This is a genomic window from Oenococcus oeni, assembly GCF_020510245.1.
Classification (GTDB): domain Bacteria; phylum Bacillota; class Bacilli; order Lactobacillales; family Lactobacillaceae; genus Oenococcus; species Oenococcus oeni.
Genome location: NZ_CP084701.1, coordinates 691158 through 921843 on the forward strand (window position 1 = coordinate 691158; position 230686 = coordinate 921843).

At 39.3% G+C, this 230686-nt stretch carries 219 protein-coding genes, 16 tRNA genes, 13 pseudogenes and 1 riboswitch (2 of these 249 only partly in view); of the genes and pseudogenes, 188 read left to right on the forward strand and 60 right to left on the reverse strand.

Going from position 1 to position 230686, the window contains the following annotated elements; all coding sequences use genetic code 11:
- On the forward strand, window positions 1-1591 hold the 3' portion of the coding sequence (gene secA, locus J3U91_RS03625) for a preprotein translocase subunit SecA (RefSeq protein WP_002821513.1). The gene continues 776 nt to the left of window position 1, outside the view; the window shows 1591 of its 2367 coding nt (coding positions 777-2367); the start codon falls outside the window, past its left edge; its stop codon occupies window positions 1589-1591.
- 10 nt (window positions 1592-1601) lie between these two features.
- On the opposite strand, the gene J3U91_RS03630 is transcribed toward secA, so the two are convergent.
- The 3 genes from J3U91_RS03630 to J3U91_RS03640 form a co-directional block, all read right to left on the reverse strand.
- Window positions 1602-1898 (reverse strand): hypothetical protein, encoded by a 297-nt coding sequence (locus J3U91_RS03630; RefSeq protein WP_002819200.1) that lies wholly within the window; start codon window positions 1896-1898, stop codon window positions 1602-1604.
- Window positions 1899-2200: 302 nt separating this feature from the next.
- Window positions 2201-2839, reverse strand: a complete 639-nt coding sequence (locus tag J3U91_RS03635; RefSeq protein WP_002819198.1) for a YigZ family protein — start codon at window positions 2837-2839, stop codon at window positions 2201-2203.
- A complete protein-coding gene (locus tag J3U91_RS03640; protein ID WP_002816785.1) occupies window positions 2836-4125 on the reverse strand; it encodes a replication-associated recombination protein A in 1290 nt (429 codons plus the stop codon). The genes J3U91_RS03635 and J3U91_RS03640 overlap by 4 nt, the downstream gene beginning before the upstream one ends.
- 232 nt (window positions 4126-4357) lie before the next feature.
- Between J3U91_RS03640 and rpsL the strand changes: the two genes are divergently transcribed.
- The 5 genes from rpsL (at window position 4358) to ribF (ending at window position 9483) form a co-directional block, all read left to right on the forward strand.
- Window positions 4358-4771, forward strand: a complete 414-nt coding sequence (gene rpsL / locus J3U91_RS03645; RefSeq protein ID WP_002816784.1) for a 30S ribosomal protein S12 — start codon at window positions 4358-4360, stop codon at window positions 4769-4771.
- A 12-nt stretch (window positions 4772-4783) separates the two neighbouring features.
- Window positions 4784-5254: a 30S ribosomal protein S7 gene (gene rpsG / locus J3U91_RS03650; protein WP_002816782.1), complete on the forward strand. Its 471-nt coding sequence runs from the start codon at window positions 4784-4786 to the stop codon at window positions 5252-5254.
- A 16-nt stretch (window positions 5255-5270) separates the two neighbouring features.
- On the forward strand, window positions 5271-7379 hold the full coding sequence (fusA, locus tag J3U91_RS03655; protein ID WP_002819197.1) for an elongation factor G: 2109 nt from the start codon (window positions 5271-5273) through the stop codon (window positions 7377-7379).
- 246 nt (window positions 7380-7625) lie between these two features.
- The gene (gene truB, locus J3U91_RS03660; protein WP_002819196.1) at window positions 7626-8522 is read left to right on the forward strand and encodes a tRNA pseudouridine(55) synthase TruB; all 897 of its coding nucleotides are present in this window, start codon (window positions 7626-7628) and stop codon (window positions 8520-8522) included.
- The gene (gene ribF / locus J3U91_RS03665; RefSeq protein WP_002819195.1) at window positions 8509-9483 is read left to right on the forward strand and encodes a riboflavin biosynthesis protein RibF; all 975 of its coding nucleotides are present in this window, start codon (window positions 8509-8511) and stop codon (window positions 9481-9483) included. The genes truB and ribF overlap by 14 nt, the downstream gene beginning before the upstream one ends.
- A 9-nt stretch (window positions 9484-9492) precedes the next feature.
- Here ribF and J3U91_RS03670 read toward each other — a convergent pair whose 3' ends face one another.
- The gene (locus J3U91_RS03670) at window positions 9493-10023 is read right to left on the reverse strand and encodes a GNAT family N-acetyltransferase (RefSeq protein WP_002819194.1); all 531 of its coding nucleotides are present in this window, start codon (window positions 10021-10023) and stop codon (window positions 9493-9495) included.
- Between the two features lie 91 nt (window positions 10024-10114).
- On the opposite strand from J3U91_RS03670, the gene grpE reads away from it, so the two are divergent.
- Genes grpE through J3U91_RS03690 form a run of 4 tightly spaced genes read left to right on the forward strand, consistent with a single transcriptional unit; the run spans window position 10115 to window position 13869 of the window.
- On the forward strand, window positions 10115-10711 hold the full coding sequence (grpE, locus tag J3U91_RS03675) for a nucleotide exchange factor GrpE (protein WP_002819192.1): 597 nt from the start codon (window positions 10115-10117) through the stop codon (window positions 10709-10711).
- Between the two features lie 12 nt (window positions 10712-10723).
- Window positions 10724-12577 carry a molecular chaperone DnaK gene (dnaK, locus tag J3U91_RS03680; protein WP_002819191.1) on the forward strand — a complete coding sequence of 618 codons (1854 nt, stop codon included), beginning with the start codon at window positions 10724-10726 and terminating at the stop codon, window positions 12575-12577.
- Window positions 12578-12616: 39 nt separating this feature from the next.
- On the forward strand, window positions 12617-13546 hold the full coding sequence (locus J3U91_RS03685) for a DnaJ C-terminal domain-containing protein (protein ID WP_002819185.1): 930 nt from the start codon (window positions 12617-12619) through the stop codon (window positions 13544-13546).
- A gap of 17 nt (window positions 13547-13563) precedes the next feature.
- Window positions 13564-13869 (forward strand): DUF7671 family protein, encoded by a 306-nt coding sequence (locus J3U91_RS03690; protein WP_002819184.1) that lies wholly within the window; start codon window positions 13564-13566, stop codon window positions 13867-13869.
- Here J3U91_RS03690 and J3U91_RS03695 read toward each other — a convergent pair.
- On the reverse strand, window positions 13858-15813 hold the full coding sequence (locus J3U91_RS03695; RefSeq protein ID WP_002821054.1) for an alpha/beta hydrolase family protein: 1956 nt from the start codon (window positions 15811-15813) through the stop codon (window positions 13858-13860). The two genes, J3U91_RS03690 and J3U91_RS03695, sit on opposite strands and share 12 nt — an antisense overlap.
- An 87-nt stretch (window positions 15814-15900) precedes the next feature.
- Between J3U91_RS03695 and J3U91_RS03700 the strand changes: the two genes are divergently transcribed.
- From J3U91_RS03700 to J3U91_RS03730, 7 genes are all read left to right on the forward strand, one after another.
- A complete protein-coding gene (locus J3U91_RS03700; RefSeq protein ID WP_002819181.1) occupies window positions 15901-16131 on the forward strand; it encodes a hypothetical protein in 231 nt (76 codons plus the stop codon).
- A 22-nt stretch (window positions 16132-16153) separates the two neighbouring features.
- On the forward strand, window positions 16154-16579 hold the full coding sequence (locus J3U91_RS03705) for a toxin-antitoxin system YwqK family antitoxin (RefSeq protein WP_002819180.1): 426 nt from the start codon (window positions 16154-16156) through the stop codon (window positions 16577-16579).
- A gap of 92 nt (window positions 16580-16671) precedes the next feature.
- Window positions 16672-17118: a nucleoside deaminase gene (locus J3U91_RS03710; RefSeq protein ID WP_002819179.1), complete on the forward strand. Its 447-nt coding sequence runs from the start codon at window positions 16672-16674 to the stop codon at window positions 17116-17118.
- Window positions 17115-17771, forward strand: a complete 657-nt coding sequence (locus tag J3U91_RS03715; RefSeq protein WP_002819177.1) for a DUF4230 domain-containing protein — start codon at window positions 17115-17117, stop codon at window positions 17769-17771. Before J3U91_RS03710 ends, J3U91_RS03715 begins: the two co-directional genes overlap by 4 nt.
- A gap of 98 nt (window positions 17772-17869) precedes the next feature.
- A complete protein-coding gene (locus tag J3U91_RS03720) occupies window positions 17870-19516 on the forward strand; it encodes a glycosyltransferase (RefSeq protein WP_002819175.1) in 1647 nt (548 codons plus the stop codon).
- Window positions 19513-21033, forward strand: coding sequence for a glycosyltransferase (locus tag J3U91_RS03725; protein WP_002819173.1), 1521 nt, complete (start codon window positions 19513-19515; stop codon window positions 21031-21033). Before J3U91_RS03720 ends, J3U91_RS03725 begins: the two co-directional genes overlap by 4 nt.
- 210 nt (window positions 21034-21243) lie before the next feature.
- The gene (locus tag J3U91_RS03730; RefSeq protein WP_002819172.1) at window positions 21244-22656 is read left to right on the forward strand and encodes an NAD-dependent succinate-semialdehyde dehydrogenase; all 1413 of its coding nucleotides are present in this window, start codon (window positions 21244-21246) and stop codon (window positions 22654-22656) included.
- 230 nt (window positions 22657-22886) lie between these two features.
- Here J3U91_RS03730 and J3U91_RS03735 read toward each other — a convergent pair whose 3' ends face one another.
- From J3U91_RS03735 to J3U91_RS03755, 5 genes are all read right to left on the reverse strand, one after another.
- Window positions 22887-23054: a hypothetical protein gene (locus J3U91_RS03735; RefSeq protein ID WP_002819170.1), complete on the reverse strand. Its 168-nt coding sequence runs from the start codon at window positions 23052-23054 to the stop codon at window positions 22887-22889.
- Between the two features lie 18 nt (window positions 23055-23072).
- Window positions 23073-23597 (reverse strand): MarR family winged helix-turn-helix transcriptional regulator, encoded by a 525-nt coding sequence (locus J3U91_RS03740; protein ID WP_002819169.1) that lies wholly within the window; start codon window positions 23595-23597, stop codon window positions 23073-23075.
- A 122-nt stretch (window positions 23598-23719) separates the two neighbouring features.
- On the reverse strand, window positions 23720-24754 hold the full coding sequence (locus J3U91_RS03745; RefSeq protein ID WP_002819168.1) for a branched-chain amino acid aminotransferase: 1035 nt from the start codon (window positions 24752-24754) through the stop codon (window positions 23720-23722).
- A 44-nt stretch (window positions 24755-24798) separates the two neighbouring features.
- Window positions 24799-25617: a PTS sugar transporter subunit IIC gene (locus tag J3U91_RS03750; RefSeq protein ID WP_226489981.1), complete on the reverse strand. Its 819-nt coding sequence runs from the start codon at window positions 25615-25617 to the stop codon at window positions 24799-24801.
- Window positions 25614-25754, reverse strand: coding sequence for a hypothetical protein (locus J3U91_RS03755; RefSeq protein ID WP_002819165.1), 141 nt, complete (start codon window positions 25752-25754; stop codon window positions 25614-25616). The genes J3U91_RS03750 and J3U91_RS03755 overlap by 4 nt, the downstream gene beginning before the upstream one ends.
- 341 nt (window positions 25755-26095) lie before the next feature.
- On the opposite strand from J3U91_RS03755, the gene J3U91_RS03760 reads away from it, so the two are divergent.
- The gene (locus J3U91_RS03760) at window positions 26096-26311 is read left to right on the forward strand and encodes a hypothetical protein (protein WP_002816939.1); all 216 of its coding nucleotides are present in this window, start codon (window positions 26096-26098) and stop codon (window positions 26309-26311) included.
- Here the strand turns inward: J3U91_RS03760 and J3U91_RS03765 are convergent.
- Complete coding sequence (locus J3U91_RS03765) at window positions 26308-26973, reverse strand: histidine phosphatase family protein (RefSeq protein WP_002819164.1); 666 nt, start codon at window positions 26971-26973, stop codon at window positions 26308-26310. The two genes, J3U91_RS03760 and J3U91_RS03765, sit on opposite strands and share 4 nt — an antisense overlap.
- Before the next feature lie 41 nt (window positions 26974-27014).
- Between J3U91_RS03765 and J3U91_RS03770 the strand changes: the two genes are divergently transcribed.
- On the forward strand, window positions 27015-27776 hold the full coding sequence (locus J3U91_RS03770; RefSeq protein ID WP_002819163.1) for an alpha/beta hydrolase: 762 nt from the start codon (window positions 27015-27017) through the stop codon (window positions 27774-27776).
- A gap of 47 nt (window positions 27777-27823) precedes the next feature.
- Window positions 27824-28153 carry a hypothetical protein gene (locus tag J3U91_RS03775; protein ID WP_002819161.1) on the forward strand — a complete coding sequence of 110 codons (330 nt, stop codon included), beginning with the start codon at window positions 27824-27826 and terminating at the stop codon, window positions 28151-28153.
- A gap of 26 nt (window positions 28154-28179) precedes the next feature.
- On the opposite strand, the gene J3U91_RS03780 is transcribed toward J3U91_RS03775, so the two are convergent.
- Window positions 28180-29094, reverse strand: coding sequence for an NADP-dependent oxidoreductase (locus J3U91_RS03780; protein ID WP_002819160.1), 915 nt, complete (start codon window positions 29092-29094; stop codon window positions 28180-28182).
- A 167-nt stretch (window positions 29095-29261) separates the two neighbouring features.
- Between J3U91_RS03780 and tgt the strand changes: the two genes are divergently transcribed.
- The 5 genes from tgt to J3U91_RS03805 all read left to right on the forward strand — a co-directional run bounded on the left by tgt (window position 29262) and on the right by J3U91_RS03805 (window position 34033).
- Window positions 29262-30407 carry a tRNA guanosine(34) transglycosylase Tgt gene (tgt, locus tag J3U91_RS03785; protein ID WP_032804725.1) on the forward strand — a complete coding sequence of 382 codons (1146 nt, stop codon included), beginning with the start codon at window positions 29262-29264 and terminating at the stop codon, window positions 30405-30407.
- Window positions 30408-30442: 35 nt separating this feature from the next.
- Window positions 30443-30805 (forward strand): preprotein translocase subunit YajC, encoded by a 363-nt coding sequence (gene yajC, locus J3U91_RS03790; protein ID WP_002819157.1) that lies wholly within the window; start codon window positions 30443-30445, stop codon window positions 30803-30805.
- A gap of 40 nt (window positions 30806-30845) precedes the next feature.
- On the forward strand, window positions 30846-31538 hold the full coding sequence (locus J3U91_RS03795) for a metal-dependent hydrolase (protein WP_002819156.1): 693 nt from the start codon (window positions 30846-30848) through the stop codon (window positions 31536-31538).
- A 19-nt stretch (window positions 31539-31557) separates the two neighbouring features.
- On the forward strand, window positions 31558-32520 hold the full coding sequence (locus tag J3U91_RS03800; protein ID WP_002819154.1) for a DHH family phosphoesterase: 963 nt from the start codon (window positions 31558-31560) through the stop codon (window positions 32518-32520).
- A 148-nt stretch (window positions 32521-32668) separates the two neighbouring features.
- Window positions 32669-34033 (forward strand): DEAD/DEAH box helicase, encoded by a 1365-nt coding sequence (locus J3U91_RS03805; protein ID WP_002819153.1) that lies wholly within the window; start codon window positions 32669-32671, stop codon window positions 34031-34033.
- Between the two features lie 52 nt (window positions 34034-34085).
- Here J3U91_RS03805 and rpsT read toward each other — a convergent pair whose 3' ends face one another.
- Both rpsT and rpsO read right to left on the reverse strand, forming a co-directional pair.
- Window positions 34086-34352 (reverse strand): 30S ribosomal protein S20, encoded by a 267-nt coding sequence (gene rpsT / locus J3U91_RS03810; RefSeq protein ID WP_002819151.1) that lies wholly within the window; start codon window positions 34350-34352, stop codon window positions 34086-34088.
- Window positions 34353-34373: 21 nt separating this feature from the next.
- Complete coding sequence (rpsO, locus tag J3U91_RS03815; RefSeq protein ID WP_002816946.1) at window positions 34374-34643, reverse strand: 30S ribosomal protein S15; 270 nt, start codon at window positions 34641-34643, stop codon at window positions 34374-34376.
- A 231-nt stretch (window positions 34644-34874) separates the two neighbouring features.
- Here rpsO and J3U91_RS03820 point away from each other — a divergent pair, with 231 nt between their 5' ends.
- The 6 genes and pseudogenes from J3U91_RS03820 (at window position 34875) to J3U91_RS03845 (ending at window position 39268) form a co-directional block, all read left to right on the forward strand.
- Window positions 34875-36776: a ribonuclease J gene (locus tag J3U91_RS03820; RefSeq protein WP_002819149.1), complete on the forward strand. Its 1902-nt coding sequence runs from the start codon at window positions 34875-34877 to the stop codon at window positions 36774-36776.
- On the forward strand, window positions 36769-37728 hold the full coding sequence (locus J3U91_RS03825) for a hypothetical protein (protein ID WP_002819146.1): 960 nt from the start codon (window positions 36769-36771) through the stop codon (window positions 37726-37728). Before J3U91_RS03820 ends, J3U91_RS03825 begins: the two co-directional genes overlap by 8 nt.
- A gap of 104 nt (window positions 37729-37832) precedes the next feature.
- Window positions 37833-38477 carry a translation initiation factor IF-3 gene (infC, locus tag J3U91_RS03830; RefSeq protein WP_002820322.1) on the forward strand — a complete coding sequence of 215 codons (645 nt, stop codon included), beginning with the start codon at window positions 37833-37835 and terminating at the stop codon, window positions 38475-38477.
- Complete coding sequence (gene rpmI, locus J3U91_RS03835; protein ID WP_002816950.1) at window positions 38458-38655, forward strand: 50S ribosomal protein L35; 198 nt, start codon at window positions 38458-38460, stop codon at window positions 38653-38655. The genes infC and rpmI overlap by 20 nt, the downstream gene beginning before the upstream one ends.
- 22 nt (window positions 38656-38677) lie before the next feature.
- Window positions 38678-39079, forward strand: a pseudogene (gene rplT / locus J3U91_RS03840) (50S ribosomal protein L20); the annotation flags it as partial.
- 69 nt (window positions 39080-39148) lie between these two features.
- Window positions 39149-39268, forward strand: a complete 120-nt coding sequence (locus J3U91_RS03845) for a HeH/LEM domain-containing protein (protein WP_226490000.1) — start codon at window positions 39149-39151, stop codon at window positions 39266-39268.
- Between the two features lie 74 nt (window positions 39269-39342).
- Here J3U91_RS03845 and J3U91_RS03850 read toward each other — a convergent pair whose 3' ends face one another.
- The 3 genes from J3U91_RS03850 to J3U91_RS03860 are packed head-to-tail and all read right to left on the reverse strand — an operon-like array spanning window position 39343 to window position 41127.
- Entirely contained in the window at window positions 39343-40371 is a 1029-nt protein-coding gene (locus tag J3U91_RS03850) for a peptidyl-prolyl cis-trans isomerase (RefSeq protein ID WP_002819143.1), read from the reverse strand.
- Between the two features lie 58 nt (window positions 40372-40429).
- Window positions 40430-40708, reverse strand: coding sequence for a hypothetical protein (locus tag J3U91_RS03855; RefSeq protein WP_002819142.1), 279 nt, complete (start codon window positions 40706-40708; stop codon window positions 40430-40432).
- Window positions 40708-41127 carry an HIT family protein gene (locus J3U91_RS03860; protein WP_002819140.1) on the reverse strand — a complete coding sequence of 140 codons (420 nt, stop codon included), beginning with the start codon at window positions 41125-41127 and terminating at the stop codon, window positions 40708-40710. Before J3U91_RS03860 ends, J3U91_RS03855 begins: the two co-directional genes overlap by 1 nt.
- Window positions 41128-41167: 40 nt before the next feature.
- On the opposite strand from J3U91_RS03860, the gene J3U91_RS03865 reads away from it, so the two are divergent.
- The 3 genes from J3U91_RS03865 to trmB are packed head-to-tail and all read left to right on the forward strand — an operon-like array spanning window position 41168 to window position 43596.
- Window positions 41168-41902, forward strand: coding sequence for an ABC transporter ATP-binding protein (locus J3U91_RS03865; protein ID WP_002816955.1), 735 nt, complete (start codon window positions 41168-41170; stop codon window positions 41900-41902).
- Complete coding sequence (locus J3U91_RS03870) at window positions 41895-42953, forward strand: ABC transporter permease (RefSeq protein WP_002819138.1); 1059 nt, start codon at window positions 41895-41897, stop codon at window positions 42951-42953. Before J3U91_RS03865 ends, J3U91_RS03870 begins: the two co-directional genes overlap by 8 nt.
- A complete protein-coding gene (gene trmB, locus J3U91_RS03875; RefSeq protein ID WP_002819137.1) occupies window positions 42937-43596 on the forward strand; it encodes a tRNA (guanosine(46)-N7)-methyltransferase TrmB in 660 nt (219 codons plus the stop codon). Before J3U91_RS03870 ends, trmB begins: the two co-directional genes overlap by 17 nt.
- Here trmB and J3U91_RS03880 read toward each other — a convergent pair.
- Window positions 43593-43919 (reverse strand): hypothetical protein, encoded by a 327-nt coding sequence (locus J3U91_RS03880; protein ID WP_226489982.1) that lies wholly within the window; start codon window positions 43917-43919, stop codon window positions 43593-43595. The two genes, trmB and J3U91_RS03880, sit on opposite strands and share 4 nt — an antisense overlap.
- Window positions 43920-43957: 38 nt before the next feature.
- On the opposite strand from J3U91_RS03880, the gene ytpR reads away from it, so the two are divergent.
- From ytpR to J3U91_RS03910, 6 genes are all read left to right on the forward strand, one after another.
- A complete protein-coding gene (gene ytpR / locus J3U91_RS03885) occupies window positions 43958-44569 on the forward strand; it encodes a YtpR family tRNA-binding protein (RefSeq protein ID WP_002819135.1) in 612 nt (203 codons plus the stop codon).
- Window positions 44570-44571: 2 nt separating this feature from the next.
- Window positions 44572-45879 (forward strand): UDP-N-acetylmuramate--L-alanine ligase, encoded by a 1308-nt coding sequence (murC, locus tag J3U91_RS03890; protein ID WP_002819134.1) that lies wholly within the window; start codon window positions 44572-44574, stop codon window positions 45877-45879.
- Window positions 45880-45955: 76 nt separating this feature from the next.
- A complete protein-coding gene (locus tag J3U91_RS03895) occupies window positions 45956-46678 on the forward strand; it encodes a Bax inhibitor-1/YccA family protein (RefSeq protein ID WP_002819133.1) in 723 nt (240 codons plus the stop codon).
- A gap of 55 nt (window positions 46679-46733) precedes the next feature.
- Window positions 46734-48248 carry a peptide chain release factor 3 gene (locus J3U91_RS03900; RefSeq protein WP_002819132.1) on the forward strand — a complete coding sequence of 505 codons (1515 nt, stop codon included), beginning with the start codon at window positions 46734-46736 and terminating at the stop codon, window positions 48246-48248.
- A 58-nt stretch (window positions 48249-48306) separates the two neighbouring features.
- Window positions 48307-48780, forward strand: a complete 474-nt coding sequence (locus J3U91_RS03905; RefSeq protein ID WP_002819131.1) for a hypothetical protein — start codon at window positions 48307-48309, stop codon at window positions 48778-48780.
- A 46-nt stretch (window positions 48781-48826) separates the two neighbouring features.
- Window positions 48827-50386: an AMP-binding protein gene (locus J3U91_RS03910; protein WP_002819130.1), complete on the forward strand. Its 1560-nt coding sequence runs from the start codon at window positions 48827-48829 to the stop codon at window positions 50384-50386.
- Between the two features lies 1 nt (window position 50387).
- Here J3U91_RS03910 and J3U91_RS03915 read toward each other — a convergent pair whose 3' ends face one another.
- Window positions 50388-50864 carry a ribonuclease H family protein gene (locus J3U91_RS03915; RefSeq protein WP_002819129.1) on the reverse strand — a complete coding sequence of 159 codons (477 nt, stop codon included), beginning with the start codon at window positions 50862-50864 and terminating at the stop codon, window positions 50388-50390.
- A 128-nt stretch (window positions 50865-50992) separates the two neighbouring features.
- On the opposite strand from J3U91_RS03915, the gene J3U91_RS03920 reads away from it, so the two are divergent.
- The 15 genes and pseudogenes from J3U91_RS03920 to J3U91_RS03990 all read left to right on the forward strand — a co-directional run bounded on the left by J3U91_RS03920 (window position 50993) and on the right by J3U91_RS03990 (window position 63474).
- The gene (locus tag J3U91_RS03920; RefSeq protein WP_002819128.1) at window positions 50993-52168 is read left to right on the forward strand and encodes an FtsW/RodA/SpoVE family cell cycle protein; all 1176 of its coding nucleotides are present in this window, start codon (window positions 50993-50995) and stop codon (window positions 52166-52168) included.
- Window positions 52165-52725: a 16S rRNA (guanine(966)-N(2))-methyltransferase RsmD gene (gene rsmD, locus J3U91_RS03925; RefSeq protein ID WP_002819127.1), complete on the forward strand. Its 561-nt coding sequence runs from the start codon at window positions 52165-52167 to the stop codon at window positions 52723-52725. The genes J3U91_RS03920 and rsmD overlap by 4 nt, the downstream gene beginning before the upstream one ends.
- A 2-nt stretch (window positions 52726-52727) precedes the next feature.
- Window positions 52728-53201: a pantetheine-phosphate adenylyltransferase gene (coaD, locus tag J3U91_RS03930; protein ID WP_002819126.1), complete on the forward strand. Its 474-nt coding sequence runs from the start codon at window positions 52728-52730 to the stop codon at window positions 53199-53201.
- On the forward strand, window positions 53198-54292 hold the full coding sequence (locus J3U91_RS03935; protein ID WP_002819124.1) for a SepM family pheromone-processing serine protease: 1095 nt from the start codon (window positions 53198-53200) through the stop codon (window positions 54290-54292). Before coaD ends, J3U91_RS03935 begins: the two co-directional genes overlap by 4 nt.
- 69 nt (window positions 54293-54361) lie before the next feature.
- On the forward strand, window positions 54362-54712 hold the full coding sequence (locus J3U91_RS03940; RefSeq protein WP_002819122.1) for an ATPase, T2SS/T4P/T4SS family: 351 nt from the start codon (window positions 54362-54364) through the stop codon (window positions 54710-54712).
- Window positions 54709-55335: pseudogene (locus J3U91_RS03950) on the forward strand (ATPase, T2SS/T4P/T4SS family). The gene J3U91_RS03940 and the pseudogene J3U91_RS03950 overlap by 4 nt, the downstream one beginning before the upstream one ends.
- A pseudogene (locus J3U91_RS09985) lies at window positions 55268-55642 on the forward strand (type II secretion system F family protein); the annotation flags it as partial. The pseudogenes J3U91_RS03950 and J3U91_RS09985, both read left to right, overlap by 68 nt.
- A 285-nt stretch (window positions 55643-55927) precedes the next feature.
- On the forward strand, window positions 55928-56503 hold the full coding sequence (locus tag J3U91_RS09990; protein WP_143807207.1) for a type II secretion system F family protein: 576 nt from the start codon (window positions 55928-55930) through the stop codon (window positions 56501-56503).
- Window positions 56481-56906, forward strand: coding sequence for a type II secretion protein (locus J3U91_RS03960; protein WP_226489984.1), 426 nt, complete (start codon window positions 56481-56483; stop codon window positions 56904-56906). The genes J3U91_RS09990 and J3U91_RS03960 overlap by 23 nt, the downstream gene beginning before the upstream one ends.
- A complete protein-coding gene (locus J3U91_RS03965) occupies window positions 56899-57081 on the forward strand; it encodes a hypothetical protein (RefSeq protein ID WP_002819117.1) in 183 nt (60 codons plus the stop codon). The genes J3U91_RS03960 and J3U91_RS03965 overlap by 8 nt, the downstream gene beginning before the upstream one ends.
- On the forward strand, window positions 57068-57508 hold the full coding sequence (locus J3U91_RS03970; RefSeq protein WP_002816978.1) for a ComGF family competence protein: 441 nt from the start codon (window positions 57068-57070) through the stop codon (window positions 57506-57508). Before J3U91_RS03965 ends, J3U91_RS03970 begins: the two co-directional genes overlap by 14 nt.
- A gap of 169 nt (window positions 57509-57677) precedes the next feature.
- Complete coding sequence (locus J3U91_RS03975; RefSeq protein ID WP_002819115.1) at window positions 57678-58469, forward strand: class I SAM-dependent methyltransferase; 792 nt, start codon at window positions 57678-57680, stop codon at window positions 58467-58469.
- A 6-nt stretch (window positions 58470-58475) separates the two neighbouring features.
- Entirely contained in the window at window positions 58476-59669 is a 1194-nt protein-coding gene (locus tag J3U91_RS03980) for an acetate/propionate family kinase (RefSeq protein ID WP_002816981.1), read from the forward strand.
- A 161-nt stretch (window positions 59670-59830) separates the two neighbouring features.
- On the forward strand, window positions 59831-62527 hold the full coding sequence (gene adhE / locus J3U91_RS03985) for a bifunctional acetaldehyde-CoA/alcohol dehydrogenase (RefSeq protein ID WP_002819114.1): 2697 nt from the start codon (window positions 59831-59833) through the stop codon (window positions 62525-62527).
- 71 nt (window positions 62528-62598) lie between these two features.
- Window positions 62599-63474, forward strand: coding sequence for a glycoside hydrolase family 73 protein (locus J3U91_RS03990; protein ID WP_002819113.1), 876 nt, complete (start codon window positions 62599-62601; stop codon window positions 63472-63474).
- Between the two features lie 29 nt (window positions 63475-63503).
- Here J3U91_RS03990 and greA read toward each other — a convergent pair whose 3' ends face one another.
- On the reverse strand, window positions 63504-63992 hold the full coding sequence (greA, locus tag J3U91_RS03995; RefSeq protein ID WP_002819112.1) for a transcription elongation factor GreA: 489 nt from the start codon (window positions 63990-63992) through the stop codon (window positions 63504-63506).
- 83 nt (window positions 63993-64075) lie between these two features.
- Window positions 64076-66718, reverse strand: coding sequence for a YfhO family protein (locus J3U91_RS04000; RefSeq protein WP_002816984.1), 2643 nt, complete (start codon window positions 66716-66718; stop codon window positions 64076-64078).
- 57 nt (window positions 66719-66775) lie between these two features.
- Here J3U91_RS04000 and J3U91_RS04005 point away from each other — a divergent pair, with 57 nt between their 5' ends.
- Together J3U91_RS04005 and J3U91_RS04010 are read left to right on the forward strand one after the other, a co-directional pair.
- Entirely contained in the window at window positions 66776-68857 is a 2082-nt protein-coding gene (locus J3U91_RS04005; RefSeq protein WP_002819110.1) for a peptidoglycan D,D-transpeptidase FtsI family protein, read from the forward strand.
- A gap of 25 nt (window positions 68858-68882) precedes the next feature.
- Window positions 68883-69812 carry an ADP-ribosylglycohydrolase family protein gene (locus tag J3U91_RS04010; protein ID WP_002819109.1) on the forward strand — a complete coding sequence of 310 codons (930 nt, stop codon included), beginning with the start codon at window positions 68883-68885 and terminating at the stop codon, window positions 69810-69812.
- 31 nt (window positions 69813-69843) lie between these two features.
- Here the strand turns inward: J3U91_RS04010 and rnjA are convergent, their stop codons facing one another.
- Window positions 69844-71565, reverse strand: coding sequence for a ribonuclease J1 (rnjA, locus tag J3U91_RS04015; RefSeq protein WP_002819108.1), 1722 nt, complete (start codon window positions 71563-71565; stop codon window positions 69844-69846).
- Between the two features lie 110 nt (window positions 71566-71675).
- On the opposite strand from rnjA, the gene J3U91_RS04020 reads away from it, so the two are divergent.
- The 10 genes from J3U91_RS04020 to recN are packed head-to-tail and all read left to right on the forward strand — an operon-like array spanning window position 71676 to window position 78607.
- Window positions 71676-72272: an LOG family protein gene (locus J3U91_RS04020; protein WP_002819107.1), complete on the forward strand. Its 597-nt coding sequence runs from the start codon at window positions 71676-71678 to the stop codon at window positions 72270-72272.
- A gap of 42 nt (window positions 72273-72314) precedes the next feature.
- The gene (gene efp, locus J3U91_RS04025; RefSeq protein ID WP_002819105.1) at window positions 72315-72878 is read left to right on the forward strand and encodes an elongation factor P; all 564 of its coding nucleotides are present in this window, start codon (window positions 72315-72317) and stop codon (window positions 72876-72878) included.
- Window positions 72878-73453, forward strand: coding sequence for an Asp23/Gls24 family envelope stress response protein (locus tag J3U91_RS04030; protein ID WP_002819104.1), 576 nt, complete (start codon window positions 72878-72880; stop codon window positions 73451-73453). Before efp ends, J3U91_RS04030 begins: the two co-directional genes overlap by 1 nt.
- A 4-nt stretch (window positions 73454-73457) precedes the next feature.
- Entirely contained in the window at window positions 73458-73850 is a 393-nt protein-coding gene (gene nusB, locus J3U91_RS04035; protein ID WP_002816992.1) for a transcription antitermination factor NusB, read from the forward strand.
- Window positions 73851-73856: 6 nt separating this feature from the next.
- Complete coding sequence (xseA, locus tag J3U91_RS04040; RefSeq protein ID WP_002819102.1) at window positions 73857-75071, forward strand: exodeoxyribonuclease VII large subunit; 1215 nt, start codon at window positions 73857-73859, stop codon at window positions 75069-75071.
- Entirely contained in the window at window positions 75055-75285 is a 231-nt protein-coding gene (xseB, locus tag J3U91_RS04045; protein ID WP_002819101.1) for an exodeoxyribonuclease VII small subunit, read from the forward strand. The genes xseA and xseB overlap by 17 nt, the downstream gene beginning before the upstream one ends.
- The gene (locus J3U91_RS04050; protein WP_002819100.1) at window positions 75275-76102 is read left to right on the forward strand and encodes a polyprenyl synthetase family protein; all 828 of its coding nucleotides are present in this window, start codon (window positions 75275-75277) and stop codon (window positions 76100-76102) included. The genes xseB and J3U91_RS04050 overlap by 11 nt, the downstream gene beginning before the upstream one ends.
- Window positions 76099-76737 (forward strand): TlyA family RNA methyltransferase, encoded by a 639-nt coding sequence (locus J3U91_RS04055; RefSeq protein ID WP_002819099.1) that lies wholly within the window; start codon window positions 76099-76101, stop codon window positions 76735-76737. The genes J3U91_RS04050 and J3U91_RS04055 overlap by 4 nt, the downstream gene beginning before the upstream one ends.
- Before the next feature lie 2 nt (window positions 76738-76739).
- Entirely contained in the window at window positions 76740-76913 is a 174-nt protein-coding gene (locus tag J3U91_RS04060) for a hypothetical protein (RefSeq protein WP_226489986.1), read from the forward strand.
- Between the two features lie 38 nt (window positions 76914-76951).
- Entirely contained in the window at window positions 76952-78607 is a 1656-nt protein-coding gene (gene recN, locus J3U91_RS04065) for a DNA repair protein RecN (RefSeq protein ID WP_002819097.1), read from the forward strand.
- A 15-nt stretch (window positions 78608-78622) separates the two neighbouring features.
- Here the strand turns inward: recN and J3U91_RS04070 are convergent, their stop codons facing one another.
- A complete protein-coding gene (locus tag J3U91_RS04070; RefSeq protein WP_002816997.1) occupies window positions 78623-78937 on the reverse strand; it encodes a hypothetical protein in 315 nt (104 codons plus the stop codon).
- A 177-nt stretch (window positions 78938-79114) separates the two neighbouring features.
- Between J3U91_RS04070 and gmk the strand changes: the two genes are divergently transcribed.
- Window positions 79115-79726 (forward strand): guanylate kinase, encoded by a 612-nt coding sequence (gene gmk, locus J3U91_RS04075; RefSeq protein WP_002820308.1) that lies wholly within the window; start codon window positions 79115-79117, stop codon window positions 79724-79726.
- Between the two features lies 1 nt (window position 79727).
- Window positions 79728-80051, forward strand: coding sequence for a DNA-directed RNA polymerase subunit omega (rpoZ, locus tag J3U91_RS04080; RefSeq protein WP_002816998.1), 324 nt, complete (start codon window positions 79728-79730; stop codon window positions 80049-80051).
- An 18-nt stretch (window positions 80052-80069) separates the two neighbouring features.
- Here the strand turns inward: rpoZ and J3U91_RS04085 are convergent, their stop codons facing one another.
- On the reverse strand, window positions 80070-80696 hold the full coding sequence (locus J3U91_RS04085) for a VTT domain-containing protein (RefSeq protein WP_002819095.1): 627 nt from the start codon (window positions 80694-80696) through the stop codon (window positions 80070-80072).
- 59 nt (window positions 80697-80755) lie between these two features.
- On the opposite strand from J3U91_RS04085, the gene J3U91_RS04090 reads away from it, so the two are divergent.
- The 19 genes and pseudogenes from J3U91_RS04090 to J3U91_RS04180 all read left to right on the forward strand — a co-directional run bounded on the left by J3U91_RS04090 (window position 80756) and on the right by J3U91_RS04180 (window position 90625).
- Window positions 80756-81151 carry a CvfD/Ygs/GSP13 family RNA-binding post-transcriptional regulator gene (locus J3U91_RS04090; RefSeq protein WP_002819093.1) on the forward strand — a complete coding sequence of 132 codons (396 nt, stop codon included), beginning with the start codon at window positions 80756-80758 and terminating at the stop codon, window positions 81149-81151.
- A gap of 92 nt (window positions 81152-81243) precedes the next feature.
- A tRNA-Val gene (locus J3U91_RS04095) sits at window positions 81244-81316 on the forward strand.
- 38 nt (window positions 81317-81354) lie between these two features.
- Window positions 81355-81427, forward strand: a tRNA-Thr gene (locus J3U91_RS04100).
- Between the two features lie 20 nt (window positions 81428-81447).
- Window positions 81448-81519, forward strand: a tRNA-Gly gene (locus J3U91_RS04105).
- A 21-nt stretch (window positions 81520-81540) separates the two neighbouring features.
- Window positions 81541-81624 (forward strand) — tRNA-Leu (locus J3U91_RS04110).
- A gap of 66 nt (window positions 81625-81690) precedes the next feature.
- Window positions 81691-81764 (forward strand) — tRNA-Arg (locus J3U91_RS04115).
- A gap of 64 nt (window positions 81765-81828) precedes the next feature.
- A tRNA-Pro gene (locus tag J3U91_RS04120) sits at window positions 81829-81902 on the forward strand.
- A 21-nt stretch (window positions 81903-81923) separates the two neighbouring features.
- Window positions 81924-81997, forward strand: a tRNA-Met gene (locus J3U91_RS04125).
- 13 nt (window positions 81998-82010) lie between these two features.
- A tRNA-Ile gene (locus J3U91_RS04130) sits at window positions 82011-82084 on the forward strand.
- Window positions 82085-82103: 19 nt separating this feature from the next.
- Window positions 82104-82193, forward strand: a tRNA-Ser gene (locus J3U91_RS04135).
- Between the two features lie 26 nt (window positions 82194-82219).
- Window positions 82220-82293 (forward strand) — tRNA-Met (locus J3U91_RS04140).
- A 56-nt stretch (window positions 82294-82349) separates the two neighbouring features.
- Window positions 82350-82424 (forward strand) — tRNA-Asp (locus J3U91_RS04145).
- 31 nt (window positions 82425-82455) lie between these two features.
- Window positions 82456-82528 (forward strand) — tRNA-Phe (locus J3U91_RS04150).
- Between the two features lie 20 nt (window positions 82529-82548).
- Window positions 82549-82619 (forward strand) — tRNA-Gly (locus tag J3U91_RS04155).
- A gap of 2 nt (window positions 82620-82621) precedes the next feature.
- Window positions 82622-82695 (forward strand) — tRNA-Ile (locus tag J3U91_RS04160).
- Between the two features lie 79 nt (window positions 82696-82774).
- A tRNA-Ser gene (locus tag J3U91_RS04165) sits at window positions 82775-82864 on the forward strand.
- 841 nt (window positions 82865-83705) lie between these two features.
- The gene (locus tag J3U91_RS04170; protein WP_002819088.1) at window positions 83706-84086 is read left to right on the forward strand and encodes a type II toxin-antitoxin system RelE/ParE family toxin; all 381 of its coding nucleotides are present in this window, start codon (window positions 83706-83708) and stop codon (window positions 84084-84086) included.
- A 12-nt stretch (window positions 84087-84098) separates the two neighbouring features.
- Complete coding sequence (locus tag J3U91_RS04175; RefSeq protein ID WP_226489987.1) at window positions 84099-84392, forward strand: helix-turn-helix domain-containing protein; 294 nt, start codon at window positions 84099-84101, stop codon at window positions 84390-84392.
- 1466 nt (window positions 84393-85858) lie between these two features.
- A pseudogene (locus J3U91_RS04180) lies at window positions 85859-90625 on the forward strand (type ISP restriction/modification enzyme).
- A 750-nt stretch (window positions 90626-91375) separates the two neighbouring features.
- Here the strand turns inward: J3U91_RS04180 and J3U91_RS04185 are convergent.
- From J3U91_RS04185 to J3U91_RS04200, 4 genes are all read right to left on the reverse strand, one after another.
- A complete protein-coding gene (locus J3U91_RS04185) occupies window positions 91376-91933 on the reverse strand; it encodes a hypothetical protein (protein ID WP_002819082.1) in 558 nt (185 codons plus the stop codon).
- Window positions 91923-92825 carry a hypothetical protein gene (locus J3U91_RS04190; RefSeq protein WP_002819081.1) on the reverse strand — a complete coding sequence of 301 codons (903 nt, stop codon included), beginning with the start codon at window positions 92823-92825 and terminating at the stop codon, window positions 91923-91925. The genes J3U91_RS04185 and J3U91_RS04190 overlap by 11 nt, the downstream gene beginning before the upstream one ends.
- Window positions 92826-92976: 151 nt before the next feature.
- Complete coding sequence (locus J3U91_RS04195; RefSeq protein ID WP_032804700.1) at window positions 92977-93168, reverse strand: hypothetical protein; 192 nt, start codon at window positions 93166-93168, stop codon at window positions 92977-92979.
- 73 nt (window positions 93169-93241) lie between these two features.
- Window positions 93242-93427 carry a hypothetical protein gene (locus tag J3U91_RS04200; protein ID WP_002820302.1) on the reverse strand — a complete coding sequence of 62 codons (186 nt, stop codon included), beginning with the start codon at window positions 93425-93427 and terminating at the stop codon, window positions 93242-93244.
- A gap of 74 nt (window positions 93428-93501) precedes the next feature.
- Here J3U91_RS04200 and J3U91_RS04205 point away from each other — a divergent pair, with 74 nt between their 5' ends.
- Window positions 93502-94602: a helix-turn-helix domain-containing protein gene (locus J3U91_RS04205; protein ID WP_002819077.1), complete on the forward strand. Its 1101-nt coding sequence runs from the start codon at window positions 93502-93504 to the stop codon at window positions 94600-94602.
- A 74-nt stretch (window positions 94603-94676) separates the two neighbouring features.
- Window positions 94677-95845 (forward strand): annotated as a pseudogene (locus J3U91_RS10030) (tyrosine-type recombinase/integrase).
- Window positions 95846-96257: 412 nt separating this feature from the next.
- On the opposite strand, the gene J3U91_RS04220 reads toward J3U91_RS10030, so the two are convergent.
- Entirely contained in the window at window positions 96258-96983 is a 726-nt protein-coding gene (locus tag J3U91_RS04220; RefSeq protein WP_002819073.1) for a GntR family transcriptional regulator, read from the reverse strand.
- Between the two features lie 243 nt (window positions 96984-97226).
- Here J3U91_RS04220 and J3U91_RS04225 point away from each other — a divergent pair.
- The 4 genes and pseudogenes from J3U91_RS04225 (at window position 97227) to J3U91_RS04240 (ending at window position 100560) form a co-directional block, all read left to right on the forward strand.
- Window positions 97227-98547: pseudogene (locus J3U91_RS04225) on the forward strand (glycoside hydrolase family 1 protein).
- Window positions 98548-98566: 19 nt separating this feature from the next.
- Window positions 98567-99894: pseudogene (locus tag J3U91_RS04230) on the forward strand (PTS sugar transporter subunit IIC).
- Between the two features lie 32 nt (window positions 99895-99926).
- Window positions 99927-100235 carry a PTS sugar transporter subunit IIB gene (locus tag J3U91_RS04235; RefSeq protein WP_002820084.1) on the forward strand — a complete coding sequence of 103 codons (309 nt, stop codon included), beginning with the start codon at window positions 99927-99929 and terminating at the stop codon, window positions 100233-100235.
- 1 nt (window position 100236) lies between these two features.
- On the forward strand, window positions 100237-100560 hold the full coding sequence (locus J3U91_RS04240) for a PTS sugar transporter subunit IIA (RefSeq protein WP_002820083.1): 324 nt from the start codon (window positions 100237-100239) through the stop codon (window positions 100558-100560).
- A gap of 248 nt (window positions 100561-100808) precedes the next feature.
- Here the strand turns inward: J3U91_RS04240 and deoC are convergent, their stop codons facing one another.
- Window positions 100809-101522: a deoxyribose-phosphate aldolase gene (gene deoC, locus J3U91_RS04245; protein ID WP_002819058.1), complete on the reverse strand. Its 714-nt coding sequence runs from the start codon at window positions 101520-101522 to the stop codon at window positions 100809-100811.
- Between the two features lie 81 nt (window positions 101523-101603).
- Between deoC and J3U91_RS04250 the strand changes: the two genes are divergently transcribed.
- Genes J3U91_RS04250 through J3U91_RS04265 form a run of 4 tightly spaced genes read left to right on the forward strand, consistent with a single transcriptional unit; the run spans window position 101604 to window position 105639 of the window.
- Complete coding sequence (locus J3U91_RS04250) at window positions 101604-102485, forward strand: hypothetical protein (protein WP_226489990.1); 882 nt, start codon at window positions 101604-101606, stop codon at window positions 102483-102485.
- Window positions 102486-102507: 22 nt separating this feature from the next.
- The gene (locus J3U91_RS04255; RefSeq protein WP_002819055.1) at window positions 102508-104043 is read left to right on the forward strand and encodes an FGGY-family carbohydrate kinase; all 1536 of its coding nucleotides are present in this window, start codon (window positions 102508-102510) and stop codon (window positions 104041-104043) included.
- A complete protein-coding gene (locus J3U91_RS04260; protein ID WP_002819054.1) occupies window positions 104040-104915 on the forward strand; it encodes an L-ribulose-5-phosphate 3-epimerase in 876 nt (291 codons plus the stop codon). Before J3U91_RS04255 ends, J3U91_RS04260 begins: the two co-directional genes overlap by 4 nt.
- Window positions 104908-105639 (forward strand): L-ribulose-5-phosphate 4-epimerase, encoded by a 732-nt coding sequence (locus tag J3U91_RS04265; RefSeq protein ID WP_002819053.1) that lies wholly within the window; start codon window positions 104908-104910, stop codon window positions 105637-105639. Before J3U91_RS04260 ends, J3U91_RS04265 begins: the two co-directional genes overlap by 8 nt.
- 201 nt (window positions 105640-105840) lie before the next feature.
- Here the strand turns inward: J3U91_RS04265 and J3U91_RS04270 are convergent, their stop codons facing one another.
- A complete protein-coding gene (locus tag J3U91_RS04270; protein WP_002819052.1) occupies window positions 105841-106485 on the reverse strand; it encodes a glutathione S-transferase N-terminal domain-containing protein in 645 nt (214 codons plus the stop codon).
- A 48-nt stretch (window positions 106486-106533) separates the two neighbouring features.
- Window positions 106534-106821 (reverse strand): ArsR/SmtB family transcription factor, encoded by a 288-nt coding sequence (locus tag J3U91_RS04275; protein ID WP_002819051.1) that lies wholly within the window; start codon window positions 106819-106821, stop codon window positions 106534-106536.
- A 376-nt stretch (window positions 106822-107197) separates the two neighbouring features.
- Between J3U91_RS04275 and J3U91_RS04280 the strand changes: the two genes are divergently transcribed.
- From J3U91_RS04280 to J3U91_RS04290, 3 genes are all read left to right on the forward strand, one after another.
- Window positions 107198-107677 (forward strand): hypothetical protein, encoded by a 480-nt coding sequence (locus J3U91_RS04280; protein ID WP_002820403.1) that lies wholly within the window; start codon window positions 107198-107200, stop codon window positions 107675-107677.
- A gap of 132 nt (window positions 107678-107809) precedes the next feature.
- Window positions 107810-107913, forward strand: a tRNA-OTHER gene (locus tag J3U91_RS04285).
- 367 nt (window positions 107914-108280) lie between these two features.
- On the forward strand, window positions 108281-109300 hold the full coding sequence (locus tag J3U91_RS04290) for a polysaccharide pyruvyl transferase family protein (protein WP_002820402.1): 1020 nt from the start codon (window positions 108281-108283) through the stop codon (window positions 109298-109300).
- 47 nt (window positions 109301-109347) lie between these two features.
- Here J3U91_RS04290 and J3U91_RS04295 read toward each other — a convergent pair whose 3' ends face one another.
- Window positions 109348-109674 carry a hypothetical protein gene (locus tag J3U91_RS04295; RefSeq protein WP_002820401.1) on the reverse strand — a complete coding sequence of 109 codons (327 nt, stop codon included), beginning with the start codon at window positions 109672-109674 and terminating at the stop codon, window positions 109348-109350.
- 577 nt (window positions 109675-110251) lie between these two features.
- Between J3U91_RS04295 and J3U91_RS04300 the strand changes: the two genes are divergently transcribed.
- Window positions 110252-112228 (forward strand): LysM peptidoglycan-binding domain-containing protein, encoded by a 1977-nt coding sequence (locus J3U91_RS04300; protein ID WP_226489991.1) that lies wholly within the window; start codon window positions 110252-110254, stop codon window positions 112226-112228.
- Window positions 112229-112346: 118 nt separating this feature from the next.
- On the opposite strand, the gene J3U91_RS04305 is transcribed toward J3U91_RS04300, so the two are convergent.
- Together J3U91_RS04305 and J3U91_RS04310 are read right to left on the reverse strand one after the other, a co-directional pair.
- Window positions 112347-112763: a DUF6941 family protein gene (locus J3U91_RS04305; RefSeq protein WP_002816462.1), complete on the reverse strand. Its 417-nt coding sequence runs from the start codon at window positions 112761-112763 to the stop codon at window positions 112347-112349.
- A gap of 193 nt (window positions 112764-112956) precedes the next feature.
- Window positions 112957-113856 carry an AEC family transporter gene (locus J3U91_RS04310; RefSeq protein WP_002819039.1) on the reverse strand — a complete coding sequence of 300 codons (900 nt, stop codon included), beginning with the start codon at window positions 113854-113856 and terminating at the stop codon, window positions 112957-112959.
- A gap of 106 nt (window positions 113857-113962) precedes the next feature.
- Here J3U91_RS04310 and J3U91_RS04315 point away from each other — a divergent pair, with 106 nt between their 5' ends.
- Together J3U91_RS04315 and J3U91_RS04320 are read left to right on the forward strand one after the other, a co-directional pair.
- A complete protein-coding gene (locus J3U91_RS04315) occupies window positions 113963-114211 on the forward strand; it encodes a hypothetical protein (RefSeq protein ID WP_002819038.1) in 249 nt (82 codons plus the stop codon).
- A gap of 58 nt (window positions 114212-114269) precedes the next feature.
- Window positions 114270-114506 carry a hypothetical protein gene (locus J3U91_RS04320; RefSeq protein ID WP_002819037.1) on the forward strand — a complete coding sequence of 79 codons (237 nt, stop codon included), beginning with the start codon at window positions 114270-114272 and terminating at the stop codon, window positions 114504-114506.
- Window positions 114507-114524: 18 nt separating this feature from the next.
- Here J3U91_RS04320 and J3U91_RS04325 read toward each other — a convergent pair whose 3' ends face one another.
- Together J3U91_RS04325 and J3U91_RS04330 are read right to left on the reverse strand one after the other, a co-directional pair.
- Window positions 114525-114713 (reverse strand): hypothetical protein, encoded by a 189-nt coding sequence (locus tag J3U91_RS04325; RefSeq protein ID WP_002819036.1) that lies wholly within the window; start codon window positions 114711-114713, stop codon window positions 114525-114527.
- Window positions 114714-114882: 169 nt separating this feature from the next.
- Window positions 114883-115188, reverse strand: coding sequence for a DUF975 family protein (locus J3U91_RS04330; protein WP_002820398.1), 306 nt, complete (start codon window positions 115186-115188; stop codon window positions 114883-114885).
- A gap of 670 nt (window positions 115189-115858) precedes the next feature.
- Here J3U91_RS04330 and J3U91_RS04335 point away from each other — a divergent pair.
- Window positions 115859-117172: a glycoside-pentoside-hexuronide (GPH):cation symporter gene (locus J3U91_RS04335; RefSeq protein ID WP_002819034.1), complete on the forward strand. Its 1314-nt coding sequence runs from the start codon at window positions 115859-115861 to the stop codon at window positions 117170-117172.
- Here the strand turns inward: J3U91_RS04335 and J3U91_RS04340 are convergent.
- Window positions 117166-118503 carry a replication-associated recombination protein A gene (locus J3U91_RS04340; RefSeq protein WP_002819033.1) on the reverse strand — a complete coding sequence of 446 codons (1338 nt, stop codon included), beginning with the start codon at window positions 118501-118503 and terminating at the stop codon, window positions 117166-117168. The two genes, J3U91_RS04335 and J3U91_RS04340, sit on opposite strands and share 7 nt — an antisense overlap.
- 238 nt (window positions 118504-118741) lie before the next feature.
- Between J3U91_RS04340 and J3U91_RS04345 the strand changes: the two genes are divergently transcribed.
- Together J3U91_RS04345 and J3U91_RS04350 are read left to right on the forward strand one after the other, a co-directional pair.
- Window positions 118742-120082 (forward strand): dihydrolipoyl dehydrogenase family protein, encoded by a 1341-nt coding sequence (locus J3U91_RS04345; RefSeq protein ID WP_002819032.1) that lies wholly within the window; start codon window positions 118742-118744, stop codon window positions 120080-120082.
- Between the two features lie 113 nt (window positions 120083-120195).
- Window positions 120196-121353: pseudogene (locus J3U91_RS04350) on the forward strand (5-methyltetrahydropteroyltriglutamate--homocysteine S-methyltransferase).
- A gap of 163 nt (window positions 121354-121516) precedes the next feature.
- On the opposite strand, the gene J3U91_RS04355 reads toward J3U91_RS04350, so the two are convergent.
- Entirely contained in the window at window positions 121517-121960 is a 444-nt protein-coding gene (locus J3U91_RS04355) for a Fur family transcriptional regulator (protein ID WP_002817687.1), read from the reverse strand.
- A gap of 148 nt (window positions 121961-122108) precedes the next feature.
- Here J3U91_RS04355 and J3U91_RS04360 point away from each other — a divergent pair, with 148 nt between their 5' ends.
- From J3U91_RS04360 to J3U91_RS04375, 4 genes are all read left to right on the forward strand, one after another.
- Window positions 122109-123035 (forward strand): metal ABC transporter solute-binding protein, encoded by a 927-nt coding sequence (locus tag J3U91_RS04360; RefSeq protein ID WP_002819029.1) that lies wholly within the window; start codon window positions 122109-122111, stop codon window positions 123033-123035.
- Window positions 123036-123115: 80 nt separating this feature from the next.
- Window positions 123116-123784, forward strand: a complete 669-nt coding sequence (locus tag J3U91_RS04365; protein ID WP_002819028.1) for an ABC transporter ATP-binding protein — start codon at window positions 123116-123118, stop codon at window positions 123782-123784.
- A 24-nt stretch (window positions 123785-123808) separates the two neighbouring features.
- Window positions 123809-124606, forward strand: a complete 798-nt coding sequence (locus J3U91_RS04370) for a metal ABC transporter permease (protein ID WP_002817684.1) — start codon at window positions 123809-123811, stop codon at window positions 124604-124606.
- 158 nt (window positions 124607-124764) lie between these two features.
- Window positions 124765-125598 (forward strand): DegV family protein, encoded by an 834-nt coding sequence (locus tag J3U91_RS04375; RefSeq protein ID WP_002819027.1) that lies wholly within the window; start codon window positions 124765-124767, stop codon window positions 125596-125598.
- Between the two features lie 5 nt (window positions 125599-125603).
- Here J3U91_RS04375 and J3U91_RS04380 read toward each other — a convergent pair whose 3' ends face one another.
- The gene (locus tag J3U91_RS04380; RefSeq protein WP_002819026.1) at window positions 125604-126434 is read right to left on the reverse strand and encodes a LysR family transcriptional regulator; all 831 of its coding nucleotides are present in this window, start codon (window positions 126432-126434) and stop codon (window positions 125604-125606) included.
- A 190-nt stretch (window positions 126435-126624) separates the two neighbouring features.
- Here J3U91_RS04380 and J3U91_RS04385 point away from each other — a divergent pair, with 190 nt between their 5' ends.
- From J3U91_RS04385 to J3U91_RS04395, 3 genes are all read left to right on the forward strand, one after another.
- Window positions 126625-129009, forward strand: a complete 2385-nt coding sequence (locus tag J3U91_RS04385) for a phosphoketolase family protein (RefSeq protein WP_002819025.1) — start codon at window positions 126625-126627, stop codon at window positions 129007-129009.
- Between the two features lie 21 nt (window positions 129010-129030).
- Window positions 129031-130026 carry a D-2-hydroxyacid dehydrogenase gene (locus tag J3U91_RS04390; RefSeq protein ID WP_002817680.1) on the forward strand — a complete coding sequence of 332 codons (996 nt, stop codon included), beginning with the start codon at window positions 129031-129033 and terminating at the stop codon, window positions 130024-130026.
- Between the two features lie 77 nt (window positions 130027-130103).
- Window positions 130104-130586 (forward strand): NUDIX hydrolase, encoded by a 483-nt coding sequence (locus tag J3U91_RS04395; RefSeq protein ID WP_002819024.1) that lies wholly within the window; start codon window positions 130104-130106, stop codon window positions 130584-130586.
- 93 nt (window positions 130587-130679) lie between these two features.
- On the opposite strand, the gene J3U91_RS04400 is transcribed toward J3U91_RS04395, so the two are convergent.
- Window positions 130680-131144, reverse strand: coding sequence for a hypothetical protein (locus J3U91_RS04400; protein WP_002819023.1), 465 nt, complete (start codon window positions 131142-131144; stop codon window positions 130680-130682).
- A 359-nt stretch (window positions 131145-131503) separates the two neighbouring features.
- Between J3U91_RS04400 and J3U91_RS04410 the strand changes: the two are divergent.
- From J3U91_RS04410 to J3U91_RS04420, 3 genes and pseudogenes are all read left to right on the forward strand, one after another.
- Window positions 131504-132414: pseudogene (locus J3U91_RS04410) on the forward strand (ABC transporter ATP-binding protein).
- Complete coding sequence (locus J3U91_RS04415) at window positions 132404-134014, forward strand: ABC transporter permease (protein ID WP_002819019.1); 1611 nt, start codon at window positions 132404-132406, stop codon at window positions 134012-134014. The pseudogene J3U91_RS04410 and the gene J3U91_RS04415 overlap by 11 nt, the downstream one beginning before the upstream one ends.
- Before the next feature lie 189 nt (window positions 134015-134203).
- A complete protein-coding gene (locus J3U91_RS04420) occupies window positions 134204-135391 on the forward strand; it encodes an SAM-dependent methyltransferase (protein WP_002819018.1) in 1188 nt (395 codons plus the stop codon).
- 70 nt (window positions 135392-135461) lie between these two features.
- Here the strand turns inward: J3U91_RS04420 and J3U91_RS04425 are convergent, their stop codons facing one another.
- On the reverse strand, window positions 135462-136376 hold the full coding sequence (locus tag J3U91_RS04425) for a LysR family transcriptional regulator (protein ID WP_002819017.1): 915 nt from the start codon (window positions 136374-136376) through the stop codon (window positions 135462-135464).
- Window positions 136377-136493: 117 nt separating this feature from the next.
- Between J3U91_RS04425 and J3U91_RS04430 the strand changes: the two genes are divergently transcribed.
- The 4 genes from J3U91_RS04430 to J3U91_RS04445 all read left to right on the forward strand — a co-directional run bounded on the left by J3U91_RS04430 (window position 136494) and on the right by J3U91_RS04445 (window position 140461).
- A complete protein-coding gene (locus tag J3U91_RS04430) occupies window positions 136494-137969 on the forward strand; it encodes a UbiD family decarboxylase (RefSeq protein WP_002819015.1) in 1476 nt (491 codons plus the stop codon).
- Window positions 137970-137981: 12 nt separating this feature from the next.
- Entirely contained in the window at window positions 137982-138551 is a 570-nt protein-coding gene (locus J3U91_RS04435) for a UbiX family flavin prenyltransferase (RefSeq protein ID WP_002819013.1), read from the forward strand.
- A gap of 1 nt (window position 138552) precedes the next feature.
- The gene (gene lpdD / locus J3U91_RS04440) at window positions 138553-138963 is read left to right on the forward strand and encodes a prenylated flavin chaperone LpdD (protein ID WP_002819012.1); all 411 of its coding nucleotides are present in this window, start codon (window positions 138553-138555) and stop codon (window positions 138961-138963) included.
- A 118-nt stretch (window positions 138964-139081) separates the two neighbouring features.
- The gene (locus J3U91_RS04445; RefSeq protein WP_002819011.1) at window positions 139082-140461 is read left to right on the forward strand and encodes an SLC13 family permease; all 1380 of its coding nucleotides are present in this window, start codon (window positions 139082-139084) and stop codon (window positions 140459-140461) included.
- Window positions 140462-140610: 149 nt separating this feature from the next.
- On the opposite strand, the gene J3U91_RS04450 is transcribed toward J3U91_RS04445, so the two are convergent.
- Window positions 140611-141039 carry a universal stress protein gene (locus J3U91_RS04450; protein WP_002817671.1) on the reverse strand — a complete coding sequence of 143 codons (429 nt, stop codon included), beginning with the start codon at window positions 141037-141039 and terminating at the stop codon, window positions 140611-140613.
- Window position 141040: 1 nt separating this feature from the next.
- Window positions 141041-142477, reverse strand: coding sequence for an amino acid permease (locus tag J3U91_RS04455; RefSeq protein ID WP_002820395.1), 1437 nt, complete (start codon window positions 142475-142477; stop codon window positions 141041-141043).
- Window positions 142478-142917: 440 nt separating this feature from the next.
- Between J3U91_RS04455 and alaS the strand changes: the two genes are divergently transcribed.
- The 4 genes from alaS to J3U91_RS04475 are packed head-to-tail and all read left to right on the forward strand — an operon-like array spanning window position 142918 to window position 146631.
- Window positions 142918-145575: an alanine--tRNA ligase gene (gene alaS / locus J3U91_RS04460; RefSeq protein ID WP_002819009.1), complete on the forward strand. Its 2658-nt coding sequence runs from the start codon at window positions 142918-142920 to the stop codon at window positions 145573-145575.
- Between the two features lie 15 nt (window positions 145576-145590).
- The gene (locus J3U91_RS04465; RefSeq protein WP_002817669.1) at window positions 145591-145863 is read left to right on the forward strand and encodes an IreB family regulatory phosphoprotein; all 273 of its coding nucleotides are present in this window, start codon (window positions 145591-145593) and stop codon (window positions 145861-145863) included.
- Window positions 145860-146294, forward strand: a complete 435-nt coding sequence (ruvX, locus tag J3U91_RS04470; RefSeq protein WP_002817668.1) for a Holliday junction resolvase RuvX — start codon at window positions 145860-145862, stop codon at window positions 146292-146294. Before J3U91_RS04465 ends, ruvX begins: the two co-directional genes overlap by 4 nt.
- Entirely contained in the window at window positions 146287-146631 is a 345-nt protein-coding gene (locus J3U91_RS04475; protein WP_002819008.1) for a DUF1292 domain-containing protein, read from the forward strand. Before ruvX ends, J3U91_RS04475 begins: the two co-directional genes overlap by 8 nt.
- Window positions 146632-146636: 5 nt before the next feature.
- Here the strand turns inward: J3U91_RS04475 and J3U91_RS04480 are convergent, their stop codons facing one another.
- The gene (locus J3U91_RS04480; protein WP_002819007.1) at window positions 146637-147116 is read right to left on the reverse strand and encodes a hypothetical protein; all 480 of its coding nucleotides are present in this window, start codon (window positions 147114-147116) and stop codon (window positions 146637-146639) included.
- A gap of 54 nt (window positions 147117-147170) precedes the next feature.
- Between J3U91_RS04480 and J3U91_RS04485 the strand changes: the two genes are divergently transcribed.
- The 5 genes from J3U91_RS04485 to J3U91_RS04505 all read left to right on the forward strand — a co-directional run bounded on the left by J3U91_RS04485 (window position 147171) and on the right by J3U91_RS04505 (window position 152637).
- Entirely contained in the window at window positions 147171-147896 is a 726-nt protein-coding gene (locus J3U91_RS04485; protein ID WP_002817665.1) for an adaptor protein MecA, read from the forward strand.
- Between the two features lie 25 nt (window positions 147897-147921).
- The gene (locus J3U91_RS04490) at window positions 147922-149010 is read left to right on the forward strand and encodes a competence protein CoiA (RefSeq protein WP_002819006.1); all 1089 of its coding nucleotides are present in this window, start codon (window positions 147922-147924) and stop codon (window positions 149008-149010) included.
- A gap of 24 nt (window positions 149011-149034) precedes the next feature.
- Window positions 149035-150846 (forward strand): oligoendopeptidase F, encoded by a 1812-nt coding sequence (gene pepF / locus J3U91_RS04495; protein ID WP_002819005.1) that lies wholly within the window; start codon window positions 149035-149037, stop codon window positions 150844-150846.
- An 88-nt stretch (window positions 150847-150934) separates the two neighbouring features.
- Window positions 150935-151738, forward strand: a complete 804-nt coding sequence (locus tag J3U91_RS04500; protein ID WP_002820393.1) for an NAD kinase — start codon at window positions 150935-150937, stop codon at window positions 151736-151738.
- The gene (locus J3U91_RS04505; protein WP_002819003.1) at window positions 151738-152637 is read left to right on the forward strand and encodes an RluA family pseudouridine synthase; all 900 of its coding nucleotides are present in this window, start codon (window positions 151738-151740) and stop codon (window positions 152635-152637) included. The genes J3U91_RS04500 and J3U91_RS04505 overlap by 1 nt, the downstream gene beginning before the upstream one ends.
- Here the strand turns inward: J3U91_RS04505 and J3U91_RS04510 are convergent, their stop codons facing one another.
- The gene (locus J3U91_RS04510; RefSeq protein ID WP_002819002.1) at window positions 152638-153654 is read right to left on the reverse strand and encodes a lactonase family protein; all 1017 of its coding nucleotides are present in this window, start codon (window positions 153652-153654) and stop codon (window positions 152638-152640) included.
- A 55-nt stretch (window positions 153655-153709) separates the two neighbouring features.
- On the opposite strand from J3U91_RS04510, the gene J3U91_RS04515 reads away from it, so the two are divergent.
- The 39 genes and pseudogenes from J3U91_RS04515 to J3U91_RS04705 all read left to right on the forward strand — a co-directional run bounded on the left by J3U91_RS04515 (window position 153710) and on the right by J3U91_RS04705 (window position 196908).
- Window positions 153710-154858 (forward strand): AI-2E family transporter, encoded by a 1149-nt coding sequence (locus J3U91_RS04515; protein ID WP_002819001.1) that lies wholly within the window; start codon window positions 153710-153712, stop codon window positions 154856-154858.
- On the forward strand, window positions 154855-155361 hold the full coding sequence (locus J3U91_RS04520) for a tRNA (cytidine(34)-2'-O)-methyltransferase (RefSeq protein ID WP_002817659.1): 507 nt from the start codon (window positions 154855-154857) through the stop codon (window positions 155359-155361). The genes J3U91_RS04515 and J3U91_RS04520 overlap by 4 nt, the downstream gene beginning before the upstream one ends.
- 54 nt (window positions 155362-155415) lie before the next feature.
- Window positions 155416-157779, forward strand: coding sequence for an FtsK/SpoIIIE family DNA translocase (locus J3U91_RS04525; protein WP_002817658.1), 2364 nt, complete (start codon window positions 155416-155418; stop codon window positions 157777-157779).
- Window positions 157780-157915: 136 nt separating this feature from the next.
- Window positions 157916-158230 carry a hypothetical protein gene (locus tag J3U91_RS04530; RefSeq protein WP_002818999.1) on the forward strand — a complete coding sequence of 105 codons (315 nt, stop codon included), beginning with the start codon at window positions 157916-157918 and terminating at the stop codon, window positions 158228-158230.
- 118 nt (window positions 158231-158348) lie between these two features.
- The gene (gene mraZ, locus J3U91_RS04535) at window positions 158349-158780 is read left to right on the forward strand and encodes a division/cell wall cluster transcriptional repressor MraZ (protein ID WP_002818997.1); all 432 of its coding nucleotides are present in this window, start codon (window positions 158349-158351) and stop codon (window positions 158778-158780) included.
- Window positions 158777-159721 carry a 16S rRNA (cytosine(1402)-N(4))-methyltransferase RsmH gene (rsmH, locus tag J3U91_RS04540; RefSeq protein ID WP_002818996.1) on the forward strand — a complete coding sequence of 315 codons (945 nt, stop codon included), beginning with the start codon at window positions 158777-158779 and terminating at the stop codon, window positions 159719-159721. Before mraZ ends, rsmH begins: the two co-directional genes overlap by 4 nt.
- Entirely contained in the window at window positions 159721-160095 is a 375-nt protein-coding gene (ftsL2, locus tag J3U91_RS04545; RefSeq protein WP_002817655.1) for a cell division protein FtsL, read from the forward strand. Before rsmH ends, ftsL2 begins: the two co-directional genes overlap by 1 nt.
- Window positions 160095-162233, forward strand: coding sequence for a penicillin-binding protein (locus J3U91_RS04550; RefSeq protein ID WP_002818995.1), 2139 nt, complete (start codon window positions 160095-160097; stop codon window positions 162231-162233). Before ftsL2 ends, J3U91_RS04550 begins: the two co-directional genes overlap by 1 nt.
- On the forward strand, window positions 162230-163207 hold the full coding sequence (locus J3U91_RS04555) for a phospho-N-acetylmuramoyl-pentapeptide-transferase (RefSeq protein ID WP_002818994.1): 978 nt from the start codon (window positions 162230-162232) through the stop codon (window positions 163205-163207). Before J3U91_RS04550 ends, J3U91_RS04555 begins: the two co-directional genes overlap by 4 nt.
- Window positions 163195-164511, forward strand: a complete 1317-nt coding sequence (gene murD / locus J3U91_RS04560; protein ID WP_002818992.1) for a UDP-N-acetylmuramoyl-L-alanine--D-glutamate ligase — start codon at window positions 163195-163197, stop codon at window positions 164509-164511. Before J3U91_RS04555 ends, murD begins: the two co-directional genes overlap by 13 nt.
- Window positions 164508-165629 (forward strand): undecaprenyldiphospho-muramoylpentapeptide beta-N-acetylglucosaminyltransferase, encoded by a 1122-nt coding sequence (gene murG, locus J3U91_RS04565; protein ID WP_002817653.1) that lies wholly within the window; start codon window positions 164508-164510, stop codon window positions 165627-165629. The genes murD and murG overlap by 4 nt, the downstream gene beginning before the upstream one ends.
- A 22-nt stretch (window positions 165630-165651) precedes the next feature.
- A complete protein-coding gene (locus tag J3U91_RS04570) occupies window positions 165652-166470 on the forward strand; it encodes a cell division protein FtsQ/DivIB (RefSeq protein ID WP_002818990.1) in 819 nt (272 codons plus the stop codon).
- Between the two features lie 115 nt (window positions 166471-166585).
- Window positions 166586-167917, forward strand: coding sequence for a cell division protein FtsA (gene ftsA, locus J3U91_RS04575; RefSeq protein ID WP_002818989.1), 1332 nt, complete (start codon window positions 166586-166588; stop codon window positions 167915-167917).
- 14 nt (window positions 167918-167931) lie between these two features.
- A complete protein-coding gene (ftsZ, locus tag J3U91_RS04580; protein WP_002818988.1) occupies window positions 167932-169353 on the forward strand; it encodes a cell division protein FtsZ in 1422 nt (473 codons plus the stop codon).
- 20 nt (window positions 169354-169373) lie between these two features.
- Window positions 169374-169916, forward strand: coding sequence for a cell division protein SepF (locus J3U91_RS04585; protein WP_002817650.1), 543 nt, complete (start codon window positions 169374-169376; stop codon window positions 169914-169916).
- A complete protein-coding gene (locus J3U91_RS04590; protein ID WP_075646592.1) occupies window positions 169903-170187 on the forward strand; it encodes a YggT family protein in 285 nt (94 codons plus the stop codon). Before J3U91_RS04585 ends, J3U91_RS04590 begins: the two co-directional genes overlap by 14 nt.
- A complete protein-coding gene (locus J3U91_RS04595) occupies window positions 170184-170954 on the forward strand; it encodes a YlmH family RNA-binding protein (RefSeq protein WP_002818985.1) in 771 nt (256 codons plus the stop codon). Before J3U91_RS04590 ends, J3U91_RS04595 begins: the two co-directional genes overlap by 4 nt.
- A gap of 237 nt (window positions 170955-171191) precedes the next feature.
- Window positions 171192-173957 (forward strand): isoleucine--tRNA ligase, encoded by a 2766-nt coding sequence (gene ileS / locus J3U91_RS04600; protein WP_002818984.1) that lies wholly within the window; start codon window positions 171192-171194, stop codon window positions 173955-173957.
- A gap of 223 nt (window positions 173958-174180) precedes the next feature.
- A complete protein-coding gene (gene purE, locus J3U91_RS04605) occupies window positions 174181-174675 on the forward strand; it encodes a 5-(carboxyamino)imidazole ribonucleotide mutase (protein WP_002818982.1) in 495 nt (164 codons plus the stop codon).
- Window positions 174668-175786: a 5-(carboxyamino)imidazole ribonucleotide synthase gene (purK, locus tag J3U91_RS04610; RefSeq protein ID WP_002818980.1), complete on the forward strand. Its 1119-nt coding sequence runs from the start codon at window positions 174668-174670 to the stop codon at window positions 175784-175786. The genes purE and purK overlap by 8 nt, the downstream gene beginning before the upstream one ends.
- Window positions 175783-176508: a phosphoribosylaminoimidazolesuccinocarboxamide synthase gene (purC, locus tag J3U91_RS04615; protein ID WP_002818977.1), complete on the forward strand. Its 726-nt coding sequence runs from the start codon at window positions 175783-175785 to the stop codon at window positions 176506-176508. Before purK ends, purC begins: the two co-directional genes overlap by 4 nt.
- Before the next feature lies 1 nt (window position 176509).
- A complete protein-coding gene (gene purS / locus J3U91_RS04620; protein WP_002818976.1) occupies window positions 176510-176773 on the forward strand; it encodes a phosphoribosylformylglycinamidine synthase subunit PurS in 264 nt (87 codons plus the stop codon).
- A gap of 2 nt (window positions 176774-176775) precedes the next feature.
- Window positions 176776-177441, forward strand: coding sequence for a phosphoribosylformylglycinamidine synthase subunit PurQ (gene purQ, locus J3U91_RS04625; protein ID WP_002818975.1), 666 nt, complete (start codon window positions 176776-176778; stop codon window positions 177439-177441).
- Window positions 177441-179666: pseudogene (gene purL, locus J3U91_RS04630) on the forward strand (phosphoribosylformylglycinamidine synthase subunit PurL). Before purQ ends, purL begins: the two are co-directional and overlap by 1 nt.
- A gap of 10 nt (window positions 179667-179676) precedes the next feature.
- Window positions 179677-181188 (forward strand): amidophosphoribosyltransferase, encoded by a 1512-nt coding sequence (gene purF, locus J3U91_RS04635; RefSeq protein ID WP_002818972.1) that lies wholly within the window; start codon window positions 179677-179679, stop codon window positions 181186-181188.
- 1 nt (window position 181189) lies between these two features.
- Window positions 181190-182239, forward strand: a complete 1050-nt coding sequence (purM, locus tag J3U91_RS04640) for a phosphoribosylformylglycinamidine cyclo-ligase (protein WP_002818971.1) — start codon at window positions 181190-181192, stop codon at window positions 182237-182239.
- The gene (purN, locus tag J3U91_RS04645; protein ID WP_002818970.1) at window positions 182236-182823 is read left to right on the forward strand and encodes a phosphoribosylglycinamide formyltransferase; all 588 of its coding nucleotides are present in this window, start codon (window positions 182236-182238) and stop codon (window positions 182821-182823) included. The genes purM and purN overlap by 4 nt, the downstream gene beginning before the upstream one ends.
- Window positions 182820-184349 carry a bifunctional phosphoribosylaminoimidazolecarboxamide formyltransferase/IMP cyclohydrolase gene (gene purH / locus J3U91_RS04650; RefSeq protein WP_002818969.1) on the forward strand — a complete coding sequence of 510 codons (1530 nt, stop codon included), beginning with the start codon at window positions 182820-182822 and terminating at the stop codon, window positions 184347-184349. The genes purN and purH overlap by 4 nt, the downstream gene beginning before the upstream one ends.
- 12 nt (window positions 184350-184361) lie before the next feature.
- Window positions 184362-185632, forward strand: a pseudogene (gene purD, locus J3U91_RS04655) (phosphoribosylamine--glycine ligase).
- 65 nt (window positions 185633-185697) lie between these two features.
- Window positions 185698-185792: riboswitch (purine riboswitch) on the forward strand.
- Window positions 185793-185857: 65 nt separating this feature from the next.
- Window positions 185858-187006 carry an IMP dehydrogenase gene (gene guaB, locus J3U91_RS04660; RefSeq protein WP_002818965.1) on the forward strand — a complete coding sequence of 383 codons (1149 nt, stop codon included), beginning with the start codon at window positions 185858-185860 and terminating at the stop codon, window positions 187004-187006.
- An 87-nt stretch (window positions 187007-187093) separates the two neighbouring features.
- Window positions 187094-188404 carry an adenylosuccinate synthase gene (locus J3U91_RS04665; protein WP_002818964.1) on the forward strand — a complete coding sequence of 437 codons (1311 nt, stop codon included), beginning with the start codon at window positions 187094-187096 and terminating at the stop codon, window positions 188402-188404.
- On the forward strand, window positions 188401-189702 hold the full coding sequence (gene purB, locus J3U91_RS04670; RefSeq protein ID WP_002818957.1) for an adenylosuccinate lyase: 1302 nt from the start codon (window positions 188401-188403) through the stop codon (window positions 189700-189702). Before J3U91_RS04665 ends, purB begins: the two co-directional genes overlap by 4 nt.
- Complete coding sequence (hpt, locus tag J3U91_RS04675) at window positions 189699-190262, forward strand: hypoxanthine phosphoribosyltransferase (RefSeq protein WP_002817151.1); 564 nt, start codon at window positions 189699-189701, stop codon at window positions 190260-190262. The genes purB and hpt overlap by 4 nt, the downstream gene beginning before the upstream one ends.
- Before the next feature lies 1 nt (window position 190263).
- On the forward strand, window positions 190264-191817 hold the full coding sequence (gene guaA / locus J3U91_RS04680) for a glutamine-hydrolyzing GMP synthase (RefSeq protein WP_002818955.1): 1554 nt from the start codon (window positions 190264-190266) through the stop codon (window positions 191815-191817).
- 794 nt (window positions 191818-192611) lie between these two features.
- Complete coding sequence (scrK, locus tag J3U91_RS04685) at window positions 192612-193514, forward strand: fructokinase ScrK (protein WP_002818951.1); 903 nt, start codon at window positions 192612-192614, stop codon at window positions 193512-193514.
- A gap of 121 nt (window positions 193515-193635) precedes the next feature.
- Window positions 193636-194289, forward strand: a complete 654-nt coding sequence (locus tag J3U91_RS04690) for a histidine phosphatase family protein (RefSeq protein ID WP_002818949.1) — start codon at window positions 193636-193638, stop codon at window positions 194287-194289.
- Window positions 194290-194297: 8 nt separating this feature from the next.
- Complete coding sequence (locus J3U91_RS04695; RefSeq protein ID WP_002818948.1) at window positions 194298-195719, forward strand: NCS2 family permease; 1422 nt, start codon at window positions 194298-194300, stop codon at window positions 195717-195719.
- A gap of 101 nt (window positions 195720-195820) precedes the next feature.
- Window positions 195821-196062 (forward strand): annotated as a pseudogene (locus tag J3U91_RS04700) (arginine deiminase family protein); the annotation flags it as partial.
- 58 nt (window positions 196063-196120) lie between these two features.
- Window positions 196121-196908, forward strand: a protein-coding gene (locus tag J3U91_RS04705) for an IS5 family transposase (RefSeq protein WP_100067454.1) whose coding sequence is annotated in 2 segments (ribosomal slippage) — window positions 196121-196388 and window positions 196388-196908 — 789 coding nt in all. Because the reading frame shifts where the segments join, the coding sequence is not laid out codon by codon here.
- A gap of 44 nt (window positions 196909-196952) precedes the next feature.
- Here the strand turns inward: J3U91_RS04705 and J3U91_RS04710 are convergent.
- From J3U91_RS04710 to J3U91_RS04740, 7 genes are all read right to left on the reverse strand, one after another.
- A complete protein-coding gene (locus tag J3U91_RS04710; protein WP_002819931.1) occupies window positions 196953-197249 on the reverse strand; it encodes a GtrA family protein in 297 nt (98 codons plus the stop codon).
- 15 nt (window positions 197250-197264) lie between these two features.
- The gene (locus J3U91_RS04715; protein WP_002826712.1) at window positions 197265-199100 is read right to left on the reverse strand and encodes a hypothetical protein; all 1836 of its coding nucleotides are present in this window, start codon (window positions 199098-199100) and stop codon (window positions 197265-197267) included.
- 9 nt (window positions 199101-199109) lie between these two features.
- On the reverse strand, window positions 199110-200057 hold the full coding sequence (locus J3U91_RS04720) for a glycosyltransferase family 2 protein (protein ID WP_002820252.1): 948 nt from the start codon (window positions 200055-200057) through the stop codon (window positions 199110-199112).
- Entirely contained in the window at window positions 200039-200710 is a 672-nt protein-coding gene (locus J3U91_RS04725) for a phosphatase PAP2 family protein (protein WP_002826711.1), read from the reverse strand. Before J3U91_RS04725 ends, J3U91_RS04720 begins: the two co-directional genes overlap by 19 nt.
- Window positions 200700-201350: a VTT domain-containing protein gene (locus J3U91_RS04730; protein ID WP_002819944.1), complete on the reverse strand. Its 651-nt coding sequence runs from the start codon at window positions 201348-201350 to the stop codon at window positions 200700-200702. The genes J3U91_RS04725 and J3U91_RS04730 overlap by 11 nt, the downstream gene beginning before the upstream one ends.
- A 216-nt stretch (window positions 201351-201566) precedes the next feature.
- Entirely contained in the window at window positions 201567-202925 is a 1359-nt protein-coding gene (locus J3U91_RS04735; RefSeq protein WP_032804608.1) for a sensor histidine kinase, read from the reverse strand.
- Window positions 202926-202934: 9 nt separating this feature from the next.
- Window positions 202935-203630 (reverse strand): response regulator transcription factor, encoded by a 696-nt coding sequence (locus J3U91_RS04740; protein WP_002820251.1) that lies wholly within the window; start codon window positions 203628-203630, stop codon window positions 202935-202937.
- Between the two features lie 89 nt (window positions 203631-203719).
- Here J3U91_RS04740 and J3U91_RS04745 point away from each other — a divergent pair, with 89 nt between their 5' ends.
- A complete protein-coding gene (locus J3U91_RS04745) occupies window positions 203720-204037 on the forward strand; it encodes a hypothetical protein (protein ID WP_129559115.1) in 318 nt (105 codons plus the stop codon).
- Here J3U91_RS04745 and J3U91_RS04750 read toward each other — a convergent pair.
- A protein-coding gene (locus J3U91_RS04750) for an IS5 family transposase (protein WP_100067454.1) occupies window positions 204034-204821 on the reverse strand; the annotation gives its coding sequence in 2 pieces (ribosomal slippage) (window positions 204034-204554 and window positions 204554-204821; 789 coding nt in all). The two genes, J3U91_RS04745 and J3U91_RS04750, sit on opposite strands and share 4 nt — an antisense overlap.
- A 58-nt stretch (window positions 204822-204879) precedes the next feature.
- Between J3U91_RS04750 and J3U91_RS04755 the strand changes: the two are divergent.
- Window positions 204880-205890, forward strand: a pseudogene (locus J3U91_RS04755) (arginine deiminase); the annotation flags it as partial.
- A gap of 62 nt (window positions 205891-205952) precedes the next feature.
- Here the strand turns inward: J3U91_RS04755 and J3U91_RS04760 are convergent.
- On the reverse strand, window positions 205953-206309 hold the full coding sequence (locus J3U91_RS04760) for a metal-sulfur cluster assembly factor (protein WP_002818939.1): 357 nt from the start codon (window positions 206307-206309) through the stop codon (window positions 205953-205955).
- Window positions 206310-206523: 214 nt separating this feature from the next.
- Between J3U91_RS04760 and nrdD the strand changes: the two genes are divergently transcribed.
- From nrdD to J3U91_RS04825, 13 genes are all read left to right on the forward strand, one after another.
- Window positions 206524-208725: an anaerobic ribonucleoside-triphosphate reductase gene (nrdD, locus tag J3U91_RS04765; protein ID WP_002818938.1), complete on the forward strand. Its 2202-nt coding sequence runs from the start codon at window positions 206524-206526 to the stop codon at window positions 208723-208725.
- Window positions 208726-208734: 9 nt separating this feature from the next.
- Entirely contained in the window at window positions 208735-209355 is a 621-nt protein-coding gene (gene nrdG / locus J3U91_RS04770) for an anaerobic ribonucleoside-triphosphate reductase activating protein (RefSeq protein ID WP_002818937.1), read from the forward strand.
- 17 nt (window positions 209356-209372) lie between these two features.
- The gene (sufC, locus tag J3U91_RS04775) at window positions 209373-210143 is read left to right on the forward strand and encodes a Fe-S cluster assembly ATPase SufC (RefSeq protein ID WP_002818936.1); all 771 of its coding nucleotides are present in this window, start codon (window positions 209373-209375) and stop codon (window positions 210141-210143) included.
- A complete protein-coding gene (locus J3U91_RS04780; RefSeq protein ID WP_002818935.1) occupies window positions 210136-211416 on the forward strand; it encodes a SufB/SufD family protein in 1281 nt (426 codons plus the stop codon). The genes sufC and J3U91_RS04780 overlap by 8 nt, the downstream gene beginning before the upstream one ends.
- On the forward strand, window positions 211394-212647 hold the full coding sequence (locus tag J3U91_RS04785) for an aminotransferase class V-fold PLP-dependent enzyme (protein ID WP_002818934.1): 1254 nt from the start codon (window positions 211394-211396) through the stop codon (window positions 212645-212647). The genes J3U91_RS04780 and J3U91_RS04785 overlap by 23 nt, the downstream gene beginning before the upstream one ends.
- The gene (gene sufB, locus J3U91_RS04790) at window positions 212640-214028 is read left to right on the forward strand and encodes a Fe-S cluster assembly protein SufB (protein WP_002818933.1); all 1389 of its coding nucleotides are present in this window, start codon (window positions 212640-212642) and stop codon (window positions 214026-214028) included. Before J3U91_RS04785 ends, sufB begins: the two co-directional genes overlap by 8 nt.
- A 9-nt stretch (window positions 214029-214037) precedes the next feature.
- Window positions 214038-214478 carry a Fe-S cluster assembly sulfur transfer protein SufU gene (gene sufU, locus J3U91_RS04795; RefSeq protein ID WP_002818932.1) on the forward strand — a complete coding sequence of 147 codons (441 nt, stop codon included), beginning with the start codon at window positions 214038-214040 and terminating at the stop codon, window positions 214476-214478.
- A 47-nt stretch (window positions 214479-214525) separates the two neighbouring features.
- Complete coding sequence (locus J3U91_RS04800; protein WP_002818931.1) at window positions 214526-214837, forward strand: hypothetical protein; 312 nt, start codon at window positions 214526-214528, stop codon at window positions 214835-214837.
- Window positions 214838-214849: 12 nt separating this feature from the next.
- Entirely contained in the window at window positions 214850-215524 is a 675-nt protein-coding gene (locus tag J3U91_RS04805; protein ID WP_002817162.1) for a 5'-methylthioadenosine/adenosylhomocysteine nucleosidase, read from the forward strand.
- Between the two features lie 38 nt (window positions 215525-215562).
- Window positions 215563-215904, forward strand: a complete 342-nt coding sequence (locus tag J3U91_RS04810; protein ID WP_002818930.1) for a DUF1831 domain-containing protein — start codon at window positions 215563-215565, stop codon at window positions 215902-215904.
- A 66-nt stretch (window positions 215905-215970) separates the two neighbouring features.
- Window positions 215971-218271, forward strand: coding sequence for an SF1B family DNA helicase RecD2 (recD2, locus tag J3U91_RS04815; protein ID WP_002818929.1), 2301 nt, complete (start codon window positions 215971-215973; stop codon window positions 218269-218271).
- Between the two features lie 2 nt (window positions 218272-218273).
- On the forward strand, window positions 218274-219239 hold the full coding sequence (locus J3U91_RS04820; protein WP_002818928.1) for a GDSL-type esterase/lipase family protein: 966 nt from the start codon (window positions 218274-218276) through the stop codon (window positions 219237-219239).
- Window positions 219232-220608: an RsmF rRNA methyltransferase first C-terminal domain-containing protein gene (locus J3U91_RS04825; RefSeq protein ID WP_002818927.1), complete on the forward strand. Its 1377-nt coding sequence runs from the start codon at window positions 219232-219234 to the stop codon at window positions 220606-220608. Before J3U91_RS04820 ends, J3U91_RS04825 begins: the two co-directional genes overlap by 8 nt.
- Here J3U91_RS04825 and fni read toward each other — a convergent pair.
- Genes fni through mvk form a run of 4 tightly spaced genes read right to left on the reverse strand, consistent with a single transcriptional unit; the run spans window position 220593 to window position 224299 of the window.
- Complete coding sequence (gene fni / locus J3U91_RS04830; RefSeq protein WP_002818925.1) at window positions 220593-221696, reverse strand: type 2 isopentenyl-diphosphate Delta-isomerase; 1104 nt, start codon at window positions 221694-221696, stop codon at window positions 220593-220595. The genes J3U91_RS04825 and fni overlap by 16 nt on opposite strands.
- Window positions 221693-222442: a mevalonate kinase family protein gene (locus tag J3U91_RS04835; protein ID WP_002818924.1), complete on the reverse strand. Its 750-nt coding sequence runs from the start codon at window positions 222440-222442 to the stop codon at window positions 221693-221695. The genes fni and J3U91_RS04835 overlap by 4 nt, the downstream gene beginning before the upstream one ends.
- Entirely contained in the window at window positions 222435-223379 is a 945-nt protein-coding gene (gene mvaD, locus J3U91_RS04840; protein WP_002818923.1) for a diphosphomevalonate decarboxylase, read from the reverse strand. The genes J3U91_RS04835 and mvaD overlap by 8 nt, the downstream gene beginning before the upstream one ends.
- A complete protein-coding gene (gene mvk, locus J3U91_RS04845; RefSeq protein WP_002818921.1) occupies window positions 223379-224299 on the reverse strand; it encodes a mevalonate kinase in 921 nt (306 codons plus the stop codon). Before mvk ends, mvaD begins: the two co-directional genes overlap by 1 nt.
- Window positions 224300-224335: 36 nt before the next feature.
- Here mvk and J3U91_RS04850 point away from each other — a divergent pair, with 36 nt between their 5' ends.
- From J3U91_RS04850 to J3U91_RS04865, 4 genes are read left to right on the forward strand one after another with little or no spacing between them, the layout of a single operon-like run.
- Complete coding sequence (locus tag J3U91_RS04850; protein WP_002817172.1) at window positions 224336-225805, forward strand: exonuclease domain-containing protein; 1470 nt, start codon at window positions 224336-224338, stop codon at window positions 225803-225805.
- Window positions 225806-225845: 40 nt separating this feature from the next.
- Window positions 225846-226358 carry a cell wall elongation regulator TseB-like domain-containing protein gene (locus J3U91_RS04855; protein WP_002818919.1) on the forward strand — a complete coding sequence of 171 codons (513 nt, stop codon included), beginning with the start codon at window positions 225846-225848 and terminating at the stop codon, window positions 226356-226358.
- 22 nt (window positions 226359-226380) lie between these two features.
- Window positions 226381-227685 (forward strand): asparagine--tRNA ligase, encoded by a 1305-nt coding sequence (asnS, locus tag J3U91_RS04860; protein WP_002818918.1) that lies wholly within the window; start codon window positions 226381-226383, stop codon window positions 227683-227685.
- On the forward strand, window positions 227685-228413 hold the full coding sequence (locus tag J3U91_RS04865; protein WP_002818916.1) for a DnaD domain protein: 729 nt from the start codon (window positions 227685-227687) through the stop codon (window positions 228411-228413). Before asnS ends, J3U91_RS04865 begins: the two co-directional genes overlap by 1 nt.
- Window positions 228414-228478: 65 nt before the next feature.
- Here the strand turns inward: J3U91_RS04865 and J3U91_RS04870 are convergent, their stop codons facing one another.
- Window positions 228479-230686: the 3' portion of a transglycosylase domain-containing protein gene (locus J3U91_RS04870; RefSeq protein ID WP_002818914.1), read on the reverse strand. The gene runs 426 nt beyond the window's last position; 2208 of the gene's 2634 nt are visible here — the last part of the coding sequence; its start codon lies beyond the right edge, outside the window — the gene reads right to left on this strand; it ends in the stop codon at window positions 228479-228481.

Consider the following 230686-nt stretch of genomic DNA (forward strand, 5'->3'; position numbering starts at 1 on the left):
GACTGCAATGTTAACCAATCAGGGAATTCATAAGGCCGAAATTTTCTTCAATATTGATAACTTGTACGATGATCAAAATGTTGCTCTGGCTCACTTTATCGAAACTGCTTTGCGGGCTAACTATTCTTTCTTCCGCGATAAAGATTATGTTGTCCGCGATGGAGAGGTTAAATTGATTGATCAATTTACCGGGCGTATTTCCGAAGGAACCAGAATGTCTGATGGCCTGCATCAAGCTTTTGAAGCCAAAGAAGGCGTCGAGATTCAGGGCGAAGGCACAACACTGGCTTCGATCACTTTGCAAAATTTCTTTAGAATGTACAAAAAAATCTCTGGTATGACTGGAACGGCTAAAACCGAAGAAGAAGAGTTAAAAGAAATTTATAATATGGAAGTTGTTCAGGTACCGACTAACGAGCCTGTCAGACGAGTCGATGAGCCAGATGTTTTGTATTTTAATTTACGCGGAAAATTTAATGCCGTTGTCGATGAAATCGACCGGCTTTATAAAAAAGGGCAGCCGGTCTTGGTCGGAACTGTTTCGGTTGATACTTCCGAGCTTCTCTCGCAGATGCTTGATAAAAAAGGTATTCAACATAATGTTTTGAATGCTAAAAATAATGCCAAAGAAGCGGAAATCGTTGCTCAAGCCGGTCAACGCGGTGCTGTAACGATTGCGACCAACATGGCGGGGCGTGGAACTGATATTAAGTTAGGCCCGGGAGTAGCTGATCTTGGCGGATTGGCCGTTATTGGAACCGAACGCCACGAGTCTCGTCGAATTGACAACCAGTTGCGTGGTCGTTCCGGACGTCAGGGAGACCCTGGATTTTCTCGTTTTTACCTAAGCCTGGAAGATGATTTGATGGTTCGTTTTGGTGCCGACCGAATCAAGCAGATGATGCAGCGGATGAATCTTGATAATGATGATTCGGTTGTTAAGAATCGTATGATTTCCCGTTCAATCGAATCGGCCCAAAAACGGGTTGAGGGAAACAATTACGATACTCGTAAGCAAGTCCTTCAGTATGATGATGTTATGCGCCAACAGCGTGAAATTATCTATGATGAGAGAACTCAAATCATGAAGTCGACCGAATCTTTGAAGAGTATTTTTTTGCCGATGGTTTATCGAACGATCGATCGGGTTGTCAATGCTCATACAACCGGTCAGCAAAAAGATTGGGATCTTCTATCAATTGTTGATTTTGTCGATAATGCTTTGGATAATTCCGGAGAAATAACGGTTGCTGATTTAAATGGTAAGAGTCTGAATGATATTAAAGTTTTGCTGTATGATTTGGCTAATCGTGAGTTTTTTGCAAAACAGGATGCATTGTCAGACAAAGAACAAATGGTTAATTTTGAAAAAACAATTATGCTGCGTTCGATCGATCAACACTGGATGCAGCACATTGACGATATGGATCGTTTACGCCAATCGGTTATGATTCGGTCTTATGGACAATATAATCCCTTAATCGAATACCAAACAGCAGCCTTTAGTACCTATAACAAAATGATTGACGATATCGAGTACGATACGACTCGTTTGTTTATGAAAGCTCAGGTTCGTCAGAATTTGCATTAAAAAAACGGAATTAATTTCCGTTTTTTTGTTGACTTGAATTCATTAATTTATAAAGCTGATAAAGAAAACTCCAAGCAAAAATCATGCTTAGGATAGCGCAAATTAATAAAGTAATCCGATTTCCGAGAAAAATCCCGGCAATCGTAATTATCCCGAGTACTAATAGGATTAACCCGTTGTAAAGGGTCATTTTTTTAACCTCTGGATATCTTTTTGCTTCCCAGAGCAATAATTTTTTTTGTTGAGTCAATAAAAAGGATCCTAAAAGCAAATCGACCCCTGCTAAGATGATTCCGATAATGTTCATAAATTAAATTCTACATTTTGCTTACAAAAAAAGCACCCGTTAAACGGATGCCGACACCGATGCTGCCGTTAGCTGACTTGCAGATTTTGACCCCTGAATAAAAGGTGGGAACCAAGATCATGCTGCGGGCGTCCAAATGAAAAGGCCTGCCTTAGACAATCACCGCTATTCCCTGGTCAATAGTTGTAAGGCAAAAACTGATAGTTAAGTCCAACGCGTACAGCCAAGTGCTTATACATATTATATCAGCTGCTTATTTTCATCAAGTAGCGATAACTTTTTTATTAAGATATCTCAAAAATTCATTCATTCTCGATTATTGATGGTCGCGGTTCCTCATTTATTTTCTTCACTATTATTCTTCCGGAAAATAAATCGATCAGTCGTTTTTGAAAATTTTTACTGTCACTTGTTTCAACCAAGATCACCGCTTGGACTTTTGTTTGATAGTTGGTTTCCATGACCACTGCTTTTTGTTTTTCTATAAAATATTTAAGCTTGTCGATTAAAGAGTAGTCAAAAATCAATTGAAGTCGATCATAATTGACCAAAGTGGCAAGTTGGGCATTTTCGATCGTTTGGGAGGCCGACTGGGAATAGGCTCGAATTAGACCGCCGGCTCCCAATTTTATTCCGCCGAAGTAGCGGGTGACGGTAATTAAAACATTAATCAAATTATTTTTTGTGATTGCGTCCAAAACCGGTTTTCCGGCAGTTCCAACAGGCTCTCCATTATCGGACATTCTTTGGATTTCCCGATTAAGGCCAACTGTGTAAGCGAAAACAACGTGGTTGGCGTTCGGATTTTTTTTCCGAACATTTTCGATGATTTTTTTAGCTTCTTGTTCTTCTTTGAGCGGGTAAATATCAGCAATGAAGCGCGACTTTTTAATTATTAATTCTTTTGTGGAATTTTGTTTTACTGTAATCAACTGTTTCAATTTTTTAGACCGTTTTGTTGGTTTTCTTTTAATTTGGTATACGTTTCGGATAAGATTTGTTCGAATTTAGAATTTCCTTTGGCCGCAAAATATCTTTTATTCTTTATCTTGTCGGGCAAATATTGTTGGGCTACCCAGTCGTTTGGAAAATCATGTGGATATAAATAATCGATTTGTTGATTCTTTGTTTTTCCCCAATTTCTTGTATTTTTTAAGTGAATCGGTACATCTCCGGTATTACCTTTTTCGATGTCGCCAATGGCACTGTTGATTGCTCCATAAGCAGAATTTGATTTTGGCGACAATGCTAGTTCGATGACTGCGTTGGCCAGTGGAATTCTTGCTTCGGGAAGGCCAAGTTGAAGAGCTGCTGTGACGGCCTGGACTGCATGGGCAGCTGCATTGGGATTAGCCAAGCCAACATCCTCGTAAGCGATCACTAAAAGCCTACGAGCAGCAATTGTCAGGTCGCCGGCTTCGAGAATTCTTCCAAGATAATAAATACCGGCGTCCGCATCTGATCCGCGAATTGATTTTTGAAAAGCGGAAATGACATCATAATGAGCGTCCCCATTTTTGTCGCCGGACATTGATTTTCGTTGGATGGTTTCCTCAATAATTGGTAGAGTAATATGAATTTCTTTTTCTTTTCCAACTGCTTTAGTCGATAAAACTGCTAGTTCTAAGCCGTTTAAAGCGCTTCTCAAGTCTCCGTTGGTTGCTGTTGAGAGATGATTTTTTGCCTGATCGTCCAATTTGATATTGTAATTTCCCAATCCGTTTTCTTTGTCCGATAAAGCGCGATTGATCGCAGTTTTGATATCTTTTTCCGAAAGTGCTTCGACGTGAAAAATTTGTGTTCGCGATCTAATCGCCGGTGTGACTGATAAATAAGGGTTTTCGGTGGTTGCGCCTATTAAAACAATTCTTCCCGATTCCAAGTGAGGCAGAAGAAAATCCTGCTTTGTTTTATCCAATCGATGAATTTCATCAAGCAGCAAAATAACCGAGCCTGACATTTTTCCTTCTTCTGCAACTTCTTGAAGTTCTTTTTTTCCATCTGTTGCAGCATTTAAGATCCGAAAGGACAATTCCGTCGAGCCGGCAATTGCTGAGGCGATCGATGTTTTCCCGGTTCCTGGTTCTCCGTACAGTATCATAGAAGAAAGACGGTGTGCCTGTACCATCCGCCAAATTATTTTTCCTTTGCCAATTAAGTGCTGTTGGCCAACTACATCTTCAATTTTTTTAGGCCTCATTCGAAAGGCCAAAGGCTGCTTATTCATACATTTATTTTAGGTTAAAATATTCGATATTAAAAATATCTATTTTTGAGTTCGACCTTTGCTTATAGTTGACGGTTCGCCGGGGATGTTATACACTATTTACGTGCTTTCTTGCGCTTTTGTGCGGTTAAAAGCATTTTTTAAAGTCCAATTGAGGACACGCCTGGTACTGTGGACAGGCCATAAAAAAAGCAAGAAAAACCCAGTATTATCAATTATTTAGGAGAAATATATGCCAACTATTAACCAATTAGTTCGCAAGCCTCGCAAGCCAAGGACTTTCAAGTCCAAGGTTCCAGCTTTGAACTTTGGATATAATTCTATGTCCAGAAAACAAACCAACAATACTGCTCCGCAAAAACGCGGTGTTGCTACTCGTGTCGGAACAATGACACCTAAAAAGCCCAATTCGGCTCTTCGTAAGTATGCTCGTGTTCGTCTTTCAAACCAGTATGAAGTTACTGCCTACATTCCAGGAATTGGCCACAACCTTCAAGAACACTCTGTTGTTTTAATTCGTGGAGGACGTGTTAAGGATCTTCCTGGTGTTCGTTACCACATTATTCGTGGTGCCCTTGATACCGCCGGAGTTGAAGGCCGTATGAACGGACGATCAAAATATGGCGCAAAGCGGCCAAAGAAGTAAAGGAGTAGACCAATGCCTAGAAAAGCTTATACAAAGCAACAAGAAGTGTTGCCAGACCCAATTTATAATTCAAAACTTGTTAGTCGTTTGATCAACAAGTTAATGCTTGATGGAAAACGTGGAACTGCTTCATCTATCCTCTATAAAGCTTTCGATCGTATTCAGTCCGAGACTGGTAATGATCCGGTGGAAGTATTTCAGCAAGCAATGGAAAATGTCATGCCTGTCCTTGAAGTCAAGGCTCGCCGTGTTGGAGGATCCAACTATCAGGTTCCTATCGAAGTTCGTCCCGAGCGCCGAACAACCCTAGGCCTTCGTTGGATTGTTCAGTATGCACGCTTGCGTTCCGAACGGACGATGGAAGAACGTCTTTCAAAAGAAATCATGGATGCAGCCAACGGTACCGGAGCTTCAGTTAAAAAACGCGATGATACTCATAAGATGGCCGAGGCCAACCGTGCCTTTGCCCATTATCGTTGGTAATTAAGAAGGAGATTATATGGATACTCGTGAATTCCCTCTAGACAGGACCCGCAATATTGGAATTATGGCTCATATCGATGCCGGTAAGACGACAACGACTGAACGTATTCTTTATTACACGGGAAAAATTCATAAAATTGGTGAAACCCACGATGGCGCTTCACAAATGGATTTCATGGATCAGGAAAAGGAACGTGGAATTACTATCCAATCAGCAGCAACCACTGCGATTTGGCATGGTTTTCATGAACAATGGAAAGATACTCCATATCGTGTTAACATCATTGATACCCCTGGACACGTTGACTTCACGATTGAAGTTGAACGTTCATTGCGTGTTTTGGATGGAGCGATTGCCGTTTTGGATGGAGCTGCCGGTGTCGAACCACAGACTGAAACCGTTTGGCGTCAGGCGACCACCTATGCTGTTCCTCGTCTTGTTTTCGTTAATAAGATGGATAAAATGGGTGCCGATTTTCAAATGTCGGTTGATTCGTTAAAAGAGCGCTTGGATGTTAATGCCAAAGCTATCCAATGGCCGATTGGAGCAGAAGATGATTTTGCCGGTGTAATCGACTTAATTCAGCGAGAAGCTTGGTATCCCGACGATAAATTGGGAACTGAGTGGGAAAAGCGTCCAATTCCCGATGACCTAAAAGATTTAGTTGAAGAAAAACGTGACGAATTGATCGAAGCGGTTGCTGATGTTGATGATTCTTTGATGGAAAAGTATCTTGGTGAAGAAGAAATCACTGTCGATGACTTAAAAGCGGCTATTCGTCGTGCAACTCTTGCTTTGAAGTTTTATCCGGTTTTGGCTGGATCAGCTTATAAAGATAAAGGTGTTCAACTTTTGTTGGATGCTGTCGTTGATTATTTGCCGTCGCCGCTTGAAGTTCGCCCATATACCGCAACTGATCCTGATACCGGCGATGAAGTCGATTTGAAAGCCGACGACAAGAAGCCCTTTGCTGCTTTGGCATTCAAAATTATGACTGATCCTTATGTTGGCCGTTTAACCTTCTTGCGTGTCTACACAGGTACTTTAAAGTCCGGTTCTTATGTTCAAAATACGACTAAGGATACTCGTGAGCGTGTTGGTCGTTTGCTACAAATGCATGCAATTACTCGTCGTGAAATCGATGAGGTCTTTTCCGGCGATATCGCAGCTGCAATTGGTTTAAAAGCCACTTCAACCGGTGATTCGTTAACTTCGGTTGATCGTCCGCTTGTTCTTGAATCGATGGAATTTCCTGATCCGGTTATCCAGATGGCTGTTGAACCGAAGACTAAAGCCGACCAGGAAAAGATGGCCGAAGCTTTGCAGAAATTGTCTGAAGAAGACCCTTCTTTCCACGCTGAAACAAATTCGGAAACCGGTCAAACTTTGATTTCCGGAATGGGTGAGTTACATCTTGATATCATGGTTGATCGTATGCGTCGTGAGTTTAACGTTGATGTTAACGTTGGTACTCCACAGGTTGCTTACCGTGAAGCCTTCACAAAGACAGTTCAAGCTCAAGGTAAATATATTCGCCAGTCTGGTGGAAAAGGTCAGTATGGTGATGTTTGGATTGAGTTCTCGCCTAACGATGAAGGTAAAGGTTTTGAATTTGATAATGCAATTGTCGGTGGTGCTGTTCCCCGTGAATACATCCCGGCTGTTGAGCAGGGTCTAAAGGAAGCAATGCAGTCCGGTCCTTTGGCTGGTTATCCATTGGTTGATTTGAAGGCCAAACTTTATGATGGTAGTTATCATGAAGTTGATTCTTCCGAAGCAGCTTTCAAAATCGCCGCTTCTATGTCTTTGCGCGAAGCTTCTAAGACGGCTGGTGCTGTGATTCTTGAACCAATTATGAAGGTTTCTATTGTTAGTCCGATTGATAACCTTGGTGATGTGATGGGTCATGTCTCGGCTCGCCGTGGAATGATTGAAGACCAGGAAACTCATGGAAATACTGTTACTGTTACTTCCAAGATTCCTTTAGCTGAAATGTTTGGTTATACAACGACTTTGCGTTCGGCAACGCAGGGACGTGGAACATTCCAGATGTTCTTTGACCATTATGAAGCCGTTCCTCGTAATGTCCAAGAAGATATTATCAAGAATGCCGGTAAAGAATGATTATATAAATTAAGGCGAACCTTGGCTCGTCTTTTTTTATGGAAAATATCTTTTAATCCGGGCAAGTGCCAACCTGTTAACTGTAAAAAATTCCTTCGTAAAATGTTTTTTAAAGTTCCTGTCACTGAAGTAAAATTGTAGTCGTGGGTTGTTGGATTTATGAAAAATACTGATTTTTTAGATGGCTTTAATCGCCGATATTTTTTAGTGGGTCTCATTAAATAAATAATTTGGCAGGGAGATGGAATGTATAACGGAATTGTTTTGGTTGATAAGCCAGCAGGTTTGACCAGTTTTGATGTGGTTGCTAAATTAAGAAAAATATTCCAACAAAAGCAAGTTGGACACACCGGGACACTTGACCCTTCTGTTACCGGATTGCTTGTGATTGTACTGGGCAAAGCAACGAAATTAATTGATTATCTTCAAGAAAATCAAAAGCAATATCGCGGTACTTTGATTCTCGGATTAAAAACCGACACCCAGGATATGGATGGTCAGGTAACTGAGATGCAGTTTTTAAAAGAAGCAATCGCCGATTTTAAAAAAAAAGCCGCTTTCGATAGTTTCCTTGGAAGTTCCGACCAGCTTCCACCGATGTATTCGGCTGTTAAAGTTGGTGGAAAACATTTATACGAATTAGCTCGAAAGGGTGAAACTATCGAACGAAAATCCAGAAAAATAAAAGTGATGGAATTTCAACAGGTTGGCGGTTCAAAATTCGATGCTAGCAAGGGCCAGGAATATATTAATTTTGTTGCAACTGTATCAAAAGGAACTTACATACGAACTCTAATCGAAGATTTTGGCGCAAAATTAGGTTTACCGGCCACAATGATGAGACTGAGGCGTATCGAGGCGGATGGATACGATGTTAAAAATTCGATTAATTTAGAAGAAATATTAGCCAGCAAAACACCTAGGAAATTTATTATTCCAATGGAAAAGCTCTTACCAACGCTACCGAAGTATTCGGTTGGCAGCGATGACTGGCAGCTTATTAAAAATGGCGGTTGGCTAAAAGAATTACCGATTTCTGTTTCACCAGTTAAAATTTTTTACAATAATAGTTTTCAGGCTATTTATGAAAAACAGGATGGATTTTATAAGCCAAAAAAGATGCTGATTCATGAAGATCATTAATTTGCAATTTCCGAATAAATATAGTGCCAAGAAAAAAGAATTTGTTTTGGCAATGGGATATTTCGATGGACTTCACTTAGGCCATCGAGCAGTTATTCAACAGGCAAAAAGAATTGCCGATAAACAACATTTAAAACTTGCTCTTTTAACTTATTCTCAATCTCCGGCTGGATTTTACGTTAATGACCCCGTTTTAAAGGTTCCAATTCTTCCTTTTCGGCAAAAAATGCAAATGCTTGAGAAATTAGGCGTTGATACCATTTTTTTGATTGATTATAATTTAACGTTCGGTTCGCAAAGCCCGGAGGATTACGTTGATAATTATTTGGCAAAACTCGGTGCCTCGGTTGTAGTTGCCGGTTTCGATCATACATATGGTTCTCTGAAGGACAAGGCTGATATGAAGCATTTACCAAGATATGCCAATGGACGTTTCGAGGTTTATACGGTCGGAGAATGTTCGGATTATTTTGGCAAGATATCATCAACGAGAATTCGTCGCTTACTATCTGAGGGAGATCTTCAGGCTGTTAACGAATTACTAGGTTATCAATTTCAGACAGTCGGTTTCGTTGTTCATGGCAATCAAATCGGCCGCCGGATTGGTTTCCCGACTGCTAATCAGGCTTTGGAGGAGAAACAATTATTGCCCAAAAGTGGTGTTTACGCTGTCAGAACAAAAATTGTTACCGGTCCGCTTGCCGGTAGGTCTTTTAACGGCATGGCTTCAATTGGCCGTAATGAAACTTTTGGTAGTGACAATCCAATAACGATTGAAATTAATTTGTTCGATTTTTCAGCCGATGTTTATGACGAAGAAATTATCGTTTATTGGATTTCCTTTCTGCGCGAACAGGTGAAATATGCTAATGCCGAAGCATTAATTGATCAATTAAAGCAGGATCGAATCGATAGTCTGGATCTTTTAAAAGAGATACCAAAAAGCAAGAATTACTCTTGATCCCATATACTATTTATCAATTATTAACTGATAGGCAATTCTGGCATTGTCTTGATATTCATTCACGTAAATAATGCCTCGTTTTTGAAAGGATAATTTTTCTCCGAGATGCTGCATGGCATAATTAAGCCGATGGGTATCAAAACGAACTTGATTAAAACCAAGTTTTTTTGATTCTTCGATTAATAATTGAAAGAAAATTGTTGCCAGGTGGCGACCTGCAAATTGATCAGCAATTGCTATTCGATGGATTGTTGTGTAATGCAAGTTATTCTCCTGCAGCCAACTGCCGTTTTCTATTTTTTCATAACTTTTTTCTGGAATCTGCATCAAGGCGGCAACTCCGGCAATTTCTTTATCGACAATCAGCAAGTAGGACCAATTTTTATCGATATCCGTTTTGAAAGAATTTTCGTCTGGATATATGCCTTGCCATTGGGGAGATCCGGCAGCTTTCAAACGTGATTTGGCCGATTTGATAATCTCCATAATTTCCGGAATATCTTTGTCTTTGGCTAATCTGATTGAAATTTTTTTCATGATTTAATCTTATCTCAAAAAAATGTTTGACCAATCTTGACTATTTGACCAATATTGTTTATTATTTTCAGGTACGAATTGAGGTGATCTTTTGGTAGAAAAAAAGAAATCGCAGGCAGAAAAGAACAATCAGTCAGCAACTGAAGAGGAAATCGAAAAAGCAGTGAAAGGATCCAAGCGTGATTCGAATGCAGCCGATGAAAAAAATTCGGCTTCAGCAGCAGCTTCGTCTTCAGCTGTTTCCGATGCTGAACCGGCAGTTGACTATGAGGACAAGTTCTATCGCGCTGAAGCGGAGATGCAGAATATGCAGCAACGTTTTAATAAAGAACGTGCCAGTATTCTCAGGTACGAGGGACAGGATTTGGCGAAAAGTATTTTGCCGGCACTTGATAATTTAGAGCGTGCATTGTCTGTTAGTGCTGACGATCCCGCTTCAAAAAAGATTCAGGATGGTGTTGAACTGACTTACAAATCTTTAAGCAATGCTTTGACCGATAACGGTATCGTTAAAATTGGCAGAGCTGGTGATCAGTTTGATCCAAATCTTCACAATGCAATTCAAAAGACACCTATTGATGATCCCGAAAAGCAAAAAGAGGATACAATTGCCGTTGTTTTGCAAAAGGGTTATCAATTGCATGACCGGGTTCTGCGTCCGGCAATGGTTAGTGTTTATACGAAATGAGGAGGACTTCGAATGTCAAAAATTATTGGTATTGATTTAGGAACTACTAATTCAGCTGTTGCCGTTATGGAAGGCAGCCAGCCAAAAATTATTACAAATCCAGACGGTGGACGTACCACTCCATCAGTTGTTGCTTTTAAAAACGGTGAAATTCAAGTAGGGGATGTTGCTAAGCGGCAGGCAATTGTTAATCCGGAAACAATTTCGTCTATTAAGCGTCATATGGGTGAAAGTAATTATCGTGTTAAGGCTAACGGCAAAGAATACCGTCCTGAGGAAATTTCTGCGATGATTTTGCAATATATCAAAAAGTATGCAGAGGATTATCTCGGAGAAACAGTTAATGATGCTGTTATCACGGTCCCGGCTTACTTTAACGATGCACAACGTCAGGCAACCAAAGATGCTGGTAAGATTGCCGGGTTGAATGTTCAGCGTATTATTAATGAACCGACTGCTGCTGCCTTAGCCTTTGGTTTGGACAAGCTGGACAAAGATCAAAAGATTCTTGTTTACGATCTTGGTGGTGGAACTTTTGATGTTTCCATCTTGGAACTGGGTGATGGAGTATTTGAAGTTCTTTCGACTAACGGTGATACTCATCTTGGTGGTGATGATTTTGATCAAAAAGTTATCGATTGGCTTGTCGAAGATTTCAAAAAAGAGAATGGAGTTGATCTTTCAACTGATTCTTTGGCTCTTCAACGTTTGAAGGATGAGGCTGAAAAGGCCAAAAAAACTTTGTCTTCTGCAAATGAAGCACAGATTTTGTTGCCATTTATTCATCAAAATTTGAATATCGATAAGACTTTAACGCGTGCACAATTTAATCAGTTGACTGCTGATTTGGTTGAACGTGCAAAGGGTCCAGTTCAAAATGCGATGAAAGATGCCGGTTTGAGCTTCTCTGACATTAATGAAGTTATCTTAAATGGTGGTTCGACTCGTATTCCGGCGGTTCAAGATTCGGTTAAAGAATTAACCGGTAAGGAACCAAACCATTCGATTAACCCGGATGAGGCCGTTGCTCTTGGTGCCGCAATTCAAGGTGCCGTTATTACCGGGGATGTTAAAGATGTTGTGTTGCTTGATGTTACTCCTTTGTCATTAGGTATTGAGACAATGGGTGGAGTAATGACCAAGTTAATTGACCGTAATACGACTATTCCAACTTCTAAGTCGCAGGTTTTCTCGACTGCTGCCGATAACCAGCCGGCTGTTGATATTCATGTTTTGCAAGGTGAGCGTCCAATGGCTGCCGACAACAAGACACTTGGAAATTTTCAATTGACCGATATCCCTGCTGCACCACGTGGTGTTCCACAAATTGAAGTCAGTTTCGACATTGATCGTAACGGGATTGTTTCTGTTTCTGCCAAAGATAAAGGAACCGGAAAGAGTCAAAAGATTACGATTCAAAATCCTGGAAATCTATCTGAAGATGAAATCAACAAGATGGTTAAAGATGCTGAATCCAACGAGGAAGCAGATAAGAAGAAGAAAGAGGAAGTCGACTTGCATAACCAGGTTGATCAATTGATTTTCTCTAGTGAGAAGACTTTGTCCGATGTTGGCGATAAACTTGGTGATTCTGATAAGAAACCGGTACAAGATGCTTTGGATGAGTTGAAGAAAGCCAAGGACTCAAATAACATCGAGACCTTAAAAGAGAAGAAAGACGCTCTTGAAAAGGCCGCTCAAGCATTGGCTGTGAAACTTTATCAACAGGCTGGGCCACAATCAGGTGCTGCCGGACAAACTGGCAAGGCTGGACAAGCCGGACCTAACAGTGATGGCAAGACTGGTGACGATGGAAAAACGGTTGATGGCGATTTTAAAGAAGTCAATCCAGACGATAAAAAGTAATTAATAAATTGTTGGGTGAAATTCCCAACCTACATAATTATGGATAATGAAGAATATTACAAAATTCTTGGCGTGGCAAAGAGTGCCAGTCAGGATGAAATAAAACATGCTTACCGGAAGATGTCAAAGAAATATCATCCGGATTTGAATCATCAGCCAGGAGCGGAAGACAAGTATAAGCAAGTTCAAGAAGCTTACGAAACTTTGGGCGATCCTCAAAAACGAGCGGCTTACGACCAATACGGCAAGGCTGGTGCAAATGCCAACAATGGCCAAGGTGGTTTTGGTGGTTTCCAACAGAGTGGATTCAATTTTAATGGTCAGGATTTTGGTGATTTTAGTGATATTTTCAGCCAGATGTTTGGAGGATCTTTTAATCCAAACGCACCAAGAAAAGGCCGCGATTTACAATATCGAATTAATTTAACTTTCGAAGAGGCTGTTTTTGGCAAAGAAACCGAAATCAAGTATGTTCGTCAGGAAAGCGGTGGCAATTCCAAAGAACACACCGTTAAGGTCACAATTCCAGCCGGTGTTGAAACTGGTCAGCAAATGCGTTTGGCTGGTCAAGGAGAAGCTGGAACGCACGGTGGCCCTTATGGTGATTTATATGTTGAATTTATTGTTGGCAAGTCCAAGGATGGTTTTGAACGTCAGGGAGCAAACATTTATCTTGAAGAACCGATTAATTTTGTGCAAGCTGCTCTTGGTGACAAGATCAAGGTTAAAACCGTTCACGGTGATGTCGAACTAACAATTCCGGCCGGAACTCAGACAGATACTGAATTCAGGTTGCGAGGAAAAGGCGCTCCGTATGTAAATTCTTCGCGAATTGGGGACGAATATGTTAAGGTCATTGTCCAAGTACCAAAGAGACTAAATGATAAAGAAAAGAAGGCATTGAAAACTTATGCCGATCTGCGTGGAGAAAATGTTAATCCACAAAAAAGAAGGGGACTGTTTGGCTAACAAATAGTCTTTTTATTATGAAGAAAAATGTATATAAAGTTCAATTATTTTATGGTTTTCCAGTTGAACAGGATAATAATGGAAAATACTTCTGCTCTAATGATCAGGTTAAATTAAGTGTTTGGCGAACCGGTAAACATTCCACCGGACATTTTCAGCAAATCGGACAATTATTCTTGACAGAAAATAATTTTTTTGTAGTTATATTAAAGGTTGAGGATATTAATTTTAATAAACGTCACGCTTACACACCTTTGGCACGATTTTTGAATAAAAAAATAGACGATTCGGAACTGAATCGTCTGAGGAAATTATTGGTGTGAATCAATCCAAGCTTGGATGTCGAATAATCTTTTAATCCGAAGACTGGGCAGCCCATCTCGAGAAATGCCGTGAAAGCTTTGTGGATAACGGATAAATTTGGTTTCGTTGCCATTTTGTTTTAGAGCAGTATAAAATTGTTCGGATTGTTCAATTGGACAACGCATATCCCATTCGCCGTGCTGGATCAATAATGGAGTTTTGACATTTTTAGCGTAGGCTAGTGGCGATCTTTTCCAGTATTCAGTTACTCCCTGGGAATCGTATAAGTCGAGACCTAATTCAGATTTATTGAAGTACCAGCCGATATCAGAAGTACCCCACATCGAGATCCAGTTTATTACCGAACGTTGAGTAACCGCTGCCTTGAATCGATTGGTATGGCCAACAGCCCAACTGGTCATAAAACCGCCATAAGAACCACCGGCGATATATTGTCGCTTTCGATCTAGTTCTGGAAAATGGTCAAGTGCATAATCCAAACCCGAGAGCACATCGCTGTAATCTTTTTCTCCGTAATGACCAATAACGGCTGTTTCAAATTCCTGGCCATAAGTTGTTGATCCACGGGGATTAACGAAAACAACGGCGTATCCGTGATTCGCGTGAACTTGAAATTCATGGAAAAAGCTTTCGCCGTAGGCCGCGTGCGGGCCACCATGGACATACAAAAGAACTGGAATATTTCTTGGATCTTTCGGATTAACAGCCTGCATATACCAACCATCGTGGTTCCAACCATCTTCCGTTTGAAAATTAAAATGTTCGACATGGGCATATTCGTGTGTTGTCTCGAATTTAAGATTTGGATTATAAAGTTTAAAACGACCGTTATTTTTTAAGTCTAATTTAATTATTTCGTTAGCTTTTTCCTGTGCGGAAATGGAAAAAGCTATCTGTGCATTAGGCAGCAGAGCAAAATCGTAAATTTGATTTGTTTCATTATAAACAATCCTGAATTGTGTCCCGGATCCGGTAAAAGCCTGTGAATGTCCATGGTAACCGGCAGTGAAGAAATAGTTTGCATTATCAAGCCAGGCAATTACGTGACCGGAAGTCTGCTGCTCAAAATCCGCGGCCAGATGGCAGTCGATATCAAAATCGGCATGGCGGGTGAGGTTGACCAACTTTTTGTTCTCGATAGTATAAAGATATAATTCTTGTTTTGTATTGTTAACGAGGTGCTCGTCGTTGCCGACCAGAAGAATTTTTGTCAGATCTGGTGAAAATTTTGCATCGTAAAATTGCCCAGCTGGTTCCGACTCGGTAACAAAAGTTGTTTTTTTATTTGTCAAATTGTAGGCATAAATTCCTTCGCCGAAATCCAGATCGTTTTTTGGTTGGTTTTTCTCCGAAAAAAGTAACTGCTGATTATTGCTAGAAACGTCCAAAAAATTGATTTGGTCGTCTTTTTCAAAGATTTGACTGGAAGCCTGATTTTCAACATCGAATTCGAATGTTCTATAAACAGCTTTTTCGTCAAACCAACCGGTCCCATCCAAGCGATTAATTAAACGATTAATTTCCCTTGTCTTTGGGAATTCACTGGTTTTGAATTTATTTTCCAGCTCGGATTCTTTTGTTTGATAAAAGACAATTGATCCATCGTGACTGGCGATTAAATTAATCACATCGGTTTTTTCAAAGGTTAATTGGGTTGGAATACCACCATGAAAATTTACCGAAAATAATTGATTTTTCCTGCTTGTTTCGTCATGAGCAGTGAAGTAAAGATTTTCCTGAACGACAACTAAATTTGAGTTGATTCCTTTTCCGTTGGCCCAAGTTTGTATAACCCCTTTTTCGTTAACCGATTTAATTTCGGTCTGATAACTGTTCCTCTTTTCGTCAACTGAATTTTCAACGAAAAAGACTTTTTCATCGGCATAAGTCAATTGTGAGGTAGATTTTAATTTAAAAAAATCGTTAGCTATAATACCTGTCATATCTTCTCCCATTTTTCTTTTAATTCTAGCGTTTTCGTAATGCAATTGTTTATCTCAATCATTAAAATTAAGTAAGGAGGCGCCCGAATGCAAAAAAAGAAAATGCGATGGAAGAAAATTTTATTAATTGGCAACTGCCACGCCTTAATTGAGCATTTTACAAATATTGTCCAAGAATATCGCTTCGCAGTTTTATGGAAACTTTTTGGCGGACGAGCTCATCGATTATGTTTGTTAACAAATACGAACCAGCGATTATTCGGTTCGAAGGTTCCTTTTAAATCGTTGGATGTTTGGATTTATGAAAATAAAATTTGAGCAATTGGAGTTGAACTTAGCGATGGATGAAGAAAAAATAATACAAAAAGAAAAAGATGCGGGGATACCGGTGGTTGGTATCTTGAAGCGCAAGAGTAGAAAACCGGCGATGGCGGCCAAGAAAAAAAACGGCGACCAAACAGGCAACAAGGCTTCTGCCAAAGGTCAACCTGATGAAGCTGATCATTATCGTAATGGACAAGCAAAATTTCAGGACCGTGATGGCATTCGGACAATTTATTTCATGGACGGCAATATAAAAGCCCGTGGTCCTTTTGATGGCAAAAATTTGCAGGGAGAGTGGCAATTCTTTAAAAATACTACTCGTTTATGGCAGATTGGGCATTATAAAGATGGGTTAAAGGATGGGAAATGGATGCGTTTTACTGACGAGGGTGTGATTGAAAAAAAGCAAAACTTCAAGGATGACGAAATTCTTAAAGATTGATTTCTGCCTTGTTTAGAAAGTTGTTTAGCATCAGATTGATTAACGATTGTGAAAATCATTGTTAGAATTAAACTATGACTGACTCTGTGTATATGAAGCTTGCGATTGAGCAGGCCAATGAAAATATCGTTTTAAAAGAAGGCGGTCCTTTTGGGGCTGTGATTGTCCGCGATCAAGAAGTTATCTGTGCGGCTCACAATATGGTTTTAGCTAATCTCGATCCAACTGCCCATGCGGAAATTATCGCAATTAGAAAGGCCTGCAAAGTTTTAGCTACCTGTGATCTATCCGATTGTACTTTGTACACGAGTGCTTATCCATGCCCGATGTGTTTATCAGCGACTATTTGGGCCAACATTAAAGAAGTTCGCTACGGGAATACTCCTAAAGAAGCCGATAGAATTGGTTTTCGAGATGACTTCATTTATAAATTTATTCAAGAGGGTTCTAAAGACCAGCATGTTTTAAAAATCACACAAACCGGTCACGACCAAAGTATCGAAACTTTTAAAAATTACGTGGAGGAACTCCACGCATGAAATTTATTAAAAATATCAAATATGTTTCTGTAGCGATTCTGTTTTTATTAATTACCCTTGTTGCCGGATATTTTATTGGAAGCCTGCACGGTTCCTTGTTCTCTTCATCAACCAAACGCAGTTATGGTCCGACAGTTATTAAACAGATTAAAAACTCGGATAAATTAGAAATTTTAACCGTTTCAAATTACAAAATTACAACAATTAATCATCCTGATAAAGTTTTTGGTATTACGATTAACGGCTTGATTTCCGGTTCTTCGATGAAAATTTTCGCTCCCAGCAAGACTAGTATTGATTTGGATTTAAGTTCTCTGGATACCAAAAAATCTAATTTGGACAATAAGGGTACTTTGAAATTGGTTTTTTCAAGGGCTTTGGAATACAACACTAAATTAAATTTAAAAAAATTGGAAATTTTAAGTTCCAATGAAGGCATTATCACTTCGATTATTAGTAAGTTTGGTGACCAGGCAAAAGTTTTGACGAAGCAAAATGCTGAATATCAGCGGATTGAAAATCGGATCAATCTTTCTGTAAAAAAAGATCCAAAAGTTAAATCAAGAGCGGTTAAAAGTGCCGAGATTGATCTCCGTAGTTTATTTAAAATTAATTTTGATAAGGTAAAACATGTCAAGGTTGTTTTTGAATAATTTTAAGGGCGATCCAATTAATTTGATCGCTATAAAAGCCGGACAGACTTAATTTTTTCTGTAACGGCTTTTGGTCAGGAAATCGAGAAAATAAATTTATGAATTTTTTTATTAATTCAAATATGCAGAAGAATAAATCTGGAATCGAGCATGCTGAATTAAAAAGAGCAGCTTTGTTTCGCGATCATCATGAATCCTTTAAAATCGTTTTGAGGGATTGGTCGCAAACACTTCATAAGGATATTAAAGATTCCGGACTTTCGGACGCGGAAGTTATCAATATGTTTGATTATTTCCAAGGCACAGAAAAGGTGACAGAAAAAAATATTCAGGCGAAAGATATCGATTTTGGTGTCGCAGTTGATTTATACGAGAATGATCCGAAAAATAATCGTGTATTGGCATGGCAGGTCATCAAGAAAATCAACGGTGAAAGCCAACGCCGTCTACTTGGCAGAATCAATTATTTTTCTTTTGCCAAAGACCGAATTTCAAGTACGGAAATGTTCGATGCCTTTGGCAATTTATATGCCGTAAATTATTATGATATTCGTGGTTTTCTTTCCCTAACCCAGTGGTATACACCTGATAATAAAATCGGTACCGAGTCTTGGCAAACATTGGATAGGCGTTCTGTGCTGGAATCTTTTAATAAGTTTGATGCCAAAGGGGAGTTTAAAAAATCCGGTTGGCGTTTAGTTGATAAAAACGGTTCAATTTATACTTTCCAAACAATTGAAGAGTTGACTAAACATTTTCTTGATTCGATTAATTTTGATTATTCCAGCCAGGAAAGAGGAAATGTTTTCATTCTCGATCGCACTCATCTGGGCGACTGGGCTTTACGTGATTTAAAAAAACCAGCCTATACTGTGATTCACTTACATAATTCCCAGGCTGGGAATGCCGAAGATGAGATGCACTCTATTTTAAATAACCACTATGAATATTCTCTATGGAATACTAACGATTACGATGCGATTATTAGTGCAACCAGTAAACAGACTGCCGATGTTGCCAAACGTTTCAAACCGCAGGCAAGGCTTTTCACAATTCCAGTTGGCGTGATTCCGTCGAAACATTTTCAAGAGCAACGCATTCCAATGAGTGACCGTTTTTCCCATAAAATTGTTGCTTTGGCGCGAATCGCTCCCGAAAAGCGTCTTAACGATTTGGTTAAAGCAGTTGGAATTGCCAAAAAAGAAATTCCTGACATCAGCTTGGACCTTTATGGATATCGAGATAGTAGTGATAATTTCAAAGCTTATCAAGACATTAAAAAGGCTGTCGAAGATTATCGACTTGCTGATGAGGTTAAAGTACACGGCTATACGACGAATGTTTCCGTGATTGAAAAAAAGGCGCAAATTTTCGCCGTAACTTCGATTATGGAAGGTTTCAATTTATCTATGATGGAGGCCTTAAGTGAAGGGGATGTCGGCTTGACTTATGATGTTAATTACGGCCCAAACGAATTAGTTGTTGATGGAGAAAATGGTTATATTGTTCCAAATGGCGATTATCATGCGCTGGCCGAGAAAATTATTTTTCTTTTCAAACATCCGGATGAACTTCAAAAAAAGTCTGAGCGGGCATATGAACTTTCCAAACGATATTCTGAAACAAAAGTTTGGCAGGATTGGAGAGAATTGTTGGATGATGCTCAGGATAAATGGCCTGAGAAGATTTCTCATTACAAATCACCGCTGCTTTTCGGTTTGGCTGAAAATGGAGGAAAGCTATGATTTTTTATTTCACTTCGGAAAACATTTTTAGTTTTAATTCAGGGACCGAATTTTCCCAAGCCAAAAGGACGAAACTTTTTAATTTAGAAGGACAAACGGCTTTTTATGTTGCCCGTAACTATAATCCCAATTTCCATCAAGTAGCCTTGCAGATGGAACTTTCAGATGATCAGCTTATAAATATGTATGACTATTTTCAGGAAGCGATAAACGTTCCTCGCAAAAAAATAAATGTTCGTTTTGCACCTTTTATTTCTAAGCGCGATTATCATCTTGATAGCGTCAATCCAAATTATTCTCTGATCAAATATCATGGTCGAACGACTGCTAAAGTGAATATTGCACCACTTACAGTCGGTTTGGTGGGCAGTGTCGAATATTATGATTCTTTTGGTAATATAGCGGCGATCGATTATTGGGACTGGCGTGGTTTCAAATCTTCGACGCAGTATTTCCATCCAAACGGCCAACCCGGAGCACAAAGATTTTTCAGCCCGGAAGGAAAACCTGTAATGGAAATTGCCAGGATGAATATCAGTGGGAAACTGTTTCCGACTATGTACAAGCTTTTCGATTACAGAGGCAGGAATTGGCGGTTCGATTCTGAAAATGAATTATTTATTTTTTTTATGAATGAATTAATTGCGCAAAGACCGGGAGTGGTTATTAATGATCGACCGAGTATGACGGATGTGATCGCCAGAATCGGTGGAGCAATTAAAAAATTTCAATATCTGCACGATGTTCATACGGCTGATTCTGGGAATCCAGTCAGAGGCGAGATCATGACTGGTTTAAAACCCCTCTTTACCACTTACTCATCTGCTTACGACGGCATAATTGTCGCGACAAATGAACAGAGAAATGATTTAAAAAAACGTTATCCGAAAATGAATATTTATCAGGCTCCGGATACTTATATCGATCAAGAACAATTGGCAAAGCGACCTAAAAATTACTCTTCGCGTGTTTCGCATAAGTTACTTTATTTTGGTCGTTTATCTGAAGAAAAACATCCTGAACAGGCAATTAGAGCCTTTGGTGTCATTAAACAGATTGTATCTGATGCCACGCTCGAATTCCGTGGTTATTCAAGCTCGCCCGATTTTATGGCCCAATTGAAAAAGCAGGTAGTGGACGCCGGCTTAAAGGGATCGGTTGCTTTTTGCAGTTACGCAACCGGAGTTCATCGTGATCGCATTCTTGATCAAGCTGAGCTTGTCATTCAGACTTCGACTGGCGAGGGCTTCAGTATGTCGCTTCTTGAGGCCATGAGTCATGGCCTTCCAGTAGTTGCTTATGATGCTAATTATGGGCCGAGAAACTTCGTTAGAGATGCTTTTAACGGTTATCTCGTTAATAATGGTAACGTTGTTGGCTTGGCCGATAATGTTATCAAAATTTTTCAGGACAATTCTCTTTGGCAAAAATTATCTGTTGGAGCTTATCAGACAGCCAAAGCTTTTGACGCGAAAAACGTTTGGGATAACTGGCAGAAAAGCGGTATTTTGAATTGAAAATTATGAGGATTTATTTTTTTGTTTCTAATTAAAGATCTTACCAATAGATCGACTGAATTCTAAAAAGATCCAAAATCGATCTTTTTTATATCTGCTTTCATATGTTGATTGTGAAGAAGTAGGTTTGATTAATGGTTACGCTTCCACTAAAATGGAGGTGATCCGAAGGTTATCGATCAATTTTTTTCACATGATGAGGAGAAATGAATGGCATACCAAACAGTTAGTCCATATACAAATGAAACGATTAAAAAATATGATTTTTCGACTCAGGATGATATTGAAAGAGCATTATCCCAAGGACATACTCTTTATAAGAAATGGCGTAACGGTCCACTCGACAAACGTGTCGCTACGTTGCACACAATAGCCAAATTATTCCGTGAACATGAAGATGAACTTGCAAAGACCGCAGTTAACGACATGGGAAAACTTCTTCGCGAAGCAAAAGGCGAAGTTGAGCTCTGTGCAATGATTGCTGACTATTTTGCTGATCACGGTCCAGAAATGTTAAAACCGACGCCACTCAAGACAATCGCGACCGGCGATGCTGAAATTGTGAAGCATTCAACGGGAGTTGTTTTCGCGGTTGAACCGTGGAACTTTCCTTATTACCAAATAATGCGTGTTTTTGCGCCCAACTTTATTGTTGGAAATCCAATGGTCCTAAAGGGTCCCTCTAACACGCCAGGCTCTTCGGATGCCTTTGGCAAGATTGTTCAGGAAGCAGGAGCACCGGAAGGCAGTTTTACAAATCTATTCTTGAATTATGATCAAGCGTCTGCTTTGGTAGCCGATCCACGAGTTCAAGGTGTTGCTTTGACAGGATCCGAGCGTGGCGGACGTTCGATTGCCAAGGCAGCCGGGGAAAATTTAAAAAAGAATACGATGGAGCTTGGCGGTACTGATGCTTTTATCGTCCTTGATGATGCCGATATTGATCAGGTTGCCGATATTGCTTGGCGGGCACGTCTATACAATGCTGGTCAAGTTTGCACATCTTCCAAGCGCTTTATTGTAGCTGATAATTTGTATGACGAATTTCTGACTCGTTTGAAGGAGAAGTTCGCTGCAGTCAAACCAGGGGATCCGATGGATGATTCGACTACTTTGGCACCGATGAATTCTAAACGGGCGAAAGAAAAGTTGCAGGAACAAGTTGATCAGGCAATCAAGAATGGAGCAACATTATATTACGGGAATGAGCCGATTTATTTGGATGGCCAGTTCTTCCAACCGACTATTTTGACGGATATTAGGAAAGATAATCCAGCTTATTCCGAAGAAATGTTTGGTCCGGTTGCTCAAGTTTATAAAGTTCATAGTGAACAAGAAGCCATTGATCTGGCTAACGATGCGAATTACGGATTAGGTGGTATTGTCTTTTCCGGCGATCCTGATCGTGGTGCTAAAGTTGCCTCTCAAATCGAAACAGGAATGGTTTTCGTTAACAACTTTATGAGTTCTTTGCCAGAATTACCATTTGGTGGAGTTAAGAATTCTGGTTATGGGCGTGAAATGAGCCAACTTGGAATCATGGCCTTTGTTAATGAGGAGTTAATTGTCAAGGCCGACAAGCCGGATCTCAGCAATCCAGCCGGTGGATTAATATTCCTTTAATTTTAAAATTGATTTTGAATCGAAAAACACCACTGGTTCACAAAACCGATGGTGTTTTTTATTTAATGCAATTGTTGTGCCAGCCAATATCCAAGGTAAAACCAGGATAAGATTCCATGCCAGAAGGTCGTAAAAACATTTTGATGGCTGGTAAACCAAGTAATTCCGACACTGAGCATTAAACCCAGGCTATAAAAGTCCGCGCCGTGATCAATCACGATATTACGGTGCTAATGGCCATGACGATAAGGCTTGCCGTCGACGATTATATGACGAGGGTGTTTTTTTGCCCAATTTCTAAACTGAATATCGATTCGTCGACCAATTTTTTCGTCTAAATCATCATCGATATCATCGTTAAAATCATCTTCAAAATTTCCATTTTCCATTTTTGCCATAATTACTCTCCCAAAAAATTAAATATTTATATGGATATCTCCATCATCGAATTTAAAGTGACGTCCTATTGAATCGTTAACCATTTTGCTGATATAATCGCCAAAATCGACATCATTGAGATTTTCGGACACTCTTTTCAACAGCCTTAACAGTGTATCCTTTTCTTCTTCTGATAATCTGGCAAAAATTTCTTCGCTCAGGTCATCGGCTTCGTCTTTTTTATTTTTCAAAAAGGCGTGGCCTTTTTTGGTTAATTTAATTAGAGTAATTCTTTTATCGATTTCATCGACGATTCTTTCGACAAAATCATTTTCTTCCAACTTGTCTACGAGACTCGTAACGGAACTTGGTCGGACATCAAGAATTTCAGCAATTTCGCCAACTGACAAACCATCATATTTTTCTAGTAAATGCATTAAACGAGCTTGACCACGATGGTGGCCTCGCTGTCCTCTATGGTGAGGGCCCATCATCAAATAAAAGTTGGGGTTCTTCGCCAAACCACCGATTGTCTTCATTAATTCATTTGTTACTTCCGACATAGTTTATTCCTTTTTTATTATTCATAAATATTACGATCTTATTTAGGAAATGTAAACAAAACCTAACTTTTATTTAAAATAAAACCATTTCATTTAAGAAATGGTTAATAAAATGTTTATTTTTATTTCAATGGAACATCGACCTGCCAGCCATCTGGTCCTTTTTGATCGCCATCTTGAATGCCGCTCAAACGATCATATAGTTTTTGCGTATAGGGACCGACTTCGGTTTCACTATAGAAAACATGCTTATTTCCGTTATGGGTGATTGAGCCGACGGGAGAAATTACGGCTGCAGTGCCCATTGCGCCGGCTTCGGAAAATTGATCCAAGTCATAAATGCTGATCGTCGTTTCTTCAGGCTCCATTCCGAAACTGTCAGCGATTTGCAATAGTGATTTTTTTGTGATCGATGGAAGAATTGATGGGGACTTCGGTGTTTTAAACTTACCGTCTTTAGTGATTCCGAAGAAGTTGGCACCACCAAGCTCTTCGATATTTTCATGCAAACGCGGGTCCAAGTAAACCACATCGGAATAACCGTTTTTATGAGCAAGCGAACCCGGTAGCAAACTTGCAGCATAGTTTCCGGAAACTTTTGATTGGCCGGTTCCACCATGTGCGGCTCGATCATAAGGACTTGTTACGTATTCTGTCGGTTTCATGCCGCCTTTATAGTATGGCCCGACTGGCGTAACCAAAATATGAAATTGGAATTTGTCGGCCGGATGAACACCGATTACTTCGCCGGTACCGATGATAAAGGGGCGAATATATAAAGTTGCACCGGAACCATACGGAGGAACAAAATTCTGATTAGCTTTAACGACCATTTTAACTGCTTCAACAAAACGGTCTTCTGGGAAAGGAGCCATCAACAAACGTTCTGCTGAATTATGTAGACGCTTGGCATTCATGTCCGGACGGAACAAATTAACGCCACCATCTTTTCGACGATAGGCCTTTAAGCCCTCGAACGCTTCCTGACCATAATGTAACACGTTGGCGGCTTCAGACATTTTAATCGTCGAATCGCTTGTCAGTTTTCCTTCATCCCATTTTCCATCTTTATATTCGGCATGAAAACTATATGGTAAATCATAGTAATTAAAGCCTAAATTTGGCCAATCAAAATTTTCCGCTTTTGCTTTTTCCATTTTTTTATTCTCCTTTATAATAAATAATTGAATTTTTTATTAAATTAAACAACGTCCAGATGTAAGTCGTTTTCTCTTGTTTTACCAACACTTTTCAGTAATTTATACCAAAGCCAGGAAATTGCTACGGGACCAACTAAACCAAATATCAGCATTGTTGCAAGACCGGACAAGCCATTTGAAAAACCGGAATTTGCAGACATCGAAAGAATATTAAGCGGTGCTGTTAGTGAAGAAAAGCCGAGGCCGCCAAGCGTTGCAGGAACTTTGAATCCACCAACTGTAACGGCTAGCGATGCCATTAACATGGCGGAAACCATCGGGCCGATTGCTGTTAAGGGTGATTTGATGATATTTGGAAATTGGACCTTAGGTGTTATCAATCCTTGAGCTATATTAGCTCCAGGATCGTTTTGATTAAAACTCATTGCTGTATAACCCGAGAAAGCTGCGCAGCAACCGATTAATGCCGCACCAGCCGATATTGGATCAAGATTGACTGCGACTGCCAGTGCAGCTGAGGAGGCTGGTGTCATTAAGAACCAGAACCAGGCAAATGAGACAACTACGGCTCCAAGAACTGGATTTACTTTCATTGTGTTTGCGAGATTTTCTGAAACCCAATTTAAGAATGGCGTTGTTACCGACGCTGCTGCCAGACCGACTAAAGAACCAACCAGCGTCGCACAAAAGGGAACGATGAACATATCCAACGCTGCTGCCAGACCGACTAAAGAACCAACCAGCGTCGCACAAAAGGGAACGATGAACATATCCAAAGGTGTTTTTCCGGTCAGCCACATACCGACTAAAGCGGCCGCTAATCCGGCGATTACAGCCGAGACCGGTTGGCCGACAGTCACAATCGTTGCTCCGCTTTAAATTTAGCTGCCGCGGCAACGGCTGCTGTATAAGCGGCGCTGCGTTGTTCAGCTGTCATTGAAGCTGGATCTTGATCAAATAGATTCGATTGAGCTTCTGATTGCTTCCTTGCTGTCATCTTTCTCTCCTTAAAATAAAAACCTGTTTCAGTTAATCAAACTAACTGAAACAGGTTTAAAAAATTTTCAACCATGCCAGCCAGCTGTCTTTCGACGGCTGACAAAATGATCAGTCGTCATTGCCTAATTAGCAACACGAGGCTGATCAAAATAATTGATTCACTCATATTCATTTGTTTGCAATTATTTAACATGTACTCTCTTGCTCTTTCGAGTTGTAACTTAGATTACTCGGCAAAATTTGGATTGTCAAGCGTTTTTAAATTTGTAATACAAATGTAATTTTTTATTTTTTGTTCTATAAAAAATGTAAAATTAATGAGACTGGAGGGGATAAAAAGTGTCTCTTATTTTATTTGTAATTTTACTAATTGTCGCAATTATTTTCGGTGTGATTTCTTTCGGAATCGGCATCGCTTTGTTACCGGTGCTTTTGATTGTTTTAGCAATCGGTATTTTCTTCTTTTTGGTTAATCTCATTTGGCACGGTATTCAAATAATTATTCTTTTTATGATTGCTTTAGCAATTTATGATTGGATAAAAAAAAGAAACTAATTTATTTCTTTATCGTCGAAACTGATGAAATGATATTGCCTGTCTTCGTATACCAATTTCGAAACAGAACCGTTTTTTGGTCGCGCATGAAGACTGATTTTATTGTTTCCGTAACGATCAGCTAGCGATAGAAGGGTATTGCCGTGAGATATCAAAAGGATTTTAGCTCCATCTTTAACATTTGGATCTTCTAATAATTTTGTGAATCCTTCATCGAGACGAGCCCAATATTCGTCGTTATTTTCTGCATCGTGCCAACGATCGGCTGCTTTTAAAAAATCTTTCGTCGATGCTACTCCGTAATCATCGACAATTTCGGCGTAACTTTTTAACCCATAGGGAGCACCAGCATTTAACCAAGCAATGTCCATATTCGATCCCTCATAAGATCCGTAAAACTCCTCTCTAAAATTTGCCAGACAGCTTAATTCGGGTTGAAAATCTGTTGTATTTTTGTCAAGAATAATTTTTGCAGTTTGCATAGCTCTGCTTGTGTCCGATGAGTAAGCCGCCTCGAAACGAACACCGCTGAGTTTTTCACCGACTTTTCGTGCGTCGGAAAGACCGTTTTCGGTCAGTGGAGAATTGCTCCAACCTTGTAGCTTGTTATAACGATTAAAATAAGTTTGTCCATGACGAACAAGATAAAATGTAACTTTCATAAGCACCTCTACTAAGTATTTTAGTTTGTTAGAATGGCCATATGGCAAAGATTTTTGATATTAAGTATGGAAATGACGAAAAACAAAAATTAGATCTCTATTTACAAGATTCAGTTGCACCACTGGTTTTTTATACACATGGTGGCGGCTGGTGGCAAGGCGATAAGAGAAAAGATACAAAAATTTTCGATAGTTTGTTTTCGGCCGGTTTTTCAGTTGCGTCGGTCAATTATCGTTTAGCTGATAAAAATAATCCTTATCCGGCTCAATTGGATGATTGCCATTCTGCCTTAACCTTTTTGCAGCAAAGCGATTACAAATTCAGGAAAGATAAAATTGCTTTATTGGGGGCTTCCTCAGGTGCTAATATTAGTGTTTCCCTTTCGATAGAAACCGGCTATCCGACCGTTTCCTGGTCCGGCCAGTTTGATTTCAAAGGTTTTTTGAAAACACATACCGCGATTACCGGCCGAAAAGCTGTCGATAATCCTGATCCTGATAAAGGCAGCCGCCAACAGTCTTATTATAAGTGGCTTTTGGAAAAACTTTTCAATGGCGATCTCTCCAGAGTCGGAGAAGCTACTTTGCAACATAAAATTACTTCGAAAACTGGTCCCGTTTTGTTGATTAATTCAGCTGCCGAATTAGCTCCGGTTATGGAGGTTTACAAAATGCAGGAAGCCTATCTTGAAAACGGTATTGAAGTCGATACAATAATTTTCCCTGGTGATCGTCATGCACTTGGCTATGCCGATGATGCCCTTAAACCAACGATTGATTTTTTGGAAACTCATTTGCAATAATTTTTAAAAGCGAAAATTTTCCGCGTTATTATTTGGATGCAAAAAATATGAATGAAGATAAAATTCCAGAAACAATTCAAGATATCAAAGAACGTGCTGCTTTAATGAAATCGCGTGGTTTTTCAATTGGTGAAGAACAGGTTATGAGCCAGGCAATCAAAGATGGCTTACAGGCGATTGTTAATGATTTGATGGATGGGGAATATTTTACCGTTCAGTTAATAAATCCGAAGACCTTTATGATCCTTGGTGTTAATGGCAGGACCGAAGGAAAAATAATCGCTCGGGGAGAAAGTTTCAATAGCGATTTTAAAGAAAGCTCAGACAGGCTTTGGAATTATTTTTGGGACCAAGCGGAAAAAATAGTTGGTAGATAGAGAAAGGCTGCTTTAGCAGTCTTTCTCTATAGTTCAAGGATCAATTTCCCTAATGGATGGTCATTTTCAAATTCTTTATGCATACTCCGCAGATTTTTCAAACTAAATTGCGATATTTTCGCGATTTTAAGTACTGTCAGTCCTTGACTCATGTCTTTTAACAATTCAGTCAGGCAACTGCCTGAATCCAAATAAATTGCATCTGTATCAAAAGGGGACTTTTTTGCTTTATCAGTCAAACCGACAGTTGAACAAAGCTTGCCGTTTTCTTTTAAAAGCTTTAGTGATTTATCTTGTGTTTCCCCACCGGCTGTATCAAGAATTGCGTCTATTTTTTCACTTATATTGGTAAAATTTTCTTTTTTATAATCATAAACAGCAATTGCCGGATTGAAACCATTTAAAAAAGCTTTTCCTTTTGTACCTGCAGTAGTATAAATTTTACCGGCACCGATTTTTTCAGCTGCCTGAATTGCTGCAAATCCAACTGCTCCGGAACCCCCATGTATCAAAATCGATTGACCTTTTTTTAATTTAATTTCCTTGATAACCGCCTGGTATCCAGTTTGGTACCCTAAGGCAACACCGGCAGCCTGAACAAAAGTCAGATTATCAGGAATTAGGGCAAGCTGCTTTTCTGATACTAAAACCTGTTCGGCATAACTTCTAAGATGCGTGCTGGCGACAACTCGATCGCCAACTGAATATTTGGTAACTTCAGAACCAATTTCCTGAACAATCCCAGCAACACTTGAGCCGAGAACCGTTGGAAGCTTGTCGCTTCCACCATAGAAACCGCTTCTGTATTTTACATCGTAGGGATCAATTGCTGTAGCAAAGTTTTTAACAAGGACTTGATTGGGTTTTGGATCAGCTAATTTTTTTTCGGTCGCATAAAAGACATCGACATCACCGAATTCGTTTATTTCAATTGCTTTCATTGGAGTACCTCCTAAGTTTCTTGAATATAACTATTTCTACCCACATTATAATGGAGAGTGCTAAGAAATCAGAATCAAGACGATTAAAATTTAAATTAACCGCTTGCAATTTTCCGATTGAATCTTTATTGACTGGCCACAAAGATTTTTGCCTTACAATTATATTTATGACTAAAGATCCCATAACATATGAGTTGCTTCATGTTGATAAGCATACTGGTGCTAGACGTGGGGTGATCCATACACCGCACGGCGACTGGCAGACGCCGATGTTTATGCCGGTGGGCACTCAGGCGACGGTTAAGTCGCTTCAACCACGCGAACTAAAAGAAATTGGTTCTCAATTTATCTTAGGAAACACTTATCATTTATGGATTCGTCCTGGCGATGATTTGATTGCTAAAGCTGGTGGTCTTCATAAGTTTATGGATTGGGACCAGGCGATTTTGACTGATTCTGGTGGTTTTCAGGTTTTTAGCTTGGCTGATTCTCGTTCAATCACTGAAAAAGGGGTTACTTTTAAGAACAATATCGATGGTTCGACTATGTTCCTTTCTCCTGAAGTTGCGATGAAAATTCAAAACAATCTCGGAGCCGATATCATTATGCAACTTGACGAAGCTGTCCCTTACTTTGAAACATATGATTATGTAAAAAAATCAACCGAGCGTTCAGCTCGTTGGGCCCAAAGAGCTTTGGAGGCTCACAAATGTTCCAAGCAACAGGCTCTTTTTGGGATTGTTCAAGGAGCCGGTTTTAGAAAATTGAGAGAAAATTCAGCGAAGGATTTAGCTTCTCTGAATCTGCCCGGTTATGCCATTGGTGGATTATCCGTTGGAGAATCGAAAACCGAAATGAACCGTGTTCTTGATTTTACGACACAATGGCTGCCGGAAAACAAACCGCGTTATTTAATGGGTGTCGGTGCCCCAGACTCTTTATTTGATTCTGTAATTCGTGGAATCGATATGTTTGATTGCGTTCTGCCGACCCGTATTGCCAGGAAGGGCAGTTTGATGACTAGATTTGGTCGCGTGGTTATTACCAATCACAAATATAAGGATGATTTTAGTCAGTTGGATGAAAATCTTGACGATTATGCTTCGACGCATTTTACAAAGGCCTATTTGCATCATTTATTCAATACGAATGAATTATTAGCCTATAATTTGGCTTCGATACATAACTTAAGATATCTTCTAAAATTAATGGAGGACATGCGCGCAGCGATTGAAAATGATCAGTTATTGGATCTTAAGGAGAAAGTACTTGAAGAATATGGCTATAATAAGGCAAATGCCCGTCTTTTTTAAGCCAGCTTTGATAAAATTAAATTTCGGAGGATTCTATGTTCAATAATCTTTTTATCGCGGCCGCTAAAACGGGCCTGTCTTCTTGGATACCAACAATTTTAATTTATGTGGTACTGATTGGTGGGTTGTTTTGGTGGTCGTCAAGACGCCGCAAACAGGCAAACGAGCAACAGCAAAAAATGCGGACCGGTTTAGTCAAGGGTGCCCAAGTTGTTACTATTGGTGGCTTACACGGCGTCGTTGATTCAATCGATACCGAGAAAAAAATCGTTACTCTCGATGTTGAAGGTGTTTATCTGCCTTTCGAGCAAAGGGCGATCGCTAGAATTATCGCTCCTACGGATGGCGACCAAGAAACAAATATCACCAAGAACGAAGACAAAAAAGAGAATAAATAAGCAGCTGTTCTTTTGGCTGCTTTTATTTTAGGAGCTAAAGATGAAAATTACGTATTTTGGCCAAAGTGCTTTTCAAATCAAAACCGGTAAAACAACAATTTTAATTGATCCGTTTTTAACCGGTAATAAGCATACAAAAGTCGACCCCTTCGATTTAAATCCTGAATACATCTTATTAACGCATGCTCATCAGGATCATACCGGTGATAGTTTCGATATAGCCAGGAGAACAGGAGCGACGATCATTACCCAAACGGATTATGCCCAGTATATTAATGATATTTTGCCTGAAGCCAAGGGTTGCCATGCTGAAGGAATTAATTTCGGTGGAACTTTTAGTGCTGATGATTTTTCTGTAAAACTTTATCCAGCCTGGCACACGGATGCAAGAATGGTTGGAAATGCTCTGGTGCCGGTTGGAGTCGCTGCTGGGATGGCTTTAACAATTGAAGATAAATTGATTTACGATACCGGTGATACCGCTTTGTTTTCCGACCTAAAATTAGTTGCGAGAAAACATCCGGTCGATTTGGCTTTAATTTGTATTGGTGGCCACTTCACGATGGATGCTGACGATGCACTTGTTGCTGCAGATTTTCTTCAGGCTAAACATGTCATCCCGACTCATTACAATACTTTTCCGTCTATTCAGGCCGACCCGCAGAAATTCGTTGAACAATTACCAACAGGCGTAGGAATAATCCCTGATTTTGATAAGGAATTTGATTTTTAATTCAGCTAGACTTAAAGACATGGACATTCAATATCAGATTTTAAGACAAATTGAAAAATATCAGACGATTATTATTCACCGGCATCAGCGCCCGGATCCGGATGCCGTTGGTTCGCAATTGGGTTTAAAAAACGGACTTCAAGCGGCTTTTCCGGAGAAAAATATTTATGCAGTTGGAAAAGAAATTACCGGTTTGGCATGGGTTGGATCGATGAATATTATTCCTGATTCTACTTACGAAAACGCGCTCGTGATTGTCATTGACACGGCTAATGTTGCTCGAATCGACGACGACAGGTTTAAAAATGGCGATAAATTAATTAAAATCGATCATCACCCAAATGATGAGCCTTACGGCGATTTGATGTGGGTCGAACCTGGCCGTTCTTCCTGTTCTGAAATGGTTACTTTCTTTTTGGACGATAACATCCCTCTTTTACTGACCGACGAAGCGGCTCGCAATCTCTATATTGGAATTGTTGGCGATACTGGACGTTTTATGTATGCTTCTACGCCGGAAACCTTTATTGCGGTCAGCAAACTGTATCATTTTTCGATTGACTATGAAAGGGTAAATCGGGAAATGTCCTCGATCAGTCTTGTTCAGGCACGTTTTTCCGGTAAAGTTTATGATGAAATGAAAGTTGAAGATCATGTTGGTTGGATCACGCTTACAAAAGCCGAGATTGAAGCCGGTCATTTGGGAAATGAAGGTACTAATTTCGTTGTTGGGATGTTTGGTTCGATTAAAGAGGTCCTTGTTTGGGCAAACTTTATTGAAAACGATGATGGCAGTTATAGAGTTCGCTTACGCTCTAAAGGGCCGAATGTTAATGAAATTGCCAAGCTGCATAATGGCGGTGGACATGATATGGCCAGTGGTGCAAAGGCCAAAGACCAGACTGAAATCGATCAAATTATTAAAGAACTAAAGGAATCTGCAAACATTTTTTCAACCAGCTTGGAAAAAACAGCAAAGTAAATTCTGATTTTAAGAGTTGATATTTTCTAAAAAATGTTTTTTTCTTTAAACTGTTAGACTGATTAAAGAGTATTGCGAACTTTTTACGAAGTATCTTATTAAAATGATCTTGAGTTAATTTTGTGGTTCGCTGGGTATATATAGATAAATGACTAATCAATTCGGACAATTTAATTTAAAAACGGAGATTGTTAAAGCAATCGATGGAATTTCGTTTAACAAACCGACGAAAGTTCAAAAACGTATAATCCCACCAATTATCGCTGGTCGTGACGTTGTTGGACAATCACAAACCGGATCCGGCAAGACTCACGCTTTTTTGCTGCCGATATTTAACGGTCTGGATCCTTCTCTTGAAGAAACACAGGCGGTGATTACTTCTCCATCTCGTGAATTGGCTGAACAACTTTATCAGGCTTTTCGTGATTTTCAAAAATCATTAGCAGCAATTGATGAAAATTTTGCAGATTTGAGAATCGCTGATTATATTGGCGGAACTGATCGAAATAAACAAATTCGGCAATTGGAGAGGAAACAACCTCAGATTGCGATTGGAACTCCTGGACGTTTAAAAGATTTTCTTAGTAAAAATTTTCTATTGGTTAACCAAAATAGATTTTTTGTTGTTGATGAGGCCGATATGGCTTTGGATATGGGCTTTTTGGAAGATGTTGATACGATTGCCAGCGCAATGCCGGATAATTTGCAAATGCTGGTTTTCTCGGCAACGATTCCTGATAAATTGACACCTTTTTTGAAAAGATACATGAAAAACCCGTTAATTGAAGAGATTCCTGTTTCAACGGTCGTTGCTGATACAATTGATAATTATTTACTGGCAACTAAATCCAAAGACAAAAACGAAGTTATTTTTGACTTATTGACCAGAAAAGAAAGTTATTTAACACTTGTTTTTGCCAACACGAAAGAACGTGTTCATGAATTAGCTCATTTTCTTGACTCCCAAGGTTTGAAAGCCGCTGAAGTTCACGGTGGAATCGAACCAAGAGAACGACGACGCACGATGAAAAGAATTAAAAAACAAGAATTTCAATATGTTGTTGCAACTGATCTAGCGGCTCGCGGTCTTGACATTCAAGGGGTTTCGGAAGTTATCAATGATGATATTCCAACGGATCTAGAATTTTTCATTCATCGAGTCGGTCGAACAGGCAGAAATGGATTGCCAGGTACGGCAATTACGCTTTATGGCCCGGATGAAGAAGATAAAGTTGAAGAACTAGAAAAGTTGGGAATCAATTTTCAGGCAAAGCAACTAAAAGATCATCAATTGATAGATGTTAAAGATCGTAATCGTCGGGCACGGCGTCGACCTTCACAGAAACAGTTGGATCCAGAATTAGTCGGTTTGGTGAAGAAGAAAAAAGCACACGTTAAGCCTGGTTACCGTCGGCAAATTAAGGGTGCGATTAGATTTAAGCAAATGAAAGAAAATAAAGTTAGTCAAAGAACCGCTTCAAGGGCGGCAAGAAAAGCAAAAAAAAATAGATAAAAGAAAAACCCGGTCATTGAACCGGGTTTTTCTTAATTTATAACATTCAAATTCATTTACTAGTTGCTGCCTTGAGCAATTTATAAAGACGGGCTTTATCGCGCGCAGCTTTATTCTTTTTGATCAAGTTTTTCGTTTCAGCTTTATCGATCGCTGCACTGGTTTTACTGAACAATTCTTGCAAATTGTCAGCTCCAGCAGCAGCAGCTTTTTCAAAGTTTTTAACAGCAGTACGATATGCACTGATTTGTGGAGCACGCACGGCACGCTCAGCTTTGTTTAAGCGTTCACGTTGAATTGAAGATTCAATAATTGGCATTTTTTCCTCCTAAATAAAATATTAACGACGAAGTCCGAGCTTCGAAATAAGTGTCCGATAACGAGCAACATCAATGTCACGCAAATAACGTAATAAATTACGGCGGTGACCGATTTTCTTCATCAATCCACGCTGTGAAGAAAAGTCGTGTTTGTTTTCGCTCATATGGTTATTCAATTCGTTAATATCAGCGGTTAAAACAGCCACCTGAACCTCTACAGAACCGGTATCGCCATTATGGCGAGCATATTCTTTAATAATCTGGTTCTTTGCTTCTTGAGTTAAAGCCATGATTTTACCTCCTCAAAATTTCCAATTACCGAGCGATTCGTAAAAGGTAGGTTCGCGAAAAGCTAAGCAAAGGGATAGCTGCAAAATACAGCTCTTATATTGTACCAAACAAGTAGACGTTTTACATAATCAAGAAACTCTTGTAGAATAATAGACAACGAAACTCTCTTGGACTAACGTTCGCGCGTCCAGAAAACAGATTCGCAATTAAATATTGAGGTTATGAATAATATGGTAAAAACTGCTTTATCGATCATTCCTTTCGGCGGTGTTCGTGAAAACGGAAAAAACATGTATGCCGTTACTGTGAATGACGAAATTTATATATTGGATGCTGGATTAAAATATCCAGAAACAGATCTTTTGGGAGTCGACGTTGTCGTTCCTGATTTTAATTATTTGGTTGATCACGCTGATCAGGTTGTTGGAGTTTTCTTGACTCATGGACATGCTGATGCAATCGGCGCGCTTCCGTATTTGCTAGAAGTACTTCGTGTACCGGTTTTTGGAACTGAATTTACACTCGCGTTGGCGAAACAACAGGTTTCTCGTCGGCCTTCTTTGAGCGATTTTGACGATTATAATGTCATCACGCCTGATTCAATTGTTGAATTTGGCAAAACGAAAGTATCGTTTTTTAGCACCACACACTCGATTCCTGAATCGGTTGGAATTGTTTTGGAAACTGAATATGGTCAGATTGTTTACACGGGCGACTTTAAGTTTGACAATACGGCCAAGGGACCTTATAAAACCGACTATTCTCGTTTGACTCGGATTGGTCAGCGAGGCGTTTTGGCTTTGTTGGCTGATGTCAATGGGGTTGAAACGCCAGGCGAATCAGTCAGCGAGTCAGCGATTGATGAATTCGTTTTCCAAACATTTCGAGAAAATGCTGATCGCAGAATTATTGTTGCGACCGTTGCTTCCAATGTACAAAGAATTCAGGAAGTTATTAATTCGGCATATCAGACTGGTCGTAAAATTGCTATTTCTGGTAATGATTTAGAGCAGGTTGTTAAAACTGCTTTGGATTCAAAACGCTTGAATCTGCCAACCAGTTACAACAAATTGTTTACAAATATTAAAAACTTGAAGTCGGTTGAACCCAACAAGCTGGTTATTCTTGAAACCGGTAAAATGGGCGAACCGATTCGTGATTTACAGAGAATGGCTAAAGGGGACGATCGTTACGTAAGTTTTAATGAAAATGATTTAATTTTTGTCGCTACTACGCCTTCGATTTCCAGTGAATCGATTATGGCTAAAACCCGTGATCTGATTTTCCGCCGTGGTGCAAATGTTGTTTCAATTAAAGATAATTTGCGTTCTTCGGGACATGCAAGCCAAAATGATTTACAGTTTATGCTGAATTTCATTAAGCCTGACTACTTTTTCCCAGTTTCCGGAGAATATCGGGTTTTTTCTGTCGCTGATTTTCTTGCTCAAGAAGTTGGAATTAAAAAGAACCATATTTTCTTGTCTATGAAAGGTGACCAATACAAGTTCGATCCTGAAAATAAAAAGTTCACCCTTGAGGATTCCTTTGAAGTTGACGATACAATGATTGACGGTTCAGGCAATACCGATGTTGGAAATATTGTTCTTCGCGACCGTAAGATGCTTTCCGAAGATGGAGTTGTGATTGCTGCCGCAACAATAGATCGTAAAAAGAAAAAAGTTGTTGCCGCTCCGAGAATCACAACTCGTGGTTTTATTTTCGTAAAGACCAACCGAGAATTAATTCATGAATCAGCCAAGGTGATGGTTGATCAGATTGAACTTTATTTGGATAATACCGATGATTTTGATTGGAATGATCTAAAATCGGGCGTTAAGGATGCAATGTCCAAGTTCTTTTATGAACAGACCAAACGTCGCCCGGTTGTTATGCCGGTTGTTATGGAAGCCAATCAAAATCGTCGTCCGAACAGCAAAAAAAAGACTGAAAATAATCAGAATCAGAAAAAACAAGTCGCCGAAGAGCAAAGCAAGACTCGCAATAATCAAAATCGTCGCCCAAGGCAACGTGTTAAATCAACACCGCGTTCGATTCGGCCAAAAAAAGAAACAATTGAGAAGATTAATGCTAAACTAGCTGAAAAGCAACAAAATATCGAGGAGCATGTCTGAAAATTCGCAACAATTGACTTTTGATGAATTAGTAAAGCAGGGGCACTTGGAATTTGACCATAATAATTTTCATCAAGCTGCTTCTTATTTTGAGATGGCCTACGATAAAAAGCAAGAATTGGATTTAAATCGCATTCTTGTTGGTACTTTATATGAAGATCAACAATTCAGTTTGGCGAATGTCTATCTTGAAGATTTTCTTGATGATTATCTGAATACTGAAGAACTTTTTAAATTGGCAATCAACGTTTTGCTTAAGAACCAGAATTTCATTTATGCTCGGGAAATGACTAACTTTTCTGATCCTCGCTGGCAGAATTGGGCAATTGATGAGATTTCTAATCAAGAGTTAAGTACTCGTTCTCAAATGTCAGCGACTCAAAAGACTTTGATGCAGTCTTTTTATCACTTATCTGATGGTAATTTTGCCAAACAGCGCAGCCGCTTTGAAAGTTCGTTTAAATTACCTTTGCATGAGTGGTGGAGCGGTGTGAAGTTTTTGCTCTTGGATCCTTATATCAATCCGTTGATTCGTTCCAGTTTGATTGAAACGGCTCAAAAATTAGAGATTGATGAAAAAGTTGATTTTTACTGGATTGACAAGAAAATTTATCAGGTTAACCCTTCCAAACTAAAACCTCTTTTGCAGGTTGATGAATACATTAAATTAAAAAAAATGTTGGATGATGAACTTGGATCCGATGATCCATTGGCTGGCGAGATGCTGACGGCTAATTTGAGAATGCAAACCAGCATATTATATCCGAAGATTTCCGCAGGAATTTTTGAATTGAGAAATTGGATCGATGAAATGATTAATCAATATCAAGGGGCTGATAAAATTTCAAGGATGTCTGATAAGCAAAGGAAGATTTTCGAACAAATCGAAAAGTTGATTGATGAAATTGTAAAAAGTGAGCACGAACAGGAAAAACGTGCTTCTAATAACTAATTATGGTATAATATCTGAGTTGAATTAAGTAGAGGTTCCCGCCTCTCGCCGCATGTGCAAGACCATGTTGGCTTATCATTCTTTTTGAGGCGGGTTTTGCATGTTTGCATGACTCGCTTTTTCCAACCAAAAAATGGAGGATTTTTCTTATAGCAAGACCACAGCAAAGGCCCAAGCGCCAAATTGATTTAGTCAATGAAAATATTCACTTTCGTGAAGTGATGTTAATTGACAATGGATCAAAAAAGGTTATGAGCACACGCGATGCTCAAAGAATCGCTGATCAAAGAAATCTAGACCTGGTTATTGTTCAGGCGAAGGCTCAACCACCGGTTGCTAGAATTATGGATTGGGGTAAGGTTAGGTTTGAGCAGCAGAAGAAAATTCGCGAAAATAAAAAGAAACAAGTTATTGTTCAAACTAAAGAAGTTCGTCTAAGTCCTGTTATTGGCGAAGGGGATTTTGAGACACGAAAAAAGGCAGCTACCAAGTTTTTGGTTGCCGGTAATAAGGTTAAATTAAATTTACGTTTTCGCGGTCGAATGATGACCCACCAAGATGTTGGTCGCCAGGTATTGATGAATATGGCAAAACAGCTTGCTGATTTGGCAAATATTGATCAGATGCCGCAACTTTTGGGTCGTCAAATGTCCTTATTGCTTTCGCCTAAGCCGGAAGTCATTAAGAAAGCTCAATCCGAAAAGAAGAACAAATTAAAGGAGAATACAAATGCCAAAGATGAAGACTAATCGCGCTTCAGCAAAGCGTTTTAAAAAAACTGCTTCAGGCGGGTTTAAGGCTGGACAAGCATTTACTTCACACCGTTTTCATGGAAAAACTAAGAAACAGCGTCGCCAATTGCGTGGCACTGCTATGATGAATAAAGTCAATGTTAAGCGTTATGCAAAGATATTGAGTAATCTATAATTTTTGGTCAAGGAGATAAATTATGCGAGTTAAAGGAACTAACGTTACACGTATTCGTCGTAAGAAAATGATCAAGTTGGCCAAAGGCTATCGTGGTCAGCGACACATTAATTTTAAAGTTGCCAAGCAACAAGTTTGGAAGTCGTATCTTTATGCTTATCGGGATCGTAAGAATGTCAAACGAGACTATCGTAAGCTATGGATTGCTCGTATAAACGCTGCGAGTCGGATGAATGGTATTTCATATTCTCAGTTAATGCATGGGTTTAAAGTCGCCGGCATAGATTTGAATCGGAAGATGTTGGCCGAATTGGCTGTATCAGATTTTGCAACTTTCTCAAAACTTGCTGAAACTGCAAAGAAGCAGGTTTCTGCTCCAACACGCAAAGCCGCAACTTTGGATACCGATATTAAAATTGAGCGAATTGAAAAAGGTGCTGCTAAACCGGTTGTTTTGGAGCCTGGAAAGAGTACCAAGACTCAAGAAGTTGCTGTGGCCGAAAAACCAACAACAGCTTCAACGGTTGCTGAAATTAAAGCTTATCTTGATTCTGAAAGTATTAAATATCCTTCCAGTGCCAAGAAAGCAGATCTTTTGGCATTAGTTAAATAAAAAAGTGCTTTACATAAGCAAATTAAAACTCCAGTTCATTGAACTGGAGTTTTTTATCAGCAATTAATTATCTTTTACTTCTTTGAACTGGAAGAAGAGCTTGAAGAGGAACTCTTTGAAGAACTGGAACCACTCTTGCTCGATGATGATTTGCTAGATGAACTAGACGAACTGGAAGTGGATGTCGATGAAGTTTCACTAGATGTATTTGCTGAAACGATATATTGATCGATTGCGTTCTTTAACGCTGGATATTGTGAAGTTTTTACCTGGACGTCATTTTTATTCATAACTTTACCAATAATCTTTTGAATTTTGGTTGAGTTGCTTGAGGTATTAATCCATTTATTAATAATAGAGTCGGCCAAAACATCTCGATAACTGCCGATTGATTCTTTTTTAGACTTTGAGTTCAATTTAAGAATGATGTATTCGGAATTTACACTAATAGCTTTTTTGCTATATTCGCCAGTCTTTAAGGCTTTAGCTGCAGCGATAATTTTTGATGAAACAACTGGTGAAGCTGAATCGAAGCTTGGCATTTTGCCACCATTGGCGGCTGTTGTGGTATCGCCTGAGTATTGTTTGGCTTGAGAAGCGAAACTTTTACCGGCTTTTAAGTTCTTGAGTACTGTGTCGGCCTTTGATGAGCTGCTAACAGTAATAATTGAAACGTTCATCTTTGGCGTATAGGTCTTGTAGGCTTTTTTTAATTGAGCTTCTGTAACTTTATGATAGTTTTTAACAGCTTGAACTAAAAGCAGTTCTGTACGAATCTGTTTTTTATAGGCCTTTGCCGTAGTTTCTTCTTCCGATAGGAAACTAGACCAGCTGCTTCCATATTGTGCTTTTTCCTGAGTGTATTCATTATTGACGGTTGTTGTTGAAACAGAGCTTCCGTACAACCTTTCCAATGAATCATTCATAACCATGCTGACAAACAATTGTTCACCGGCCGAGGTTTTTGTAACCGATGACATATATTTTGCCTCAGTAATCGCACCTGCCTTTGACGTAACCAAAACCTTAGATGTGTTTAAGGCAAGGTAGGCAGAACCCGCCAAAAACAATAGCACGATTGCTGTCCAAACGAATTTACGCATATTTCCTCCGTGAATTTATAACCCTTTAATTCTAACGAAAGTTAGGACCTAACTCAAATCATTTTTTGTGAAAGGGATATTTAACAGTTGATAGTTCATTTTCTAATGAGCGAATATCTTCATTTAATTTTGTTTTGGATTTATCTATTTCTTCTTTGCTTCTTTGGAAATGATCGGAGAGCTCGGACAAATTCTTTTCTTGAGTCGGCTTGCTGCCTATTAATTTTTTAATCGCAAAAAAAGTTTTCCGAAGAATGTTTAGTTCGTTTTTTAAATAGTTAAATATTTTTTCGGTTTCATTTTGAAAAAAATTGTCATTTTTTTTAAATTCGGCCATCAGAACTGCTCACTAATTGATTTAGCAATTGCTTTATATCTTTTTTCATCGTATTGATTAGAATGATCGACGGCACCGGGGAGATCCAGGCCATCATTTTCATATCGTGGAATAATATGCCAGTGAGAGTGGGGAACCGATTGGCCGGCAGCAACTCCGTTATTTGAAAGAATATTTATGCCGAGAATTTTTGGGTTGGAGGCTTTGACTGCCCGAGCGATTATTGGAAGTTTTGTTAAAATTTTTTTGGCCAACTCATCATCGTAGGCAAAAATGTCTTTAACGTCAGCCTTTGGTACAACCAGAGTATGTCCGGGAGTGGCCTGTGATATATCTAAAAATGCAAAAACATCTTCATCATCATAGACTTTATAACTAGGTATTTCACCGTGAATTATTTTATCGAATATATCTTCCATGCTTACATTATATCGGTCTGCTAAAATTTAATCGATAACTATGACACTAAAGATTTCACATTTGACCGGTGGATATGGTCAAACAAATACAATTAAAGATCTGAATTTTACGATTGAAGCGGGAACCGTTACGGCTCTAATTGGTTTAAACGGTTCAGGGAAAACAACTACCATTAATCACGTTATCGGATTAATGCAGCCAAAGAGCGGTTCGATTTCTTTTAACGGCCAAGATAGTAAAAGCGATTCATCTAATTATCAGCGCAATTTGGCCTACATACCTGAATTACCGATTATATATGAAGACTTGACTTTAAGGGAGCATATTCAGACAACAATTGCTGCTTATCATCTAGATTCAAAACTGATTAAGGATAAAATCGCAAAATTGTTAAAAGTTTTCCGTTTGGAGGACAAGTTGGCTTGGTTTCCGATCGATTTTTCCAAGGGAATGCGGCAAAAAGTAATGATCGTATTGGCATTATTGACAGATGCTCCACTTTTGGTCGTCGATGAACCCTTTATTGGCTTGGATCCTTTGGCTGTCTCTGATTTGATTGATCTCTTAAAGGAGAAAAAGGCAGCTGGGACAACTATTTTAATGAGTACTCATTTAGTCGAGGGAGCGGAAAAATTTGTTGATCAGTTTTTATTGATTGACCGTGGCCGAATACGTGCCAAAGGAAAAATGAAAGATATTTTTAAAGCTTTTCCACAGCAAAAAACAATTAATGAAATATATTTGCATTTGGCAAGAGAGGCTGCTAATGGATAAAATCTTTAATCGTCGGCGTGAACTGTCTTTTCAAAGAAATTTTCGTTACTTAAGCCGAGCCTTCAACGACCAGTTTATCGGTTTTCTTTTTATTGCAGTCGCTTTACTGGGTTATGAATATTTACATAATTTAAATAGTATCCACGGCAATTGGTTGACAATTTTGCTTGTATTGTTTGCAAGCTCTTCCTTCTTATTTTTTGGCGATTTGTCGACTTATATACAAAATGCCGATCAAATATTTCTAATTGCCGATTTGCCGGACTTGAAAAAATACTTGAAGAAAAGCTTTCTGAGATCTTTGCTTTTGAACATCCTGCTTCAATTTTTTTTGAATTTATTATTGATGCCGATTTTACTTAAAATATTCGGCCTTGTAATTTCATTGATTTATTTGTTCCTTTTCCTATTGGCTAAAACTTTTTTACTTATTTTAAAATACCGAAATATCGTTAAAGACAATCGAGTTGATTGGACTTATGGAATAAATTCAGAACTAAGAAGGATTAATCGAATTAATATTTTTTTAAATTTTTTTACCGATGTTAAGGAATTGAAGCATGATAATCGACCAACGAAGATTTGGGATTGGCTGATTAAATGTCTGCCGCAATTTAATCAAAGTTTCCATTGGATTCTTTTTACTCGTTATTTTTTTAGAAGTCGGCAGTTTATGCCAACAATTATTTTGACCACCTTTTTTGGAATGGCTTTGGCTTTTTTTCTGCCTTCGCTTTCTGCTGCCACAATTAGTGGGCTTTTTATAGTTTTTGCCCTCGCTTATCAAATGAAACCGATTTTTTCTCATTACTCGAATCATAAAATGGCTCAGGTATATCAACGAGATGGAAAAAGAAAGTTGACTGATTTTCAATTGCTAGCTGTTGCAGTCTTTGTGCCGATTGTGCTGTTATTGCTGCTTTCCCTCTTGGCAAGTCATAGAAAAGTTTCTGTTTTAATTAGTATTCCGTTAATAATTTCTTTTACTTGGGTGATCATCTGTTGGTATCTGCCACGTTTGGTAGGATTTAAATATGAGATTAAGAAGTAAGAAATGGGCAGTTCCTTTTATCGATGAGCATCCGGATTTGATCATCAAAGATCAAAGAGCCAAGCAATTAAAAGGGAGCTGGTCTTCGGTCTTTGGGAATAACCATCCGCTTTATTTGGAAATCGGATCCGGCAAAGGACAATTTATCTTGGATAATGCCATCAAATATCCAGAAAATAATTTCATCGGTCTGGAACTGCAACCAACCTCGGTTGCAATAGCTGGGAAGAAAGCTTTTAAACAAGAGCCTCAATTAGCTAATTTAAAACTTATTTTAGGGGATGGAGGCGATGTGAGCGATTATTTTGCTGACAATGAAATTAGCAAAATTTTCTTGAATCATAGTGATCCCTGGCCGAAAGCAAAACATGAAAAAAGACGTTTGACTGCTGAAAATTTTTTAAAGTCATATTCAAAAATTTTGCTTCCCAATGGATCCTTGGAATTAAAAACCGATAATCTTGGGCTCTTTGAATACTCTCTTTCGAGCTTTAAAAAATTTGGTCTTTCTTGGCCTGAAGAACAAATCAGCTACGATCTGCATCACGAACTCAAAAAAAATCCCGTAAATATCGAAACGGAATACGAGAAAAAATTTGCGGAAATGAATCAACCCGAGTACTGGATTAGAGTTAATTTTTAATTTTTAATCAACACCTCAAGTTTAAAGAGTTCGCCAGTGTCGGCATCGGCAATAAAGTCGATGCTTTTTGTTTCTCCTTGATCACTGGTTATATTTGCGCCCCCATTGTAGATGGTTCTCGTTCCATAATGTTCTCCACTGATTCTTTCGCTGTTTATCCAGGCATTTGACACTGTTCCTTGGGCTGAAAGCGTCTCTTTGACAGTTTCGAGAATCTGATCAGCATTGTTTTCCTTGATTTTTTTGGCGATAAAAATTGAGATCCCGCTTCCAACCAAAAAACCGGCCGTTGCAGCAATTAAGTTCTTGTGTTTTTTATTCATGCAAATAATTATATTGTTTTTTGTTTTAAGATAGAAATATGCTTGTTGCCGATTATAATTCAGACACATTGATGACTTTTTTAGCTCCCGAGGAGCCAGACTCGTCTTTTGAAACAAAAAAAAGAATTACACGTATTTATAAAAACGATCAAACGCTTGCTTATCACTTTTCTGGTATAGCCCCTTTGGACAAAGGACCAATCAAATTAACAGTGAAAAAGATTGAAGAATTAAATGAACTTCTCATTCAAGCTGGCTTTAAACCTGAACTTGTTTATGATCCAGAGGCGAAATTCGTGATTGCTTATGTTGATTCATTTGTTAAACACCCTGATTCTGATCACTTGCATGTTGCTCAAGTTAAAATTTCTTCCGACAAAAGTGTTCAGATTGTCTCAGGAAGTCCAAATCTTCGTCGAGGCATTAAAACGGTTGCTTGTCTGCCTGGGGCAATCATGCCTTCGGGAAAGATTATTTGGCCGGGGAAACTTCGCGGTGTTGACTCATATGGAATGATGGCCGCTCCAAAGGAACTCGGCTTGAAAAATGCGCCGGATCGTCCGGGAATGATTGTTTTGCCCGATGATTTTGGTAAAGTTGGCGAAACTTTTGATTTTATAAAAGGGAATGAATTGGAGTTTAATAATTAAATATGACAAATTACTATTTTATCGGGATTAAGGGAACTGGGATGGCCAGTTTGGCTTTGATTCTTCATGATCAGGGGAACAAAGTTCTTGGGTCTGATATCGACAAAGAAACTTTTACACAGTTCCCGCTGGTCAAAGCCGGTATTCAAATTACCGATTTCGATCCGGATTTGATCAAGAGTAATTATGTTGTCGTGAAAGGAAACGCGTTTTCGGATGATCATCCCCAAGTTTTGGCAGCTAAAAAAGTTGGGGCAAAACTCTTGACCTATCCTCAGGCAGTTGAAGAAGTTATTCGTCGACATTTTTCAATCGCCGTTTCCGGAGCACACGGGAAAACCAGTACCACCAGCTTACTCGCACACATTTTGTCGAATTTCGAATCAACGAGTTATTTAATTGGCGATGGTGTTGGAAAAGGGGTCTTCTCCTCTAAATATTTTGTTGTCGAAGCAGACGAGTATGACCGTCATTTTCAGCCTTTTACTCCCGATGTTGCTATCATCACGAACATTGATTGGGACCATCCCGATTATTATAAAAGTCTCGATGATGTCAAAAGCGCATTCTCTGAATTCGCCGACCATGTTAAAAAGATTATTTTCGCTTACGGCGAAGATCCGGAGATAAAAAAAATAAAGCCGAAGACGGCTCGAATTCTATCTTATGGCTTTGAAAAGTCCGATTACTTTTGTGCGAATAATATTGACAAACGAACCGAAGGAAGTTATTTTTCGCTTTCAAAGGGCGGCCGAAAATTAGGTGATTTTTTTGCCACGATTGAGGGAGATCACGGAATTTTGGATACGACTGCTGCGATCGCTGTAGCTGATTATCTTGGTTTTTCGGTTGACCAAATCCAAAAGGGTCTTTTGACTTATCAAGGTGCTAAGCGTCGTTTTAATATCAGCCAAGTAGCTGATTTAACAATTGTTGATGATTATGCCCATCACCCAACTGAAATTAAGGCAACAATCGATGCTGCCCGACAGAAATTTCCGAATAAGCGTTTAGTAGCTGTTTTTCAACCACACACATACACACGCGTCAATGCTTTTAAGGATGAATATGTTAATGCTTTAGAATCAGCCGATAAAGTTTACATTACACCGATTTTCGGATCTCTAAGAGAAAAGGCCGGTAATGCTAAAAGCGAAGATATTTTAGATAAACTACCGAATGCGGGAGCAATTATTTCGGAATCGAATGCCTATGACAAATTAAGTGCCGAACATGGATCGGTACTTGTTTTCATGGGGGCCGGCGATATCGAAAAATATGAAGATGCTCTTAAAAAAGGGTTTGAATAAAATGTAAATTAAAAGGTCAATAATAGTCAGACTTTTTTTATGATATCCTGCTATAATATTCAGAAAGGAGGTTAGAATGCAAAATTATTCTGATAATCGCATCATAAAAGATGTTACTGATTCAACTAATGAATCGGGATTAGCAGCATTCTTCCAACGGACATACGCCTATATGGGAGCGGCGTTATTAATTACTTTTGGATTGGCTTATGCTTTGGCTTATCCATTCTATGCCGAGTTTGTTCGTTTTTATGCCAGCAATGGTGCATTGACTTGGATCGTTCTGGCGATCGCTCAGTTGGCTGTTGTCTTTCTAATTGGTCGTAACGCCTTAAAAAATCCGGCGTTGGCTTTTGGGGGATTGCTTGCTTTCGCAGTTGTGGAAGGAATTTTCTTTGGTGCCATTTTTGCGATGTACGACTTGCAGTCGATTGTTTCTGCTTTTCTAATGGCAGCAGTTGATTTTGGAGCTATGGCCTTGTATGGATTCTTTACGAAGAAAAACCTTTCTAGACTTGCTCCAATTCTTTTCGGCGCGATGATCGCATTAATGGTTGGCCTTGTGGTTAGCATATTCGTTCCCGGCTTTAGCTTTATTATGTCTGTTTTGGGAGTTCTTGTCTTTAGTGTTTATGCTGCTTATGATAATAATCGTTTAAAACAAATGTATTTCGAACTTCAGGGACAGGGCAACCAGACAATCAACGGCTTGGCCATCTCGGGTGCGCTTAGTTTGTATCTTGACTTTGTTAACTTGTTCTTGTATTTGCTTAGAATTTTTGGAAATCAAAGAAATTGATTCTTTTATCATTGAATCTTTAATTCCGCTATACTTAATAGCGGAATTTTTTTTTATGACAAATTTTAAAGAAGAATACAAAAAACGTGTCACTTTTGCAATCATTTCGCATCCTGATGCCGGTAAAACAACTTTGACCGAACAACTCCTGTTACACGGCGGCGTTATCAGAAAAGCTGGCACAGTCAAAGGTCGTGGATCGAATAAAATGGCCTCCTCGGATTGGATGGCAATTGAACAGCAGCGAGGTATTTCCGTTACTTCGTCTGTTTTGCAGTTCAATTATGCCGGCAAAAGGATTAATATCCTTGATACCCCAGGCCACGAGGATTTCTCAGAAGATACTTATCGTACTTTAATGGCGGTTGATTCGGCAGTAATGGTGATTGATTCGGCAAAGGGAATCGAACCTCAGACAAGGAAATTGTTTGAAATAGTTTCAAAGCGCCATATCCCGATTTTTACTTTTTTTAATAAATTGGATCGTGATGGTCGTCAAGCGCTTGATTTGGTTGATGAATTAGAAAAAACACTTGGCATTCAAGCCTATGCTATGAATTGGCCGATTGGTTCCGGCCAGGTTTTACAGGGAATTTACGATTTACAACGGAACAAGTTTATTCAATATGATAATGTGAAAAATCCCGATCAATCTGTTTATAACGAATCAATGGAAGAGATCGAGCTTTTAAAGGATGCCGGTAATCAATTAGATGAGGACAAAGTCCTTCGGGGTGCTCAAACACCAGTCTTCTTTGGGTCGGCTTTAAGGAATTTTGGAGTTGAGCAGTTTTTGACTGAGTATTTAAAATATGCCCCCTCGCCATCGGACAAGGCCACGATTGATCATAAAGAGGTTCAACCGGATAACGACCAATTCACGGGATTTATTTTTAAAATTCAAGCGAACATGAATCCTAATCATCGTGATCGGATTGCTTTTGTCAGAATCGTTTCCGGGGAGTTTAAAAAAGGGATGGATGTGACGCTTGCCAGAAATGGAAAAAAATTGAAGCTCAGCAACGTTACTCAATTCTTGGCTGATGAACGTGAAAATATTGAAACAGCTGTTCCAGGAGATATTATCGGCCTTTACGATACCGGTAACTTTCAAATTGGTGATTCAATCTATACTGGTAAACAGAAAGTCGAATTTGAACCATTACCGACATTTACTCCGGAACTTTTTAATCGGGTAATCGCCAAAGACGTTATGAAACAAAAATCTTATCATAAGGGTATTAGGCAATTGGTTCAGGAAGGGACTGTCCAATTATTCGAGTCGTGGCATGGCCAAGAATATATCATTGGGGCGGTTGGCCAGCTTCAATTCGAAGTATTCCAGTTCAGAATGGCTAATGAATATAATTCTCAAGTTATTTTCGAACCGCTTGGTAAAAAGATCGCTCGCTGGATCAAACCGGATCAGTTGGATGAAAAAATGAATACCTCGCGTTCGATACTGATGAAAGATCAACAAGACAACCCGGTTATATTGTTTGAGAATCGTTTTGCTCTGAATTGGTTTGTCGATAAGTATCCTGATATTGATTTGGAATCAAAACTTTAGTAATTTGTCACATCTTTAAAATTTTGTTAAAATTTGTCTCGTTAAGTAAGGAGAGAAAATGCCAGAAAAGAAAACAGCAGCAACTGGTCGAACGACAAAAAAGACAACCAGCGCTGCTAAAAAAGCTGCTCCTGCGACTAAATCCACTGTTAAAAAAGCTGCTTCTACTGCAAAGAAAAACACTAAGACTGCAAAAAATTCTGCTAAGAAAACGACGTCTCAAGCAGCCTCTGCTGTTAAAACGGCGGCTAAAAAGACAACAGCCAAAGCAAGCAGCAAGGGGAAGTCGGTAGCCAAAGGCGCTAAAACGAACGCTGCAAAGGGCAAAAAAACTGTTCGTAAAGCTGCCAAAAAAACCACCGAAGCTGCAAAACCGGCTGTGAAGAAAACTCAGGATGCAGCAAAAAAAGCTGCTGATAAAAGTAAAGAGAGTGTTGATGAAGTTTCAAAACAGGTTGCCCAAACGGCAGAATCCGCTACTAAAGAAACGAAGTCATGGTTTGAAAAATTCTTAGATATGTTCCGTAAATAAACTTAAACATGACATCTATTATTTATTTTTATCGAGTGATTTTATTTTGACAAAACTAACTCATGAATTGGAAAGAGTTCTCTCTACAGATGTAAACTCAAGCATTTTAGTCGATACGGTAAATGATCGTTCTTATAGCAAGGCTGAAATTTTGCAAAAAATCAATCGATTTCAAGAACAGTTGCAGCAATTGCGACTTAGCCAACCAGGAATTATTCTGACGGCCTCTGGAAATTTGGTTGATTTTGTTGTTCGTTTTTTTACAGAAATATTTAGCGGTTTAACAATGTATGCTGTTAATCCTAATTTAAAGGTTGAGGAATTGGCAGATATTGCAAAACAAAGTCAGCTATCGGCTGTAATTTTAAATCATAATTATGAAGATCAATTTACTAATTTTGCTCAGTTATCGGGAATAGATTTTGACGAGGCTTTGGAACTACCAAATGGTGATACTATTCATCGTGTTTCAGATCAAGAAATAATCGAGCATCATTTTGATTTTCCCGATAAAAATGAACTGGAAGAACAATATGCCAGTTTGCTATATACTTCCTGCACAAGTGGGAGACCCAAGGCAGTTGGAATTAATCATAAGCAGGTTTTTGCTGCTGCTAAAAGTGTCATTGAATCTCATAACTTGTCGTCTTCGGGTATTGGATATCAAATTTTACCTTTATTCCATGTTAACGGACAAATCATTGCCTTGATTTCCCAAATTTTAGCCGGTGGGAAATTAGTAATTCCAGAAAAATTTTCGGCATCCAAATTTTGGCCACAAATAGAGAAATATCATATCACCTGGGCTTCGGCTGCTCCAGCAATTATCGGTATTTTAAATAAAACAAAAAGTAATGCTGCTGAATATTTAAATTTACCAAAAGGACAGAAAAGTTTGCGTTTTTTGCGTTCGGCGAGTGCACCACTTTCTAAAAAAACAGCTGATTTATTCCAAAAGAATTTTGGAATATTATTAGTTGAATCTTACGGAATGACTGAAGCCGCCGGCCAAATCTCTGTTAATCCCCAGCGTAAAAATGGTCAGAAACTTGGTTCCGTTGGTCTCCCAACGGTTGAAAAATTAACAATCCGCGATTCTGATTCTCATCAAGAGAAAAAAGTTGGCGAAATTGGCGAAATTGCTTTGTCCGGTCCAAGTGTTATTCAAAAATATTTATGGTCCGAGAATAAAAAGGATTTTGTCGATGGGTGGCTTTATACCGGAGATCTGGGCTATTTGGATGAAGATAATTATTTATTTATTGTCGGCAGAAAAAAAGAGATTATCAATCGTTCCGGTGATAAGATCAGTCCGACAACGATTGAGGAACCTTTTCGAAAATTAAGTGAAATAGATGATTTGGTTGCTCTTGCTATTCCGGACGAAATATATGGCGAAGTTCCAGCTTTAGTTGTTCAAACATCATTTAACGATCTAAAAAAACTGAAGTTCGATTTAGAGAATATTTCCAAAAATAGTTTATCTCCGATTGAACAACCGGTAAAGTTTTTTCTTAGTAAAAAGCTGATAAAAAATGCGATGAATAAAGTTCAGAGAAGAAAGATTCAAAAACAAATTTCAATTGGAAGGTTGAAGCAACTATAATCTACTTGTGTTTATCCATTTCTTGATTTAAAAGTTCGTCGACACGAAGATTTCCAACAGTATTTTTGTGTCCTTTTACCCAGTGAAAAATTAAATAGGGTTTTAATTCTAAGTACATTGGATAAAGAGTCTGCCACATCGTAAAATTCGGCCGCTCTTTTTTTGTTTTCATCCATTTTTCCAACCAACCTTTTTCCATCGGGTCCAAAACGTAATGCGAGTCGCTGATTAATTCGATTTTTTGTTTTTTTAATTCTTCCGTCTTGGTAATTTTTCTAAAAGCCGAGCCAACCGCCATCAGTTCCATTGCGTTATTTGTTGCTCCAAAATGAAAGCCTGAAGCAATGTACTGTTTTTTTTCGTATTCGATTATATAAGCCCATGCCGATAAATCCCGTTCATGAACATGTTGGCCGGGTTTGTTTCCCGTATTTCGATTCCCACCGTCCGTGTAAACTTTGATTAGTGAATTATTCATATTTTTATCTTGCCATAGTTCTCAAGGATAATCTGTATTGATAGAATGAACAGGTGAGTAAAATAATCAAACAATTAGATTGGTTCCTTATTGGACCTTTTTTATTTTTAAGTCTGATTGGCGTGTTGATGGTTTTTTCCTCTTCGGATGATTATTCGGCCGGGGCATTTAGTTTTTTGATTCGGCAGTCTATTTTTGCTTTGATCGGTATTGCTACAGTCTTTGTTTTTTATTTTTTTGTCAAGATCGATTGGCTTGCTTCTCCTAAGTGGACTTCTTTAGCGATGTTGATTACTTTTGGCCTACTGTTGTTTGCCCGCTTTATTGCTCCTGCTACTGCAGGAACAGGGGCACACGGTTGGATTAACCTGCCGATGTTCAATATTGAACCGGCCGAAATTTTTAAAATTGTGATCATTCTTTATTTGGCTTCTTTATCCTCCCATCGTTTGGACAAGTATCAAAGAAAATCCAGGGGAACTCGTCCCCATCGTCCGCCTAACTTGAATAATCAAAATACAACCGAAAAAGTGAAAATGATTTTTGGATATACGCGTTTTCAGGTTATCTTCGTTTTATCGAATTTGTTGATTGTTGTTTTGATGCCTGATTTAGGGAATGCTTTAATTGCTCTTTTTTTAATTGCTGTAATTATTTTTTCCTCTGGTCCGAATCCCAAATATCTTTTTTTATCAATTGCTTTGATTTTGCTTATCTATATTTTTTTGCCGTTAATTATCAAACAAATTCCGGAAAGCTTTTTGTCAAGTCACTATCAGGCCCGGCGTTTATTGATATTCATGGATCCTTGGCCATATGCGAAGAATCAGTCGTTGCAGTTGGTTAATTCTTTTTATGCGATTGCTCACGGTGGATTATTTGGAGTTGGTTTAGGGAATTCGATTGAGAAGATGGGCTATCTTCCGGAAGCTAATACCGATTTTATTATGGCCATTTTCGTTGAGGAACTTGGATCGATCTCGCTATTTATCGTTCTTGGTCTTCTATTGATTATGATTGGAAGGATGTTTTATATCGCTTTTCATGTCAGAAATAATTTTGGGCGTTTGGTTCTTTATGGTATTGCCAGTTATTTCTTTATCCAGGCTTTGGTTAATTTGGGTGGAATTATCGGCGCTCTTCCTTTGACGGGAGTGACATTTCCTTTTATCTCTTACGGAGGATCTTCCTTTTTGATTAGTTCGATATCGGTTGGGATTGCATGTGTAGTCTCACGAACCTATAGCGAACAGATAAAGACAAGAAGGAGAGAAAGCCGGCAGAGGGCAAGGATGAGAAAATGAGAGTTATTGCAGGAAAAAACCATGGTCTGCGTTTGAAAATGGTTCCTTCGAAATTGACCAGACCGACAACCGAAAAAGTCAAAGAGGCGCTTTTTTCTATTATCGCCCCCTATAACAAACCAGGGATCGTTTTAGATTTGTATGCCGGTTCCGGTTCTTTGGGAATTGAGGCAGTTTCTAGGGGCTATCGGAAAGCTTATTTAGTCGATCATGCCAGACCGGCAATTGAAGTAATCAGAAATAATGTCATTGCGACGAAAAGTCCGGAAAATTTTGAAATAATCAAGGCGCCGGCCAGCCAGGCAATTAAGCAGTTTTTTGATAATCAAATTCGATTTGATTTGGTAATTTTCGATCCCCCTTATGCAAAACAGCATATTGTCAAAGATATTTCTAGCTTAACGGAATATAATTTATTGACAGAACATGCCTTGATTGTTGCCGAGACGGATCGATCTGGTTTTAATTCTCTAAATGGTAATCTGCCTAATGGCTATACTGTTTTGTCGAAGAAGGATTATGGAATTACTTATTTAACGGTAATGGAAAGGGACTAAATATGGTAAAAGCTGTTTTTCCGGGATCTTTCGATCCTTTAACCTTTGGCCATTTGGATGTTATCAGCCGTTCGGCGCTTCTTTTTGATCAAGTGATCGTGGCTGTTGGCATTAATACAAGTAAAACAGCAATGTTTACGACTGAAGAAAAAATAACTTTGATCTCCAACAACACTAAAAATTTGAAGAACGTTTCTGTATTACCGATGCCTGATTTAACTTTCAAATTTGTCTCATCGGTCGGAGCAGATGTAATTGTTCGGGGAATCAGAAATGTTAGGGACTATGAATATGAACGCGATATCGCGGAAATCAATCATCGTCTTGGAAATGTTGATACAGTTTTGTTGCCATCGAAGGCTGTTTATCAAGACATTTCTTCTTCAAATTTAAAAGAAGTAGCAAAATTCGGAGCTGATATTAGTCATTTTGTGCCCGAAAATGTTATAAAACTGATAAAGTTAAAAACTAAATGAAAAAGAAAACATTTGTAACAATTATTTCCAGCTTTACCATTTTCATGTTAATGATCATCGGCGTATCTTTTTATTTGCTTTTACCAATGAATGCTTACGTGGAAACGCCAGGACAGGCGGATAATATAAAACAGTTTATGACTGTTGCCGGCAAACGCGATCGAACAAAAGGTTCCTTGCGACTTGTTTCGGTATATTTATCCCAGGCAAATCATTTGGATTGGCTGATTAGTAAATTTAATGGCGCCTATTCGATTGAAGCTAAGACAGAAGTTCAAGGAAATGTTTCGAATAGTGTTTACGAAGCAATCAGCAAATATCAAATGAAGGAAGCGATTCTATCGGCAGAAGAAGTTGCTTTTAAAGCTGCTGGAATGGCTGATAAAGTCAAATCCGAATATCGCGGAATTTATGTTGCCAGCATCACGAAAAAATCGCACTTTGCCAAGAAAATTAAAGTTGGCGATACGATCACGAAGGTTGATGGCAAACACTTTAACAATTCTGCCGGATATCAAAAATACCTAGCCGCTATGCCGGTCGGGGAAAAGGTGACTTTGACTGTTTTGCGGAATAACAAAACGCTTGAAGTTTCCGGAAAAACAATTCATTTAGCAAATACAAAAGATAAAGAATATCCAAAAGGGAGGAGCGGAATTGGAATCGGTCTAGTTGACGATGTGGAAGTTACTACCGACCCGAAGGTTAAAGTCAATGTCGGTCAGATTTCCGGACCCTCAGGCGGTTTGATGTTCACTCTTCAACTGTATTCACAATTATCAGGCGATAACATCAAAAAAGGTCGTAATATTTCCGGTACAGGGACAATCGATGATCAAGGAAAAGTTGGCGAAATTGGTGGTATCGATAAGAAAATAATCGCTGCAAAGGAAGCTGGTTCAACGGTTTTCTTTGTCCCGTATGTAAAATCGACTAAGGCAAATCTTAAATTGGATGGTGGCCAGACTAACTGGCAGGCAGCGCTTAAAGCACAAAAAGAGTATGCCCCGAAAATGAAACTTGTTCCCATCCGGAATTTTCAGGATGCTCTTAATTATTTGAAATATGGAAAAGTTATAAAAACAAAGTAATTTTAAAAAAGCCGTTTTGGCTTTTTTTATTTTGGCTAAAAAATACGTATTACTCAATAGGAGCCAAAAATGCAAAATTACTTTAAGTCACTCTTAAAAGAAGCTGTTGATTCTAATTCAACCGATATTTATCTTTTACCTGATGAAGAACATTATCAAATTAAATTTCACGATGGCAGTCGACCCAGAAGCTTTCGAATAATTAGTAAATTGATCGCAACGAAGCTGTTTAGCTTCCTCAAGTTTCGGGCACAGATGAACATTACCGAAAATCGACGTCCCCAGATGGGTTCGATGGATTGGTCTCTTGACAAACAAAATTTGTCTTTGAGAATTTCAACTGTTGGCGATTTTAAAAACCAGGAAACAATGGTAATCAGATTCTTTATGATCGTGAAATCCACAATCTCGTTTGGTTGAAAAAAGAACAATTTTCTCATTTAAAACAAATAATCCCTTCACATGGACTGGTTGTCGTTGCTGGGCCAACCGGTTCTGGAAAAACAAGTACAATTCATGAATTATTACGCGAATACGCAAGTGATAAACTCGTTCTCACAATCTAAGATCCTGTGGAAATTAAAAATAGTAGATTTGTGCAATTGCAGGTGAATCAGCATGCTTCTATGACTTATCTTGATCTGATAAAAGTGGCTCTTCGCCATCATCCTGATATTTTATTAATTGGAGAAATCCGAGATTCGCAGACTGCCCAAGCGACAATTCAAGCTGCCTTAAGTGGCCATTTAGTTTTTTCGACAATTCATGCTAATTCTGCAAGTACAGTCGGTAATCGTTTATTGGAACTTGGCGTTGACAAAACTTTGCTCAAAGATGTCTTGAAGGTAACTATTTATCAGCGTCTTTTACAACAAGTTAATGGTTCGCTTGCGGCAATTGCCGATTGGAAGGAAGATTGGCAGATTTTGGATCAGCCAACAAGTGATTTTGGATCTTCTTGGAAGGAAGTATTGGATGGTGCTTTTAAAAGTAAAAGAATATCTTCAAAAGTATACGAAGAGTACAAAAAAATTGCCGCGTAGGCAACAGGTAGAATTTCTAAGTCTTCTTGGACAATTAATTCAGTCGGGTTATTCAATAAATCAGGCGACAAATTTTATTCAGCAAATTTCACGCGAAAGTTCCTGGGTTAAAAACCTTAATCTCGAACTAGCCAAAGGAAAGAATTTTGCTTTTGCAATCAAACCTTATTTGAATAATTCTTTGAACTTTCAGATTGGCATGGCTGATCGTTATGGAAACTTAGAGAAAATTTTACTTCAATTGGCGGATTTTTCGGAAAAATGTTTAAAGCAAGAAAATAAAATCAAGCAAATTCTTAGGTATCCACTTGTTCTTGTTTTTTTATTAATTGGAATCGCAGTTGCTGTAAAAATATTTTTACTACCAATTTTATCGAGCTGGTCTAATCAGCAGCGGGTTGATTTCGTTGATGAATATTTTTGGTTCAAAGTACTAGGTGTGGTATTGATGACCTTGCTTTTCCTTTTTTACCGCTGGCAATCATTTAAAAAAATGAGCAAATTAAAGCAATTGGCTTTTTATACAAAAATTCCTTTGTTTGGAAAAACTTTAAATCACCTGATCAATTATCAATTTTCTTTACAACTTTTGATGTTAACGGCTTCGGGTTTGCAGATTTCACAAATCGCCAAAGACATAAGTAAAAATAACAGTCATTCAGTTGAATCCGATTTTGCTGAAAAACTCGTTGAGATGCTTGAGGATGGACACAGCTTTTCCGACTATTTTCATGAATTAAGTTTTCTCGATCCGACAATTAATATCTATTTTCAACAAGGAGCCAACAAAGAACTCTTGAATCGAAATCTTAAAATTTATTCAAAAATAAGTTACGAAAAATTTTTAACTAGTGTTGATCGCTTAATTAGCTTAATTCAGCCTTTAAGTTTCGCAATTGTCGGTATAGGAATTGTTTTATTTATCATCAGCCTTTTAATGCTTTTAATTTTGCCGAATTTAAATAATCAACGCAAAAAAGCTGAAAATACTCAGGCTGAGGCAATGGTTTCTGTAATTCAAACACAGGTAGATTTATATGAAAATGATAACGATGATAAAAATGTAACTTATTCCGAACTTTTATCAAAAAAATATTTAACCGAGAAACAGATAAAAAAAGCACAAGAATTTGGAATTAAGATTAATGGCAGTAATGTGTCGAAATAATTCATTTACATTATTAGAGTCTGTAATCGTATTATTGTTGGTTTGCTCTTTATGTTGTTTGGCGGTTCGAATACCGCATAAATCAAAAGAAAAAATCGAAAAGGATTTTTTAAATGACTATCAATCTTTTTTTAATCAAGCGCAATTAAGCGCTCAAAGGGACAATCACGATTTGAAATTTATTTTTTCTAAGAAAAAAATTGAATTTATAGATCAAAGAGGTGGCCAACATCTTTTAAATATTCCTAAAGAACTTATTGGACCAAAGGATAAGATCGTGATCAAAGCCAATGGTTATGTCGCTCCTGCAACGATCAGTTTCTCTGATCCTCAGGGAGGAAGGCAGTTCGCATTAATTTATTCTTTGGGATTTGGTAATTATCGGATGGAGAAATATGAATAGACAATCATCCTTTGTTTTAATGGAGGCTTTGCTTGCTTTATCAGTATCAATGCTGGCAATTTGTTTTTTATGCGATTTACAAAGCAAACAAATTCAACGAATAACGATTTTGAAAGATACGATTCAAAATCAAAGATCAAAATTAGAGAAAAAATACTATTGTGAAGAAAAGTAGACAAAAATCTTTTACGATCCTTGAAAGTATCATTGCTTTAGGGATTTTCGCCCTAATTGTTTTAATAATTCAATTTGCAATTCAATATATAAAAAAAGAGAAACAAACGACCAACACAATTAATTTCCAACGAATGTTGCTTCAGTTAGAGGATTCAAGCCGATCCTATCGCTGGGCGCAAACAAAGGAAGGAAAAATTTATTTACTTTCAATCGGAAAACGCAACCAGAAGATCAATTTTAGATTAAAAAATCATAGCCTTCAGCTGACGACCAGTGATGGAGGAACAATGCCGATTGTTTCCCAAGTAAAAGATTTTGAACTTGAGCAACTTAACGAAAAAATTTATTTATCTTTATATTTCGATAGTGGGGAATGCTATGAAAGCAATCTTTTATTGGAAAAATACGAAAAGGAGGAAAAATAGTTATATTTTTTTATCAACGATTATATTAATTTTTCTTTTTACCGGAATATCTTTGAGTTTGGCCATGATTCATGCTAACCAGATCGCTTCTTTGGAAAACGTTAATCATTATTATGAAAAGAGAATTAATTCGCTTGTTGAAGAAGGCAAAAATCCCTAAGATAAAAGTATGAAGCCAGAAAATTTAGTTAAAGCGGTAAAAATCCTCGATAATCATATTCCAAAAGAGCTTGACGATCCTAATTCAATTGCTCAAGCGGCCAAGAAACTTGAATTGAAGAATTTCAGCCAATCTGAATTGGTTAATGGATTTAATCTTTTTTTTGCCCAACGGTTTGAAGATCGACTACAAATTTTTAATCGAATAACTCCGCCAGTTATCGGCGACTTAATGGCCTTGGTAACAGAAAAACTTGGATTGGCGAAACAGGAAATATTCGATCCTGAAATTGTTTTTCCGGATCTCATCTTCCAATTTGCGAGCCATTTTGGTCAATCAATCTACGGCAGGGCCGCCGATCAGATTATTGATGCCAGTCTGAAAAAACTGGCGAATATTTATCGGTTCGACTTCACTGATTCGGATCACGAAAAAATTGTCGTTAGCAGAATTTTGGGAATTGATTTTGCTGCCGAAATGAATCATTTTTTTAAAGCGAGCAATTTGAAAGTAGGCGAATCAGCAATTTTGTTGGTTAATAATTCCGATCTTCAATCCAATTCTTTTGCCGAGATATTGAAAAAGAACAAAAATATGGCCCTGTTGGCAATTATTGAATTACCGACAAAGCTTTTCAAACATTCGGAAATGCGTTCCAGTCTTCTAATTTTGCGTCGAAAAGTGGATAATGAAAAAGTAACGGCTCAGGTTTTGCTTGCTCAAATCCCTGAGCTTTCAAATAAAGAAGATTTTTCCAAATTTGTTTCTCAACTTGAAACCTGGAAAAAGGAAAATTTGTGAGGTAATATGACAAAAATTTTATCGGTAAATGCCGGCTCGTCTTCATTGAAGTTCAAATTGCTTAATATGCCCGAAGAGAGTGTTATCGCCGAAGGACTGATTGAAAGAATCGGTGGCAGCCTGGATCAAGACGATAATGTCACGATTAAATTCAATGGCGAAAAACATAAGAGCCGTCAGGCTTTTAAAAATCACGAGGATGCTATCAACTTGATGCTTTCTCAATTTAAAAAGTTTGGAATCGTTGATAATTTTAATGAGATCAAAGGAATTGGCCACCGTGTTGTTGCCGGGGGTGAATGGTTCAATAAATCTGTATTAATTAACGATGAAGTGCTGAATAAAATTGAACGTTTGGCTGCTTACGCTCCACTCCATAATCCTGCGAACGCTATGGGCATCAGGGCTTTTTCCAAAATAATCCCCGATGCAACCGAAGTTGCCGTATTTGATACAGCTTTCCATCAAACGATGCCGAAAGAGAATTACTTGTATGCGGTTCCTTATGAGTACTATACGAAATACGGTGTTCGTAGGTATGGAGCTCACGGAACTTCCCATAAATACGTTTCCGAACAGGCTGCTAAATTAATTGGGAAACCCCTAGAAGAACTTAAACTGATTACTTTGCATTTAGGAGCCGGAGCGTCTGTAACGGCCATTAAGAATGGTCGATCATTTGATACCTCGATGGGATTTTCGCCTTTGGCCGGATTGGTTATGGCGACTCGTTCAGGGGATGTTGACGTCTCATTGATTGATTACGTTAAAGCAAAAGAAGATATTTCCGATCAGGAAATGCTAAATGTTCTTAACCAAAAATCCGGATTACTGGGTGTGTCAACAATTTCAAGTGATATGCGTGATTTGTTGGATGTTTATGATACTAACGATCATGCTAAATTGGCTATTGATATGTTTGTCGGTCGTGTAGTTGATTATATCGGTCAATATTATTTTGAATTAAAGGGAGCTGATGCGCTTGTTTTCACGGCCGGAATTGGAGAGAATTCGGTTCCAATCAGGAAAATGATTATCGATCGTCTGGCTTTCTTGGGCATTAAACTCGATGAAGATGCAAATGATAAGCATGGAGTCGAAACAAAGATTACAACTGATGATTCCAAAATGGCTGCATATGTAATTCCAACCAATGAGGAACTCGAAATTGCTCGTGATGTACAAAATTTGATGAAGTAATCATTCTACCGCCAACTTGGCGGTTTTTCTTTGCTCTTAAAAAATAACTAAAGATAGTGATTTTTTTTACAATATTTGCTTGACATTCAGATTGTGAAGTTTTAGATTATTATTGTTAATAAGTTCACAATTAAAATGTGACTTGTTACAAAGGAGAACTTATGGCAGTTGAAACGAAGAAGATTACTAAAAAGATACTGACTTCCGACGAACTTAAAGACAAAAAGGAGACAGCAAAAAAATACATTGGAGAATTAGTCGATAAATCAAGACAGGCATTATTAGAATTCTCTCAATATAGTCAATCACAAGTTGACAAAATTGTTGCCGCAATGGCTTTAGCTGGTTCCGAACATTCTTTGGAATTAGCACACTTTGCTCGAAATGAAACTGGAAGAGGAGTTGTTGAAGACAAAGATACGAAAAATCGTTTTGCCTCGGAATCTGTATATAACACGATTAAAAATGACAAAACAGTTGGCGTAATTGATGAAGACCCAATCACTGGCAAAGTTCAGTTAGCTGCACCACTTGGGATTTTAGCCGGAATTGTTCCAACGACAAATCCAACGTCTACCACGATTTTTAAATCATTGTTAACCGCTAAGACACGTAATACGATCATTTTTGCTTTTCACCCGCAAGCACAAAAATCGTCTGTAGCGGCTGCGAAAATTGTTTACCAGGCGGCTAGAAAAGCTGGAGCACCGAAAGATTTCATTCAGTGGATCGAAACGCCTTCCTTGGAAAATACGACTGCTTTGATGCAAAATCCTGAAATAGCTTCAATTTTGGCTACTGGAGGCCCTTCTATGGTTCATGCCGCATTAACATCGGGAAACCCTTCAATGGGTGTTGGGGCAGGAAATGGAGCTGTTTTCATTGACCATACGGCTCGTGTTCGTCGAGCGGCAGAAGACTTGTTGCTATCAAAACGTTTTGATAATGGAATGATTTGCGCTACAGAGAATTCCGCAGTTATCGAAGCTTCGGTTTATGACGAATTTATGAAATTAATGCAGGAAAAGGGTACTTATCTCGTTCCGAAGGATGATTACAAAAAGATCGCTGATTTTGTTTTCAGCGATAAACATGCAGTTAATGGTCCGGTTGCCGGGATGAGTGGCCGTTGGATTGCTGAACATGCCGGTGTTACTTTGCCGAAGGGCAAAGATGTTTTGTTGTTTGAGTTGGATCAAGACGACATTGGCGAAAAACTTTCCTCGGAAAAACTTAGCCCCTTGCTTTCGGTCTATAAAGCTGCTGATCGTAAAGAAGCGATAAAAGTTGTTCAAAGACTTTTGAACTATCAAGGAGCTGGTCATAATGCGGCAATCCAGATTGGCGCTCAAGACGATCCCTTTGTTAAAGAATATGCCGATGCAGTTTCTGCATCTAGAATTTTGGTTAACCAGCCCGATTCAATAGGTGGAGTCGGCGATATTTATACAGATGCATTGCGTCCAAGTATGACGCTTGGTACTGGTTCATGGGGGAAGAATTCATTGTCACATAATTTATCAACTTACGATTTGTTGAATGTCAAAACGGTTGCCCGCAGACGTAATCGTCCTCAATGGGTTCGTCTTCCAAAAGATATCTACTATGAGAAAAATGCCATTACCTATCTGCAGGAATTACCGAACGTCAATCGGGCTTTCGTTATTACCGATCATTCGTTGGTCAAATATGGATTCGTCGATCGGATTCTTGAGCAATTCGAATTGCGTCCCGACCAGGTTAAAACAAGTATTTACAGTTCTGTTCAACCGGATCCTTATTTGAGTCAGGCTGTTGAAATTGCAAAACAAATGCAGGAGTTCGAACCGGATACAGTAATTGCTCTTGGAGGAGGTTCCTCTTTGGATGTTGCCAAGATTTCCCGTTTTCTTTATGAATATTCTCAAGAACCGGACCACATTGGTTTTTTGGAAAACATTGACGATATTAAAGAATTGTTTAAAGGATTGCAGCAAAAGTTTATGGATATTCGGAAACGGATTGTTAAATTCGAACATCAGAATTTGACTCAACTGGTTGCTATTCCAACAACTTCGGGTACCGGTTCGGAAGTAACACCGTTTTCGGTTATCACCGATGATGAAACTCACGTTAAATACCCTTTGGCCGATTATGAATTAACTCCGCAAGTTGCAATCGTTGATCCTGAATTGGTTATGACTGTACCAAAACGGACCCTGGCTTGGTCTGGACTGGACGCCTTATCTCACTCGCTTGAATCCTACGTGTCGGTTATGAGTTCTGAATTTACACGGCCGTGGGCTTTACAGGCAATCAAACTGATTTTTGAAAACATCGTTGATTCCTATAATTACGATCCAAAGCACCCAACTAATCGGGGCGCCGAGGCACGTGAAAAAATGCATTATGCTGCAACTTTGGCCGGCATGTCTTTCGGAAACGCCTTCTTGGGCATAAACCATTCACTGGCCCATAAAACCGGTGGAGAGTTCGGTCTTCCTCATGGTTTGGCAATCAGCATCGCGATGCCACATGTAATTCGATTTAATGCGGTTACCGGAAACGTCAAACGGACTCCTTTTCCTCGTTATGAGGTTTATACAGCCCAAAAAGATTATGCCGATATTGCGCGCCATATTGGCCTCAGCGGTAAGAACGATGCCGAATTGGTTGAAAAACTTATCGCCAAAATCAAGGAATTAACCGATGCCTTGGATGTCGATATTACTTTGAGCGGCAATGGAGTCGATAAAAAGAGCTTTGAACATTCTTTGGATCAACTGGTTGATCTTGTTTACGATGACCAGTGCACGCCAGGAAATCCGCGACAACCGAATTTAGCTGAAATTAGGCAGTTATTGATCGACCAATTTTAATTTTAAAGGGATACCTGTTGACCAGGATCTCTTTTTATTTTGCTTTGAAAAACTAGTAAGATTAAATTGTCATGCAAAAAAAAACAAAAAGAACAGGTACGAGAAGAAAAAATACAAGAAGTAAAAGCCAAAAAAGCAGACGACTTAGAAGAATAATTATCGTATTAATTATTTTATTTTTGCTTATTATTTTTGGAACAAATTTTTATAATAAAATGCAGGAAAATCAACTGCAGGAAGAATATTCTGCGATCGATTCAAAAGATAATAGTTATCGGGTTGTTGTAATAAAAACCGGATCATCGGTTCAAGATATGGCTAAGGATTTAAAAAAAGCCGGTTTGGTTAGAACTGAGCTCGATTTTTCCAAGTACGCATTGGACAAAGGCGGCAGTGGATTACAGGCAGGCACTTATTACCTGCAAAGATCCCAGTCGATACCCCAAATATACTCACGCTTAGTTAAAGGACCGAATACCGAGGTTTATCGCAAACTTTTTATTAAAAAACGCGTTAAATATGCTCAGGAATTGCAAAAGAAATACAAGGTCTTGGCTTCGATCGATCTTGCTCAAACAATTTTGGAATCTGATTGGGGCACAAGCACTTTGGCTTCGAAATATAATAATTACTACGGAATTAAAGCTCAGGGCAGTCAAAAAAGTATTCAGTTGGAGACCAAAGAGTATGTTAACGGGAAATGGGTAACGGAAAAAGATAAATTTGCTGTTTACAGTAATTGGCATGATAGTATGCTGGCGCATGCTAAATTCATTGCTAACGGTACTGAGACAAATTCAACACAATTTAAAGATGTTCTGGCAGCCGGCGATTATTCAGCTGCCGCTAAAGCATTGGTTAAAGATGGTTATGCAACCGATCCAGATTATGCTAATAAACTTATTACGTTAATTAAAACGTACAAATTGAATCAATACGATAATTAAAAACCCAGGTTAATTAACCTGGGTTTTTGTTATTTAGCTTTACTTACATGAAGTATTTCAACTGTCACCGAATGATTTTCAGGAAGTGGAATTTCAACTTTATCGCCTGTTTTGTGGTCCAAAAGTGCTTTTCCCATTGGCGAGTCGTTTGATATTTTTCCTGATAGAGGATCGGATTCGGCTGAACCAACAATCGTATAGGTTTCTTCATCTCCATCCGGAACTTCTTTAAAAGAAATTTTCTTTCCAAGCGTGACGACGTTCTTTGAAGCACTGGATGCATCGATAACCTGGGCGAATTGAATCATTTGCTGAAGCTGTTTTACTCTGCCCTCGACAAATGCTTGTTCATCTTTAGCCGATTGGTATTCCGAATTTTCAGATAAATCTCCAAAAGAACGAGCTTCTTGTATTCTACTTGTAATTGCCGGGCGCTTATTTGTAATAAGATCATCAAGTTCTGCTTGAAGCTTGGCAAGACCTTCAGCGGTCATTGGATATGTTTTTTCTTCTGCCATATATATCCTGTATCCTTTCAAAATTTACAGCAAAACTAGCATAACACGTGTTAAGTAACTGTCAAGCACTATGTTTAAGTGACTTATTTCTTATTATTTTTCAGTATTTTTGAAATAGTGAAGAACTTTTTTCTTTTATTAATTTCGATTAGTGTTACTAGCAATATGCTTATCAATGTAATAGCCGAAGCGACTCCCAAGTAAGGTTCCTGATAATATATTTGAACTTTGTGCCTGCCTTGCTTGATTTTTGCGCCAATAAAATAATTGTCAATTGTTTTTACAGGAGTGTTTTTTCCATCTATTTTGATTTTCCAACCCGGTGCCGCCGGAATCGTTGTCATGAGAATCTTTTGATTCTTTTTAACGTCCACTTCACCGGTAAAACTGGTTTGATTGAATTTCAAGTTTTTTATTCCGGTTTTTTGAACCTTATTTGCTGATTTGGCAAGTTTTGAATCATTAATCGAATATAATTCCAAATCGTTTAGGAAAAGCTCGGAATAATTTAAATGAATCCCGATTGTTATTTGAAGGTTCTTATCGTGATTAGCAACGTTTAAGGCGACAACGTTCTCACGATTTGCATATTGTGGGATTGTTTCTCCATTAACCGTAATCCAGGTAGCATTATTTGCAAATGAGACCGGAAGTGTCAAATAGTAGGAACCATTTGTATTTGGTTTGAAACTGATGTTGATCACTGCATCTTGACCTGAATTAATTTTTTGAGCGGTTTGGCCATTAAGACTAATCAGAGTTTTTATATTTTCGGTACTGTAACTAAAGGGAACGTTGCTTTGGACCAAATTTTTTGTACCGGTTATTCCTTCCCAAAGCGAGTTGGAAGTAAGAATAGGATTTTCCGGAATGATTTTACTTTTTAAAACTTTGCTGGAAGTCGGAAAAATTATCGGCAGTGCATTTTTATTTTTAATCGTCATGACTTGGTTTCTACTTTGCAAAAGTCTGTAGTTGGTCAGATCTGGACGATAAGAGTTCGCCATTGCCTTAGGAGAACCGGCTGCATTGGATCCGCCATAGACTGGAGAAATAAAATATTTCATATCAAAAATTGCGTCTGTCAAAACTGTTCCAAATGAGTAGGAAGTATAGTAATCATTTGCCACTTGACCAAAGGCACCAAATAACTCTGGTGTTGTTTTATCGACGGTCGAGGAAAAATGCATACCTCCGTTGTATCCGGTGGCAAAAGCATCGCCCCGGGTTCTGGAAAATGTCTGACCAACTCGATAAAAACCTTTTTTTGATAAATCACTTGTTGATTGTTGTAATGCTTTTACGGTCCTTTGATATTCGCTGTTTGTTAAATAACTAAAGTTGTTTGTCGATATATAAGCATTTAGGGCTGAGCTCGTTAAACCAATCAGTAAAAGAAAGTAGGCCCAAACATCATGCTTCATATAACTACGAACCATGTAAACCAAAAGAGCCGAAACAGAAAGAAAGATGAACAAACGAACCTGCTGAGAATTTACGAAATTTATTTTCTTGTTGAAGAAGACCGCGACGCTGCTGATTACAGCTATTAAGAGCAGACTTAGGACGAAACTGGGAAAATTTGCATGTTTGCTTTTTTCAAGGCCGATGGCTGCCAGTAGAAGAATAAAAAAACTAAAAATGAAACTATAGCGATATGGATACCAAACCGGATATTGCATCATATGGAATAAAATATTTAGCGGTTGCCAAACAAAACTCAAGCTGTATAAAGCGATGATTAGTCCACTGATAATTTTCGTGGATATTTTTTCTTGTTTGATTGAAAAATAGGTGATTAAACCAATAATTATTATGAAAGGTACAAAGATATTGGCAAGTCCTGTTTTCATCTGACTGAAGTTGAATGATCCGGGAATTAATTTCAAAATTACCAAATAAGGTTTTTGAATGAAACCCCAATCTATGCTTGCAATCGTATCCTGGCCTTTTCCCTGTATGAGTTGAAAAGCAGTCGGAATCAAAACGACCGAAGAAATTAAAACCGATAGCAGCATCGATGACAAAAATCGAAGAAATATTAACGATTGGTTTAGAAATTTTGAATAATATCGGCTAATCTGCCAAATAGCAAACATTGGTAAAAAGATACCGATCATGTAGGCAATATAAAAATTATCGATAATTGAAAAAGCGAAGATTAAAACAAAAGGCAAATATTTTTGCTCGTTAATTAATTTGATCGCAGCATAAATGATTAACGGTAACAAGATTATTTGGTCCTGCCACAACAGATTTACCTGATTAGCGACAAACCAGCCCGACAGAGCATAAGAACTGGATATAAGTAAACCCATTTCTTTGCCGGTAAAATTTCTTCTTACCAGCAAATATTGCATAGAAAGCCCGGCAAGGCCGAAACGAACAACTGTCAAAAATAATATTCCGCTCGGAAGATTGGCTTGATTAAAAAAAAGCAGTAAGAGATTTAGTGGACTAAAAAGATAATAGGACCACTCGGAAAACATTTCACCACCAAAATTTTTTGCAAAACTGTAAAAAAGCTGATTCGGCTGATGCAAAATTGTTTCGCGCATACCGGAGAACATATCTACGTATTGTTGACCCAGATCGACTGTTAGAATCGAACTATTGCCGAAAGGAGCCATTTTTCGATAATAAAAGTAAAAAAGCATTATTAATGCCGGCAGAGCAAAACTGAGGAAATAGTGATTTAAGATAATTTTTCGAATTTTTTCAAGCATTGACTATAACTTATCTTACGATGATACATACGATGATACAATAAAACTGCTACTTATTTGGAACTTAAAAAAGTGATTAAAAAACCAAAATTAGAAAATTTCAATAAAAAAGATTCTCATTCGGATAAAAACAATAACTCGACTATTCCCGTTCGTTTGAACGTTTTGCTTGGCTTAAGCGGCTTTCTGCTTTTGCTTTTGATTATCAAATTAGGAATGCTGACAATCATTTCCGGGAAGAGTTACTCGACGATCGTTAACCAAACCGAAGCTACTGTCGAGACGACAGAGGCTCCTCGAGGGGTTATTTACGATTCTACCGGAAAAGTGTTGGCAGGAAACAAGTCGATTCCTTCAATCAGTTTTGAGCGTTTGCCGTCGATCACTAGTGCCGAGATTTATAAAAGCGCGACGCGTCTTTCAAAGTATTTAACGATCGATACCAGTGCTTTAACCGAAACGCAGGAAATCGACTATTATTTGACCAGCTCCAAGCACAGTAAAGAAACTATTAAAAAATTGGGACTTTCCAACAGCGCAGTGAACAAACTGACCAGTTCCGCTTTATATAAGCTTGAGGTCAAATATTTAAAGAAAAACAAATTAGAATTAAGCAGTTCGCAAAAAAATGCTGCTGCTATCTACAATAAGATGGCTCAGACAACGAGTTTATCTACGACTACTCTTAAATCGACGGGTGTAACAACCAAAGAAATTTCTGAAATCGGCGAACGCCTGAGTCAATTTTCCGGTATCAGGATTAATCAAGGATGGACGAGATATTATCCGCAAGGAAGTAGTTCCAAGACTTTGCTTGGATCATTATCTGGTTCGTCAAGTGGGCTTCCGGCCAGCAGTTTAAGCACATATCTTGCTGAAGGCTATTCAAGAACCGACAGTGTCGGTATTTCCGGAATTGAAAAGGAGTATGAACAGACTCTTCGTGGAATTAGCAAAAAAACTCAGATTACAACCAATTCTCAAAATAAAATTGTTAGCAGCAAAGTAACACAATCGGGTACGGCAGGAAAAAATCTGCAGTTGACGATTAACTCCAAATTCCAAAGCGATGTTTCTGCAGCACTCAAGAAATACATGGGCACTGATTTGACGACCGGTGGCTATGCCGCTGTTATGAATCCGAAAACCGGTGGGGTTTATGCAATGGCCGGTTGGGATCGGAACGTTAAGACTGGTAAGCTGACCCAAAATGATCTGGCAGCAATTCAGGATCCGATTGTTATGGGTTCTGCTGTCAAACCGGCGATGGTGTCGATGGCTTTGCAGGCTGGTGTCATTACTCCGACCAGTTCCACTCAGGATGATCAGATCATCAAGCTGGCCGGTACAGCCGAGAAACACTCCGACTTTAATCCGACTGGCGTTAAAATTCCTCTGACTGCCGAACAAGCCCTCGAAGATTCTTCCAATACTTATATGATCCAGCTGGCTTTAAAAATGAACGGCACGCCATATGTATCGGGGATGAGCCTAAACGTTAGTTCGAATATATGGCAGAAAATGCGTAATGGCTTTGGCGAATTCGGACTCGGCAGTAGAACTGGAATTGACCTTCCAGGCGAAACAGCGGGCTATAAAGGATCGATTACCGGATCCTTGGCCAGCTCATTCATCGATGAAGCTTTTGGCCAATACGATACCTATTCGGTTATTCAAATGGCTCGCTTTGTAAGTACTATTGCCAATGGAGGATATTTGGTACAGCCGAAGGTCGTTGCTTCTGTCTTGAAATCGGGCAAGAACGGAGTTAGATCGTCGGTCGCCAGTGAAGTGAGTCCGACGATTCAAGGCTATGTAAAAATGAACAGCGCACAATGGAATGTTATTAAAACCGGAATGTGGGATGTTGCCAACGGAAGCAGTCAATATAATACCGGTGGTACTCTGATTCACGAACTAAGTCCTAAAGTAGCCGCGAAAACCGGAACTGCTGAATCCTTTGTCGATGGTCAGCAGACTCAGAACGATACCTTGATTATGTATTCCCCATATGCTCCATTCGCAATTGCGATTGCCTATGTTGGAGATAAAGTAGATAGTTTCGGAGCCGTTGAAAAAGCTGCTGCTGCTATCTATAATGCTTTCTGGAAAGATGTAATGCCTAAACCTAATGACTAAAAGATTATCGACAATCGGGAGGTTGTTGTACGGAATTGCTATTGGAGATGCGCTTGGTAATTTAAGCAAACGCAACACAAAATGGGCTTTAAGAGAAAACAACGATCTTGATGAGGCTGACTTTGAATTTCTTTGGACACCAACAACTGGATTGACTTTTGCGATAGTTCGTGCAATTTCGCTTGGATATTCGCGAGCGAACGTAATGCATAATTTTGCCGAATGGTGGCGAAATGGCCAATTTTCGATGACCGATGATATTCAAACGGATCGTTTTGAAACGGAAATTCAGTCAATCATTAATTTTGAATTAACTCGCGATCTCGATTTAATTGGTTCGACCGATCCTGTCGAGAATGATGAAAATGTTTTGATAAGAGCTATGCCAATCGCTTTTTATGAAACTTCCAGAATTGGTTCGGCCTTTATCAATGACGAAAAATCAATGGGTAGAATTCATGATATGGTTTCTTTGACCCATAACTATCCTTCGGCAATGATGTCTTCTGGAATGGTCTCCTTTTTAATATCCCAAATACTTGGTAGGGAATCGCTTCATCACGCGCTCGAAAATTCAATTGCGATAACTTATGAGTATTATTCACGGCGTTCCATTTTTCAACCTGATTTAATTAGTTTTGCACCAATGAATATGCCCGATATGTCCGATTTAAGGGCCGATCAGCTAACTCATGATGGAAATTCTATTCATACTCTGGAAAACGTTTATTGGGTCCTTTTTTCAACTGATAACCTAAATGATGCCTTGAGACTAACTATTAAATCTTTTTCCAGACAGCGACAAACCATTTTGGCTTTCATTTATGGAATATACGGATTAATTGACCGCGGTAATCTTGATGAGCGCTTAATTGAACAGATTGATAAAAAGGCGGAAATGAATTCAATTTTGCGACTTGCCAATCGTTCAAATCGTTTTCATACAGAAACATAAAAAAACAGTTCTTAAAGTTAAGAACTGTTTTTTAATTAGATTTAACTTGAATCAATACCGGTATAACGATTGGTTTACGGGCCGTTTTCTTGTAAAGATAGTGGCTTAATTCATCGATTACCGCTTGCCTGATCGACCCTTCGTCGGCGTTGGACGACATCATCGCTTTTCTAATTGTTCCAAAGGCAACTCGACGGCCATCGTTGATTAGATCAACGGATTCCCGCATATATACAAATCCTCGGCTAAGAAGGTCCGGCCCGGAAAGAATCTCTTTGGTCTGCATATTGATTGTTGCTGTGACAATTACCAAGCCGTCTTGAGAAAGTTTTTGTCTTTCATGAAGAACTGCATTCCCAACGTCTCCGATTCCACCACCGTCGACATAAATATCTTCCGATGAGAAATGACCGGCTGGATGAGCATGTTCGCCATCCAAGGCCAGAACGTCACCGTTATCCATAATGAAAATGTGGTCGCTGGGAACACCGGTCGATTGGGCCAAGCCACTATGAATCTTTAACATTCGATATTCTCCGTGAATCGGCATGAAGAATTTTGGCTTCATCAGTTCGAGCATAATTTTTTGTTCTTCTTGTCCACCATGACCGGAAGTATGAATATTGTTTAGTGGACCATAAATAACATTTGCACCGCCTTCTTCAAGTTCGTTGATTACTTTATTAACCGAAGCAGTATTCCCGGGAATTGGATTTGAAGAGAAAACGACTGTGTCATTCGGTTGCAACTTTATTTGTTTATGGGTCCCGTTGGCAATTCTAGCCAAAGCGGCCATTGGCTCGCCTTGAGAACCCGTTGAAAGGATCAGGGTTTCATCGGGTGGAGTATTTTTTAGATCACTGGGTTCTAGCAAGAATTCATCGGAAATATTCAAATAACCCAAATCACGGCCATTATTGACAGCTGTTTCCATTGATCGACCAAAGACAGCGATTTTGCGTCCGTGTCTGACAGCTGAATCCATTGCCATCTTGACACGGCTTAGATTGGAAGCGAAAGTCGCAAATATAATTCTGCCTTTCGTGATCCGATCGAAGATTCTTTCTATCGATTTTTGAACCCAAGCTTCGGACTTCGTAAATTCCGGCCGTTCGGCGTTAGTCGAATCGGACATTAACAGCAGAACGCCTTCTCGGCCGATTTTTGCCATTTTCAACATATCAGGATACTGGTTGGTAACCGGAGTCAGATCAAATTTAAAATCACCGGTTTCGACAATAGTTCCTTTAGGCGTATGAACAGCAACACCAACTGTATCGGGGATCGAGTGGGTCGTTTGAAAGAATTCTACCGATAGCTTGCCAAAATCCAAAAAAGAATCTGGCTTTATTTCGTGGAGTTCGGTTTTCTTTAATAAGTTGTGTTCTTCGAGTTTTCCTTTAATTAAAGCCAGCGCAAACGGTGGGGCATAGACAGGCACGTTAACGGCCCGCAAAAAGTAGGAAATTGCACCAATATGATCTTCGTGTCCATGGGTAATCACCAAGGCCTTAACCTTTTCAATGTTTTGAACTAAATAGGTATAATCGGGAATCACATAATCAACTCCCAACAGATCATCTTCGGGAAACATGATACCGGCATCAATTACGACAATTTCGTCTTGGTACTGGATAGCATAGGTATTTTTCCCGATTTCGCCCAAGCCTCCGAGGGCCATCACTCCAACTTCATTATTCTCAAGTTTAACTTCATGCGCAAAAGTATTTACGCTTTGTTCCTTTTCTGACATTTACAAATTCCTTTTTATCAAAAATATTTTGTCACGAATAGTCCAAAAAATGAACTAGTAGGTATCAACCAGTATAGCAAAAAAAAGTTTCATCGGGTTAACATAAAATCATGACAAGCAGTGGACAAATTAAATCGGTCGGCGTTTTTATGGGAGCAGAATTCGGAAACGAAAAAATGTTCTCCAACAAAGCTACCGAGTTGGGAAAATATTTAGCCGAAAATAATTATCGTTTGGTGTACGGAGGCGGCAAAGATGGCTTGATGGGAATTGTCGCAATGTCGGTTATGGAAAACGGCGGCCGCGTATTGGGAATTACCCCCTCGAATCTGGCTGAGACTTCGATCGATGCCGACCAAATAACCGAATTAGTTCAAACTCCCGATATGAATACCCGCAAACAGTTAATGATTGATCAGTCCGATGCTTTCATTGCACTGCCGGGCGGATTTGGTACCTTGGAAGAAATTGCCCAGACAATTAGTTGGGCGAAAATCGATCTCCATGAAAAGCCTCTGGCTTTGTTTAACATTAACGGTTTCTACGATACGTTGTGGCAATGGATAGAGGAGGCCGTCAGTAAGGATTTTGTTCCGCCTTTTGATATGAAATATGTTTACCGCGGGCGAAGTATTGACGATATTTTTGAATATTTTGATAATTTCGAGTTTCCTTCCGAGTTTCAAAATCCTGCCAATTTTGTCTAAGCAATGATAAAATATTACAGTTAAGTAGAAAGTGAGAAAAATATGGCTATTGATACATCGAATTTTAAAAACGGTTTAACCATTGAATATAACAAAGCAATCTGGCGCATACTGTCTTTTCAGCACGTCAAGCCTGGTAAAGGCGGCGCTTTTGTTCGTTCCAAGCTGAAAAACTTGCGAACCGGCGCTGTTAACGAAATCACTTTCCGTGCCGGCGAGCGTATGGAAGCAGCTGATATCACTACTCGCCCGATGCAATATTTATACGCGAATGGTGACAGTTATGTATTCATGGATGTTGAGACCTATGATCAAGTCGAAATACCTGGAGATAAAATTAAAGACTCTTTGAAGTTTCTGCTGGAAAATATGCAGGTTAAAGTTACTTCGTACAAGGATGAAATTTTAGATGTCGAGCTGCCTGCTACTGTTGAATTGTCGGTTACCGATACTCAGCCCTCGATCAAAGGCGCAACTGTTAACGGTGGAGGCAAACCAGCGACAATGGAGACGGGACTGGTTATTACTGTTCCGGATTTTGTCAATGCCGGCGATAAATTGGTTGTCAATACTTCTGACGGTGGCTCGTATAAGGAGCGTGCTTAATGACAAAAGCTCAGGAAGCAAAATATTTTGTTTTAGGTGGCAGTAAATTAGATGGCGAAACAAAGATATCTTCCTCGACTCTGGAAACCATCGCCTCGATTGCTGCTAAAGAAATTGATGGCGTGATCGGTTTACAGGCTCAGACCAGAGAACGTTTTTCCGGATTTTTCTTTACAAAAAAATATAAACAGACCAAGGGTGTGGTTGTGAAACAAGATGAAGATGGAAATCTTTTGTTTACTGTTTACGCAATATTCACTTATGGTGTTAATATTCCTAAAACTGCTTTGGCGATTCAGAACTCCGTTAAGTCGGCTATTTCGGCGGCGACTGATTTGACTGTTTCCGATGTCGATGTGGTTGTTTCGAGCTTGATACACGATAAAGATGTGAAACCGGAAATTGATCCAAATAATTTATTCGAAGAAAAGAAAGATCAAGCAAAAAGTAAAACAACTGTTAAAAAACAACCGGCTGCTAAAAAAAGGACGAGTTCCCGTAAGAGCAGCAGAACTTCCACTGCAAAGAGCAGCAAAAAAACAGATCCTAAGAAAAATACACTGAAAGATAATTAAAATTTTGAGTTTATCACGTCAACAAATTAGAGAATTAAGTTTCCAAGCGATTTTTGCTTTGGAAATAAATTCGGATCAAGACAAGGCTTTACTTAAAAAAGTCTTGTTTAAGCAAAATACTATTGACGACTATTTTAACGAATTGGTTGATGGTGTTTTTGCAGTACATAAAGAGTTAGAGGAAAAATACAAACCTTATCTAAAGGATAATTGGTCACTTGAACGTATTTCGAAAACTGCCGATATTGCTATGCAGATTGGTCTTTTTGAATTAACAAGCCGGATTGATATTCCAAAAAAAGTTTCTTTGGATCAGGCCACCGAATTGGCAAAAAATTTTGGTGATGAGAGTGATGGGAAATTTGTTAATGGAGTTTTGGCACATTTCGTTTCTTAATTGACTATGGACGAAGTAGAAAGCAATTTTTTAACTGTTGGAACCCTAAACCGCTATTTGTCGGCTAAATTTGTACATGATCCTTATTTAAAACAGGTTTCACTGACTGGCGAAATTTTTGGTTACAAAATTTCCAGCGGCTCGGCATATTTCGAGCTTCGAGACGAAGATGAATCCTCGATTCGCGCTTATGTTTCACCAACTATTCTCCGCGGTTTTCCTTTTGATTTCAAATCCGGAGATAAAGTTAATTTGGTTGCCGACGTTCGTCTTTATGGCAAACGAGCTTACGCTTCGCTTTTTATTTTTTCAATGCAGCCGGCTGGCCTTGGCGAACTGTATTTAAAACTGGCAGAACTTAAAAATAAATTAACAAAAGAGGGCATTTTCAACAGGCCGACAAAGGAGCTGAATTATTTTCCAAAAAAAATAGCCGTTATTACCTCTAAAACAGGAGCGGTTATTCATGATATCAGTTCGACTATCGGTCATCGTAATCCTAATTTAAAAATCGAATTATTCGAATCCTCGGTTCAGGGAGATAGTGCCGTTAAAGAACTTGTTTCCGCAGTTAAAAAAGCTGATCAATCCGATGCAGATGCAATTATTATTGCTCGCGGTGGTGGTTCAATGCTTGATCTATGGCCCTTTAATGACGAGCAGTTGGTTCGTTTGCTTTCCAGCTTGTCTAAACCGGTTATTAGTTCGATTGGTCATGAAACTGATGTTACTTTAACTGATTTGGCAGCTGATTATCGAGTCGAAACGCCCACAGCGGCAGCTAATAAAGTAACACCGGCAATATTGGATTATCGAAATAATCTTGACCAATTGACGGCTTTAATGTCGGTTGATATCAAACAATTATTGCAAAAAAACCTGAATCGTTTTGAATATTTGGCAAATTCACCGGCTTTGAAATCATTTGATCAGGTTTTTTTTAATCACGAACAAAAACTTCAAAATTTAAATTTACGACTTGCTAATTCTTTTGCTGGAGAGTTTCAAAAAAACATACAACAATTTGCTAATTTAACTGCCAAACTTGATGCCTTAAGTCCGTTGAAAGTTCTTGATCGTGGTTTTTCATTGACTTTCAAAGGGGATCGGCTAATTAAAAATGCTCAGCAGTTAAAAGAAAAAGATCATATTAAGATACTATTTGCAAAGGGATCCGCATTGGCAGAGATCAAGGAGATTAGTGATGACAGAAGAATTTGATTTTGAGAAAAATATGAAGGATTTAAAACAAATCGTCTCTAAATTGGAGAATGGCGACCTTCCAATCGACGAAGCACTGAAGAATTTTGAACAAGGTGTAAAAATTTCTTCATCATTAAAAAAATATCTTGATGATGCTCAAAAGAAAATTGACGAAAATCTGAGTCAACTGAATTTGGATTCGCAGAGAAAGGGTGACCAGGATGAAGTTTAAAGATTTTTCAAATCGTTACCTTCCGGAAATTAATAATGATTTAAGTAATTATTTTGCTGATCGTGATGATGATATTTTCAGGATGATTACGTACGCTTTGAATTCAACCGGCAAACGTTTACGGCCACTTTTAACCTTGGCAACTTTTGCAGCTGCTGGAAATGTAATTAATGACAGCACAATTGAGGCGGCGACGGCTGTTGAGTTTGTGCATGCCTATTCATTGGTTCATGATGATTTACCGGAAATGGATGACGATACCAAACGTCGCAATCAGTCCAGCACTTGGAAAAAATTTGGGGTTGGGAATGCTGTTTTGGTTGGGGATGGCTTACTGACAGAGGCTTTTAAAAAAATATCCAATCTTTCATTACCCGAGTCTATTCGTCTAAGATTAATATATAATCTCGCTTTGGCAGCTGGACCTGATAACATGGTTCGCGGACAGCAATATGATTTATTTTCTCAGGATAAAGTTGAATCGATCGATGATTTGGAATTTATCCACTTAATGAAAACCGGTGCTTTAATGACTTATGCGGCAACTGCTGGTGGTATTTTAGCCGGATTGTCGGATGATAAACTGCGTGCTTTAAATATTTATGGTGCAAATCTTGGAATTGCTTTTCAAATAAAAGATGATTTGAGAGATATAAAACAGGATGAGGAAGAAAACAAAAAAAGTTTTCCAAGACTTATTGGTGTTCAGAAAAGTCAGACGGAATTGGAAGAACATTTAAAAATTTCTGCTAACGCAATTAAAGAAATTCCGGATTTTCAAAATACAGTTTTACTTGATTTATTGGATAGAATATGAATAATTTTCCCATCCGTTTAGATCAATATTTGGTTGAAAAGGGCCTTTTTAAAAGTCGTACTCAGGCTCAACGGGCGATTAAGAAGGGCGTTGTAGCAGATACAAGCAATAAAATTTTCAACAAATCCAGTTTCGCTGTAGAAAGGGAGACACTTTTTCATTTAACCGAACCAGTTAGTGATTTTGCCTCGCGAGGTGCTTTGAAGCTGGAAAAGGCAGTCGAGTATTTTCATTTTGATTTGAATAAACAAATCGTAATTGACATTGGCGCTTCGACCAGTGGCTTCACTGACCTTTCTTTACGCAAAGGAGCCAAATTTGTTTATGCTGTCGATGTCGGCCACGATCAATTAATCGGGCGTTTGCGACAGGATGATCGGGTAAAGAATATGGAAGGATACAACTTTCGTTATGCCAAGGTAGCTGATTTTTTAAATCCTTTGTCGACACGCGCCGTGATCGATGTTTCTTTTATTTCACTGAAAATGATTTTACCTTCTTTATATCCGATTTTGTCTGAAGAGAGTGAAGTAGTAGCTTTATTCAAACCACAATTTGAAGTTGGCAAGTTAAACGTTGAAAAAAAAGAATTGTTAAGAAGACAACTTCTGTTTTTGCAGCTTTTGAAAAATTGAAATTGCTTATTGATGATTTGGGTTTTACTTTGGCAGGCTTCACTGATTCACCGATTAAAGGCGGTGATGGTAATCATGAATTTTTGCTTTACCTAAAAAAGGGCACGCATAAGTTTGATTCAGGCTTATTGCCTGATTCGATTAAAGATTTTATTTTTAATAGTTATCAGAAGTAGATTACAGAAAGCCAAGAAATTTCGTACAATTCATACAGATGCTAAATAATTTATCAATTAAAAACTTCGCCATAATTAATGACGCTCAAATTGATTTTGACAAGGGCTTAACCGTTATGACCGGTGAGACGGGAGCTGGAAAATCGATTATTATTGATGCTCTGAGCTTATTGGTAGGAGAACGTTCTTACAGTTCAATGATCCGTAAAGGAGAAAAGAAAGCCGTTATTCAGGGCGTCTTTGATTATCCAAAAAAAAGTTTGGAAGATTTTGGAATCGAAAAAGACCGGCAGTTGGTGATTCGTCGGGAAATTAATCGAACCGGTCGTAATTTGATTTCCGCAAATGGAATTATCCTCACGCTCAAACAGTTGACTCAGATCGGTAGCCGGCTTGTAAAAATATCTGCACAATTCGATAATCAGGAACTACTTGATAATCACCTGCAGGCTGGTCTGGTCGACAGTTTCGCCAATCATGATTTCCAAGATCTTCTTGATGATTATCAAAGTAAATTTGATGATTATTCCAGGTTAAAAAATATTCTTATCAAAAAACAAAAAGACGAAAAAGATCGACAAAACCGACTTGATTTTCTTCAATTTGAAGTTAAAGAATTATCGGATTTAAATCTCCAACCACACGAACTCGACCAGCTGGTTGAAGAAGATAAAAAAATTAAAAACTTTGAGAAAATATATCAATTATTAAATTCAGCTATCAATGATCTTGATAATCCACAGAATGTTAATGCCTTGACTTTATTGGATGAAGCGAATGATAATCTAAAAAAATTGAGTGAAATCGATAATAATTATTCGTCAGCTGCTTCGACAATCGAATCAAGTTATCTCAATTTACAGGAATTGGCCCGTGATCTAAGAAATAATCTCGACGATTTGAGTTTTGATGATCAGGAAGCCGAAAAAGTTACCGACAGAATTACCGAACTCAAGGCAGCAGAAAGAAAATATCATCGAACGAATGATGATTTAATCCTTTATTTCCAAAATATTCAAAAGGAGATTAAAGATTTAAGCAATTATGATCGGGAACGTCAGACGCAACGCACGAGGTTTGAAAGCCTTCGCAAGGAATTAATTGCTTTGGCAGAACAATTGCATCAAATTCGTCTGCAGACAGCGGAACGGCTTGAAAAAGAAATTCACGGAAATCTATCAGACCTACTTTTAGGCGAGGCCGTATTTGAAATTCATATTAATCAGACTAAAAAATTGTTTGCAAGCGGTTTTGATGAAGTTGATTTTTGGATTCAAACCAATCCCGGTGAAGCGAGCTTGCCTTTAAACCAGATTGCATCCGGCGGTGAGATCTCACGAATTCTTTTAGCACTCACAAATGTCTTCTCCAAGGCTATGTCGATTCCAACAATTATTTTTGATGAAGTTGATACGGGTGTTTCCGGACGAGCGGCCGTCGCGGTTGCCAAAAAAATGAGGACAATTTCTACCAATTGCCAGGTTATTTCTATTTCGCATCTTCCTCAGGTTGCTTCGGCAGCCGATCATCAGCTTCAAATCGAAAAAGCAGTTGAAAAGGGTCGAACAAGTACGAAAATTGCACAACTGAGTCATGAAGAAAGGATACTTGCAATTGCGAATATGCTCTCCGGGGAACGAATTACCGATCAGGCAAAAGCAAACGCAAAGCAGTTATTGGAACAAAAAAAATAAGCAATTAACGCTTATTTAAATTAATTTTAGAAAACGTATTTCTGTTGGATTAATCTTTTTAAGATCGTTATTGGTTTGGATTAGAAGAGATCCCTTGTTGCTTTGTAGCAATTTTCCCGTGAAATTAGCAACTTTATCTGAATTGATCTCGCAATTTATCTGCAGTTTAACCGGTTTGTCAAAACTTAAGGCTAAATTCAAGCGATCAATAATCGTTTCCGCATCCAACTGTTCCTTCTTTTCAATCGGTAAAGCTGTCTTAATGTTAATCAGGATTTTTTTAAAAGACTTAACACGATGTATTTGATTGTTTACGATTGCGTTTTGCATTTTTTATTCTCTCAACACCATTTAATATACGAACGCTTGTTCGAAATAGCAAACAGTTTTACGAACGGAAAGTGACTTTCTGACATTTGTAATATGCAAGAAGAGATAAAAATCCTTTTAAAATGATATTTAAGAATTGGTAAATTTAAGACCTTTTGTAGTGTTAAACTAGTTGGCATGAATGAACGAGGAATGTTGTTTTTGCTTTCCGGACCATCCGGTGTTGGCAAGGGGACGGTTAGAAAAGCTTTATTTAAAAGAAATCCGCATGAGTTGCTTTATTCAATTTCGGCAACTACTAGAGAAGCACGCAGGAACGAGGTTGATGGTAAAGATTATTTCTTTGTCAGCAAACAAAAATTCGAGCAGATGATTAATGAGGGGCAAATGCTTGAATACGCCCAATACGTCGATCAATATTATGGTACGCCCAAGACATGGATAGACGAGCAGCGCCAGCAGGGTAACGATGTTTTCATGGAAATCGAGGTTAATGGTGCAATGCAGGTTCGTGCCAAAGTTCCTGATGCCATTTTGATCTTCCTCCTGCCACCTGATTTAATGCAATTAAGGAATCGCTTGGAACTCCGCGGAACAGAGTCCGATAAGGTTATCGATGAACGCTTAAAAACAGCTCGTCAAGAGATTTTAATGATGACCAACTATGATTATGCGGTTGTAAATGATAAAGTGGATAAGGCAGTTAAAAAGGTTCAGACAATTATCGGAGCCGAAAGATTAAAAGCTAAGCGTCTGGCTAACAGCTATATAAAAATATTGGAGGGTTAAGATGAGCCTAATGTATCCGTCAGTCGACGAATTATTAAATAAAGTCGATTCTCGTTATAAATTAATCGCTTTGGCATCGAAACGTGCTAAAGAATTAGAAGAATTACCACGTTTGAAAGATGAATTATTAAAATTAAAACGTGAAGAAAAACCAACTGATCGCGACAAGAAACAAATTCAAGAAATTGCCGCTCAATTGGAAACTTTAGTCGGTCCCACTTTGGATAATTATAAGTCGGTTAAGCCTATCGGAAGAGCTTTAGAAGAAATTAACGCCGGTAACGTTCAGATTGATCCGGTTAATAAAGATAAAAGCGAAGATTAATTCTTCGCTTTTTTTGTTTTATGGGTTTTTAAAAAAAGCGATTAAAGCCGGCAAAAATGTCACAACAATAATTGCCAGAATAATCAGTGTAAAGTGCTCGTGAACGAAGGTAATATTGCCAAAAAAGAATCCGCACCAGACGGCTATTGTTGACCAGGAAAAAGTTCCAATTAAGGAATATTTGAGAAAGCGCGAATATGGAAAACCGGATCCAGCAGCAACGAAGGGAGCGAAAGTTCTAATGATCGGCATGTAGCGGGCTAGGATGATAGCGGCCGCACCATGTTTTTCGTAAAATTTTTCGGTTTCCCTGATTTGTTCCGGTTTGATAAAATGACCGATTCTTGTATTTAATAATTTTTTCCCAACTGTTTGGCCGATGAAATAATTCATAGAATCGCCAATTAACGAAATAAGGAAAAAACCGACCCATAGAGCCCAAACATTCAAGATGTTGTCATTGTTCGCCGACAACGCTCCGGCGGCGAACAGGAGCGAATCTCCGGGCAAAAAAGGCAGCACAACCGCACCGGTCTCTATCAAAACAATAAAAAAAATGAAAACATAACTCCAGATGCCAAAAGTATTAACAAAATTAGCCAAATGAGTGTCGATGTGAAGGAAAAAGTCGATTAGAAATTGCATACCGATTAAGTATATCAGTCGTTTACGATAGCTGATCTAAAAACACATATAATGGAAATATGGACTATAAAATTGGCCAAAGAGTAACTGGAACTGTTTCCGGAATTCAAAATTACGGTGTTTTTGTGCAACTTGATTCGAAGACACAGGGTTTGGTTCATATTTCGGAATGCAAAAACGGTCGGATTGATAATTTACCGGAAGAATTTCATATAGGGCAGCCGGTCGAGGCAATTATCCTTGATATCGACAACTATAGTAAAAAAATTAGTTTGAGTTTTCGTCAATTATCGATTCCAAAAGTTCATGCAAATCCAAAACCTGGAGAAAATCGTAATATTTACAAGCATTTTTGGACAGCGACAAGGGTAAAGGCCGGTTTTAAGCCAATCGCAGAGACAATCGAGGCTAGCAAAAGCGAAGCTTTAGGCCGAATTCGGGGAAATAAAAAATAATTTTGAGTTTTTTTCGCAAAAGTTGTTGACGTTTGTTGGAATATTATGTACTATATTTTAGTCGCGTGTTGTTCAAAGCGATTTCGAAAAATGGACGCTTAGCTCAGCTGGGAGAGCATCTGCCTTACAAGCAGGAGGTCACAGGTTCGATCCCTGTAGCGTCCATTGGGAATGAGAAATCATTTCCAAGAAACAATTTCGTCGCCGACTTAGCTCAGTTGGCAGAGCACCGCTCTTGTAAAGCGGGGGTCGGAGGTTCGAACCCTCTAGTCGGCAGAGGGCTTCCTCAAAAATATGCGAACGTAGTTCAGTGGTAGAACATCACCTTGCCATGGTGGGGGTCACGGGTTCGAGTCCCGCCGTTCGCTTTGCCACTTATCGTGGCTGCTGCCGGCGTGGCGGAATAGGCAGACGCACAGGACTTAAAATCCTGCGGTAGTGATACCGTCCCGGTTCGATCCCGGGCGCCGGCATGTTTGTTTAAAAGCAAACAGCCAACTGATCCACGTTGTGTAAACATGGTAAGTTAGCAGTAATTTGCACCATTAGCGCAATTGGATAGAGCGTCTGACTACGAATCAGGAGGTTGTAGGTTCGACTCCTACATGGTGCATGGGTCAAGTAATTGACCGTCTGAGTACTAACAAGTGATTGTTTGTGTACTGAGTAGTTTGACTCGGGACATAGCTCAGTTTGGTAGAGCACCTGGTTTGGGACCAGGGGGTCGCTGGTTCGAATCCAGTTGTCCCGATTGGGCACTTGCTCAATCGATCGCGGTGTAGCTCAGCTGGCTAGAGCGTCCGGTTCATACCCGGGAGGTCGAGGGTTCGATTCCCCCCGCCGCGATTGGCCCGAATTAGGACCTTTAGCTCAGTTGGTTAGAGCAAGCGGCTCATAACCGCTCGGTCGCTGGTTCGAGTCCAGCAAGGTCCATTTGGCCCATTGAGTTTCTGGAGAATTACCCAAGTCTGGCTGAAGGGAACGGTCTTGAAAACCGTCAGGTCGGGAAACCGGCGCAGAGGTTCAAATCCTCTATTCTCCATTGCCGTGAGGCAAATTTAATATTATCGCGGGGTAGAGCAGTCTGGTAGCTCGTCAGGCCCATAACCTGAAGGTCGTTGGTTCAAATCCAGCCCCCGCAATAGGTCACTTAGTGACCGACCTGAATGTTTGGCTATTACATAGAAGATGTTCAAGAGGTTCCATGGTCTAGTTGGTCTAGGACGCCTCCCTGTCACGGAGGAGATCGCGGGTTCAAACCCCGCTGGGACCGGTCGATAGCAATATCGATGTAGTCAAGGATTGGCTCGGTAGCTCAGTTGGTAGAGCAAAGGATTGAAGCTCCTTGTGTCGACGGTTCGATTCCGCCCCGCGCCATTGGAGATTTCTCTCCTTTTGCGAATGTAGCTCAATGGTAGAGCTCCAGCCTTCCAAGCTGGCTACGCGGGTCCGATTCCCGTCATTCGCTTTGGACTATTAGCTCAGCTGGTTAGAGCGCTGTGTTGATAACGCAGAGGTCCCAGGTCCGAGTCCTGGATGGTCCATTGGCAAACAGGCATTTTATTATGAATGTTTGTTTGCCACTTTTTATATTATTATGATTAATAGTTATTTTAATCAGCTGGAGATTTACTCAAGAGGCTGAAGAGGCGCCCTTGCTAAGGGTGTAGGTCGGTTTATCCCGGCGCGAGGGTTCGAATCCCTCAATCTCCATTGTGTTATGTTCTAAGGGCGTATAAAGCCCGTAGTTAAGGCATTTATGAGTTTTATAGGGTTGTGGATAAGCCCTGATATTACTTACGAAAGTAATACGAAAAGTAATATGAGTTTTTAAGAATGTGAGGTTAAAAAGATGACTTTGCACACACTATCGGTCTCTTAACTAAATTAGAAAAGAGATAAAAACATGTCCTACACAGTAAATAAAGAAACTTTTGAAGAAACAGATTACAAAGTCGCCTGATCTTGTCGCTCTCACAAGCCGTTAGAGATGATATCAAGACCTTTAAAGACGTGACTGAGATAGCAAGACCAGTTAATGAATAAAGAAAAAGCGTCCATTATGGGCGTTTTTGTTTGCTTAACGGGGATGTTATAGATGTGCTTGTAAGCACGGTTGTAAAACTTTGCTGTGTGGACGTATCCACGGCCATCAAAATAATGGCTGCCTAGAAATTTACCCCCCCCGCCCATCTTTGCTTGCAGGAAGAGCGCACACATTGCCGTCATTTCGTGTTAAAGCAAAATTTTTAAATATTTTTTATAGGGGGGGTCATGGATAGTAGCTATTTTTTTGCCTAAATTTAGTTTGTTTTAACTGTTTTAGTTCGTTATTTGCTAATAAATTATCTACCATAATTGCATTTAATAGCCATAATGCGAACGATTTCGTCTGTTTTTCTATTGGGTGTAGGTTTATAGCCAGTCATAGCAAGGGTTTAGGGCATTTTGGGCGATAATGTAGTACTTATTCCAACCCTAAAAACGGCTTTTAAGCTCATTAAACACGCCTCGTCATATTCACATTCAATAGCATTCATGCTATTATATAGACGTGGTAGATAATCCAAAATTTGAAGATATAAAGCGTGCTGATGGCACGAGTGAATTTTTTGATTATTTATCGGGACTGCCAGACAAGGAACAAGCCAAAATATTAAGTCGAATCAAAAACATTGAAGAGTTCGGTATTCAAATTGCCCAACAGAACCAATGGGTGGCTTATCTGGATGATAATTTATACGAGATACGCTCACGAGTTGGCAATAGTCAGCAAAGAGAGATTTATTTTAGACTAGAGCGGAATGTTTATAAGATTACACACGGCTTTATAAAGAAGACCAGAAAAACACCTCCTAAAGAACTTAGGCATGCGCAGGAGGTGAAAAAACGTTTTCTCAAAGATTGGCAAAAACAAAAACAGTCAAACGATTAGTTAAGGAGGTACATGATGGAAAAAGGCTTTAAAGGTTCGATAGACGACTATATAGCAGCTAAACGGCAGCAGAGTCAAGAGTTTGCTGATGAATACGATCAAGAAGATATCCGACTAAAATTAGCCGTGATGATCTCTCAGAAAAGAAGAGAAGCTAATCTCAGTCAGGCACAGTTAGCTGAAAAGGCCAGCTTGCCTCAGTCTACAGTCGCTAGAATTGAGTTAGGCGATAACTATCCCTCTAGTAAAACCTTGCAAGCGATTGCTAAAGCCTTGAATAAAAAGCTCAGTGTTCAGCTTGTTTAATTTGAGTGCTTAAAGTTGTCATACTGTTAAATACCGTTTTAGTTATCACTAGAGCGGTTTTTTGTTGCCTTACGGGGATGAATTTTTCTGAAAAACGAATTTATTACGTGGGATGCAGCAACCCGTTCAGTAGCCGATCATTGCTCAGCAGAAAAACGATAGGGGGGTACCCGTGTCTAATAGAGCGTTCACATCACTGTCTACCCGTGGCCAAAGTGGCAAGACGAGGCCTCTTGATTAAGCTGTCTTAGTCTCGTTAATGCCCTATAACGGCGTTTGACTGTCTCTAGGGGTCACGCTCAATACACTAACTTCAGCTGTTCCGGTCTATCTGGTATCACTAGAGACGCTATCAGATCAATCAGAGAAAAAAATAAATAAAGGAGAGCCAATGCCTTAACAGCGGTCTTAGTAGCCATAAAGTATATAGAAAACCGCCAAAAATAAGCCATTATTTGCCATTTTTTTGCGTTTTTTAACCCTGATTTCTGCGCCATACCCCCCTGTGTTTGCGTTCAAGAGGGAACGGCGTACAGGTGGCGTTTTGTAAAAAATTGCCAAAAAATCAGATTTTATCAAAGTAACCTGTGCCCTGTCAGAGGGCGGTGGTTGATTAAGGGTCTATCAGGCGTGACTAGATTACACCCGTTTAAAAGTCCTATCAGCGGACTTTAGATGAGTTGTCTCTAATCAGTCGAAACGACGGGTTAGGCTTGCCCTATAACTAAGCTGACTCGTTCATTGACCGACTCAGAGAGCCAGCACCCTGTCAGCGGGTAAGTGGTTTGATCTTACAGCCATCATAAAAGGGTGTCCTGTTTTGTTACCCCTTAGAGGAAGCGTTAACAGTCAAACTGATGGCTTCAATATCTGCTGTTTGGCTATTTTGTGCAACTTGCACATTGTATTAACGGATAAAAACCGTCTAAACGCTGGTATAACAACGTTTTGGCGCACTTTTGGCATTGATAAAAAGGCACCGTTTTGTGCAATTTTTCCCAATTATTTATCTTGGTTCTGTTCTTTTAAGTGCAGATTTATGCAAGTTTGACTGTCAACCTTTGTCAAGTTTTGACAAGTTTTTAATGTCTGGTTTTTTCAGGTTCTAGGCTAAAAAGCAAGCCAAGATCAGCAAGCCGCTAAAAAAGAGGCACATAAAATGGTGGCTCATTGCAAGTCTGATAGCTTCCACGATAAGCATCACAAGGCAAAAAAACTAAATAAAAACCGTTACAATTTGGCGTTCATTCGATAAGCGGCTAAATGAGCGTGGACCAATGATTTTGCAAACTTAATTAGAAACGAATCCACACTTACGAGCTAGTCGAAGTGGGTTTTGATTAATTGATTTTTGGTATTCACTTGTTATTCTCGCCGACCGATATAATCGTTTAGATTTTGTGTCTGCCCTTCTCATATTCTTCTATAATCAAATTAGTGTTTTGAGTTAAAAGGGAGCTATTTTCGTGAATGCTAGTACACAGAGTTTTGATCGTTTAGTTGAGGAAATTAACCAGACAGCCGGGGGTGTGCAACGAGATCGTGGCACGCTATTTGAGCGCTTGGTCGTGACTTATCTGAAAAATGAGCCGCTCTATGCCAACAAATTTGATCATGTCTGGATGCTGGCGGATGTGCCAGATCGTTATGGCATCCCTAAAAAGGACACCGGCGTTGATATTGTCGCCAGCGATAAACTGACAGGCGACTTAACAGCGGTTCAGGCTAAGTTCTATCAAGGAAAAGTCGGAAAAGCCACGATTGATTCCTTTATGGCTGAGATGAATAAAAGCTATTATGCAAATGGCCTGATTGTCTCAACGATTGATGATTGGAATAAAAATGCCGAAGCTGATTTTGAAAACACGACCAAGCCGATTTCTCGCATTGGTCTCACTGATCTAAAGAACGCCAGCTTTGATTGGTCGCAGTTTTCCTTTGCCAAAACTGAAAATCCGATTCAAAAAACACATAAAGCCATTCGCCATTACCAACAAGAAGCCATTGACGAATCATTGGCTTATTTTAAGGACCATGATCGTGGCCAATTAATCATGGCGCCAGGGACTGGTAAAACCTTTACGAGCTTAAAGATTACCGAAAGCCTGATGAGCCAACAAGGCAAACAAACTTTTTATTTGCTTTATTTAGTACCGTCGATTCAGTTACTAACACAGACCTTATTTAGCTGGAATGCTGACGTCTCTGATGAATTAGAACTGGTTTCTTTTGCTGTGACCTCAGATAACAAAGCCACCAAACATAAAAATGAGGATGAAGACTTAGCTCCTGAAGATATCGGTTTTCCAGCCACGACCGATGACCGGCAACTGTTAAAAAACCTCCATAGCCTCAAAACCAGCAGTCAAAAACGCTTGCTGGTCGTTTTTAGTACCTATCAGTCTATTGATGTGATTCATCGTGCGCAAAAAGAAGGTTTTCCTGACTTTGATCTGATCGTGGCAGATGAAGCCCATCGAACCACTGGCGCACATGCCTTAGGCGAAGAAGCCAGTTTTACCAAAGTTCATGATAATCAAAACGTCTCGGCTAAATTACGTTTGTATCAAACAGCCACGCCTAAAATCTATGGCCCTGATGCCAAGAAAAAAGGCGCCGATAGTAGTATCGAAATTTCTTCCATGGATGATGAGGCTCTTTACGGACAAGAAATCTATCGGCTTGGTTTTGGGACAGCCGTCAGTCAAGGAATTTTAACCGATTATAAGGTTATGGTCTTAACCGTCTCAGAGCAGGCTATCCAAAAAGATATGCAGCAGAGTTTAGCTGATGCCGAAAATGGCTTAAATATCGATGATATTGGGCGGATTATCGGTGTCTGGAACGCCATGATCAAACGTAAAAGTTTCTCGGATGCCGTCAGTGGTCAACCGATGAAGCGTGCGATTGCGTTTACAAACACGATCGCACATTCTAAAAAGATTGCCCAAGAATTTAATCAAGTGGTCAATGACTATTTAGGGGATAAAGCGGATGATAGTTATTCCATTGATGTCAAACACGTTGACGGCACCTTAAATGCCTTGCAGAAAAAAGACGCCTTAGACTGGTTAGCTGATGACACGATTGATGATAACCAAGCCAGAGTCTTATCGAATGTGAAGTTTTTGACCGAAGGAATTGATGTGCCAAATCTAGATGCGGTGATTTTCTTTGCCCCGAAACATTCCCAAGTCGATATTGTTCAAGCGGTTGGCCGGATCATGCGCCGATATGAGGATAAGGATTACGGCTATATTATTTTGCCGATTGTGATTCCAGCTGATGTCACCCCAGAATCTGTCTTAGATGACAATAAAACCTATCAAGCTGTCTGGGACGTCTTACGCGCGCTGCGATCCACCGATGAGCGTTTTAACGCCATGGTTAATAAATTGCAGCTGAATAACAAAAAACCCGATAATTTAGATATTATCGGGGTTGGCGATGCACCCGATGAAGCCATTGATGGGTCAGGGGAAGCTGTTGACAGTGCTAGTGGATCAGATTCCGAGCAGCTGTCTTTGGAGCTGAATTGGAAAGAGATTGAAACCGCCATCTATGGCAAGATCGTTGAAAAAGTCGGCAATCGCCGTTACCTAGAGGACTGGTCCCAAGATGTCAGAAAGATTGCTAACCGCTTTATTACAGCCATTAATTTAACGTTAGAAGATAAGCAAAGTGCGAGTTCGATCGCTTTTGCTAAGTTCTTAAAAAGTCTCCAGCACAATATCAACCAAGAAATTGATCAAGACCAAGCTGTTGAGATGCTCGCTCAGCACTTAATCACGAAACCGGTCTTTCAAGCCTTATTTGATCAATATAGCTTTGTCAATGACAATCCGGTCTCTCAAGCTATGGAGGCCATCGTCACGCAGATTTCGGATCCGAGTTTTGAAAAAGAGCTCACGAGCTTGCAGCCTTTTTATGAATCTGTAAAATTACGTGCCCAAGGGATTGATAATGCGGCGGCCAAGCAGCAGTTCATTGTGACCTTGTATGATAAATTCTTTAGTACGGGGTTTTCGGAAACCACTCAGCGCTTAGGGATTGTTTTTACACCGGTTCAAATTGTCGACTTTATTATTAAGTCCGTCGATTTTGCTTTGGATAAATATTTTGGTAAACACTTAGCAGACGAGAACGTCCATATTTTAGATCCCTTTGTTGGCACGGGTACTTTTATTGCCGAGACTTTAAATTATCTAGCCACTCAGATGAAAGCCGGCAAGATTACCTTAGCTGACATCACGCGCAAATATACCCAAGAATTGCATGCCAACGAAATTGTCTTATTGAGCTATTACATTGCTGCGATCAATATCGAAGCCGTCTTTGATGAAATCAATGGACCGGAAAAATACATTCCCTTTGATGGGATCGTCTTAACTGATACTTTTGAATCTACGGAGCAGACTGAAACCTTAGATCAAGATTTGTTTGGGGGTAATAACGAACGCTTAAAAAAACAGCAGGAAGTGCCTATCACAGCGATTATCGCCAATCCACCTTATTCGGTGGGCCAAAACAATCAGAATGATAATCAACAGAATGTGCATTATTCAAAACTGGAAGCTCATATCGCCAGTACTTATGTTCAAAACAGTCAATCAGGTTTAAGTAAGGGTGTCTATGACAGCTACATCAAGGCTTTTCGCTGGGCGACAGATCGGATTGGTGACAAAGGTGTGATTGGTTTTGTGACAAACGGCAGCTTTTTAGATAGCGGTTCGACTGATGGTTTTCGTAAGTCGCTCTATGACGAGTTTAATTATCTGTATATCTTTAATTTGAGAGGAAATCAACGGACTCAAGGTGAGCAGTCTCGAAAAGAAGGCGGTAAAATCTTCGGTTCTGGTAGCCGAGCGCCAATTGCGATTAGCATACTAGTCAGAGATGGTAGTGACCAACATGAACTTCTTTATCATGATATTGGTGATTATCTGTCTCGCAAAGCCAAGTTTGAACAGATTACGAACTTTCAATCTATTCAAAACATTGATTGGCAACAGCTGGTTCCGGACGATAATAATGACTGGCTAAATCAAAAAGATCCGAATTATCAGTAGTATCCGCCTTTGGCTGACGATTCAGGCAAGGGAATTTTCCCAAAAAATGCTATGGGTATTATCACGGCACGAGATCCGTGGGTTTATGGCTTTTCAAAAAAACAAGTTATTTCCAACTCTTCGACTTTAATTGACCACTATAATGCTGAAAGAACACGACTGGCCAAATTCTCAGGCAAAGATAAACTGGCTCATCTGAACCGAGATGATACTTATATTAAATGGACAGCCAGATTAGAAGCGCAGTTGGACCAAGATAAACCGCTTCAATACAATCCTGGCAAAATGGTGCTTGGCCTATATCGGCCTTATACAAAAAAATGGCTTTATTATGATGATCCCGTTATTGAGAGAACTCGTCTTTATTACAAACAATTTGGTGAACACAATGAAGTGATCTTTACGACTGGCCGAGGAGCCAGCCGAGAGTTTTCAGCCCTAGCTACTAACTTAGTACCCAATATACATTTATTAGACACTGGTCAAGGTTTCATGCATTATAACAATGAATCCTCTGATGGGTCTTTAATTCCCGTAGAGCGTGATAATGTGTCTGAAGAGTTTGCTGAAAAACTAGGCATGACTAAAGAAGAAACTTACGCTTATGTCTATGGCGTTTTGAATTTACCAGCTTATCAGACAAAATATGCCAATGATCTTAAAAAGGACTTGGCCCGTATCCCGATTCTAAAAGATAAAGAGCAGTTTGCTAAGATCGGTCAGGCTTTATTGGATTTGCATATCAATTATGAGCAAGTGGAACCTTATCAAGAGGTGCTGATTAATGGCCTGTCTTATGGTGAGTTTATTCATGGCCAGCATGATTACACAATTAAGGAAATGAAACACGAAAAGGTACGCAATGAAGCTGGCAAATCCGTTTCCGACTTATCGACGATTATCTACAATGCTGGAATTAAGATCACACACATTCCTCTAAGAGCCTATGACTATGTTGTTAATGGCAAACCCGCGATTGAATGGATCTTAGACCAATATCAGATCAAAACAGACAAGGATTCAGGGATTGTTGATGACCCTAACCAATTCAGTGAAGACAAGCGTTATATCTTTGATTTGTTGTTGAAGGTGATTAATGTCAGCTTAAAGACACTTGATTTGATTGAGGAGTTGCCTAAATTAGAGTTAGATTCCAATCTGTAGTGTAATGCGTGATTTAATACCCATTTCTCTATAGTTATCTCATGGTATTCAATATTCGTAATTTATGTTTACGTGTTAACAGCACTCTATGAATGTGAGACTTTTTTCAAATTATGACCAGCAAAATTACAATCGAACAATTAAATAATGCTGCCAAAACGCATAATCGATGCCTTGCTGCAGAGACCTGCTTCTAATTTATTTTCGTCCTTTTCTAAATATGCAACCCTACATAATTATTTGATTTATGATAGGGATGATTTTGCTATTTACTATCGGTCAGTTTCCAAGGATATTTACGATATAGGAATGATCCGCTGATTAAATCGGCCATTCAGCTGAAGACCAATATAGAAAGAAACCAGATTATGGCGGCTGGGTTCAATGGATTACAGGCATTTTAGAGGCTAACCATATTGACGATTCTCACGCCAAAAGAAAACTCGACTGATTTATTTGGGACGAAAACAAGTCAGACTACTTGAGGACTAAACGGTAATTTGATGGATATATGTGTTTGGTTGTGTTGCCAGAAAGGAATCACCTTTAAGGCTTTTAAACTGGCTTGCTTCTTGCCTTGAGTTAATAACAACTATTGCTAAAACTACAACTACTACTACAACGCGTATATTTTTTGTGACGATTGCGGTTTCATCCGATTGTATCAAGCTTTCGGCGCTTCACAAAGTTTTTCAAAAAATGCTATTGATCAAGAATTTAAAAAGCCGCCTCACATGAGACGACTTTTGATTAGTTTGAATGTTGAGATGCTGCTTTTTTATCTACAGAAGGTTGATAAATGAGTTTTAATCTGGTTTGCATGGGCTGACTTATTAATTGACTATTGTCAGTCGCCCAAACAGCTAGAGCGTTGAAATCAGCCGATTTTTTGTAAATGCGTTCAATTAGCAGCTTGTGCTGTTTAACAAAGTCATGGTTGGCATTATCAGTGTGATCTTTGAAAACGACTTGACCGTTGGCACCAATAAAGAGGTTAACAAGCATCATCGTATTGGCTAAAGCGGATAACTGGAAGTACTGAAAGCTTTGATCCCAATCCTTAAAGTAATAGTATTGGTTTCCTTGAAAGTTCGCTTCTCCGATAAAACCAACCTGGAGTAAACTGTCTATCACGTTTTCTGGATAGCCCAGAGAAGTCACTACGCTTCTGGGACTCTTAATGATACCGAGATCATCGGTATTGAGAAAAAAAGGAGTATAGGTCGCTTGAGCTTGTGGTTGACCTTTTAGCCCAACATAATAGCGATCGCCTAATTGATCCAATCTAATCTTGCGACTATTCGCCATTGGTCCGTTGCTTGCTTTCTGCTGTTCTACTCACGGAAACAATGACTCGTTTTAGCTCATCATCGGCCAGCGGTTTATCTGAATGGGCGTTTGACCAGTTCAAAAGCGTTTCAATCACGGGCTGATCGAGTTTCATAAACAAAAGCGAGCCGACTAAGGAACTGAAATAAAGATGCCGGTTGGCACTTGGCGGGTTGATTAAACTAGTCAAAGTTCGATTAGCCATTTCCTGCCAAGGCTGACGATCAAGCAGAACTGTCTGCCTATCGGGGGATGAAACGTGTGCCTTGATTGAAAGAATCTTTGTCTGGGATAAGACTTGATGAAGGCTTAAAAAGGGTGCTGTATGACTGACAGGCTGGTCATCATGCGTCAATGAATAGGCATTTAAGATAGGCAAGCCGGCTAATTGTGACCAATTAGAACGATAACTGGTCAAATCTGTTTCCCAGTCTACCGGCAATAAGCCAGCTAGATACGTGCCTAGATGAGCCCGTTGCTCTGAATCAAAAGGCTGATCTGTCGGAATGGCCACTCTGAGCCGTGTGCCTTTATAGCCGTTTGAAATAGTCGGATAAATCAGATAAGCCAGTGCTTTAAAAGCAATTTGAATCTTGACTACAGCAGCCGGGTAGTCATCACCGTTGGTGTTATCAATATCAAAGAACAGAATTGACCGGCTGACCAGATTAGCATTCTGCCGAATGGCTTTTGTCATTGTCCCAGCGATCACAAATTGACCTTGATTGTGTTTGTATTGGTCAGCTTCTTGGCTTGAGTTTACAGCCGCTGCTTGTATAGCTTGTTGTTCGACCAGCCATGACCAGTCAGACGAGGCTGGTTCAATTCGTTTTAGTTGACTGTGCTTGAGGCCTTTTTCCAGATAGATCATAGGATGACCTTCCTGAACAGAGCTAACCTGCTAAAATACAGATAGGCATTTGTTTGAATGCCGGTAATAGTGATAATTAATTTGTTCCATCCATTAGCTGCTCTGCTGCCCAAAGTTTTGTAGCTAATGGATTTTTTTGTCTCTTGCATCATTATTTAACCTGCTTCCTTTCCAGATACGCCAGCATATCGCTAGTCCTATACAGTTTTAAGCTGCCGAAGACAATCGGATGTAGCTTGCCTTGGTTGACCAGTGTGTCGAAGCTGCGAACGTTAAAGCCGAATAATTTCGGTATATCCTTGCGCCTGAATGTCACAGGCCAAAATTTAGTTTCATTTTCCATATTCACGAGTGAACCTCCGTATTTGAAACAAAATGACTGATGTGTGTGTGCATTGCCATTGTTTCCTTTCTAATTAATTACTTGATCTGATATTCAATTTTTGCAGAGCGTTCTCAAGGCGCTCTTTTTGACTCTCATTTAAATCTTCAGGGTATCTTAGCCATACAGATAAGTTTGAAGCATTGGTATGTGCCTCGTGAGCTACCTCATACATTTTGATCCCTGAATCTTTAATCAATTTCCGATAATTCTTTGCCATCATTTCCTCATTTCTTGTAAAAACTAATTGCTTTATCTTGTTCCCACGGTTATTATTATATGTGAGGTTAATTAATGTGTGCAATAGGAAAAGCACACAATAAAAATACACACAAAATGATTAAACCAGATAAAAAAACTTTAGCTGCTCATCTGAAACAACTTAGAGAAAATAAACGCCTATCTCAAGAGAGCTTAGGAAAAATTGCTACCGATAATGAGGGTTTTAACGTTCCTAATGTTAGAAGGACTGTTAGTGACTGGGAAAATCCAGATAAGGGTTTTCCTAGTGCTGATAAAATTGCTCGTATTTGTGTTTTTTTTCAGATAACTCCGACCGAATTGCTATTTGAAAAAGACTCTGATATGTGGGAATTAGTTTTATCTAACCGTGATTTAAGTATTAAAAAATTGTCAGAAACTGTAAACAAATTTTTTGAAAAGTTTGGATTTTATGATGTATTGCACAAGATCGATGATGTGGAATTATCACACAAAATATTCCCTAAATTATCAAAGCGAAATCTAGAAGACATTCTCTATGTCTTAATATTTGATGGGGAATTGTCATCTTTGAGAAAAGAAAAGACTAATTACCCAAAGATAAGCAACCAAGAATTTTTACTACCGATGATGACCGCTGGATCAGGATTGTTTAAAAACAATATCTTTATGAGGATGTTGGTTCTATCTGGTGATTACTTTTCTCATCATCCAAAGGAATTACAATCGCTAAAGGAAAAATTTTCTAATGGTATTGATCTAGAAATTGCAGAGATGGAATACTATTTTGACTTAACTAAAAGTGAATTTTTAGAAAGAGGGATAGATATTAGTGAACAAATTCTTGTTGATTTATACAATGAAAACTTTTTTTTAACCACAGCAAATCAGGAAATAATGCTTGAAGATATACGAAACCTACTAAATTTTAAAACTAATTATTCTAATTTTTCTAATGAGGCTTTAAAAACACAGCAAAGTTTTTCTAACGATCTTGAGCAGACAATCAAATTATTTCTGAAGAATAAAGTTGAAAAATCAAATATGAATCAATTTGAAAAAATAATAATTAGTGATGAACTAAATAACTTACTAGAACGTTTCTATAAAGATACGGGTGCTTCCTATATTGAAGACTCAGAAGATAATGGTCACTGGTCATACCGTTCATAAAACGAAGCATTTTCAGAGAAAGACAACTCTTAAAAACTCTCGTGACTGATGATGTGTGTACTGTCATTGAATAAATGACAATGAAAATTAGAAGTAAAACCTTGAAAAATGGACTTAAGTCCTATTATTTTAGAATTGTATTAAATGGCAAGCCCACCATGAAAAGCGGTTATATCAGCAATAAAGAGGCTGTCAACGCCTATCGGGCGTATAAAATAGCTGAAGCGCATGGCCAGCTAGAAAACCAGCAAGTTAAGCGAATGAGGTTTAACGATCTAGCTAAAGAATGGTTGGCGATGAAGGCTAAAGAGGTGCGGCCATCAACTTACAAAAAGATTGAAGAGCGCTATAGGCTGCACATTCAGCCTTATTTCAAGGGTATCTATTTAGATGAACTCACGCCGATCAAAGCCCAGAAGTTTGTTAATCAGCAAGCTGCAGCCTTTGTTCGCTATGATTGGACGGTTGGGATTGTTTCCCAGATATTTAAAAAAGCTGTGCAATATGGTTATGTCAAAGCTAATCCCTTTGCGAATATTGATAAGCCGAGAGCTAAAAAAGCACCGTTCAGAGATACCGTGCAATTCTATGATGTCGAAGAATTGAAACGATTTCTAAACAGTGCTTATCAGCTTTATGACAAAGACCATTATGTCGATATGCTTTCTTTCGTTTGTTGGCCTTTACGGGCATGCGAAAAGGCGAGGCGTTGGCCTTGAATTGGTCTGATATTGATTTCAACAATAAAACGCTGTCGATCTCTAAGACGGTTGTCACGGTAGCTAGCGGCGAAGTGATCTCTAACGAACCAAAGACTAAAGCCAGCAACCGCTTAATGACCTTGGATGATGATACTGTCTCTGCCCTTGCCGAGTGGAAGTTCCGGCAGCATGAGTTATACAAAGCACTGGGCTACTCGGCATCCCCGTGTGAATTTGTTTTTAATAGCTCGGTTAATTCATTTATTAGTTTGAGCCGTCCCAGAGCGTGGGCGAGGGGGATTGCTAAGGCGGCTAACCTGCCTGCGATCATTATCCACGGCTTTCGGCATACCTATGCGACTTTGGCTGTCCAGTCAGGCATGGATATTAAACAGCTCCAGTACCAGTTAGGCCATAATGATGTGCATACCACTCTGCAGATATATGCCGAGGTAACGAACAAACAGAAAACAGAAACAGCAAGTATTTTCGCTAATTTCATCAACGAAAGTAATATTAAAAGTAATACCGCAAAGCCTTGAATTTCTAAAGCCTTGCAGGACAGGGGATAGAGCGTTTAGAGTTCGAATCCCTCAATCTCCATCATAAATATTACGTTTGGCAAAGCACATTAGCCTTAGGTTAATGTGTTTTTTTATTTTATTACGATTTTTCAATGTGATCGTTTAAGGTATTTTTTAGTAGTTAGTGATGTAATGAAGCTTACAAAAATATCTGGATTTTCATTATTTGTTATTCCAACGAAACGTATTTTTGGTATTTTTTACGATATTGGATGCATTTTATTAAAGCTGTTTTTTCTTTTAAATCCAGATTTCCTAAAAAATTTGTCTTTAATTATGTTAAATCTCTTTTTTTGATAAGTTATTTTCCCTATCTAGTAGGACGTATAAAGTGACAAATTTAGAATTTAATGAAATGGAATATTATTAACTATCTTTCGAAACTAGATTTTACAAAAACTACCATATTTCCCTTATCATAGCGATATCTTACGCGAGAAAATTCGAATGGTATATCACTATTTAGGAAAGCTGTTTGTGTTATCTCTAAAATCGGGTCTTCATTTTTACAATTAAGAAATTTTTTATCAAATAAATTAGGCTTATCTGCTCTAATTTTTCTAAAGGCAGAACCGATTTTGAGATTTAAGTCTGACTTAATATAGTGATAAATAGATTTTTTTAAGATATCATCCGAAATACCAGGAATTACTTTAACTGGCATTTTTGTGTATTCAAGTACATACGGTTCTTCATCAACAATACGTAGACGTGTAATATCATAAATTAAATCTTTTTTCGAAATTCTTAGCGCATTTTGCTCGGATTTATCAGGATAACGAATAGTGAATTTAATGATTTTGCTATTAATTTTATGGGTTTTTCCAAATAAATCAGTTGTACCTATATATTGATTTATTTCCAAATCGGTTTGCTCTATAAGATCTGCATTGCTTGATACAAAAGTTCCAGAACCTTGTTTACTATATATCAGACCTTCTGTCTTTAGGATATTAAGTGCTTTTTGGATAGTCATCCTACTTGTTGAAAATTTTTTTGATAAAGCCTGTTGATCAGGAAACGGATCGTTATTCTTGTATTCGTGATTGCTAATGCTTGTACGAAGTGTGTTAGCTATTTCTATATATTTTGCCAAGTTCGCCTTCTTAATCAATTTAATTCTGTTTTATTATCACAAATTATTCATTAAAAACCAAACATTAATGGGTAATCACAAATATGAGTTTACAAATTTAAAAAAGAGTTTACATTTTACAAAAAAGCATTTATAATTTAATCGTAATCAATGGTAGCGCTTTCATTATTGATTACGGAAAGTGAGTACATTTCACATGGGAGAATTAAAGAAGGGGTTTTTTGGGGCAATTCTACTTCTAGCATGCAAACTGAAGGTGCCTGGAACGAGGGTGGTAAGGGAATGTCAGTTTACGATATTAAACCAAGCGGTCCTGATAATTCTGATTGGAAAGTTGCAATTGATGAATATCATCGATATCCCGAAGATGTTAACATAATGCAAAACTTGGGAATGAATTTTTATCGATTTCAGATTTCTTGGAGTCGAGTCCAACCAGAAGGTGAAGGGGATTTCAACCAAACAGGTATAGATTTTTATAATCGTTTAATTGACAATCTTTTAAAAGCGGGTATTGAACCAATGATTTGTCTATACCATTTTGATATGCCGCTGGCTTTGGCAAAAAAATATAACGGTTTTTTAAATCAAAAAGTTGTTAGTGCTTTTTTTGAATATGCAAAAAAATGATTGAAAAATTCGGAGATCGTGTTAAATATTGGATAACGTTTAATGAGCAAAATTGTTTTAGTTTAAGTTCTGCTTTCGAAAGTAGCGGCTACCTTACTGGAAAGAAAACGTTGAGAGAATTGTATCAAATTCAGCACAATACTATTCTTGCTCATTGTTTGGTAGCTAATTATATTCACCAATCGAAACCTGACTTGAAAATTGGTGGTATGGAAGCTTTTCAGGAAGCGTATCCTTATAGCCCACTGCCCACGGATGTGGAAGTGACTAGGAAATATAAAGAGTTTGTTGATTATAATTTGCTGAGAGTTTTCGTTGAAGGAAAATATTCGACGGAAGTTATTGGTTTTATGAAAGAAAATCATCTAGAAGATATTTTAAAACCATCCGATCTTTTAGAAATTGGCAATAATAGAAGTGATTTTATAAGTTTTAGCTATTATACGACTTCCACTTTAGATAGTAGTCAAATACCAGTTGGATCTATTCCTAACTATTATGGCCAAATGGGATATAAAAAAAATCCATATCTACTTTCTAATGAATGGGGATGGCAAATAGATCCTCAGGGTTTTTACGGTATTTTAATCGATTTATATAATCGCACGCATTTACCAATTTTTCCAATCGAGAATGGTATTGGTGTTAGAGAAAATTGGGATGTTCAAAACCAAATTGATGATAGTTATAGAGTTCAATACCATCGATCGCATATCAGAGCTTTAAAGAAAGCCGTTAGAGATGGTGCTAATGTAATCGGATATTTAGGTTGGGGGCTTATTGATATCCCAAGTTCTAAAGGGAACGTCGATAAAAGATATGGTGTTGTTTATGTTAATCGTACGAATCACGAAATCCTTGATTTGAAACGAGTTCCAAAAAAAGTTATTACTGGCTTCAGAAAGTAATCAAGTCTAATGGAACAGAATTGTAGAGGCAAGAGGTGAATTAAAATGGATAATTCCGCAAATAAATCAAAAGGAAAAAAGATATTGGATAAATTCTCCGATTTTTCTGCAAGAGTTGGGAATGAAGTACATTTAAGGTCCCTTCGTGACGCTTTCGCGACTATCATGCCTCTTTTTATTCTTGCAGGGTTAGCAGTTCTGATTAACAATGTCATTTTTCCCTTTTTCGCTGCTGGTCAGCATTTAACGAATTTACAATTTTGGGGAAACATGGTTACCAACGGAACACTGAACATTGCTGGCTTGGTTTTGGCGCCAGTTATTGGTTATACATTAGCGAAAAATAAAGGATTCAATAATCCTTTATTGGCCGCAGTGATTGCACTTTCGAGTTTAATAATTGTTATGCCTTTTACTATTAATCTCGTTCCTGTTGGAGCAAAAAAGGCTGTTAATATTTCAGGTGCATTGGATTTTTCCAATTTAGGAACAACTGGTATGTTCGCTGGAATCATAATTGGATTAGTGGCCACAGAAGTATTTATCCGCCTTTCTAAAATAAAGCACCTAAAAATAAACATTGGTGGGAATGTCCCTCCCTCAGTCTCTGCTTCATTTAGTGATATGATTCCGGTTATCATCACCTTGAGCTTTATGGACCTCCTTTCTTCGTTACTTCTAGTAATTGGAAAAACTAATTTAATCGCACTGATTACCAATCTTATTCAAGAACCATTAAGAAGATTTAATACAAGCCTTCCGGGAATGTTATTCATTTATAGTTGTGGTAATTTTCTATTCACTTTGGGAATTCATCAGACCGTTATTAATGGTACTTTGTTGGATCCTGTTCTATTAATTAACATGAATAAAAACATGGCTGCTTATGCGGCACACAAGGCAATTCCATATATTTTAACGAATACATTTAGGGTACCTTTGGCATGATCGGTGGTACAGGATCTACTATTTGTTTGTTGATTGCAATCTTTATTTTTTCTAAGCAAAGGGCTAGTAAAAATGTTGCGAGTTTGTCCGGTGCGCCTGGTTTATTCAATATTAATGAACCCGTTATTTTTGGATATCCGATTGTTTTCAACATTCCAATGATGATTCCCTTCGTTTTACAACCGGTCATTGGCATTTTGATTGTCTATTTCTTTACGAGCATTGGTTGGATGAGTCGAGTCGTTGTATTTATTCCATGGACCACACCACCACTCTTGAGTGCTTATTTAGCTACAGCGGGTGATTGGCGGGCTGTTATTGCCCAGCTTCTGATTATTATAATTGGTGTTTTATTCTATTTGCCTTTTATGAAGATTAGTGAGCGTGTAATGGCTAGAGAAGCCAGCTTAGAGAATCAAAAATAACATTATTTAGATTAATAGTGAAAGGAACAATAATGGCAGAGAAAAAAGTAATGTTGGTTTGTGCGGCCGGGATGTCGACCAGCCTACTGGTAAGCAAGATGCAAAAGGCGGCTAAAGAGCAGGGAGAAGATGTTGATATCTTTGCCACGGCTGCTTCCGATGCCGATAACAAACTAGAAAGCGAACAGCCGGATATTTTAATGCTCGGACCCCAGGTCAGCTATATGCTCTCCCAGTTTAAAGAAAAGGTCAAAATCCCAGTTGAAGTAATTAACATGCAGGACTATGGGCTGATGAACGGAGAAAAAGTTTTAAACCAGGCTTTAAAAGAGATCGGCTAAGATGAGTGAAGAGATTGAAAACCAAAAGGTCATCATGAGCCTGATCATCGCCGGCGGCAATGCCAAAGGAGCATCCTTCTTAGCCATTAAGGCCGCAAAAGAAAAAGACTTCAAAGAAGCCGAACTAAAACTAACAGAAGCCGATCGTTTTCTAGCCCAGGCCCATAACGCCCAGACTGATATGTTGACTAAAGAAGCAAACGGAGAACACGCCCAAATGTGTCTGTTAATGGTCCATGCCCAGGACCATGTCATGACCGCGATTACCTTTCGTGATCTGGCCGGTGAGATAGTTGAGCTGTATAAAAGGATCGAGGATAAATGATAACGAGCAGATATACAGATTGAAATAAAATGAATTGATAAAAAAGGACAATTATTCTGCATACTAGTCTTTATATTAAGAAGCCATCTTTTTCATGGCTTTTTGCTTGTTATTTCAATTAAATTTTATTTAAAGGAGCGAGGGAATATTTTTCCTCGCTTTTTTATTTATGCTTAACTCTGCTTAGAAAAAATCTGTGAAAGAATCGGATAAGCCAATTGAGAAATTTTAATAATTATTGTAGCAATCTAAACTTGTCTATGATTTTGGCTTCTTTTTAGTTCGTTAATAATTTCTATGCCGTGGCTCGTACCGATTCGTTCTGCACCGGCTTTGATCATTGCGAGTGCATCAGTTAGGGACTGAATACCGCCTGCAGCCTTAACCTTGACAAGGCTACCTACTGTTTTTTTCATTAAACGGACGTCTTCCACTTTGGCACCCGCACTGCCGAAGCCAGTAGAAGTCTTCACAAAATCAGGTTTAATTTCTCTGGCAATCTGGCAAGCATTGATAATATCCAGATCAGTTAGATAACAAGTTTCCAGAATTACTTTCACAATTACCTTGTGAGAGTGGCAGAGCTTGACGATCGTTTCCATTTCTCTTCGAATGTAATCAAGATTTTTGTCTTTTAATTGACCAATATTTAGAACGTAATCAATCTCGTCGGCACCATTTTCGATCGCGTTTTTTGTCTCGAATGCTTTGCTTTCGATTGTAGTCTGTCCGAGCGGAAAACTAATTGCTGCCCCTACATGTACATTTGAGCCCTTCAACTGTTTGTGGCAATATGCAACAGGAACAGAATTAATCGCCACCATTTTGAAATGATTTGCTTTGGCTTCTTCACAAAGTTTTTTTAGGTCTTCTTTTTTTGCGTAAGCCTTCAAAAAAGTGTGATCAATCATCTGTGCCATTTGGTCAATCGTAATTTGTTCTGCTGATATGGATTCCTTCATTCTTTCTCCTTATAGCTGATATTGCAGCCAAATTTAAGAAGAGATTGCTTTATTAATGGAATCAATCTCTATGCATATGATTTGAATAATAATTACAAGAGAATCACTGTTTGGCCTGATATAGGTGGAACCATGACAATGGTGCCCATTCCAGGTACTTTGAATTTCGTGGCTACCCAAAGGTTTTATCCTGGTTTTAATTCATCACAATGCCGAATTGTAAAAGAAATTTTTAACGGGACTAACTGGGACCAAACTGTGGTTGGCGATTTTCCTTATATTCATCGGTTTGATTTAATTTCTCACGATGGAGGCCTTTGGTTTGTTGGCTGTTCGATTGCTAATTCGAAAAAAAATACGGATGATTGGAGCGATCCAGGCAGAATTTGGGTTGGTGATTATGATGATAGAGAAGCAAAAGTAAATAACTTAAAGCAATTGGACTTTGAACTAACTAAAAATCATGGATACAAACGCATGGATGGATATTCGCTAATAACTGGGGCACAGGGAATATACCGTTTGGATTATCCTGATTCAAATGGTGACTGGAAATTGACACGATTAGTTGATAGAGAAACTAGTGATATTGCCAGTGCTGATTTAAACGACAATGGAAAACCCGAATATTTGGCCATCGAAGGATTTCATGGGCCTTATATAAGAATTTATGATTGTAATTTCAATACTATTTTTAAAAGTGGAAGTGATTCCCCATTCGGACATGCTATTTGGGGTGGACGAATTGGATCGAAGCAATATTTTATTTTTGGTTTTAGATCAGAAAGACAAAATTTAGAGTTAATAGGTTTTGAAGACGGAAAACCTAAATTCAATTTAATTGAATCTAATGTTGGTCCAAGTAACGTGCTCGTTTATGGAAAAGAAGGTGTGCAGTATTTATTGTCTGCGAATCGAGAGGCTAATCAGGTTGCAATTTATAAAATACTGAATACAGATTAATTGTTCGTGGAAGTGAAAATAAATGTCTAAATATTTTTTAACTATTGACAATGGTGGAACGAATACAAAAGCAATTATTTTTGATGATAATGGCAATCAAATTAATTCTGTTTCGTTTCCTACGATTCGAATTGAAAATAAACCAGGATTTCATGAAATTGATTTAAATGATCTTTGGAATGCAATTGGTCATGCTATAAAAAAAGTAATCCGCACTTCTAAAATTGCGGCTCAAGATATTATTGGTGTTTCTTGTGTAGGGCATGGTAAAGGACTTTATATATTAGATAATCAAAAACGTATTTTTACTCATGGAATATTGTCAACTGATTCAAGAGCAATTAAAGAAGCAGAACGATTTGAAAAAGATGTTTCTAAAATATATCCAATTAGTCACCAACACGTTATGGAAAGCCAATCTCCTGTATTGCTGAATTGGCTAAAAAATAATAGAACGGATATTTATTTGAACATAGGGTATGTTTTGGCTGCCAAGGATTTTATCAGAGAACGTTTGACAGGCCAGATTTTTCAGGAATATGGCGATGCCTCCGGAAACAATTTTCTTAACTTGTCTACTCAACAATATGACTCTAGATTATTTAATTTTTTCGATATTCCAGAAATGTTTAGTAAAATGCCACCACTAAAAAAATATAACGAAGAAGTTGGCGAAATTACTTATAAGGCAGCAGAAGACACCGGTCTTCTTCAGGGAACTCCAGTATTTGCTGGAATGTTTGATATTGATGCTTGTTCTTTGGCTACTGGTGTCGTTGATGATGACTACTTTAGTGTTATTGCTGGAACATGGAATATTAATGTATTTCCTTCCAAGAAACTATCAGAGATTTCTTCTGGACTTATGAACTCTATTTACCCCAATGGTTTAAATTTGATTGAGTCTTCAAGTGCTACATCGGCTGGTAATCTATCCATGACTTTACAAAGTTTAATGAGCGAAGAAATAAATAATGCTAAAGGCAGTGGCAAGAGTATTTATGATATCTTGGAGGATTTTCTGGAGCACACTGATGCCAGCTATTCAAAAGTTATATTCTTTCCTTTTCTATATGGATCAAATGTAAATCCTGATGCAGAAGGTGCTTATATAGGCATTCAAAGCAGTACTACAAAATCTGCAATTATAAGATCAGTTTACGAAGGCATTGCTTTTTCACACAGAATGCATATTGAAAAACTCATAAAAGTTTTAGGGCATAAACCTCTAGCGATACGCCTTTCAGGTGGTGGAACAAATTCGGCAGCTTGGGTAAAAATATTTTCCAATATATTCAATATTCCTATACAACTGGTTTCAGGATCCGAACTCGGGGGTCTTGGAGGAGCAATGGCTTCTGCTATTGGTATCGGCCTTTACAAGAATATTGATGAAGCCATATCCAAAATGGTTCACATTAAAAAAGAATATGTTCCAACCTATAATCAAGTCAAAATTTACGATAAGAAATACCATATGTACGTTAAATTGCTAAATAGCTTAGATAAAGTTTGGACTAATTTGAAAAATATGCAGGAGGAAATTGAGGAACAATGAATTCACTTGGTATCTATGAAAAGGCCCTGCCAAAGAAAACCGATTGGATCGAGAAATTAGATTTAGCCGATCAATTGGGTTTTAACTTTGTCGAAATGTCAATTGATGAGTCTGATCAAAGACAGTCCCGGCTTGATTGGAATCTTCAAGAACGTTTAAAGGTTAGAGAAGCGATTGAAAATTCACCGGTTGATATCCCGACATTGATGTTGTCGGGTAACCGAAGGTTTCCGTTAGGTTCGGCTGACCAAAAAACTCGCCAACATGGTGTTTGGATGATTAAAAGGGCCGTTGACCTAGCTGTTGATTTGGGTATTCGATTGATTCAACTGGCTGGTTATGACGTTTACTATGAACAAAAGACCTTGACAAGTCGGGAACTTTTTTTAAGAAATCTAAAAGAAGTTGTTGATTATGCGGCTTCCAAGAAAATTATCTTGGCAATCGAAACCATGGATGATCCTTTTATTGATTCGATTCAAAAGATCCGGCATATCAAAACAATGATTCGTTCACCTTATTTGGAAGCCTATCCGGATCTGGGGAATATTAATGCCTGGCCGGAAAATAATCTACCAGAGGATTTGGAAAAGGGGATTGATATCGTTTCAGCCGTTCATTTAAAAGATACCTTAAACGTAACTAATGATTTTCCAGGAAAGTTCAAAAATGTTTCTTTTGGTCAAGGAGATGTGGACTTTTACGGAGCACTTTTAACCTTGAAACGTCTTGGCTACAGTGGCTCATATACGATCGAAATGTGGAGCGAGGATAGTGACAATCCACTTGACGAAGTAAAAAAAGCCAAAGATTTCTTTAATGATCTTTTTGAAAAGGTTGGCATCAAACAGGAGGAACTAAAACATGCTTGAGGATTTAAAGCAAGAAGTCTATGAAGCAAATATGCAGTTGCCAAAGCTCAGCCTGGTAACTTTCACTTGGGGAAATGTTTCGGGAATTGATCGTGATAAAGGCTTGTTTGTCATTAAGCCGTCAGGAGTTGCCTATGACAAGTTAACTGCTGCTGATATGGTTGTTGTTAATTTAAAGGGCGAGGTTGTCGAGGGTGAACTTAATCCTTCCAGTGATACGCCGACCCATGCTTATCTGTATAACCATTTTCCTAATATTGGTGGAATTACTCATACCCATAGTCCCTGGGCTGTTTCCTTTGCCGCGGCAAAAATGGATATTCCGGCTGTTAGCACCACTCATGCCGATACCTTCTATGGTGATATTCCCTGTGCCCCGGCCTTAAACGAAGCACAAATCAAATCGGCTTACGAGTTGAATACCGGCAAAGTGATTGTTGATGAATTTGAGAAACGTGGAATTGATCCGGACGCCGTTCCCGCTGTGCTTGTTAGCCAACACGGTCCCTTTAGCTGGGGAGATACTCCGGACAAGTCGGTATACAATGCCAAGGTCCTCGAGGTGTCTGCTGAAATTGCCTATCATACCTTACAGCTGACACGTGACGAGACTCATGTTCCTCAGTATCTGTTGGATAAGCACTATTACCGAAAACATGGTAAAAATGCCTATTATGGGCAGAATAATAAGTTATCTCAGTCCCATGCAAAAAAAGCAAAGTGAATCTAAGGATTTCAAGTAAACTGAGTTATAAATAATCAATCAATTCTTGCTTAATAAATAAAAACCGCCAGCAGTTTGGCGGTTTTTGTGTTCAAAAGAAATGTAATTTATAGCCAATTCAGGTCAGTATTATTAATTTCCCATAGCAATAAAATCAAAGAATTAATTGACAGGACTTCAATTAATTGGCTGTGATTCTGTTTAATTTGATTCATCTTGTAAAGAATGCGCTTTACCTTCCTGCTTTAAAACTCTGCCAATTGCTGAACGTTTTCTCATATTTTTATCAAAGCTTTCTAAGTTGACTAATTTATCGAAGCCATATTCCAAGTGGCGAATCCAATTGGTTATGACAAACAAATAAGCATCAGGTGCGGAAAATCGATTATTAACCAAGTAATTTTTTCGATCTAATTTCTGATCAATAAATTCAAGTCTTGGAAGAACGCGTTCATAGACTAATTGTTTCGAATTTACTGTATTTGGTAACCAATTTCCTTTTCTAAAAGATGAGATAAAGTTTTTATGTAACTCGGTCGCAATGTAGTTCAGCCACATTCTTTGTTGCCAATATGTTTGACTATCGTATTCTGCAATTAAATTCCTAGTTGTCACTTTCTTAGCAATATATTCCAAAATAACAGCACATTCGGTTATTATTTTGCCACTGTCTGTTTCGAGTGCTGGAACATATGATTTAGGATTGATTAGCTTATAATCGTTTTGTCCCTCGTTCCATGTTTTTGTATCTAAATTAACTTTTTCTACAACATAAGTGAGACTGCTTTCTTCGAGTAAAATATGTGGTGCTAGGGAACTTGCTCCAGCAGCATAAAATAATTTCATATTATTTTCTCCTATTTCTATGTTTATCGAAATAACAGTTTAAAAAAATCATAATGAATTCAAAAAACCAGGCAAATATTTTTGGAAAGTTTCTTTGTTTAAAGACAAAAATTTGCTTTGCGCTTGTTGCCGAGTTCTTGTCAAACCGGATTTTCGGAGAGCTTTAAAGTGATAGGAAACTGTAGAAGGGGCAATCTGTAGTGATTGGCTAACTTGACTGCAAGTTAATTCCTTATCACTATCTCTTAAAATTTTAATGATTCTGATTCGGTTGGGTTCGCTAAGAGCGTTAAATAACTCGGCTAATTTTTTTTCTCTGGTTATTTCAATGTCCATAGAAATACCATACTTCTTCCAAATTTTAATTGCAATATTTTTTTACATATGCGATGAAGATTATTTAAGCGATTCAGTTTTATCAAGTTTCTCAATCCTTGACTCCTATATTCTGTTTCTTTAAAGACCTAATAACTACTGGCATAACCTGTATTTTGCTTTACCAAGTATAAAATAAAGCTTCGAAAGTACGGTCTTAAGTGGCGGTTGGTGCTTTAGTAAACGTCCTGTGAGCAAAGAAATTGATAATTCTATATAATTGTATTTGGATATAAAATTATGCATTGTATCCGAAATTTCTTAATCTATTTTTTGTTTAACACTCGACCGTAAGAAGTTGGGTGTTTTTTGTATCTATAAGATTTAATATTTGTTTATGGGTTCTTTATGGGATTGGCTAAATAGTATCTGGTTTGCTGAAGGGACATTTTGGAGAACCGTGGCCATTATTGTAATTTTTCCTGCTGTATGTTTAGAAATTCAGAGATTTATCCAGTTTCGTTTTAGACAATTTGATTTAAGGATTTTTTCTGCAGATGACAATGGTGGCCGCCACTTGAACAATGATTTAATTCCTATTAAAGATAATGTTTTGATAATCGAGATTCTTAATCGAAGCCGTGCAAATTCAATAATTAAAAGCAGCGGAATCTTATTTGACAATAAAAAAAGATTAAAATTTAACGATCAGCGTGAATTCGAATTGAAAGGTTGGGATTCAATACAAATTTCCTTCGATCGGAATAAAGTAATTTCTCTGGCGGAAAAATATGAATCCACTTATATTAGAGCCTACATTATTAATAATGAAGGTCGAAAGTACCATTCAAAGAAATTTTCAGTTAAAAATGTTTGAATTTTTTTAATCATGAAAAATTATCAATATTAGAATCTACTGTAATTTAAAAAAATAGCCATCTGTTTGCTATAATTCTTAATTTTTTATGTTAGTATATTTTCTGTTGTCCATTTTCTAATCGACAATTTCGGAGAAGTACTCAAGTCTGGTTTAAGAGGCCTGTTTAATTTATTAGGCAGGTAGGTCGTTAACTTTTGTTACGATGCGAGGGTTCAAATCCCTTTCCTTCTCCATTAATTAAACAGTTCTTAACTATCTGTTTTTTAATTATCACATATGCTTGTACTTACTACTGCAAGTTTAAAAACAAAAATCGCTAAAAATGGTCGTTTACAAATTTATACTGAGTTTTATGAGTAAGATTGATTTAAGAAGCTTTTTGCTTCCTTGGTAAACGGTGATTTTTCGTCTTATTGTTAAGGACAACTGTTACATATTTATGAAAAGTCATTTGTTATTTTTTCATTTTTACAATGAACCACTAATGGTATGAAAGCCTGTCTTTTGGTGTTCGTTTTCTATAAATTAAAGTGATCCAGCAGGCTTATCGAAAAAAGATTTAATATCCAGGGACAAGAATTAGAGTTTTAGGAGGGAAAGATGTCTGATTTTTTCATTGAAACTACGAAAGCTGATAAAGTACTTCCGACCAACAGTCGACCGAAGTTTTTTGCCTTTGGTATTCCCAGTTACACTAATTTGGGTGACCAGGCAGTTTCTCTAGCACAAAGAAAGTATATTGAAAATGAGTTTCCTGAATATCAGTATATTGAGATATTGGAAGATGACAACGATGAGGGGATTGAAGCGGTCAAAAAAATCATCACTTCCCAAGATATTGTTTCTTTCGTTGGCGGAGGAAATATGGGGAGCCTCTATACGAATCACGAAGCGGCCCGACGAAAAGTCTTTTCAACTTTTGTTAATAATTTAACGATTTCTTTCCCTCAGTCGATTCACTTTGAAGATACTCCTTCTGGGCTGAAGGAACAGAAACTAAGCCAGGAAGCTTATGGCAAAAACCGACACTTGTTTTTAATTGCCCGCGATGCACAAAGCTATCATCGTATGCAGACAACTTTCGATAATCAAGTTCTCTTCACTCCGGATATGGTTCTTTATTTCAAAGCTTCTCATTATGATTTTAAGCGTTCGGGTGCATTGTTTGTTTTGCGTCATGACGGTGAAAAGGTTGTCAGAGATTCCTTGATTGATTCGATGAAAAAGATGTTGGATAATAATCGTCCGCTAAAACGGACTGATACCGTCCTTGATACGGTTAAACGAATCACGCCTATTAATCGGGAAAAACTCTTTAAAGAAGAATTAGAATTGTTCGCTCATCAGGAAATAGTTATTACTGACCGCTGGCATGCGATGGTATTTTCGGTTCTCACTGGAACTCCTTGTCTGCTTTTTGGAAATAGTTATGGAAAAGGTAAACACGCCTATTTTGATTGGTTGGAGCATATTAATTGGATTGCTTATACTGATGAAGAGGACTTGGACCGCATTGACCAACAAATTCAAAGGTTGATTAAGACCAAAGAACATGCTTATGACATCAGACCTGATTTCAAGCAACTACACGATTTGATTAAGTTGCATTCAAAAAAATAAAGAACCTGTTTGGGTTCTTTTTTAAAATCTCGTATTTATATAATTAATTATTTTTCGTCGATACTCTTTTTGACCTCGTCTATTTTATTTTTGAGCCTGCCTTCAGCATCTGCCAAGGCTTTTTTGGCTTTATTTGTTTTATTTTCAAGCTTAGCTATGCTCTTTTTACTTGCCTTACTGTTAATTGCTTTTTCAGAGCCTTCTTTTATTTTATTGGTAATCTTGTCTTTTATGGAATTCGCTTCATCTTTTGCTTTGTCATCGGAACTATCTATTTTTTTCGTGACAAAAACCGTTCCTGCCACTAGTATTCCGCTTGTTATCAAAGCGCACGATGCTGTTATTTTAAGAAACTTTTTTAAAAAATCTTTCATAGTGATGGACCTCTCTAGTTTATTTTTTTGAAAAACAAAGATGTCAATTTGTCGTGAATAATAGTTCGAAAAATTATGTTTTTATATAAGCGTTCTTACAATAAAACTATTAAATGTTCAGAAGAAAAATTTTGTGGTGTTGTCAACACCTATTTCTAATTATATGCTACCTTGTAAACGCATATATTGTTATTAAAAGATGTTTATTAGTATGCCTTGAAGTAAAGAATGTAAAATTTTTTAATTAATTTAACAGCCATTTTAAATAATTGGTTAATCCAATGATAACTTTATGTGCACGTGTTTTTTTGAAGGAAAAACAGTATTTTTAAATTATTTTTATTTACAAATTATTTACAAATAAATGACAAAAATAAACAATATCAAAAAAATGAATTGCATTCTACCTTGCTAAAAGTCAGCTTCAAGAAACTAATAACGAACTTATTACAATTTTAAAAATTGTTTTATTACAGACTATTGCTTAATTCTTTCTTAATTAAAAAAGCTGGTGTTATTATTATCTCGTGTTTTATGAAACATTTTTAAGCCAAATGTTACGGGAGTTTTAAACGATATGAATTCAGTTACTAATACGAAAAAATTACATTACAAAATGTATAAAGCGGGTAAAACTTGGTGTTTTGCTGCGATTATGGCAACAACTTTTTTTGTACAGTTTCAATTCGCCGGTCAGGAAGTTACTCACGCGGCTACTACCGGCCAAGGGCAGACTGAAGAGGTAGCTGGTACGAGCTCTTCAGCAACATCATCGAGTGCTAGTTCTGCCGCCAGTTCAGCTTCATCTGTTTCTAGCAGCAGTGCAACATCATCGAGTGCTAGTTCTGCCGCCAGTTCAGCTTCATCTGTTTCTAGCAGCAGTGCAACATCATCGAGTGCTAGTTCTGCCGCCAGTTCAGCTTCATCTGTTTCTAGCAGCAGTGCAACATCATCGAGTGCTAGTTCTGCCGCCAGTTCAGCTTCATCTGTTTCTAGCAGCAGTGCAACATCATCGAGTGCTAGTTCTGCCGCCAGTTCAGCTTCATCTGTTTCTAGCAGCATTGCAACATCATCGAGTGCTAGTTCTGCCGCCAGTTCAGCTTCATCTGTTTCTAGCAGCAGTGCAACATCATCGAGTGCTAGTTCTGCCGCCAGTTCAGCTTCATCTGTTTCTAGCAGCAGTGCAACATCATCGAGTGCTAGTTCTGCCGCCAGTTCAGCTTCATCTGTTTCTAGCAGCATTGCAACATCATCGAGTGCTAGTTCTGCCGCCAGTTCAGCTTCATCTGTTTCTAGCAGCAGTGCAACATCATCGAGTGCTAGTTCTGCAGCATCAATCGCGGTAAGCGAAGTGAATTCTATTATGGCGCTTGTAACGACTTCAAGCAGCACTTCCTCACAAGCAGCGTTGGAAGCTGAAATTGAAAAAATCGAGGCTGAGAATACTGCCAATTACAGTAGTAAAGTTTCAACTTTTCTAAACGAAATTATTGAAAGTGCAATTAATGGCTGGACTCAATATAAGATTTTGCCATCACTAACAGCTGCGCAGGCGATTCTCGAAAGTGGCTGGGGCACTTCGACGCTTGCGAGCGAATACCATAATTTGTTTGGAATCAAAGGTTCCTATAATGGCCAAACTGTTGATATGCCAACGGAAGAATATTACAGCGGTGCTTACCATGAAATAGACGATTATTTCCGGGTTTATGCTAGCGATTCTGAAAGTATTACCGACTATGAAGAATTACTGAGTGAAAATTCTCGCTATAGTAATTTGATTGGCGAAACGGATGCTGCTACCGCTGCTGAAGAAATTTACGAAGATGGCTATGCAACTGATCCAGATTATACTGAAGAATTAGAAGAAATCATTAATGAATATAATCTAACGGCTTGGGATAGTCTTGCATTCAAATATAGCGGTACGGTTGTTACTACAACAGGTTCTACTTCTACTCCGACTAGTTCTACCAGTAGTAGTTCAACGTCGAGTTCTTCTAAGAGCTATACCGTCGCTTCTGGAGATACTTTGACTTCGATTGCAAAAGCCTACGGGACAACTGTGAGCGCGATTGCCACAGCCAATAATATATCCAATCCGGATTATATTTATGTTGGTGAAGTTCTTACGATTGGAAGTTCTACTTCTACTTCTACTTCTACTCCGACTAGTTCTACCAGTAGTAGTTCAACGTCGAGTTCTTCTAAGAGCTATACCGTCGCTTCTGGAGATACTTTGACTTCGATTGCAAAAGCCTACGGGACAACTGTGAGCGCGATTGCCACAGCCAATAATATATCCAATCCGGATTATATTTATGTTGGTGAAGTTCTTACGATTGGAAGTTCTACTTCTACTTCTACTTCTACTCCGACTAGTTCTACCAGTAGTAGTTCAACGTCGAGTTCTTCTAAGAGCTATACCGTCGCTTCTGGAGATACTTTGACTTCGATTGCAAAAGCCTACGGCGTAAGTATTAGTACTTTGGCGAAACTTAACAATATCTCGAATACTAATTTGATTTATGCTGGTACGACTCTTAAAATATAGTTCCTGCTTGGTGACTAACAATTTTCGATGAAAAATTAATGAGTAAAAAATATCTCTGTTCGTTTGAACAAAGATATTTTTTTGATTATTTATTAATAATTATCTGAAAAGTTTCTTTCTACACCAAAATCGTGAAAGATTGGCTGGCAGTCGGGTCTGTAGCGTTATCCAACCTGAATTCAATTTTATAGTCGCCTTCTTTTTCAAAAATAATATTACGGAAATTAATACTGAAATTATAACCGGCACTAATTGGCCGAGCCAGAGCATGGAGCTGACCGTTGATTTCACTTAAAGTTTCTCCTTTAATTCCAATGACTTTAAAAGAAACAACATGTTCTCTTGAAAGATCAATACCACTGGTCAGAATTGTTGCTGCAAATGACATCGTAGTAGGAACGGCCGGTATACCAAAAACTAAACTTGGATTAACAATATTCATTTTGGAGTCTGCGATTCCTGGTGTCGAAACTTTCTCACTTGATTCTCCAACAATTATTTGAACATTAATTTCTCGCTTTTCGCTTTCTGGCATATTTTCTCCGGTCTCTGATTTGTTTTTTTATATAATTACAGGATAATATATCTGCGTAAAAAAAATATACCGGTCGTTAATTTAAATCAATATTTTCGAAATATCCATATTGAAAATAGCCGATTAAATTCTTCCGTTTTTTAAAGTTTTTCCTAAATATAGAACATTTCAGTTTTAAAAGGATTGCCGTTAGCTAAATTTTACTGATTGCGAAGACTAACGGGATTGTTGCAAGCGAAAGAATTGTCGAAATACTCATTAAAGTAATTGCCTGCCGGGGGTTGCCACGTGCCTGCAAAGTAAATAACACGACAATTCCAGCTACCGGACAGGCAGCCATCACGACTGTTGTATAAAAAGCAATCCCACTAATTTTTAAGAATTCCAAAATCATAATTGCGATTACTGGAAAAAACAGGTTTTTCATGACTAAGGCTAATAATATTTTGCTGTTGAGCATCTTCCGACTGAATTTAATTCCAGCCAAACTATTACCAATCACAATCATTGAGAGTGGGGTATTTACAGAACCAACGTATTTAACTGCCTGATTGATCACGAAAGGAATTTTAATCGACAGTGAAAAAAGCAATAATCCACAAACGATTGCGATAATATTTGGATTTAAAACTACTTTTTGCAGGGCTGCTTTATGATCCAATTGATTTTGTTTTGGCTGAAACAGTTTAACTCCGTGAGTCCAATTAAAAATATTAAATGCGGCCAGAGATGCTGCTGCAAAAAAGACTCCTTGACTGCCAAATAACGAGCTCGCCAATGGCACCCCCATAAAACCTGCATTTGAATAGACGCTTCCATATTGAACGACTCTGCTTAAAGCTGTATCTTTAATTTTTCCAAATACAATTCTAGCGATAAAAATATCGACATCGACGAGGTAAAACAGGATAATGCCGAACAGTGTTAATAGAAATTGTTGGATCCGTTTTGGAGAGTAAGGTTCCTCAAAAGCATTAATAATTAAACATGGAGAAACTACATAAAGCAAAATAGAAGTTAAATCATCGGATGTTTGTTGATGAAAGAAACCAATTTTGTTTATTAAAAGTCCAACTAATATTAAAGAAAACATTAGAATGATTTGGTTATTTAACTGTACTGTATTTATAATTTCAAACTCCTATCTTTTGTGAACAAACACTTCATGATAAAATATTTCTTTAACATTGAAAAGGAGAGTGAAAGTTACGAAAAAAATACTTCGCTGCGGTTTTGATTTGGATGGTACTTTATTTTCTATTAAACTGATGCTTCAACGTTTTAATGAAGCAACTGGAAAACGAATTGAATTTTCGCAATTAAATAATTATTCATTTGCCGATGTCTTTAAAATTAGCGATCAACAAGAGTACGATATTTTCAGTCGAATCAAGACTGATATTAACTTACATAGCAAGCCTCTTAAAAAAAACAGCCAATCTGGTTAGGCACTTATCTAGGCAGGGGATCGAAATAGATATCATAACTGCTCGACGTGAAAGTGCCATGGAGGAGACGAAAATAGCTTTGAAAGAATCTGGAATTGTTTTCGACAAAATATTTATTAATCAACCGAATAAATACAACGTTATTAAGGATCTTAATTTAACTAGATATTTTGACGATCAGGGACAACTGATCGAAAGGCTGATGAAAACTGATGTTGCGGATTTTTGCGAGTTAACCTTAATTGATGTCCCTTATAATCAGAAATTCTCCTGTCACAGTCGTTTTTATGTATAAAAAAAAGCCCGCAGGCTCTTAATCGTGTTTCTTTTGTTGCCTTTCTACTTGATCCACCTTCATTTTATTTTTTTCTTTATCTGAAAGTTTTTCTTTAGCTTTACCTTCGCCTTCGCGAACTTTATCGCCAGTGGCTTTACCCTCGACTTCTTTAGCCATTCCAGCGGCTTCTTTTTTTAATGAATCGGCTTTTTCTTTTAATGACATAGATATCTCCTTTTGAGTATTTCAGTAAGCTATTGAACTTAGCTGATAACTATCAGTCTACTCAGGGAATATAACAATGATTTTATATCTGCTTGACGTTTGCTTTCGTTTTGTAATTTTTGTAATCTCGAAATTTACTCATAAATATTTATGAAGGAGTTATTAATACCTAATTTTGAGCATCTTTTGATAATTGATTATTTTCGACCAGTTTTTTATAAAAGTTGCAGAAGGTCAATTGATAATAAGGCAAAACCCAAATTGCTGCAATACCTCCTGTTATCGGGACCAAAATCAACCAGCCAATAAAACTCAACTCCATTACAAAATAGTCCATTTTATGTCCATCCATTAATTTGCGACTTTTCGTGATTGCCTGTAAATAAGTAATCGGATTTCCATTGTCTATGTGATCCCGATAAATATAAAATGCCTGTGAATAGGAGATTGATTTAATTATTCCCGGGACAACCAACAATAATGTCCAAAGAAATACATAAACAACTTGCAAAACAGTAATTAAAATAAAGGCGATAAAATATTGTCCTTTATCCAGAATTTTAAAAGCCTGTGGGATAGCTTTTTCAAATTTAACTTTATCCCGGAAAACGTCTATACAAACTAATCCGGCACTTGTAATTAATAAACTCGTTACGGCACTAAAAGCGAAACTGATGCTACTGTTCTCTATCAGTTTATATTGAAAATTATTAATGAAATAATTATAGGTATCACTGGTACCACTTGAAACAGAGCAAAGTTGGGTAATTAGGGCTGGTAAAAATAATAAAAAGAAGAATAAGAAATTATTATTTAATATTTTTTTGCTTCTTGTTTTAAAACTTGTCTTTCCAAAATAGATCCTCCAAAAAAGTCATTGTGAACATTCTAACTGAATTAAGTCCGCTGGTAATTTTATATCAATATTTTTCCATGTTAAAAATTGAATTTCTGTCCAAATAATTGACTTATAATAAGTAAGAGCTCGTCTCAAAAAACAGCTATGAAGACTCTCAAATTCTTCTGATCGCAATTGAGCAAGCAAAAAAACTATTGGGATCATAAAGATATTTGAAATTTGTGGAATGATTCCCTTTTAAATTTTTTTAATTGATTATAATTGATTAATTGGATGGAGATGAAATATGGATCAAACTTGGCAAACGAAATGGCCGGAACGAATTAGTTACGGGCTCAGTGATGCTGCGGATAATTTGGTTTTCCAAATGTTAACCACTTATTTGCTTTTCTTTTATACGGATGTTTATGGGCTTCAAGCAAGTTCGGTGGCTATTTTGTTTTTGGTTGCTCGAATTGCAGATGTTGTCGAAAGTTTGATCATTGGCTTAATGATCGACCGAACTCGTTCTCGTTTTGGCAAAAGTCGTCCTTTCTTTATGTGGTATGCATTTCCGTACGTTGTCTTTGCGGTCTTAACCTTTGTCACACCTAATTTTTCCGGAACAGGAAAATTGATTTGGGCTTATGTAACTTATCTTGGACTTGGTTTTCTTTATACGGCCGTGAATTTGCCAATCACTTCGATTTTGCCAACTTTATCGCAAAATGAAAAAGAATTGACTTTGCTTGGAGTAATTCGGCAATTTTTTGGTAGTTCAGTGCAGATTATTGTTGCTGTTTTTACGTTGCCACTGATAGCTTTTTTCGGCAAAGGAAATCAGAAATTTGGTTTTCTGATGACGATTATTGTTTTTTCAGCAATATCTTTTCTGTTGATCATGAATACATTCTTTCATGTTCATGAGCGTTTTAAAAATCCAGAAATCGCTCATCAACCCCTTAAGCAAATTTTTTCTATGCTGAAAAGCAATCAACCTTGGTTAATTATTTCCCTGGTGATTTTTCTTTATTGGTTGGTTACAGCTATCAAAAATCAAACAACGATTTATTATTTTAAATACGTTGTAAATCAGGAAAGTCTGGTGCCCTTGGCAAACAGTTTCACCTTAGCTGCTTTGGTCGGAGTTGTTTTAATTGTTTGGTTATCTAATATTAAAGGCAAAAAAAGAACAATGCTGACAGGAATCGTTCTCGCTTTTGCTGGCCAATTAATAATGGCAATCGGCGTTTATTCTCAATTAACAGCTGGTTTATTTTTTGGTATTTTTTTAAACGCAATCGGAAACGGTATGGTCGTCGGCTTAGTTTCGATCATGATTGCCGATACAATTAGATACGGTGTCAGCATGGGAATTCAAGCAGAAGGCATTCTTGCTTCTACAGACGATTTTGGCGTAAATATGGGTCTCGGACTTGGCGGTATGATCACTGCCGGGTTATTGCAATTATCTGGTTACATTGCTAATCAAAAGCAGAGTAGTGGAACGATAGCGATGATAGACATTAATTATATCTGGATTCCGATTGTTATCTATGTTCTTATGTTCGTTACTTTGCTTTTCTATAATGAAAATCGAATGATGAAAGCAATTCACTGATTTTTTGGATCGTGTTCTTCGTGCCAGCGAGCGATTTGTTCCAAACGTGTTTTCATTTTAATCTCCGATCCCTGTGAACTCGGATGGTAGTAGTGATGCCCTAACAGATTTTCCGGCATAGTTTGCATGCTTGTTAACTTGTCTTGACTACTGTGAGCGTACTGATAATTCTCTCCGTAATGCAATTCTTTCATTAATTTTGTCGGGGCATTGCGAATTTGCAGGGGAACCGGTTCGGCGAAAGACTTTTGTGCATCGCTTTTAGCTTCACCATAAGCTGTATACAAAGAGTTTGATTTTGGTGCAAGCGCCAAATAAGTTACCGCTTGTGTTAAATTGACAGTGCATTCGGGCATTCCGATTAATTGGCTTGCTTGATAGGCGGCAACCGTAATTTCCAGTGCACGACTATCTGCCAGTCCAATGTCTTCGCTTGCAAAACGAATTAATCGGCGAGCGACATATAGTGGATCTTCGCCGGATTCCAGCATTCTTGCGAGCCAATAGATCGCAGCGTCCACATCGCTATTACGCATCGATTTATGAAGCGCGGAGATGATATTATAATGTTCTTCACCGTGCTTATCATATAAAAGACTCTTTTTCGTAATTAATTGTTTAAGATCTTCCGTTTTTATTTCTGTGCCGTTTTTTGTGTGGTGGCCATTTAAGACAGCCATTTCTAAAGTGTTTAATGCCGTTCGGGCATCTCCATTGGCAAAATCGGCAATTAGTTGAAGGGTCCGTGAACTGATTGATATTTTTTGTTTTGCAAATCCATGTGGATTTTTTAGGGCGTTTTCAAGTAATTTGACAATATCGCTGCTTTTTAATTGTCTAAGAACGAATACTTTGCTTCTTGATAACAAGGCTGAGTTTATTTCAAAAGAAGGATTTTCCGTAGTTGCCCCAATTAAGATGATGCTGCCTTTTTCCACATAAGGAAGAAAAGAATCTTGCTGAGCCTTGTTAAATCGATGAATTTCATCGATAAAGACAATTGTTCGCACGCCGAACTGACGGTTGTTTTCTGCATCTTTCATGATCTTGCGAATTTCTTTGATTCCACTCGTAGCTGCGCTGAAGGTAATGAATTTTGCTTTGCTTCTGTGAGCAATGATTTCTGCCAATGTGGTTTTGCCAACACCTGGCGGACCCCAAAAAATCATCGAACTGATCTGATCTTTTTCGATTAATTCTCGAAGAACTTTACCCGGCCCAAGTAAATTTTCTTGGCCAACAAATTGTTCTAAAGTCTGTGGCCGGACTCTGCTTGCCAGCGGACGACCGTTTTCTGAATTATTTTCAAATAAGGATGCTTGCTCAATCATTAGAACCTCTCGGTACGAACATACGTTCTTATATACAATTATAGTTGATTGAAGTTTTATGGACAATTCTATTTTTTGAGCAAATCGGTTTCCGAGTTAAGACTCTCACTTTAATAATTCTTGAAGATGCATTTTTTTGACAATATTGAACGGCGCTTGAAATAGGTGTAGCCTTTACCTATAAGTAAAAATAAGTAAAAATAATAATCAAATGGTATCCGAATTGGAGGAAATAACCATGAAAAACCAGCAATATGATTATGATGTTTTATACATTGGCAGCGGACACGGCACTTTTGATGGTGCGATTCCATTGGCTGCAAAGGGATTTAAGGTCGGAATCGTTGAATACGATTTGGTTGGCGGCACCTGTCCCAACCGTGGCTGCAACGCAAAAATAACTTTAGATGCGCCGGTCGCTTTACAACGCCAATTTGAAAATTTAAATGGTGTGATTGAGGGGGAAGCCAAGATTAATTGGTCGGCCAACCTGACTCACAAGCAGGAAGTTATTGGAAAATTACCTGATATGATCGCCGGTTTGGCAAAATCAGTTCATATTGATATTCTGTCCGGACACGGTGTTTTGGATGATCCACATACTGTTTTGGTTGACGGAACTCCTAAAACTGCTGAAAAAATTGTTATCGCAACCGGATTGCGTCCACATCGGCTCGATATTTCCGGCAGCGAATTGGCTCACGACAGCAGTGATTTTATGAATCTCTCAGCTATGCCAAAACGTCTGACTGTTATAGGTTCCGGTTATATAGCAATGGAATTTGCAACGATGGCTAATGCGGCCGGATCAGAAGTTACTGTGATTACGCATGGCAATCGCGCTTTACGTAAATTCAATCAGGATTTCGTCGAAAAAATTATTGATGATTTGCAAAAGCGCGGTGTTAAATTTGTCCGTAATACGGAAGTTACTTCTTTTGAGAAGACAGGAACTGCTTTGACTGTTAACGCGGAAGACAACTTTCAACTTGAAACCGATTGGATTTTAGATGCAACCGGTCGAATTCCAAATGTTGAAAAAATCGGTTTGGACAAGCTAGGAGTTGAATACAATAAAAATGGTGTGGTTGTTAATGATCATTTGCAAACCAATGTTCCAAATATCTATGCTTCAGGTGATGTAATCGACAAAATACAGCCCAAATTAACTCCAACTGCCGTTTTTGAATCAACTTATTTAATGCATCAATTTGCGGGTGATAGCTCGTCAGCGATCGATTATCCGGCAATTCCTTCGGTTGTCTTTACATCGCCACGAATTGCTCAGGTTGGTGTGACTCCCGAAGAAGCAAAGAAGAATCCTGACAAATACACAATCGAAACTCATCACACTCCTGATGATTGGTATCGGCAGGTTGATAAAGAACAGCTCGGTGATAATGCCCTTATTTTCGATAAGGAACATCATTTGGTTGGCGCCAGCGAGTTTAGTGATAAGGCTGATGATGCTATTAATACCTTGCTGCCAGCGATTGAATTCAAACTTGGTCCAGAACAATTGGGACGCTTGATTTATCTCTTCCCGTCGATTTCGTCTTCGGCAGCCGGCCAATTGTAAAATATTTTTTAAATTACCTAAACCTATGAATTTTCATAGGTTTTTTATTTGTCTATATTCGACAGTTTGGCGGATAAACATTAAAATAAAGCTTAATTAACGGAGGTACTAGGTTGGTTCAAGTCAAAGATAAATTTACAGTGTGTCGGCATTCACCGTATCGATATGATGTGGTTGGCAGTTTTTTAAGACCGGAAATTCTTAAAGAAGCTCGGGAACGTTTTGCCAAACAGCAAATATCCTTAGGCCAGTTAACCAAAGTTGAAGATCAGACGATTATTGATTTAATCAATAAAGAAGAATCTGCCGGATTAAAAGCGATCACCGACGGAGAGTTTAGACGGAGCTGGTATCATTTAGATTTCTTTTGGGGTTTGTAAGGTGTTAAAAAAATTCAGACTAATGGATGGCAACTGCATGATGGGACGCATGCTCGTGGAGAAGGAGCTGCTTTGGATGGAGAACTTGGTGGAAACAATCATCCCTTTATTGACCATTTTCGTTTTGTCAAAGACCACGTTAGCAGGGGATTTGAAGTAAAACAGACAATTCCTTCTCCGGCTTTGCTACTTGCCCAATTGGAATTACCCTTTAATCTCGAAAGTACGAAGACTTTTTATTCTAACGAAGATGATTTAATCAAAGCGATTGCCGCTGCCTACGATCAAGTTTTGGCGGATTTTTTCAAAGCCGGTCTAAAAGTTGTTCAATTCGATGACAGTGCGTGGAGCTCTTTAATTGCAGCTAAATTAGTTGACCATCCAACTGCAAAGCCACTTGAGTTTACTTCGAAAAAATTTGAAGAATTGAAGTCCAAATACCTTAAAGTTAATAATTTGGCAATCGAAGGAGCTCCGAAAGGATTGGTCGTTAATGCTCATATTTGCCGTGGAAATTATAGATCGAATTGGGCTTTTACCGGTAGCTATGCGGGAATCGCCAATCCTTTATTTATTCAAGAAAAGGTTAATGCTTTTTATCTTGAATACGATACCGTCCGGGATGGGGGATTTGAAGTTTTAAAACAGATTCCAAAAGACAAATGGGTTGTTCTTGGTTTGGTGACATCAAAAGACGGTCATCTTGAAAAAGCCGACAAGATTGTTAAACGAATTTATGAAGCTTCTCAATATTTCGATTTAGATCATCTTTGTCTAAGCCCACAGTGTGGTTTTGCCTCGTCGGAAGAAGGAAATGTTTTAACAGAAAAGCAGCAGTGGGATAAAATTAGCTTAATTAGATCAATTGCAGCAAAAATTTGGTTGAATTAGGATAAATTATTTTTAACATAGATTATTAATGTCAGATTTTATTCGGTCTGGCTTTTTTAATTCTTCAAATTTTCTCTAAATGGAAAATCCTAATTAAAATCGATATTAAAAGAACTTCGAAAATTATTGAAAACTTTTCGAAGTTCTATGGTTGGTAGACAGATTAGTTTATTGCTGCTTCCTTAGCTAAACAACGATCGCAAACACCGGTAATTTCGACATGTTGTTTTAATACTTTACAACCGGCAATTTGATTTTGAAAATAGTCTGCACCGATAGCTTTTAGCTCGATCACGCGTCCACAAATTTGACAAATGAAATGATAGTGATCCAAATTATTGAAATCGCACTGATATTTCACGAATTTGCCTCCGGCCAAGGGGCGTTCTTCTACTAGATATGCTTGCTCGAATTCCTGCAGATTACGATAAACTGTCTGATAACTCATACGTTCGTATTTGCTGCGCATATGCTTATCAATATCAGTGATCGAAATATAATGATCTTGATGGTCAATCAAATAACTTAAAATGTCCCGTCTTTGATTAGTGACTTTCAAACCGGTTTTCTTTAATATTTTTAATGCTTTTTTTAGTTCTTCGTTCACTTTATCGCCTTTTTCCTGATAAATGCATCATAACAAGTAATCATTACTAAGTACATCTTTTTGTGCTAGTATGTAAAAGTAATATTTACCATTAACAAGTAATTAATTATTTTTTTGGTAGGTATTCAAAAGTATTTAGGAGAGAATTATGTCTGTGAACAAAAATTATAAACATCTGATAATCTTCGTTTTAACTATGCTTACAATCCTTTCGAGCATTTTTTTTGGATCATTGGGTGAAGTTAACGCTGCAAAGTTAAGTAGTTCAAAAACTTCGAAGATCAAGGTTGTCGCGTCGGTTGATTTTTATGGCGAGGCAGCAAAAGCCGTCTTGGGTAATAAAGGAACAGTTACTTCCGTTATCAAAAATCCCAGCATTGATCCGCACGATTATCAGCCAACCAGTAATGTTGCCAAAAAGGTTAGTGAGGCTAATTTCGTTCTTTATAATGGAATCGGTTATGATACCTGGATGACAAAATTGGCCAAAAATTCAAAGGATGTTGTCAGCATCCGGGTTGGTGAAGATCTGCTTGGAAAAAAAGATGGTGATAATCCTCATCTTTGGTATCAATCGAAGACGATGCCGAAGTTGGCCAATTATCTAGCAAAACGTTTTGGCGAGGTTCAGCCGAAGAACAAGAAGTATTTTCAGAAGAATGCTAAAAAGTTTGTTAAAAGTATCAAACCTATCCAAAGCAAAATCAAGCAGTTGAGCAAGAACAGCAAGGGCAAGCTAGTTGATGTCAGCGAACCGGTCTTCGACTACACCTTAAAAGAATTGGGTTATAAAGAACACAACACTCATTTTGCCAAGTCGGTTGAGGATAGTACTGATCCTTCGCCAAAAGACATCAAAGCAATGCAGAATGATGTAAAAAACCGTAAAATTGCCTTTTTCGTCGAAAATACACAGGCAACCGATAAAATCGTTGGAAATATTGTGAAGATAGCCAAAGCTCACAATGTTCCCGTTCTGAAGGTTACTGAAACAATGCCAAAAGGAAAAACTTATAAAGAGTGGATGATGGATCAACTCAATCAACTGGAAAAAATACAAAAACAGGAAAAGTAAGAAAGTATTCATTAATGCTTGAGTGTAAGATAACTATTAATAGCTATTAGTAGTTATCTTCTTTTTTAAGGAGTATGATTTTGAAGCAACCCACTGATTTTATAGAAGCAAAAAACATATCGGTTAGTTTTTCTCAACATGAAATTTTTTCCAATTTATCTTTTAAAATTTTCGATGATGATTTTTTCTGTTTAATCGGAAAAAATGGAATCGGGAAAACAACGCTTGTAAAAACAATTTTGGGCCAACTGCATAAGACTAATGGCGAAATTATTTTTTCAAAAAAATTCAAGAGCTCTCTTTCTTTTGGCTATGTTCCTCAATTTCGAAATATAGATCAAGATTATCCATTGTCAATTCGTAATTTTGTTTCTTTGAGATTATTTCAACCTTTAGTCCCTTGGTTTAGCAAGAAAGAAAAAGATATAGTTGATACCGCACTTAAAAGAGTTGGTATTTTTGATATCGCCAGTCGTAAACTCGGTTCGGCTTCAGGTGGTGAAAAGCAGAAGGCTTATCTGGCGCAGGCGATTCTTTACGATCCACAATTATTAATTCTTGATGAATCAACCGCCAGTTTGGATACGGTTTCCAAATTTGATGTGATGGATGCCGTTAAAAATTTAAATGATAAATACGGAACAACTGTTATCTTTATTTCTCATGACATACCCTTGGTTGAAAAATACGGTAAGCATTCCCTGGAACTAAAAGGCGATGGTAAATACTCGTATAAAAAAATTAACTGATTTTTTAGAAATGGAGTTTGATAGATGTTTGCTTTAGAGTTTATGCGCAATGCTTACTTAGCCGGAAGCCTAATTTCACTGGTCTGTGGAATTGTTGGTGTTTTTGTAATGGCCAGAAGGCTGTCATTTTTAACCCACACTTTGTCGGAGATTGGTTTTTCCGGAGCCTCTTTTGGTATCTGGATTGGTATACCGCCTTTGAATGGAATGCTTTTTTTTACTTTGTTGAGTGCAATTTTTACCGGGAAACTCGGTAAACGAAAAGAGCAAAGCGATGCTGCTACCAGCGCTGTTTCGGCCTTGTTTATGGGCCTTGGCGTTTTGTTTCTTTCTTTATCGAACAAAAATTCTTCTTATGCAACTAATATTTTATTCGGCAGCATTGTCGGAATCAGCAGCAGTGAGGTTTACCAAATAGTTTTTCTTGCCTTAGCCGTTCTTTTTATAATGATTTTGCTCTATCGAAGGTTAAAATTTACTTCCTTTGATCCGGAGGGCGCTGGAATCGTTTATAAACATGAAAACATTCTCTCGATTCTGTTTTTGGTAATTTTGGCGATGTCTGTTAGTATTTCTGCTCAAATTGTCGGTTCTTTGTTGGTTTTTGTTTTGATAACTTTGCCGGCGGCTAGCGCCCAAAATTTTTGCAAATCGGTTTTCGGAGAAATTGTCTTCAGCACAATCTTGGCTCTTATCGGAACTTGGCTTGGACTTTATTTAAGTTACGTTACTAATTGGCCGGTCACTTTCTTTATTGCTCTTTTTGAAGCAATCGTTTTTGTTTTCTCTCTTGCCGGAAAACAAATTATTCAACGTATTTGATTTTCGGCCTCCCAATTGTGATTTTCGTTAAATAGAAATAGCTATAATTCCGCCAAAACTGTCTTTTTAGCAATATAATAATTTTGTCTATTATTTACTTACGGATTTAAAATGAATGAGTTTTTCATTAATAAATCGATTGGGAGGAACAAGGCAAATTGATTAAAATTGTAACGGATTCGACTGCTCAATTAACAGAAGATGAATTAAAAGAATATAAGATTACTGTTGTTCCTCTGCAGATATCGCTTAGGAAACAAATCCTTTTGGACGGCGTCGATATTAGCAGGAGTGAATTTTCCAGAGAGCTTAAAGAATCGAAAGATTTCCCACGCACCAGTCAACCTTCAATCGGACAATTTAAATCGGTTTATGATGATTTAGGTAAAGATGGAAGCACAGTCATCTCTATTCACATGTCCGAAGTGCTTAGTGGAACTGTGAATGTTGCTCGCGAAGCAAATAAATTAACTTCCACCGATGTGACGGTTGTTGATAGCGGTTTTACTGATCGTTCCCTGGCTTTCTTAGTTATTGAAGCTGCTAAAATGGCTCAGCAGGGAAAGTGCAAGACCGAAATTTTAGATCAATTGGCCGTCAAAAAAACAACTACTCATCTTTTTTGTTTTATAAATAGCCTTGATTATTTTGTGAAAGGTGGTAGAGCGAGTCGAGCAATTGGTTTTTTCTCCTCTCTAATCAAACTTAAACTCGTTTTAACGATGGAAGGAAACAAATTAAAAGTTGTATCAAAATGTCGTGGGCAGGCTCGATTTCAGCAAATCATCAATAAAATGGTCGATTCTGTTGTGAATTCGCGTGGGATTACACAGGTTGGTTTGTCTTATGTTGATAGTGATGAAGAAGTTTCTCGAATTGCTAATTTTTTGCATGAAAAGCGACCAGATTTAAAGATCGTAACTCGTCTGACAAGTCCGATTATTATGTCGCATGTCGGTCCAAAAGGCTTTGCTCTCATGTATGACGCCTGATAGAATTAGGTGATGATCTCTTTGACTAATTTATTTATTAAAGAGGTAATTTTTTTGTTCGGTTCATGTTGCGGAGTTAAAAGATAAAAAGATCTGTTGAAACTATCTCCCAATTCTTTAAAGGGAGTGCCCGTTATTAGTGTTTTTTTTGAAACTATCGATTTTCCGATTCCATTTGCGAGAGTTGCTACGATAATTTCATTGCTTTTTATTCGAATTGTTTGTTCTGGAATTATTCCGTTTTCTTTTAAATACTGTTGTGTGTAGTGGTAAACCCCTGAACCGTTTTCTCTGATTAACCAAATTGAACTTTTTTGATCCCCGGCCAAAACCAACTGATCATTCATTAGTTCATATCTTTTGACAGCATCATTAGTACTTGGTTTCTCGATTAATCCAAGGTTGATTTTATGTTGGCTGATCATTTCCAAAATATCGTCGGAGTTATGAAGACTAACCTGTATTTGTAATTGATCGATCGACGCAGACAAAAATTTAATCACTTTCGGTAAAAGAGTCGTCGCTGTCGTATGGGAAGCGGCGATTTTTAGTCTGCTTTTCGGCATTTTGTGATCGGCAATTTTTTCTTTGGCCCGTTGCCAATTGGAGATAATTTTCAGAGCTTCCGGATAAAATCGTTTAGCGTTTTCGGTTGGCCTGATTTCAGTTCTCCCGTTTCTTTCAAAAAGCGATGTGTCTAATTGCTTTTCTAATTGATTGATGTGAACAGAAATTGTTGGCTGCGATAAAAAAAGTTCTTCAGCCGCTTTTGAAAAATTCCGCGTTTCATAAACAGCAATAAAGCTTTCTAGTAATTTAAACATTTTTCCTTCCATTTAAAGATTTAATGATTAACATTATAAACATTTATTTTACAAATAGAAATATCAATGTTTTAATTTAATTGTTAAAACAAAAATTATTGCGGCCAACTATACAAGACATTTTGATAATAATTGCTTTGTCACTAATGGTCTATTTTAGAGGGCTTATAAATAAAAAATGATTAACAAGGAGAATCTACGGATGACTATTAATTATGATTCAAAGGATTATTTGAAATATGTTGATGCCTATTGGCGGGCTGCCAATTATCTTTCAGTCGGTCAACTTTTCTTGAGAAACAATCCGTTACTTAAAGACGAACTTCAGTCCAAAGACGTTAAGATCAAGCCGATCGGTCATTGGGGAACGGTTGCGCCGCAGAATTTTATTTATGCTCATTTAAATCGAGCAATTTTAAAATACGATTTAAATATGTTTTATATTGAAGGCTCTGGCCATGGTGGCCAGGTGATGGTTTCCAATTCATATTTGGATGGGTCTTATACCGAAACTTATCCAAAAGTAACTCAGGATATTCAAGGAATGCAACGTTTATTCAAGCAATTCTCTTTTCCTGGCGGAATTGCTTCACATGCTGCTCCGGAAACTCCTGGATCGATTCACGAAGGAGGAGAGCTGGGTTATTCGATTTCGCATGGAGTTGGTGCTATTTTGGACAATCCCGATGTGATTGCTGCTGTTGAAATCGGGGATGGTGAATCAGAAACGGGGCCTTTGGCCGCATCGTGGTTTTCCGACAAATTCATTAATCCGATTCATGATGGTGCTGTGTTGCCGATTGTTCAGATTAATGGATTTAAAATTTCCAATCCAACAATTCTTTCTCGCATGAGCGATCGTGATTTGACCAATTATTATCATGGAATGGGTTGGGAGCCTTTGTTCGTTGAAACGGATGGTTCAGATAATTTTAAAGTGCATGCCGAGATGGCCGATGCTGTTGATAAGGCCATTGAAAAAATTAAAGCTATTCAAAAAAACGCCCGTAATAATAATGATGATTCATTGCCAATCTGGCCGATGATTGTATTACGTGCTCCTAAAGGTTGGACAGGTCCAAAAAAAGATTTGGATGGTAATCCGATTGAAAATTCATTTCGGGCACATCAGGTGCCGATTCCAGTCGATGCAAATCATTTGGAACATAAAGATATGCTGATTGATTGGATGAAGTCCTACAAACCGGAAGAATTGTTCAATGAGGATGGCAGCTTAAAAGAAATTGTTAAGGTAAATCAGCCAAAAGGCCAACGGCGAATGGCAATGAACCCAATCACGAATGGTGGAATAAAGCCAAGGACATTGAATATGCCTGATATGGAACGATTTGCTTTTCCGAAAAATAGCTTGAAAAACAATAAAAAACCAGGGATGGACCTTCAGGTTGTTTCAACATTTATTGCCGAAATAATAAAGAAAAATCCTATCAATTTCCGTCAGTTCGGTCCCGATGAAACAATGTCCAATCGTCTCTGGGACGAGTTTAAAGTCACTAATCGTCAGTGGATGCAAGCAGTCCATGAACCAAATGATCAATATATGGCTCATTCTGGTCGTATTCTAGATGCTCAATTGTCTGAACATCAGGCCGAGGGATGGATGGAAGGATACGTTTTGACCGGCCGACACGCTTTCTTTGCGTCCTACGAAGCCTTTACGCGTGTAATTGATTCGATGCTGACTCAATATTATAAGTGGTTGCGAAAAGCGGTCGAGCAAGATTGGCGTCACGATTATCCTTCGTTAAATGTCATTAATGCTTCACATGCTTTTCAACAGGACCATAATGGTTATACTCATCAAGATCCCGGTATGCTTACTCATATGGCTGAAAAAGGTCATGAGTTTGTCAATGAATTCTTGCCAGCCGATGCTAATTCCCTTTTGGCAGTTATGAATAAGTCTCTGCAGGTTAGAAACAAAATTAACATTATTGTCGCTTCCAAACACCCACGAACTCAATGGTTTACGATCGACGAAGCCAAGGAATTGGTTGACAACGGTTTGGGAATTATTCCATGGGCTTCCAACGATGACGGAGTGGAACCGGACGTTGTTTTTGCAGCCGGTGGAACGGAAGCGACTATGGAAAGTTTGGCTGCTATTTCGCTCTTGCATGAAAGCTTCCCTGAATTGAAGTTCCGCTTTATTAATGTAATCGATTTGTTGAAACTGCGCAAAAAAGGGGATAACGATGATTATCGCGGTCTAAGCGATTTGGAATTCGACCATTACTTTACGCGTGAAAAACCAGTAGTCTTTTCCTTCCACGGCTTTGAAAGTTTGGCACGCGACTTGTTCTATGACCGCCACAATCATAATGTTATTTTTCATGGATATCGTGAAAACGGAGACATTACAACTCCGTTCGATATGCGTGTCCTGAATCATCTTGATCGTTTCCACCTTGCCAAAGACGCAATCAACGCAACTAAGTACGCTGATGTGGCTGGCCAATTTGACCAACGAATGGATGATATGTTGGCCAAACATACCGCTTATATTTGCGATCAGGGAACAGACCTGCCTGAAGTAACCTCTTGGCAGTGGCAGGATATTAAATAACTCAGATCGGAGAACAACAAAATGAAAATTTTTGCTTATGGAATTCGCTTGGACGAACAGCCTGTCCTTGAACAATGGGGAAAAGAGCATTCTGAAGTCACGGTTGATTTTACCGATCAATTGTTGACAGACAAGAGTGCTGCAATGGCCAAAGGCTATGATGCAATTAATGTATATCAACAGTTGCCATATTCACGGGCAACTTTTGAAGCTTTATCGAATCAAGGTATTCACATTATGGCAATGCGTAATATTGGTATCGATAATCTTGATTTAAAAGCAGCTAAAGAATTTAATTTTAAAATTTCCAATACGCCGGCTTATTCTCCAAATTCGGTTGCCGAACATGCAGCTATCCAAATGGCTCGCTTGTTCAGGCGGACTCCGGAAATGGATGCCAAGGTTCAAAATTACGATTTACGTTGGGCACCGACAATTGGAAAAGAAATGCGTCAGCAAACAATTGGTATCATTGGAACCGGTAGAATCGGTCGGGTTTTGATTAAAATTCTTCAAGGATTTGGATCAAAAGTAATTGCCTATGATTGTTACCATAATTCGGAAATTGAAAAAGAAGGTCTTTATGTTGATTCTCTTGACGATTTATATCGTTTGTCAGATGGAATATCACTTCATGTTCCGGCTGTCTCGGAAAATTTCCACATGATTAATGATGCCAGCATCGCCAAAATGAAGGACCATGTGATAATTGTCAACGATTCTCGCGGTGAATTGGTTGACACGGATGCTTTGATTAAAGGACTGGATTCTGGTAAAATTTCTGCTTTTGCGACAGATGTTTATGAAAAAGAGGTTGGAATTTTTAATAAGGATTGGAGCAATAAAACTTTTCCTGATTCCAGATTAAAGAATTTGATTGATCGTCCGAATGTTTTACTAACCCCACATACGGCTTTTTATACGGAAACAGCTGTTTCTGCCATGGTTAATGAATCCTTAAATGCTGACCTGAGCTTTTTAAATGGAAAACAGCCGGCAAGTGCTTTGAAATTTTAAAGAAAAGACTCGAGTTGCATTTTCAATTCAGGTCTTTTTTCGTATATTTATCAAAAATTCGGAAAGGAATTAAAAAAATGAAAGACCCAACTCATATTGTTGCTGTCGGTGCTGTTGTTTTAAACGAAGATCAAGAAATCCTATTGGTTAAAACTTTTTTTAGAGGTTGGGAAATCCCGGGTGGCCAAGTTGAAAATGGTGAAAATTTAATTGATGCTTTAAAGAGGGAAGTAAGAGAGGAAAGTGGGATTGAAATAAGGGTCGACAAACTAATTGGGGTATATTCGAATATCAAAAAAAGTGATCCGCTTGGCAGCAAAAAAAATGTTACTACTAAAGTAATTCTTGACTTTGTTTGCCAAAAAAAATCCGGTAAACTTTCGATTTCAAATGAAACTTCTGTAAGCAGGTGGATCCCTAAAAATAAAGTTCTTGATTTGATTAGTTATCCTATCTATCAAGAACGTTTCCAAAATTATCTTAATTTTAATGGTGAAGTCAATTATTTGGCCTATTTTAACGAACCGAATTTTGCTGTCCAATTCCGGCAAATGATTTAATTTTTTCTATGCAAATCAGGTGAATTGAATATTAATCCGAGTCCTGGTCAAAATGAAAAGTTTATACCTTTTGGTGTAATTTTTAACTGAAAATTATTCAAGATTATATTCTTTTAAATCTGTATTGTTATAAATTTCCTGCAGTGTTTTTTTCTGCTGATAATTATCGATGTCGAGCATACCAAAGAAGAATAGTTCTCTCATTTGAGGGATAAGTTCTTTAAGGATATTACCATTGATTCGCGAATATCGCTGCCTTTTTTCAGCGAAATATTGAACCCAGATGTCAAAGTACATCATTAGAGCTTCATCGGGCATTCTTTTTGGAACAATTTTCGCTTCTCTCAATTTAGCTATAAAACAGCGCCAAAATTTTCTGATATGGTCTTGATAAAAATTATAGACATCATTGTCGCCGTTTTCCCCAGCGAATTCACTAATTATTTCGTCATATTCCAGATTTGATTTTTCTATAATTTTATCGGCGAATAAAATCTTCGTGATATCGCTTGGACTGATATGATCGATTTTTTTAAGTTCTTTTTGACTGTAATTCATTTCTTTTTCAATTTCGTCTTCCAGAAAAATCTTGAAAAGAGTGTGTTTACTTGGAAAATATTTGTATAAAGTTACTTGCGAAACTTTGGCATGTTTGGCAATTTGAGCTATGCTGCTTTCCTTATAACCCGAAGTTTCAAAATTTTTTTTGCTGCCAAAAGAATTTTGCTATGCATATTTTTTTTATTTGTTTCTCTTTTGCTGATCATTTCACTTTTTATTCATACTTTCTTTGCTTTATCAATCAGTATAAAATTTTTTTCATTTTTTTATCATAAAAATGAAATATTAATTATGATTATTTCATTTTTTATTGATTAGAGTCTTTTGCCGGTTCATACTTGTTTTTAGGAGCAAAAATGATGACAAAAGTGCTGCATATTGAACATTTGCAAAAAAATTTTGGTAATTTCAAGGCCTTAAAAGATATTAGTTTTGATGTAAATTCCGGTGAAGTTTTCGCTTTCATTGGTCCTAATGGTGCTGGTAAATCGACTACAATCAGGATCATTCTTGGTTTGCTAAGAAAAACTGCCGGAATTGTCGAAGTTTTTGGTGAAGACGCCTTCAAAAACCGGTTGAAATTCATCGCAAATTGGTTTACGTCCCGGGTGATATTTATTTATGGCCTAATTTAACCGGTGGAGAGACAATCGATTTGTTACTCAAAATGGGTGGTCATCAACATAATAAAAAGACCGATCAGTTAATAGAACGTTTTGAACTAGATACGAGCAGAAAAAATCGTTCCTATTCGAAAGGGAACCGACAAAAAGTTGCTTTAATAGCTGCTTTTTCAGCAGAAGCTGATTTATACATTTTCGACGAACCAACTTCGGGTCTTGACCCTTTACAGGAACTTAATTTTCAAAAATCTGTTTTGGAACTAAAAGAAGCCCATAAAGCAGTGCTGCTAAGTTCGCATATTTTATCCGAGGTCGAGAAAATGGTTGATCGTTTATCGATTATTAGAAAGGGGGAGATTATCGAAACGGGATATCTGACTGATTTACAGCACTTGTCTGCTCTTGATGTTCGAGCCGAGGTTAAATTACCGATAGATGATTTTTCCAAAATCAAGGGTGTTGAGAATTTTCATCAGGACCAGAAAAAAATAACTTTTTCAGTCAATCGCCAAGATCTGCCATTGATTATGGCTCGTTTAAGCAAACTCTCTCCGAGTGATCTTCAAGTAACACAACCGACTCTGGAAGAATTATTCATGCACTTTTATGATTCGACCGGAAAGAAGAATAAAAATGGGAAATAATTTTGCTCAAACTAAACGCCTTACGATTGTAAATTTGAGACGTGATTGGCTTTCTTTATTAATTTGGACAACGTCGATAATCGGGGTATCTCTGTTGGCCGCTTTCAAATTCAATGATCTATATGGCTCTAATTCATCGATTAAAACAATTTTGAAAACTTTAAAACAACCAGCGATGATTTCCTTATTTGGCAGAACACCGAATTTAACGAGTTTCCAAAGCGGTGATTTATTTATTTCCGAAATGTTGGTTTTGACGGGAGTTTTTATTTCGATTGCGGATATTATTTTAGCCGTAAGAACGACTAGATCTCAAGAGGATAAAGGCGTTATCGAGATCATTAGAGGAACGGCGGTTGGACGTTTAAGTCCACTTTTATCAGCGTTCATAGAAATTCTGATTTTTAATTTGCTCCTAATCATACTATTGGCAGTTGGGTTGGAGGCCTGTGGATTGTATGGTATGACAGCAACAATGTGTTGGTTATTTGCTATAGAAACAAACTTACTCGCTTTGGTTTTTGCTGGCTTGGCTTTTTTGATGGCACAGATTTTCGATAATTCTCGCAATGCCAATGCTGTTAGTTTTTTGTTTTTGGGTATTGCTTATCTCTCGCGCATGATTACCGATATTTCAAAAGCAAGCCTGACTTGGTTAAGTCCGATTGGATGGGTTGAACTTGGGAAAATTGGTTACGGCAATGATTTAAAAGTGGTTTGGTTGATGCTTTTGTCAATACTTATTTTATTGTTTTTGGCTATTATTTTTGCTTTGAAACGTGATATCAATTCGGGCTTTCTTCATATTCGAAGTGGCCGCAAAAATGCTAGCCCGTTATTACGAGGACCGATTAGCTTAGGAATTCGTCTAGAACGTAATTTAGGAATTGTTTGGATTATTGCAATTGCTTCGCTTGGCATAATGTATGCTTCAATTTTTTCTGATGTTTCTGATATTTTAAAAAGTAATCCGAATGTCGCCCAGGTTCTTGGAACTAATCAGCTTTCACAACTCGGCAATAAGATCGTTTTACAGTTTATTTCAATGATTTCTATTTTTATGCTTGTCTTATCAACAGTTGCAGGATTACAAATGATTTTTCGTTTGAAAAAAGATATTGACAATGGCTTGGAGGAAATGATTGCTTCGAAACCAATCTCGCGGTTTAGACTCTTAACGAGCTACTTGCTGCCGGCGATCATTGTAACTATTTGTTCTTTTGGATCAAGCATTTATTCAATGATGTTGCTGGGAAATTTGGAATTAAAGGTTCCAATTGAATCGATTAAATTTAATACTTTGTTTTTTGGATCTTTGCCATCAGCAATGCTTTTCCTTTCTTTAGCAGTTTTTCTTATTAATTGTTTCCCAAAAATTTATTCGATTTTATATGTATATGCGGGTTTGTCTTTTGTTGTTCTTTATTTTAAAAATATGTTGAAATTGCCTATTTGGGTTACGAGAATAACTCCTTTTGGGTGGATTAAAGATCTTCCGCTTAAAGATATTAACTGGGAGATTTGGTATTTTGAAGTGCTGCTTGTTTTAATTTTCACTTTTATTGGTTATTTTGAATTCCAGAGACGAGATCTTTCCTGAATGAAATAATTCTTGTTTCCTTTTTTTAGAAAATTATCGTCATTTTTTGTGATCGATTTTACATTAATTTTTCCAATGCCGGATGATTATTGCTCATTTTATGTTTTATAGTAACGAATCGATAATATCTTCTTTTTAGGTCTTGACAGCTAGTGTTACGATAAAAAGATGGGAAGGTAAAGTGATTAAATGTTAGAGAAAACCATTTATCGCCGACTACTTAGTCGAGCATTTGATATTCCAGTTACCGTTACTTATTGGGATGGTAAGACCGAAGCTTATGGGACTGGTAAGCCAAAAATTGGGATTGAAATTAAAAAAGAAATTACAATTAAAAATTTAACGAGTCAGCCAACTCTAACGCTTGGCGAAGCATATATGCGGGGAGATATCGAGATTAACGGTAGCATCCAAGAACTTGTCGCTTCTTCTTATCGCAATGCTGGCAGCTTTTTGACTGATAAAAAATTCGTTAAATTTTTGCCAAAAATGTCTCATTCCGAAGAAGCGGATAAGAAAGACGTTCAAAGTCACTACGATATAGGAAACGATTTTTATCGTTTGTGGCTAGATAAAACGATGACTTATTCCTGTGCTTATTTTGAACATCCTGATGATTCACTGGAAACTGCACAGATGAATAAAGTTCGTCATATTCTTTATAAATTGCATCCGGCGGCTGGCGGCCGACTATTAGATATCGGCAGCGGCTGGGGTACTTTGATTATTACGGCTGCTAAAGAATTTCATTTGAAAACTATTGGTATTACATTGAGCGAGGAGCAATACGAATATACGAAAAAGCAAATTCAGGATAATAATCTCCAAGAACAGGTCGAAGTTCGTTTAATGGATTATCGTGATCTCAAAGACGAACAATTTGATTATGTAACTTCAGTTGGCATGTTCGAGCATGTTGGTAAAGAAAATCTCGGTCTTTACTTTAAGAAAATCAAGGAATTGTTGATGCCAAACGGTCGAGCCCTGATTCATGGAATTACCGGACAGCATCAAGGAGTCGGTGTCGATCCTTTCTTGAATAAATATATTTTTCCTGGCGGATACATTCCAAATATGGCTGAAAATATCGTTCATATTATGGACGCCGGTTTACAGTTGAACGATTTGGAACCGCTGCGTCGTCATTACCAAGCTACTTTGGAACACTGGTATCATAATTATCACAAGGTTTTTGATCAAACTGCGCAACGATATGGAAAAGATTTCGCCCGCATGTGGGATCTTTATTTACAGGGTGCGGCAGCATCATTTGAAGCCGGTAATATTGATGTAATGCAGTTTTTGGTGACAAATGGTCCTAGTGGAATTAAATTGCCAATGACTCGTAATTATATTTATGAACATGAATTAAGTTAATTTTTAATCACAAAAAGCCTATTTCGGGTTTTTTAATTTTAAAAATTTTATTTTTTTTAATTAAAATGAATTACGGATATGATTCAACGGGTTCTGACGTATATTTTTTCATATATTCGATAAATTTTGTTAGGGCAGGCTTATGTTGGTTCTCTCTTGGACAAATTAATTCCAGATTGCTATAGATTGGTTGATCCAACGATAACATAACCAGTTGTTTATTCATAAATGGCATTGCCGACTTCTTGAATAAAAACGTGATTTGATCGGAATTCTTGATCATTCCCATAATTGTTTCAATATGAGTTGTTTTAAAGCCTACGTTTAAAGGAATACCAGCGTTATTGTATATCTCGACCATTTTTTCATAAATTCCCGAACCGCTTTCAAGCGAAATTACTTGATAGTTTGCCAGCTCCTCAATGCTTATTCTTTTTTTGTTATTCAAAGAATCATTCGCGGGCAAAACCACTTTTAGTTCATCGCGATCAAGGGTATAGGAATTAAAATGATTATTATCGATCGTTTTTGTTTGAATATCACGAATTATTCCGGCATCAATTTCGCCCGCTTTTAGTACCATCAACAAGTCATTGCCTTCAAGTTCGTTTAAATGAATGTCAATTTGCGGGTAACTTCGTTCGAAAATGTTTATGATTTTTGTCAAACCGTATTGCGACATAACTGGAACTCTGCCAATTTGCAGATTTCCTTTTTTTAGTTCTCGATAAGCCTTGAGTTCTTGTTCAAGTTCATCATAACTTGAGACAATTCTTTGCGCATAGCGATAAAATACTTTTCCGCTTTCGGTTATTAGAATCTGCCGTCTATTTTCAGTACTAATAAATTCGCTGCCAACTTCTTGCTGAATAGCCTGCAAACGTTTTGAGAGTGCTGATTGCGTCATTGAGAGCTCGACCGCAGCGGTTGAAAAACTGTGCAGGCGACAAACCAACATGAACGATTTTAAATCATCAATTGTCATCGTTTATCTCCGATATATTATTCTATCTGATCATAATATTAGTCTAAAGCGGATTTGATCACAACTTCACGATTTTTTATGATTAAAAATGTAAGCGATATCAGGAGGCTTATAAATATGACAGAACAGTTATGGGACTTGAGAAGAGTCCTTGATGAAATTAAAGATGATCCGCAACAATATCATGCGACTGATGTTGAAGTTGATCCGGATGCTGAATTATCTGGCGTCTATCGCTACATTGGTGCTGGTGGAACTGTGGAAAGGCCGACAAAAGAAGGACCGGCGATGGTCTTTAATAACGTTAAAGGTTTTTCCGATGCACGCGTATTGATTGGTTTAATGGCTAGTCGTAAGCGAGTTGGCAAGATGCTGCACCACGATTTTCGAACATTGGGTCAATTTTTAAATGACTCGGTGTCCAAACCGATTGCTCCGGTAGTTGTAGATGAAAATCAGGCTCCGGCCCACGAAGTTGTTTATCGTGCAGAAGATCCTGGCTTTGATATTCGCAAGTTGGTTCCGGCTCCTACGAATACGCCACTCGACGCCGGACCGTATATTTCTTGCGGAGTTGTTTTCGGTTCAAATATGGACAAAACGATGAGTGATGTGACGATTCATCGAATGGTTTTGGAAGATAAGGATAAAATAGGGATCTTCATTCAACCTGGCGGTCGCCATATTGGTCATTTTGCCGAAGAATTTGAAAAAGCTAATAAACCGATGCCAATCACGATCAATATTGGTTTGGATCCAGCTGTTACGATTGGGGTCACTTTTGAGCCACCAACGACACCACTTGGTTATAACGAATTGGGAGTTGCTGGTGCTATTAGAAACCAGGCGGTTCAATTAGTTGATGGTTTAACTGTTGATCAAAAAGCGATTGCTCGGGCAGAATACACTTTGGAAGGCTACATTATGCCTAACGAGCGGATTCAAGAAGATATTAATACTCATACCGGTAAAGCAATGCCGGAATTTCCTGGCTACGATGGGGATGCCAATCCGGCTCTACAGGTTATTAAGGTAACGGCTGTCACACACCGTAAAGATCATCCGATCATGCAAAGTGTAATAGGCCCAAGCGAGGAACATGTCAGCATGGCTGGAATTACTACTGAAGCAAGTATCTTACAGTTGGTAAACCGAGCAATTCCCGGGAAAGTTAAAAATGTTTATAATCCACCGGCAGGTGGTGGAAAATTGATGACGATCATGCAAATCCACAAAGATAACGAGGCCGATGAAGGGATCCAGAGGCAAGCCGCAATTCTGGCCTTCGCAGCCTTTAAGGAACTTAAAACTGTCTTTTTGGTTGATGATGATGTCGATATTTTCGATATGAATGATGTTGTTTGGACGATCAATACCAGGTTCCAAGCAGATCAGGACGTCATGGTATTGTCAGGTATGCGGAACCACCCACTTGATCCATCGGAACGGCCAGCATACGATCCAAAGTCGATTAGAATTAGAGGAATGAGTTCCAAACTTGTGATTGATGGTACTGTACCATTCGATATTCGCGATCAATTTGAACGTGCTCAATTTAAAGAAGTTCCGGATTGGGAAAAATATTTAAAATGAAGCGGAGAAATTATGGCTGTGAAGAAAATAATTGTTGGGGTTAGTGGTGCTTCAGGCACTATTTATGCCGTTGACCTTTTAAAGCAACTTCATGCCATATCCAATGTCGAAGTTCATCTGGTTATGAGCAGTTGGGCCAAGAAGAATCTTTCGTTGGAGAGCGATTATTCTATTGATCAAATCAAAGAACTTGCCAATTATACTTATAATATCCATGATCAGGGAGCAGCGATCGCCAGTGGTTCTTTCTTAAATGACGGTATGGTGATTGTTCCGGCCAGTATGAAGACAGTTGCTGGAATTGCCAGTGGCTTTGGTGACAATTTAATTGCTCGAGCTGCTGATGTAGCTATTAAAGAGCAACGCAAGTTGATCTTAGTTCCTAGAGAGACACCCTTGAGTGTTATTCACTTGGAAAATTTGACTAGATTGGCGCGGCTGGGCGTACAAATCATTCCACCGATTCCTGCCTTTTATGGCCATCCGAAAACGATTCAAGATTTGATCAATCATCAGACGATGAAAATACTTGATGCTTTTTCAATCAACAATAATCTCGATAACCGCTGGGAGGGGGATTGAAGTGCCGGAAAAAACATTTAAATTTACTGTAGCTCAATCTGGTTATTCCTTGGATATGCTTGTTCGACAGATAGGACCGGATCTTTTAATCAGCGTTACAGGAGGAACAAACCCGCATATCGGTGTCGTTACTACTCTGGCTCCCGGCCTTAAAACCCAAACAGTTCGTTTTCTTAGCCCACACGAAGGCTTTCATAAAGAGGATTTGATCACAGAAAGAATTGCTACGAAAATTAGTCCCAGTCTTACAAGAAATTGTGTGATCACGGCTGGCGTGCATGTTAACTACATTACAAAAAAACAGATTGCCGCTGCAGGACCAATGTCGGATAAACTAGGTGAACAATTACTGCTTTGGCTCAAATCACATCCTGAAAATACTTCTAAACCGATTTATAAACATCCAGAATAAAAGAAAATAAAAAACGACAACGATTCTAAATTCTTTTTTACTTATTATCTCCACTATTTGGCAGTTAAAAAAGCAATCGAAAATCAAAATGTCGAAAGAAAAGAAAAAACTTTGAATTATGACTAAAAAAACAATCGGCTTTCTAAGCGGAGTCGTGGTGTTCGTAATCATTGATTTAATCCCATTTAGCGGTTTATCTACAACTGGTCGGCTCGATTTGGCATTGACTTTGATGACTGTTGTTTGGTGGGCAACTCAAATTGCTCAACCCGCTTTTGTTGGTGGGATTTATCTGATGCTCTTAATAATTTTCCAAGTAGCTACTCCTGCCCAAGTGTTTTCAGACGCCTGGACAGGATCAATTATGTGGTTGGTGATTGGAGCCTATTTGATTGCGGGAGCTGTAAAAGATTCTGGGTTAGGGGAACGAATTGCTTACGCCTTTATTGTGCGTTTTGTTCGTTCCTGGAACGGAATTATTATTTCAATTTTCGTGTTGACATTCATCCTATCGCTTTTGATTCCACATCCGTGGCCACGAGCATTCTTGATCATGTCCGTCATAGACGTTGTTGCTTCAAGCGCTCACATGGCGAAGGAGGACCAAGCCAAACTAGGTCTGACGGTTTTCGCAGCTTCTTGTCCTTTGTCAGGAGTGTTCTTAACCGGCGACACGTCACTTAATCCATTAGCGGTCGCGGATTCGGGCGTAAAAGTCAGTTTTATGTCTTACTTTTATTACATGAGTGTTCCGATGATTATAGCAGCTATTATCACTATGCTGTTGATTATGGTTTTATTTCGTCCAACCAAAGAGGTGTCAATTGATGTTGATGCTTTAAGACTGAAGCAAAAAGGGCTTGGTGCTTTTTCCGAGAAGGAAACTCGTACTCTAATTTGGCTGGTAATTGCGATTGCTCTATGGCTAACCAGTGGAATAACCGGAATTGATGTTGGCTGGCTAACGCTGGTTGTCGCGCTGCTAATGAGTCTTCCATTGATCGGCGAAGTATTAACAGCTAAATCGTGGAGTGGTGTACCTGTCAATGTATTGATATTTTTGACATCGGCAATTACGATTGGTGTTGTTGGTAAAGTTACTGGAATGAATAGTTGGATTGCCAAGACGATCTTGCCTTCTTCCTTACCACAAAATCTTTATCTGCTGGCAATCATAATTACGATTGGTGCGATGGTCATTCACATGTTCATGGGTTCGGTCATTGCAGTTATGGGAGTTACAATTCCAGCCTTCTTGGCGGCCACTACCCATATGGGCGTTAACCCCTTGGCGATTTCGCTGTTGGTCTTTTCTGTAGTTAATCTTCACTATATTCTGCCTTTTCACAATATGGCTATATTAGTCGGGAGTGATCCCGACACCGGTGGAGGCTATAATCAAAAACAGGTTATGCGTTTGGGCATACCATTGACGATTGTGATGTTCATCGTGGCAGTTGTTGAAATTTTTTGGTGGAAATTAATTGGTTTTGTATAAGCTATTGTTAAAGATTATATATAAAGCCACTAAGTTAACTTAGTGGCTTTTTTTGTTGGGTTAAAACAGGCCTAGAATTGTAAGTATTATTTTTGGGAATCCAAAAATTGATCATCAAAAAAAGCCTTAATTGGTAATTAAGGCTTTTTTTATTTAACAACAAGAACATCGCAAGCTGAATTTCTAATTACATAACTGGTGTGCGAACCGACAACCAGTTTTTCCACGGTGTTCAATCCAGTGTTACCAAGAACAATTAGATCGATTCCGTGCTCTTTTGGATATTCATTTGCCAAAACCAATTTAATGTTGCCCACGAGGGCTTCGCCTGTCACTTTCAGACCAGCTTTTTTCGCATCCTCGACATAGGAAACAAGCTTATCTTGAACTTGATGATACTGATCACGATAGAAATCTTCGTTAACACCAAAGGAGGAATCCATTCCTCTGTCTCGATTAACAATCCAAATTAGATGAAGATCGGCTGAAAGCGCGTTTGCCAATCCGCAAGCTACTTTAAAAGCGTTATCCGCTTGGGAAGAACCATCCAAGCCAACTAAAATATTTTTATAAACCATATCAATCAGCTCCCTTATCTTGTGGTTTAAAAGAATTTAACTTGGAATGCTTTTTGGCGTATCCAAAATAAAGAATCATACCAATAGCGAACCAAACGATAAATCTAATCCAGGTTTCCCAATTCAAACCTGCAATCAAAACCAAACAGAAAATAATTGCGATGATTGGAGTAAATGGAACCCCTGGTGCCTTGAAACCTCGATGAACTTCCGGGTGGGAATGACGCATCCAAAGGACACCAGCTGAAACGAGAATAAAGGCAGTTAATGTTCCGATATTAACTAGTTCGGCTAGAATATTCAAGTTTATCAAACCACCGGCAATCGCTGTAATGATACCAAAGAACCAAGTACCTTTAAAGGGAGTTTGGTATTTCATATTAACATCTCCAAAAAACTTTGGAAACAAACCATCGCGCGACATTGAATAACTAATTCTAGATTGTCCATAAAGCTGAACCAGGATGACGGTCGTCATACCCAAAATAGCACCGATACTTACAATGATTGATAACCAAGTCTGCCCGGTTGAATGCAGAACCGCCAAAACCGGTGCATTTAAATATTTTGCAAAAACAGTGAACTTCACAACACCGGTCATAATCAAAGTCATAATGATATATAGAACCGTTGAGATAAATAAGGACAACAAGATCCCACGAGGAAGAGTCTTGCTTGGATTGATTGTTTCTTCAGCACTAGAAGAAACGGAATCAAAACCGATAAACGAGAAAAATACAATTGAAGCCGCTGGAATAATTCCGGCTGCCGTACCGTTATGGAAAGAATACAAACCATAAGGAGAAAAAGGCTGCCAGTTATGTGGCTTAATGAACCAAATTGTGCAGACGATAAAGAGTAGGATGACAGCTAACTTGACAATAACCATCGTATCGTTTACTCTTTTTGTTTGCGTAATACCAATTGAAATAATCCAAGTAATCAATAAAACAATTAAAAAGGCTGGTAAATTAAAATAGCTCGTAACGCCAGCGGTTGTGCCAGCTGCTGCCGTTAAAACGGTCGGAATATGAATTCCCAGATTGCCAAGCAAATTGGCGAAATATCCTGACCAGCCGACAGAGACGGTTGCCGCTCCTAATGCATACTCCAAAATTAAATCCCAACCGATAATAAAAGCAATAATCTCACCAAAAGCGATGTAAGAGTATGTGTAAGCCGAACCGGCCACTGGTGCCATTGAAGCAAATTCAGCGTAACAGAGACCGGCAAAGCCACAGCAGATTGCCGCAACCAGAAATGATACCGAGATTGCCGGTCCAGCTGTTAACGCTCCCTTTCCGGTTAGAACGAAGATTCCGGTACCGATAATTGCTCCGATACCAAGGAAAGTTAAATCCCACGTTCGCAAAGTCCTTTTTAAAGGCGTCGAATGTTTTAAAATCTCACCGACGTCTTTTTTTCTAAAGATATCCATTTAAATTACCTTCTTTCATAAAATTTAATGAACATTCTATTACTAAATGTTGCTTATAGCTAGAACAAAATTAAAAAAATTCATAAAAATGCTCTAATTAGGGGCAAATTACGAACATTAATTAATCAAAACAAATTTTTATTGATTTCTTTTCCACGAATAATGATGAAAAAAATTGTTTTTCGAATTTTTTCTTTGTTTTTAGAAAATGATTGAATTAAAAAAATAATCACCGTGGTATAGTTGAATAGAAAACGGATATATTTTGAGAACGTTTTTTCAGAGAGGGCCTGGTTGATGTGAGGGCCTAATTCCTAATCAAAAGGCTCCCGTTTATTAATTAATTTAAAAAAGAGACACAAACATTGTGTGAAGCCCGGTGGTACCGCGATTTATCGCCCGGGCATTAACATGATGTTTTTTTATTATTCGAGGTAACAATGAAAAAACTTAATTCAGCACAAATTCGTCAGATGTTTCTTGATTTTTTTCAATCCAAAGGACATAAAATCGAACCCAGTCAGTCACTAATCCCTCAAGATGATCCAAGTCTTTTGTGGATTAATTCCGGTGTTGCTACTCTAAAGAAGTACTTTGACGGTTCAGTGATACCAGATAATCCACGGATTACCAATGCGCAAAAATCAATTCGTACCAATGATATTGAAAATGTTGGTCACACGGCCCGGCACCACACTTTTTTTGAAATGCTCGGAAATTTTTCCGTTGGCGATTATTTTAAAAAAGAAGCAATTCCTTGGGCTTGGGAATTATTGACAAGTCCAGAATGGTATGGGATCGAACCGGAAAAACTTTTTATAACCTACTATCCCCGAGATACCGAGACCAAAGAACTTTGGGAATCACAAGCAGATTTTGTTGCTGGCCATACGATTCCTCAAGACGATAACTTTTGGGACATTGGGGAAGGCCCTTCCGGTCCCGACACAGAAGTTTTTTTTGATCGTGGACCCAAATTTCAAAATTTGCCTGATAATGATCCCGAAATGTATCCGGGTGGTGAAAATGAACGTTATCTTGAAATTTGGAATATCGTTTTTTCTCAATTCAATCATTTACCCGGTTTGACAGATAATTCCAAGTATCCAGAGTTGCCACATAAAAATATTGATACCGGAATGGGACTTGAACGAGTAGTCTCAATCTTTGAAAATGCACCAACTAATTTTGAAACAGATCTATTTTTGCCAATTATACGCAAAGTAGAGCAGTTGTCCGGAAAAAGATATGGAAAGATTAAAGATGAAGACGTCAGTTTCAAGGTAATTGCTGATCACATTCGTGCAGTGACTTTTGCAATTTCCGATGGCGCTCTGCCGGGAAATACCGGTCGTGGTTATGTGATTCGCCGTCTGTTGCGTCGTGCAGTTATGCATGGACGCAAATTGGGAATCGAAAAACCGTTTTTGACTCAATTAGTTCCAATCGTTGGGAAAATAATGGAAGCATATTATCCGGAAATTCTTGAAAACGAGGACAAAATTATTCCAGTAATTCAGAGCGAAGAAGGAAGATTCAATAAAACCCTGACAGCCGGCTTGAATTTACTCGACGATCTGATTGAAAAAGCTCATAAAGATAATGCAACTCATATTTCTGGGAAAGATGCTTTCAAACTTTTCGATACTTATGGATTTCCCCTTGAATTAACTGAAGAACAGGCTGCCGATGCCGGCTTGACTGTTGATACAACTTCGTTTGATAAAGAAATGAAGGATCAGCAAAATAGAGCTCGTACAGCTCAAGGGAAACTGAAAACTTTTGGTTTTCAGGATGAAGCTTTGATGAGCTTAAAGGTTCCATCGGTCTATGTTGGTTGGAAGCAAAGCAGTGTCGATGATGCAAAAATTGCAGCTATTATAGTAGATGATCAACAGGTTGATGATGCCAAAGCCGGTCAAAAAGCTTTGTTGATTTTTGATAAAACACCTTTTTATGCTGAGATGGGTGGCCAAGTGGCTGATCAGGGAACTGTACAAGCAGCGAATGGAAAAGTGTTGGCACAGGTAACAGATGTCCAAAACGCTCCCAATAAACAACATATTCATACTGCTAAACTTATTTCCGATCTTAAAATTGGTCAAAAAGTAAACCTTCGTCTTGACATGCATCGCCACGTTGCTGTCTCGAAAAATCATACGGCGACGCATTTGTTGGATCAGGCTTTGCGTAATGTTATTGCTGGCAATATTCATCAAGCCGGATCTTTGGTCGAACCAGATTATTTACGTTTTGATTTCACACATCAAGGACCGGTTCCAACAGAAACCTTGGATCGAATCGAAGATCTGGTTAATCAGAAAATAGCAGATGCTTTGCCGGTTTCTTGGATCGAAACTGATATTGAATCAGCGAAAAAGCTTGGGGCCGTGGCTGTCTTTGGCGAAAAATATGGAAAAAAAGTTCGAGTTGTTTCTATTGGCGACTTCAACAAAGAGTTTGATGGAGGAACGCACGCTAAGAATACCAGCGAACTCGGTTTATTTAAAATTGTCAGCGAGTCCGGCATTGGAGCGGGAACTCGTCGAATCGAAGCTGTCACTGGTCAATCTGCTTTTAAAATGTTAAAAAACCATGAAAAACTACTAAAAAAAGCAGCCGAATTTTTAAGTGCGCAAAAATTAGCGGATGTTCCCGATAAAATTGTTGATTTACAAAATAATTTAAAAAATGTCCAAAAGCAGGTAGAATCTTTGTCTGATAAAGCAGCTAATGTTGCTGCCGACAAAATTTTCGAAAAAACTCTTGAAGCTGGAAAATATAGTTATATAGCTGCTCAAATTGATAATCAAACAGTTGACGGTCTGAGAAAAATTGTCGATGAATGGCGGCAAAGGGCAGTCTCTGATCTAATAATTATTGCTACAAACAATAATGGTAAAGCCCTATTGGTTGCTGCTTCTGCAAAACCGAATGAAGTTAAGGCTGGTAATGTTGTTAAAGCGATTTCTCCCAAAATTCAAGGCGGTGGTGGTGGTCGTCCGGATTTTGCTCAGGCTGGTGGTAAAAATCCGGCTGGTATTGCTAATGCTTTGGCAAGTGTTTCCGAATACTTGGAAAGTCTTGATCAACGATAGGGTAGAATATAGTGGATGGCAGAATTTGAAGATACAACTGTATTTAATTTTGGTTCGCAAAAACCGGAAAACGTTCGTTCGATGCTTAAGCTGGTGTATGAGGCTTTGGAGGAAAAAGGTTATAATCCGATTAATCAAATTGTTGGTTATTTAATTTCTGGAGACCCGGCCTATATCCCGCGGCTCAATGATGCGCGTAACTTGATTCGTCGTTTTGAACGTGATGAAATTGTCGAGGAACTTGTCAAAGATTATCTTTCGGATCATAAAACGGATCAGAAGAAATGAGGCTGCTGGGCTTGGATGTCGGTTCAAAAACCGTTGGGGTTGCTCAGTCGGATCCTTTGGGTTGGACCGCTAGTTCAATCGAAATTATTCGTATCAATGAGGCACAGGGCGAATTTGGTCTAGACCGACTTGGGCAAATTATTTCCGAAAAAAAAGTAAGCGGAATTGTTATCGGCTTACCGAAAAATATGAATAATACCGAAGGCCCGCGAGTCGAAGCTTCGCGGAATTATGGAAAAATGGTGTCTGAACGATTCGGCCTCCCGATTGATTATCAAGATGAGCGTTTGACTAGTGTCGAAGCCAATCGGATGTTGATAGAAGAGGCAGATTTGTCACGTGCAAAGCGAAAAAAGGTTATTGATAGTCTGGCAGCTCAGTTAATATTGCAAAACTACCTCGACAAAAAAGGAAGACTTACAAATGGCTAACAAAGATCAGCAGGATAACGATAAATATGTAACCTTAACGGATGAAAAGGGCAATGAATCTTTATACGAAATCTTGTTCACTTTTCATTCTGACGAATATAAAAAAGATTATATTTTATTCACTCCGGCCGGCAGTGATCGAATTACTGTTGAGGACCCAGACCAGGAAGTCGAGATTCAGGCTTTTAGTTTTGATCCGACTTCCGGAGATTCGGAAACTGATTCCAACCTTTATCCAATTGAAAATGATGATGAGTGGAATATGGTCTCAGAAGTCCTGAATACTTTTGTCGAAGACGATTCTTTGCGAACTGATGATAAAAATGATGAAGACTAATTGTTTTAGTCTTCATCAAGTCCTTTAGTATACAAAACATTGAAACTAGAATAAAAATTACTGATCAATTTCATAAGCAGTTGTGAACTGGTGAAATGTTGATAGGAAATTGCATCATTGAATTCCGCTTTTAAGACGTAGCGGTGGAGATCTTTGTTCTCTTGTAACCAAACAACTCCCGAGGCGCCGTATTGACTTAACTTATTTTGATTTAGAGTTAGGGTTTTTTCGGCGATTTCGGCTTGTTTATCTTCGCCAACGAAATAATAAAAAGCAATTAAATGTGTGTCCTGACGAGTATCGGTAATTATGTGTTTCACATTCAATTCAATTGATTCGGAACTTCCTTTTAAGAGTTCTTGGGAAAGAATGCCAAATTGCGATTGACCGGGTTTTGAAATCAATTGCAAATTATTCTCTTCATTTTGATCAGACAATTTCAAAAGATAATCTTTACTTCCTAGGGTCAAATATAGTTTATTCATAATTAAATTTTAACGCTATAATTTGCAGTTAAACGGATTGATATAATAGAGATAATGAAATTAGAAAAAATTGATGCGAATACGTTACATATCATGCTGACGAAAGCTGATCTTGATGATCGCCACGTCTCAATGATGGATTTGATGTCCGATCGTAGTGAAGTCGAAAGTTTTTTCTATTCAATTTTGGACGAAGCGGATGCCGATCATTCCTTTAGTAACGACGATCAGGTTACTTTCCAAATTCTCCCGACTGGACAACATGGAGTCGAACTTTTCATTTCGAAAATTGTTGATGATCCGAATGTTTCAGTTGATGAAAGTGGCAAGGCAGTCTTCTCGCTAAAAAACGAACAAGTTGATCCGACAATTGTTAAATTGCTGCGGGGATATGATGATCCAGCTCATTCAAAAAAAACAACTGTTTTAAGTAGGGGCAAACAAATCCTACAGGCAAAGAGAAAGCATCCGCATGGTGTTTTGAATAATTGGTATTTATTTACTGATTTTGATGAGTTTTTAACTGTTGTTAATCAAATCGACTCTCGGCAGCTTGTTTCTGATCTTTATGAAATTCAAACAGCTGATAAAAATTCTTCCGTTCATCGTTCCTTTCTGCTTCATCTACTTTCAAGGACGAAAAAGGCTGAAGCGATTCAATTGTTAATGAGCGATTTTGGTCTGCGGGTTGATGGTAGTCAAATCGAAGCAAGTGACTTAAAGAAACCAATTTTCTTGAATAGCGCTCTCGAGTTATCAAAAAAATTTTTTAAAAATTGATTTTTTTGCGTAATAAGTATTAGATATGCTTGTTGCCAAGGATTGCCATAATGTATTAGTTGAAGCTGGTCGCGCTCGTCGTGGCGAGTTTTTTTATTGCCCGTTTTGTAAAAAAAGACTGCTTCTTTGTCATGGAGAAATCAGAATTCCTTATTTTGCTCATTCAGCCAGGGATAATTGCAACAGTTTTTCAGAAAATGAAAGTGAAATTCATTTGCTGGCAAAGCAAAAAATAAAAGAGGCTACTGAAAGACTCGGCTACCGAGCTGAATTGGAAAAAGTTTTGCCCTTGATTTCTCAAAGAGCTGATTTAATAATCAGCGATTCGGCTGGGAAGGAACTGGCAATCAAGTTTCAGCAAAGTCCTATTAGTATTCCTCGACTTAGAGAAAGAAATCAGGGTTATAAGTCTATTGGCTTATCGGTTATCTGGTTTTTGGGTCCAAATTATTCTTTTACAAATCCTAGTCAGAGGACTGTATTTAAATTTGCTGATCAAGAGACGAAAGTCTATTACTATGATCAAAACAAGCATGAAATTATAATTTTGACTGCGCTTTTCAAAAGAGATTATTATAAATTCGAACCGGTAGTTCATAGAGTTCCGTTTAATAGTTTTATTAAGAATTTTTTTCTGAAGCAGTCTTTGACTGAACAATCAGAGGAAATTTTAATCAATAAAAAGATTTTATTTAAACAGGCGAATGCTTTACAAAAAGATTTGCTCTTAAAACGTGTTCCGACTGAAATTTGTCGGTTGGTATACAAACATCGACATATTAACGTTGCCTGCGGACCCTGGATAATTCATCAGGGAACTCAAGCCGGTTTGAAAACCACAAATTGGCACTGGCGTTTGATGATTATTTTGGAATTAGAGGAATTTGACCAAGACAATCTTTGTCCAGTCAGTTATTTATCAAAAAAATTTACTTCCGATAAATATTTCTATGAAAGATCAATTGAAAGCCAATTTGCCAAACATGCCTTTCTAAAATTATTGCAGGAATTGGTTGAAAAGGGAATTATTGATCTTAAACTTTCGTATGTTTTGGTTAAGAAATTACCAATATGGTTTGAGAATTATCAACAGAAACTATTCTTCTTGCGTTAAAATGGTTTCAATTACGGAGGGTCTATGACAGAAAGCAAAAAACAGATAACTCGGGCTGAAGTTGAAAAAAATCCGGCTCAAACATGGGATCTTAGCAAAATTTTTAAGACGGACGATGATTGGGAAAAAGCTTTTCAAAGTTCGGAAACGAAAATCAAAGGCGTTTCTCAATTGGCCGCTACAGTGAAAGATGCAAAGAGTCTTTTACATGCCATTAAATCAATTTTGGATATGTACAGGCTGGTCGAGACAGTGTATGTTTATGCTTCAAGGAAATCCGATCAGGATACCAGCAATAATAAATATGCAGCTTTTAACGCAAGAGTTGGAAGCTTAGCGGCCCAGGCTGAGTCGGCGAGTTCTTTTTTGACTCCGGCTATCATCGCTTTTACTCCGGATGAATTGGCTTCCTTTTATCAGGATGAACCTGAATTGGAAGATTACCGTCATATGATTGATTCATACGTTCGCAATCGTGATCATACTTTGACTCCTGCTGAAGAAAAGTTGCTGGCCGCTGCAGGAGATGTTTTATCGAATAGCTCACAAATCTTTAGTGTTTTGAATGATTCTGATTTGAAATATGACGATGTGGTTGACGAGACAGGCGAGAAAGTTGAATTGACCCAAGGCCTTTATTCAAGGATGCTCGAGTCCGATAATCGCCAGATTAGAAAGACTGCTTTTACAACCCTTTATAAGGCCTATGACAAATTAAAGAATACTTTTGCGTCAACTTTATACGGACAAATGAAATCTGATAATTTTTTGGCTCTTGCCCACAAATTCAAGAGTGATTTGGAAGCAGAAACTTTCAGTCATAATATTCCAGAGACGGTTTTCAATACTTTAATTACAACAACCGATCAACATTTGAATTTGCTTCATAGATATGTAAGCCTGCGAAAAAAACTGCTTGGTCTTTCTGAATTACATAGTTATGACCTCTACACACCCATTACCGGCAAAGTCGATTTCCCGGTTGATTTTGAAGGAGCCAAAGCGATTGTCTTAGAAGCTTTGAAACCATTGGGTGACGAATATCTTAATGGAATTCAACGCGAATTCGACGAACGCTGGATTGATGTGCCGGAAAATGCTGGTAAACGTTCCGGCGCATATTCAGATGGAGCTTATGATACTGTTCCTTATATCTTGTTAAATTGGCAAGATACGCTCGATAATGTCTTCACTCTGGTTCACGAATCAGGTCATTCACAGCATTCGTTATTGACTAGAAGCAATCAACCTTATCAATATGGAGATTATCCGATTTTTTTGGCAGAGATTGCTTCTACAACCAATGAAATGTTATTGACCGATTATTTGTTAAAAACTCAAAGCGATCCAAAAATTAGGGCTTATGTGTTAAATCATTATCTTGATGGTTTCAAAGGAACTGTTTTCCGTCAAACCCAATTCGCTGAATTCGAGGATTGGATGCATAAAGAAGCACAAAAAGGCAATGTCCTGACAGCGGAAACCTTATCGAAGTTTTATGGTGATTTAAATAAAAAATTCTATGGCGATTCCCTGACTTTTGATTCTCAAATCGCGCTCGAATGGGCTAGGATACCACATTTCTATTACAATTATTATGTTTACCAATATGCAACCGGAGAGTCGGCCGCAACCACTTTGTCACAGGGCATTATTGAAGATCCGAAGAGAAATGTGCCATTGTATCTTTCTTATTTATCAGCTGGTTCTTCTGATTATCCTCTGAATATTATCAAAAAAGCCGGTGTCGATATGGAGAAACCCGATTATCTGAATAAAGCTTTTGATGTTTTTGAAAAACGTTTGAATGAATTCGAGGAACTTGTTACAAACTAAAAGGAAATTAATTTCATAATTTTTGAATTAGCCGAACTTTGTTCAGCTTTTTTAAAAAATAACTTATCAAGACGGTTTATTCGTTAGAATGGGATATATGAAGATTTGCTTGTTTCCAAATGATCAGCCTTTGTCTCTGCAGGTGGCTAATGAATTGAGAAAGAAACTTGAGAATGCTGACGAAATTCTGACAGATAAATTTCCTGATTTAGTAATTTCAATTGGTGGGGATGGGACATTTTTGTCCGCTGTCCACCAATTTGCCAATCAATTGTCAACAATTCGTTTTGTTGGTGTCCACACTGGACATTTGGGTTTTTATTCTGATTGGCTGGTTAATGAAATCGATCTTTTGCTTGATAAAATTAAGCAGGATCACGGACAGGCAACTCATTATCCTTTGATGGAAGCGAAAGTTCATTATTTGGATGGGCAAATTACTGATATTCTTGCGGTTAATGAAATTATTCTGGATCGAATTACAAATTCGCTTTCTGTCAATGTTTATGTAGATGATTTATTATTCGAAAAATTCCGTGGAGATGGTCTTTGTATCTCTACACCAACCGGTTCTTCCGGATATAACAAATCTTTGAATGGCGCTTTGATTGATCCCAATTTTTCGGCACTACAAATGACTGAAATTGCTTCTATTAACAATCGTGTCTATAGAACTTTAGGCTCTCCGATTATTGTTTCTTCGCATACAACGATCCGAGTTGTTCCGGAAATTGGCGATCCAACGATAAATTATGATAGCTATCGTCTCCCACAAAACCGCTATCAGGAAATTGTTTTCAAAATCGCCAAACAGCCTTTACGAATGGCTAATTATAAGCAGATCAGTTTTTGGCAACGGGTTAAAAATTCATTTATCGGAGACGAGTGTTAATGGAATTTTCATGGATTTCGGAAACGAAGGAACCGGAAAAAGTTCGTTTGTTTCTAAAGGCACGCGGTGTGTCGCATCGAATGTTTTCACAGATCAAACATTTTGGAGGAAAGATTGTCGTCGAAGGCCGTGAAGTCTTTACGAACGATTACGTTAAGAATGGTGAAAAAATAACAATTTTCATGCCTCCGGAAAGAGAAAATGTGGAATTGGATGCTGATTTTACCGATCCTTTGAAAGTCGTTTTTGAGGATAAAAACTTCCTGATTGTCGATAAACCGGCTTTTGTGACTACAGTGCCTGGACATGCCGATCGAAAAACCACTCTTGTTAATATGATCAAGGCTCATTTGATTCAAGAGAAGGCTGATAGTCTTGTTCCACATGTCGTTACCCGTTTGGATCGCGATACGAGTGGATTGGTTCTTCTGGCAAAACATAAATTTGCTCATGCTTTACTAAACGATGCTTTGATGGAACACCATGATATTGAAAAGTTTTATGTCGCTTTGGTATCCGGCAATTTTCAAGAGGACCATGGCATGATTGATGAACCGATTGGTCGGATAGAGGGTGATTTTATCAGACGGCAGGTTCGTCAAGATGGAAAAAGGTCGGTCACTGAATACTGGGTTGAGAAACGTTTTGATAATTTTACTCAGCTTCGAATTCAACTGCATACCGGGCGAACCCATCAAATCCGTGTTCATATGGCCTGGGCCGGACATCCATTAATTGGTGATGTCTTGTATGGGGGGCCACATTCCAAATTAATTTCTCGACAGGCACTTCATGCTTCGGAGATGATTTTCTTTGATCCTTTTGCAAATAAAAACCAGCACTTCAATGCTGGTTTACCGGACGATATTCAAAGAATCATCGAAGCTGAAAATTACTGATTATTTTTCAAAATAAACACGAACCGCTTCTGGCAGATAAAAATCTTTTTGGATTAAAGTTAGTTTCCCATTTTCGGGATTGATAGAATAACTTGTGGCGTTATTGGTATTTTGATTGACAGCTACTAGATATTTTCCGTCTGGGCTTACGTTGAAGTCGCGGGGGAAGTCTCCCTCTGTCGATATTTGTTGAATTAATTCAACATTTTCTTGATTTTCGGATATTTTAAATACAGCGATTGAATTATACCCTCTGTTTGAGTTGTAGATGAATTTATAATCATTAGAGAGACGAATGGCAGCAGCACCGTTATGGGCAGTCCAATCTGCTGGAATTGTCGAAACTGTTTTAACGAGCTCGAATTTGCCTTCTTTGTATTTTAGAATGGATAATTTCGAAGATAGTTCTCCAAGCAGATAGGCATAATTGCCATCTTTACTGAAGCGTATGTGCCGAGGACCGAAGCCTTTTTCTGTTTTAAAACGAGTTGGCTGGGATAATTTTCCATCTTTTGATAATTCGAATGTTAATAACTCGTCGCTTCCCAGATCAACAGCTACCAAACGATTATCAGGAGTTAAAGCCGTGAAATGAATATGCGAGGATTCTTGTTCCGGACGTGGACCACTACCTTCGTTTTTGAATTCATCGCTTTTGATCAATTTTTGACCATCGATTTTATAAATAGAGACCAAACCTTTATGATAATTTCCGGTAAAAACTAGTTGCCGTTTTTCATCAACGAATATATAGGCTGGCGAAGATCCGTCTGATATTTGTTCATCGGTTTTTTTGAATGGAATCGTCGAAGTGTCCCACACTGATACCCCGCCACGTTGATCTTGTTTGTCAACGGCATAAAGCAATCCAGCATTGGAAACAGCAAAATAGGTTGGAGATCCGATTTCAGCAGTGTTCTTTAAGTTTTTTAGTTCGCCACTATCGGATAGTTCAGCTTCATATAGGCCTTTGGATTCAGATTTTGTATAAGTTCCAAATAGTAATTTGTAGCTCATTATTTTTCCTTTCTTGTTACACAACTATTATCAATCATGATAGAGTAAAAGAGCAATGCGATTTAATAAAAAGGAAGTCGACCAACAAAAAACTTGGCTGGAACGTTGGGTTTTTAATAATCGCTTGGTTTCAGTTCTTTTAGTGATCATTCTTCTTCTTTTGACGATCTACCTGCTTCATAAGACGAGTTTCATTTTTGAACCGATTAAGGCACTTTTTTCTGCAGTTGGTGCACCGGTTATTACGGCTGGCATTTTTTATTATCTGCTTATTCCATCGGTTAATTGGGCTCATGACAAATTTCATTTGTCCAAGCAATTGATTGTTTTAATTATTTTTCTGTTTGTGGCTTTGTTTTTGGTATTGTTCGTGGTCTATATCGCACCAATTATTCGCGATAATTTCATTGTCTTTTTTAAACATTGGCCTGATTATTATTCTCATTGGTCAAAGAGATTGCAGGTATGGCTTAGCTATCCAGGTTTAAAACCGATTAAAAATTGGGTATTAGATACGAATAATAATTTCAATAAAACGATTATTAATTGGTCGAAAAATTATTTAACTAACGGCATTGCCGGAGTTGGCAAAATAACTCGAGTAATTACAATGATTGTAATTACTTTAATTACTTTTCCTTTTATTCTTTATTACATGCTAAAAGACGGTGATCAGCTACCGCGTTATATTTCACAGTTTTTCCCAGCCCGCACGCGACCAAGTTTATTGGAAGTCCTTCACGAAATTAATAAACAGATTTCGGATTATCTGCGTGGACAAATTTTAACTGCGGTTGCTGTTTCGATTATGTTTATGATCGGTTTTTCTATTATTGGTCTGCCATATGGAATTTGGATTGGTTTATTGGCCGGGCCCCTAAATCTGATTCCTTATTTGGGCTCTTTTCTAGTGATGGTGCCTGCCATAATTATTGCTTTGTTCGGTGGAATCCATCTCGTGATTGCTGTTTTAATTGTTTTCGTTATTGAGCAGACATTGGAATCGCGTTTAATCCATCCGAAAATTATGGGTGCCTCGATGAATATCCATCCGATTACCGTTTTGGTTATTTTACTGGGTGCTGGAGAAATGTTCGGTTTACTTGGAGTTGCCTTTGGAATCCCTACTTATGCTGTTTTAAAAGTATTAATCGGCAGAAGTTACCATTGGTGGAGAGAAAATTCGGAGTTGTTTAAAGGATGAATCATATTGTTTTGTTTGAACCTTCAATGCCTGCTAATACAGGCAATATAGCTAGAACCGCTACGGCGATTAATGCACGATTGCATTTGATCAAACCGCTTGGTTTTGATTTGGATGATAAAAAAGTAATTCGGGCTGGCTTGGATTATTGGAGCAATGTTGATTTAGTGATCCATGAAAATTTACCTGAGTTTTTGAAAACAATTGGCAATGGAAAACTTTTTCTTGTTTCTAAATATGCAAAAATTTCTTACGATCAGGCTGATTTTTCAAACACATCTGTAGATCAATACTTTCTTTTTGGGAACGAAGCTTATGGTCTTCCAGAGGTATTTATGCGAAAAAATCCCGAAAAGGCAATTCGAATTCCTCAAAATGATCAGCATGTTCGCTCTTTGAATTTAAGTAATTCGGTCGCAATTGTCCTTTATGAGGCAATGCGTCAGCAAAATTTTCATGGGCTTGAACGTATTCACGAATATGATCAAGACAAGTTAAAGTAATACTTAAGGCATTTTTATCTGACCGTTTTTTTTTATAGACTTAATGCTGGATAAATGGCAACACGACGTAGAAGAAAAACTAAAAAAACACAAAAAATAAATTCAAAAACTATTTTGATATTGGTTATCGACGCTCTCTTTGTTTTGGGAATTTTCCGTTTGGGAATTGTTGGCAATTTTTTTGCCAATATTTATAAATATGTTTTTGGTAATTTTTTTGTGATTTTTATTTTATTGATCGCTTTCTTTTTGAACTACTGGCTCCTGTACAAAAAACTGCCGAAGATTCCAACAAGAATTATTGTCGGAATCATTTTCTTGGCATTGCCTTTTCTGGCGATTAGTTCATTGTTTTTTGCTGCCGATCTGAAAAGTGGCAGCAATCTTTTAAGGCAATTATTTAAAGTTACTGCCAACGATATGAGCCATAATCGTTCTCAAACAAATGTTGGAGGTGGTCTAATTGGCGCTCTGCTGTATTTGTCCCTTTCTCAAATGATCTCCAATGTTGGTGTTTGGATTGTTTCGATTTTGTCTGCTGTCTTTGGGATTTTTCGATTATTAGACAAGTCAGTTCTATCTTCAATCTCCAAAACGACTCAATTCTGTCGGGAGAAAGTATCAAAAATTAAGGACAATCGAGCAAATAAAGTCAAGGATCCTCAATCTAATAATTTCTTAAAGAAATATTTTCAGGGCGATGATTCAAAAGAAGAAAGCAGACCGGTTTCCAATGTGGCGACAAGGACGGAAGAGGTTCAACCAAAGATTCGTTGGAATCAAGTTGATAGTGGAAACGATGTTGATCGAGGTACTCGTCAGAGTACAAATTTCGCTACTGATAATTCCTTAAATAACTCAACTCAAAATTCAGGAATTGCCAATCCCTCGAACGCCCCAACTGATTTTGACGATAATATTTCTAAGGAAATCGGCGATGATCAGGTTATCGATTCAATTGAAACTGTTGATAATCCAGATTATAAAATACCTCCATTTTCGGTTTTATCGCATATCCAAATCGTTGATCAAACCAGTGAGTACAAGCAGTTAACGAAAAAATCCCAGATTGTTCGCGATACTTTAAAATCCTTCAATATCGAGACGGAAGTAAGTTCGGTTAGTTTGGGACCAACTGTTACTCAATATGAGTTAAAGCCGGCCCGCGGTGTTAAGGTTTCAACGATTGCCAACCGAGCCGATGATCTCGCATTGGCTTTATCAGCCAAATCAATTCGTATCGAAGCACCGATTCCGGGAAAACCATTCGTGGGAGTCGAGGTGCCCAATGAAGTTCAAGCAACGGTTGGTTTCTCGGATATTATCGAACATTCGCAGTTTAATCCAAAACATCCGTTGACTGTTCCTCTTGGACGCGATGTTAATAATGACGTTGTTTCTGCTGATTTATCGGCAATGCCGCATCTTTTAATCGCCGGAGCAACCGGTTCAGGAAAATCAGTCGCGATTAATGGAATTATCAGCTCGCTTTTGATGCGCTTAAAACCAAATGAAGTCAAGTTAATGATGGTCGATCCGAAAAGAGTCGAGTTGTCAATGTATAACGACTTACCGCATTTATTGGCACCGGTGATTTCCGAACCGCGAAAGGCCGCACGCGGTTTACAAAAAGCCGTGAAAGAAATGGAAAGGCGTTATGAATTATTTGCCGATCACGGGGTGCGGAATATTGACGGCTGGAATAAAAAAGTACTCGACTACAATAAAATAAAAGGGCATGCAATGCCGAAAATGCCCTATATCGTCATTATTGTTGACGAGCTGGCTGATCTGATGATGACGGCCAAAAGTGATGTTGAAACGGCAATTGTGCGTATTGCTCAAATGGGGCGAGCAGCCGGTGTCCATTTGATTTTGGCTACTCAACGTCCCTCAGTCGACGTCATTACCGGTTTGATTAAAGCAAATGTTCCTTCGAGAATTGCCTTTGCCGTTTCTTCAGGGATCGACAGTCGCACGATTCTCGACCAAAATGGAGCCGAAAAATTGCTCGGAAAGGGAGATATGCTTTTTGCGCCTGTTGGCAAAGAACCTATACGAATTCAAGGGGCTTTTATTCCGGACCGGGATGTCGAAACTATTACCAACTATATCCGAGAAGAATCGTCGGCTCAATATGCTTCGAGCATGTTGGTAGAAGACGGTGAATTGGGCGATAATTCAAGTGAAGAAACTGGGGCGAACGGGGAACCAGTGGATGATTTATTCAACGAGGCATCCGATTTTGTTATTCAGCAGAAAAAAGCTTCGACTAGTTTATTGCAGCGTCGTTTTCGGATTGGTTATAACCGGGCTGCTCGCATTATTGACGATTTGGAAGCCGCTGGAATTGTTGGCCCGCAAGATGGAAGCCGGCCACGAGAAGTTTTGGTTTCTGATAAGAAAAACAATGATTGAATTAAGCAAGCAGATCTATTTACGGATCTGCTTTTATTTTTAATTATTTCCAATCCTAATTAGCATGATTTCTTTTTTTAACGTATCCTAATAAATGATGTTTTACTTGTCTATATTTTTCTGGTGCATCTCGATATTGTCTTGGTTTGCTTTGCAATTTTTTGCAAAGCAATACCAGATTAGCGATATGCCGTTCTGGGATTGGCTGATTCCAGCTGATTTTTTTCTTGTAATTGTTTTAATCGATCGTTACCTGGCTTTTAACTTTCAATATATTGCAATTTCTTTTTGGTTGCTGATCTGGCTGTTAATTGTAACTTTACTGATCTTCAAATCGGACGACCAACATAGCTTAAAGGCTTTTTGGCTTTGGTTTATTAATTTAACCGGCGTACTTCTATTAATCGAATTAGCTGCGCTTATCGTATACATATTCTTTATCAAACACTAAACCGGTTCTAAGGAACCGGTTTTTTATTGCTTTTTTCTGTGGATAAGTGGTGAATAAGTGGAAAAAAGTGGGGGAAAGTGGTAAATTTATGAATGAGCTTGAAAGGAGGATTAGACGCATGTTTATGGGCGAGTATCAACATACGCTGGACGACAAGTCCCGTTTAATCATCCCGGCTAAGTTTAGAAATCAATTGGGTGATACCTTTGTCGTCACTCGTTGGATGGAACACTCCTTATTCGCTTTTCCTAAAGACGAATGGGATAAATTTGAAGAAAAATTGAATAAACTTCCTTTTGGGGCCAAAGATGCCCGCGCTTTTCGTCGCTTCGTGCTCGCTGGGGCAATTGAATCAGATTTTGACAAGCAGGGAAGAATAATTATTCCTACGGTATTGAAAGAACACGCGCAGCTGAATAAAAACGTCGTAATTACCGGTTCAGGCAATGGTTTTGAAATTTGGAGCAAGGACAACTGGGAAGAATATACAGCTGGTACGGCCGAGAATTTTGATCAGATTGCCGAGGAATTAACGGACTTCGACCTATGACCGCAGATTATGGACACGTTACAGTTTTTCTGCGACAGGCAGTAGAAAATCTGGCCGTAAAAACTAATGGAATTTATGTCGATGCGACGCTTGGAGGCGGAGGCCATACTGATTTGTTGCTGAAGAAAGCACTTCACGGACATGTTTACAGCTTCGATCAAGATGAAAACGCGATTGATTTCAATAAAAAGCGTTTTTCAAAAGAGATATCTGAAGGGCGCCTTAGTTTGATTCATTCAAATTTTCAGAATCTAATCAAGGAATTAAATTTACTGAAGGTTTTTGCGATAGATGGTATTGTATTTGATCTTGGTGTCAGTTCCCCTCAGTTCGATGATGAAAAACGCGGTTTTAGTTATCGTAGCGATGCCCGTCTGGATATGCGGATGGATCAAAGTCAAAGCCTTGATGCCTATCAAATTGTTAATACTTGGGAATATAAAGATCTTGCTTCAATTATTAATCGCTATGGTGAAGAAAAATTTGCGAGTTCAATCGCGAGAAAAATTATCAAACGAAGAGAAGTTCAACCAATCATAACCACCGAAGAACTCGTCGAAACGATTAAAGAAGCTTTGCCCGACAAAATTCTGCATAAAAAAGGCCACCCGGCTAAAAAAACTTTTCAAGCAATTAGAATTGCTGTCAATGATGAATTGAATGTTTTACAAGAAGCTCTCAAACAGGCCAGTCAATTGCTTAACAGTGGAGGCAGAATTTCGGTAATTACTTTTCAATCACTGGAAGATCGGATTGTTAAACATTTTTTCAATCAATTGGCAACCAAAAACCAACTTCCAAGCAAACTTCCAGTACCGGATAAGTTTATTCAAGAAGAATTCAAGTTGCTGACAAAACATCCGCTTATACCTTCCGTAGAAGAAATAGAAGAAAACCATCGCGCTCACAGCGCTAAACTTCGAGTTTTGGAGAAAAACTAATGGCACAAAATGCACCGTCAATTACATATCGAAAATTAAAAGACGATCGTCCGTCCTTAACGGTAGTTCCGCCAAAAACCAAGCAGCAGACTTTTAAAAAGGCTCGCTGGTCTTTGAATGATTATATTTTTGTATTTATAATCTCGGCACTTGTCGGAGCAGTGATGTTTGCCAGCCTTCTTCTTTCCAATGCAACTACCAGCGTTAATAATCAACTGGAAACGGCCAGCAGCCAAATCACCAAATTAAAAAGTGAAAATGACAAATCAAAACAAAAAATTACTCAAATGACCAGTTTGTCTGCCTTAAAAAGTTTTGCAAAAAAGAATGGTATGACAATGAATTCGGAAAACGTACAAAATATTGATAAATAGTGGAAAAGAAAAAGCGTAAAACTTCAAAAACAAGTCCAATTAATCGGAGCAAAAGAGCCGGAATGATGATTTTCTTTACCATTTCGGTTATTTTGTTGGCTCTAGCGATTCATTTTATTTATGTTTCAGCTACCAGAACTGTTAAGGGTCGTAAATTATCGGAAAGCGAATTAAAACATTTTGTGTCCAATCAGACGGTTCAGGCGAAAAGAGGGGGAATCTTCGATTCGACCGGTCAGGTGCTGGCTGAAAATACAACTACATATAATCTTTATGCCATCGTTGATAAAAGCTATAAATCCAATGGCAAAGCTTTGTACGTCGTTAACAAGAAAAAGACTGCGAAGTTTTTAGCAAAAGTAATTGACATGAAAGAAAGTGATATTTTAAAGCGTTTGAATGCCAAAAAAGGTACTTTTCAAGTCGAGTTCGGTTCTGCCGGCCAAAATCTAAGTATTTCTCAACACGATAAAATTGTGGCTGCAAAACTTCCCGGCTTAAAATTCACGACAAACGCTTCCCGTCTTTACCCAAATGGAGTTTTTGCTTCGCAAATCGTTGGTTTGACAAGTACTAAAAGCAATTCTAAAATGACCGGAATTATGGGGATTGAGGAATCCATGAATAAATATCTGGCTGGAAAAAGCGGTGTTAAAACCGTTCAGGAAACCGCTACTGGTGTTCCTTTGACTTCTTCGACGAATAAAAAGGTCAAAGATGGCGATGATGTTTATTTAACTCTGAATTACAATCTCCAGTACCAATTGGAAAGTTTAATGAGTCATGTCTATAAGGTGACCAAGCCAAAAGCAATGACGGCTATGTTGGTAAATGCCAAAACCGGAGCAATTTTGGCAGCAACACAAAGGCCGACATTCAACGCTTCTACAAAAAAAGGTCTTAGCAATATGTGGGATAATTTGCTCGTCCAGGATCCAATCGAACCGGGATCGACAATGAAGGTCTTCACTTTGTCGGCTGCAATCGATACTGGCCATTGGAATCCGACTGCGACTTTCAAATCAGGCGAGCTGAGTATTGGCAGCCAAAAAGTTTACGATGCTGAAGATAACATGGGAGTCCTCACCTATCGGGAAGGATTCGCAAGGTCATCCAATGTTGCGTTTGCAAAAACGGAAATCAGCATGGGCCCAACGATTTGGCGAAAGTATATCAACAAATTCCGTTTTCTTAAAGCGACTAAAACAATGCTTCCAAACGAATCGGCCGGATCAATTGTTTTCAATGAACCGATTGAACAGGCGGATACAGCATTTGGACAAGGTATCGATGTAACGCCAATGCAGATCGTTCAAGCCCTGACGGCCGTGGCCAATAATGGACGAGAAATTAGACCCTATCTTGTATCAAAAGTTGTTAACCCTGATACAAATAAAGTCGTGTATAAAAATAAAAAAAAGTTTCTTTCCCGTACGATGAAAAAATCGACTGCCGAACAGGTCAGAAAAGATATGATCGATGTTGTTAATTTATCCGACGGAACCGCAAAGACGTATTCGCTTGCAAAAGAAGGTTACCAGATCGCTGCTAAAACCGGAACCGCTCAGATTGCAATCAATGGTAAGTACACTGACAATTATGACGAGTCAACTCATTCGGTTGAGGTTTTGGTGCCGGCAAAACATCCTAAGTTCATCTTTTACATGTACTTAAGAGAACCGGAGAAGTTCATCGGCGGTCTGGCTGATACTACGATCAACACGGTTTTTCATCCACTAATTTTGTCTGCTCTGAATGCTGCAAAGGCAAATAGTAATGTTAAAGTTAAAAATGCTACAGTTCCCGATTTACAAGGAAAAATTGCTTCTGGAGTAGAATCTACTCTAAAGAATGCCGGTTTAAATCCGATTATCATCGGAGACAGATCAAAAAAAATCACTTCACAATCGATTAGTGCCGATACAAAGATTGTTAGTGGCCAAAAGATTTTTGTCAAAACATCCGGCGATGTTATCATGCCGAACATGAATGGATGGTCGATCTCAGATGTTTCGACCTTTGCCAGTTTAACTGGAATCAAGCTTTCTTATTCTGGAGCCGGTAAGGTTATTTCGCAGAGTATTAGCGCTAAGAGTACTATAAAAAAGGGAGAAAATTTGGGGGTAAAATTACAATGATTTTTCAAATATTTTCCGCCTTGCTGATTGGTTTTCTAATCGCTTTCGCGGCCATTCCTTTTCTGATTGGATATTTAACCAGTCGCGGGGAAGTTGGAGTTGAGAGAAGCGGCAAACATGGTTTTGGAGTTGATACTTCCGGGAAAAACGGCACTCCTTCAATGGGAGGAGTCACTTTCATTTTGAGTTCTCTTTTTGCGACTTTGATCGTGATGTTTCTTTTTCGTCTGGATTCGCTGAATATAATCTTTTTTATTGTCAGTTTTCTGTCCTTTGGATTAATCGGTTTAATCGATGATGCCTTGAAAGTCTTTTATCATCGTGACGAGGGCTTTCGATTTATTCCAAAATTAATTGCCCAAATTATTTCGGCCGCTTTGATCACAATTATATTGGTGGCAGTTCATATTCCCGACAAATTGACTTTTCCTTTTTTTAGAGCGTTGCCTCTCTATTTTTTGGTACAGTTCATTTTTTATTTGGTTTGGTTTGTCGGTTGGAGCAATGCGGCTAATTTTGTTGATGGAATTGATGGTCTTTTGGCCGGAATCGCTTTACTGATTTTTGCCGGTTATGGAATTATTGGGATTAAAGAAAATCAGAATCTAATGGTTATTTTCGATTTTTCTGTTGTTGGCTCTTTGCTGGCTTATTTTATTTTCAATCGACCAAAAGCAAAGATTTTCATGGGTGATTGTGGAAGTATGGCACTTGGAGCCGGAATGGCTATCAATGCGATTTTTTTGCAACATCCCTGGAGTCTTTTATGGTTTGGACTGATATTGGCGCTTGATACCATTTCGGTTATGATTCAAGTTCTTGTTTATCATTTCTTTCACGTTCGGGTTTTTCCGGTTGCCCCTTTACAACATAGTTTTCAAAGGGCCGGTTGGAGCGAATGGAAAATCGATAGCTTGTTTTGGACTATTCAGCTTATAATTACCATGATTGGAGTATTTGTATGGATCAAATGAATTATCAGAATAAAAAAGTATTGGTTTACGGCTGGGCCCGTTCCGGAAAGGCTGTTTATCAGCTTTTAAAAAAAATTGGAGCGAACGTGTATGTAACAGCCGACGAAGAACCAACCGATCTTTTTGATGATGTTAATTTTGTTGATGATATAGATGAAAGTTTTGATTTATTGGTTAAAAATCCAGGCATTCGCTACGAAAAAGAAATCATTAAAAAAGCTCTGAATTTAAATATACCTGTAATTACGGAAGTTCAGGTCGCACTTGATCAGTTCAAAGGAGAAGTCCTTGCTGTTACCGGTTCGAATGGTAAAACGACTACTACTACTTTAATTGGGAAAATGCTTAAAGCCGATAATGTCGACGTAAAAGTCGGTGGAAATATTGGAATTCCAGTAAGCGAATTAATGTTATCCGACAGTCAGCCAAGAGTTTTGATGCTTGAATTATCTAGTTTTCAATTGTTGGGAGCTCAGAATATTAAGCCGAAAATAGCCGTTATAACGAATCTTTTTTCTTCGCATATTGATTTTCATCATACTAGGGAAAACTATCTTCGGGCCAAGTTTTCGATCACTCAGCACCAAACAAAGGATGATTATCTGGTTTTAAACGATTCTTCGATCGACTCCAAGGATTTTGCAAAACGTTCTCAGGCAGATGATTATTACTTTTCTCCGACAAACACTTCTGTCAATACATATGTTAATGATGGAACAATTTATTTCGATGATGAAAAAATAATCGACCTTTCGAAGGTTGTTCTGGTTGGTGAACATAATTTGGAAAATATTCTAGCGGCTGTTACGGCAGCGAAGATATTTGGAGTTTCAAACCGGGCGATTGAGAAAGTTCTCACTTCATTTAAAGGTCTTGAACATCGCTTGGAAGCGGTCGGAGTAATTAAAGAACGAACTATTTACAACGATTCTAAGGCGACCGATATCGAGGCTACGCAAAAAGCTTTGGCAAGCTTCAAAGAACCGATCAATTTAATTGCCGGCGGACTTGATCGCGGCGATGATTTGAATCGTTTGGTGCCTAATTTCAAAAATGTTGTCAGTTTGATCACTTATGGCCAAACCAAAAATAAATTACAAAGCGCTGGCGAAAAGGCTGGCATTAAGCAGACCGTTGTTGTCGATACTTTAAAGGAGGCTGTTGCCAAGGCAAAAGAGCTTAGCAGGCCTGGCCAAGTATTGCTTTTCAGCCCAGCTGCTGCCAGTTGGGATCAGTTTCCTAATTTCGAGATTCGGGGAGAGGAGTTTAAAAAAATGATCAAAAATCGGGAGGGCTGGTCATGAGAATAATAGTTTCCGGTGGAGGAACTGGTGGCCATATTTATCCAGCGTTGGCTTTGGTTGAATCGCTTTTAAAACACGAGCCTGATTCAAAAGTTCTTTATATTGGCTCTTTTCGTGGATTAGAGGGGTCAATTGTTCCAAAGACTGGATTGGATTTCAAACAGCTGCATGTCCAGGGATTTTCCCGTTCGCTTTCTTTAACCAATTTTAAGACGGTTGATTTGTTTATTAAGGCTGTCAAAAAATCCAAACATATTATTCACGATTTTAAACCGGATATCGTGCTTGGGACCGGCGGTTATGTTAGCGGAGCTGTTTTGTATGCTGCTCAAAGACTCCGGATTCCAACTGTGATCAATGAACAGAATTCGATTGCGGGAGTTACCAACAAGTTTCTTAGTCGGGGTGCTGATCGGATTGCAATCAGTTTTCCGCATGCTGCCAATCAGTTTCCAAAAGACAAGGTTGTTTTAACCGGAAACCCTCGCGGCCAGCAGGTTTTTGAGAAAAAAGGCGATTTTAGTCTAACGGAATTTGATTTGGATCCAAAACTTCCGACGGTTTTGATTTTTGGCGGATCTGGCGGAGCCTTGAAACTAAATTCCGCAGTTGTTAATTTTGCCAATCGTTTTTCCGAACAGAAGAAATTTCAGGCTATCTTTGTGACCGGGAGAAAATATTTTGATTCCGTCAGCAACCAATTGGCCGATTTGAAAATTAACAGCTCTAATTTTGTTGTTTTGCCTTATTTGGATAATATGGACGATGTGTTGCCGAAAATCGATCTTTTGATTAGCAGATCGGGAGCAACGACTTTAGCCGAAATCACTGCATTAGGGATTCCTTCGATCTTGATTCCTTCGCCAAACGTTACAGCTAATCATCAAGAAAAAAATGCTCGCCAATTAGAAGAACGCGGTGCGGCGGAAGTTATTTTGGAAAGCGACCTCTCTTCGGCGATGCTTTATCATGATTTGAGTGAACTTTTGAGCCATAAAAGTAAATTAGAGTCGATGGCGCAAGCTGCAAAAAAACTTGGCCATCCGGATGCTGCCGATAAATTATATAAATTATTAGTGCAAGTTATTAATGAGCGTAAGCAAGAAACAACGAAATAAAAATAATTCCAAGTGGCCGATAGTGCGTTTATCTTCCCATGGGAAAAAGACCGTTTCCACTTCGAATAATCCAGTTTTTAATAGAATTGGATTGTTTTTTACTGCAGCGATTTTATTTGCTCTTTTTTTACAAATGCTGTTTTTTTTACGTCCCTGGCAGGATATTAAAGAAACGAAAGTTTATACTTTCCAGATGGATTACCGGCAGGTCTTAAAGAAAGTCGATTTAAAAGTTGGTGATCCCTATTGGCGGTGGGCTGGCCAGGGGCAAACAATCAATCGAAGAATTAAAAATGATTCAATGATTCGATCGCTTAGTCTGCGACTTTCCAAAAATGGCACAGCCATTATTCGTGTTAACGAAAATTTGACGGCCGGATTTGTTCAGATCAAGCAAAAATGGTACCGAATGGATCAAAATGCCCATTTAAGCAGTAAGAGTATCCAGCCTGACGGGAAAACACCGGTTTATACAGACTTTAAAAATGGTTCGAAAATTTTAAAAAAGACGATCACAGCCTATTTATCAATGGATAAAGTCATGAGATTGGCAGTTGCACAAATTATATATTCACCGGTTAAAAGTTCTCCCAACCGTCTTGCTTTGGTTATGAATGATGGAAATTTGGTATACGCTAATCCTTCATCCCTGGCCAAACGAATGGATTTATATCCAAAGATGGTTGCTACAATGGAGGAAAAAGGAATTAAAAATGGAGTAATCGATCTTCAGTACGGTGGTTATGCGCGTAAATTCGAGAACTCTGATGATAATTTGCTCAGTTCTTTGAGTTCCGATAAAAGTAAATCAAGTTCAAAAAGCAGCAATAGTTCAAAATAGATTAAAAAAGACCTTTTTTTCTCTTTAAAAGTGGCGAACAAATGTTTGAAAATTAAGATGATTTTAAACAGCTTTAATCTGTAGCCAATCACTGTTAAATTTGTGTTTGTTGGATATGAATAATGATGTGATAGTCGGCTTAGATGTCGGCTCAGATAAAATTAAATGTGTAGTCATTAAAAAGACTCCTAATCAGCGATACGGAATTGTTGCTGTTGGCGAAACACCGAGCAGGGGTGTCAAGCATGGAATGGTCGTTGATATTGCTGCTGCCAGTCAGGCGATTTCCCAGGCGATTTCCCAGGCTCAAAGCAAAGCCAATATAGTAATCAACGACGTTACCATTTCGATACCGGCAATTCAAATTTCGATGCTCCATTTACATGGTTCGGTGAATGTTGCCCGTAATGACAAGCGAATCACGGAAGATGACGTTATCAATGCTTTTAGACAGGCGATTTCGACCGCAAAACTTCCACCTAATCAAGAAGTTGTTGATATTGTGCCGGAAGAATTTGTAATTGATGGTTTTGGACAGGTTCCTAATCCATTGGATATGGTTGGTGTTATTCTAGAAGTCAATGCCCAAGCTTTTGTTGGTCCTAAAACTATTATTGAAAACCTGAAAACAGCTGTTAAACAAGCTCGATTGAATGTTTCGGAATTAATTCTTTCACCGATTTCCGAAAGCGGCTTGATTCTTTCCGAAAGCGAGCAAAACGAGGGCAGCATTATTGTCGACCTTGGAGCATCACAGACAACTGCTTCAATTGTTCAAGGACATCAGCTTCAATTTATTGCCAATATTCAACAAGGAGGTGCCTATATTACTTCCGATATCCGAGTTGTTTTGGATCAGCAAAATCAGATTAGCATCAACTTTGATCAGGCTGAACAAATTAAAAGAGATTTTGGTTATGCAGATCCTCTGAAACTTAATAGTACTCGCGTGATTGAATTAAATCGGGCTGGAACCGGGCAGGTTCAAAATGTCCCAGTAACGTATTTATCACAGATTATTGGCGCCCGTTTGGAGGAAATCTCTTCAGAATTATATGCACATTTAAATCAATTACAGTCAATGGCCGTTCCAAGAAAAATGATCCTGACCGGAGGCGGGGCGGCTTTGGCCGGGATTGATGATTTGTTCAATAAACGTTTTAATAAAGATGTTCTGGTCTTTGTTCCGCAAGAAATCGGATTAAGACATCCTTCGTTTGTTAACGCTCTGTCGGTAGCTAATTATGTTGCCAATCAATCAATGACAGACTGGCTAGCAAAGCGTACACTTAATCTAGCCCTGGTTTCTCCAAGCGCGAATTTTGTTGACACGAATTCTGGAGTAAAAAACCAGAAAGCAAGAAATCCCAATCGCGGCAAAAAAGCCGATAAAAAGCCAAGTTTTCTTGATAAAATAAAAGAATATTACTCGCAGATGTTCGAATAGAATAAGAGGTAAAAATGGTAGCTAGAAAAAAAGCAACAGAAAATAATAATAACGATCTTGTGATGCCTGCAGCTCAGTCGGGTTATGGCGCCAATATTAAGGTTATCGGTGTCGGCGGCGGCGGATCAAATGCGATTGACCGCATGATTGAGGAGGGCATTGAAGGTGTGCAATTTATTGTCGCCAATACCGATATGCAGGCTTTGAGTGCTTCGAAAGCTCCGAACAAATTACAATTGGGACCTAAATTGACTCGCGGCCTTGGTGCCGGATCGACACCTGAAGTTGGTGAGAAAGCTGGTGAGGAATCTCAGCAATCAATTCAGGAAGTATTGCAGGGAGCTGATTTGGTTTTTGTTACTGCCGGAATGGGTGGCGGAACCGGAAATGGTGCTGCACCGGTTATTGCTCGGATTGCTAGAGAAGTTGGGGCTTTAACGGTTGGCGTTGTTACTCGTCCGTTTAATTTTGAAGGACCAAAAAGAGCTCGTTTTGCTGCCGAAGGAATTGCCAAGTTAAAGGAAAACGTCGATACTCTGGTTGTTGTTTCAAATAATCGCCTGCTTGAGATTATGGATCGAAAAGCTTCTTTGGCTGATTCCTTTAGAGCTGCCGATAATACTCTCCTACAGGGTGTTCGGGGAATTTCTGATTTGATCACAAAGCCCGGCATCATTAATTTGGACTTTGCGGATGTTAAAACAATTATGACTAATGGCGGGATGGCTTTGATGGGAATCGGTTCTGCTACAGGAGAAAACCGAGCAGCCGAGGCAACCAAAGCTGCTATTGCATCTCCATTGCTGGAAGTCGACTTAAAGGGTGCTTCCGATGTGATCTTGAGTGTAACCGGTTCAGCAGATATGTCCCTGTATGAAGCGCAGACGGCTGCTGATGTTGTTACTCAAGCTGCTGGGCAGGATGTCAACATTGTCTTTGGAACTTCTGTCGACGATAAGCTTGAAGATGAAGTGCGTGTAACGGTTGTTGCAACTCATATCAATCAGGCTCCGGGCCAAAGCCAGGATGGACCCGACTCAACTGATGTTTTTACGGTTGATACCCCAGCAGAACAGTCTTCTTCGAGTTCTGATCAAACTAACAAAAAAGGTTCTGTTTTTGACGATATTCCAAATGTAACGGTTGATCCTGTTACTGGAAATAACAAAGTTGTACCTAATTCATCTGCAGCACCAAAATCATCGCTTGCTCAACCCGAACAAAAGCAGAGTTCCGGAAAGCTTTTTGAAGATTGGCAATTAAACACGGTTCATCGGGGACGTAATCAATCTTCCCAATCGAATAATTCACCTTTTAATAATGATCAACAGTTCAGCAATAATCAGTCACAGCAAAGTTCTTCATTTAATCAATCAAGTGATCCGTCTAGTGATGATGATTCATCTTCAAGACCTTCATTTTTTAAGCGTCACTAAATAGTTTTTTAGGAGTAGATATGGCATTTTCGTTTAAAAGTTTTTTCGGCGGAGCAGACGACGAGGAAGAAGAATATGAGGATTCCGGTTATGAACAGCAGCCTAATCAAGGGCAGCAGCAGCCGGTAAATTCGCAGCAGCAGAATACTTCCAATCAAAGTTACAGCGGTTATAACAATCAAAATCAGAACCGAAACGGTTTTGCTTATGATAATGGTTACCGTCAGCAACCAAAGATGTCGGCAGTTAATTCTTCAACCCAATCTGCAAATAACTCAGCAAAAATCGATAGCCATATCGCTCTATTTGTTCCGAAAGTTTTTTCTGATGCTAAAACAATTGTTAATCAGTTATTGTTGCATGAAGCGGTGATTGTTAATTTTTCGGCGATCGATGAAACACAATCTGCCAAAATAGTTGATTTTGTCGCTGGTGCTATTTATGCTGTCGAAGGGTCGATCGAAAAGATTTCCGATGAGATTTGGCTAATTGCACCAAACAATTATGCGGTTTCCGGATCTGGTTCGGCTGCGAATTCAATGGGGCAAAATGCTCGCTTCTAATTCTTTATACTACATATACCTAATAATTCACTGGGTAATTAGTCTTTATTCGTGGATTATTTTTTTATGGGCAATTATGAGCTGGCTGCCGATTAACTTTAGTTCTAAATTTCTTTATTGGTTAAATTGGATTGTCGAACCTTTTATTAATATTTTCAGACGCTTTATTCCAACGTTTGCCGGGATTGATTTTTCACCAATTATTGCGATATTGGTCTTGCAATTTGCCAATCGTGGATTGGCGCTTATTTTTGTACAATTATTGCAATGACAAATTTTGATGTTAACTTAAACCACTATTCCGATGCCGAAAAAATTTTTGCAAAGCAGGTACTCGATTGGTTTTTTCAGGCAGATGAAAAAAGCTTTTTAACTGTTTTTTTGAACCCACAAGAGCAGAAAATTTTACTTGAGTTGGCGAAGCAGATTGGATTTTCTGTTCGTTTCGGCGGTGGTTACCAAAGGGCTGAAAATAAACGCGCCCTAATCGGCGATCATAAAGAAAATGATTTTCAAATATCTCTTCTCCAATTGAATTATGCTTCTCATTACGTTCACCTTCATCATTCAACTGTTTTAGGAAGTTTGCTGCATCACGGAATTTCCTATGATCGTATTGGCGATGTGATTCATGAAAACGATAATTGGCAGCTTTTAATTGATTCTAGTTTGGCCGATTTTGTGGTTGAAAATGTCAAACGGGCGGCTTCCAAGAAAATTACTTTTGAGAAAATTTCCTTTGAAAAAATTTTAAACCCTCAATCGGATGAAAAGGAAAAGGAAATAGTTATTTCCTCACAGAGAATCGACCTTTTGATTAGCCAGATATACAATTTTTCCCGTGCCCATGCGAAAGATTTAATCGAAACCGGCCAGGTTATGGTTAATTGGTTCGAGAAGGATAATACGAGTTATTTGGCCAAATTGGGCGATGTGGTTTCGACGCATGGCTATGGTCGAATTCGTTTGATTACCACTCGGGGGACGACTAATCGAAATAAAATACGTTTAAAGATTGGAATTGTCGGAAAAGGGTAGAATTTTTCCGATAGTTTTGTATAATGACTTTATATTCTGGAACAGAAAGTTAGAGTTTATGCGCACAGAGAGCCGGAACGCTGGAAACCGGTCGCCGATGAATTCTTTCAGATCAGCCGGTTAAAATAATTAATTTAGAAACGCTGAGGCGCACTGACCAAGTGCGTGAAGTTGGGTGGTACCACGTGAGAACGTCCCGATAATTCGAGGCGTTTTTTATTTTATCTAAGGAGCTTTATGAAGATTAAAGATACACTACATTTAGGACATACAAATTTTCCGATGCGAGGAAGTTTACCAAAAACCGAGCCCACGCGTGAGAAACAATGGGAAGACGATCACTTGTATGAAAAAAGGCTTGATTTAAACAAAAATAAAGCTCATTTCAACTTGCATGACGGACCGCCATATGCGAATGGAAATATTCATATCGGCCATGCAATGAACAAAATATCCAAGGATATCATTGTCCGTTATAAGAATATGACCGGTTATAATGCTCCTTACGTTCCCGGATGGGATACGCATGGTTTGCCAATCGAACAGCAATTAACAAAAGCCGGCTATGATCGAAAATCAATGTCGAAGGCTGATTGGCGTCGTTTGGCTCATGATTATGCCTTAAAACAGGTTGAGATGCAAAAACGCGATTTCAAACGGCTTGGTGTGCTTGGCGAGTGGGATAATCCTTATTTAACCTTGAATCCGGAATTTGAAGCAGCTCAGGTTCGTGTTTTTGGTGCAATGGCCGGTAAGGGATATATCTATCGGGGCTTAAAACCGGTTTACTGGTCTTGGAGTTCGGAATCGGCTTTGGCCGAGGCCGAGGTCGAATACCATGATTTGGAGTCGACATCACTTTTTTATGCTAATCGTGTCAAAGACGGTAAAGGGGTTTTGGATAATGATACCTATCTGGTTGTTTGGACAACTACGCCATTCACGATTACTGCCTCACGCGGGATTACAGTTGGGCCTAATTTTGATTATGTGCTGGTCAAGCCGAAGGGACAGACTAGTAAATATGTTGTTGCGAAGGCTCTGCTCGAAGAGAATGCTGCCAGGTTCGGCTGGAAAGAACCAGAAGTCCTGGCAACTTATAAAGGCATTGATCTTGATAAAATTACCGTTGAGCACCCTTGGGATAAAAACATTACAGAATTGGTTATGAACGCCGATCACGTTACTCTTGATTCTGGTACCGGACTGGTTCACACGGCTCCTGGTTTTGGTGAAGATGATTACAATGTCGGCATGAAATATGGCCTTCCGATTGATATGACAGTTGATTCAAAGGGTTATCTTATGAAAAGCGCCGGAAGTGATTTCGAGGGTAAATTCTATGATGATGTTGTTCCTTTGGTAATTGAGAAATTGAAAAAGGCCGGTTTATGGTTGGCAACTGAAAAGATTAAACATTCGTATCCTTTTGACTGGCGGACAAAAAAACCGATTATCTGGCGGGCCGTTCCTCAATGGTTCGTTTCAATCGAACCATTTAGAAAAGAAATTCTTGATCAGATAAAAGATGTTAAGTTTTATCCCGATTGGGGTGAAGTTCGTCTGTACAATATGATTAAAGATCGTGGCGATTGGGTTATTTCCCGTCAACGTGTCTGGGGTGTTCCATTACCGATTTTCTATGCAGAAGACGGTACACCGATTGTTGATGAAAAATTGATCGATCATGTTGCTGATTTGTTTGCCAAACATGGTTCAACTTATTGGTTCGAACACACAGCTAAAGAGCTTCTTCCAGATGGATATACTAACGAACACAGTCCGAATGGCAAATTCACAAAAGAAGAAGACATTATGGACGTTTGGTTTGATTCTGGTTCGAGTTGGTCGGGAGTGATGCAGGAAAGATCTTATCTCGATTATCCGGCTGATGTTTATTTGGAGGGGGCAGACCAGTTCCGTGGATGGTTTAATTCCAATATCATAACTTCAGTTGCTGTTAACGGAATTGCGCCTTACAAATCTGTGATTGCCCAGGGATTTGTTTTTGATGATAAGGGACAAAAGATGTCCAAATCCTTGGGAAATATTATTTCGCCAAATGATGTTGCCAATCAAATGGGCACAGAGATTGTCCGCCTTTGGGTTATGAGCATTGATTCCAGTCAGGATGTTCATGTTTCAAAAGATATTTTAAAACAGGTTTCCGAGTCATATCGCAAAATCCGTAACACAATGCGATTTTTGTTAGCGAATACCGAAGATTTCGATCCTAAGAAAAATTCAGTAGCTTTTTCCGACCGCGAGCCGATTGATAAATGGATGACAGCTGATTTCAATCAATTTATTAAAGACTGGCATGAAAAGATGGGTCGATATGATTTTTATGATTTGTTCAAACAATTAATTAACTTCGTCTCAAACGATCTCTCAGCCTTTTATTTAGATGTGGCAAAAGATATTGTTTATATCGATGAAGCAGATTCTTCTGAACGTCGTTCAATGCAGACCGTTTTTTATGAAATATCTGTTAAATTAACAAAATTATTGACTCCTTTTTTGCCCCACACTGCTGAAGAACTTTGGGAGAATCTAAAAGAGCCGGAAGCTTATGCATATTTGTCTGAGGCGCCGCGTTTTGAGAAATTGGCCGATGCTGATAATTTATTGAAAGATTGGGATTACTTCTTCAAATTCCGCGATCTTGTTAATAAAGAGCTGGAAAATGCCCGCGAAAAGACCTTAATTGGGAAAAATGCCGAGGCAGCTTTGCAGGTCACTCTAACCGAAAAGCAAATGGAAGTTTTCGACCATCTTCAACTTGATATCAGGAAACTGTTAATGGTCAGTCAATTAAAAGAGACGAAAGGCCAGGAAACAAAGGCCGAAGTCACTCATGCTTCTGGTCAGGTTGATCCTCGTGATCGTCTTTACCATGATGATATTGGTGCCGATACAAAATTCCCGATGTTTTCCAAGAAAAATGCTGAAATTGTTGAACACGATTTCCCTGATTTAACTTCTGAACAATTGGAAGACTGATAAAAAATATTTTGAAACGGAAATTAATTTTTCCGTTTTTTTATTGCCCGAGTTTAATTTTATTTAAATCTCCTTTATAGTCCCCAAAAACACAAACACGAAATATTTTTTAAAATCTTAATTAAATTGCTATTAAAAACAGTAAAAAACGAACGTTCGGGAATAGAAGGGCTGGATTTTTCCGTTTTTTATTTATACACTTAACGAGTATTTCGGAGGACAGATGTCAAACACGAAGATTGCTGTTGTAATGGGATCAGTTTCTGACTGGGAAACGATGAAAAATGCGGTCAATATTTTGAAGGATTTTGGAGTTGAGATTGAAAAACATGTTATTTCCGCACACAGAATGCCTGACCAACTGAGTGAATTTTCCAAAGGAGCTCGTCAACGAGGTCTGCAGATGATGATCGCTGGTGCTGGTGGTGCAGCTCATTTACCTGGCATGCTGGCTGCCAACACAACCCTTCCAGTAATTGGCGTTCCGATTCAATCGCATGCTTTAAATGGTTTGGATTCTCTTTTGTCGATTGTACAGATGCCGGCCGGGATTCCGGTTGCCACGACGGCGATCGGTAATTCCGGCGCTAAAAATGCAGCTTACTTGGCTTTATCGATTCTTAGCCTGCAAGACCAAGAAATTGAAAATAAATTAATCATGTTTCGTCGGGAGCAGACAAAAAAATCACTTGAAAGCGATGCACAGCTCAATGATTAAAAGAACGATTTTACCACCGGCAACAATCGGAATTATTGGTGGTGGACAATTGGGACAAATGATTTCACTGTCAGCTAAATCAATTGGTTATCATGTTGGTATTTTGGATCCTACTGAACAGTGTCCGGCCGGGCAGGTTTCTGATTTTCAGATCGTGGCCGGGTATGGTGATGAAGCGGCATTAACCGAGTTGGCTGAAAAATCGGATCTGCTGACTTATGAATTTGAAAATGTCGATCAAGATGTTTTGGCACGTGTTCAAAAAAGAACCGGGGTCCTAGTCCCTCAAGGTGTCAAATTGTTGACGGTGACTTCAAATCGAATCAACGAAAAAAATTTTCTTCGAACACACGGCTTGCCGACAACCGATTTTGCAAAAGTTGCTTCGCCCGCGGAACTCAAAGTAGCGGTAAAAGAGCTTGGCTTTCCAGCAATTTTAAAAACTGTTTCTGGCGGTTATGACGGTCACGGGCAGTGGGACATCAATTCGGAACAGGATGTTAAAAATATGCTTGAAAAATGGCCAAAAAATCTGCTAGCTATTTTAGAAAAAAGGGTTGATTTCGTTAAAGAAATTTCTGTCATGGTTTCTCGTGATAATTGTGATCAAGTTAAACTCTGGCCTATTACCGAGAATCAACATAAAAATCATATCCTGCATCTTTCCTATGCTCCTGCTTCTATTACAGATTCCGTAGTTCAATCGGTTAAAAAAGAAGTTAGCAAATTAGCAAACGAAATTAATTTGTACGGTGTTTTGGGAGTTGAAATGTTTCTTCGCCCTGATGGAAAAATTTTAATTAATGAATTGGCGCCAAGGCCGCATAATTCCGGTCATCTGACGATCGAAGGCTGCAATATATCACAATTTGAAGGTCATGTTCGTTCAATTTGCGGATTGCCGATTCAAGGCCCACTTCTAATAAAACCCGCTTTGATGCGAAACTTATTGGGCGACGATCTGGCTAAAGCTCGAAATGATCTTGTCAATCATCCTGAATGGTATTTCCACGATTATGGAAAAGCGGAAATTAGACCGCAAAGAAAAATGGGTCACATAACTGTTTTAGGCGATGAGGCAATTAAAAAGTTGAAAGTGTGGAATAAATGACTGAAAGTCTTTTATATTCTGGTAAAGCAAAAAATATGTTTCAAACTGACGATCCAGAGATCGTCCATATTCATTACAAAGACCAAGCGACTGCTTTGAATGGAAAAGTCAAAGAGAAAATCGAAGGAAAAGGACAATTAACTTCGCACATTTCGGCTTTGTTGTTTAACTACTTAACTGTTCAAGGAATCGAAAATCATTTTCAAAAAGAATTGGAAAACGGTGATGCTTTAGTTAGGAAAGTTAAAATTGTTCCCTTGGAGGTTGTAACTCGTAATTTTGCTGCCGGCCATTTCGCTTCGCGTTTCAATGTGCCGATGCACAAAGCTTTAAAGCCGGCTGTTCATGAATTTTATTTTAAATCGGATTCTTTGGATGACCCTTTTATTGATAACGAACAAATTCTAGCATTGGAAATTGCCGATAAAAAAACTATCAGCCAAATGAAAGAAGAAGCTGAGCTGATCAACCAAAAACTGATCAACCTGTTTGATCAAATCGGAATTACCTTAATCGATTTCAAAGTTGAATTTGGGTTCACTAGTCAGGGAAAACTCTTGCTTGCTGATGAACTTTCTCCGGACAATATGCGCTTGTTGGATAAAGAAAGTGGCAAATCGCTTGATAAAGATGTTTTTCGTCAAAAAATCGGTGATGTCAGAATTGGTTATCAAACCGTTTTGGATCGTTTGAATAACAAATTAATTGCAGGGGAAAATTAAAATGTTTTTAGCAAAGATCTACGTTACTTACAAGCCTTCAATTCTCGATCCACAGGGTGAAGTCATAAAATCGGCTCTTCATCGCCTTGATTATACAGACGTTAATTCGGTTATGCAGGGAAAATACTTCGAAATAAAACTTGAGGCAAAAGATCAAAGGGCAGCGGCAAAAGAAATTGAGGAATTTTCTGACGAATTATTGATCAATGTCAATATGGAAACTTTCACTTATAAATTAAGCGAAATATCTTCGGTGGAGGAATAAAAATGAAGGCTGCAGTTCTTGATTTTCCCGGATCCAATTGCGATTTTGATATGTATTATGCATTGATTGATTTTGGGATTGACGCAAAAATAATCGATGCCCGCCAAAGTAATCTGGATGATTATGATGCCATCTTTTTACCGGGGGGATTCTCGTATGGAGATTACTTAAGAGCAGGAGCAATTGCTCGTTTTGCTCCGGCAATGGAAGCTGTTAAAAAAGCTGCTGATCAAGGTCGGTTTGTCGTTGGAATTTGTAATGGTTTTCAAATCTTGACTGAAGCCGGGCTTTTACCGGGAGCTTTGAGAATGAATGCCAAAGCAGGATTTATTTATGATCAGGTTTTGCTGAATGTTGAAAACGACAATTCGCTTTTTACAAAGAACCTTTCTCGACAACAACTTTTATTGCCAATCGCCCATGCCGGTGGCAATTATTATGCCGATCAAGAAACTTTGACAAAACTACATGCCAACCGACAGATAATTTTTACATACCAGGACAACCCGAACGGTTCAATTGACGATATTGCCGGAATTGTCAACGAGAAAGGAAATGTTTTTGGAATGATGCCGCATCCGGAACGAGCCGTCGATCCATTACTTGGGAATATCGATGGTCGTCCGTTCTTTGAATCGATTCTACAGACAAGTGGGGTTTTAAATTAATGTCAATAGCTGCTAATCCACAACTTAAATCAGCAGAAGAGGTCAAATCAGAACGCATTTATGCACAGTGGGGTCTTACCGATCAAGAATTTAAAATAATTGAAAATGAAATGGGCCGTTTGCCGAATTATACCGAGACAGGTTTATTTTCGGCCATGTGGTCGGAGCATGCTTCTTATAAAAAATCCAAACCAATTCTGAAAACTTTTTGGTCAAAAAACGAACGTGTTTTGCAGGGACCCGGGGAAGGAGCTGGAATTCTCGATATTGGCGATGGCCAGGCAGTTGTTTTTAAAGCCGAAAGCCATAACCATCCTTCTCAAGTTGAACCTTACCAAGGAGCTGCGACTGGAGTCGGTGGTATTTTACGGGATATTTTTTCGATGGGTGCTCAACCAATTGCGGTTTTAGATTCGCTAAGATTTTCAGAGATTAAAAATGAACAGACCAAATCTTTAATCGATGGAGTAATTGACGGAATTGCCGGCTATGGAAATGCTATCGGTATTCCAACTGTTGGCGGCGATGTTGCTTTCGATGATGCCTACGAAGGTAATTTGCTCTGCAATGTTATGTCTATCGGTTTGCTTGATCATCAGGATACGATCAAGGTCGGGCAAGCACACGGAAAAGATAATTCGGTCATTTATGTTGGGGCCAAAACCGGACGCGATGGAATCAATGGTGCTACTTTTGCCTCAACTGAGTTTTCTTCCCAAGAAGAATCTCAACGTTCCGCTGTCCAGGTTGGCGATCCTTTCATGGAAAAACTAGTAATGGATGCGACTATTAAAGCCGTCAGAGAAATGCCGGAAGCAGTAATTGCGATTCAGGATATGGGCGCAGCCGGAATCTTGTCCTCTTCGTCTGAAATGGGTGAAAAAGGTGGTTCTGGAATTTGGCTTGATTTGGATAAAGTTCCGGTGCGAGAAAAAGGAATGATACCTTATGAATTGATGCTTTCCGAGTCACAGGAACGAATGTTGTTGGTCGTTGCTCAAGGCCGGGAAAAAGGAGTGATTGATCTTTATAGAGATGCCGGCCTGGATGCTGTAGCCATCGGTAAAGTGACCGATGACAGTCGTTATCGTTTATCTTTTCAGGGGGAAACAGTTGCTGATCTTGATATAAAACTGTTAACCAAAGCACCTTCTTACAAACTGCCAAGTAAGCTGCCGGTCCATATTAAAAAGGCCAGTCAACAACAATATCAACCAAAAATTTCTAACCCGCTTCAAATTATTATGCAAATTCTTTCTCAACCGACGATTTCATCGAAAAAGTTTTTTTATCGTCATTTCGATTCAATGGTAAGAACCGATACTGTCGTGAAACCGGGCGGTGATGCTGCCGTAATCAGAATTCGCGGAACAAAAAAAGCCTTGTCGCTGGCAACTGATGTTAATGGGCGTTACGTTTACTTGGATCCATATCGTGGCGGGCAGATGGCAATCGCAGAAGCGGCCCGCAATGTTGTTTCGACCGGTGCTTTGCCAATTGGAATTACCGATTGTTTGAACTTTGGCAATCCGGATAATCAGGAAGTTTATTATGAATTGGAACAATCTGTCGCCGGCATAAATAATTTTGCCAAACAGCTGAATACCCCGGTTGTTTCCGGCAACGTATCGCTTTATAACGAAACCGACAATCGGGCCGTTTATCCAACGCCGATGATCGGGATGGTCGGTTTGATCAGGGATAATCGCAAAATCACAACGATTAATTTCAAAAAGAATGGTGATCTGATTTATTTAATCTGATCTACCGGCAATGACTTTAATGGATCCGAGATTCAAAAGTTGCAGACGGGAAAAATCTCGGGAAAATTATTCGACTTTGATGCCGATGCTGAATTAAACAACCAAAAATTAATCTTAACAGCGATTGAGGCCGGCTTATTGAAATCCGCTCACGATCTAAGCGAGGGAGGACTGATTGTCGCTTTGCTTGAATCGGCTTTTGAAACAAGCTTTGCTTTTGATGCCAACCTGAAACTCGATGATGCACAGCTTTTTGCGGAAACGAATGGTCGTTTTATTGTCACAGTTGAGCCAGAAAAAGAACCGGTTTTTGAAAAAATGGCCGGTGATCAGGCTGAATTGATTGGTCGGGTAACTGACAGAAATCATTTTCAAATCAAAACGGATCAAAGCAGTTTTTCGATTGATAAAGAAGAAGCGACCAAAACCTGGAAAAATTCGATCGCGAATTTAATGGAGTAACGAGGATAAAATGACGGAATTGCAAACTGCAACAGATTTTCGTGGACTGAATGAAGAATGTGGTTTATTCGGCGTTTGGGGATTGCCGGAGGCTGCCCAAACAACTTTCTATGGTATGCATGCCTTACAGCACCGTGGCCAGGAGGGTGCTGGAATTGTTTCAAACGACAATGGTCGCCTTTGGCAGCACCGCGATCTCGGCCTGCTATCGGACGTTTTCCGTAATCCGGAGAAAATTGCCAGTCTAAAAGGGAACTCGGCAATTGGTCACGTTCGTTATGCAACTGCTGGTACTCACGGAATTGAAAATATTCAACCTTATTTAGTTCATTTTAACGATTACCAAATCGCCTTTGCTCATAATGGCAACATTACAAATGCCTTGACTTTAAGAAAACAGCTCGAAGATACCGGGTCGATTTTTCAATCTTCATCGGATTCGGAAATTTTGCTGCATTTAATTCGTCGCTCTCATCAGAATTCAATGAAAGAAAAAATTGCTGAGTCTTTAAGACAACTTCACGGAGGCTTTGCTTTTCTTCTGTTGACTCCCGATGCTCTTTTCTCTGCTCTTGATCCGCATGGTTTTCGCCCTTTCTGTATTGGGAAATTGCCCGGCGGACAATATGTAGTTGCCTCTGAAACAGCTGCCTTGAATATGACTGATGCTGAATTTGTCCGCGATGTTCAACCGGGAGAATTGATCGCCATTAATGATCAAGGAATGCAAATCGATCATTATACAGATAATGTGACTTTAAACATTGATGCGATGGAATATATTTATTTCGCCAGACCTGATTCAACGATTTATGGAGTCAATGTTCATATCGCGCGTAAGCATATGGGCCGTTGTCTAGCTCGCGAACAGCCGGTTTCTGGGGCCGATATTGTTGTTGGGGTTCCCAATTCTTCTTTGTCAGCGGCCCAAGGTTATGCCGAGGAAGCTGGTTTGCCAAACGAAATGGGGCTGGTTAAAAATCAATATATCACTCGAACCTTTATCCAGCCAAATCAAGATAAACGCGAGCGGGCAGTACGAATGAAACTTTCGGCCATCAAAGAAGTTGTTAATGGAAAATCAATCGTTTTGGTTGATGATTCGATCGTTCGTGGTACTACTTCTATGTATATTATTCGTATGTTGAAAGATGCCGGGGCTAAAGAAGTTCATGTTCGGATTGCTTCACCGGCTTTTAAGTATCCCTCCTTTTATGGCGTCGATATGCAAACAACAAACGAATTGATGGCCGCGAACCATAGTTTGGAAGAAATGACCGAAATGATTCAGGCTGACTCTCTGGCTTTCTTGTCTGTTCAAGGCCTTGTCGATTCGATTAATTTGAAGACACCATATAATGGCAATGGTCTCACAACTGCTTATTTTGATGGTCATTATCCTTCGCCAATCTATGATTATCAATCCTCTTTGCAGGACAAGGTTGATGCCGGACTGGTTAATTTCGATCCCGAACCGATTGCTGTTATGCCAGAAATATTTTCTGTTAGGAAAGGTATTTAAAATGGTTGACGCGTATTCTCTCGCCGGTGTCGATATTCAGGCCGGTAATCAGGCAGTCAAAAAAATGTCGACAGCTGTTAAATCGACTTATAACGACCAGGTTCTCGCCGGTGTTGGCGGTTTTGCTTCTCTTTTCAAGTTTCCGGGAGGATATAGTAAACCAGTTTTGGTTTCCGGAACAGATGGTGTCGGTTCGAAACTTTTATTGGCTCAAGCCGCTAATGAACACCAATCAATTGGTCAGGATTTAGTTGCAATGGTTGTAAACGATCTGTTGGCTCAAGGCGCTAAACCACTTTTTATGCTTGATTACATTGGTATTGACAAAGTTTCATCGGATAAAGTGGCCGAAATTGTTAGCGGAATTGCCAAAGCCTGTCGACAGTCAAAAATGGCTTTAATTGGCGGCGAAACGGCCGAACTTCCCGACATGTATTTTAAAGACGAATATGATCTAGCTGCTCTTGCAGTTGGTGTTGTCGAAGAAGATAAAATTTTAAATGGCAATCGACTTCAGGTTGGAGACACGCTGCTTGGAATAGCTTCAAATGGTCTGCATTCCAACGGTTACAGTTTGGTTAGAAATTTATTGCTCACTCGGGCAAAAAAGACTTGGAGTCAATTAGATGATTCTTTACAAAAGGAATTATTAAGACCCACTCGTATTTATGTAGCATCGCTGATTCCGCTCTTGAATAACAACAAAATCCATGCACTGTCGCATATTACCGGCGGCGGCCTTCTGGAAAATGTTCCGCGAATGTTGAGCAACCAAACAGCTGTCGAAATTAATTGGGGTAGTTGGCCGATTCCGGAAATTTTTCAGAGACTGCAGGAAACCGGTAAACTTTCTAACCACGAAATGCTGGAAACATTCAATTTGGGTATCGGAATGGTTGCCGCTGTTTCGGCTGACGAATCTGCTGAAATAATGAACCAACTTAAAAAAAGTGGTGAAAAAGTCTATCAAATCGGAAAAGTTGTTTCCCGAGCAAAGAGTCAGCAAATAATCAATTTTAACGGAAACGAACCATGGAAAGAAAAAGCATGAATCCGATTAGACTAGCCGTTTTTGCCTCCGGAAACGGAACGAATTTTACGGCTCTCGTTAATTATGCGAAAAAACAATTGCCGAACGTAGAAATCGTTCGTCTGATTGTTGATCATAAGTATGCTTTTGTTGTTCAGCGAGCAAAAAAACTTGAAATACCCTCGACTTATATTGATTATCGAAAGTTTAAAGACAAGGCCGCTGCCGAAACTGAAATTATTGGCCGCTTAAAAGAAGATCAGGTTAGTGGGATTCTGCTTGCCGGTTTTATGCGAGTTATTGGTCCGGATTTATTATTGGCCTTTCCAAACAGAATTATCAACATTCATCCGGCTCTTTTACCAAGTTTTCCAGGTCGCCATGGAATTGAAGATGCATTTGAGTATGGTGTCAAAGTAACTGGGGTAACAATTCACTATGTTGATAATGGAGTCGACTCGGGGGAAATAATTGCTCAAGCCCCTGTGAGAATAAAAGAAAGCGACAATTTGGAAAGTTTGGAAAAAAGAATTCATCGATTGGAATACAGATTATATCCGCAAACGTTAAGGCAACTAATTAAAAAAGGAGTTTTCACAGTATGAAAAGAGCATTGCTAAGTGTGTCCGATAAAAGAGGGTTGATTGATTTTGCCAAGGGCCTGATTAAAAATAATTACGAAATAATTTCGACCGGTGGAACTTTAAAATTTTTGACGGAGGCTGGTGTTAAAGCGAAGGCCGTTGAAGAAATTACCGGTTTTCCCGAGATATTGAATGGAAGAGTAAAAACACTTCATCCAAAAATTCATGCCGCATTACTTGCCAAAAGAGAAAATTCCGAACATATGAAGACTTTGGAGGAACACCAGATTACGCCGATTGATTTACTGGCAGTTAATCTTTACCCTTTTAAGGAAACGATTGAAAAAAAGGATGTTTCCTATGGCCAAGCAATTGAAAATATCGACATTGGCGGACCGTCGATGCTTCGTTCTGCCGCTAAAAATGCTCGAGATGTAATTGTTGTTGTCGATCCGGATGATTACGATTCAATATTAAAAGCAATTGCAAACGACGATCTTAGTCATGACTTTCGACGACATTTACAAGCAAAAACTTTTCGTCATACGGCAGCTTACGATGCCTTGATTGCCGATTATCTTTCCAAAGAAGAATATCCAGAAAAGTTAACGTTAACTTATGACAAAGACTTCGATTTGCGTTATGGTGAAAATCCTAATCAGACCGCAGCCGTTTATGCCGATGCCATTCCGAAAGCTTATTCGATTCTGCAGGCGAAAATTCTTCACGGCAAGAAGTTGAGTTACAACAATATTAAAGATGCCGATGCCGCTTTAAGGACGATTGCCGATTTTCAAGATCAACCGACAGTTGTGACCTTAAAGCACATGAACCCGGCTGGGATTGGCCAGGCAATCACAATTGAAAAGGCCTGGGACAAAGCTTTTTATGCTGACGATATTTCTATTTTCGGTGGAATAGTTGTTTTAAACCGGGAAGTCGATTTAGCCACTGCACAAAAAATGCACACAATTTTTCTTGAAATTATCATTGCACCAGGTTTTAGCGAGGAAGCTTATCAAATTTTGGCAAAAAAGAAAAACTTACGTTTATTGACCGTAGCTATGACCAACACATTACCAAAAGAACTGGAGCTTACTTCAGTTCTCGGCGGAGCAGTTGTTCAAGAAATGGATAGATTAGTTGAAAACGCTGCTGATTTTGAGGTCGTTTCATCTGCTAAACCGACCGATGAGCAGTTGGAAGCCTTGGTATTTGCTCAAAAAGCCGTTAAACATGTTAAATCGAATGCGATTTTAATTGCTGCACAAGGTCAAACATTGGGCATTGGTGCCGGTCAGCCAAATCGAATCGATTCGGTTAAAATTGCCTTCAAACATGCAGAAGCCAAAAAGAATTTTGATCAGGCCGTTTTGGCTTCGGATGCTTTTTTTCCAATGGACGATTCGGTCGAATTTGCCGCTGAGCATGGAATTAAAGCGATCGTTGAACCAGGTGGATCGATCAAGGACAAAGATTCGATTGCGATGGCAGATAAACTTGGCGTGGTTTTGGTTTTCTCACATAATCGTCATTTTAGACATTAAGGATGATGGAAAATGGCTAAGGTTTTAATTATTGGTGCTGGTGCGCGTGAACACATTTTGGCAAAGACTTTCTTTAAAAGCCCTCAAGTCGATCAGGTTTTTGTTGCTCCCGGCAACGAGGGGATGATTGAAGAACGAATTAAGATTGTCCCGATTAATATCGATGATCTTAAAGGGATGGTTGATTTTGCAAAAAAAGAAAATATCGATCTGACTTTTGTTGGCAGTGAGGAACCTTTGGTTCTCGGAATTGTTGATGAATTCAAGAAAGCCGGCCTAAAGATTTTCGGACCGAATAAAACTGCAGCCCAACTCGAAGGATCCAAATCATTTGCGAAATCGATTTTAAAAGAAGCGAATGTTCCAACGGCTGCTTTTTCGATAGTTCGATCTTTATCAGAAGCACGGAGAGCTCTTGTTAAACACGATTTTCCAGTTGTCTTCAAACTTGACGGATTGGCTGCCGGAAAAGGTGTTTCGGTTATTTCTTCTTGTAAGCAGGCGGAAGATTATATAGTAAATTTATATAAAAATAATTCAAATACGAAATTGTTGATTGAAGAATTTATGCAGGGTCCCGAATTCTCACTCTTCAGCTTGGTCGGCAAAAATAATACAGTTGTTCATACACCAATTGCTCAGGATCACAAACGCCGTTTTGATGGCGACAAGGGTCCAAATACTGGTGGAATAGGGCCTACAGTCCGGTTGCTCAAATACCTTTCGCGATTATCGAAAAAGTGATTAAATCGATTGTCGAACCAGTCTTAAAAGTAATGCAGGATAAAGGCAATCCTTTCACCGGTGTTTTGTATACCGGATTGATGCTGACTAAAAGTGGCCCTAAGGTTATCGAGTTTAATGTTCTCTTTGGCGATCCTGAGGCGCAAGTTGTTCTGCCACAATTAAAAGGTGATTTTTATCAAATGATTATCGATCTGATGGATGGCCGAAAACCCTTGATCGAATGGCAAAAAAAAAGAAATTTATTTGGCTGTTGTGATTGCTGCCCCCGGCTATCCTGATAATGTTGATAAGGGATTTTCAGTTCCGTTATTAGATGATTTGCCGTCGGATTTACAAATTGATTATGCTGCAGTTAAAAAAGATGGCCATAATTTGATATCTAGTGGTGGTCGGGTGGCCACGATTGTCGGTCATGCAAAAAAATTCAATTAGCGCAAAAAGATGTTTATTCCTATTTGGATCGAAGCAATTTACAACTTGCCTATCGTCACGACATTGCCAATCAACTAGCAAAATTTGAAAGAGATAATCAATAAAAATCATTAATTTATTCCAATCTGTTTTCGTCGGAAATAGGCTTGCATTTAAACTTATTTCTGGTAAGATAAATAGCAACCAAGCAGGTATATCGTCGGATAATGGCTGACAGTTTCTACCCAACACCAATGTTGGACTATCTGTGGATGTCTTTTTGGCGTCTGCAGCGACTTCTTGAAGCTTTCTGCGGATGCCTTTTTGTATAGATAAAGACGAGGATAAATATGACAGATTTTTCAAATAAATACACTAAACTCGGTTTGACTTTTGACGATGTTTTGCTCATTCCGGCCAAGTCGGAAGTTACTCCTGATCAGGTACAACTGGGAACCGATTTAACGCCAAGCCTGCATTTGAATATTCCGATTTTAAGTGCAGCGATGGATACAGTGACCGAAAGTCCAATGGCAATTCAATTGGCTTTGAACGGCGGCTTGGGTGTTATCCACAAAAATATGCTCTTGACCGAGCAAGCTAAAGAAGTATCCAAGGTTAAACAAGCTGTAATTGATTTTGATAAATATCCGGACGCGGCTACCGATGAACATGGAAGACTAATTGTTGCTGCTGGTGTCGGTGTAACCAACGATACCCTTGACCGGGTTAAGGATTTAGTCGAAGCCGGCGCCGATGCAATTATTGTTGATTCTGCCCATGGACATTCAGAAGGCGTATTAAGAAAAATCAGAGAAATTCGTGAAACATATCCTACCTTAAATATTATTGGTGGCAATATCGCTACCGGAGCTGGTGCTCAGGCTATTTTCGAGGCTGGAGCGGATGTTGCCAAAGTCGGCATTGGCCCCGGATCGATTTGCACAACCCGGGTGGTTGCTGGTGTCGGTGTTCCCCAAATTACAGCAATTACTGATGCTGCCGAAGTCGCTTCCAAGTATAAAAAAACAATCATTGCCGATGGCGGCGCTAAGTGGTCTGGAGATATTGTCAAAGCAATTGCGGCTGGCGGAAACGCCGTGATGCTCGGTTCAATGCTAGCCGGTACTCAAGAAGCACCTGGCGAAGTGATTGTCGGCGAGGACGGCAACAAATATAAGACATATCGCGGCATGGGCTCAATGGCCGCGATGCAAAACGGTTCCAAAGATCGTTATTTCCAAGGTGAAGTCAAAGAGGTCAATAAATTGGTCCCTGAAGGAATTGAAGCTGTGACTGCTTATAAGGGAACAGTCGACCATGTTATTTTTGAAGATTTGGGCGGTTTGAGGGCCGGAATGGGTTATACCGGATCAGCTACTATTAAGGATTTAATTGAAAACGCTCAATTCGTCAGAATTACTAATGCTGGTTTGGTTGAATCTCATCCTCATGATGTTCATATAACCAAGCAAGCTCCAAATTATGTTTGCGTATGATAATGTTCGTGTTCTAATCGCATATAGTAAAACACGTCGAGGACAACGACGTGTTTTTATTAATATTTAGGAACTTAGGAGAATTTCATGGCGGGAATTGTCGTAGTTGGCTCCCAATGGGGAGACGAAGGAAAAGGTAAAATTGTTGATTTATTGTGTCAAACAGCTGATGTAGTCGTTAGATATCAAGGCGGTGACAATGCCGGACATACAGTCTATCATCAAAACGAGAAATTTGAGTTGTCTTCTTTGCCGGTTGCAATCATTAATCCAAATCATTTAGCAGTAATCGGTAATGGAGAAGTGGTTAATCCAAAGGCTCTTTTACTGGAAATGAAAATGTTAAAGGAACGTGGTCTTGATATATCCGGATTAAGAATTTCCGATCGGGCTCACGTTATCATGCCTTACCATATTGCTCTGGATGCACTTTGTGAGCAGGCTAGTGGCGGAAGAATTGGTACTACCAAAAAAGGAATCGGACCGACTTATGCGGATAAAATCAATCGTCGAGGAATTCGGATGGTTGATTTAGTTGATCCAAAATCTTTTGCTGAAGTATTAAAAGAATTTTTACCCGAAAAAAATAATGAAATTACCAAATTATATGGTGGCCAGGCTTTTGATTTTCAAATGATTTACGATGAATATGTCGAATATGGTCGCCAGTTGGAAAAATATGTGACCGATACAACTGTTTTACTTGATAAATTATCTCAGGAAGGCAAACGGATTATTTTCGAGGGAGCTCAGGGAATCATGCTTGATATCGATCATGGAACTTATCCATACGTGACTTCCTCAAATCCAGTCGGTGGAGGTGCGGCCGTTGGCAGCGGAACCGGACCAAATAAAATCAATCAGGTTGTTGGCGTTGTTAAAGCCTATACTTCACGAGTTGGGGAGGGTCCTTTCCCAACCGAATTGAAAAATGAAATCGGTGATAAAATTCGCGAAACTGGACATGAATACGGTGTGATCACCAAGCGCCCGCGTCGAATCGGTTGGCTTGACGCAGTGGCCTTACGACATTCTGTTTTGGTTGCTGGAATTACACAATTATCAATCAATTCGCTGGATGTTTTATCTGGATTGAAAGAGATTAAAATCGCGACAGCCTATAAGGTCGACGGTCGGACCTTGGATCATTTTCCTACTAACTTGAGAATCCTGGAAAATGCTGTTCCGGTTTATGAAACGATTCCCGGCTGGTCTGAAGATATAAGCGAAGTTCAGCGCCGCCAGGATTTGCCTGTTAACGCTCAGAATTATTTGAATCGGATTGAGGACTTGTTAAAAACACCAATCTTGGCTTTTGCCGTTGGACCGCATGCCGAACAAACTCATTTGCTGAAAGACCCTTGGTCGGAAGATAAAGAGGTTTTGCATACAATATGATTGATCGCTATACGAAAGCTGAAATGGGTGCGATTTGGGAACTGAAAAATCAGTACCAAACTTGGTTGGAAGTCGAAATAGCCGTTGATCAGGCTTGGGCAAATTTTGGTAAAATTCCCCAAGCCGATGTTGATGCAATTAAAAATAAGGCAACTTTTGATGTCGATCGAATTGCCGAAATCGAAGCAAGGACACATCATGATGTCGTTGCTTTTACTCGCGATGTTTCCGAATCGCTTGGACCGGAAAAACGTTGGATCCATTTTGGCCTGACTTCGACCGACGTTGTTGATACGGCTCAGGGCCTTCGCTTGAAACAAGCCAACAAAATTATTAAAAATGATCTAATTGCTTACTTGGCCCAGATTAAAGAAATGGTACTTAAATATAAGACTACTGTCATGATGGGAAGAACACATGGCGTTCATGCCGAACCAACAAGCTTTGGCCTGGTTTTGGCTCGTTACTACGAAGAAACCAAACGGAATATCGAGCGTTTTGATCGAGCTTCAAAAGCAGTTGAGACTGGTAAACTTTCTGGGGCTGTCGGCACCTTTGCTAACGTCCCGATGGAAGTCGAAGAGGACGCTATGAAACAGCTTGGGCTAACGGCCCAGCCAATTGGATCACAAGTTTTGCCTCGTGATCTTCATGCTGATTATATTAATTGCATCGCTTTGATTGCGACCGGCATTGAAAATTTTGCTACAGAGATTCGTGGTCTCCAGCGTTCCGAAATACATGAAGTCGAGGAAAATTTCGCGGCTGGTCAGAAAGGTTCTTCGGCGATGCCACATAAAAGAAATCCAATTGGATCGGAGAACATGACCGGTCTGGCGAGGGTTATTCGCGGGCATATGGAAACAGCTATGGAAAACATTACTTTGTGGCACGAAAGGGATATTTCCCATTCTTCGGCTGAACGGATAATCCTTCCCGATACGACGATTTTAATTGATTATATGCTTCAGCGTTTTACAAATATTTTAAAGGGCCTGGCTGTTTTTCCGGAAACAATGAAAAATAATATGAAAAAAACCTACGGTTTGATTTATTCTCAGCGCTTGCTTTTGAAATTAATCAATGCAGGGATGAGTAGAGAAAAATCTTACGATACTGTTCAGCCGTTAACAGCTCGTTCCTGGGACGAACATCTCATGTTTAAGGATTTGGTAGAAAAGGATCCACTGATTAGTTCAAAACTCAGTCAAGCGGAAATTGATGATGCTTTTGATTATCGATATCATTTAAGAAATGTTGATAAAATTTATGCACGACTGGGATTGGAGGAAGCATGAACGCATTAGTTAGTCATCCTGCCATTAAAGGTGTTTTGGCTACGGAAACCGATATCTCGGCAGTTGTTCAACGGATTGCCGACCAGTTGGATGCCAAGTTTTCTCAATCGAGCCAGCGGCCTCTGTTTATTTCAGTATTAAAGGGGGCGGCAATTTTTACGACCGACCTGCTGAGAAAAATGACTCTGGATGTGGATCTGGATTATATTGACGTTAAATCTTATAATCATGCACAATCAACCGGCAATATCCGTGTTACACATGATGTCGATACAGATTTGACTGATCGAGACGTTGTGATTGTTGACGAGATTGTGGACACGGGTCGGACGATGAAATGGCTGACAGATTACTTTAAATTAAAGGGTGCTAGGTCAATTACGACGGTTGTTTTAACGGATAAAAAAGACGCCCGAATTTTAGATGTCGAGATCGATTTTACCGGTATTCAGGTTCCTAATGAATTTTTGGTTGGCTATGGTATGGATTACAACAGTTATTTTCGTAATCTTCCCGTGATTGCAGTTATTGATACAAATAAATTGGATACGATTAAATAAAATGATAGAACTTGAAAAAAAATATGATAAGATCCTTGTCCTTGATTACGGTAGCCAATATAATCAGCTGATTACTCGCCGAATTCGCGAGTTTGGTGTTTTTTCAGAACTGAAATCAAGAAAAATGACAATTGATGAAATTAAGGATTATGTTCCAAAAGCAATAATTCTTTCCGGGGGGCCAAAATCAGTTTATGCCGATGACGCTTTTACGATTGATCCGGAAATTTTTAGATTGGGAATCCCGATTCTTGGTGTTTGTTACGGCATGCAGTTAATGGCTTATGTTTTGCCTGGCGGAAAGGTTCTTCCTAATGATGGCAACGGCGAATTTGGTCAGGCTGCTCTGCATTTTGATGAAAATTCGCTTTTGTTTGCTAATACGCCGGAAGGACAGAAAGTACTGATGAGCCACGGAGACTCGGTTGAAGCGGTACCGGAAGGTTTTGTCGTTGCGGCTAAGACGGATAAGACAAAAATTGCCGCTATTGCCGATGACGATAAGAAACTTTACGGTGCCCAGTTTCATGCCGAGACGACCTTATCCGAGTATGGGAATCAAATTTTAAAGAATTTTGTTTTTAAAATCGCCCAATGCCAAGCAAATTGGCAAATGAAAGATTTTATCAATGACCAAATTGAGAAGATCCGCACTGAAGTCGGCAATAAAAAAGTTCTTTTAGGTCTCTCAGGTGGAGTCGACTCTTCCGTAGTGGCTGTTTTACTTCACAAGGCAATTGGCCGGCAATTGACCTGCATTTTTGTAGATCATGGTTTATTGAGAAAAAATGAGGCCAAACTGGTAATGGAATCATTAGCCGGTAAATTTGGCTTAAACATTATAAAAGTCGATGCTCAAAAACGTTTTTTGGATAAATTAGAGGGAATCAGCGAACCTGAGCAAAAACGGAAAATTATTGGCAAAGAGTTTATCGAAACCTTTAATGATGAAGCGAAAAAGCTGGATGGGATTGATTTTTTGGCGCAGGGAACTCTTTATACGGATGTAATTGAATCCGGAACCGATACTGCCCAAACAATTAAGTCGCATCACAACGTTGGCGGTTTGCCAAAAGAAATGCATTTTAAATTAATCGAACCCCTGCGTACTCTGTTTAAAGACGAGGCCCGTAAACTTGGCGAAGAAATGCAAATGCCACATGCTTTGGTCTGGCGTCAACCATTTCCCGGCCCAGGATTGGCAATTCGAATTTTAGGCGAAATTACAGAAGAAAAGTTGGCTGTTGTGCGTGATTCCGATGCGATTTTGCGCGATGAGATTGCCAAAGCCGGTTTAGAAGATTCAGTTTGGCAATACTTTACGATTTTGACCGGTCTGCGCTCGGTCGGTGTCATGGGCGATGGTCGGACTTATGACTGGACAATTGCGATTCGGGCAATTACTTCCGTCGATGGCATGACAGCTGATTTTGCCAAACTGCCATGGGATCTGCTGGGCAAAATTTCTGAACGCATTGTCAACGAAGTTGGTCACATCAACCGCGTAGTCTACGACATCACGAGCAAGCCGCCGGCAACGATCGAATGGGAATAAATTAAATAGATTGTTTAGGTAGACTTAAGGCTTTTTAGGGGGATTTGAGAGTATTTGGGGACCTTTAAAAAAGTAAAATGATCGATTAGAATACATGGCTGTTTGCCAAATTTTTTTTGCATTTTATATTCACACGTATGTGATGAAGAAATAGGCGTTTAAATGGATATTATTGCAACATCGAGCAGGTGATTCCCGATTTGTTTATATATGCAAATTCAAAGAATTGCTATAGGGAAATCAATTTTTTCGACTATTTATTATCACAGACCTATATTTCGATTAATTACAACAAAACATGAAAAAAAGAATAAAAATGCAAAAATTTCGGGAAAAAATATTGGTAATTTTTTCATATGTATATTTGTGTGAAGGACATGGATAGAGCAATAAATTTCTATGAATTATTGCTGGATCAAAAGGTAAGCGAGAGAGATTCTGTTTTAGCATTTTCAATTTCTAACATAATAGACTTTGTCTGTTTAATCCCCCAAAAGTAATCGAGAGACATATTTGGGGTAATAATTGTTTACCGAGTTTTCAAGTTAACAAAATGGAATTATTGCTGAAACGGATTGATGAGTTGAGCGTTCCTATCGGATTTCTTTTGACGAAAGTTTGGTCTTATAGTTTAAAGATAGCGAAGGGGATGTATTGCAAACAGATGAATTGTTTTTTTGGTCTCTTTTTGGATAATAATATTTTTTTTTAATGATAAATGGTTAATCGTTTAACATTTTTGCCTTGAAATCGGGTAAAATAATTCTTGTTATTTTTTTGTCCTTGGGGGAAATATGGTCGCAAAAAGTAAATTACTAGGATCTGTGGAGGCCGGCGGCACGAAGTTTGTTTGTGCCGTAGCCGATAGCAATTTTAATATCGTTGATCAAATAAAATTCAAGACATCTAATCCACACGATACCTTGCTGCAGACGATTAATTTTTTTCAAAAATTTGAAGTATCTGCGATCGGTGTTGGTTCCTTTGGACCAATCGGAATCAAAGAAGGCTATGACGATTATGGTTTTATTACGAAAACGCCAAAAGTCGGCTGGTCTGATTTCGATTTCATCGGAACCTTGAAGACAGCAATTAATGTACCGATCTTTTTTACAACTGATGTCAATTCTTCGGTCTATGGAGAATATCAGTTCGGAACTGTTAAAAAGGACCAGACACTGGTTTATTTTACTCTCGGCACCGGCGTTGGTGTCGGTGTCATCCAGAGCGGCCTATTCGTCGGCGGACGTTCTCATCCGGAAATGGGACATATCATTTTGCGTAAACATCCCGATGATACAAATTTTGCCGGAGTTTGTCGTTTTCACGGTGATTGCCTTGAGGGACTTGCTTCTGGGCCTTCTTTAGAAGCAAGAACAGGAGTCCGTGGAGAAAATATTTCCGATGATGATCCGGTTTGGGATATTATTGCTTATTACATCGCTCAAGCTGCTTGGTCGGCAACTTTATCCTTCCGACCGGATAAAATTATTTTTGGTGGTTCTGTTTCCAGCCGACCAGGCCTATTGTATAAGGCTCGGCAACAGTTTGAACAAATGAGCAATGATTATTTGCCACTTCCCTCATTGGATGATTACATTGTTCGTCCAACGATTGAGAATAATGGTTCGGCAACCTACGGTAATTTTGCGCTGGCTCTTTTTGCCTTGCAAAAAGCCGAAAATATCAATCTTTGATCGAACATCTTTTGATTTAATCGAGATTAATGTCTATTAAATTGCTTCTTTTTAAGGCTAAAATTTTATAAACGTTCGAGTTTTGCTGTTTTTATCTTCAAAAAATTGTATTCTATTTTGTATGAAGCGAATTTTTATCATTAGACACGGGCGAACTGAATGGAATTTAGAAGAGAGATTTCAGGGAGCTAATGGGGATTCGCCGCTTCTAGAATCAAGCAAAAAGGATTGCAGGGATTTGGCCGCTTTTCTCGACCATTTTTCATTTTCGGCTGTTTATACGAGCCCGATTAAACGAGCTAGAAGAACGGCTGAGATAACATTGGCCGATTCAAAGAAACATTCCAAAGAAAGAATCATCGATGATGAAAATTTCCGCGAGCTTGCTTTTGGCGATTGGGAGGGTTTGACGAAAAAACAGGTTGTTAACAAGCATCCCGAGCTTTTCGCCAAATTAATCGCCAGAGAAGATGATCCACGTTTTTTACATTTTGGCGTTGAAAATTTTTCCAAGGCAAGGGAACGTTTTAAAACAGGAATTATTCACCGCATTAAAGAAATTAACGATGATGAAAATCTTTTGATTTTTTCTCACGGATCTATTATTCAGCTCGGAATTAAAGCATTAACTGGAAATGAAAATATTTCTTCGTTAAAAAATACCTCGACTTCGATTTTGCAGACGACAGATGATGAGCATTTCACGATTGAAAGCTATGACGAAGTCGGTTATTTGAAGGAAATTAATACCAAGGGAAATACAACACTTATTTGAGGAGAAATATGTTTCAGTTAGAAAAGTATCACACGAATGTCAAAAGAGAAGTCATTGCCGGTTTTACGACTTTTCTATCAATGGTTTATATTTTCTTTTTAAACCCACAGATCTTAGGACAAACCGGTATGCCGAAAAAGGGCGTTTTTTTGGCTTCGATTATCGTTTCGACGATCGGAACATTATTTATGGGATTGTTTGCCAATGTTCCTTTTGCCTTGGCTCCTGGAATTGGCATGCAGGCCTATTTCACCTACACAATCGTTTTTGGTTTTCATTTTAAATGGCAGCAGGCTCTGGCAATCGTTTTTTTGGTTGGGACTTTTGATTTAATTATTACTCTGACGCATGGAAGACGGGCGATTGTTAAAGCGATCCCCGTGGAGCTAAAAGCCGCAATTGCCGGCGGGATTGGCTTGTTTGTTACTTATATCGGCTTAAAGAATGCCGGATTTATCAATTTCATTATCGATAAAACCGATGTTATTTCCGGCTGGGGAACATCTTCGATGATTGGCAATGGCAGCGTTACACCCGAGATGGCCAATTTCAATCAGACTCCGGTAATCCTGGCACTAATCGGTTTGTTGATTCTGATCGTTTTGTGTTTGCGGAAAGTTCCCGGCGCTTTTTTGATTTCAATGATCTTAACAACATTGATCGGTATCCCAATGGGGGTCACTAATACGGATATCTCTTGGGGACAATCACTTTCGGAAACTTTTTCTGAGTTTTCAAAAGTCTTTCTGGCTTCGTTCTCCAATCAAGGTATGCCAACTCTTTTCACTAATTGGCACGCTTTCTTGTTAACGCTTGCGACTGTCTTTGCGATGGGTTTGACCGGATTATTCGATGCGATCGGAACTCTACTTGGAATCGGCGAACAGACACAGATTTTTACAAAAGAAGATCAGCGCGAGTTTGCTGAAAATCGTGCTGGTTTCAAAACTCGAATGGATCGCGCTCTGTTGGCTGATACTGTGACGACCACCAGCGCTGGGCTACTGGGTACTTCCAATACAACGACTTTTATTGAATCTGCTTCTGGAATTGCCGCCGGCGGGAGAACTGGCTTGTCCAATCTCGTAACAGCAGCAGCATTTTTGCTGACAATTTTCTTTGCTCCTTTTGTCTCTGTAATTCCAAATGCCGCTACAGCGCCGATTTTAATTTTGGTCGGTATTTCAATGATGGGCGAATTCAAAAAAATTGAATGGGGCGATCTTGAAATTGCTATTCCATCGTTCTTTACTTCTGTATTTATGGCCTTGTCTTATTCGATTTCTTATGGAATTGCTGCCGGATTCATCTTTTATATTTTTGTAAAAATAATCAAAGGAAAGTTCAAACAGATTAATCCGGTTGTTTTGATCATTAGTCTGATGTTTTTGGTGAACTTCATTCTAATTGCCTTTAGATTTGCTGACTAAAGAAAGTATGAATTTGTTAATAAATATGGCAGAATATCAGTATGTGTTACCTTTATGATGTTTAATCGATTACAAAAGATTTGATTAAAATAGGAGCAAAAATGCTGACAGAAAAAAGTCCAATCCACGTAAATTCAGAAATTGGCAGATTGAAGACAGTTATACTTCATCGGCCCGGGAAAGAAATCGAGAATTTGACGCCTGATATAATGGGACCTTTGTTGTTTGATGATATTCCTTATTTATTGCTTGCCCAAAAAGAACATGATAATTTCGCTGATACCTTGCGAAAAAAGGTGTTGAAGTTTTGTATCTCGAAAGGTTGGTTGTTCAAGCTTTAGAACCTGTCTAGTATCTGCTGAATCTGGTAGAATTGTGGAAAACCGACTGAGGAGTTTGTCATGCCAGATTATCCAAGCAATATTTCTCGAGCGCAATTTGCGTTAATACAACCTGATTTAGAAAACTTCCGCAAGCATACAAGACCGCGTCGTTATGATCTTTATGACGTATTCAATGCCATCCTTTACTCGCTTACTACAGGGTGTCAATGGCGTGAATTACCGCACGATTTCCCGGAATGGCACACTGTCTACCGCTATTACGATATGTGGCGAGATAAACCAGACCCGACAGCTGATTCGCTATTAGAAAGGCTTTTAAAAAAACTGTTGCTTCCTATCGCTTTGCACAGGGCCGATCGGCCCGAACGTCGTTTGTGATTGTTGATGCTCAAAGTGTTAAAACCACTGATTTAACGAAAAATAGTGGCTACGATGGCGGCAAAAAGATTTCAGGGATTAAGCGTCATATGGTGGTTGATATTAATGGTTTACCACAAGCCATTCTCGTGACACGAGCTAATGTATCAGATCGTTCAGGTGCATTGGCTATGTTTAGTTTGGCTAGCCAAAATTTAGAGCTGGTTCAGCATGTCATGGTTGATGGTGGCTACACTGGCAATGACTTTGCGGATCAGGTGAAGCTCATTTTGAATGCTAAGACGACGGTAGCTAAACGCAACGAGTTGCATATGTTCACGGTGTTACCGCAACGATGGATCGTTGAACGTTCATGGAGTTGGCTAGACAAATGTCGGCGACTTTGGAAAAACTGTGAACGTGCCCTTAACAGCAGTCTTCAAATGGTTGTATTGGCCTTCCTGAAGATAGTTCTTAAAAGATACTAGACAGGTTCTAAAAAAGAAAGACATCAAGGCAACCGCGGGTCGATTCAAATCGCCGTGTTCGCCAGCAGTGACGCGCCGCGCAAGGTGAAGAAGCTGGCGCCTTCTTTGATCACAGTCCGGAAGGTCATGTCGGCGGAGTTGAACACGACTTTCTTGTTGGCAATGAAGGCAAACAGCACGCTGAGGACCCAGGCGATAATGCTCGCCCAGAACCACGGCATCGCGAGGTGAGTCTGGCCGAAGAACAGCACCACATTAATGCCGGTGGTGAGGCCCCCAACAATCAGGTAGCGCAAGGCTGTACCGTATTTGCTGTAAAGGGTAGTGATTGGTTTTTCCATAAAAAGGCTCCTTTCTCAGCGCTGCATGCAGGTATAAATCAACGAGGCGGTGGGCTGCGATTGGCCGTTCACCGTTAGCGGGTGAGCAGCGAGCTGATAATGGTAGGTGTGGGTCACATCGACCTGCTGGCCGCGGGTGGTGAGGTTTTGAACGGTAATCCGATATTGCCCAGCGGCGAGCTGGTGGTGCAGGCGGGCCACACTGCCAGCCATCGTTAACCGATAATGTTGCCCGGTGGCAAGGTTAGTGAGGGTGACTTGCACCTGACTACCAGCATGAATCTGAACGGAAAAATAGTTCGCTGGCGCGTTCACATCGACCACCTCTGCCAGCACGGTGCCTGGCGTCACGGTCTTGGGCTTGGCGTGATACTGCACGGATAGCTGACTGCGCTGGGCGGCAATCACTTGCTTTTGTGGCAGCTGAGCGCCAAGCACACCAGCGGCCCCAAAGGCGACGAGTAAAGCAGTGGCGCCATTGAGGAGGCTAGCTTGGTTCGCCCAGCGGGGACGCGACTGGCTGGCCTGACGCGGGATGGCCGCCAAAGCCACCCAGAGCAGCGGCAAAATGGCTTGACCATAGCGCGGTTCAACTTCCCACAGTAGGGTGTGGAAAGCCAGGTAGCCAAGGGCAGTGGTCACCGCCAGCAGTGCAAGGATTTGATGCGGGTCGGTCAGATCTGGCCGCCACCGCAAGAGCTTCAGCATCAGTGCGCCCCACATGAGCAGGGTCGCGGCCACATAGCCAATCACGGTCAGTCCCTGATAGAAGCCAGCATGATTACTGTACCAACTAGGCGCGGCGCGGAAGCCGCCGTTGTACCAGCGCTGAATGCCTTGGACATTGAGCACGATGCCTAACTTCACTACCCACAACCGGATGACGCCAACCACCCCGAGAGTTTTGATGCGCTTGGGGATGGTTTTCAAATTGTACCGTTGGCGGGCGGCTTGGCTGGGCTGCTTGATGGCACGTCCGACATCCTTGCCGGAGTAGCCGCCGTTGCTGTGCTGGTTGTAGCCCATCAAGATCCAGTTGGTCGCCGGGAACGAAAAGGCGGTGCGGGGTTGATAATTGGCTGCCACGTCAATGACTTTGGTCGCCGGCAGACTCAGCCCGAAGCCCAGCACAATCAAGAGGATGGGCAGGGTCAGTTTGGCTTGTCGCCAGAGGTGCTGACGGGCCAGAATCAGGCCGACAATCAGCAGAGCTGGCAACAAGACCACCAGATTAGGCTTGAGCATGGCGCCGAGCATCACGGCAACAACTAGTCCGCTGCCGGCAAACCAGCGCTGGCGCGATGTTTTCTGCGACCAGTTCAGCAGGCTGCGTATGATGATGAGCAGCACCAGCATCGTCGGTAAGTCGGAGTAAAAGACTTGCAGGTAGTAGGTGTAGGCAAACGGCGACAAGGCAAAGAAACCGAAGGCCACGACCAGCAGGCTGGCGCGCTGGCTGAGCTGCCAAATCGTATGCAGCGCCAGGGCAATAAAGCTGTCCAACACCAAGATACTCAGCAGGTGCACCGAAAGATTGGTGCTTAAGCCCACCAGTTGCGTCAGCCGCAACCACAGGGAGAGCAGATAAGCCAGCGGCACGTTATTGGCGTAGCGCCAGAAGTAGGTGATATCCCAGGTCATGTGGCCGGCGGCGAGCTGGTCGGCTTGCGACAGTACCCGGTACGGATCGTGGTAAACGGTGTTGGGCGCCCCGAAGTAAAGCCCCGCGCCCAGGAGCGCTACCACCAACAGCGCCGGCACCCCGAGCACACTGGTCAGGTTACCGATGCTGCCAATGAGCAGGCAGAGGATTAAAATTGCTGGCAGAAAGGCGGGTTTAATCTTTTTCATACCCTCACCTTAATCCAGAATCGTTTGCACCGTGTAGCGCGGGCGATGTTTAACTTCGGTGGTGAGCTTGCCGATGTATTCACCAATCACCCCGAGGCTGATCATTTGGATGCCGCCAACGAACCACAGCGACACCATCAACGACGACCAGCCGTGCACGGTGAGCCCCAGCATTTTCATGACAATGGCGTAAACCACCATGCCCACCGCCAGTAGGCAAGACAAGGCACCCAGAATGAGAATGAGCCGCACCGGCGCAATCGTTAGGCTGGTGATGCCGTCCCAGGCAAAAGCCAGCATCTTTTTCAGCTGGTACTTGGATTCGCCGGCCATGCGCGGCGTGCGCTTGTAGAAGACTTCGGCAGTTTTGAAGCCGAGCTTAGGAATCAGGCCGCGAATGAAAATGTTGCGTTCTGGATACTGCAGGAAGGTTTCAACGGCGCGCTTGGACATCAGGCGGAAGTCGGCGTGATTGGGCACGAGTTCGACGCCCAGCAGCTTGAGTGTCTTGTAGTAGCCTTGGGCCGTGGTGCGCTTGAACCAGCTGTCGGTTTCCCGGTTGTTCCGGACGCCGTAGACGATGTCGGCGCCATCCGCATAGGCATCCACCATGTCGCCGATTTTGTCGGGATCATCTTGGAGGTCGGCATCGATGGTGACAATCATATCGGCGGTTTTCACGGCTTCACTCATGCCGGCGATCAGCGCCGACTGGTGGCCGAAGTTGCGGGAAAAACGCAGTCCGCGCACGCGAGAATTCATGGCGTGCAGTTTTTCGATGATGTCCCAGGTGTGATCCATGGAACCATCATCGACGATCAGGATGTCGGCACGCTGACCGAGGACGGTTTGCGCGGCGATTTGGTCTTCAACGGCCAGTAATTTTTGCACCGAGGACGTCAGCACCTCTTCTTCATTGTAAGCAGGAACAACAATCGTTAATTTTGATGTGGCCATGATTTCAACATCCCTTCCGGTAAAAACTGCCGCATTTTAGCTTGAATAAAGGCTTCCGCAGGTGTGACCAGCAACCACCAGCCGCTAGCTAAGTAGACACTGGCGAGCACATCAGAGAGGTAGTGGTCGCGCAGATACACCCGCGATATCGCCACCATCGCGATCCAGCCAATGCCAATCAATACAGTAATCAGCTGGGTTTTTTGATCTTGAATGTGCGGCAGGCAGAGCGTCCACAAGGTGAACACTAGCAGCGCCGTGCAAAACGTGTGGCCGCTAGGGAAGCTAGCGCCGTGATCCAGCACCAGCTGATGGAGCGGGCGACTGCGGTCAATCAGTAGCTTGAAGCCTTCCGTAATGGCGGAGCCGCCGAGCTGCAGACCGGCAAACCATAGACTGACGACCGGTCCTTGCTGGAGCCACAACCACAGGCAAAGCAGCGCAGTGAGACCGATGACGGTGGCAGGACTGCCGAGGGCGGCAACGACTTTGAAAAGCGCGGTATTCATTGGATCGATGGCGCGCGTGGCCAAAGTGCTGGCCGCCGCGTCCAATTGCGCAAGCCAGGCGGCATGCGTGATGACACCAAGGGCTATGGCGGCAAAGGCAATCAGGCTCAGCCCGCCTAGCAATGTTTTGGTTTTAGTCGGCATCGGCGGCACCTCCGCGATGGCGCAGCGCCATGAAGGCGGCAGGCGCTAAGGAAATGACCACGATGGCCAGCATGATCAGTTCGAAATGGGTTTTGACGATGGCAATATTGCCGAACAGGTACCCAGCGCCCAGCGCCACCGCCACCCATGTCACGCCGCCAAGCACGTTGTAGGCGGCAAAGTCGCGGTAACGCATCTGGCTCACGCCGGCAGTGAAGGGGATGAAGGTGCGGATGATCGGCATGAAGCGGCCGAGGAAAATCGCAGCTTTGCCATGCCGGTCGAAGAAGCGCTGCGAACGTTCGAGGTAGGCCGGTTTTATGAAGCGGCTGAGTTTCGCACTGTGCGCGAGGCGCAGGCCGAAGTGCTCACCAATTTCAAAGTTCAGTGAATCCCCGAGTACCGCGGCCACGCTGAGCAAGCCGAACAACACCCAGATGTTCAAACTGTGATTAGCCATTGCCGCCAGCGAGCCGCAGAGAAATAGCAGTGAGTCGCCAGGCAGAAAGGGCAGGACGACGACGCCTGTTTCAATGAAGATCATGGCGAACAAGCCAAGATAGATGAGTGAGCCGAATTGACTGATGAGCTGCGGCAACAATTGATTAAGGTTAGGTAGCAGCGTAATGAGTGCGGTCATGATGTGTTCCCCCTTGACTGGACTTTCAGGATGAACCCAGCATAACGGCAATCCCGCGGTGCGCCCACTCATGAAAACTAACCCGAAACTCAATAATCTTCAGCTTTCACCGCGGCAGTGCCAGTATCAAGGGTGATTTAGCTGAAAAATATTCAGATTACTAATATTCGGCGCAAAAAGACCGCTCAAAAATATTTTTGAGCGGCATGAAAAAGTTTATTTGGTGGAGAAAATCAACGTGAAAATGGTGCCCTGCGGCTGATCGTCGGCGACCGTCAACTCACTATTGCTGAGCTGAGCGAGTTGCGTGGCAATGGCTAGCCCTAAGCCGGTGCCAGCTACCGTGCCGCGCACATCGGCGCTGCGGTAGAAGCGCTCGAAGATGTGGCTTTTATCTTCAGCACTGATGCCGCTACCTTGATCTTTCACCGCAAGGGCCGCCGCCTCATTAGCCTGTTGGGTGAGGGTGACGGTAATTTGGCTGGCCGCTGGCGAATACTTCGCGGCATTGGTGACTAGGTTGACCAAAATTTGCTCAATCGCGCTTTCGTTGCCGGTGATATGGATGTCAGGCTGAATCTCGGTGGTGACGGTTTGTTCGAAGGTCCCAGCAATTTTTTGCATGATGGTAGTCACTGTGGCACTGAGATCAAGCGGGGTCAGGTCAAGCGCGAGCCGGTCGGCGCAGGAAAGTTGCAGGAGCTCATCAATCAACTGTTGCATTTGCCGGGATTCCTCGGTGATGTAGCCCACCGACTTGGTAATGATTTCCGGATGGTTCTCGCCGTGACGTTCGATCAGCTGGGCGTGGCTGCGAATCGTGGCAATCGGAGTGCGCAGCTCATGCGCCGCGTTCATCACGAACAGTTTTTGCTGCTCCTGGCGTTCATTCAACATGCTCAGCAACTCGTTGAAATTACCAGCGAGTTCCGTCACTTCAGTCGGTTGCGCCGGGACTGGTAGCCGCATCGCGCCAGGTTCTTTGGCGCCGGCAATCATCTGGGTCGTGTGAGACAGCGTGGTCAGAGGATCCGTCAGTCGCTTGGTCAGCCGGCGAATGTACAGCGGCGTGGCCAGCAGCGTCACCGCCAGCAGGATGGCAGTGACTTCAATCACCCGCAGCAGCACCGCCAGCTGGGGATTCATGTTTTGCCACAACGTGCAGTAAATCCCGCGCGCGTGCACCATACGATGGTACAGCAGCCCGATGCCTGGGTGATAATAGACATTGGTTAAAAACGGCACCTTAGTGGGGGTCACTTTTAAGACTTTTTCCGCGTGCGGGGAGAAGTATTGGCTGACCTTGGCATCGGCGCGCTTGTTGTGGACATAAACATAAGTGGCGCTGGTGTCCAGGGTGCTGTTTTTGCGCCAGCTTTCCCAGTCATCATCGCCATCAATGTCGGTTTGCTTGAGACTGGCGGTGATATGACTGGTGGTGGTTTGAACCTCTTCCAGCAGCTGATGGCCCACGGCGATGATGATGGCAGCGCCGAGCAGCAAGGTGACAATGATGATGAAGCGCATCAGGCTGTGTAGCATGATGGCTGCGCTAGATTGTTTGTTTTTTTTCATATTAGGGCCTTATTCCGCCACGTGTTCGGAAAGCATGTAGCCCACGCCGCGGACAGTGTGAATCAGCTTAGGTTGGTTGGGAGTGTCGATTTTGCTCCGGAGATTGCGGACATAGACGTCCAGGATGTTTGGCTGGCCGTCAAAATCGACCCCCCACACCGTGTCCAGTAAATCTTCCCGCGAACAGGGCTCGTTTTGATGACTGATGAGCGCCACCAGCAGCTCGTATTCTCGCTGGGTGAGGGGGATGATGGTACCGCCCCGGGTGACGCGTTTGGTGTCCGTATCCACATTCAAATTGCCAGCAGTATACACGGCGGCAGTGGTGGCCGCCGGCTGCGAATGGCGCAGGGCCACTTCGACCCGGGCAATCAGTTCTTCCATTTCAAATGGTTTGGTGACATAGTCGTCGGCGCCGCCGGTCAGCCCGGCCACCTTATCGCCGATGTAAAAGCGCGCCGTCAGCATGATGATCGGCACCTGGCTGGTTTTGCGAATGCGGCGCATCACACTGAAGCCGTCCAGGTGCGGCAGCATCCAGTCCAAAATGATTAAATCAATCTGGGCCTCGTTTTGCCGGAACATGTCCAGCGCGATTAGGCCGTCATTGGCCCAGAGCACATTGAAGTTCTCGAGCTCGAATTCGGTTTTGAGTGAGTCGGCTAAGCCCTCCTCGTCTTCGACTAGTAAAATGGTGGATTTCAATGGTCTTCTCCCTATGTGAATCGTGGTACTGTCAAACGTACCTCTATTTACCTTGTTTTATTTATTATTTCTAGTTGTTTTTTCTTATCTTGTGTAAAGAAAAAACACCCGGATCTATTTTTCTGTTATCCTTGGTGTACCACCAACAAGAATTTCCAGAAGAAAGGAAGATCCGCATTCATACACCATTATTAACTTATTTACTTCAAATAATCAAGCGACAACGTTTTTTTATTCTCTTATTGTTAGCGCAACTAGCTAATATTTTTGTTCATTCCCGTTTACCCGCGGCTGACAAACCTGTCTTCAAACGCTTTAATCAATTTCAAGTAGATGATAAATTACCGATCTTGGCCGCAGATATCGGACCAGAACCACTTGATTTTGAACAGTTAGAACCTGTCTAGTATCTTTTAAGAACTATCTTCAGGAAGGCCAATACAACCATTTGAAGACTGCTGTTAAGGGCACGTTCACAGTTTTTCCAAAGTCGCCGACATTTGTCTAGCCAACTCCATGAACGTTCAACGATCCATCGTTGCGGTAACACCGTGAACATATGCAACTCGTTGCGTTTAGCTACCGTCGTCTTAGCATTCAAAATGAGCTTCACCTGATCCGCAAAGTCATTGCCAGTGTAGCCACCATCAACCATGACATGCTGAACCAGCTCTAAATTTTGGCTAGCCAAACTAAACATAGCCAATGCACCTGAACGATCTGATACATTAGCTCGTGTCACGAGAATGGCTTGTGGTAAACCATTAATATCAACCACCATATGACGCTTAATCCCTGAAATCTTTTTGCCGCCATCGTAGCCACTATTTTTCGTTAAATCAGTGGTTTTAACACTTTGAGCATCAACAATCACAAACGACGTTCGGGCCGATCGGCCCTGTGCAAAGCGATAGGAAGCAACAGTTTTTTTAAAAGCCTTTCTAATAGCGAATCAGCTGTCGGGTCTGGTTTATCTCGCCACATATCGTAATAGCGGTAGACAGTGTGCCATTCCGGGAAATCGTGCGGTAATTCACGCCATTGACACCCTGTAGTAAGCGAGTAAAGGATGGCATTGAATACGTCATAAAGATCATAACGACGCGGTCTTGTATGCTTGCGGAAGTTTTCTAAATCAGGTTGTATTAACGCAAATTGCGCTCGAGAAATATTGCTTGGATAATCTGGCATGACAAACTCCTCAGTCGGTTTTCCACAATTCTACCAGATTCAGCAGATACTAGACAGGTTCTTAGAAACAGATGAACAGGTTAAAGCTTTTTTTATTGATAAAATGATTGCCGAATCTGGTTTTAAAAGTGGGACGATACATGACCAATTACAAAAATTTTTAGTTGGCCTACCAACTAATGAGATGGTCGATAAAATTATGGCTGGCGTTCGTTTCGATGAAATCGAGCTTGCCTCAAAAGATTTGCAAAATTTTTCATTCGATCGGACGAGACCTTTTCTCATGGCACCAATGCCTAATCTTTATTTCGCTCGCGATCCATCGGCTTCGATTGGCGATGGTTTAACGATCAACCGAATGACCTTCAAAGCTCGTCGACGGGAATCAATGTTCACCGAACTGGTTATTAATCATCATCCACGTTTTGCAAATAAAAATATCAACGTGTGGCGCGATCGTAATCATGTTGCCAGACTTGAAGGCGGCGATGAATTGGTTCTTTCCGATCATGTGTTGGCGATTGGCCTTTCGCAAAGAACTAGTTCCGAAGCAATCAAGGATGTTGCGAAAAATTTATTTGCTGGATCGAATTACGATACCGTAATCGCGATTCAGATTCCTCAAACTCATGCGACGATGCATTTGGATACGGTTTTTACAATGGTAAATTTTGATCAATTTACTGTTCACCCGATGATTCTCAACAACAAGGGAGAACTGCCGATTCTTGTGATGCATAAGGATAAACAGAATCAGATTAAAATCGAATCTTCCAATAATCTTAAAACAGTTCTTAAAGAACAGCTCGGTTTGAACGAACTTGATCTGATTTCAACCGGTGATGGTGATCCGATAATTTCCGCCCGTGAGCAATGGAATGACGGATCTAATACTTTGGCAATCGCACCTGGATCAGTTGTGACTTATGATCGTAATTATGTTTCAAACGAAGCTTTGCGTAAGCATGGTATTCAGGTTTCCGAGGTTCCGTCTAGTGAAATTTCTCGTGGGCGTGGTGGCCCGCGTTGTATGAGTATGCCGATCTATCGCGAAGATATTGAAAAATAAAGTATTTAAAAAGATTGCATTTAATTATTAATGCAATCTTTTTAAATTAATTGTCATTTTTTTCAGGAGATTCCCAAAGAAATTCTCGCGAGCCGGGAAATCCGATTCGGGTCCCAGACGATCGTCGGGTCGATTTGTACTAAAACGTTAGTAAAATCACTATATGTCATAATCGCATCTTTGACGATTGTCTGCAATTCGGCGGTTAAAGGACATCCGAGCAGTGTTAAAGCCATTAAAACATGTAGTTGCCGTTTCTTGTCTTTCTTGACGATCTGCAAACTGTAAATCAAGCCAAGATCCTGGACGCTCACTCCCATTTCCGGGTCAATCGCCTGTTTTAAAGCTTCTATAGCTGAGGAAAACTCCGCTTCTGTTAAGGATTCGCCAACATTTTCAACTTGTGTATTTTTATTCAAAGCTTGTCACCAGCCTCCTAATAAGTTTAATAAAAGTTTAATAAATTCTCACTTAAAAATAATTTTTTCAACGGCTTCAGATTAGCATGATTCAAGCAAAACATCTATCTTTTCCCTTCAAAAAAACTAACTCTAAGGCATTTTTTTAGATTGAACCTTGCCCAATAATCCGTTATTATTGGCGTTAATCAAAAAGATAAAGGATTTGAATGAAATGATAAATCAAGATAATGATTCGCCAGCAACGCTAACAGCAATTAAAATTCAAGAAGACGACGGCAGTATTTCCCAACTAAAAGATGGTCAGATAGAAAAAGTGCTTTTGCATGCCAATGACAAAGTCGATCAGCCGCTTGACAGCCAATTAATCAAAAATATCGTTGATCAAGTCATGACAAAAATACCACTTTCCGACAACTCTGTAGCAACTCGCCAGGATTTGAACACAGCTATTCTGCGTTCTTTAAAAGAGCAGGGCAATCCACAACTGGCACAAGTCGCGAATAATCAATTATTGTCAGCCGAAATTAATTCCAGCAAAGCAACGGATATCAATTTTACGATTCAAAAACTGCTTAACAAAGACAAGACAGTCGTCAATGAAAATGCGAACAAAGACAGCCATGTTTTTAATACTCAACGAGATTTGACAGCAGGCACCGTTGCGCGTTCAATTGGTTTGAAAATGCTTCCACCAAGAGTCGCCAAAGCACATATGAGTGGCGATATCCATTGGCATGATTTGGATTATCAACCATATAGCCCAATGACCAACTGCTGTTTAATCGATTTTAAAGAAATGTTGACCAACGGTTTTAAAATAGGCAATGCCGAACTTGAATCCCCAAATTCAATTCAGACTGCCACTGCCCAAATGGCCCAGATCATTGCTAATGTAGCTTCCAGCCAATATGGTGGTTGTTCTGCAGACCGGACTGACGAATTTCTAGCTCCTTTTGCTGAAAAAAATTATCATAAGAATCTAGACGAAGCAAAGCAGTGGATCGAAGACCAAGACAAACAGGAAGCTTTTGCTCGTCAAAAAACCGAAAAAGACATTTACGACGCGATGCAGGGTTTGGAATATGAAATTAATACTTTGTATTCTTCTCAAGGCCAGACGCCATTTACGACTGTCGGTTTTGGTTTAGGAACGAGTTGGATAGAACGGTCGATCCAAAAAGCGATTTTACAAGTTCGGATTAAGGGCTTGGGCAAGGAAAGGCGGACGGCGATTTTTCCAAAATTAGTCTTTACTATCAAACGTGGGCTCAATCTAAAACCTGAAGATTCTAACTATGATATTAAGCAGTTGGCAATCGAATGTGCCACGAAGCGGATGTATCCTGATGTTTTGATGTATGACAAAATTGTTGAACTTACTGGTAGCTTCAAAGCCCCGATGGGCTGTCGTTCATTTTTGCAAGGATGGTGGGATGAAAGTGGCCGCGAAGTCAATGCCGGCCGCATGAATTTAGGGGTTGTTACAGTTAACCTTCCCAGAATAGCCATGGAGTCAAAAGGAGATCAGGCAAAGTTTTGGAAGATTTTCGAGGATCGTTTGGATGTTTGTAAAGAAGCACTTGTTTTCAAGATCAACCGCGCCAAAGAAGCTAGTCCGGAGAATGCTCCGATTCTTTATGAATATGGAGCCTTCGGCAAGCGCTTGAAGCCGAATGATTCAATCGATCAGCTTTTTAATAAATCCCGCTCGACTGTTTCTTTGGGATATATCGGTATTTATGAAGTGGGAACTGTCTTTTTTGGTCATGCTTGGGAACATAACCCGGAGGCCAAAGCATTTTCTGTTAAGATTGTCAAAACCTTATGGGAACACTGCAAGGATTGGGAAAAGGAATATGGCTACCATTTCAGTGTTTACAGTACTCCAAGTGAGAGCTTGACCGATACATTCTGCCGGCTTGATACAAAGAAGTTTGGCATTGTTAAAGACATTACCGATAAGGAATATTACACGAATAGTTTCCACTATGATGTTAGAAAGAAAATTACCCCCTTTGAAAAGATCGATTTTGAAAAGGATTATCCAAAATACTGTTCCGGTGGTTTTATTCATTATTGTGAATATCCAAATTTGAAACAAAATCCAAAAGCATTGGAAGCAGTTTGGGACTATGCTTATGACAAAATTGGTTATTTAGGAACCAACACTCCTATCGACCAATGTTTTAAATGTGGTTTTAAGGGAGAATTTGAAGCCACAGCACGTGGTTTTAAGTGTCCGAAGTGCGGTAATACCGATCCGGCAACCTGTGATGTTGTTAAAAGGACTTGTGGATATCTTGGCAACCCATTGCAGCGGCCAATGATTCATGGACGTCACCAGGAAATTATTTCTCGTGTCAAGCACATGTCGCTCGGAAACGATAGTACAAGCAGTGCTCGTCAAGGATAGGAGATTTTAATGACGGAAAAAGAAACAAAAGCCGTAGCGAAAAGGCAGCACCAACATCGGCAGCGTTTGCCAAAAAATCCAAAAACTAAAGAATGGTTGTCCAAAGATTTAAGTTTGGATTATGTGGCTAGTTATAAACCATTTAATTTTGTTGATGGCGAAGGAGTCCGCTGCAGCTTATATGTCAGCGGCTGCAAGTTTGCCTGTCCCGGCTGCTATAACAAGGTCGCTCAGAATTTTCATTATGGTCAGCCGTACACGAAAGATTTAGAAGATCAGATCATCGCCGATCTTGGTCAGTCTTATGTTCAGGGACTGACTTTATTAGGCGGCGAACCATTTTTGAACACTCATGTATGTTTGCAATTGATTGATCGAATTCATAAAGAGTATGGCCATAGTAAGGATATTTGGTCTTGGACCGGCTATACCTGGGATGAGCTGCAGCTGGAATCAGATGATAAAAAAGAAATGCTGAGTAAATTAGACATTCTGGTCGATGGCCGTTTTTTGGAAGCACAAAAAGATTTAACACTGCAATTTAGAGGCAGTTCTAATCAGAGAATCATTGATGTTCAGAAATCCTTGCAGCAATCCAAGGTAGTTATTTGGGACCGTTTGGTTCGATAGGAAGGTAAGATTGACCAGTGACAACTTTAGAGATCAAAAATTTACACGTTCAGGCAGAGGGACAACATATTTTAAAGGGTGTTAATTTAACTGTATCCACTGGTGAGATTCACGCGATTATGGGTCCGAATGGGACCGGGAAATCGACTCTATCCGAAACAATTATGGGTAGAAGTGGTTACCAGGTGACTGAAGGCGATATTTTACTCGATGGCAAAAGTATCTTGAATTGGACTGTTGATGAGCGCGCTCGACACGGCTTATTTCTTGCGATGCAATATCCTCAAGAAATACCCGGAATTACGAATATGGAATTCATTCGAGCAGCGGTTAATGCCGGCCGACCAAAGGAAAAAGCGATTAAAGTTCGCGATTTTCTCCAACAGTTGGATGAGAAAATGGCTCTATTAAAAATACCGGAAGAGATGGCGGAACGGTATTTAAACGAGGGATTTTCCGGCGGTGAGAAAAAACGTAACGAAATATTGCAGCTTTTGATGTTAAAGCCTCGTTTTGCAATTCTAGACGAGATTGATTCCGGCCTTGATATCGATGCATTAACAATTGTCGCTAAAGGTGTTAATTCTTTGCGTGGAACTGAATTTGGTTCCTTAATTATTACTCACTATCAACGACTTTTGAAATATATTGTTCCTGACGTTGTTCATATTATGATGGGTGGACGGATTGTAAAGACTGGCGGTCCGGATTTGGCCGCTGAACTGGAAAAAACTGGATACGAGGGTCTTGCCAAGACGCTCGGTTTAGAGACTGCAGACCATGATTAAGACAAGACGTTCCGATTTTTTTAAACGGCAATTGAATGTTTTAGCAGATCTTCATGAAGCTGAATGGTTGACCGAGCATCGTAAAAAAGCTCTTTCGGTTAGCCGAGACTTGGATTGGCCGGATTACCCACGAGTTTTAAAAACAACTTTCCAAGCGATTTCAGCACCTTTAAGTTGGTCGCTTCAAGAAGAAAAAACTTTTCTTACAGAAAAATCTCAAATTAGGATCGAACAAAGCAACTTATCCAGTTTGAAGATTTATCTTCCTCGGGAACTTCAAAAACTTGGTGTCGTTGTGATGAATCTTTTTGAGGCTGCCGAAAAAAGGCCTGATTTAGTCCAACAATATTTGCAAAAAGATCCGCATAACCGCTTGCTGGCCATACACCAGGCTTATTGGAATTGTGGTCTTTTAATTTATTTGCCAAACGATCTTCATTTGGAAAAACCAATTGAAATTTCTTTGACTGTGGATAATTATGCTTCGGCAATTGAACAACATATTTTATTTATCACTGGTAGTGGCGTTACGGCTACAGTTGTTCAAACGACAAAGTCTTCGACCGGTTTGGAAAAAGTGCAGCTCAATTCTGTCTTTGATTTGATTGCCGGTCCGGGAAGCCGGCTTGATTGCTTTGCCGTTGACCAATTAAATCATTCTAAGATCAGTTACTTCAATCGTTTCAGCCGCCTCGGAGTTGATGCGGAAGTTAATTGGCTCTTGGCGGAAATGAATTTGAATAATTTGGTTGGTGAGTGTTCGGCGATCTTAAATGGCAATGGTTCAAAAGCCAACTTAAGGGTCGTTAGTCTGGCTGATCGAAAGCAGAAACAGGCTTTGATGACAAAACTGATTCACATTGGTCAACATACAACCGGCAACATTAATCAACGCGGAGTGATTCTTCAAGATGGTCGTTTGATTTATAATGCGGTTGGCAAAATCGTTAAGGGCGCCCACGGTGCTAATTCGGAACAAAGCAGTCGGATTTTATTATTGTCTCCCACTGCGACAGGAGATGCCAATCCAATTCTTTTAATTGATGAAAATGACGTTGAAGCTGGTCACGCTGCCAGTATTGGTCGAGTGAGTCCGGAGCAGCTTTATTATTTAATGAGTCGCGGATTAACAGTCGATCGGGCCCGCCAATTACTTGTTAAAGGTTTTTTTGATGATCTTTTGGATCGTTTGCCAATCGATAATTTAAGAGTCGAATTAGATCAGGCATTGGAAAGGAGACTGTTAACGAATGTCCAAAAATCAGTTTCGTGACGATTTTCCTATTTTGAATAATGTGAAAATGAATGATGAACCCTTGGCTTATTTGGATAATGCGGCAACGAGCCAAAAACCCCAACTTGTTATCGACAGAATTAGCAGGTATTACGGTTATGAGAATGCTAATATTCACCGAGCAACACATGCTTTGGCTTTAAAAGCGACTGACGATTACGAGCAGGTCCGTGACCAGGTGCGGCATTTCATTAATGCAAAGTCCCGCGACGAGATAATTTTTACCCGCAGCACAACTGAAAGTTTAAATTGGGTGGCTCAGCGCTGGGGTGAAGCAAAACTTAAACCGGGAGACGAAATTGTTCTTTCGATTTTAGAACATCACAGTAATCTCGTACCTTGGCAGCAGGTGGCCAAAAAAACCGGAGCCCGTTTACGCTTTTTGGATTTTAATCAAGAAGGCGTGATTGATTTGAATGCTGCCAAAAAAACAATTAATGCAAAAACGAAAATTGTCAGCATTACTCAGGTTTCTAACGTACTTGGCAGTATTCAGCCGGTCAAAGAGTTGGCGATTATGGCTCATGAGGTTAATGCAATTATGATTGTCGATGCTGCCCAAAGCGTTCCTCATTTTAAGATTGATGTCCAAAATCTTGACTGTGATTTTTTGGCATTTTCTGCTCACAAGATGCTGGGGCCAACCGGAGTCGGTGTTTTATATGGTAAAAGTGAATTGCTTGAGAAAATTGATCCGGAGTTTTTCGGTGGCGAGATGATTGAAGAAGTTAGTAAAAATGAAGCGAGCTTCAAAAGTGGCGCATTGCGTTTTGAAGCCGGGACGCAAAATATTGCCGGCGTAATTGCTTTTGGCGCTGCCTTAACATATTTACAAAAAGTTGGTTTTGATAAAATTGCTGCACAAGATCGGTCCTTAATGGAAGCAGCTATTTCTGCTTTGCAAAATAGACCGCAGGTGAAGATTTATGGATCAGCCGATCCTGCTAATCACACCGGAATTATTTCTTTTAATGTTGGTGAAATTCATCCTCATGATGTATCGACAGTTTTCGATCTTGACGGAGTTGCGATTCGAGCCGGACATCATTGTGCCGAACCATTAATGAACCGTTTGGGTGTTTCAGCAACCTGCCGGGCAAGCTTTTATTTTTATAATAATTTGGACGAAGTCGAGAGATTTTTAATTGCTCTAAAAGATACGGAAGATTTTTTTAATCGTCACCCTTCAAAGGAGTCCTCAAATGGCTAAGACAGTACAAAGATCGGGCACAGAATTTCATGATCAGTTCAAACCGATATATTCTACTGGAATTGGTCTTGATGAAAAGGTTGTTCGCGAAATTTCGGCTGCCAAACACGAGCCCGATTGGATGCTTGATTATCGTTTAAAATCATTGGCGATTTATAATAAAATGCCCATGCCTGATTTTGGTCCGGACTTGAGTGGCCTAGAGCTTGATCGCCTGCATTATTTTCAGCGCGCTACTGATAAAAAGTACCGCGACTGGAATGATGTTCCTGCGACTATTAAAGAGACTTTTGATCGATTGGGGGTTCCTGAAGCAGAAAGACAGTATCTGGCCGGTTCGAGTGCCCAATACGAATCAGAAGTTGTTTACCACAACATCAAAGATCAATTTGCCAAACAGGGAATTATTTTTACCGATACGGACACAGCTTTACAAAAGTATCCGGAATTATTTAAAAAGTGGTTCGGCAAATTAGTCAGTCCGGCGACGAACAAATTTTCAGCCCTAAACGGTGCAGTATGGTCTGGTGGAGCTTTCATTTATGTTCCAAAGGGCGTTCGCGTTAAGACACCGATGCAGTCTTATTTTCGTATTAACGAGATCAATACCGGGCAGTTTGAACGGACTTTGATTATTGTCGACGAAGGTGCCAGTGCGAACTATGTCGAAGGTTGTACGGCGCCCCGCTATGATTCCGATAGTCTTCATGCTGCCGTTGTAGAAGTAAACGTTCAAAGGGACGCATATTGCCGTTATACGACGATTCAAAACTGGTCGACTAATGTTTACAGTATGGAGACAAAAAAAGCTTCAGCAGCTGAAAATGCGACGATGGAGTGGGTTGACGGAAACTTGGGTTCGAAAATTACGATGAAGTATCCGTCTGTTTATTTAAATGGCCCTGGAGCAAGGGGAACGATGTTGTCAATTGCCGTTGCCGGAGCACACATGGACCAGGATAACGGAGCCCGGATGATTCACAATGCTCCCAATACGTCTTCTAGCATTATTTCAAAATCGATTTCCAAAGATGGTGGCGCGGTCGACTATCGCGGCACGGTTCGTTTTGGCGAACATTCCCAAGGATCAAAAGCTCATGTTGAATGCGACACGATTATCATGGACGATAAATCATCTTCCGATACGATTCCGATCAATGAAATTCATAATGGACAAGTCAGTATGGAACATGAAGCCCGCGTTTCCAAAATATCGGAAGAACAACTTTATTATTTAATGAGTCGCGGAATTTCTGAGGCGACAGCTACCCAAATGATTATTATGGGTTTTATTGAACCTTTTACAAAACAATTACCGATGGAATATGCAGTCGAACTTAATCGTTTGATCGAATTTCAAATGGCAGGTTCGATCGGTTAGGAGATTTTCGTGGGATTAGAAGGATTAAATCAGTTATATCGGCAGGTTATTTTGGATGCTGCCGTTGACCAAAGATATCGGGGGCAATTACTGAACCCAACGGCAGTCCAGCTTGCCCACAATCCAAATTGCGGCGATGTTTTAGAGCTTCAGATCAAAGTTTCTGATCGGCATATCACTGCAATCGCTTTTCAAGGGCAGGGTTGCACGATCAGTCAGGCTTCGGCAAGCATTCTTGCTGATTTGGCACTTCACCAATCGCTTGAAAGCATGCAAACGAGAATTTCCCAATTTCAGAAGATGATTACTGGCAAAGAAAGTGTAGAAATCGATCAGCTTGGAGATGCTTCGGTCTTTTCTAAAATCAGTCAATTTCCAACCCGGGTGAAATGCGCCGGTTTGGTTTGGGATGCTTTGGAACAAATGCTAAAAAACAATCAATTTGATTAGTGGACAAAAAGGAGGAATAATCGGCCTCCTTTTTGTATTATTAAGCTATGTCTTTAAAAGACTGGATCAACAATTGGGTCAAAAAAAGAAACGCCAAGGACGAAGCTCAAGATCGTTTGAAAAAACGAAAAGCGATCGAAAAGCAATATGCCAAGGAACATCCAAAACAGGTAACTCCTGTCCAACCGGAATACGAACAAGAATTCAAATTAACTCACAATGGCAAGTTCGAGCTAGGTTCGGACGGAAAGCTGACAAGTAAAGGAAGAAGTCAAAGACTAAAATTTCGCTTGAATATTGCTATTTTGTCATTGGTAGTTCTGATTGTCCTTTTGTATCTATATTTTATTTTTTTATGAGGAGCTCTATAAATGAAGATTGGAATCATTACACCGATGGAACAGGAAAAGCGTCAATTGCTGGATGCTTTGAGTAATATTCAAAGCAAAAAAATTGCCGGACAGAATTTCTCCGAAGGACAGATTTATGGTAAAGATGTTATTTTGACGGAATCCGGAATTGGCAAAGTTCAAGCCGCGATGGCAACCGGTGTTCTTTTGGATCGCTATAAACCGGATCTTGTTGTGAATACTGGGTCTGCCGGTGCTTTAGCTGCCGGTTTGCATATTGGCGATCAGGTTATTGCCAGCAAATTGGCTCATCATGACGTTTACAACACCAAATTCGAGGGTTCTGTTGGCTATGTGCCGGAAAAACCGCGTTTCTTTGAATCTGATCCTCAGTTGGTAAAAGATTTTCAAGAGGTTAATCCGGAAGCAAAGACTGGTTTGATTGTTACAGGTGATTCCTTTGTGATGGGCGACATGAAAAATACAATTATTAAAAATTTTCCTGATGGATTGGCCGTTGAAATGGAAGGTGCGGCAGTTGCTCAAGTTGCCTACGATTTCCAAGTACCTTTTGTCATTCTAAGAGCGATTTCCGATGCTGCCGATGACCAAGCGGCGATTAGTTTCGATGAATTTCTCGTTCAGGCTGGCGAAAGATCGGCTAAATTGCTTTTAAACTTTATTCAATCAATTTAATTTTGATGCTTAAGGGTTTCGCTTGATATAATTTAAACATGGCATTTGAAAACACAGTTTTGGTAAGGGGCGATCAAGGATATCGAATCAGCCCTGAAATAAAAGCTTTTACTCTTCGAGATCTTGGTTTTGCTTTAAATAATGCCGGTGCTTTTGTTCAAACAAATATGCTTGAACCGGAAAAGGGCTTCTCTGCTTCGAGAAAATTAAAAATAACCTTTACGAAGGATTTGACTGCCTTTAAGATTTCATTGCTCAGTGGTAACGAAGCGATTAATATTGACATTTTTTCCAATCCTAAAGACAAAGTTTTGGTAGAACAGTATCGTTTTTTTATGAAGCAATTAATTGATCGAAAAGTTATCGAAACAATTAGGTGATTTTTAATATTCAAATCTTGTTTAAGCGCCGAATGACGCTATTTATTTTGAGTTAAACTGATTTAAGTGGCGCAATTAGTAGCAAGTATAAAAAAATCTTTTTTTAAAAACAGTGCTAATAATTATGCTGTTTTTTTGGCGAAAGTATCCAATGATGATTTCGATTGGGAAGAGACGGAAATCACTCTTACGGGCGAAATTGCCGATTTAAAAATCGGCGAGTCTTATGAATTCTCCGGAAAATTAACGATTCATCCGAAATATGGAAAACAGTTTAATGTCTTTGACTATCAGTCCGTTTTGCCGGATGATAACGATGGATTAATAGATTTTCTCAGTTCTGATCTTTTTGAGGGAGTCGGGAGAAAGACGGCCGAGAAGATCGTAGATAATTTTGGCGGTGAATCGCTTGATACGATTGTTGATAAACCTGATCAGTTGAAGACACTCGGTTTGAAGAAAAAACAAATTGCAAATATGCGGGCCGTTCTTTTAAGCAATCAGGAAAAAACCAAAGCAATTGCTCGAAGCAGTCAGTATGGCCTTAGCCAGTCTTTGATCGAGCGATTGTTTGACCAATTTGGTTCCGATTTTACAAATCTTTTGTCGGAAAACCCCTATCAATTAATTGGCCAGGTTGATGGATTCACTTTTCAAGATGCTCAGCAGATTGCCCGATTCAATAATTTTAATCATCAAGAAGACCAGATCGATGGAGCAGTCATTTTCAGTTTATTGACGGCAGCCCAAGAAAGTGGGGATACTTACTTAAGCAAAGACCAGCTCGTAAAGAATGTTTCAGAACTTTTGGAAAGCGGACCCGAGTTTTTCGATCAGGAAATTTTGACTGAAATCGAAAGTTTGCAAAGGAAAGGGCAACTATTCATTTCCGATAGCCGCGTTTCTCTAGCTGAATATTATCGTTTGGAAGAATCGGTTATCGATGATTTAAAACGTGTTTCAAAAAACAAACAGCGTTCTTTCACCGGAAAACTGCAACTTTCCAATAAGTCGTTACTTGACGATAAGCAAAAAAAGGCCGTAGAATCGGTTTTCAAAAATCAGATAACGATACTGACTGGTGGACCAGGGACTGGCAAAACTACTGTTATCAAGACTGTTATCCAGCAATGGGAAAGAGCGGCCGAGAAGTCTAATTCGGAAAATAAATTCAAACAAACGAAAAAATTGGTTTTGTTGGCTGCTCCGACCGGTCGTGCTGCAGCTCGTATTACAGAAGTAACCGGACGTCAGGCTGTCACAATTCATCACCTGCTTGGGGCGACCTCTGATGGATATTTTGATTTCGATGAAAATAATCAGCTGCAGGCCGGATTGATTGTAATTGATGAAATGTCAATGGTTGATCTACAACTCTTCCAGCATTTCTTGCGAGCGGTACCTAACGGTTGCCGTTTACTGTTGGTTGGCGATAAAGATCAGCTTCCATCGGTTGGCGCCGGTCAAATTTTAACTGACTTAATTCTCAGCGATCAATTTAAAACAATCGAATTACAGATCAATCATCGGCAGACGAAGGGCTCTGGAATCGATCTTTTATCACAGGATTTGAAACGGGGAATCGTCGATCAAAAAATGTTTGAAAACGGTAATGATATCTCTTTCTTTTCTCTTGAAGAATACCAGTTGGAACAAGGGATCAGTCGAATTTTGTCCGCAGCAATGCGTTTTGGTATTAAAAAGGAAGATTTACAAATCATCACTCCGACGAATCGACTTGTCGAACTTCTAAACCAACTGGCACGTCCATATTTAATTGATCGAGATATCCGGATTGATGATTTATCGACTGCTTTTCTGGCTGGGGATCGAGTTATGCAGCAGGAAAACAATCCGGAAAAAGGTGTCAATAACGGTGATATAGGATATGTGATTGCTACGCAATTGTCTGGTCCGCTTCGTTCACGATTCATATCGGTTGATTTTCTTGGTAATACTGTCATGTATAAAGAGAATGAAATTAATCAACTACGGCTTAGCTATGCATCGACAGTTCATAAGTCCCAAGGCAGTGAGTTTAGAAATGTTATTTTTGTGTTGACAAGCACCTTTAATAATTTTGTGACGAGAAATCTTGTCTACACCGGTGTTACGCGTGCCGAGAAATCATTGATTTTAATTGGCAGTCAAAGAGCTTTTACTGATGCAATCAACAATCCGACGCCTTTACGGCAGACAAATTTAGTAAAATTATTAAACGGTGTCGATAGGCCTGTAGCGCTAGCGACCAAAAAAGAGGCAAATGAGTCTCCTGGCTATGTTTTAAGCAAAGAATTGATTGAAAATAATCAAATCGATCCAATGATTGGTATGAACGGAATCAAACCAGGCGACTTTATTAAATAATTATGAATACTTTTCCTTTAACAATTAAATCAAATGCCTTTCTTGGAAGTTGGATCGAGGATTCGACCAACAAACAGATTTTTTCAACAAATCTTGGTGCAGAGATTTGGCTTAAAAGCAGTCACTGTTCAAAGATTATCTTTGATTGGCCAAATAGAACTTTAGCTGCGGATCAATCAAGAATTCTTATTTCAATTGATGGAGCCGATTTTTACTCGCAAATTTTGTCCGAACGTAATATTCAGCTTGATTTGGATCCTGATTCAGATCATTTAATTCGGATTATGACTCAGGCGATAACTTTTGTGAAAGCACAAACCTGGAATCTTTCTGAATTTTTCCTTTTAAAAAAAATCAGTTTTAATGGTCAACTGACCGGGGCAGTTCCCTCTAGAAAAAACTTGGTTTTTATTGGTGATTCGATCATCAATGGCCAAAAAATTTTACCGGACAGTTTTGATACTTCGGCTCATCGTCCCGATAAGAGTTGGGCTTATTTGCTTTCAGAGAAACTCGATTTCAACAATCTTAGAATTGCTTATGGCGGTACTGGAATCACTCAAAGAGCCAATATTTATCCACCGACGGCAATTGATTTTATCTGGAACTCGGCTTTAAATGTTTCTCGACCAATTGATTATTCGCAGCCTTTAGCCGGAGTAATTGTTAATTTAGGGACGAATGACCGTTCAGCCAGTTCTGAGGAATTTTCTTTTTCTCTAAAAGCTTTGCTGCGTGAATTAAAAAAACGTTTTCACGAAACGAAAATTATTGTTGTTGAACCTTTTAACGGTTGCTTCCAAGATGTTTTCCGCAAGGTTTTTAAGGATGAAAAACATATTTCTTTGATTGAAAATAATCATTGGAATTTTGAAATAAGTGATCACGGTGTCCACTTGAGTGTTAATGGGCAACAACAGGCTGCTAAAACTCTTCTGCCGCTAATTGAGGAAAAATTGAATGCTTGAGCTACCAAAGGAATTCATAGCGAAGTACCGGCGCCTACTTGGGAAGGAAGCGGATGATTTTTTGGCCAGCTTTCAAATGGAAGCCGATAATGGTTTTCATTTGAATCCTTTAAAGGACCTTCGTCAATTTGCTTCTTTAAAAAGGCAAGCTCCGATTCCTTGGAATCGGGAAAATGGCCGTTATGGAAAAATTTTTGGTGAATCAGTAGCTTTTTTGAGTGGGGTTGCCTATTCACAGGAACCAAGTGCTCAGTTCGTCGCCCGGGTAGTTGACGCACAGCCAGGAGAAAAGATCCTTGATCTGGCAGCTGCGCCCGGTGGAAAAAGTACCCAAATTGCTGCTGATATGAATAATCAGGGCTTACTGATAGCGAATGAGATCAGTTTTTCCAGAGCAAAAATCCTTAGCGAAAACATTGAGAGATCCGGGATTACTAATTGTATCGTTACTAATCATCGCCCTGATGAATTGGCAGAACATTTTGAAAATTATTTCGACAAGATTCTTTTGGATGCTCCCTGCAGTGGCGAGGGCATGTTTCGAAAAGATCCTCAGGCAATCAAATATTGGCATTCCGACTATAGTTCGGAGTGTGCTAACCGGCAAAAAGAAATTCTCAAATCAGTTTTGTCAATGCTCCGTCCAAACGGCCAGCTTATTTATTCAACTTGTACCTTTGCACCGGAAGAAGACGAGCAGATTATGGCCTGGCTTTTGGATAATTATTCCGAATTATCACTATTAAAAATCAGGAAAAAAGATGGTATCGAAGATGGTCGTCCGCAGTGGGCCGACGGAAATCGCGAATTAAAAAATACAGCCCGTCTCTGGCCGAACAAAATTAAGGGTGAAGGACATTTTGTTGCCCGATTAATTAAATCGAAGGGGAAGAACCAAAAAAACAAAGTTAATCAATTGCGGAGTAATTTAAGTCGTAACGATTCTCAAAATCTTCAGAATACTTTTAAAGAGAATCAGTTCGATTTTCCAATTAAGCAAATTTATAGGTTTGGCGATTATCTTTATTTATTTCCCGAAAATTGTCCTGAAATTTCCGGATTGAAGGTTCTTCGACTCGGACTGCAAATCGGCCGACTAAAAAATAAACGTTTTCTTCCGACTCACTCACTTGCATTAAGCAGTTTGGGCAATAAAATTTCTCAAACCTACGATCTTTCGGATTACGAATTCAGACAATTTATTCATGGCGATATAATCACAAATTTAAAGGGGAATTTTGTCAAAGGATGGGTCTTAATGACTAAACAATCTAACGGGATTGGCATTGGCCGATATTCCGATAAGGTAATTAAAAACTTTTATCCAAAAGGATTAAGAAAGACAATTCACGATCAGCCAAGATCGTAGGGATCGATTTCTTTTAATTGACTGATTTCTTCACTCTTGGTGACTCCATAAATCGCATATAGCAAAGGTAGTTGTTTTTGCCAACTTTCAATTGTTTTTTCGAGTTTATTTTGACTAAGCTGAAATAAGAAATAACCAGCAATCCCGGCCATTTTTGCACCAAGGGCTAGGGAATTAAAAACTTCCAAAGAATTTGTAATTCCACCATTTGCGATAATCGGTAACCCAGTATTGGCCTGTTTGGCAAAACGAAGGGAATCACTTGTGATAATGCCGAGATTTGTATTGCTGGTTAAAATGCTTTGAAACTCGGGATCATCAAATTCTTCTTCTTGTTCCTGTTCATTTTGTTCGTCTTGATCGGCTGTTTCCCAAAAAGATTGACGATTTCTTGTTTCTTCGATTCTGCCGAAGTCTGTTCCACCCGCACCGGCTATATTTATGGCGGCGGGGTGTAAAGAGGCTAAATCAGAGACTGATTTTTTTGACATACCAAAACCGACTTCTTTAAGGACGACCGGAACATCGACTTGCTCGATAATATTGCTTATATTCCTTTTCCAAGAAGCAAAGCTTCGGTCTCCTTCACTCATTGACAGCTCTTGGACAGCGTTTAAATGAATTTCCAATGCATTTGCATCGACAATTCGAATAGCTTCTTTAGCATCTTCTACAGAATGGCCGGCGCCAATATTGGCAAAAATGAAACCATCAGGATTTTCTTCTCGAACGACCGAAAAGCTTTCGATTGTTTCTTTTTCGCTGATAGATATAGACTCTGATCCAACAGCCATTGCAAGATGATACTTTTTGGCAATAGCAGCTAATTTTTGATTAATAACGCCGGTTCTAAAGCTTCCGCCGGTCATTGCTTCGATATAAAAAGGCCACTGGAAATGACTGCCGAAAAGTTTTACTGAATGATCAACATCAGTAACGTTGACATTTGGTAAAACCGGTCGATCGAGATGGACAAATTGCAGCCCACTTAAAGGTAGTTTATGACGCCATTGCCAAATAACTAGGCTGAGGTGTTCGTCTTTGCGATGGGCATGAGCGGATTCAATTTTTTTAGGATTTTCTGTCACTTTTTATAGTATACGTGCAAATCAAGCGGAATAATTCCAGCTTCCTGCCAATTATTTTTAATTTGTTGACTAATTTTCGGATCTCTTGTAAAAGCAATTACGTTATCGCCACCGCCTGCGCCGGAAATTTTGGCTTCGATGCCGAAATTTTTCGCGATTTCGATTGCCTTGGCCAATTTGTCTGTTAAAACACCGCTCAGTTTTTCAAGATTTTTTTCAGCCAGAAAAATTTCCTGGTTAAATTTTTCAAAATCTTTTGCTTTAATAAAATCAACCATTTTCCTGACAATCATATCGGATTCTTTTACAAAAGAGGATGACAATTGATTTTTTTTAACCAATTCACTGGTAATGGCCGGTTTTCCAGTCCAACCGACAATTAGATTCCAGTTTTCAGGAAAAAAGATTCTCTCAGGAAAACTACCGTTTTTATAAAGCAGTAAGCCTGAATAGGTTGAAGCGGCTATATCGGCACCGGAGTTTTGTGGCTGTGTTTGTCGAGACAAAATTAACGCCTGCCGAAAAATATCTTTATCCGAAAGTGAAGAATTTTCCATTTTAGTCATTAAAACAGCGTAGGCACCTGAGGATCCAAGTCCGTATTTGACTCCCTTTTCGTTTACTAGTTGTGAATAATTTTTTGAAATAAATCGGTCGATTGAGAAAACAAGAGCCAGATGGTTTGCCAGTGTAACGGCATACTCTCCCGCCAACATCAATTTCCCCGGTATTTTTAGTTCAGACATTGGCTACACCCCGACCTGGTTTTTGAACCAATATTTCGCCGTATTCTTTGAGTACATTGATAATTTTTTCCTGATATTCCGAATTGGTAATAACTTTTACGTTGGGACCGGCATCCACTGTTGCAAAGGCTAGGATTCCTTTTTTGTAAAGTTGGTCGACTTCGGCAATAATTTCTCGAGTATTTTCCGTGAAGTAATCGAAGGGGACTTTTGCAGTTCGATTCAGTTCATGCATCGATGCCGAATTTGTTTCGGCAATCAAACCGATTTTTTCAAGATTGTGATCTGAAATTGCTTTTAACATTTCATCGATCTGACGATCATTTTTTTTAAGCCAACTGTCGTAATTTGGAGAAGTTTGAGCCAGCTGCATTCCTTGACTCGAAGATATTTTTTTTACACGTTTGTCGGCTAAAATGTCGATAACCCGGATATCAAAATCGACTGGATCCAAAATTGATTCGGCAAAAGAATCATCCTTGTTTTGCCCTTTATGCCAGATGGAAAAACCACCAAAAATCGACCGGCTGGCCGAGCCGGATCCAATTCTGGCAATCTTTGAAAGTTCTCGATTATCCAATTCGAGGCCGAAAGCCTGACTGGCTGCTTTTGTCAAAGCTGCAAAAGCAGAAGCCGAAGAAGCCAATCCAGCCGATGTCGGTACATGATTTTCACTGATAACTTTTACAAAATTTTTATTACCGCACGAATTTCGGATAAAATTGATGATTTTACTGATTTTTGGCCCTTCGATTTGTTGCCCGTTTAATTGAAAAAAATCTTTTTTTGAAAACTGATCAATTTCCACGCTCGTGTCGGTGTAAAAACGATCCAAAGTTAGACCAATCGAACTACTGGTCGGTAAATTCCAGTTTAGATCGCTTTTTCCCCAGTACTTTATCAGGGCGATATTTGTATATGCACGGACTTTAGCCATCAGATTTTCGAGATCCAGCTTTCCGATGCTCCTGATTTGCTGAGAGCACTTTTTATTTCTTTTGCGGTTTCCGATTTATCAGTTAAAGCGACAATACTTCCGCCGAGCCCGCCACCGGTCAATTTAGCACCCAGTGCGCCGTGTTTTAGGGTAATTTTTATTAAACGTTCCAAGTAGGGTGTTGAAACGCCTAATTTTGACAATAAAAGTTGATTTTCGTTCATTAACTGGCCAAAGTCTTTTAAGTCGTCTGCGATAATTTCTTCTCGGCCTTTATCGGCAATTTCTCCCATTCTTTTCAAGTAACCGCCATAGACAGTTGGATTCTTTTCATAATTGTCCGCAACCAATTGAACGGCTTGAGAGGTCAAACCGGCTGTTCCGGAATCGGCAATTATAATATAAGCCTGTGTGTCGAGTTTTAGAATCGTCGCATCTTTGTTGCTGTCGAAAAAAATCGGACCTTCGGCCATAACGGCATAGGTATCTCCACCGGAAGATTTACCGTGATTTTTATTTTCGGCTATTTGAGCGAATTTGAAAACTTCTTCATCGGTGTACTGATAGTCAAAATAATCGCAAAAAGCCTTTACAATTGAGACAGCATATGCTGCCGATGATCCAAGGCCCTTTTTCGAGGGTATATTTGATTTAATGTGCAGTTTGAAAGTCAGATCGGGGCTTTCAAAGAAATTGAGCAATTCGACCAGGAGATTATAAATTCCGCTGAAACGATAATTAAGTTGGTACATCGATCCGGAAAAGTTGTCTGTTTCGATAACTGTTGTATCGGAATCGATAATCTCGGCTTTATTCGTGAGACTCAATAAAGGCGCGATAATTGCCGGATATCCGTATACAACCGAATGTTCTCCAAGAAGATGTGCTTTAGCATGTGCTTGTCCAAAACCGAAATTCATAATACTAATTGTAGTAAAAAAGGTAAAATTTTGTAGATGGATGAAAATTCAACTTTTTCAATTGTGGATTTAGAAACAACTGCTCCATTCAAAGAGGGCGGCCATATTATTCAGATTGGAATTAGTTTTGTTAAAAATTGGAAAATAATTAATAATTTTCAGACGATGGTTAATCCTGGCGTTAAAATACCTGAACAAATTGTAGATTTAACCGGGATAAAAAACGAAGATGTCGAGAATGCACCATATTTTGAAGATTTGGCTCGAATGATTCATGACCAACTGTCAGGAACTGTTTTTGTTGCGCACAACGTTCGTTACGACTTTCCGTATTTAAACGGGGAATTCGCTCGGATAAAAATGCGCCGCTTACGTTTGGAATACGTTGATACGGTTCAATTGGCCCAAATTGTTTTTCCAACAATGAACAGTTATAAATTAGATGAGCTTGTTTCAAAACTCGGTATTAATCTACCAAGGCATCATCGAGCGGATCAGGATGCTTCGGCAACTGCACAGCTTTTTTTGAAAATTCATGAACATTTGCAGGAATTTCCGCAGAATACTTTAAATAATTTGATTAATCATTCGAAAAGTTTGCTTGGAAATACGGAAACAATTTTTCAATTGTCGAAAGGAAAAAGAACTTTTCCCGGTGATCGATATGGTCCTTTCGACATCGCAAGACTGAAAAAAATAGATAAGGGGCAGCTTATTAAATGGATAGAAGCAAAGAAACAGTCTTCGCTTTCCAAACCGCTCCCGGCAACTGTTTTAAGACCACGTCAAGAATCTTTTGCCAATATTCTTCAATCGAAAATTACTGGCAAAAATAATAAGATTTTTTCTGTTTTTTCCCGACCGCGTTTTGGAAAAACAAATGCTTATTTGGATTTGGCTGTGAAAATTGCCGCCAAAGGATATAAAATTTTAATCATTGAGGAAAATTATTTAAGAAGACGTTCGACTTTTCAAAAATCTCAATCCCTATTTCCCGAAAATAAGGATTTGTTTCAAATCCCGATTACAAGAAAAGATTTCGTTAGTTTGGATAAATTGGCTGATGCTTTTTTGACCGAAGACAATCCCAGCCGTCAATTGGCGAAGTTAAGAGTTATTAGTTGGCTACTTAAAAGCAGGACGGGAAACTTGAATGAATTCGTTAATGGCTTTCCCGAACCGCTCTTTAATTTTTTCAGTGATCAGGATTCGCCAAATAAATTCGATTATTTTGAACGATCGATCTCCAGTTATACTTTCCCCTCAATCGCTATTACCGATCTTGACAGTTTCTTGAGAACTAAAAATGAATTTTCCCGGGAATATAATTTGTTTATTTTCGATGTCGACAAAGGAGTATCCAATTTGATCGATATGCTTCCATTTTTTTCCAAAAAAATTATTTTGTTTACTCAGGCCCAGAGCTATATAAAGAATTGGTACTCAATCAGGGATTTTTCTGATATGAATTCCGTAATTTTGTCTTTAGGTAGTGAATTAAAATAGCCGTTTTTATATAATTTATAGTCGTAGTAAGTGAGGATATTTGGACAACTATTCAAGAATACAATATCAAGAGAAATCTAATAAGGCTCATCGGCGTTTAATTTATGTCGGACTGATGATTCTTGTACTGCTTTTAGTTTCACTCTATCTTTTTTTCGTTTTACTGCCGATCAATAGCTCCGCCGGTAAATTTTCAAGTTTGGCGGAAACAAAAGCTGGTATTAAGAAAGTCAAGACTTTCAAAGAGAGTGATCGTAATGGAAATTATTATTCGATTTATGGCACAAACAGCAAAGGCAAAGAATATTTGGTCATTTTCAATGCCAAGAAAAAAATAGTCGATAAGGTTCCGGTTTCCGAACAGCTTTCGGATAGCAAACTCGATAAAATTTATGAAAAGTACAAGGTTAAGAATGTTTATTCTTTTGCTCCATCGATTTATAAGGGTCGGGCTGTTTTCGAATTAAGTTATGCAGGAAAAAAGAATTCGGTTAGTTTTCTAACGGTTGATTTAAAGAGCGGCAAAGTTTATCGCCTAATTGAAGGATTATAGTAATTTAAGGAGTTTTGAATAAATGGGAGAAACTAAAGTAATTAGAATCGAAGATGTTTCTAAATTTGTCGGTCAAACAGTCAAGATTGGTGTTTGGCTCAGGCAAAAAAGAGGAAGCGGAAAAATTGCCTTTTTGCAGTTGCGTGATGGAACCGGTTTTATGCAGGGGGTTGTTTCGGTCGGCGATGTCGACGAAGCTACTTTTAAGTTAGCCGAACATTTAAAACAGGAAAGCAGTTTTTATGTAACCGGCGAAATTCATCAAGATTCACGAAGCGAGTTTGGTTTTGAAATGGCCGTCTCAGATATTGAAATTGTTGGTGAATCGGAAGATTATCCAATTACGCCAAAGGAACATGGCACAGATTTTCTGTTTGATGAAAGGCATCTATATTTGCGCCATCAAAAACCATTCGCCACGATGAAAATTCGCGACGAAATTATTCGTGCGATCTATGATTTTTTTCACAAAGATGGTTTTTTAAAATTGGATTCGCCAATTATTACAGATTCGGCCCCGGAAGGAACCACTGAACTGTTTCCAGTAAAATATTTCGATAAAGATGCTTATTTATCGCAAACCGGTCAGCTTTATGCTGAAGCCGGGGCGATGGCTTTTGGAAAAGTCTATGATTTTGGTCCAACATTTCGTGCGGAAAAGTCCTCGACCCGCCGGCATCTGACTGAATTTTGGATGATTGATGCCGAGATGGCTTGGATGCATCAAGAAGATTCCCTAAAGGTCCAAGAACGATTTATAGCTTATTTGATTGAAAGAGTTGTTGATAACTGCCAAGTTGAATTAAAAATGCTCGGTCAGGATGTCGAAAAGCTACGCGCCTACACCAAACTTCCGTATCCAAGAATCAGTTACGATGATACGGTTAAATTATTACAAGATAATGATTTTAAAATCGAATGGGGTGTTGATTTTGGTTCGCCGGAGGAAACTTTTCTGGCAAAACGTTTTAATTCGCCTTTTTTCATTGTTAATTTCCCTAAAGCGATTAAAGCTTTTTATATGAAACGTCATCCAAGCCGCGATGATGTGGTAATTTCGGCTGATATGCTGGCTCCGGAGGGTTATGGGGAAATAATCGGCGGTTCGGAACGTGATACCGACTATGATTATTTGAAACAGCAGATTATCTCCCAACATCTCGACCTTTCCGAATACAGTTGGTATCTTGATCTTCGTAAATACGGTACCGTGCCGCATTCCGGTTTTGGTCTTGGTTTGGAACGCTTGATTCGCTTTATAGCTGGCGAAGATCATATCCGCGAAACGATTCCATTCCCGAGGACTCTTAATCGATTGCATCCCTGATGGACGAAGACGAAAAACAATTTTTTGCCGAAGGAAATGTCGATATTCCGACGCGACTCTTAAGAAATTATCATCAAATTGGATTGAGCAACGAGGATTTAATTGTTGTTATTCAACTTTTTGCGTTTTCAAGAGAAGCGATTAAATTACCGAGTTCTGAATTAATTTCTGCCCGGACTAATTTTTCTCAGAATTCGATTCAAAGAATTCTTGAAAAACTGCTGAAGCATAAGTTCATTTCCTTTTCAATGAATAACGATGCATATGACTTAAGCGGTTTAATCGAAAAACTTGTCGGAGGAGGCCGGGTTGATCCGAATTCTCTATCTTCCGACAAAAGTCTTAGCCAGCTTGGTACTCAAAAACGTCTCTATCAGACCTTTCAAAGGGAATTTGGTCGAATGCTAACACCGATGGAATTGCAGACGATTTCCGAATGGCTTAAAAAGGACCAATTTAGCCCTGATTTGGTCGTTACAGCACTTAATCAGGCAGTTAATGCTCAAATCTTAAATCTTCGTTATATCGAAAAAATACTGCTTAATTGGAAACATAACAATGTCCAAACTAAAGAACAGGCTGAAGCCGATAATTTACAGCACCGGCAGAGGTATTCGGACGATTCTTTTGAGGGTAAACAGGAATTTAAAAGAAAGCCTCCATCTTCTTCCGGATCGGAAAATATCAAGATACCTTTAAAAAAAATCGGTGAAGAAAAGAATTTATAATTTTTCAAACAAAAAAACGGATGTCAGAATCCGTTTTTTTGTTTTCTATTTTATTGGAGTAATTATTATGGACTATTCGAATCAGTATTGGCTGACGATTCAGTATTGGCTGACGATGATGTCTGTGTATCATTGCTAGAACTGGAACTTGCAGCCGCAGAACTTGATGACGAGCTGCTGCTTTGAACAACAACGCTGCTTGACGAACTTGATGTGCTGGCAGTCGAAGCGGAAGCAGGCGGATCAACAACAACCGTCTGTGTACTGGAGGAAGACGACGAGTAAACGCTTGGCAGACCGCCGTTGCTCCATTTTGCTCCTTTGACTTCGTATTCGGTAACTCCATTTTTAACAACTTTTTCAACCGTACTTGGCGCGGCCCAGTTGGTGTTTTCATATCCTTGAATGGCACTTATCATGAAATCGCGGTAGGCACGCTCAGGCATGGAAGACTCTGACGAATAAGGAATGTAGTTTCCGGTTTTATTCGGTTCGTCGTAGCCAGCCCAGAAAGAGGCAGCCAAGTACTTTGTATAGCCTGTAAGCCAAACATCCGATTCTGCTCCATCAGGCTGTCCGACTGACGAGGCATAACCAACGATTCCGGGCTTTACCGCTTGATAGAGGCCGGATATTTTTGCTCCGGGAGCAGATCCATTTGATTGAGGAACGCCTTCGAGCATGTTTGTCATCATAAAGGCGGTTGATTTTTTCATAGCTCGTGTCCCGCTTGGCTTATAACTATGAGTTACACCATCCGAGGTGACGATTTTTTCGACATACTCGGGTTTGTAATAAGTACCACCATTAGCGAAAGCAGAGAATGCTGTCGCTTCTTGTTCTGTGGAAACATTAATACCAATTGCTGAAGAAGCGGTTAATTGGCTTGCTTTGATCGCTATGCCGAGTTTATTTAAGAATTCGGAGGATCTCGTTGTTCCCACATCCATCAGGGTTTTAACCGCCGGAATGTTTCTGGAAACCACGATTGCTTTACGCATAGTCATGTTTCCTTGATATTCGTCATCGAAATCATGAACACTGGTATTTGTTCCCGGATATTTATATGCAGTATCCTGTACCGTTCGATAAGTTGGCCAGTTTAGATATTCGATCGCTGGTCCATAATCAACCAAAGGTTTTGCCGTCGATCCCGAGGATCGATTGGTTTGTACTGCTCGATTAAGACCAAACATTGTCGTAACATTCCGACCGCCGACTTGGGCTAGTATTCGTCCGTTTTTTGGATTAGCGACTGTTGCCGCCGCTTGAATACCTTTTTGCCATGGCACTCCCGTTCCGCCGTTTAGAACTTTATAAAGACGCTTTTGCATCTTCATATTCATGGCTGTATATATTTTTAAACCGTCCTTGTTGGGATTATATCCAAGTTTCTTGACTTCTTTTAGGGCAGACTGAACATAAGCATTCACAGTAAGGTTTGTACTTACAGAATTCGCAGTGTGTTTGCTTTTTGAAATAAGTCCTTTTGTGACTGACTCGGCTTTCGCCTTGTTGGCTTGAGCTTGAGTAATATAGCCCATTTTAACTTCGTCAGCCAGTACCTGATCGCGACGAATTTTTAGATTTTTCGGATAGACATACGGATCGTAATAAACCGGGGATTGGGGAATTCCTGCCAAAATGGCAGTTTGAGAAACGTCTAATTGTTTTAAAGTCTTTCCGAAATAATATTTGGCGGCTGTTTCCATTCCATAAATGCCGTTTCCCATATTAACTTTGTTGATATAAAAAGTGAGAATTTGGTTTTTACTGAAATTTCTCTCGACTTTTAGAGCCAACCAGGCTTCTTGAGCTTTTACTTTTAGCGTTTGATCCGATGTCTTGGTTGAAAATACGGATAATTTAACCAATTGCTGGGTTAAAGTCGACCCCCCTTGAAGCCCTGCGGTACTGCCGGTTATTTTTCCTTTGATATCCGAAACAAGTGCTCCGAGAGTTCGATAAACATCAACACCATGATGTTTATAAAAACGACGATCTTCGATTGCAACGACCGCATGCATCATACTTTTGGGTATTTCCGACTGGTCTGCATAATCTCGTTGCTGTTGGGAAACTGAGTAAATCAAATTCCCTTGTGAATCATAAATTTGTGTCGAATTTTCAGAAGCCAATTCCGATTCGGTAATTTTCGGTGCACTAGCCGCGTAGGTAAAAAAAACTGCCATTCCAGCCAACAGGACCAAGGCAAAAATTGTTGTAAACCAAGCAATAATTTTACCGAAAAGCCTTAATTTGCTCTTTTTTTT

What these genes read in the sequence shown, in the direction of transcription:
- J3U91_RS03630 (WP_002819200.1), bottom strand. Translation starts at nt 1,898, where the DNA reads ATGAACATTATCGGAATCATCTTAGCAGGGGTCGATTTGCTTTTAGGA.
- J3U91_RS03640 (WP_002816785.1), bottom strand. Translation starts at nt 4,125, where the DNA reads ATGAATAAGCAGCCTTTGGCCTTTCGAATGAGGCCTAAAAAAATTGAA.
- rpsL (WP_002816784.1), top strand. Translation starts at nt 4,358, where the DNA reads ATGCCAACTATTAACCAATTAGTTCGCAAGCCTCGCAAGCCAAGGACT.
- rpsG (WP_002816782.1), top strand. Translation starts at nt 4,784, where the DNA reads ATGCCTAGAAAAGCTTATACAAAGCAACAAGAAGTGTTGCCAGACCCA.
- fusA (WP_002819197.1), top strand. Translation starts at nt 5,271, where the DNA reads ATGGATACTCGTGAATTCCCTCTAGACAGGACCCGCAATATTGGAATT.
- truB (WP_002819196.1), top strand. Translation starts at nt 7,626, where the DNA reads ATGTATAACGGAATTGTTTTGGTTGATAAGCCAGCAGGTTTGACCAGT.
- ribF (WP_002819195.1), top strand. Translation starts at nt 8,509, where the DNA reads ATGAAGATCATTAATTTGCAATTTCCGAATAAATATAGTGCCAAGAAA.
- J3U91_RS03670 (WP_002819194.1), bottom strand. Translation starts at nt 10,023, where the DNA reads ATGAAAAAAATTTCAATCAGATTAGCCAAAGACAAAGATATTCCGGAA.
- dnaK (WP_002819191.1), top strand. Translation starts at nt 10,724, where the DNA reads ATGTCAAAAATTATTGGTATTGATTTAGGAACTACTAATTCAGCTGTT.
- J3U91_RS03685 (WP_002819185.1), top strand. Translation starts at nt 12,617, where the DNA reads ATGGATAATGAAGAATATTACAAAATTCTTGGCGTGGCAAAGAGTGCC.
- J3U91_RS03690 (WP_002819184.1), top strand. Translation starts at nt 13,564, where the DNA reads ATGAAGAAAAATGTATATAAAGTTCAATTATTTTATGGTTTTCCAGTT.
- J3U91_RS03695 (WP_002821054.1), bottom strand. Translation starts at nt 15,813, where the DNA reads ATGACAGGTATTATAGCTAACGATTTTTTTAAATTAAAATCTACCTCA.
- J3U91_RS03700 (WP_002819181.1), top strand. Translation starts at nt 15,901, where the DNA reads ATGCAAAAAAAGAAAATGCGATGGAAGAAAATTTTATTAATTGGCAAC.
- J3U91_RS03705 (WP_002819180.1), top strand. Translation starts at nt 16,154, where the DNA reads ATGGATGAAGAAAAAATAATACAAAAAGAAAAAGATGCGGGGATACCG.
- J3U91_RS03710 (WP_002819179.1), top strand. Translation starts at nt 16,672, where the DNA reads ATGAAGCTTGCGATTGAGCAGGCCAATGAAAATATCGTTTTAAAAGAA.
- J3U91_RS03715 (WP_002819177.1), top strand. Translation starts at nt 17,115, where the DNA reads ATGAAATTTATTAAAAATATCAAATATGTTTCTGTAGCGATTCTGTTT.
- J3U91_RS03720 (WP_002819175.1), top strand. Translation starts at nt 17,870, where the DNA reads ATGAATTTTTTTATTAATTCAAATATGCAGAAGAATAAATCTGGAATC.
- J3U91_RS03725 (WP_002819173.1), top strand. Translation starts at nt 19,513, where the DNA reads ATGATTTTTTATTTCACTTCGGAAAACATTTTTAGTTTTAATTCAGGG.
- J3U91_RS03730 (WP_002819172.1), top strand. Translation starts at nt 21,244, where the DNA reads ATGGCATACCAAACAGTTAGTCCATATACAAATGAAACGATTAAAAAA.
- J3U91_RS03735 (WP_002819170.1), bottom strand. Translation starts at nt 23,054, where the DNA reads ATGGCAAAAATGGAAAATGGAAATTTTGAAGATGATTTTAACGATGAT.
- J3U91_RS03740 (WP_002819169.1), bottom strand. Translation starts at nt 23,597, where the DNA reads ATGTCGGAAGTAACAAATGAATTAATGAAGACAATCGGTGGTTTGGCG.
- J3U91_RS03745 (WP_002819168.1), bottom strand. Translation starts at nt 24,754, where the DNA reads ATGGAAAAAGCAAAAGCGGAAAATTTTGATTGGCCAAATTTAGGCTTT.
- J3U91_RS03755 (WP_002819165.1), bottom strand. Translation starts at nt 25,754, where the DNA reads ATGACAGCAAGGAAGCAATCAGAAGCTCAATCGAATCTATTTGATCAA.
- J3U91_RS03765 (WP_002819164.1), bottom strand. Translation starts at nt 26,973, where the DNA reads ATGAAAGTTACATTTTATCTTGTTCGTCATGGACAAACTTATTTTAAT.
- J3U91_RS03770 (WP_002819163.1), top strand. Translation starts at nt 27,015, where the DNA reads ATGGCAAAGATTTTTGATATTAAGTATGGAAATGACGAAAAACAAAAA.
- J3U91_RS03775 (WP_002819161.1), top strand. Translation starts at nt 27,824, where the DNA reads ATGAATGAAGATAAAATTCCAGAAACAATTCAAGATATCAAAGAACGT.
- J3U91_RS03780 (WP_002819160.1), bottom strand. Translation starts at nt 29,094, where the DNA reads ATGAAAGCAATTGAAATAAACGAATTCGGTGATGTCGATGTCTTTTAT.
- tgt (WP_032804725.1), top strand. Translation starts at nt 29,262, where the DNA reads ATGACTAAAGATCCCATAACATATGAGTTGCTTCATGTTGATAAGCAT.
- yajC (WP_002819157.1), top strand. Translation starts at nt 30,443, where the DNA reads ATGTTCAATAATCTTTTTATCGCGGCCGCTAAAACGGGCCTGTCTTCT.
- J3U91_RS03795 (WP_002819156.1), top strand. Translation starts at nt 30,846, where the DNA reads ATGAAAATTACGTATTTTGGCCAAAGTGCTTTTCAAATCAAAACCGGT.
- J3U91_RS03800 (WP_002819154.1), top strand. Translation starts at nt 31,558, where the DNA reads ATGGACATTCAATATCAGATTTTAAGACAAATTGAAAAATATCAGACG.
- J3U91_RS03805 (WP_002819153.1), top strand. Translation starts at nt 32,669, where the DNA reads ATGACTAATCAATTCGGACAATTTAATTTAAAAACGGAGATTGTTAAA.
- rpsT (WP_002819151.1), bottom strand. Translation starts at nt 34,352, where the DNA reads ATGCCAATTATTGAATCTTCAATTCAACGTGAACGCTTAAACAAAGCT.
- rpsO (WP_002816946.1), bottom strand. Translation starts at nt 34,643, where the DNA reads ATGGCTTTAACTCAAGAAGCAAAGAACCAGATTATTAAAGAATATGCT.
- J3U91_RS03820 (WP_002819149.1), top strand. Translation starts at nt 34,875, where the DNA reads ATGGTAAAAACTGCTTTATCGATCATTCCTTTCGGCGGTGTTCGTGAA.
- J3U91_RS03825 (WP_002819146.1), top strand. Translation starts at nt 36,769, where the DNA reads ATGTCTGAAAATTCGCAACAATTGACTTTTGATGAATTAGTAAAGCAG.
- rpmI (WP_002816950.1), top strand. Translation starts at nt 38,458, where the DNA reads ATGCCAAAGATGAAGACTAATCGCGCTTCAGCAAAGCGTTTTAAAAAA.
- J3U91_RS03850 (WP_002819143.1), bottom strand. Translation starts at nt 40,371, where the DNA reads ATGCGTAAATTCGTTTGGACAGCAATCGTGCTATTGTTTTTGGCGGGT.
- J3U91_RS03855 (WP_002819142.1), bottom strand. Translation starts at nt 40,708, where the DNA reads ATGGCCGAATTTAAAAAAAATGACAATTTTTTTCAAAATGAAACCGAA.
- J3U91_RS03860 (WP_002819140.1), bottom strand. Translation starts at nt 41,127, where the DNA reads ATGGAAGATATATTCGATAAAATAATTCACGGTGAAATACCTAGTTAT.
- J3U91_RS03865 (WP_002816955.1), top strand. Translation starts at nt 41,168, where the DNA reads ATGACACTAAAGATTTCACATTTGACCGGTGGATATGGTCAAACAAAT.
- J3U91_RS03870 (WP_002819138.1), top strand. Translation starts at nt 41,895, where the DNA reads ATGGATAAAATCTTTAATCGTCGGCGTGAACTGTCTTTTCAAAGAAAT.
- trmB (WP_002819137.1), top strand. Translation starts at nt 42,937, where the DNA reads ATGAGATTAAGAAGTAAGAAATGGGCAGTTCCTTTTATCGATGAGCAT.
- J3U91_RS03880 (WP_226489982.1), bottom strand. Translation starts at nt 43,919, where the DNA reads ATGAATAAAAAACACAAGAACTTAATTGCTGCAACGGCCGGTTTTTTG.
- ytpR (WP_002819135.1), top strand. Translation starts at nt 43,958, where the DNA reads ATGCTTGTTGCCGATTATAATTCAGACACATTGATGACTTTTTTAGCT.
- murC (WP_002819134.1), top strand. Translation starts at nt 44,572, where the DNA reads ATGACAAATTACTATTTTATCGGGATTAAGGGAACTGGGATGGCCAGT.
- J3U91_RS03895 (WP_002819133.1), top strand. Translation starts at nt 45,956, where the DNA reads ATGCAAAATTATTCTGATAATCGCATCATAAAAGATGTTACTGATTCA.
- J3U91_RS03900 (WP_002819132.1), top strand. Translation starts at nt 46,734, where the DNA reads ATGACAAATTTTAAAGAAGAATACAAAAAACGTGTCACTTTTGCAATC.
- J3U91_RS03905 (WP_002819131.1), top strand. Translation starts at nt 48,307, where the DNA reads ATGCCAGAAAAGAAAACAGCAGCAACTGGTCGAACGACAAAAAAGACA.
- J3U91_RS03915 (WP_002819129.1), bottom strand. Translation starts at nt 50,864, where the DNA reads ATGAATAATTCACTAATCAAAGTTTACACGGACGGTGGGAATCGAAAT.
- J3U91_RS03920 (WP_002819128.1), top strand. Translation starts at nt 50,993, where the DNA reads ATGGTTTTTTCCTCTTCGGATGATTATTCGGCCGGGGCATTTAGTTTT.
- rsmD (WP_002819127.1), top strand. Translation starts at nt 52,165, where the DNA reads ATGAGAGTTATTGCAGGAAAAAACCATGGTCTGCGTTTGAAAATGGTT.
- coaD (WP_002819126.1), top strand. Translation starts at nt 52,728, where the DNA reads ATGGTAAAAGCTGTTTTTCCGGGATCTTTCGATCCTTTAACCTTTGGC.
- J3U91_RS03935 (WP_002819124.1), top strand. Translation starts at nt 53,198, where the DNA reads ATGAAAAAGAAAACATTTGTAACAATTATTTCCAGCTTTACCATTTTC.
- J3U91_RS03940 (WP_002819122.1), top strand. Translation starts at nt 54,362, where the DNA reads ATGCAAAATTACTTTAAGTCACTCTTAAAAGAAGCTGTTGATTCTAAT.
- J3U91_RS09990 (WP_143807207.1), top strand. Translation starts at nt 55,928, where the DNA reads ATGTTAACGGCTTCGGGTTTGCAGATTTCACAAATCGCCAAAGACATA.
- J3U91_RS03960 (WP_226489984.1), top strand. Translation starts at nt 56,481, where the DNA reads ATGGCAGTAATGTGTCGAAATAATTCATTTACATTATTAGAGTCTGTA.
- J3U91_RS03965 (WP_002819117.1), top strand. Translation starts at nt 56,899, where the DNA reads ATGAATAGACAATCATCCTTTGTTTTAATGGAGGCTTTGCTTGCTTTA.
- J3U91_RS03975 (WP_002819115.1), top strand. Translation starts at nt 57,678, where the DNA reads ATGAAGCCAGAAAATTTAGTTAAAGCGGTAAAAATCCTCGATAATCAT.
- J3U91_RS03980 (WP_002816981.1), top strand. Translation starts at nt 58,476, where the DNA reads ATGACAAAAATTTTATCGGTAAATGCCGGCTCGTCTTCATTGAAGTTC.
- adhE (WP_002819114.1), top strand. Translation starts at nt 59,831, where the DNA reads ATGGCAGTTGAAACGAAGAAGATTACTAAAAAGATACTGACTTCCGAC.
- J3U91_RS03990 (WP_002819113.1), top strand. Translation starts at nt 62,599, where the DNA reads ATGCAAAAAAAAACAAAAAGAACAGGTACGAGAAGAAAAAATACAAGA.
- greA (WP_002819112.1), bottom strand. Translation starts at nt 63,992, where the DNA reads ATGGCAGAAGAAAAAACATATCCAATGACCGCTGAAGGTCTTGCCAAG.
- J3U91_RS04000 (WP_002816984.1), bottom strand. Translation starts at nt 66,718, where the DNA reads ATGCTTGAAAAAATTCGAAAAATTATCTTAAATCACTATTTCCTCAGT.
- rnjA (WP_002819108.1), bottom strand. Translation starts at nt 71,565, where the DNA reads ATGTCAGAAAAGGAACAAAGCGTAAATACTTTTGCGCATGAAGTTAAA.
- J3U91_RS04020 (WP_002819107.1), top strand. Translation starts at nt 71,676, where the DNA reads ATGACAAGCAGTGGACAAATTAAATCGGTCGGCGTTTTTATGGGAGCA.
- efp (WP_002819105.1), top strand. Translation starts at nt 72,315, where the DNA reads ATGGCTATTGATACATCGAATTTTAAAAACGGTTTAACCATTGAATAT.
- J3U91_RS04030 (WP_002819104.1), top strand. Translation starts at nt 72,878, where the DNA reads ATGACAAAAGCTCAGGAAGCAAAATATTTTGTTTTAGGTGGCAGTAAA.
- xseA (WP_002819102.1), top strand. Translation starts at nt 73,857, where the DNA reads ATGGACGAAGTAGAAAGCAATTTTTTAACTGTTGGAACCCTAAACCGC.
- xseB (WP_002819101.1), top strand. Translation starts at nt 75,055, where the DNA reads ATGACAGAAGAATTTGATTTTGAGAAAAATATGAAGGATTTAAAACAA.
- J3U91_RS04050 (WP_002819100.1), top strand. Translation starts at nt 75,275, where the DNA reads ATGAAGTTTAAAGATTTTTCAAATCGTTACCTTCCGGAAATTAATAAT.
- J3U91_RS04055 (WP_002819099.1), top strand. Translation starts at nt 76,099, where the DNA reads ATGAATAATTTTCCCATCCGTTTAGATCAATATTTGGTTGAAAAGGGC.
- recN (WP_002819097.1), top strand. Translation starts at nt 76,952, where the DNA reads ATGCTAAATAATTTATCAATTAAAAACTTCGCCATAATTAATGACGCT.
- J3U91_RS04070 (WP_002816997.1), bottom strand. Translation starts at nt 78,937, where the DNA reads ATGCAAAACGCAATCGTAAACAATCAAATACATCGTGTTAAGTCTTTT.
- gmk (WP_002820308.1), top strand. Translation starts at nt 79,115, where the DNA reads ATGAATGAACGAGGAATGTTGTTTTTGCTTTCCGGACCATCCGGTGTT.
- rpoZ (WP_002816998.1), top strand. Translation starts at nt 79,728, where the DNA reads ATGAGCCTAATGTATCCGTCAGTCGACGAATTATTAAATAAAGTCGAT.
- J3U91_RS04085 (WP_002819095.1), bottom strand. Translation starts at nt 80,696, where the DNA reads ATGCAATTTCTAATCGACTTTTTCCTTCACATCGACACTCATTTGGCT.
- J3U91_RS04090 (WP_002819093.1), top strand. Translation starts at nt 80,756, where the DNA reads ATGGACTATAAAATTGGCCAAAGAGTAACTGGAACTGTTTCCGGAATT.
- J3U91_RS04175 (WP_226489987.1), top strand. Translation starts at nt 84,099, where the DNA reads ATGATGGAAAAAGGCTTTAAAGGTTCGATAGACGACTATATAGCAGCT.
- J3U91_RS04185 (WP_002819082.1), bottom strand. Translation starts at nt 91,933, where the DNA reads ATGGCGAATAGTCGCAAGATTAGATTGGATCAATTAGGCGATCGCTAT.
- J3U91_RS04190 (WP_002819081.1), bottom strand. Translation starts at nt 92,825, where the DNA reads ATGATCTATCTGGAAAAAGGCCTCAAGCACAGTCAACTAAAACGAATT.
- J3U91_RS04195 (WP_032804700.1), bottom strand. Translation starts at nt 93,168, where the DNA reads ATGGAAAATGAAACTAAATTTTGGCCTGTGACATTCAGGCGCAAGGAT.
- J3U91_RS04200 (WP_002820302.1), bottom strand. Translation starts at nt 93,427, where the DNA reads ATGGCAAAGAATTATCGGAAATTGATTAAAGATTCAGGGATCAAAATG.
- J3U91_RS04205 (WP_002819077.1), top strand. Translation starts at nt 93,502, where the DNA reads ATGTGTGCAATAGGAAAAGCACACAATAAAAATACACACAAAATGATT.
- J3U91_RS04235 (WP_002820084.1), top strand. Translation starts at nt 99,927, where the DNA reads ATGGCAGAGAAAAAAGTAATGTTGGTTTGTGCGGCCGGGATGTCGACC.
- J3U91_RS04240 (WP_002820083.1), top strand. Translation starts at nt 100,237, where the DNA reads ATGAGTGAAGAGATTGAAAACCAAAAGGTCATCATGAGCCTGATCATC.
- deoC (WP_002819058.1), bottom strand. Translation starts at nt 101,522, where the DNA reads ATGAAGGAATCCATATCAGCAGAACAAATTACGATTGACCAAATGGCA.
- J3U91_RS04255 (WP_002819055.1), top strand. Translation starts at nt 102,508, where the DNA reads ATGTCTAAATATTTTTTAACTATTGACAATGGTGGAACGAATACAAAA.
- J3U91_RS04260 (WP_002819054.1), top strand. Translation starts at nt 104,040, where the DNA reads ATGAATTCACTTGGTATCTATGAAAAGGCCCTGCCAAAGAAAACCGAT.
- J3U91_RS04265 (WP_002819053.1), top strand. Translation starts at nt 104,908, where the DNA reads ATGCTTGAGGATTTAAAGCAAGAAGTCTATGAAGCAAATATGCAGTTG.
- J3U91_RS04270 (WP_002819052.1), bottom strand. Translation starts at nt 106,485, where the DNA reads ATGAAATTATTTTATGCTGCTGGAGCAAGTTCCCTAGCACCACATATT.
- J3U91_RS04275 (WP_002819051.1), bottom strand. Translation starts at nt 106,821, where the DNA reads ATGGACATTGAAATAACCAGAGAAAAAAAATTAGCCGAGTTATTTAAC.
- J3U91_RS04280 (WP_002820403.1), top strand. Translation starts at nt 107,198, where the DNA reads ATGGGTTCTTTATGGGATTGGCTAAATAGTATCTGGTTTGCTGAAGGG.
- J3U91_RS04290 (WP_002820402.1), top strand. Translation starts at nt 108,281, where the DNA reads ATGTCTGATTTTTTCATTGAAACTACGAAAGCTGATAAAGTACTTCCG.
- J3U91_RS04295 (WP_002820401.1), bottom strand. Translation starts at nt 109,674, where the DNA reads ATGAAAGATTTTTTAAAAAAGTTTCTTAAAATAACAGCATCGTGCGCT.
- J3U91_RS04300 (WP_226489991.1), top strand. Translation starts at nt 110,252, where the DNA reads ATGAATTCAGTTACTAATACGAAAAAATTACATTACAAAATGTATAAA.
- J3U91_RS04305 (WP_002816462.1), bottom strand. Translation starts at nt 112,763, where the DNA reads ATGCCAGAAAGCGAAAAGCGAGAAATTAATGTTCAAATAATTGTTGGA.
- J3U91_RS04310 (WP_002819039.1), bottom strand. Translation starts at nt 113,856, where the DNA reads ATGTTTTCTTTAATATTAGTTGGACTTTTAATAAACAAAATTGGTTTC.
- J3U91_RS04320 (WP_002819037.1), top strand. Translation starts at nt 114,270, where the DNA reads ATGGAGGAGACGAAAATAGCTTTGAAAGAATCTGGAATTGTTTTCGAC.
- J3U91_RS04325 (WP_002819036.1), bottom strand. Translation starts at nt 114,713, where the DNA reads ATGTCATTAAAAGAAAAAGCCGATTCATTAAAAAAAGAAGCCGCTGGA.
- J3U91_RS04335 (WP_002819034.1), top strand. Translation starts at nt 115,859, where the DNA reads ATGGATCAAACTTGGCAAACGAAATGGCCGGAACGAATTAGTTACGGG.
- J3U91_RS04340 (WP_002819033.1), bottom strand. Translation starts at nt 118,503, where the DNA reads ATGATTGAGCAAGCATCCTTATTTGAAAATAATTCAGAAAACGGTCGT.
- J3U91_RS04345 (WP_002819032.1), top strand. Translation starts at nt 118,742, where the DNA reads ATGAAAAACCAGCAATATGATTATGATGTTTTATACATTGGCAGCGGA.
- J3U91_RS04360 (WP_002819029.1), top strand. Translation starts at nt 122,109, where the DNA reads ATGTCTGTGAACAAAAATTATAAACATCTGATAATCTTCGTTTTAACT.
- J3U91_RS04370 (WP_002817684.1), top strand. Translation starts at nt 123,809, where the DNA reads ATGTTTGCTTTAGAGTTTATGCGCAATGCTTACTTAGCCGGAAGCCTA.
- J3U91_RS04380 (WP_002819026.1), bottom strand. Translation starts at nt 126,434, where the DNA reads ATGGAAGGAAAAATGTTTAAATTACTAGAAAGCTTTATTGCTGTTTAT.
- J3U91_RS04385 (WP_002819025.1), top strand. Translation starts at nt 126,625, where the DNA reads ATGACTATTAATTATGATTCAAAGGATTATTTGAAATATGTTGATGCC.
- J3U91_RS04390 (WP_002817680.1), top strand. Translation starts at nt 129,031, where the DNA reads ATGAAAATTTTTGCTTATGGAATTCGCTTGGACGAACAGCCTGTCCTT.
- J3U91_RS04395 (WP_002819024.1), top strand. Translation starts at nt 130,104, where the DNA reads ATGAAAGACCCAACTCATATTGTTGCTGTCGGTGCTGTTGTTTTAAAC.
- J3U91_RS04400 (WP_002819023.1), bottom strand. Translation starts at nt 131,144, where the DNA reads ATGAATTACAGTCAAAAAGAACTTAAAAAAATCGATCATATCAGTCCA.
- J3U91_RS04415 (WP_002819019.1), top strand. Translation starts at nt 132,404, where the DNA reads ATGGGAAATAATTTTGCTCAAACTAAACGCCTTACGATTGTAAATTTG.
- J3U91_RS04420 (WP_002819018.1), top strand. Translation starts at nt 134,204, where the DNA reads ATGTTAGAGAAAACCATTTATCGCCGACTACTTAGTCGAGCATTTGAT.
- J3U91_RS04425 (WP_002819017.1), bottom strand. Translation starts at nt 136,376, where the DNA reads ATGACAATTGATGATTTAAAATCGTTCATGTTGGTTTGTCGCCTGCAC.
- J3U91_RS04430 (WP_002819015.1), top strand. Translation starts at nt 136,494, where the DNA reads ATGACAGAACAGTTATGGGACTTGAGAAGAGTCCTTGATGAAATTAAA.
- J3U91_RS04435 (WP_002819013.1), top strand. Translation starts at nt 137,982, where the DNA reads ATGGCTGTGAAGAAAATAATTGTTGGGGTTAGTGGTGCTTCAGGCACT.
- J3U91_RS04445 (WP_002819011.1), top strand. Translation starts at nt 139,082, where the DNA reads ATGACTAAAAAAACAATCGGCTTTCTAAGCGGAGTCGTGGTGTTCGTA.
- J3U91_RS04450 (WP_002817671.1), bottom strand. Translation starts at nt 141,039, where the DNA reads ATGGTTTATAAAAATATTTTAGTTGGCTTGGATGGTTCTTCCCAAGCG.
- J3U91_RS04455 (WP_002820395.1), bottom strand. Translation starts at nt 142,477, where the DNA reads ATGGATATCTTTAGAAAAAAAGACGTCGGTGAGATTTTAAAACATTCG.
- alaS (WP_002819009.1), top strand. Translation starts at nt 142,918, where the DNA reads ATGAAAAAACTTAATTCAGCACAAATTCGTCAGATGTTTCTTGATTTT.
- J3U91_RS04465 (WP_002817669.1), top strand. Translation starts at nt 145,591, where the DNA reads ATGGCAGAATTTGAAGATACAACTGTATTTAATTTTGGTTCGCAAAAA.
- ruvX (WP_002817668.1), top strand. Translation starts at nt 145,860, where the DNA reads ATGAGGCTGCTGGGCTTGGATGTCGGTTCAAAAACCGTTGGGGTTGCT.
- J3U91_RS04475 (WP_002819008.1), top strand. Translation starts at nt 146,287, where the DNA reads ATGGCTAACAAAGATCAGCAGGATAACGATAAATATGTAACCTTAACG.
- J3U91_RS04480 (WP_002819007.1), bottom strand. Translation starts at nt 147,116, where the DNA reads ATGAATAAACTATATTTGACCCTAGGAAGTAAAGATTATCTTTTGAAA.
- J3U91_RS04485 (WP_002817665.1), top strand. Translation starts at nt 147,171, where the DNA reads ATGAAATTAGAAAAAATTGATGCGAATACGTTACATATCATGCTGACG.
- J3U91_RS04490 (WP_002819006.1), top strand. Translation starts at nt 147,922, where the DNA reads ATGCTTGTTGCCAAGGATTGCCATAATGTATTAGTTGAAGCTGGTCGC.
- pepF (WP_002819005.1), top strand. Translation starts at nt 149,035, where the DNA reads ATGACAGAAAGCAAAAAACAGATAACTCGGGCTGAAGTTGAAAAAAAT.
- J3U91_RS04500 (WP_002820393.1), top strand. Translation starts at nt 150,935, where the DNA reads ATGGGATATATGAAGATTTGCTTGTTTCCAAATGATCAGCCTTTGTCT.
- J3U91_RS04505 (WP_002819003.1), top strand. Translation starts at nt 151,738, where the DNA reads ATGGAATTTTCATGGATTTCGGAAACGAAGGAACCGGAAAAAGTTCGT.
- J3U91_RS04510 (WP_002819002.1), bottom strand. Translation starts at nt 153,654, where the DNA reads ATGAGCTACAAATTACTATTTGGAACTTATACAAAATCTGAATCCAAA.
- J3U91_RS04515 (WP_002819001.1), top strand. Translation starts at nt 153,710, where the DNA reads ATGCGATTTAATAAAAAGGAAGTCGACCAACAAAAAACTTGGCTGGAA.
- J3U91_RS04520 (WP_002817659.1), top strand. Translation starts at nt 154,855, where the DNA reads ATGAATCATATTGTTTTGTTTGAACCTTCAATGCCTGCTAATACAGGC.
- J3U91_RS04525 (WP_002817658.1), top strand. Translation starts at nt 155,416, where the DNA reads ATGGCAACACGACGTAGAAGAAAAACTAAAAAAACACAAAAAATAAAT.
- mraZ (WP_002818997.1), top strand. Translation starts at nt 158,349, where the DNA reads ATGTTTATGGGCGAGTATCAACATACGCTGGACGACAAGTCCCGTTTA.
- rsmH (WP_002818996.1), top strand. Translation starts at nt 158,777, where the DNA reads ATGACCGCAGATTATGGACACGTTACAGTTTTTCTGCGACAGGCAGTA.
- ftsL2 (WP_002817655.1), top strand. Translation starts at nt 159,721, where the DNA reads ATGGCACAAAATGCACCGTCAATTACATATCGAAAATTAAAAGACGAT.
- J3U91_RS04555 (WP_002818994.1), top strand. Translation starts at nt 162,230, where the DNA reads ATGATTTTTCAAATATTTTCCGCCTTGCTGATTGGTTTTCTAATCGCT.
- murD (WP_002818992.1), top strand. Translation starts at nt 163,195, where the DNA reads ATGGATCAAATGAATTATCAGAATAAAAAAGTATTGGTTTACGGCTGG.
- murG (WP_002817653.1), top strand. Translation starts at nt 164,508, where the DNA reads ATGAGAATAATAGTTTCCGGTGGAGGAACTGGTGGCCATATTTATCCA.
- ftsA (WP_002818989.1), top strand. Translation starts at nt 166,586, where the DNA reads ATGAATAATGATGTGATAGTCGGCTTAGATGTCGGCTCAGATAAAATT.
- ftsZ (WP_002818988.1), top strand. Translation starts at nt 167,932, where the DNA reads ATGGTAGCTAGAAAAAAAGCAACAGAAAATAATAATAACGATCTTGTG.
- J3U91_RS04585 (WP_002817650.1), top strand. Translation starts at nt 169,374, where the DNA reads ATGGCATTTTCGTTTAAAAGTTTTTTCGGCGGAGCAGACGACGAGGAA.
- J3U91_RS04590 (WP_075646592.1), top strand. Translation starts at nt 169,903, where the DNA reads ATGCTCGCTTCTAATTCTTTATACTACATATACCTAATAATTCACTGG.
- J3U91_RS04595 (WP_002818985.1), top strand. Translation starts at nt 170,184, where the DNA reads ATGACAAATTTTGATGTTAACTTAAACCACTATTCCGATGCCGAAAAA.
- ileS (WP_002818984.1), top strand. Translation starts at nt 171,192, where the DNA reads ATGAAGATTAAAGATACACTACATTTAGGACATACAAATTTTCCGATG.
- purE (WP_002818982.1), top strand. Translation starts at nt 174,181, where the DNA reads ATGTCAAACACGAAGATTGCTGTTGTAATGGGATCAGTTTCTGACTGG.
- purK (WP_002818980.1), top strand. Translation starts at nt 174,668, where the DNA reads ATGATTAAAAGAACGATTTTACCACCGGCAACAATCGGAATTATTGGT.
- purC (WP_002818977.1), top strand. Translation starts at nt 175,783, where the DNA reads ATGACTGAAAGTCTTTTATATTCTGGTAAAGCAAAAAATATGTTTCAA.
- purS (WP_002818976.1), top strand. Translation starts at nt 176,510, where the DNA reads ATGTTTTTAGCAAAGATCTACGTTACTTACAAGCCTTCAATTCTCGAT.
- purQ (WP_002818975.1), top strand. Translation starts at nt 176,776, where the DNA reads ATGAAGGCTGCAGTTCTTGATTTTCCCGGATCCAATTGCGATTTTGAT.
- purF (WP_002818972.1), top strand. Translation starts at nt 179,677, where the DNA reads ATGACGGAATTGCAAACTGCAACAGATTTTCGTGGACTGAATGAAGAA.
- purM (WP_002818971.1), top strand. Translation starts at nt 181,190, where the DNA reads ATGGTTGACGCGTATTCTCTCGCCGGTGTCGATATTCAGGCCGGTAAT.
- purN (WP_002818970.1), top strand. Translation starts at nt 182,236, where the DNA reads ATGAATCCGATTAGACTAGCCGTTTTTGCCTCCGGAAACGGAACGAAT.
- purH (WP_002818969.1), top strand. Translation starts at nt 182,820, where the DNA reads ATGAAAAGAGCATTGCTAAGTGTGTCCGATAAAAGAGGGTTGATTGAT.
- guaB (WP_002818965.1), top strand. Translation starts at nt 185,858, where the DNA reads ATGACAGATTTTTCAAATAAATACACTAAACTCGGTTTGACTTTTGAC.
- J3U91_RS04665 (WP_002818964.1), top strand. Translation starts at nt 187,094, where the DNA reads ATGGCGGGAATTGTCGTAGTTGGCTCCCAATGGGGAGACGAAGGAAAA.
- purB (WP_002818957.1), top strand. Translation starts at nt 188,401, where the DNA reads ATGATTGATCGCTATACGAAAGCTGAAATGGGTGCGATTTGGGAACTG.
- hpt (WP_002817151.1), top strand. Translation starts at nt 189,699, where the DNA reads ATGAACGCATTAGTTAGTCATCCTGCCATTAAAGGTGTTTTGGCTACG.
- guaA (WP_002818955.1), top strand. Translation starts at nt 190,264, where the DNA reads ATGATAGAACTTGAAAAAAAATATGATAAGATCCTTGTCCTTGATTAC.
- scrK (WP_002818951.1), top strand. Translation starts at nt 192,612, where the DNA reads ATGGTCGCAAAAAGTAAATTACTAGGATCTGTGGAGGCCGGCGGCACG.
- J3U91_RS04690 (WP_002818949.1), top strand. Translation starts at nt 193,636, where the DNA reads ATGAAGCGAATTTTTATCATTAGACACGGGCGAACTGAATGGAATTTA.
- J3U91_RS04695 (WP_002818948.1), top strand. Translation starts at nt 194,298, where the DNA reads ATGTTTCAGTTAGAAAAGTATCACACGAATGTCAAAAGAGAAGTCATT.
- J3U91_RS04710 (WP_002819931.1), bottom strand. Translation starts at nt 197,249, where the DNA reads ATGGAAAAACCAATCACTACCCTTTACAGCAAATACGGTACAGCCTTG.
- J3U91_RS04715 (WP_002826712.1), bottom strand. Translation starts at nt 199,100, where the DNA reads ATGAAAAAGATTAAACCCGCCTTTCTGCCAGCAATTTTAATCCTCTGC.
- J3U91_RS04720 (WP_002820252.1), bottom strand. Translation starts at nt 200,057, where the DNA reads ATGGCCACATCAAAATTAACGATTGTTGTTCCTGCTTACAATGAAGAA.
- J3U91_RS04725 (WP_002826711.1), bottom strand. Translation starts at nt 200,710, where the DNA reads ATGCCGACTAAAACCAAAACATTGCTAGGCGGGCTGAGCCTGATTGCC.
- J3U91_RS04730 (WP_002819944.1), bottom strand. Translation starts at nt 201,350, where the DNA reads ATGACCGCACTCATTACGCTGCTACCTAACCTTAATCAATTGTTGCCG.
- J3U91_RS04735 (WP_032804608.1), bottom strand. Translation starts at nt 202,925, where the DNA reads ATGAAAAAAAACAAACAATCTAGCGCAGCCATCATGCTACACAGCCTG.
- nrdD (WP_002818938.1), top strand. Translation starts at nt 206,524, where the DNA reads ATGATAAATCAAGATAATGATTCGCCAGCAACGCTAACAGCAATTAAA.
- nrdG (WP_002818937.1), top strand. Translation starts at nt 208,735, where the DNA reads ATGACGGAAAAAGAAACAAAAGCCGTAGCGAAAAGGCAGCACCAACAT.
- J3U91_RS04780 (WP_002818935.1), top strand. Translation starts at nt 210,136, where the DNA reads ATGATTAAGACAAGACGTTCCGATTTTTTTAAACGGCAATTGAATGTT.
- J3U91_RS04785 (WP_002818934.1), top strand. Translation starts at nt 211,394, where the DNA reads ATGTCCAAAAATCAGTTTCGTGACGATTTTCCTATTTTGAATAATGTG.
- sufB (WP_002818933.1), top strand. Translation starts at nt 212,640, where the DNA reads ATGGCTAAGACAGTACAAAGATCGGGCACAGAATTTCATGATCAGTTC.
- J3U91_RS04800 (WP_002818931.1), top strand. Translation starts at nt 214,526, where the DNA reads ATGTCTTTAAAAGACTGGATCAACAATTGGGTCAAAAAAAGAAACGCC.
- J3U91_RS04805 (WP_002817162.1), top strand. Translation starts at nt 214,850, where the DNA reads ATGAAGATTGGAATCATTACACCGATGGAACAGGAAAAGCGTCAATTG.
- J3U91_RS04810 (WP_002818930.1), top strand. Translation starts at nt 215,563, where the DNA reads ATGGCATTTGAAAACACAGTTTTGGTAAGGGGCGATCAAGGATATCGA.
- J3U91_RS04820 (WP_002818928.1), top strand. Translation starts at nt 218,274, where the DNA reads ATGAATACTTTTCCTTTAACAATTAAATCAAATGCCTTTCTTGGAAGT.
- J3U91_RS04825 (WP_002818927.1), top strand. Translation starts at nt 219,232, where the DNA reads ATGCTTGAGCTACCAAAGGAATTCATAGCGAAGTACCGGCGCCTACTT.
- J3U91_RS04835 (WP_002818924.1), bottom strand. Translation starts at nt 222,442, where the DNA reads ATGTCTGAACTAAAAATACCGGGGAAATTGATGTTGGCGGGAGAGTAT.
- mvaD (WP_002818923.1), bottom strand. Translation starts at nt 223,379, where the DNA reads ATGGCTAAAGTCCGTGCATATACAAATATCGCCCTGATAAAGTACTGG.
- mvk (WP_002818921.1), bottom strand. Translation starts at nt 224,299, where the DNA reads ATGAATTTCGGTTTTGGACAAGCACATGCTAAAGCACATCTTCTTGGA.
- J3U91_RS04850 (WP_002817172.1), top strand. Translation starts at nt 224,336, where the DNA reads ATGGATGAAAATTCAACTTTTTCAATTGTGGATTTAGAAACAACTGCT.
- asnS (WP_002818918.1), top strand. Translation starts at nt 226,381, where the DNA reads ATGGGAGAAACTAAAGTAATTAGAATCGAAGATGTTTCTAAATTTGTC.
- J3U91_RS04865 (WP_002818916.1), top strand. Translation starts at nt 227,685, where the DNA reads ATGGACGAAGACGAAAAACAATTTTTTGCCGAAGGAAATGTCGATATT.